We start from the raw sequence: 224,907 nt of genomic DNA, 5'->3' as shown, positions 1-224,907 counted from the left end.
ACGACGGCGGTGCGGTCGGGTCCGGGCGTGGGCAGGCTCATGCCCCGAGGGTAGGCCCACCGCGGGGGCCGACGACCTCGTAGCGCGCGCAGGCGAACGCCTTGTTCTGGGCCAGCTCCACGAGCCGCAGGTCGTAGCGGCGCGGGAAGATCTGGCGTCCCTTCCCCAGGGTCACCGGCGCGATGTAGGTGACGATCTCGTCGAGCAGCCCGGCGTCGGCGAACTGCCCGGCCAGGTCTCCCCCGCCGACCACCCACAGCCCCTTGTCGCCGGCGGCTGCGGTCATCTCGGCGTGCACGTCGACAACCGGCGCCGAGGTGAACGTGATGCCGTCGCCGATCGGCTCCAGCTCGCGGTGCGTGAACACCCAGGCCGGCATGTCGTAGGCCCACGCGTCGCCGGTCCTGGCGTTGTGGGCGGCCACCCACTCGTAGGTCGTCGAACCCATCGCGATCGCACCGATGTCCTTGATGAAGCCGTCGTAGTTGAGCGCCCCGGCCTCGTCCTGGTCCTGCACGAAGAGCCAGTCGAGCGAGTCGTGCTCGTCGGCGATGAACCCGTCGAGCGTGGTCGCCGTGTAGTACGTCGTGCGGCCCATCAGGACACCCCCGTCCGTGCGCGCAGCCACTCGATCGGGTCGCCGTGGTCGACCTCGTGGCCGTTGGCGCGCATCAGCAGGCGGGCGAGCTGGCGCCGGTGCGCGGCGAAGGTGAGCACGTGGGCGACCACGCTGCTCAGGACAAAGCTCTCCGGCGGGTCGCACAGGGCGTCGATGAGGCGGTCCTCCCAGGCCCCCCGCTGGTCGATGTCGCGTACGGCTGCCAGCCAGCGCGGGGCGACCGCGTCGTGCCGGGCAAGCAGCGAGGCCGGGTCGTCACCGTCGCGCGGCGGGATGTCGGCGCCCTCGATCGCGGCCAGCCAGACCTCCTTGGTCCACACCTGGTGCTCGAGCACGGCGGCGATCGAGGTGTCGGCGCCGTCCCAGCTCAGGGCCGCGTGTGCCGAAAGCACCTCGCGGCGGTAGTCCTCGTCGCTCAGCCCCTTGGCGAGCGCGATCAGGTCGCGGCTGTCGTCGAGGTCGTGCTGGATCATCAGGTCGGTCAGGGGATCCATGGACTGCTCCTGGGTGTGCACCCACAGGGACATGGGAGGGTGGAAGTGGATGCCGTTGGGGGCCGGCAGCCAGTGGCCGACGCTCGTCGTAGCGGCCAGGGCCTGGCTGGGCACGTGCCCGTAGGCGCGGCGGAAGGCGCGGCTGAAGCCCTCCACGGACTCGTAACCGGCCTCGAACGCCGCGTCGGTGACCGTCGTCCCGCCGCGCAGGCGCCAGGCGGCGCGCTCGAGCAGCACCCGGCGCTTCATGGCCACCGGCGGCTCGCCGGCGTCGCGGGTCAGCGACCGGCTGAAGTGGTACGGCGAGGAGTGGGCGTCGCCGGCCATGTCGCCGAGGGTCCGGTTGTCCTCGTCGAGCACCGCGTCGAGCAGCTCGCGGAGCCGGTCACGTCCGTCCATGCGGACCAGTGTGGACGCAACCAGCCGGTCCGCGCCCGACCGTTCTTGCCCAGTTGGGCCCAGGGGCGTGCCCTAGCTCGGCAGCGCGGCCAGGGCCTGGTCGGCGAGGTCGGGGGCGTCGAACGGCAGCCACACGATCCGCGGGTCCTTCTTGAACCACGAGTCCTGGCGGCGCGCGAACCGGCGGGTCGCGAAGACCGTTCGCTGGCGGGCGTCGTCGAGGCTGAGGTCACCGGCGAGGTGCGCGACCACGTCGCGGTAGCCGATCGCCCGGCGCGCGGTGAGCCCCTCCGCGAGGCCCTCGTCCAGGAGGCGGCGTACCTCGTCGACGAAGCCGGCCTCGAACATCTCGCCGACCCGTTGCTCGATCCGCACGTCCAGGGTGGGCCGGTCGATCAGCAGGCCGATCTGGACGCTGCGCGGGTCGGCGTACTCGAGCTCGGGCAGGGAGGCGGAGTAGGGGGCGCCCGTGATCTCGATGACCTCGAGCGCGCGGACGACGCGGCGCCCGTTGAGCGGCTCCATCTTCGCCGCGGCCTTGGGGTCGGTCTCGGCGAGGCGGGCGTGCAGGGCGGCCGGCCCGACCGCGGCGAGCTCGGCCTCCCACCGGGCGCGGACGGCGGGGTCGGTGTCGGGGAAGTCGAAGCGGTCCAGGATCGCGCGGGTGTAGAGCGCGCTACCGCCGACCAGGACCGGCGTCCGGCCCTGCTCGCGGAGCCGGGTGGCCGTGTCGCGCGCCTGCTCCTGGAAGTGCGCGACGCTCAGCGGCTCGCGCACCGACAGCAGGTCGAGCAGGTGGTGCGGGATCCCGCGGCGCTCGGCCGGCGGGACCTTCGCCGTACCGATGTCCATGCCGCGGTAGACCTGCATCGCGTCGGTGTTGACGATCTCGCCGCCGAGACGCTCGGCGAGGTCGAGCGACAGCCCGGTCTTGCCGGACGCCGTCGCCCCCACGAGCGCGACGATCGGCGGTGCAGGCATGTGGCTAGTGTGGCAAGGACCGAACGCAGACAGCACAGCACCGCACCCGACGGAGGAGCGACATGAGTTTCCTGGACAAGGCCAAGGGCAAGCTGACCGACGCGGTCGACAAGCACGGCGACAAGATCGCCGACGGCATCGACAAGGCCGCCTCCGCGGCCGACAGGAAGACCGGCGGCAAGCACACCGACAAGATCGCCAAGGCGACCGGTGCGGCCAAGGACGGGCTGGACAAGCTCGACAGCAAGAACGACGACATCAAGTGAGCGAGTCGAAGGGCGAGCCGCAGGCCGAGCCGACCGACAACGTGCCGATGGACGTCGACCCTCCGGGTGAGCACGGCAGCGAGCTCCCGGACGAGAACGACGACGCCCACACCAGCGACCTCCAGGAGGAGAACGCCGGCACCAGCGTGGACCAGCCGTCCCAGTGAGGGCCCAGTGACCGACCCCTCCCACGGCCGCTTCGTCGTCGTCCCGGCGGCCTACCTGTTCCTGCTGCGCGAGGGTCCCGACGGGTCCGGCGGCCAGGAGGTGCTCCTCCAGCTCCGGCAGAACACCGGCTACATGGACGACCACTGGGCCGCGGCCGCGGCCGGCCACGTCGAGCGTGGCGAGACGGCGTACGCCGCCGTTGCTCGCGAGGCGAGCGAGGAGATCGGCGTCGGCCACCTGTTCCTGCAGTTCGTGACCTCGATGCAGCGCACCGCCCACGCCGAGCCGATCGACGAGCGGATCGACTTCTTCTTCACCGCCACCTCGTGGTCCGGCGAGCCGCGCATCGTCGAGCCCGAGAAGTGCGCCGAGCTGCGCTGGTGCCGGCTCGACGACCTGCCCGACCCCGTCGTACCCCACGAGCGGGCCGTGTTGGACGGCATCCGGACGGGTACCTCCGTGCCGTACACCACCTTCGGATTCTGAGGAGCCCCCATGCCTGACGCGGATCTCGGACCCAAGCCCGAGCCGGAGATCGAGCCCGGCGAGCCCAACCCCGGCGGTGTCGACGCCGTCCCCGACACCGACGGGGACGCCGAGCCGGTCCCCGCCGACCTCACGCCCGAGGACAACCCGGCCGTCGACGACGCCCTCCCCGACGAGGTGAAGGAGGGCGAGGACACCTCGACCGAGGCCACCGAGGACGACTCCGACGACGACAACACCGGTGCCGCCGACGAGGCCGACCGGGAGAACCCCGCATGAGCGGCGACCGGCCCGACCCCGCCGAGGACGGCATGGGCGTCAGCAGCGAGCGCGAAGGCCCCACCGGCCCCGGCCAGCACGGCACCACCGGCGTCTTCGACTCCAGCCCCCCGGAGCCGGACCCCGACGCCGACACCCCACCGGAGCAGTCGACCGGCAACCCCGAACCGACCCCCGAGGGCCTCGAGCCCAAGGCCGGCTACTCCAGCAAGGACCCCCGCTCCGGCTGAGAGGCTGCGGCTCGCTGCCGTTCGGTCCGGTTTCGCCGGTCGACCGGCGTTTCTGGACGTTGACCGCTGGAACTTCGTCGGTCAGGCGGCAGTTTCGCCGGTCGACCGGCAAAACTGCCGCCGGCAATCCCCACCGAACCTAGCGCAGGCGGCGGGTGTCGAGGGGGGTCTCGACGGCGGTGCCGGCGGCGCCACCACGCTCGACGTAGTAGGCGCCGGCGCCGTCGGTCTCGCGGAGTGCCTCGACCATCTCGGTGCCGCGGTAGAGCAGGCCGGCGCCGTCGTCGGTGGCGTAGCCGGCGGGCAGGGAGCCGTCGGCGATCAGGGACTGGAAGAGCGGGCGGCGCTGCGCCTCGGAGTCGTAGTGGACGCCGTTGGAGTAGGGCAGCAGGGCCAGGCCGTTGGTGATCGGGCGCAGGTCGGGGCCGAACGAGTCGGTGGTGCCGCCGATGTGCCAGCAGATGGAGCCGGCCGAGACGCCGGTCAGCACGACGCCTGCCTGCCAGGCCTCGCGCATGACCTCGCCGACGCCGTGCAGCTCCCACATCGCCAACAGTCCGGCGACGCTGCCGCCGAACACCCAGATCACGTCCTGGGCGAGGAGGTGCTCGCGGATGTCGGGGACGTTGGGCATCGTGAACAGCTGGAGGTGGGACGGTGCCCAGCCGGCCAGCTGCGCCATGTCGTAGAAGTTGCGGATGCCCTCGGTCGAGTCGCCGCCGGCGGTCCCGAGGTAGCAGACCTTCGGCGCGCGGCCGGTCACGCCGGCGAGCTCGACGGCGTGGTGCGTGAGCGGGCCGACCTCCCAGCGGGTGCGGGACCCGGCCACGATGCCGCCGGAGGTGGCCAGGATGGTCGGGGCGTCGGCGGTCATGTCAGCGGCACGCGGGAGCGTCGGGGAGCGGCAGAGGTACGCCGAGCGTGGGCATGCCCAGCGTGACACCCGGCGAGACGCCGACGGGCGCACCCTGGCGGGCGTCCCACGCGTCGCCGGATCGGGTACGACGTACCGTCGCCGGCCCGTCCGCCACCAGGTGGTGCGGGGCGGCGTACGTGATGTCGACGGTGACGATGTCGCCGGGCCGGGGTTTCGAGACGCTCGCTGGCGCTCGCTCCTCAACCACCGAATCGACCGCGAAGTGCACCAGGCGGTTGTCGCGGCCGCGGCCGGACAGCCGCAGGGTGGCGGCGTCCTTGCGACCCTCGCCCTCCGCGACCATCAGCTCGACGCTGCGTCCGACGAGGCGCTTGTTCTCCTCCCACGCGATCTCGTTGACGAGGTCGATGAGGCGGCCGTAGCGGTCCTTGACCACCGCCGGCGAGATCTGGCCGTCGAGGGTGGCCGCCGGGGTGCCGGGACGCTTGGAGTACTGGAACGTGAAGGAACCCGCGAAGCGCGCCTCGCGCACGACGTCCAGCGTGGCCTGGAAGTCCTCCTCGGTCTCGCCCGGGAAGCCGACGATGATGTCGGTCGTGATCGCGGCCTCGGGCATGGCGGCGCGCACGCGCTCGATGATCCCGAGGAACTTCGCGGACCGGTAGGACCGGCGCATCTCCTTCAGCACCCGGTCGGAGCCGGACTGGAGCGGCATGTGCAGCGACGGCATCACGTTGGGGGTCTCGGCCATCGCCTCGATGACGTCGTCGGTGAACTCCGCGGGGTGCGGCGACGTGAACCGCACCCGCTCCAGCCCCTCGACCTCCCCGCACGAGCGCAGCAGCTTGCTGAACGCCTGCCGGTCGCCGAACTCCACGCCGTAGGCGTTGACGTTCTGGCCCAGCAGGGTGACCTCGGAGACGCCGTCGGCGACCAGCGCCTCGATCTCGGCCAGGATGTCGCCGGGCCGGCGGTCCTTCTCCTTGCCGCGCAGCGCCGGGACGATGCAGAACGTGCACGTGTTGTTGCACCCGACCGAGATCGACACCCAGGCGGCGTACGCCGACTCGCGCTTGGTCGGCAGCGTCGACGGGAACACGTCGAGCGACTCGAGGATCTCGACCTGCGCCTCCTGCTGCACCCGCGCGCGCTCCAGCAGCACCGGCAGCGAGCCGATGTTGTGGGTGCCGAACACGACGTCGACGTACGGCGCCTTCGCGGTGATCGTGGCGCGGTCCTTCTGGGCCAGGCAGCCACCGACGGCGATCTGCATCTCGGGGTTGGCGGCCTTGATCGGCGCCAGGTGGGACAGGTTGCCGTAGAGCTTGTTGTCGGCGTTCTCGCGCACGGCGCAGGTGTTGAAGACGACCACGTCGGCCTGGGTGTCGGCCGCAGCAGCGACGTAGCCCGCCGTCTCCAGCAGCCCGGTCAGGCGCTCGGAGTCGTGGACGTTCATCTGACACCCGTAGGTGCGGACCTCGTAGGTGCGGGCTGGGCTCGCGAGCGTGGCTGACATGACCCCGAAAGGGTACGACCGTCGGGTCTCGCCCCCGAATTCCTAGGTCACGAGACGGCATCGCACTAGTCACGACATAGCCCGAACGGACTACCTGCGGCTAGGGTCCCCGCATGACGATGCAGGAGGACGAGCCGGGCGAGCCGCTCGTCGTGCTCGACAAGGTCGACAAGTGGTTCGGCGAGCTGCACGTGCTCCAGGACATCAACCTGACCGTGCACCGCGGCGAGGTCGTCGTGGTCATCGGCCCGTCGGGCTCGGGCAAGTCGACGCTGTGCCGCGCGATCAACCGGCTCGAGACCATCGACAAGGGCACGATCACGCTCGACGGGGAGCCGCTGCCGCAGGAGGGCAAGGCCCTCGCGAAGCACCGCGCCGAGGTCGGGATGGTGTTCCAGAGCTTCAACCTCTTCGCCCACAAGACGATCCTCGAGAACGTCACGCTCGGCCCGATCAAGGTCCGCAAGAAGTCGAAGGCCGAGGCCGAGGCCCGCGCCAACGAGCTCCTCGACCGGGTCGGGATCGGCCACCAGGCCTCGAAGTACCCCGCCCAGCTCTCCGGCGGCCAGCAGCAGCGCGTCGCGATCGCCCGCGCGCTGGCGATGGACCCCAAGGTGATGCTCTTCGACGAGCCCACCTCGGCCCTGGACCCGGAGATGATCAAAGAGGTCCTCGACGTCATGGTCGACCTCGCCAAGCAGGGCATGACCATGGTCGTCGTCACCCACGAGATGGGCTTCGCCCGGACGGCGGCCGACCGCGTGCTCTTCATGGCCGACGGCCAGGTCGTCGAGGAGAACACCCCCGAGCAGTTCTTCACCAACCCCACGAGCGATCGGGCCAAGGACTTCCTCGGCAAGATCCTCAAGCACTGAAGGAGATTGCGGATATGCGACACACGAGGATCAAGGCCGCGATCGCGGTACTCGGGCTGAGCCTCAGCCTCGCCGCCTGCGGCGACGCCGGCGAGGACAACGAGAGCGCGCCCGACGTCGAGGTCAAGGAGAACGCCGCCGACGACTTCGAGGACGGCACCGCGATGAAGGCCCTAGCCGAGGCCGGAGAGATCACGATCGGCGTGAAGTACGACCAGCCCGGCCTGGGGTTCAAGGACGCCGCATCGGACGTGCCCGAGGGCTTCGACGTTGAGATCGCCAAGCTGCTGGTGGCGGACCTGGGGATCGACCCCAACTCCGACAGCGTCACCTGGGAGGAGACGATCTCCGACAACCGCGAGCCCTACCTCGAGTCGGGTCGCGTCGACCTGGTCCTGGCCTCCTACTCCATCACCGAGGAGCGTCGTCAGGTCGTCGGCCAGACCGGCCCCTACATGATCACTGGCCAGCAGGTGCTGGTCGCCGCTGACAGTGACATCACCGGCATCGAGGAACTCGAGGGCGAGGAGGTCTGCTCCGTGACGGGCTCGACGTCCCTCGAGAATGTCGAGGCCGCCGGCGCCATCGGTGTTCCCGCCGAGACCTACTCGCAGTGCGCGGAGGACGTGCTCAACGGCACCGTGCCCGCCATGTCCACCGACGGCACGATCCTGTTGGGTCTCGCCGCCCAGAACGACGGCGAGCTGAAGGTCGTCGGCGAGGAGTTCTCCGAGGAGCGGATCGGCGTCGGCTACAGCCTGGAGTCGCCGGAGATGTGCGAGTGGATCAACGAGGTCCTGACCGAGTCGTTCGAGAGTGGCGCCTGGGAGGCAGCGTTCGAGGCCACCCTCGGCGGCGACGACGTCGAGACCCCGGAGCCGCCGGCCCTGGACGAGTGCGCCTGAGCTCGCACCACTGACCAGGACGACCGACCGGCACGACTCAGACGCTAGGTGAGGAGAGCAGACACGTGCACGTTGTCTGGGACAACCGTGAGGCCGTGGCACTCGCCTTCGGCTACACGTTGCTGCTCTTCCTCATCAGCGGCGTCCTGTCGATGGTGCTGGGCACGTTCCTGGCCGCGCTGCGCGTGGGGCCGGTGGCCGTGCTGCGCCTCGCCGGCACGGCCTACGTCACTGTCGTCCGCAACACCCCGCTGTTGATCGTGCTCATCTTCTTCCGGATCGCCGGACCGAAGATGGGCATCAAGTTCAACTTCGTCGACATCACGATCGGGGACGTTCGCCTCAACAACGTGTTCACCGCCTGCGTAGTCGGACTCACCGTCTACACGTCGGCGTTCGTGTGTGAGGCCCTGCGCGCAGGCATCAACGCCGTCCCGCTCGGGCAGGCCGAGGCGGCCCGCGCGATCGGCCTCCCGTTCGGCGGGGTGATGCGGACCGTGGTGCTGCCGCAGGCCATCCGGGCGGCACTGCCCCCCATGGCGAGCGTGCAGATCGCCCTGCTCAAGAACACCACGGTCGCCGGCGCGCTGGGCGTGGTCGAAGCCTTCGCCCGGATGAGGGGCCTGACCAACGACAACGCCCCGGAGCGGATCTCCCTCTTCATCGCGTTCGCCCTGATCTTCGTCGTGCTCGTGGAGATCCTGTCCCTCTTCGCCAACCGGCTCGAGAGGCGGTGGCGGATCGCATGAGCACCAGCATCCTGTTCGACGCCCCGGGGCCGAAGACCGTCGCGCGCCATCGTCTCTACAGCGTGATCGGGCTCGTCTTCGTCCTCGGCGTCGCCGCGTTCTTCGTCTGGCGGCTCGCGGACAGCGACCAGTTCGAGTACCGCAAGTGGGAGCCCTTCGTCAGCCCCGTCTACCTCGAGACGCTGCTGGTCGACGGGCTGCTCGAGACCCTCAAGATGGCGTTCTCTGCCGTCATCGCCGCCGTCGTCTTCGGCGTCATCTTGGGCATCGGCAAGCTCTCCGACCATGCCTGGGTGCGGTGGCCGTGCTGGGCCGTCGTGGAGTTCTGGCGCGCGGTCCCCGTGCTGCTGGTGATGATCCTGGTCTTCTACTCCTGGGGCATCGACCGCGGCGTCAGCGGCGCCTACTGGAGCGTGGTGTTCGCCCTGACCGTCTACAACGGGGCGGTCCTGGCCGAGGTGTTCCGGGCCGGGGTCCTCGCAGTTCCCAAGGGACAGAGCGAGGCGGCGTACGCCTTGGGCATGCGCAAGAGCCAGGTCATGTGGGTGGTGTTGCTACCCCAGGCGGTCAAGATCATGCTCCCCGCCATCATCAGCCAGTGCGTGGTCGCCCTGAAGGACACCAGCCTCGGCTACGCCGTGGCCGCCCCCGGCCTGACGTTCGTCGGCAAGCAGATCTACGGCGACCCCGACTTCGGCGGCAACCAGGTGCCGACGGTGTTCGTGCTGGCGGTCATCTACATCGTGGTGAACCTGTTGCTGACCGGGGTGGCCACCTGGGTGCAGAAGCGATTCGTCGGGGAGCGCAAGCCGCTCGAGGTCTCGATGGTCACCGCAGTCGGGACCGGCGCGACCGGCGGCCCTCTCTGACGTAACACCCCCCGGACGAGGTCGTTGGTCCGGTGTGTGCGACCACCACGCGGATCACCATCCCGGGCCAGACCGACGCTCCCTGCTGCTCGCCGGCGCCGGGGTGGCGACGTACGCCGCGGCGCAGGGCGTCGCACCGGCGGCGGCGGGCACGACGCGCACGCTGCGGTTCGGCGGCCGGTTCACCGGGGCGAACACCCCCGACTGGCACTACCTGCCGGTGCGGGTGCCTCGCGGAGTGCGGGCGATCGAGATCGCTTACGACTACGAGTCGACCAACACCGGAGCCGGCTTCAGCCTCAACGTGATCGACATCGGGATCTTCGACCCCTCGGGCCACGGGCTGGGTGACGCCCACGGGTTCCGCGGCTGGTCGGGCGGTGCGCGCAAGAAGTTCCGGATCAGCCCCAGCGGTGCCACGCCGGGCTACCTGGCGGGGCCGATCACGCCGGGCGTGTGGCAGGTGATCCTCGGCCCGGTGGCGATCGTGCCGCCGGGGGTCGAGTGGTCGGTGACCGTCACGCTGCACTTCGGGCGCCCCGGGCGCCGCTTCCGGCCGCAGCCGCCACCGCGCGCCGTCCGCGGGACCGGGCCGGGCTGGTACCGCGGCGACCTGCACCTCCACACCGTCCACTCCGACGGCAAGCGGACCCAGGCAGGGCTCGTCCGGGACGCGCGCGCGGCCGGGCTCGACTTCATCGGCTCCTCGGAGCACAACACCAGCTCGGCCGGCCTCACCTGGGGGCGGCACGTGAAGCCCGGCGACCCGCTGCTGGTGCTGTGCGGCGAGGAGGTCACGACCCGTACCGGGCACTGGCTGGCGATGGGGGTCCCGGCCGGCGCGTGGGTCGACTGGCGCTACCGGGCCGAGGACGGGCAGCTCGCCAGGTTCACCAAGCGGGTGCGCGGGCTCGGCGGGATGGCGATCGCGTGCCACCCGTGGGTGCCGATCCCGGCGACCAAGTGGGACTTCGGCTACGACTACGCCGCGATGGACGCGGTCGAGATCTGGAACGGCCCGTGGACGCTCGACGACCAGGTCGGCGTCGAGCACTGGCACACGATGCTGGTCGAGGGCAGGTTCGTGCCGGTGATCGGCAACTCCGACGCCCACAACGAGAGCCAGACCGTGGGCCAGGCCCAGACCGTCGTCCGCGCGAGCACCCTGTCGACCGCTGCCGTCGTACATGCCCTCAAGCTCGGGCGCTCCTGGCTCGCCGAGTCGTCGGACGTGGACCTGACGTTCGAGGCCTCGCTGGGGGGTACGACGGTCTCGTGCGGCGACCGGCTCACGGCCGCGCCGACGGACCTGGTCGACGTCCGGCTCGAGGTCTCCGGGGCGCCCAACTGCGTGGCCCAGGTGCACGGACCGCTCGGGCCGCTCGCGGGCGCGGTGACGACCGACGGCGGGGCGACCGTAACGGTCCAGGTGCCGGCGGGCGTCACGCCGTTCGTCCGGGCGGAGGTGCGCCGTCTCGACGGCGCCCCGGTCGTCAACCCGCTCGACGGGGTGCCCGGGCTGGCCATGGTCGCGATGACCAACCCGGTCTTCCTGGGTTGAGGCGTTGTCAGTTGACACGCGTCAACTTCTGCTAGCGTCCGCCGGTGTGACCGCCCTCACCCCTCCCCAGACGCAGGAGTTCCCCGAGCTGGCCTGCTACGGCCTCGCCGGGCACAGCAGCAGCCCCGCCGACCTGATCCCCGAGGTCCGGCTGGCCGAGCGACTGGGGCTCGGCTCGGTCTTCCTCTCCGAGCGGTTCAACCTCAAGGACGCCGCCGTGCTGGCCGGCGCGGCGGCTGCCGCCTCGACCACGATCGGCATCGCGACCGCCGCCACCAACCACAACACCCGGCACCCGCTGGTGACCGCGACGATGGCGACCACCCTGCACCGGATGACCGGCGGCCGCTACGCGCTCGGCCTCGGCCGCGGCTTCAACCTGCTCTTCGACGTCATGGGGCTCCCCCGGATCACCGGCGCGCAGATGGAGGACGCGGTCGGGATCTACCGCCGGCTCTGGCACGGCGAGGCGTTCGGCCACGACGGGCCCGCCGGGACCTACCCCTACCTGAGCCAGGACAGCAGCTTCGACGAGGACATCCCGGTGCTGATGATGGCGATCGGCGACCGCTCCCTGGAGCTCGCCGGCCGCGTCGCCGACGGCGTCGTGCTGCACACGTTCCTGGGCGACGAGACGCTGGCCCGCTCGGTCGCCCGGATCCGCGACGCGGCGAGCGCCGCCGGCCGCGACCCGTCCGACGTACGCGTCTGGGCGGTGCTGGCCGTCGTCGAGGAGTCCATCCCCGAGGAGCTCGCACTGCGCAAGCTCGTGGGCCGGCTCGCGACCTACCTCCAGGGCTATGGCGAGGTGCTGGTGCGGGCCAACGGTTGGGACCTCGCCGACCTCCAGCGCTTCCGCGACGACCCCCTCGTCCAGGGGTACGCCGGGGCGTTCGACGCCGTCGGCACCACCGAGCAGCTGAGCTACCTGCGCGACGAAGTACTGCCCGCCGAGTGGCTGGCCGCCTCCGCCACCGGGAGCGCCGCGGCCTGCGCACAGCGGGTGCTCGACCAGCTCGCCGCGGGCGCCGACAGCGTGGTGCTGCACGGCGCCACCCCCACCGAGCTGGCACCGGTCCTCGAGGCCTACCGCTCGCTGCGGCCCGACCTGCCCACCCTGCCCGCCAACCCCGGGTGGATGCGGTGAGTGCCGGAGTCGTCACCGAGCTCGAGGGCCTCACCGCCGAGTGGGTCGGCGCGGCGCTCGGCCGGCGGGTCGACTCGGTGAGCGCCAGCCAGGTCGGGACCGGCCAGATCGGCACCTGCTACCGGCTCGCGCTCACCGGCGACGACCTCCCGGCCTCGGTGCTGGTCAAGCTCCCCGCCGCCGACCAGGGCTCGCGTGACCTGCTCGCCGGCGCCTACCGCGGCGAGCTGCTGTTCTACGCCGAGATCGCGCCGACCCTCGCCATCCGCGTGCCGGCCTGCCACTACGCCGCGATGTCGCCGGGCTCGGGCGACTTCACCCTGGTGATGGAGGACCTCGCGCCGGCACGGCAGGGCGACCAGATCGCGGGCTGCACCGTCGCCCAGGCCCGTGACGCCGTGGTCAACCTGGCCGGCCTGCACGGGCCGCGCTGGTGCGACCCGACCCTCGAGGACCTCGACAACCTCACCCGCCAGGGCCCCGACGACGTCGCGCTGCTCGTCGAGCTCGCGCCGCCGACGACCGAGCTGTTCATCGACGGTCTCGGCGACCTGATCTCGGCCGAGGACCAGGTGACGCTGCGCGAGTGCGCGGAGGTCGTCGGGCCGTGGAGCCTGGCGCGCAGCGAGCGCTACGCGCTGGTGCACGGCGACTACCGCCTCGACAACCTGATGTTCGCGCCCGACGGGGCGCCCGACTCGGTCGCGCTCGACTGGCAGACGCTCTCGCTCGGGCTGCCTGCTCGCGACCTCGCCTACTTCGTCGGGACGTCGCTCGATCCCGACGTACGGCGTGCGCACGAGCGCGACCTGGTGGCGGCCTACCACGGCGCCCTCATGTCGTACGGCGTCAGCGGTCACGACCTCGACGAGTGCTGGGACGACTACCGGTTCGCGATGGTCCAGGGGCCGCTGGTGGCGACGTTCGGCTGCGCCTACGGCACCCGGAGCGAGCGCGGCGACCGGATGTTCGCGACCATGGTGGCGCGCTCGTGCGCCGCGATCCGCGCCCTGGGCACGCTGTCGCTGGTGCCCTGACTCAGCCCAGGATCAGCCCAGCGAGAGGAAGAGTCGCTCGAGGCGCTCGAGGTCGTCCTCGGTGGGGCCGTCCTCGCCGGCGGCCGCCAGGCGCCACTCTCCGGCGATCAGCGCGAGCCCGGCACGGTCGAGGGCGCTGGAGACCGCCTTGAGCTGGTGGAGCACCTCGTGGACCTCGCGCCCGCTCTCCATCATCCGGAGCACCCCGGCCAGCTGGCCCTGGGCGCGCTTGAGTCGGTTGGCAACCGCGACGTGCTCTGCCGAATGGTGATCCATGGCACACCCCCTGGCGCCTCAACGGGGACGGGGACCAGGCGTTACGCGGAGGTCTAGACGTGCGCGACCACGAACACCCTGCGGAACGGCAGCACGACGCGTCCGTCGCGAGCCGGGTAGGCCTCGCGCAGCCGCGCCTTGAACTCCCGCTCGAACTCCGCCCGCAGGTCGTCGGGCAGCGCCTGCAGGGTCGGGCGGGCCCCGGTGCCGGAGACCCAGTCGAAGACCGGGTCGTCACCGGTGAGCACGTGGAGGTAGGTCGTCTCCCACGCGTCGACGTCGCACCCGAGCGCCGCGAGGGCCTCGAGGTAGACGGCGGGGTCGTGGCTCGCGGGGCTGGCGATCCCCCGCGTGTGGGCGGCGTACGGCGGCCGGTCGGCGAGCTCCGCGCGCAGCGTGTGGCTGGGCTCGCCGAAGTTGCCGGGCACCTGGAACGCGAGCCAGCCCCCGGGCCGGACCGCCTCGACCAGCCGCGGCAGCAGGTCGAGGTGGCCGGGCACCCACTGGAGGGTGGCGTTGGAGACCAGTACGTCGACGCTCGCTGCGGGCGGTGCCCACTCGCGGAGGTCGGCGACCTCGAACGCGACGCGCGGCTCCTTCTGCCTGGCGGCCTCGATCATCTCGGGGCTGGAGTCGAGCCCGACGATCTCGGCGTCGGGCCAGCGGTCGGCCAGCAGCGCGGTGAGGTTGCCCGGGCCGCAGCCGAGGTCGACGACGCGCTCGGGGCGCTGGTCACCGCTCTGGGCCGAAACCCGCGCCACGAGCTCGACGAACGGGCGGCCGCGCTCGTCGGCGTAGGTCAGGTAGCGCTCGGGGTCCCAGCGGGGCCCAGCGGGCGTCGGAGTGTCGGCCATGGCCCCATCCTGCGACGAATATATCTTGATGTCAAGATTCTCGACGTTCCGCTACGCTGCTTGGCATGGCTGGCATCCGGGACGAGGTCGACGAGCTCGTGGAGGCGTGGGCGCGCGAGCGCTCCGACCTCGACCTCGAGCCGGTCGCCGTCTTCAGCCGGATCAGCCGCCTCGCGCGCCACCTCGACCTGGCCCGCCGCGACGCCTTCACCGCGCACGGCATCGAGCCCTGGGAGTTCGACGTGCTCGCCGCCCTGCGCCGCGCCGGACCGCCGTACGAGCTCTCGCCGGGACGCCTGCTGCGCGAGACCCTGGTGACCAGCGGGACCATGACCAACCGCGTCGACCGGCTGACCGCGCGCGGCTACGTCGAGCGCTCCCCCGACCCCGAAGACCGGCGCGGGGTCATCGTGCGGCTCACCGCCGAAGGCAAGACCGCCGTCGACGCCGCGTTCGAGGCGCTGCTCGAGGCCGAGCGCCTGCTCCTTGCCGATCTCCCCACCCGCGACCAGACCCGCCTCGCGTCCCTCCTCCGGACCCTCCTCGCTCCCTACGCCTGACCGTTCACCCGCCCGAAACTGACACAAAATCACGTTGACCCGCCCGAAAGTTTCGGGCGGGTCAACGTGAGATTCGGGTCAGCGTTCGAGGACCTCAGCGACCTCGAGCCACTCGAGCTCGAACTCGTCCTTCTGGGCGTGCAGCTGTTGGAGCTCGGCGCTGAGGTCGGCGAGCTTGGCGTAGTCCTGGGCGTGCTCGAGGATCAGCGCGTTGAGCTCGGCCTCGCGGGCGTTGACGCGGGCGAGCTGCTTCTCCAGGCGCGCCATCGACTTGCGGGCGGTGCGCTCCTCGGCGCCGCCGAGCTTGCGCTTGGGCTCCACCGCCTGGCCGGAGGTCCCGGGTGACGCCGGCGCCGCGGCTGCCTGGAGGGACGCCGTACGACGCTCGAGGTACTCGTCGACGCCGCGCGGCAGCATCGAGATCTTGCCGTCGCCGAGCAGCGCCCAGACGGAGTCGGTGACGCGCTCGAGGAAGTAGCGGTCGTGGGAGACCACGATCAGCGTGCCCGGCCAGCCGTCGAGGAAGTCCTCGAGGACGTTGAGCGTGTCGATGTCGAGGTCGTTGGTGGGCTCGTCGAGCAGCAACACGTTGGGCTCCTCGAGCAGCAGCATCAGCAGCTGGAAGCGGCGGCGCTCGCCACCCGAGAGCTCCCCGATCCGAGCGGTCAGCTTGTCGCCGGTGAAGCCGAACCGCTCCAGCATCGAGGTGGCGCTGATCTCGCCACTGTCGGTCTTCACGACCCGGCGGAACGACTCGACCATCGGCAGCACCCGACCATCGGGATCGAGGTCGTCGAGCTGCTGGGTCAGGTGCCTCATCGAGATGGTCCGGCCCCGCTTCACCGTGCCCGCTGAGGGCTCGAGGTCGCCCGCGAGCAGTGCGAGCACCGAGGTCTTGCCCGCGCCGTTAACGCCGACCAGGCCGACCCGGTCGCCGGGGCCGAGCCGCCAGGTGGCGTGGGTGAGCAGGGAGCGTTCGCCACGCTTGAGATCCACGTCCTCGACGTCGATCACCTGCTTGCCGAGCCGCTGGGTGGCGAACTTCTGAAGCTCCAACCGATCGCGGGGCGGGGGGACGTCCGCGATCAGAGCGTTGGCCGCCTCGATGCGGAACTTCGGCTTGGCGGTCCGGGCGGGTGCCCCGCGGCGCAGCCACGCGAGCTCCTTCGTGGCGAGGTTCTGCCGCCGCGCCTCGGAGGCCGAGGCCTGGCGGGTGCGCTCGGCCTTGGCGAGCACGAATGCGGCGTACCCGCCCTCGTAGGCGTCCACCACACCGTCGTGCACCTCCCAGGTCCACTGGCAGACCTCGTCGAGGAACCACCGGTCGTGGGTCACGACCACCATCGCGGAGGGCCGCTTCACCAGGTGGGCGGCCAGCCACGCCACCGCCTCGACGTCGAGGTGGTTGGTCGGCTCGTCGAGCACGATCAGGTCGTGGTCGCCGAGCAGCAGCGCGGCCAGGGAGCATCGGCGGCGCTCACCACCGGAGAGCCCGATCACCGGACGGTCGAGGGAGACACCGGCGAGCAGCACCTCCACGACCTCACGCGTGCGGAAGTCCGCGGCCCACTCGTGGTCGTCCATGCCGCCCAACACGGCCTCGCGGACACTGTGGGTGTCGACCAGCTCGTCACCCTGGTGCAGGTAGCCGACGTGCAGGCCACGGGTCATCGAGACCCGACCGGAGTCCGGTTCCTCCAGTCCGGTCATCACCTCGAGCAGCGTGGTCTTGCCGTCGCCGTTGCGGCCGACGATGCCGATCCGCTCGCCGACAGCGATCCCGAGGGACACGTCGGTGAGCAGCGGCCGGACGCCGTACGCCTTCGAGACCCGCTCGAGGTTGAGGAGGTTAGCCACGGTCGCCCCCGACCACGTGGGCGCCGGCGACGGCACCGTTGGCGACGAGCACGACCTCGGGCCCGACCCGGAGCAGCGCCCCGGCCAGGTCGCGGGCGTGGTCGCCGGACTCGCACAGGAACACACAGGTAGGCCCGGAGCCGCTGACCAGCCCGCGCAGCGCCCCTTCGGACTCCCCGCGTTCGATGAGTACGCCGAGGTCGGGACGGAGGTCGATCGCAGGCTCCTGGAGGTCGTTGCGCAGCAGTGGGGCGAGTGCCTTCGGGTCACCCGCGGCCACGGCGGCGAGGAGCTCGTCGGCCGGTGGCGGCGTGGGTGAGGCGTCAGGGAAGAGCTTGTCGAAGTGCTGGTAGACGGCCGGGGTCGACATGCCCTCGAGGCTCGGGACGAGCACCCACCACCAGGTGCCGTGGTCGGCGACCGGGGTGACCAGCTCACCGCGGCCGGTGCCGAGGGCGGTGCCGCCGATGAGCGCGAACGGTACGTCGCTGCCCAGCTCGGCGGCGATCGCGAGCAGGTCGTCGTCGGTGGTGCGGGCGTCCCACAGCCGGTCGAGCGCGACCAGGGCGGCCGCCGCGTCAGCGGAGCCACCGGCCAGGCCGCCCGCGACCGGGATCGCCTTCTCGACCGAGACCTGCCCGTGGACGGGGAGGTCGTGGTGGGCGGCCAGCAGGGTCGCGGCCCGGCTCACGATGTTGGTGTCGTCGAGCGGGATCGCCCCGGCGTCGACGTGGTCGGCGACCAGCATCCGCAGGTCCCAGCCGGGGAGCTCGCCGGTGGCGGTGACGTCGTCGCAGAGGCCGACGGCCTGGTAGACCGTGGTCAACGGGTGGAAACCGTCCTCGCGGGGGGCCCCGACGCCGAGGTGGAGGTTGATCTTGGCGGCGGCACGCACGGTGATGCTTGCGGAGGCGCTCATGACGCGAGCACCTCCGCGACGCGCGCGAACTGCTCGACGGTCAGTGACTCGCCGCGTGCCATCGGCTCGACGCCGGCCTGCTCGAGCGCGGCGGCGGCCGCCTCGGCGGAGCCGGCCAGCTCGCGCAGCGCGCCGCGGAGCACCTTGCGGCGGTGGGCGAACGCGAGGTCGACCACCTCGAAGACCTGCTCGCGGGTGGCGGTGGTCGCCGGCGGGTCGCGCCGGGTCCACGAGACCAGGCCGGAGTCGACGTTGGGCGCCGGCCAGAAGACGTTGCGCCCGACCGCACCCGCGCGGCGTACGTCGGCGTACCAGGCGGCCTTGACCGACGGGACGCCGTAGACCTTGGAGCCCGGCGACGCGGCCAGGCGGTCGGCGACCTCGGCCTGCACCATCACCAGGCCGCGCTCGAGCGACGGGAGCAGCATCAGCAGGTGCAGCAGCACGGGCACCGAGACGTTGTAGGGCAGGTTGGCCACCAACGCGGTGGGCGGCGGCCCGGGCAGCTCCTGGACGCGCATCGCGTCGGCCAGCACGACCTCGAAGCGGTCGGCCTGCCCCGGCGCGTACGTCGCCACCGTCTCGGGCAGCAGCCCCGCGAGCTTGTCGTCGATCTCGATCGCAACCACGCGGCGGGCCACGCCGAGCAGGGCCAGGGTCAGCGACCCGAGACCGGGGCCGACCTCGAGCACGACGTCGTCGGGACCGATCCCCGACTCGCGCACGATCCGGCGCACGGTGTTGGGGTCGATGACGAAGTTCTGGCCGCGCTGCTTGGTGGGCCGGAGGTCGAGGCGGTCCGCGAGCTGACGCACCTCCGCCGGCCCGAGAAGCCTCGGGCCGGCGGAGGTGTCAGACATGGGTGCCAGGCTAGTTCGTGGCTCCGCGGTCAGGTGGGGAGCCCCAGGCTGGCCGCGCAGCCGGGCCACGAGCCGTAGCCGCCGGTGGCGTCCCGCAGTCGGGTCGCCACGGCGATCTGGGTCTCGCGGCTGTTGGCACTGGGCAGCCCGGTGCCGCCGTAGGCCTGCCACGTGCCGAGGCTGAACTGAAGCCCGCCGTAGTAGCCGTTGCCGGTGTTGATCGCCCAGTTGCCGCCGGACTCGCACTGCGCCAGCGCGTCCCAGACGGTGTTGCCGGTGGCGTAGGCGACCACGGCAGGCGCGGTGCCGACCTCGACGATCTCGGAGACCGCGTTGCGCAGCACCTTCTGGCGCAGCACCTTGCGGACGGTGAGCTCGCCGTTGCGGTACTCGAGCCGGTAGGTCACGTTGCGCAGACCCTCGCGACCGGCGCGGACCAGCGTGGTCTCGCCCTCGGTCATGGAGTCGTCCTCGCGCTCGATGGTCGCGAAGTCGACGGCCTCGCCCTTGACGCTCAAGCGCTCGACACGGACGTTGGTGAACACGATCTTGTCGCCGTCCTGGACGACAGAGCCCAGGGCGGGCTTGGTCTCGTCGGGCTGGTGGATCTCGACGCCGAGCTCCTCCAGCGCCTCCTCCACGGTCAGGGCCACGATGGTGCGGGTGACGGGCTTGTGGGCGCCGACCTTGACGGTCAGCCGCTTCGGGGTCACGACCTCGAGGGAGAGCCCGTCGCGGCCGATGGTCAGGCCACGGCTCGCGGAGAGCTCGGCGTCTCGGAAGGAGCGGCCGATCTCGCCCAGGGCGGAGGCCACGTCGGTGGCGTGTACCCAGTGGGTGGTCGCCTCACCGTCGACGACGACGTCGAAGGGGCGCGCGTAGCGCACGTTGATGGAGCTGCCGTCCACGACGGCCTCGTCGAGACCGGGGGCGACGATGTCGCGCTCTCCGACCTCGATGCCCTCGGAGGCGAGCACCTCTTCGACGGTGTCGCCGAAGGTGGTGACCTCGCGCATCTCGCCGTCGACCGACATCTCGACGGTGGTGCTGAGGGCCGCATAGCCGTAGGTGGTGCCGCCGACGGCGAGAGCCGCCACCACGGCGAGCGCAACCAGGACGCGCCTGCTGCGGACGAAGGAAATCAGCTTGGAGGGGGGCTTGGAAGCCGGGGTGACGGCCTGGGTAGGCTGCTCATCCTGGGGCACAGTTCTCCGAACGTTGGGACTTCCCGGCCCCTCGAGAACCGGCTGTCTGTGCTCCACCACAGCAAACCCAGGGTCGAGATTGCAAACCCTCGGCCCCTCCGTCGGTGGGCAACGTGACCGGGATCTCGCGCCTTTACCCGCTCACCAGGCGCCTCCGAACGCCCTCTCAGTGTTGGTGTCGAGCGCCGCGCAGAGCGTCTCCAGGTCGTCACCGCGCACCTCGGCCATCGCTCGCACCGTGAGCGGGACGAGGTACGACGCGTTGGGACGGCCGCGGTAGGGCGTCGGCGTGAGGAACGGCGCGTCAGTCTCGACCAGCACCCGGTCGAGCGGGGTGACCGCGAGCGCGTCGCGCACCGGCTGGGCGTTCTTGAACGTCATCGTGCCCGCGAAGGAGAGGTGGGCGCCGCGGTCGAGGCAGCGCCGGGCGAAGTCCGCGTCGCCGGAGAAGCAGTGCATCACCCAGCGCTCGGGCACCCCCTCCTCGTCGAGCACGGCGAGCACCTCGTCGTGGGTGTCGCGGTCGTGGATCACGAGCGTCTTGTCGAGGCGCTTGGCGAGGTCGATGTGGCGGCGGAACGACTCGACCTGGACCGCCCGGCCATCCTCGCCGGTGCGGAAGTGGTCGAGCCCGGTCTCCCCCACGGCGCGCACCTTGTCGTGGGCCACGGCGAGGCTCTCGATCTCCGCGAGCGCCGCGTCGAGCGACCCGGTCGCGGCCAGGCGGGGAGCCTCGTTGGGGTGGAGCGCGACGCCGGCGATGAGCCCGGAGTGCTCGGCGGCCGCGGCCACCGCCCAGCGCGCACCCGGCAGGTCACACCCGATCTGGACGATCCTCGTCACGCCGACGGCTGCCGCGGCGGCGATCGCCTCGGCCGGCTCGAGGCCGACTCCTCCGTGCGCGTCGATGTCGAGGTGGCAGTGGTTGTCGACCACAGGGTGCGGCAACGGCTCCGGTGCCGGGGGACGCTCGGCGCTCCTACCCACACTGCTCACACCGACCACACCCGGTCGAGGATCGCGGTCGCCAGCTGCTCCGGCGCCTGCGTCGGGATCCAGTGGCTGACGCCGGGCAGCTCGACGAAGACGTAGGGACCCTGCACGTGCGCCGCGGTCAGCTCGGCGCCCTTGCGGACGATCGCGGTGTCGCCGTCGCTCCAGACCAGCGTCGTCGGGGCCAGGATCGGGCGGCGGGCCAGCTCCCGGTCCGCGAAGACGATGGCGCGGTACCACGACAGACCACCGCGCAGGGCGCCGTACTCCACCACCTCGGTGCGGCAGCGGGCGATCTCCGAGGGCGTCATCCCGGACTGGCGCAGGCCCTTGTCGAACGCGCCGCCGCGGCGACGAGCCGACAGCTCGACGAGGAAGGGGATCTGGAAGAGCAGCATGTACCAGGACTTGAGGCCCTGCCTCGACGTCAGCAGCGCGCGCTCGAACGCCGCCGGGTGCGGCACCGAGACAGCGGTGAGGGTGCGGACCAGGTCGGGCCGGCGCGCGGCCAGGGCCCAGGCCACGAAGGACCCCCAGTCGTGCCCGACGACATGCACGGGACCGCCGACCAGCTCCACCAGGGCGGCGACGTCGTCGGCCAGCTCGGTCGCCCGGTAGTCCCGCCGGCGGCGCGGCCGGGCACCCGGCGAGTAGCCGCGCTGGTCGACGGCGAGGGTGCGCAGCCCGGCCGCGTGGAGCAGCGGGGCCACGCTGCCCCAGGAGGTCGCGCGCTCCGGGAAGCCGTGCAGGAGCACGACCACGTCGCCGTCGAGCGGCCCGTCGTCGAGGACGTCGAACGTGAACCCGTCGCGCCGGTAGGAACGGATCCGCCCACCCACAGGTCCGCTCACCGGCCGTGCACCAGGTTGTAGACCTCGCGTTTGGGGAGACCGGCGAGCCGGGCGACCTCCACGATGGCGTCCTTACGCGTCATGCCCCGATCCTCCCTCTCCTGTACGGCGGCGCGGAGGCTGGCCTCGTCGTCGGCGATGCTCGGCCCGCCGTCGGCACCGGCCACGACCACGGTCACCTCGCCGCGCACGCCCTCCGCGGCCCAGGCCACCAGCTCGCCCAGCGGGCCCCGGCGTACCTCCTCGTGGGTCTTGGTCAGCTCCCGGCAGACCGCGGCCAGGCGGTCGTCGCCCCAGGCCTCGGCCATCGCGCGCAGCGCCGTCTCGGTGCGGTGGGGCGCCTCGAAGAAGACCATCGTGCGCTCCTCGGCCGCCAACGCCGCGAGCCGTCGGGCGCGCTCCCCCTGCTTGCGCGGCAGGAAGCCATCGAAGCAGAAGCGGTCGACCGGCAGCCCCGAGACTGCGAGCGCGGTGAGCACGGCGGAGGGACCCGGTACGGCGGTCACGCGGACGCCGGCCTCCACCGCGGCCGCCACCAGGCGGTAGCCGGGGTCGGAGACGCTGGGCATCCCGGCGTCGGTGACCAGCAGCACGCGCTCGCCGGCCAGCAGCGCCTCGAGGAGCACGGGGGTGCGGGCGGACTCGTTGCCCTCGAAGTAGGAGACGACGCGGCCGGTCACGGTGACACCCAGGTCGGTGGTCAGCCGCTTGAGGCGGCGGGTGTCCTCGGCGGCGACGACAGCCGCGGTCGCCAGCTCCTCGCCGAGGCGCGGGGCCGCGTCGGCGACCCGGCCGATGGGGGTCGCGGCCAGCACGAGCACGCCGTACTCACTCTGGGGCGCGCCCTCGGAAGTCGTCACGCGCCGATCATGTCAGTGGGGCGGGAGGGGCACGTAGAGTCCTGCCCCGTGGAGACGGCCCTGTGACGACCCCGGACCGGCGGTCCCGCAAGGGCCTGTCCACCACGGCCGCCGGGCTCGCCGTCCCCACGGCGCCGGAGCGGTCCCGGAAGCGCGACGGCCTCGAGGACCCGCTGGTCGCGTGGAGCGCCGCGATCGGGGTCACCCTGCTCGCGCTGTTCCTGCGGCTCTGGCACCTCGGGTCGCCGAAGGAGTTCGAGTTCGACGAGACGTACTACGCCAAGGACGCCTGGTCGATGGCGAACCACGGCTACGTGCGCAACTACGTCGACGACGCCAACGAGCTGATCCTGGGCGGCCAGACCACCGACGTGTGGAAATCCGACCCCTCCATGATTGTGCACCCCGAGGTCGGCAAGTGGCTGATCGCGCTGGGCGAGAAGGCCTTCGGCATGGACCCGTTCGGCTGGCGGATCTCGGCCGCGGTCGTCGGCGCGCTGATGGTGCTGGTCATGTGCCGGCTGGCCCGGCGGCTCACCGGGTCGACCGCGCTCGGCTGTGTCGCCGGGCTGCTGCTGAGCCTCGACGGGCTGCACTTCGTGCTCTCCCGGCTCGCGCTGCTCGACATCTTCCTGGCGTTCTTCCTGCTCTGCGGGGTGCACTGCGTGGTCGCCGACCGCGACCACTACCGCGCCCGGCTGGCGGCCGCGGTCGAGGCGGGCGACGGCGTGCCCGCGACCGGCTGGGGCCCGGTGCGACCGGTGCTCTTCCGGCCCTGGTTGGTGCTGGCCGGGGTCTGCTTCGGCCTCGCGATCGGCACCAAGTGGACCGCGGCCTTCCCGATGGCCGCCTTCGGCACGATGGTCTGGCTCTGGAGCGCCGGGGCGCGCCGCTCGTTCGGCGTGCGCTGGCCGGTGCTCCGCTCCGCGCTGGTCGACGGCGCCCCGGCCTTCGCGCAGCTGGTCCTGGTCGCGTTCGTGGTCTACGTCGGCACCTGGACCGGGTGGCTGATGCACGCCGGGGAGTACGAGGAGCACCTGTCGTCCAGCCAGTACACGCGCTTCGTCGCGGAGGGCGCGACCTGCGAGGACGAACCGGTGCTCAACGACGACCGCTGGCCCACCGCCTCGGAGCCCGACGCGACCGGACCCGCCGAGGGCGTGCAGTCGCTGCGCTCGCTGTGGAGCTACCACCAGGACCTGTTCACGTTCCACACCCACTTCCTCAACTGCAGCGACCACACCTACGGCTCCAAGCCGTTGGGCTGGCTGCTGCTCAACCGGCCGGTGGGCGTCGCCGCCGACACCGGCATCGAGCCCGGCACCCGGGGCTGCGACGCGCCCGCCGGCAGCACCTGTCTGCGGCAGGTGCTGCTGATCGGCACGCCCGTGCTCTGGTGGGGCGGGATCGTGGCGCTGCTCTACGGGCTGGCGATGTGGATCGGCGCGCGCGACTGGCGCTTCGGGGTCGCGATCGTCGGCACCGCGTCCACGTGGCTGCCCTGGCTGCGCTACGACGACCGGCCGATCTTCCTGTTCTACGCGATCGCGACGCTGCCGTTCATCGTGCTGGCACTGACCTTGGCGATGGGCAAGCTGGTCGGGCGGTCCCGTCCGTCCTCGCCACGGCGTACGGCGGGGGTGATCGTGGCCGGCTCGTTCTTCGTGCTGGTCCTGGTCAACTTCGCGTGGTTCTGGCCGATCTACACCAACGAGCTGCTCACCCGTTCGGAGTGGCTCGACCGGATCTGGTTCACCCGATGGATTTGAGGATCTGACATGACCGTGTGGCGACCCGGCTGGGACGAGTTTCCCCAACCCCTGCTGGACTTCTGGAGCGAGCGGCACCTGTGCACGCTGAGCACGCTGCGGCCCGACGGACGGCTGCACGTCGTACCCGTCGGGGTGGCGCTGGACCCTGAGGAGCAGTGCGCGTGGGTGATCACCCACGGCGTCTCGCGCAAGGCGCGCAACCTCGAGCACGGCGGGGCGCTCGCGGCCTGCCAGGTCGACGGCGGTCGCTGGTCGACCCTCGAGGGCCAGGGGATCGTCGTCACCGACCCGGCGTCGGTGGCCCGCGCCTGCGAGCGCTACGCGAGCCGCTACCGCACACCACGGGAGAACCCCGCCCGCGTCGCGATCCGGATCGATGTGGGTCGCTTCGTGTCGTCAGCGACTCTGTGACCTGCGAGACTGGTCGCTCTTTCGGGAGGTGGCGTTGAGTCCGGTCCGTGCACAGGTCGGCGATCTGAGGCCGATCTACCAGATCATGCGGCGCATCAACGGTGGCGCCGACGTCGAGTCCGTCCTGCTGGCCGTTGCCGAAGGGGTCGCCCAGGCGGTCGGCTTCGAGGTCGCGGCGATCAGCTACCTCACGCGGGACCTGCACTTCCAGGTCGCCGCGGTGGCCGGCAGCGCCGAGGCGCGCGAGCTGCTGCTCGGTGCCCGGGTCCCGCTGTCGGCGATGGAGTCGGAGCTCGAGCTCGCCGAGCAGTGGGGCTCGCTCCTCTTCATCCCGGCCGAGCGGCTCAACGGTGAGGTCCTCGGGTGGATCCCTCCCGAGGTCGTGCCCGACGGTGACTCCGAGCCGGATCCCGACCGCTGGCGCCCCGAGGACACCCTGCGCTCGCCCCTGCGCTCGCCCGCCGGCGAGCTGCTCGGCCTGCTCTCGGTCGACCTCCCCGTCGACGGGAAGCGTCCGGACCAGGCGCGGCGCGAGCTGCTCGAGATGTACGCCGACCTCGCGGGCGTCGCGCTCCACAACGCCCGCCGCGCCACCGAGCTCGAGGAGCAGGTACGCCTGGCGACCGCCGTGGAGTCGCTGCACGGCCGCGCCGCGCGGTCTCTTGACGTGCAGCAGATCATCCAGGGCACCGTGGGCGAGATCGCCCGGACGCTGAGTGCCGACCACGTCTGGCTCCGCGCCTTCGGCGACGGAGACTCCACCACCGGCCACGGCGCGAGGTGGCCGAACGACTCGGCCCAGCCCGCCTCCCCTCTGTTGATGGAGGCCGTCTCCCGGGCCGCACGCAACGCCTGGGCCACCGGTGACGTGGCCCTCGCCCGGCTTGACGAGGACGGTGTGGTCGGAGCCGCCGAGAACGAGCCGGTCAGCCTGACCGACCGCGCCCTCTTCCCGGCCGGTCCCAGCCTCGCCTCCGGTGAGCGGATCCCGGTCGCCGGTGGGGCCGCGGGCTGGGTCCCCCGCCCCTCGACGCGTCAGGACCCCGCCGACCCCGAGCACCGGCTCATGGCGGACTACCTCCGGCCGCTCGGCGCCGGCACCATCCTGCTCGCGCCCGTCGGCACCGGACCCGACTGCCTTGGCTACCTCGCCGCCGTACGCGCGGCCGGCAGCGGCGACTTCTCTCCCCACGAGGTCCAGGCCGCGGGCCAGATCGCACGCAACCTCGGCCAGGCGATCCTCAACGCTCGACTCCTCGAGCGCGAGCGGATCCTGGTCGGGCAGCTGGAGTCGCTTGACCACTACAAGAGCGACCTGATCTCCACGGTGTCGCACGAGCTGCGCACGCCGCTGACGTCCATCGCCGGCCACCTCGAGCTGATCGAGGACGACCCGCGCTCGGCGACGCCGGCCAGCTTCAGCGTCATCTTCCGCAACCTCGAGCGGGTGATGACGCTGATCGACGACCTGCTCACGCTCAAGAAGCTCACCGACGCCAACTCACCGGCCCCCACCTCCACCGTCGTCGACCTGCACCAGGCGGCCCTGGACGCGGTCGCCGCGTTCCGGCCGCCCGCGGAAGAGCAGGGCGTCGACCTGACCGTCGTACCTCATGGGGGGCCGCTGCTCATCAGCGGCGACCGCGACGAGCTCGAGCGGGTGGCGCTCAACCTGGTCGGCAACGCGGTGAAGTACACGCGGACGGGCGGGTCTGTCACGGTGTCGACCGAGCGCACCGACCGCTTCGTGCGGCTGGTCGTCAAGGACACCGGCATGGGCATCAGCAAGCCGGACCAGGAGGAGCTGTTCACCGAGTTCTTCAGGACCACCAACCCCGACGCACTCGCCCTGCCCGGCACGGGCCTGGGGCTGAGCATCGTGCGCCGCATCCTCCAGCGCCACGGCGGCTCGATCCGGCTGGAGTCGGAGCTCGGCGAGGGCAGCACCTTCACCGTCCGCCTGCCGCTCAGCCGGACCACACCTCGCTGACCCACGGTGATTGAAGTCCTCGCGCGCGGGCCTCGGGTCGTGTGCCTGACAGTGCGCTGTGGCGCTCCCTGACACACACGACCCACTCGGCGTGCCGCCTGTTCAGCTAACGGAACGCGCAGCCGCTGGTCACTCCGAAGCGCCGGAACACGAGGGCTGCCGGGCAGAAGCCCGTGAAGCTCGACTGCAGCAGGTTGAGGCCGACGAACGCCGTCAGCAGCAGCCACCACGACGAGACCAGGGCGGCCATCAGCGCGCTGACGAGGACCATGCTGCCGGCCAGCGTCAGCACCGCGCGGTCGAGATTCATCAAGCAACTCCAGGTCTTCGGGCGTCCAGGGGCGACACCATCGAACTGAAGTATAACCCCCCGGGGGGTTAAGTCCATTCGGCGTCGAGGTCGTGCAGCTCGAAGCCGAAGCGAGACGCGGTGTCGGCGGGGTCGCCCGTCGGCACACAGTCGCGGAGCATCACGTCGACCAGCGGTGCCGGCAGTGACGGCAGCACGCGGCTCAGCACCCGGGCCATCGGGTCGTTCAGGTGCCGGACCCGGACGTGGGCTCCGTTGACCTGCCGCACGAAATCGTCGACCGTGAGCGCCCGCGGCCCGGCGAGCTCGTAGGTCCCCGTCGGCGTCGACGGGTCGAGTGCCGCGTGGGTCAGTGCCTCCACCACGTCGCGGTTGGCGACCCACGCCCAGCGCTGGCCGCCCGAGCCCAGGACTGAGACCGGCTTGCCTCCGCGCGAGAGCATCGCCTCGGCCGTGGGCCCTGGCCGGCTCGCGTCCCCGTAGATGTGCGCCGCCCGGAGTACGACGGTCGGCACCCCGGTCGCCTCCAGCCGCTGCTCGGCCTCGGCCTTGAGCCGCAGGTAGAGGTTGCCCGAGGCCGGGTCGGCGTCGAGGTAGGACAGGGTGACGACGCGGCGTACCGACGACCCCACCAGCGCGGCGACGACCGCCTCGGCCGTCTCGAGGTTGGAGCTCGCGTAGGTGTCGGGGCGCCTCGGCCGGAGCGTCCCCGCCAGGTGCACCACGACGTCCGCGTCCCGGACAGCGGCAGTGAGGTCGTCGCGGCGACCGATCGGACGCACGTCGTTGGGGAGACCAGACAGCCGCTCCTGCAGGGCGGCGCCCACCTGTCCCGACGCGCCGGTGACCACGACCGGCCCCGTGAGCCACTGGTCTGCCATACCACCACTCTGCGACGGCATGGCTCGCGTCACCAGGGACCAAAGCCTCTGGCCGCCCCCGACCGCAGGGAAGAAGTTGAGATGAGGAGCCTTGTTCCTTCGGCGATGGAGGCGACGACGATGACGAACGCGCGGGATGCCGTGGTCCAGATCCACCTGGAACAGCTCGGCAAGCACTCCTGGGTCCGCGCGGTCCTGGGCGCGGTGATCGGGGCGGGTGGCGGCCCGCCGTACCGCTTCGTCGCGGCTCCCGACGACCCGGAGCACGACGCCTCCGAGCACGCCGCCGTGGGGGCCACCTTCCCGGTACTGCCCACCGAGGACCTCGAGCGCCAGACCGAGCCCAACGAGTGGACCGACCTGGCCCACCAGCGGCTCAACGAGCTGGACACCAATCTCCTGAGTGCGGGCTGGAAGCGCCGGGCCGACCGCGGGCGCTACTGGTGGTCGCTGCGCTACGACCCGCCGCCGGGGTGAGCCACCTCGATGCCGCTGACCAACCACCCGAGCGTCGCCTCGAACCGCTCGGGGTGGTCCCACTCGCCCGGGGCGCGGAGGTCCAGCAACGATGAGGCGATGGTCCAGTGACCGACGTTTCCGGCGACCTCGATCGCGAGGCGTCTCCGGAAGCCGTGCGCGACCAGGGCGTCCACCAGGCGTACGACGTACGCCACCGTGGCATCCCGGTCCTCGAGGGTCATCAGGCTGCCCAGGTAGGGCCGGGCAAGCAGCGCTGATCGCAGGGTCCGGGTCCAGTTCCCGATGCTGGTCTGCCAGTCGGGGCCAGGCCTGAACTCCAGGTCCATCCCCGCGAACGCGTGCGCCACGACGCCGCGGACCATCGCGTCGCGGTTGCCGACGAGCGCGTAGAGCGTCTTGGTCGAGCAGGAGAGCCGGCCCGTCAGGTTGCGCGCGTTGAGGCCCTTGAGCCCCTCCTCGTCCAGGATGCGCAGCGACTCGGCGTAGATCTGCTCGGCGCTCAGCGGTGGCCGGCTCATCGGCGTACGGCGCTGCTCAGATCTTGGTCGGGATGGCAGTGACGGTGCCGCCGTCGACCACGAACTCGGCCCCGGTGGCGAACGACGACTCGTCGCTCGCCAGGAACAGCACGAAGGCCGCGACCTCCTCGGGCAGCCCGGGTCGGCCGAGCGGGATCGGGATCAGGTCGACCGGCATCGCGTCGGTGGCCGGCGTGCTGATCCGTCCCGGGTGGATCGAGTTGACCCGGATGCCGTGAGGTGCGAGCTCCAGCGCGGTCGACTTGGTGAGGCCGGTCAGCCCCCACTTGGAGGCGACGTAGCCGTGCGCCCACGGCGTGCCGCGCAGGCCCTCGATCGAGGAGGTGTTGATGATCGAGCCGCCGCCGGAGGCGATCATCGCGTCGGCGGCCGCTCGGGTGCCGAGGAAGGGGCCGGTCAGGTTGACGTCGAGCATCGCCTGCCAGAGCTCCTGCTTGTAACGCTGGAGCTGGCCGCCGTTGAAGATGCCGGCGTTGTTGAAGAGCACGTCGAGGCTGCCGAACTCCGCGACCGTGAACGCGACGGCGCTCTTCCAGTCGGCGTCGCTGGTGACGTCGAGGTGGAGGTAGCGCGCACTGTCACCCAGCTCGTCGGCCAGGGCGGCGCCCTCCTCGTCGAGGAGGTCACCGATGACGACCTTCGCGCCCTCGGCCACGAGCAACCGGGCGCTGGCTCCGCCGATGTTGCGGGCGCCGCCGCTGATCAGCGCGACCTTGCCGTCTACACGTCCCATGCGCGAGACGATAACATCGTTTTCCAACAGGTAGAACACGTTCCAGTTCAGGAGACCCCATGACCATCCGCGTCGCCCAGGTAGCCACCGGCAACGCCGGCATGCTCACGCTGCGCCAGCTCATCGCCGACGACCGGTTCGAGCTGGTGGCGGTCTCCACGTCCAGTGCGGACAAGGTCGGCAAGGACGCCGGCGAGCTCGCCGGCGTCGAGGTGGTCACCGGGATCTCCGCAGTCGGCGACCTCGACGCACTGATCGCGGCCGGCCCCGAGTGCGTCGTCTACTGCGCGATGGGCGACACCCGTCCGGTCGCGGCCACCAACGACGTACGCCGGCTGCTCGAGGCGGGCATCGACGTCGTGGGGTCGGCGCCGGGGACGCTGCAGTACCCGTGGGGCACCATGCCCCAGAAGGTGATCGACAAGGTCGAGGCCTCCGCGCAGGCCGGCCAGGCCTCGGTGTACATCACCGGGGTGGACCCCGGCTTCGCCAGCGACCTGGTGCCGCTGGCGCTGGCCAGCACGTGCCAGCGGATCGAGCAGATCAAGTGCTACGAGCTGGCCGACTACGCGACGTACGACGGCACCGAGGTGATGTTCGACCTGATGGGCTTCGGCAGCCCGGTCGACTCGACCCCGCTGCTGTTCCTGCCCGGCGTGCTCGCGCTGGCCTGGGGCACCGCGATCCGGATGATGGCCAGCGGTCTCGGCATCGAGGTCGACGAGATCGTGGAGTTCTGGGAGGCCGAGCCGGCGCCGGAGAGCTACGACATCGCCGCCGGCCGGATCGAGAAGGGCACCATCGCCGCCCTCCACTTCTCGATCAGCGGCCTGGTCGACGGCCACCCCGCGATCGTCGTCGAGCACGTCACCCGGACCCGCGACGACCTGCGCCCCGACTGGGCGCGCCCCTCCTCCGGCGGCGGTGCCTACCGGATCGAGATCACCGGCGAGCCGAGCTACGTCGTCGACGTCGTCCCCAGCAGCGAGCACGGCGACCACAACCACGCCGCGATCGTGGCCGCCTGCGGCCGGATCGTGAACGCGATCCCCGACGTCCGCGCCGCGGCGCCGGGCATCCGCACGACGCTCGATCTCCCGTTGCCGACCGGCCGTGGGACGTACGTCGGTCCGAGCGGCGCCTAGGCCCCGAACTCGGTGTCCGCGCGGCGCGCGAAGCCGCGTTGCATGGCCCAGGACACGGCATGGGCCCGGCTGGTGGCGCCGATCTTGCGGTAGAGCGACCGGATGTAGGTCTTGACCGTGTTGATCGAGACGAAGAGATCGCCCGCGATCTCGGTGTTGTTCAACCCCAGGGTGATCAGCCGCAGGACATCGGTCTCACGCTCGGTCAGCCCGGCCGGCTGACCCTGGTCGATCGCATCGAGCGTGTGCCGACCGTCGTCGCCCAGCACCCCGGCCGCAGCCTTCCGGATCCCCTCGATGATCTCCTCCGCCTCCGCGGTCATCGGCAGGAACCCCACCGCACCCAGCTCGAGGGCCCGGGCGGTGAGGTCCTCACGGGAGGCGGCACCGATCGCTACAACGACCGCTCCGTCGGCCTTCACCAGCCGCCGCAGCACCAGCTCGTGGCCGTCGTGCAGCCCCGTGACGTCGTACAGGACCACGTCGGCAGCGTCCGACATCTCCGGCGGGACCAGCTGGAGGTCGAAGTCGAGATCTGCGGCCCCGAACGCCAGCACGGACACGAAACCCTCGGCCACCACGACACTGTCGCTGACCACCGCGAGGGCAACAGGGACGCTGCTCATAAGGGGCAATTCTGGCGAACTTTTCGAGTTCGTACCATTCCCCACCCTCACCCTTCCGGGTGAGTGCGCCACCTCCAGCAGCACTCTTGGGGCAGCCGGGGCGCCAGTGACCGGCCGGTTCGGCTTTCGCGCCTGCTGTCGAGGGACACGCGGCGCCAGCCACGTGACGAGGAGGCTGATGACCGTACGCACCAAGCTCGCACTCACCGTGCCGGTTGCCGCCATGCTGACCTTGGGCCTGCTCCCGCCGACGGCCTCAGGTGTCACTGACTCCGCTCCTGTCGCCACGTGCCTGGGTGAACGCGCGACGCTCGTCGGCAGTCCGGCGACCCGCCTGAAGGGCACGCCACGGCGGGACGTCATCGTGAGCAACGGTGCTGGCCGCATCGAGGCGCTCGGCGGCGATGACCTGATCTGTATCACCGGGCTCGCCGAGAATCCGAGCAGCTGGGTGCTGGTGCACGACGGGCCGGGCGACGACCGGATCGACGCCAGCGCTCTCGGGACCCGGCGCGTGGTGGCGAGCCTGCAGGGAGGTGACGACACCTACTGGGGCGGGCCTGGACCCGACTCAGTGCACCTCGCAGGCGGAGGGAGGGACCGCGTGCGCACGCGGGGCGGCGACGACTCCGTGGGGTTGGGCGACGAGCGCCCAGGTCCGCGCCCCGACCTCGTGGACCTGGGCCCTGGCGCAGACGCCATCAACCTCCGCATCACCCACACCGGGCCCCGGGGAGCAGCCGTGAGAGTGCGGGGTGGGCACGGGCGCGACCGGTTCGACATCAGGGGGAAGTCGGACCGGCCTTGGAGCGTCGGTGCACGCGCCGGACGGGCCACCGAGGGCGCACGGTTGCAGGCCCCCAGGCTCGACTTCTCCAGCTTCGAGACCTTCGACCTGGTGGTGCTGCGCACCCCCTCGCTCCGCTTCGTGGGCAGCGACAAGTCCGAGGACATCTGGCTGTCCTCGCCCTCCGAACCCGGGAGTGAGGCGCCGTGGGTAGTCGTGGGACGCAAGATCGACGTCCAGGCCGGCGGGGGCGACGACAGTCTCCTGGTCAGCGCTGAGGACCGCGGGCCGATCGCGGGTGGAGGTGGCGACAACGCTCTTTCCGTCGTGGACGTCTTCGGAACCGCGACGGTCGTTGCAGACCTTGCGGGTGGGGCGATCGACCTCACGGACTTCCGTGATCCGACGAGCCATCACCTGCTGGCGGTCGACGCGTTCCCCGACCTCGACCTGTGGAACTTCGCGGACTTCACGGCCACCGGAGACTCCGGCGACAACCGGCTGCAGGTCTACGGCTGCGAAGCCGCCGTGCACATCGACGGCGGTCCTGGCGACGACACCGCCGATGGCGGACCGGGACCGACCAGTGCACGGCGGAGGCCGTGCAGAACTGCGAGGCGTGATGCGCACGTGGCAGGTCAAGGTCTGCGGATGGGGCTCACAGCCTCCAGACGGGTGAGGACGGTGCCGGCCGCGAGGCTCCCCGACCCGATGCACTCGGCGACGCCTAGACCGTGGTAGCCGCTGCCGGCGACGACGAGGCCGGGGTGCCCGGCGAGATGCTGGTCCAGCGCGGCGAGGCGGTCGAGATGTCCGACGGTGTACTGCGGCATCACGTCGGTCCACCGGAACACTCGTGAGAGCACCGGCTCGGCGCGGATACCCAGGACGTCCGCGAGCTCGCGCCGGGCCACGGCGACCAGCTCGGAGTCAGGCTGATCCAGTACGCCGCTCCGCCCGGGGCCGCCCAAGGAGACCCGGAGCAGGACCCGTCCGTCGGGCGCGCGGCCCGCGTACTTCGAGGAACTCCAGGTGCAGGCCCGCGCGGCGCGTCCTTCCGACGCCGGCACGAGGTATCCACTGCCGCGCAGGCGCGTGTCCACCTCGTCGCTGCGGAACCCCAGCGCCACCGTCACCGTCGAGGTGTACGCCGTCCCGGCCAGGGCCGCGGCCAGGGACGGGTCCAGCGCCGCCACCATGACCGCGGCCGCGGCGCTGGGCACGGCGAGCACGACCGCACCCGCCCGCAGGACCGTCTCCTCGCCGTCGGCGTTGCGAGCCCGCACCAGGTAGGTGCCGTCGCCGCCGTCGGCGACCTCGGTTACTGCGGCGCCAAGCCTCACGTCCACCGACGACAGGCGAGCGGCCAGGGCGTCGACGATCTCGCCCATCCCGCCGACGGGGGCGACCAGGGATGGGGGTGGAGGATCAGCGACGTCCGTCACCGTGCGCGCCCGCACACGTCGACGCTCGGCCAGCATCGCCCGGATGAGCCCGCCGTGCTCGAGCTCGGCGGCTCGCAGGTGCGGCATGGTGGCCGCCAGGCTGAGCTGCGCGGGATCGGCGGCGAAGATCCCCGCGGCCAGCGGCTCCACGAGACGCCGGTAGACCTGGACCCCGAGCCGCCGGACGGCGAAGGACCGCAGGCTCTCGTCGGTGCCATCGTCGGGCCGAGCGGGCACGGCGTACTCGAACGCGAGCCGGCACTTGCCGAACGGCGTGAACAGCCGGGTTCTGGCGAAGGACCCGGCTTTGCTGGGAACGAACCCGTTCAGTCCCTCCGGCAGCGGGCGCAGGCGCCCGCCCCGCAGCACGGACGTGCCCCGGCCCGCCTCTTCGGTGGGGAGGAGCCGGTGGGCGATCTCCAGCTCGGTGAGGAGCGCCTTGGCCGGTGGCTTGGAGGCGAACAACGAGTCGGGCCCGCCCTCGACCAGGAACCCGTCCACCAGCTCGGTGCGGATCTTCCCGCCGAGCCGGTCGGCCGCCTCGAGCACCGTGACGTCGGGCGCCGGCGCCGTGCCCCGGGATATCCGGTAGGCCGCCGTGAGCCCGGCGATACCACCGCCCACGACGACCACCCCCGGCACGCCAGCGCTCATGCGGTCCATCCGCTTGGCACATAGGCGCAGGCGGGGTCGGAGGCGAACGGGTCGCCGGTGACGGCGTAGGCGCGTCCCCGCTGGCCACCGCAGACGTCACGGAACTCACAGACACCGCACTTGCCGGTCAGCCGCTCGGGGTCTCGCAGCCCCCGGAACAGCGGATGGTTCCGGTAGATGTCGACCACGTCGTCGCGCCGCACATTGCCGGCGATGATCGGGAGGAACCCGGAGGGCATGACATCGCCGAGGTGGGAGATGAAGAGGAACCCGCGGCCGTCGTTCACGCCTTGCGCCGGCCGGTCGAGCCCGTCGTGGAAGGCGAAGCCGGCACCGATCGCTGACCCTCCTGCGCCGCGCTGTGCGGCCACCCGGCGATACATCGGCGCGGCGGTCGCCTTCACGTCGAACCCACCTGCCCTGGACAGCTCGTACAGCCAGACGAGGACCTCCTCATGCTGTTGGGGGCTGATCATGCTCAGCTGTTGACCCCGGCCCATCGGCACCAGGAAGAAGACGCTCCACTGCACCGCGCCCACCTCCTGCACGAAGGTGACCATCTCCGGGAGCAGGTCGACGTTGTGGCTGGTGACGGTGGTGTTGACCTGGGTGCTGATCCCCAGCGACTTGGCGCTGCGCAGGATCGTCATGGTCCGCTCCCAGGATCCGGCCACCTTGCGGAAGTCGTCGTGCACCTCGGGCAAGGGCGCGTCCAGGCTGAGCGCGATCCGGCGTACGCCCGCCTGCTGTGCCCGACGCAGCCGGGCGACGGTGGGAAGCGCGGTGGCGGTCGGCGTCAGCGAGCAGCGCAGGCCTGCCGCGTCGGCGTACTTGATCAGCTCAAACAGGTCACGGCGCATCATCGGGTCGCCGCCGGTGAAGACCAGGATCGGCGAGCCGAACTCGGTCAGTCGATCGATCAGCGCATAACCCTCCTCGGTCGTCAGCTCTGCGGGATTCCGTCGGTGCTGCGCATCGGCGCGGCAGTGCACGCACGAGAAAGCACAGGCCCGGGTGATCTCCCAGGCAATCGTGAACGGAGCGCGGCTGAAGTCGGTCTCGGCCATCCATCGGTTGCGGGCTTGGCGCTCGTGCGCGGCTTGCCGGTGGACGTTGTCGGGGGCCATCACGCAGCCTTCCAGGGCAGAAACGGGGACGTCCCCACCCTGGACGGCCCCCAGCCGGAACAGACAGGGCCGAAGGTCCCAGGCCCACGGGCGGTCACGCGCCGGTCAACCACGCCACCACGTCCGCGGCGGCCCATCCGTTCGGGTGGATCGAGGCCAACTCCTCGGCGCCGGTAAGGTCCGAGCCGAGGGTGACCAGTGGCGGCTCGACGTATCCGTCGCGCCTGGTCTGCCCGAGCCCGATGTCCGCGGTCAGTGCGTTGCACAGGCAGGCACGGCCGACGGTGTCGGCCAGGTCGCCACCCTTACGGACGTACATCTGTTCCGGCTCCCCGGGGCAGCGGTAGCCGATGCCGCCGGAAGGTGTCAGGTAGGGCGTGCGCAGGTAGCTCAGGTCGCACAGTCGTCGGCGCTCGTCGTACACCGACGGGTCGGAGAGCGTCCCGACAACCTGGGCCACCTTGAACGGGAACCCGGTCGGAGAGGCGAGCGGGTCGGTGCGTACGTCGAGGGTGCCGCTGTCGAGCCGGTCGCCGAGCTCTTCACGCAGGCTCGGCGTGAGGCCGGAGTCCGCGGCCAGCGCAAACAGGGTGCCGACCTGGATTCCCGCCGCGCCGCGGGCACGAGCCTCAGCCAGTCCCTGGGGCGTGCCTTCTCCGCCGGCCAGCCAGAACGGGATGCCCAGGGCTCGGAGCTTGTCGATGTCCACCTCGTCCCGCGGACCGTAGACCGGCTCGTTGCGCTCGTCGAGGGTGAGCCTGCCCCGCGGCGGGGCGTTGTGGCCCCCTGCGCCGGGGCCTTCCACGACGAACCCGTCGGGACACGTGGATGGGTCGCGGGCAAGGTATGCCGCCAGGATGTTCGCGGAGACGATCGCCAGGAACTGGGGCCGCGCCAGGTCCGGAATCGCCTCAGCCAGGAGGGCCCGCGGGTCCACCGTCACCCGGTGCGGCTCGTCGGCGCCGTGTACGTCGACATCGACACCCGCCACCACACCCGCGGCCAGGTCGTCGAGAAGGCGCGGGATCTGCCGTGGCAGGCCGGCCCCCATCAGCACGTAGTCGACGCCGGCAACCAGAGCGCCCAGCGCGGCGGCCGGCGTGGCCATCTGCACCTTCTCCAGATAGTTCACGCCCACTGGTGCGTCATGACCGTCCTTGGCCAACCACACCTCGACGAAGTTGGCCACGACCGCAAGCTCCTGCTGCGCGGCTGTCTGGCGCAGCGTCAGCTTGGGCACCGGCCGGTACGGGCCACCATCAGGCCGACCGTCGGGCTGGAAGTATCTGTCGCGCACCCGTCGCGCCATGCCCGGCTCGGGGAAGGCGGCGAGCGCGCGGCGCAGGTGGCCGCCTCGATCGCCGTCCTGAAGCCTTCGAGCGAGCACGACATCGAGTGCGGTCCCGGAGACGACACCGAGGCCACCGGCACACGACACCGACCTCGCCAGCTCCCACGAGGAGACGCCCACCCCCATGCCGCCCTGGATGACCTGCGGTAGTTCACGCACCTGCGACATGACAAAGCCCTCCGACCCATTAGGCCTCGAAGGCTGTCATCGTCAGGCGCCGCCGAGATAGGGACCAACGACCCGTGTCGCCGCCGCAAGGCCCTGGCGGCCGATGGCCGGGAGCTCGCTGACTGTCACACATGTCGCGACTCAGGTGTCACCTATGTCGCGACTCATCACACGGTGGAGCTGAGGGGATTCGAACCCCTGACCTTCTCTATGAGAGCCGAGGCTCTCCACCTCTCGTCGGTGCTGCGCGATTCTCGGAGGAAACATGCTCTGACCTGCACTGATGCCGAAGCCGCATTGGCTGACACCCGTGACTGTACCCGAGCGCCTCGGCCGTTCTCTGGACACTTCGGGCTTGAAAGTGCTGACTTTCCGCTGACAAACTCGCGGATCCGCCCCTGATGGAAAACCACGAGGACCAGATCCGTCTGCGGATGAGGCCCAGCGCAAGAGGGTTGAACGAGGTAGGCGCACCGTCGCGCGGCAGCTAAGACGCATTCGCACGCGCGGAACGCGGCATGACCGGAAGCCCCCGACACGATGTCGTCCACCTTGGTCAGAGGTCGATCCAGTAGCGCCGTACGACACCACGACCATCGTCACTGACCTTCCGAGGTCCTCGTCAAGGCGACCCGCGAGACCGGCGCGGCCCTGGTCCTGGTCACCCACGACAACCGCGTGGCAGCGGTCGCGGACCGTGAGGTCGTGCTGCGCGATGGGGTCGTCGAAACGGATGATGGCGCCACCGATCCGGTCGACCAGCCATGAGGTCATTGACGCTCACCATCGCCCTGGCCGCCGGCCGCGGGCGGGCGGCGCTGGTCGTCGCCACAACGGCGGTGACCTCTGGCCTCCTGCTGGTGGCGATCTCGATCGCTCGGCTCCCTGGTTACGGCGATGGCCCCCACGCGTACTCCAACGACGACCAGCTGCTGGGTCCGCTTGCAGACCCGGGCACGCGTCCGGGCGCGGTGCTGGCAGTCGTGCTGCTCACCGTGCCCATCCTGTTGCTCCTCGACCAAGCTGTCCGGCTCGGCTCGGCCGGCCAGCACCGGAGCTACACAGCGCTCGCCGTCGCAGGCGCGACCCGTCGCGACCTACGGCGATGGGCCGCAACCGAGGTCGGTGTTCCCGCGTTCGCCGGCGCGATCCTCGGCATCGGCGCCTGGTGGGTCCTGCGTGAGCTCCTCGGTCGCGAACTCGCTCAGCACACGGCTGCCCTCGTGCCGACCTCGGTCGGTCCGGGCGCTTGGGCGGTGTTGGTCGTCGTGACCGTTGGGTTGTACGGCGCGCTCGTCGGCCTACGCTCCGGATCCCGGGTGACAGCGGTTGTGGAGAGCGGTACGGGACGTCCGCCGCCGCGCCCATGGCCCGCCCTTCTGGTAGTCGCCGGGGTCCTGGTCATGGTCGGGTGGCCCGGGATCCAGTCGACGGATCTCGCTGCCATGATCGGGGCCGTCGTCCTCGTCGTCGCCGGCGCGATCGGGCTGACGCCCTGGGCGGCGTACCGCGCAGGCGGGCTCGCAGCACGGCGTGCTCGGACCGCCCAGATGCTGTTGGCCGCCCGCCGCTTGCAGGCGGACCCGCGCCCGGCTGGCCGGGCCGCGGCCGCAGTCGGAGCAGTCGCGCTCGCGACCGGCGTACTCGGAGTGTTCGTCGTCGACATCCTTGACAGCGGGAACAACTACGGCGAGGCCGGCGAGTACCTGGTGCCGGCCGCTGTCGTCGGTGTCTGCACACTCCTCGCCATGTCGATGATCGCAGCATCCCTCGCCGTCCACTCGGTCGAGACGACGATCGAGCGTCGACGCGAGATGGCCGCACTCGTCGCGACCGGCGTACCGGCGTCCACGGTCGGCGCCGGCACAACGTCACGAGGGACTGCTCAGCACACTGCCCCTCGCCGTGGTCGCCTCCCTTGCAGGCGCTTTGGGGTACGGCTACCTGGTCGGCGCGTCCGCACTCTCCTACGCAGCTGGGCTGCTGGCAGTGATCATCACCGTGGTCGTAGTCGCAGGCATGGTCTGGTGCGCCAGCATCCTCATCCGTCCCTGGCTCGAGACGGCCGTCGATCCCGACAACCTACGCACGGAGTGAACCCGCCTCAACCGGATAGTCACGCCTTCGCGCTGACGGGCCGTTAGCGAGTAGATCGCACAACCGTGCGTCTTCGAGCGCACGCTATGCGGCAGAAGCCATTAGGCGTCGTACGCGCTGGCGGACGGGGTGGCCGACAAGGTGAAGGACGCCTCGGCCGAGATGCGCGACAAGCACCCGCTCTACCCGGGGCTGAACCTTTCGTAGCGAGCGACACCTACTGGCGCTACGCCTGTCATCCAGCCGGAGGTCAGTGCGCCGTGACAGTCACGGTCACCTTGCCGGTGATATCTGTTGCGCCTGGCTCGTTTATCAATTGGGCGGTCAGAACAAGGAACATCTGATCGCCGGCCGGCACCTGCACGCCGACCAACCCTGTCTGGTCGCAGTCGGAGGTGGTCCCTGCAGGAACAGTGCCCTCAAAGGACGCGAGCGTGCACGTCGCGTCGAACAGTTTGTTGAACCGGATGGCGTCGGGCGGGCCGGCGTACAACGAGACGACAACGTCGACCGGGGCTCCCGCGGGCCGACTCACGGCGCTGGTCAGCTCGAGATGTCCGGCGATCCCGGTGATCGTCAGGTCGCGGGGGGCGTAGTCGACGATCGGGCTCAGGTCGTTGCGGTCGACATCGATCCTCGACGATGATCCGGTGAAGTAGACCCGTGTGCTGGTGGCGCCCGAGAGCGGGAGTGCGGGAATCTGGGTTGCGTAGCCGGAGTAGTCCACCCCGACCGTGACGGCACCACCCGATCTCGCCGTGAAGTGGAGCGTCCGGCCCGGCGCATCGAGCGGCCCGGTCAGGTTCCACTGGCCGGCACTCTTGGTATAGACGTCGCCCGTGGGCAGGTCGAGATAGCTGTCGCGGTCATTGCCCAGCGAGTCTGCGGGCGCGCCCGAGCCGGTGAGGAACGACGCACCGTCCGAACCGGGGGCGCCAGACTCTCCAGGAGAGCCGGTCGGTCCCGGAGAGCCGGTCGGTCCCGGAGAGCCGGTCGGTCCCGGGGCTCCGGTCGGACCCGTGCTGCCTTGCGGGCCTGGGAACCCGGCTTCTCCACTCCGACCGGGTTGGCCCGAGGCCCCCGCGGCTCCGGAGGACCCGGGGACGCCCGCGACACCGTCACTGCCGTCCGCTCCGGGCGACCCCTGGATGCCCGCCTTGTTCCAGCTGACTCGCCGCTCCCGAGCCTTCCCCGTCATGCTGGTCTGGCACGGCGCCTCCGCGGTCTCGAGGCGGATCGCGCCGCTCCTGACCTTCACGCACGCGGTGATGACGGTGTCATCGGAGCCCTTCGACGCGGCCAGGGCGGCCGCGCCGGACGCAATGAGCGCGAGACTCGCGACGGCGGTGACGACGAGCCGGGCATGAGGAATCAACACCGGTTGAGCGTATCGCCGATCGATTCACCCTGATAGGTGAGGGCGCTGGTGTCTAGATATGCCGACCTCTAGGGCCTCAGCGAGCGCGGGCATCGTCACCAACCGCAAGTAGTCGACGACCGGCTCGTCCATCGCCAGGCGCACCTCGGTGACGAAGCCGGCGCGGTCCGACTCCGGCATCGCGTCGAGCTTGGACCCGAGGACGACGGTGGCGAGGTAGCACTCCAGGAGCTCGCCGTTGGACGCGATGAGTCGCCAGCGTTGTCCTCGAACACTTCAAACTTGGGGTTTGCCATGGTGGATTCACCTTCCCGAGTAATTGCTCGCTGACTCGATCGTGGTGACGCGCCAGCGCGCGCAACGCCCCCTTGGCGCGCCACACCTGCCCGGCGTCGACGACCAGGCTCGGCTCCTCCGTCGACTGCAATGCGAAGTCCAGTCGCCACGTGGCATCGGCCCCTGTCACGTCGGTCGTTGCGTCGCCTGCTCCCGGTGGTTCGACCAGCCGGAAGCAGGCTCGGACCGCACCGACCTCGGTGACCTCCCGCTGCCAGTCAGCCAGCGCCTCTTCGAGGGAGGCCAGGGCCGCTGGGGTAGTCGTGAAGTAGGGGTCGGAGCCCGTCAGTGCCGATCGGAACGACGCCGTTGCACGTCGGCGCGGCCCGGGGCCGAGGCGGGAACGCACCGCTGCGTCCACCAGGGCATCGGTCGCAGCCGCCAGCGACCGCACCGCGGCCGCAGCCCGGTCGACGGCAACCGGGCACGCAGCCGTGAAGGACCCGGGCAGTCCCGCGGCCGACGCGCGCAACCACACGGCGTCGACTCCGGTCACCACCGCAGACCACATCGCCATCGCCCGACCGTCGCCCACGTCTCGCACGTCGGGCAGTACGCGGCCGCGGCCGACGAGATCCACGGCAAACCGTGCGAGTGCTTGAAGCGCTCGCAGGTCTCCACCGGCAATCGGTCGTTCGAGGTCGATCTCGGCGTCGCCCGCTGCCACCAGGTAGCCCAGAGCGGCCTGGGAGTCCAACGCCAGGGTCGGGACCTCCCACAGTCCGTCGACCAGGGACTCCGGAGTCTGCGACTCCTCGCGGGTCCGGCACACCTCTGCAGAGGCAGCCGGACCCCGGCCCTGGGTCGGCAAGACGAGAACTGCCGTACCCGGGCTGCCTTGGAGCGCCGTCGCGGATGCCAACGCCTGCGCAGAGACGGCGAAGGGGTGAGCCTGCTTGGCGGGGCGTCGACCTCGGCGCACGGCGGGCTGCGCCGGCGCCTTCGAGTCCTCGGCCCACAAGATGAGCTCGCCCATGGCATCGCTCTGGATCGACCACCAGCCGTGAAGGACGATCAACGCTTGCTCAACTCCCCGGACCCGCCTGCCAGATCGCAGAACTTACCCGACGGATGGCCCGGCCCATCAGGCGCCACGGCTCTTGCGGTACGGCACGCGGGGCGTGCGATCCGACCCGGCCTGCGTCGTCAAACCTCCACAAGCCCGCCCTTCGACGCCTTCAGCGCCAACTACCTCGCCGGTCCTGCACTGCGACCGGCCACGACCATCCCTTGAGGCGGCAGGTGACCCGTGGGGCGTCAGCCTCAGCACTGGGCGCACCGTGCCCAGGTCCAGTGATCGCCATCGCCGTCGGCCCTCGGCCCTCGGCAGCGTCGTACTCCGGGTTCCGACGACGACACGCCCCACACCGGCTACGTGCCCGGCCCGCCGGCCGCACGTGGGCCACGAGCAGTTCAGCGTCCTCGTTCGAACTCGCCCCCGCTCAATGGCCGGCTTCTCGACGCCCAAGGGCACGCAATGGGCTGAACACCGCGGGCGCCGTTCTCCGCTCACTGGCTTCCTGGTCAGAAGCGGCGGTCAGCCCTGCCACGGGCCGACGTTCGGGAGGAACTTCCTCATCGCCTCCACGATGCTGCGGGCATCGTCGAGCGCCTCCTCTGCTTCTTCAACGGTGACCTCGGGGGTATCAAGCGCGGGGTACTCCGCGTCGTGACGGCGCAGCCGCAGCGCGCGGAAGGGGCGGACCACCGTCCTTGCGTTCGGGCCCAACTGCGCCTCGATCGCCTCCTGGGTGGCTCGGTGGCCGTTCCTTCTGGTCGCTCTGAGTCCCTGCTGGGCGAGCACGGCACCCAGCGACTTGCGGGCCGCGTCGTAGAGAACCGCGAAGGCGCCTGGTGGGTCTGCGGGCAACAGCGCCGGGGCGGAGGCCAGGTGGGTCTCGGCCTGGCGCATCAGGAGCTCAGCGTGCTCCGATGAGGGCTCGACCTCCTCGAGCTCGCCCTCGTCGATCAGATTCTGCAGCTCGGACTCCCCCACCGGCCAGCGACCCTCACTCATGATGCGTCCCGATCACATCGACGACCGGGCGTGAGAGCACTGTCTGCTTGAAGGAGCCATTGCCCGCCACCCAGGCCTGTGTGGAGACGCGGCGGACGTTGACCTCGCGACGCAACACCGACTCGGCTTCGGCAACCGCATCGGCCAGCACATGCCGGTCGGGCTCACCGATCACCAGCAGGTCGATGTCATCGGGCACCGGACCGGCCCGCTGGGCGTATCGTGCCGCCCACGATCCGTAGATGAAGGCACGCTCGATGCCGGGGACCTCAGCGAGGGCCTTGCGCAGGACCGCCGCCGGCCCGAAGGTCACGGCCAAGAGATCGGCCAACGGCTTGTAGACCACCGAGTCCGTGACAGCGCGGACCAGGCGCGTGTTGCCCCGGCGCTTAGTGGCGACGAGACCACCCTCCTCGAGGCGGTCCACCTCGCGCACGACGGTCGAGACCGAGGTCCCGGTCTCCTCAGCAATCTCGCTCAGGGAGCGCTCGCGCTGGGGGTCGAGCATGATGACAGCGAGGATGTCGCCCTGGCTTCGTGACCGCAGAAGCGGCAGCAGCATCGGACTCGCCATTTTCATAAAACAAACCCTAGCACTCGTTTTACGCAAACTGCTGTGTTTGAGGCGCACCACGCCCAAGACCGGAACGCTGGGCACACGCAGCAATACCGGTGAGCGCTGGCGATCTTCTCACTCCCGTTGCACACGTTGCGGAGGTGCGCAGGGGGTACACCCGTCACCCGCAAGACGCCGGACCCAAGATGCGTTTCCGCAGGTCAGACCTGGTTTTCATGGTGGAGCTGAGGGGATTCGAACCCCTGACCTTCTCATTGCGAACGGCCCCGCCCTGACTTTCCACGGCTGGTGCACGCGTGAATTGCGGCCCGTGCAACGGCAGGAACGGCACCCGTTGCACAACGGGGGTACGCCAGGGGTACGCGCTCCCCCTCCCTCTGACCCGCAGGTGGGCTCCGGACTGGCTCAAGCTCGATCGCACAGACCTAGCCCTTTGCGCCCAGAATGACGTGGTCAGCGTGTCGAGCCACTTACACCGTTTACCGGACAGTCCCCATCCATGGCGGGTGTGAGCAGGCGGCATACTTCGATCCATGACCACTGAATCCGTAGGACTCAAGCGTGGAGCCCGGCGCAGGTCGCAGGACCCGCGAAGTGTTCCGTGGGCGGTAGCTGGCGAGTTGGACGTTGTCGCCGTCGATACGACCTGGGGTGAGCTTCAGCCTCTGAAATGCGCACCCGATGTGCCGACGGTAGGCGAGCTTGAAGTCCTTGAACTACTTCAGCAAGGAGCCGTGCTATTTGATACTCGTGTTCCAAGCTCCAACAATGGCGTGACCCTCCCGGGCGCGAGGAGCCTTCCCCACGACCAGGCCGTCCAGCGTCGCGGCGAACTGGACGCTTCGAGGGTGTCAATACTTTTCTGCAATGGTCCTCAATGCCCGCAATCGCCCCAGGCCATCCGAGCTCTGCTCGAGGCTGGACTAGCGGCCGAGTCGCTGGCCTACTACCGCGGTGGCGTGCACGATTGGGTGACGCTGGCGATGCCCACCGAAGCGACCACGTAGATGTGGCGTTTGAACGTCTGAACATATTGCCCACGCTCGATGACGCGGCGCCTAGTCGCCCTCGGACATCTCCTGGAACTCGCCGTGCCAGCTGTGGTACCAGACGTCGCCTGTGTCGGCGTTCACCGAGAGCATTCCCTCGATGCGGTCTTGTCGGAGGGTGTGCAGGGTGTAGTAGCCCGGGAAGGCTTCCGCTTCGGCGACGGTGAGCCCGTCGTGATCATCAGCCCACTGCTGCGCCACCTGCTCGGCCTGATCGGCGCTGAGTCGGGCGGGCGTGTCGTTGCGGGACATAGTCCCGTAAAGGGTGTTCCACATCATGGCCGGCCCGATCTCGAGCCGCACTGCTCCGCTGGACGGGTCTACGAGGATCTCGGTGGCCTTGGTCCCGTCCGGCTCCTCGAGCTCGGCGTAGTAGTTCTCGCTGAACCGCATGACCTCTCCTACGTGCAGGTCCGGTCCCAGCTCGGCGGCGTACTCCTCGGCCCGGTCTCGTGCCTCGGCCATGCCGTCCACCGGCTGGCCGTCGCCAGCCAGCCATTGCGATCCGGCGTGGCCGCCGCTCATCGATCCCCAGGGGCCGAAGCCGTCGGACTGGGACACCAGCCAGGTGCCGGATCCGAGCACAGCGAGCAGGGCAACCAGCGGTATCCACAGGCCCTTCGCAGTGCGCGTCATCGGGACTCGGATCGCGACGAGCGCAGGGTGGCGCGCATCGAGCGGTAGGTGTCCTCGTCCAGGTCGCCAGCAGCGAACCGACGGTCCAGGATGTCTTCGGCAGTTCCCGTGGACCCGTCGAGGGCTCCACCTCGCGGCGGTCGGGTGGAGTCCGTGCGCCCGCCGCCCCCGGTGGAGCTGAAACGGGAGACGCTCCAGACGATCAGGGTGATCACGGCGATCCAGAAGATGGCCATCGCGACCCACCCGCCGGCACCCATGCCGTAGCCGTTCCCGTAGCCCATCACGACCGACCCCCGTGCTCGGAGCAGCCCTCAGCGCCGTGGGCGGAGAGCTGGAGGTCGAGCGGAAGCGTTTTCATACCTCGATCCTCAACGAGTCGCGGGTGCCGCCCCAAGTGCCGAAAGGTACCGGACCGCAGGGTCGGAAGTCCCAAGCGGGCCAGTGACGCGTCGCCCGCAGTGGGATCGTCGAGTGAGACGCGCTCCAGTCAGGATCGTCACGCGGGACGCGTCTAGTCAGGATCGGCTTCCGGGGCCTCCACTGGTGGAGCGGATTCCGGGTGAACCTGCGGACGGATGAACACGCGTCATATCACCGCGATCGGCTCGGCCCGCGCGCCCTCAGGCACTGACTATCGTTGGGGACGATGATCACCCGCCGCGACGCTGCCCAACGCTTAGACATCCCCCTGGAGATGGCCACTCGACACGGCCTGCCCACGACGCTCACCGAAGCCCAGCTGCGTGAGATCGAGGACAGCCCGCCACCGTGGCTGGTCCAGTCCCGTGCGAATCGGACCGGCAAGAAGCCGGTGTGGGTCGATCTGGTCTGCAGTGTCTGCGGGTCTGCTGAGAGAGTTCGGCCGAAAAAATGGTGGCCGACATTCACATTCTTCAGTTGCGACCACCATCAGTCCTCCGATCTGCCGCCTCCGCTCCGCGGCGACCATCGTGAGGAGATCCTGGGGATTGGCAGCCGGTTCGTCGGCTGGGTCGACACCCCACTGGACTGAGCCAACCGTCGGCCAGCGCTAGGGCTGAGACCTTGCACTCCGCCGCTATCGACCGGTGCCTGTCGGATTGCGGGAGTTCAGTTCTGTAGAACTCTCCCATGACACGGTCACTTCGCGTTGACTATGACCTCCGTCTCTCGTGGAGTCCTCATGCCTCAGCACCAGCCATACTCGCGTCGCGAGCTACGCCAAAGACGAGGGGACTGGGTTCGTCGTAACGTCAAGTTGCTCACGGTCTTCACTGTCGGCGCGCTCGCTTTGTTCGCGTTCATCACGGTCCTGTTCGTGAAGGCAGCCCCGTCGACAAGCTTCACGTGGTGGCTGATGGGAGCCGTGCAGACAGGTCTCGTCGCGGGATATCTCCACTTGCTTCACTCGGCGTTCCTCGCCTTCGACGGCGAGGCCATCTGGCACGTGCGTGGCGCCTGGGGTGAAGACAACACTCGCAGCGAGCTCCAGCGCGCCAAACGAAAGCGGCTGGTCTGGGGGTGGGTGGACAGTGTTGGGCTGCAACACGGAGACATCGACCATCTCGTCGTGACGCGCAGGGGTGGCCTTGTCGTGATCGACTCGAAGTGGCGCAACCGGATTCACGACACCGCCGAGATGGCGCGTGCAGCCCAGAAGGTGCGCTTGCGCGCGGAGGGCCTGACCCGTGACCTGCTGAAAGGGCAGAGTCGAGGTAGCCGACGGGCCAAGGTCAACCCACTCGAAGTCACCTCGATCGTGGTTCTCTGGGGCGCCGCCCAGCGTGATGTTCCCGACGGCGCCGAGGTCGACGGCATCGCTTTCATCCCTGGCCGAAAGCTCGTGGCGTGGCTCGCCCAGCTGGACGACCAGCCGGTCGAAAGAGCAGCTGCGAACGAACTCGTGCGCAACGTGGAGAAGTATCGCGCTCGCGCGGAGGAGGCGAAGGCCTCCCGCGCAGCGGCGGGACGTCAGTAGATGAGGTAGCGCCATGCGCGCGAGTGACGAAGCTGTGCTGGTCGCCGAGCGCCGCATCGGCACTGTGCTGCAGGTCGGCTAGAAGGTCCGCCAGTTCCCGGGTGAAGTCGGACGGGGCCAAGTGGAACCGCCTCCTAGCGACCCATCAGCGACTTGCACTTCCGAGGAACCACCCGAGGCGCCACAAGTCGGCAACCGGGGATCCTCGGACTACCCCGCTGACCGCCTCAATGCGGTGAGCAGAAACTCACGTTGTTCCTGGAATCAGTGAGGCCTCGTGGCGATACCCGCTATTGGTCGGCCCGCGCCTGTCGGGGCAGGTGACCGTCTCACTGTGCGTTGCACACGTTGCAGGGGTACGCACGGGGCACCGAGGTTGCACCTGCAAGACCGGCCCTGCCCGCATAACTGCAGGTCAGAGCCGGATTCTTCGGTGGAGCTGAGGGGATTCGAACCCCTGACCTTCTCATTGCGAACGAGACGCGCTACCAACTGCGCCACAGCCCCTCCACGCCGCACGGGGTGACCGGCGGCGCGGGCGAAACGTTAGCACCAGCCCCACGGGCGGGCCGAATCGGTCAGGAGCCGGTGGCGCGGCGGGCTTCGTCGTCGGCGCGCGCACTCTTGGCGGCGCGTTCGGCCTGGTCGGCCTCGCGGGCGATCGCGCTGTCGGACTCGGTGCGGCCGGAGGTCCAGACACCGGTGGAGTCGAGGTCGATGGTGCGGACGGTGCGGCGGGTGGCCTGCTCCTTGGTGACGTACGTCGGGAGCGTGACGGGCACCGGGTCCCAGGCGTTGGGGTCGCGCTCGACCTCGACCTCCTCGACCACCGCGGAGATCTCCTCGGTGATCGGGCCGTCTGTCTCCGTCTCGGTCTCGACCAGCGGCAGCCGGGCGACCGGGGCGTCCGCGGCGCGCTCGCGCTTGACCATGAGCCGGCAGGCGACCAGCCACATCACGAGCACCGCGACCGGGATGGCGACGTAGGGCCACGAGATGACGGCGCCGATCGCGAGAGCGACCACGACGAGGTTGGCGGCCCCGATCAGCGACACGACGCGCAGGCGACGCTTGGCTGCGGCGGCCGCAGCGGCACGACGTACCTGGAGCTCCTGCCGCGACGGTGCGACCTCGGCGACGGGCACCTCCACGACGGGGACCGCGTTGGACGCGGGCCGTCCGGGGGTGACGACGAGCCGGGCGCTGCGGCGGCTGGTCGGCTCGCGCCGCGCCAGCACCCGCATCGTGTGCGAGAAACGCTCGACCGAGCGACTGCGGCCCGCGTCGTCGTGATGCCGGAGCGCCTTGGGGATCAGGTAGACGGCCCAGGCGACCGCCAGGGCTACGAAGATGAGTGCGCTCAGGTCCACATGCCCGAGGTTAGGTTCGATACCCCGGACTGGGACGGATGTCTACAGGTGTGTCGCAAATTGCTGTTGTGACTGGAGTGAATCAGCTGGGCGACCCGAGCCGCGCCAGCATCCCCTCGGGGCACTCCTCGACGGTGATCGCATAGAGGCGGTGGTCGCGCCACACGCCGTCGATGTGGAGGTAGCGCGGCGCGTACCCGATCTCCGCGAGGCCGAGCTTCTCCACGACCCGCAGGGAGTTGGAGTTCTCGGGGCGGATCGCGATCTCGATCCGGTGCAGGCGGGCGGCGGTGAAGCAGTGGTCGATCACCATGGCCACCGCGCGCGGCATCACGCCCCGCCCGGCGAAGTCGCGGTCGAGCCAGTAGCCCACCGACGCGAACTGCGCGGAGCCGCGCACGATGTTGTTGACCGTGACCTGGCCGGCGAAGTGGCCGTCGACCTCCACCGCGAAGGGGTACGTCGTGCCGTGGCGGGCCTGCCGGCGGAGCCGGCGTACCAGCGCGCGGAACGACGAGGTCCGGGCGTCGCTGCCGGGCGGGACGGTCGCGTCCCAGCGAACCAGCCACGCGGCGTTGCGCTGGCGGGCCGAGCGCCACGCCTCCGCGTCGGGGACGACGAGCGGACGCAAAGTCACCACCGGGTCGGTGCCCGACTCGAGCCGGGCCGGCCACGGCTTAATGGTCGCTCCCGACGATCTGCTCCAACGCGTGCACGAGGATCGGGCGGAGCACCTCGAGCCCGTCCTTCACGCCCCCGCGCGAGCCCGGCAGGTTGACCACGAGCGCCGTGCCGACGACTCCGGCCACTCCGCGCGAGAGCACGGCGGACGGCACGCCGGCCGCGACGCCGTACGCCCGGATCGCCTCGGCGATGCCCGGCACCTCACGATCGAGCAGCGGCCGGGTGACCTCGGGCGTCAGGTCGGTCGGGGTGAGGCCCGTGCCACCGGTGGTGAGCACGACCCGCGCGCCGGCGGCCACCGCGGCCGAGATCGCGGCGCCGACCGGGTCGCCATCGGGCACGACGGCGGTCGCGCCGACCTCGAAGCCGAGCTCGTTCAGGAAGTCGACGATCAGCGGGCCGGTGGTGTCCTCGTAGACGCCGGCCGCCGCCCGGTTGGACGCGACGACGACCGCGGCAAACAGGTCACGAGACGGGGTCACCGGGACCAGTCCCCCGACTTGCCCCCGGACTTGGCCTCCACCCGGACGTCGGTGATCACCGCGGCCTTGTCGACGGCCTTGACCATGTCGATCACGGTGAGCGCCGCGACCGAGACTGCCGTGAGCGCCTCCATCTCGACGCCGGTGCGGTCGGTGGTGCGGACGGTGGCCAGGATGTCGACGGACGTGTCGGTGACCGTGAGGTCGACCGACACCGACGACAGCGCGAGCGGGTGGCACAGCGGGATCAGCGACGGCGTCTGCTTGGCGCCCATGATCCCGGCCAGCCGGGCCACCGCGAGGGTGTCGCCCTTGGGGACGCCCTCGCCGCGCAGCAGGCCGATCACCTCGGCGGAGACCAGCACCCGCCCGGACGCGGAGGCCTCGCGCGCGGTGACGTCCTTGCCGGAGACGTCGACCATGTGGGCGGCGCCGGTCGCGTCGACGTGCGTGAGTCGGTGGCCCGTCTCGCCAGCCGTCTCGTCAGCCATGAGTTCCTCGATCCAGCAGCACGACCTGCACCTGGGCTCCCGGCTCGAGGGCCGTGACCTCCTCGGGCACCACGATCAACGCGTTGGAGGCGGCGAGGTCACCCACGAGGTGGGAGCCGGTGCCGCCGATCGGCTTCACGGTCACGGTCGCCCCATCGCTTGCTCCATCACTGGCGACCGCGTAGCGCCCGCGCAGGAACTGCCGCTTGCCCGACAGCGAGGCCACCGAGCCCTCCAGCGTCGCGGTGGTCGTCGGCTCGACGGCCGGCGTGAGCCCCATCAGGGTCCGCAGCGCGGGACGCACGAACAGCTCGAAGGAGATGTACGACGACACCGGGTTGCCCGGCAGCGTGAAGATCGGCACCCGCTGCTCGCCGACCACCCCGAAGCCCTGCGGCTTCCCGGGCTGCATCGCGACCCCGCCGAACCACACGGTCCCCAACGAGCGCAGCGCCGCCTTCACCACGTCGAAGTCACCCTGCGAGACGCCACCGCTGGTGACCACCACGTCGGCGTCGTCGAGCTGGGCGTGCAGCAGGGTCAGGAACGCGTCGGCGTCGTCGGGCACGATCCCGACGCGGACGTCGACGGCGCCGGCCCGTCGCGCGGAGGCGGCGAGCAGGTAGGAGTTGCCGTCGTAGATCGAGTCGGCGCCCAGCTGCTCGCCCGGCTCGCGCAGCTCGGAGCCGGTCGACAGTACGACGACGCGTGGCCGCGGCCGCACCGACACCGTCGCCCGGCCCACCGACGCCAGGAGGCCGAGGTGTCGCGGCCCGAGCACCGTGCCGGCGCTGATCAGGTGCTCGCCCTCGGTGACGTCGCCGCCGGCTCTCCGAATGTGTTGAGCCGGGCCGGGCGCCTGGGTGATCCGCACGCGCTGGGCGCCGCGGTCGGTCCACTCGTAGGGCACGACCGCGTCGGCCCCGTCCGGCATGGGCGCACCGGTCATGATCTTGGCGACGTGGCCGGGCGTGATGCTGCTCGGCCCGGCGCGGCCGGCGCCGATCTCGCCGACGACCGGCAGCTCGACCGGGGCCGCCTCGGAGGCGGCGAGCACGTCGTCACGTCGTACGGCGTAACCGTCCATCGCGGAGTTGTCGAAGCGGGGCAGGGAGAGCGGGGCGGAGACGTCCTCGGTGCAGACCAGGCCCAGGGCGTCCATCAGGGGCAGGTCGACCGCGGCGGCCGGGCGCAGGTCGGCGAGGACCCGCGCGAGGAAGTCGTCGACGGACTCGAGTCCGTCAGGCATCCGCCGTACCGCTCAGGACCGTGTCGGGCGCGACCCGCTCGGCCCTGGTGGCCTCGAGCTCGACGTCGCCGACCACCCGCACGCCCTTGCCGAAGGTCCAGTCGCCCTCGACCTTGAGCGAGGAGGCCCCCTTCATGGACGGCGCCCCCTCGGGGAAGCGCTTGTCGAACTCGCCGACCAGCTTGTAGAAGTCGGTGTCGAGGTCGACGAACGGCAGGGCGCCGGAGACCTGGTCGAGCACGAAGTCGCTGCCGATGTCGTAGACGTCGGAGCGCAGCACCAGCAGGTCGTTGGTCGTCTTGACCGGGACGAAGCGGTCGCGGCCGACCTCGATCAGCTGCGAGCCCTCGAACACCTCGACGGCGGCACCCATGGCGGTCTCGATCTGGATCACCGCGGGGGTCTTCGGGTCGGCGGGGTCGAGGCTCTTGACGTTGCGGATCAGCGGCAGCCCGAGGATGCCCTGACGGACGTCGAGCGCCTCCTTCATCGCGACCAGGTCGAACCACAGGTTGTTGGTCGAGCAGAAGCGGTGCCGCTCCAGGTCGGCCAGGGCCGCCACGTCGGCGGGCGGGGTCTGCGCGGTCTCGCGCAGCACGATCCGGCCGTCCTGCTTGCGGCGGGCGAAGTGGCCGCCCTTGCGGTCGGACGCCGTACGGCGGACCGCCTCGATCGCGAACGGCGCACCGGAGCCTGCGAACCAGCCCGCGACCCGCGCGTCGGGCACGGCGCCGAGGTTGTCGGAGTTGGAGACGAAGACGTAGCGGAAGCCCTGCTCGATGAGCTGGTCGAGAAGGCCGGTGCCGCGCAGCGCGGTGTAGACGTCGCCGTGCCCGGGCGGACACCACTCGAGGTCGGGGTCCTTGGGGTAGGCCGCCGGCGAGAGGTCCTTCTCCAGCAGCTTGGGCTCCTTGTTCTGGAGGAACTCCAGCGGCAGCCCGTCGACCGGCAGGTCGGTGTAGCGGCCGAGCGCGGCCATGGTGTCGGCCGAGGTGCGGAAGCTGTTCATGAAGATCAGCGGGATCGGGGCGTCGTACTCCGCGCGCAGGTGCAGCACCTGCCGAGCGATGATGTCGAGGAACGACAGGCCGCGGCGCACGCACAGCAGCGACTTGGCGCGGTCCATGCCCATGGAGGTGCCGAGGCCGCCGTTGAGCTTGATCACCGCAGTGTGCCGGATGGCCTCGGCGGCCACCTCGTCGTCCACCTCGACGTCGCTCAGCGCCTGCATGTCGACGGGCTCGATCGAGGACTCGGGGATCATCCCGGTCTCGCCGTGCTCGAGCAGGCGGTAGTAGTGGGCGAACGTCTCGATCGCCACCTCGTCCACGCCGGCGTCCACCATCTTGGCGCGGGCTCTCTGCAAGCCAGGGCTACCCATACTGCCGATCGTAGGCTTGCCTCATGCAAACGCCGCAACCGAGCCCAGGACCGCTCGCCAAGGCGGCCCTGCGCGACCAGCTCGTCACCGTCCGCAACCGGCGGTCGGTGGCCGAGCTGGGCGACGCCGCCCGGGACCTCGCGGACCGTCTCCTGGCCTGTGAGGAGGTACGACGAGCCGCGTCGGTGGCGGCCTACGTGGCGGTCGGCACCGAGCCCGGCACGGCCCCGCTGCTGGCCGCCCTGCTCGACGCCGGCAAGCGGGTGATCCTGCCCGTGGTGCTGCCCGGCAACGACCTCGACTGGGCGGTCCACACCGGCGACGCGGGGCTGGTCCCCGCGCGCTTCGGGCTGCTCGAGCCCAGCGGACCCCGGCTCGGGGTCGACGCGATCGCCACGCCCGACGTGGTCCTCGTCCCGGGTCTCGCGGTCAACGACGCGGGGTTCCGGCTCGGCCGCGGCGGCGGCTGCTACGACCGCGCGCTGGCCCGGGTGCCGGTCGGCACGTTCACCTGCGTGGTGCTCTACGACGACGAGGTCGGACGCGACGTCCCGGTCGAGCCGCACGACCTCCGCGTCACCGCCGCAGTGACGCCGTCGGGGCTGCGGAGGTTCTAGTCGGCGTCAGCCGGCACGAGCGTGAGCGTGTCGGCACCGGCGTCGACGACCGCGTCGCGGCCGAAGAGCCACGGGAGCGTCTCGCCGTCGGCCCACACGTCGGTCTGGTCGGTGTAGTGCTCGCTGAACGGGTGGCCCGAGACGCCGGTGAGGTTGACCCAGCGCGAGTCGTCGAAGTCGCCCAGGGACACGACCATGCGCACCGACGGCGCCCACACCACGCCGTACCCCTCGGCGGCGTCCCAGCCGGTGGCGTTGACGATGGCGTTGCCTCCGGCGACCTCCCAGCCGCCGCGATTGAACATCCGCTCGACCACGCCGATCCCGGACTCGCCGAGGGTGGCCGAGCGCAGCTGGAGCCGGTGCAGCGCTCCCCACGACCAGTCGTCGGGGTTGGGCGACTGGCGCGAGGTCAGCTCGTTGCGTGCGGCGAGCAGCGCGGCGCGGATGATGTCGTCGCGGGTCTCGACCTCGGTCTCGGTGGTGACGTCGTCCCACCACGGCGACGTCGGCTCGTCGAGGAGCTGCTCCATCACCGCCATCCAGCGCTGGCCGCCCTCGGGCCAGGTCTCCTCGGGCAGCTCGTCGTGGAACGTGAGCTCGAGCAGGTTGCGCCAGGTGACGTTGTAGTAGGCGGCGGCCCCGCTGTCGGCGCCCTGGCGGAAGTCCCAGTCGCGCAGCAGCCGCTGCCCGCCCGACGCATAGCCGCGGCGCAGCCGCACGTCGAGGAGGTACGGCGTGAGCACCGGCGCCATCGGGTTGAGGTCGTCGAGCTGGAGCGTCAGCATCTCCTCGACCGACAGCTCGCCGGCCTCGACCACCCGGGTCCGGATCCGCTCGGAGCGGTAGCCCAGGTCCCAGTCGCCGGTGAGGAAGTAGGGGTAGTCCTCGTCGTCGATGACGGCCTGGTTGGCCGTGACCACGAAGCCCTCTTCGGGGTCGAGCACGTTGGGCAGACCGTCGTAGGGCACGTACTCCCCGGTCCAGTCGTTCTCGGGCCGCCAGCCCGCGGAGGGCAGGACGCCGTCGTTGCCGGACTTGCGGATCGGCACCCGGCCCGACGCCTGGTAGCCGATGTGGCCGGAGCGGTCGGCGTAGACGATGTTCTGGGCGGGTACGGCGAAGTCGGCGATGGCCGCGTGGAAGGAGTCCCAGTCGGTGGCCAGGTTGAGCGCGAGGATCGCGTCGGCCGTGGTGCTCGGCTGGAGTGCCGTCCACGCGAGCGAAACGGCGTACTCCCCGGCATCCTCCGCGGTGTCGTCGGCGCCGGGAGGGCGCTCGACCGGGGCGAGGTCGGCGACGTCGGCGAGCACGTCGTCGACGTCGGAGAGCAGCGGGCCGTGCCGGGTCGCCCGCACCGTGACCTCGACGTCGTCGGCGCCGGCGACCTCGATCGTCTCGGTGCGGACCTGCAGCGGGCGGGCCTTGCCGTCGTAGCGCCAGGTGTCGCCCTCGACCCGCTCGACGTAGAGGTCGGTGACGTCGGGGCCGAGGTTGGTGAAGCCCCAGGCGATGTCGGCGTTGTGGCCGATGATCACGCCGGGTACGCCGGAGAAGGTGACGCCGGCGACGTCGAGCGGGCAGGCCGCCGAGACGTCGCGGCAGTGCAGGCCCATCTGCATCCACACGCCCGGCAGGCCAACCCCGAGGTGCGGGTCGTTGGCGAGCAGCGGCTCGCCGGTCGCGGAGTGGGCGCCGTCGACCACCCAGGAGTTGCTGCCGACGCCCTCGCCGCTGCCCAGCCACGACGGCATCCGGTCGAGCCCGGCCTGTAGCCGCGCGAACGGCTCCCGCTGGGCCGCGGTGAACGGCGGCCGCTGCGGGTTGCGGGTGCCGCCGGTGGTGGCGTCCTGCTCGAAGACCCCGTCGACGACGGCGCCCTGGCCGACGATCGGCGCGTGGTCGGCGAAGGGGTACGGCGGGTAGAGCTCCGCGGCGCGCTCCGCACCGACGGCGTCGGTAGTGAGGACCCGGTCGATCTCCTCGACCATGTTGCCGCGCAGGTCCCAGGCCATCGCCTTGAGCCAGGCCAGCGAGTCGACCGCGGTCCAGTCCTCGGGCCGGTAGTCGAGCCCGCCGGCGTTGAGGACGGTGTACTCCAGCGCGATCTCCGAGGGTGAGCTCACGGCGAGGAACGCGTTGACGCCGTCGGCGTACGCCTCCAGGGCAGCGCGGGTGTCGGGCTTGATCAGCGCGAGCTCGCGCTCGGCCACCCGGCGCCAGCCCATGGTGCGCACGTAGAGGTCGCTCTCGAGGGCGTCCTCGCCGAACAGCTCGGCCAGGCGCCCGGCAGTGGCGTGGCGGCGTACGTCCATCTCGAAGAAGCGCTCCTGCGCGTGGACGTAGCCCTGCGCCCGCATCAGGTCGGGCACGGAGTCGCCGTAGAGCTGGGGGATGCCGTGCTCGTCGCGGACGACCTCCACCTCGGCCTCCAGGCCGGGGAGCTCGAGCGTGCCCGAGGTCTGGGGCAGCGGCCGGCGGGCCAGCACCACGAAGACGACCAGGCCGGCGACGAGGAGCAGCACCAGGGCGATGGAGAGGTACGTCGTGAGGCGCAGCACCCGTGGCAGCCGCATGAAGGACTGCCAGGCGCTTCGCTTCGGTGCTGTGTCCTCGGTCATGGCTGCGACACATTGTGCCGTGTCGTAGAATTGGCAGTCGCCAGGGCGGAGTGCCAGATTCCGCGCGGGATGTACGAGCGCAGCGAGTACTCCCAATGGAAAGACGAAGTCTTTTCACACCATCGAGGAGACACCGTGCCGACCTACCAGTACGCCTGCACCGACTGCGGGCACGACTTCGAGCAGTTCCAGAGCTTCTCCGAGGACACGCTCACCGACTGCCCGCAGTGCGACGGCCGCCTACGCAAGCTGTTCAACGCCGTGGGCGTGGTCTTCAAGGGCTCCGGCTTCTACCGCAACGACAGCCGGTCGACCACCAGCTCGACCGACGCTCCGGCCGCGAAGTCCGAGTCGACCGCGACCAAGACCGAGACGAAGTCCGAGTCCAAGACCGAGTCGAAGCCGGCCGCAGCGACCCCCGCGGCGAGCGCCTCCTCCTGACCCCTGTGGAGAGCGGACCCGTCCCGGGCCGCGCTCACCTAGCGTCGTGGGATGGACCCCCACCTCGCCGGCACCCGTGACCGCCTGACGGGCGTACGCCGGCGGCTGCGCCGCGCGGTGCTGCGGCGCCGCCGGCCGCTCGCGGCGCTGCTGACCGCGGTCGCCGTGGCCGCGGGGCTGCACGCGGTGACCGCTCCCCCACCCGCGACCGTGACCGTCAGCGTCGCGGCCCGCGACCTCCCGGCCGGCGCGGTGCTCCGCGCCGACGACCTGGTGGCGGTCGACTTCGCACCCGGATCGGTGCCCGACGACCTGGCCGACGACGCCGTCGGTCGCACGCTGGCGGCCCCGCTGCGCCGCGGCGAGCCGGTGACCGCCGTACGTCTCGTGGGGCCGTTGCTCACCGCCGGCTCACCCGGGCTGGTCGCCACCCCGGTCCGACTGCCCGACGGCGGGATGGTCGCGCTGCTCGAGGTGGGTGACCGGGTCGACCTGCTCGCGGCCGACCCCCGGGCCGGCGACGCCGAGGTCGTGGCCTCCGGCCTGCCGGTGCTGGCGATCCCGGACGAGACCGAGGCCGAGGGAGTCACCGCGTCGGGTCTGCCCGGGCGCCTGGTCGTCGTCGGCGCGGAGCCGGACGAGGTGCCCGGCATCGCCGCCGCCGCGGTCCGCGCGTTTGTGACATTCACCTGGAGCGGTGGATAGGTTCGAAGCCATGACTGGCTTCAAGAACTTCATCCTCCGGGGCAACCTCGTCGACCTCGCCGTGGCTGTCATCATCGGCACCGCGTTCGCCGCGGTCGTCACCGCCTTCACCGGCATGCTGCTCTCCGCCATCGCCAAGATGCTCGGAGGCGAGCAGCCCAACTTCGACAACTACGCACCCGGCGAAGTCGAGGTAGGCCCGTTCCTGACCGCCCTCATCGCGTTCCTGATCCTGGCCGCGGTCGTCTACTTCTTCGTAGTCACGCCCTACGTCAAGGCCAAGGAGCGCTTCTTCCCGAGCCCCGAGCCGGGCACGCCCGAGGACATCAGGCTGCTCCAGGAGATCCGCGACCTGCTGGCGACCCGCCCCCAGGCCTGACGCTCGGCTTGCCGGGCCCGGCGGATCTCAGCAGATGCTGAGATCCCCGTCGTTCCGGGCAGTTCCTACTCGCCAGAACGACGGCGAAACCCCCAGAACCTGCCCGGACTCCCGGGTCAGCCTCCGTGGTGAGGCGGCACCTGAGCCTTGAGCCACTCCTCGGAGGGGTTGCCGTCGGAGGGGGCACCGGGCTCGCGCTCGTCGCTGGTGGTGTCGGGCAGTACGTCGCCGAACACCGCGGCCAGACGGCGCTTGCGCTGCCACTCGGTCTCCGTCGTCGGGTCCGGGGTCTCGGTCATGCGCAGAGACCTGCGGCCTCACGCTCGGCGGCCAGGTCCTCGTCGGGGTCCGGGCTGGCGGAGCCGCTGGGCGACCCGCTGGCCCCGCCGCTCGGCGTACCGCTCCCGGAGCCGGGCAGCTGGCCGGCGTCGATGGCGTCGGAGGTGAGGCGTCGGCTCAGCGGCTCGTCGTCGAGGACCCGCTGCCAGACCTTGTCGGCCTCGGGGAGCCACACGACGCGTCCTTCGTAGCCCTCGCGGGTGTCGTAGGCCCACGGCACGGTGACGAACTTGATGTTGTCGAGGCCGATGTTCTTGAACCCGAGGCCGAGGCGCCCGATCTTGAAGACGTCCTCGAGGCCCGGGTCGACGATCAGCGACTTGGTGGCGGCGTTGAGGAAGCCGACCAGCCGGTCGAAGCGGGCGATGGTGCCACCGGAGATGACCTTCGCGGCCATGGCGGCGATGAACGCCTGCTGACGCTGGATGCGGCCGATGTCGGAGCCGTCGCCCAGCGTGTAGCGCGCCCGGACATAGTTGAGCGCCTCCTTGCCCCGGATCTCGCGGGTGCCGGCCGGGATGCTGATCCCGTGGGCGGGGTCCTCGATGTCCTCGGGGATGCAGACCTCGACGCCGTCGATGGCGTCGACCATGTCCTTGAAGCCCGCGAAGTCGACGACGACGAAGTGGTCGACGCGGACGTCGGTCAGCTGCTCGAACTGCTGGATCGTGCACGCCGGCCCGCCGAGGGCGAAGGCGGTGTTCCACATCTCGTCCTCGCCACCGGGGATGGTCTCGCCGTCCTTGGTCTTGCAGTCGGGGCGGGTGACCAGCGAGTCGCGCGGGATGCTGACGCCGTACGCGTGCTCGCGGTCCGCGGAGAGGTGCATCAGGATCGTGGTGTCGGAGCGGGCGCCGTCACCGGTGAGGCCGTCGATGTTGTTGCCGTCGCCGTCGCGGGTGTCGGAGCCCATGACCAGGATGTTGAGCGGCTCCTGGGGCTCGTTGGACCGCGCCTTGTCGGGCCGGTCCGTGAGCTGGTCGGAGATGTCGAGCACCGTGAGGTTGTCGGACAGGTGTCGCGCGATGAACACCACTGACAGGCCCGTGACCATGCCGAGCACCACCAGCGTGGCGACCACGACCTTGGCGACGACGTGACGCTTGCGGACGCGGCCGCGGCGCCGCCCCTTGCCATCCGGGGTCGAGGAGGTCTCGGCAGGGCCGTGCTCTGCGTCTGACATTCTCACCTTCGCGGACGGGGACAGGACGGGTTGCGCACTTGTGAAGTTACTGGCCGAACCTGAGCGGAACCCAAATTGTCGCGCCGACTGGTGAGTAGGCCAAACCCTCGCCTCCCCCGAGCCCGTGGCAAACTACCCGCTGGCGCGGCGCCGACACCGACCGCTGGCGCCCACGCCCCAGTAGCTCAGTGGATAGAGCAGCCGCCTCCTAAGCGAAAGGTCGCAGGTTCGACTCCTGCCTGGGGCACCACAGTTCACGCAGGTCATACGCCCAATATGCCGATCCAATTAACACCGCGTGCCACCCACGTGCCACAGAGCGCAGACAGGCGAGAGTTCCTTCGCTCAAGCACCTGGGCGCATTGCCGCACTACGCAGATGTGTTCAAGCTCGGCCCGCGGCACCCGTGCTGGGTGCCCGCCCTCCGGACCGTTCTCCGCACCGCTTGGGGGGCGACAAGAACACTTGGCGGCGACTCGGCCGCCCACACCCGGAGCCATGGCTGACACTCAGCAGGGGGACGCACGGATCTGCTTGATGAGCGGGCGAGAAAAGCCGTCGTGAGCCATGACCTCTTTGTGTAAGTTGCGCGGAGTGACCACGGAGATTCCCTTCGGCCCGCTTCCCAGCGACCAGTCGGACGTCCGCTACCTCCACGGCCCCGACTCGACTGTTCAGGAAGGCGTGCCCACGGGCACGATCACGGCGTTCGAGTGGAACGACAGCACCGCGTACCCGGGCACGTCACGCAAGTTCTGGGTCTACGTGCCCGCGCAGTACGACGCGCTGGAGCCGGCGTCGTTGATGGTCTTCCAGGATGGGCAGTTCTACCTGAGCCCCGACGGGGAGGTCCGCGGCGCCATCGTGCTGGACAACCTCATCCACCGCGGCGACATCCCGATCACCATCGGCGTGTTTGTGGACCCGGGGGTCTTCGAGGATGTCGAGGATCCCGACGACCGGAAGAACCGCAACGCCGAGTACGACGCTTTCGACGACCGCTACGTCAACTTCCTCCTGGACGAGGTCATCCCCGAGGTCACGACGAGGTGGGCGATCACCGACGACCCCGACCGCTGGGGTATCTGCGGCGGCAGCAGTGGCGGCAACTGTGCCCTCACCGCCGCGTGGCTGCGCCCCGACGCCTTCCGCCGGGTCATCTGCTGCCTGTCCAGCTTCGTGCAGATGCCGGACGGCAACCCCTACCCTGCGCTCATTCCCGAGGCGCCCCGCAAGCCGCTGCGCATCTTCATGCAGGCCGGCCACCGCGACCTGTACTGGAACGAGCCGGAGTGGAACTGGCTCGCCAACAACCTGCGGGTCGCCGCTGCGCTGGCAGAGGCAGAGTACGACTTTCGGCTCGTCCTCGGCGACGGAGGCCACAGCCCGAATCACGGCGGTGTCCTGATGCCGGACGCCCTGCGCTGGACCTTCCGACCGACCGGCGCCGAGCAGACAGGCGCATGAGGCGGTGTTGGACAACGGAGGGTGCTGCCTGATCGTCACAGGGGCACCCGGCTCCGGCAAGTCGACCGTCTCGCGCCTGGTCGCCGGTCGCCTCAACCGCTCGGCGGTGCTGAACGGCGACCAGGTCAACCGGTTGGTCGTCAGCGGCCGGGTCGGGCCACTCGACAGGCCGGCCGCCGAAGCTGCGCGCCAGGTCCAGCTCTGCAACGAGAACCTGTGCGCTCTCGCGGCGAACTTCGCCGACGCGGGCATCACTCCGGTCATCGACTGGATCATCCCGGACCGTGCCCAGCTCGATTTCTACCACCTGGCTCTGAGCCCTCGACGGGTGCTGCTTGTGGTTCTGGCGCCCAGCATCGATGCATGCCGCCACCGAAACGCCGAGCGCGACCCTGAGGATCAGTTCTTCTTTGAAGGCTACGAGTCGTTGGCGGCCGAGATGCGCCGCGGCTTCGGCACCATGGGCTGGTGGTTCGACACCACAGCACTCACCGCCGACGAGACAGCAGCGCGGATCGTCGCTGAGGCCCCGCGGCTTGCCGGCCACGGCTTCACACGCCTCTCCCAGTGAATGCACTCATCTGCCGCGATGAGGTCATTGCCGACGAGGTGGGTCCTGCGGCCGTTGGTTTAGTAGCCTCGCCATATGTCCGACAAGTCAGAGCGCCGGGCTGAGCGCGAGGTTGTGGCGGCGTATCACGAGGCTCGATTGGCCGAGCTTGTCCAGCGTGTGGGCGACGCTGTTTACGGCTTTCGTGCAGGCGAACTTGATGCCTTTCAGACCGACCAGGTCATCTTCCAGTACAGCCGTGCCGCGAAGGAGCTCTGGAAGTTCTGCAACCTCTCCGACGTCGAGTTCACCGCGAGCCTGATTGGTGACCAGGCACCGACCGACTGGTGGGAGCGGGGTGCGCCGAGGCGTCCATGATCGCGGCGTCGGCGCCCATGGGATCCGCACCGACCCCGTCGCCGAGCGTCAGGTTCCCGACGCCATGAAGGCGGCGAGGATGTAGTTGGGATGGCGGTCGAGGTTCTTGCGTGCACGGTCGTAGCGCATGGTTGTTCGGGGGTCGGCGTGCCGGGCAGCGATCTGAACGTCGCGGAGGTCCACGCCTGCGTCGAGCATCGTGGTGACAAAGGTGTGGCGAAGCATGTGCGGGTGCATCCGAGCAATCTCGATGCCAGCCGTGGCGGCAAGCCGCTTGAGCCGGCGCGTGGCGACATGTCCGCTCATCCTGGTCTCGGCGCGGCTGCGCAGGATTGGCCCGGAACTTCGGTCGCCTTTGGCCCGATCGATGGCGCGGCCAACGGCTGGCGGTAGCGGGGTGAGCACGACCTTGTCGCCCTTGCCATGGACTCTGAGCACTCGGTGACCGTGCACTTCGCTGAGCCCTTCGATGTCGGAGTCTCTCCGGAGCACGCGACGTGCCGCACGCTCATCGGCAAGACCGCGCGGAACGCGGCAAAGCGGGCGAGCGTAGCCGCCCGCAACGCGGGATGCTGCCGTTGGTTAATGAGACTTCTCGTGGTTATGAGCCCAACCCACAGCGGTCCCCTCGTCGGGCGACGGCGGGGAATCTGCGAGGCAGACGCCACAGCGGGCGAAGAATGCGCGCTTGTTCGGACGGCTCATGTGCAGCCGCCACAGATCCGGCCACCACACCATCACCTGGTGCGTGGCCACCACGCAGTAGCTGACCTCGAAAGGTCAGTCGGCGCAGCGGGAGATCTCGTCCGCGACCCAGCCGCCCTGAGGGAGCTTCGTCAAGCTTGCGCTGACCACTGTTCCGCGTTCGTCGTCCACGACGTACCCACGCGCCGAGGAGTCGGACTCCTCGGCGATCACGATGTTGACGTCATCCTCGGCCCATCCGTTCATCACCTGCTCCGGAGACTCGGCACCGACTTCGGCGTTTGCCTCGTACAGGTCGCTAACTGAGGTTGTGACCTTGCAAGTCATCGGTGGAACATCTGAGGAGCTTGCTGGCGTTGGCTCAGCAGCCCACTCTGCTCCAGTACCGGTTGCTTCTCCGCAGGACGTGACGCCCCACATTGCGCCGACTGTGAGAACAGTTACGGCGAACCTTCTTAGCATGTTGTGCCCCTTCGTTCGACCTGCCCGAGACTGGTTGGACGGATGTGGGGACTCCTTGGTTCCATCAGTAGCGCGCCTGGAGGCCGAGCACGTCGCCCTTACCGAGGGTGCGGAAGCCAATGAAGCAAGGTGAGACCGCGCGGAGCATCGTTTGGTGCGTGTCGCTCACGTGATCCAGGCCGAACCAGTGACCGAACTCGTGGGTGAGTGCTCCCTCGAGATCGTACTCGGTGCTGCAGCCGGGGCCGGCGCCGTTGGTGGTCCATACGTTTGCATCGTTGTCCAACTCAATGTCTGCTTCGACTATCTCGCTGGCGCCTGCGTGGGCGACAGCGATTGTGCATGTGGTTCCCAAAACGTTGGGTTGACGGTTGTCGAAGTACACCGTGTGGATGCCGTTGTGCGACGGGCTGCTTGCTGCAGCGCATGTGGATTGCCCAGCGGAGTTGTACCCGATTGCTGCCGTCGCGTTCGTGTCACCCTGGTAAACCTGCCCGATGTCGACTTGGTCAGGCATGCCGCACTGATTGTTCTGCTGGGTGATGTTCTCCATGGCGCTTCTCATGGACGTGACGGCGTTGCTGGCTACGAGATCATCCGCACGAATGGTGCCCGCGTTGATGTACCACGGCACAGCTGCGGTGTACCACTTTCTGGCAAGCAACGCGTACTGCTGCGAATCGCATGGGCCTACGGTTGGGTCAGGAATTTGTCCCGGGGATCCCTCAAGGTCGGCCCCTTCTTCGATGACCTCGATATTGCCCTCTAGCGTGGTTTCGACGCTCATGCTCGTTGAGCCTCCGTCCACGCGCATGTCCTCGACCTCGGCGATGTATCCAGGATCGGGAACAGGCAGGACTCCCAGTTCGCCGGCGACCTTGTCGCCCACGAGCGAGCATGCGGTAGCGGACGAACCGTCAGCTTCGGACACCGTCAAGGTGCCGTCATTCTGCGGGCATGCTTCCGAAGCGACCACGGATGGGGTAACCGCTGCGGACCCCGAGACGCCGACGAATGTGGCACCAAGGAGAGCCATGGAGAGTCCCGCCGTGAATGCGAGACCAGACTTGCTAAGACGTGGTTTGGACACCCGGAGTCCTCTTAGTTCAGCGTCTCCGTCTGGATCGGCACACGCGAGAATGTGAGAGTAAGCCGAATCTCGGGCGCGCGGAACGTTGTGATCGTTTCCTTTGTAAAAGCTAGGCGCTGCGACGACGACGCACCAAGACCGTTAGATGGAGTCGCCACAGGTCGGGCCACCACACCATCACCTGGTGCGTGGCCACCACGCAGTACGAATCCACGACGCGCTCTGGGTTGCCGCGCTTGACCGGCCGCAGCTCGCCGCCACACGGCTTCTTAGTGAGTAGGTCACCAGGGCAGACGTTGTGCTCGGTCGGCGGCCAGGCCCGGCGGCAGACAGTGCACTTGTCGTCGACGTGCTTGATGGGCGGCTCGAGCCACTTCCGGATCGTGCGCTCGGGACGGCCCTGGGCGACCAGTGTCCCGATCGCGTTGGCGAGGATCACGTACTTCTCGGCCGACTCGTCGAGGAGTCCGTCGAGCGAGTAACCCACGCGGTGCCGGTGTCCTGCCCGGTCGCGCCCTCGCCTGCGCCAGTCCCCACCCCCTCGCGGTCTTCGGGGTGCTGGGAACGGGCGGCGGCGTCGAGGACCGTGAGCAACTGCCGAGCGCACTCCTGCCACACGTCGGCTCGGGGGTCGTCCAGCTCCCGGCTGTTGCCGTTGGCCTGCCAGTCCGACACCAACGCACGCAGCGCTCCGCCCTCAGCGGTCATGACGAAACCTCCGTAGGTGAATGGTCGAACCCGGGCAACGGCCGGACCGCCAGGACCTCGCGCACGTCAAGAACGCCCGCTCGCGAGGGGTGGGGTCGTGCCACAGCGACCCGTAGCAGTAGATGACCTGGTGCACCACGCCGCGAGGGCTCATCCCGGCCACGAGCACCAGCTCGTCGCGCTCTGCGGTCGTGGGGTTCTCGAGCTCGACCACCCACAGGCCGTGGCCTGCGAGGTAGCCGAGCATCATGGCCCACCAGTTGTTGCCGTGGCTGACCTCAGCCACGTCCTCGGAGTCGCCGTAGGCGATGCCTAACTCGATGAAGTGCGGCACCCGGTCGAGCGGAACACCTAGCAGGGTTGCGACACACGCCGCGACGCAGTTGCCCTTGCGCTTCGCGTCGCCGACAAAGATCGTCTGGTCGACCTTGTTCGCGACCGCCAGGGACTCGGCCAGGTGCTGGCCCGCGACCCACAGGCCCCGGTCCGTCGCCTGCGTGGTCACGGGGGGACCTCGATCTTGGTGACCCGGAGGAGGGTGCGGCCTTCGAGGTCCACGGCGTCCAGGTAGATCGACCCTCGGGGGGACTCGCAGTCGTGATCGACCTCGGAGAGGGAGGCGCCCTCGATGATCATCAACTCGAATCGCTACTGACATCCCTTGACGAGGACGGACGAGTCCTGAAAGTGCCGCTCCGAGCACCCGTCTAGAGCCTTCAAAATCGAGCGGCCCGCATGCTACGAAGGTCCGTAGATCGGTCCGCCCCTCGGGGTGGGCCGTGAGTCATTTCAAGGCTAGTTGACGACGACTGACGGGCGGTGACGGCGCGTGCACGGTGGGGTCAAGTTCTACCGCGGCTCCGCTTCCGCGGCGCGGTCGTACGTCGAGGCCGACCGCTCCCGGGTTGATGACTACTACCTCGCTGAAGGCACCGGCGTCGCGACCAGGTACGTCGCCACGACTCCCCCGGCGGTGGGGGGACGCGGTGTTTCCGCAGTTCAGGACGGGGGGACGCTGGACGGCGACGCCTACGAGCGGTGGGTCGCCGGCTACGACGTCGAGACCGGGCAGGCGAAGGGTCGGCTCCGCACCGATGCGCGCGGGCTGCGGTTCGTCGAGGTCGTCGTAAACGGCCCGAAGACCTGGTCACTGGCCGCGACGCTGCACCCCGAGATCGCCGCCGCGTACGACGCCGCGCAGGACAAGGCCGCGGCCGAGATCATCGGCTGGCTCGCCGAGCACGCCACCACCCGAATCGGACCCCGGGGCCGACAAATCCAGGTCGGGGTCGAGAAGCTCGAGGCCGCCGTCGTACGCCACTACACGAGCCGGGCCGGTGACCCGCACCGTCACCTCCACCTGCAGATCAACGCCCGCGTCTTCGCCGCCGGCGCCTGGCGAGGACTCCACTCCGTCGGGGTGGTCGACAGCATCGAGGCCATCAACGGGATCGGACACGCCGCCGAGATGTGTGACCCCGAGTTCCGTTCGGTGCTCGCGGCGCACGGCTACACCCTCGCTCCCGAGTCCGGCGAGGTCGTCGAGCTCGCGCCGTACACACCAGCGTTCAGCGCCCGCGCCGCCCAGATCACCCGCAACATCGACCGCTACGAGGCCACCTGGCGCAGCGAGCACCCCGGCCAGGAACCCGGCCCGTCGCTGCGACGCACCTGGGACCGCCGCGCCTGGTCCCAAGCCCGCCCCGACAAGGTCGTGCCCACCGACGGCGCCGACCTCCGACGCCGGTGGGTCGAGGAGCTCCGCGAGCTCGGGTTCACTCCCCCACCCCCGACCACAGACCCGGGCGTCGATCCCCCGGCCCTGGGCACTCAGATCGGCCGGATCAACCGGGACGCGGTGGTCGACCTCGTGCTGTCGCGGCTGGCAGCGCGCCGGTCGAGCTGGAACGCCGCTGACATCCGCGGCGAGGTGGAGCGGATCGTCGCCTCTGTCGGCGTCGTCGCCCATCCCTCGGTGCGCCGCGAGCTCGCCGAGGACCTCACCGCACGCATCCTCGTACGGTGCGTGCCGCTGCTGGCCCGCGACGACGTGCCCGAGCACGTCCGCGCCCTCACCTCCGACCTGGTGCTCTATGTCGAGGCCGATCTGGTCACCCGTCTCGCGGGGCGCGCCGAGCAGCCGGTAGCCGCTGCCCGGGTCGGCGGCACGGTCGCCGGACACCGGCTCGACGACGCACAACAACGGGTCGTCGCCGCCCTGGGTGGCACCGGCACGCTGCTGGTCATCGAGGGCGCGGCCGGCGCCGGGAAGACCACCACGCTGGCGGCCGCGCGGGAGCTGCTCGAGATGAGCGAGCACCGACTGGTGGTCGTCACTCCGACCCTGAAGGCAGCACGCGTCGCGCAGGACCAGATCGGCACCCACGCCTACTCCGCGGCCTGGCTGATCCACCAGCACGGCTACAGATGGGACGACGACGGCCACTGGACCCGCGCCGAAGCGCAGCCGGACGCGCAGGCACGACTCCTGCCAGGCGACGTCCTGCTCGTCGACGAAGCCGGGATGCTCGACCAGGACACCGCACACGCCCTGCTCAACGTCGCCGACGAGGCAGGCGCGCGGGTCGCGTTCGTCGGCGACCGCCACCAGCTCCCCGCCGTCGGCCGCGGCGGCGTCCTCGACCACGCCGCCCGCTGGGCACGCCCCGAGGCACACCTCGAGCTCGACACCGTGCACCGCTTCAGCGACCCCACCTACGCCGACCTCACCCTGCTCATGCGCACTAGCAGCACACCAGGAGACGTCTTCGACGCCCTGCACCAACGCGGCCTGATCCAGATCCACCCCACCGACGTCGAACGACTCGCCGCCCTCGCCAAAACCGGCGACGGCGCCCTGGTCATCGCCAACACCCGCGACCAGGTCCGCGACCTCAACGCCGCGATCCGCGACCAACGCTTGGCCAGCGGCGATACTGCCGCCAACGGGGCGGTGACCACCGCGGCCGGCGAACACATCGCCCCCGGCGACCGCATCACCACCCGCCACAACAACCGCGACCTCGGCGTCGCCAACCGCGACACCTGGACAGTGACCGGCACCGACGACAACGGCGGACTCCTCGTGAACGGCCGCGGCGGTGAACGCACGCTGCCTGCCTCCTACGTGCGCGAGCACGTCGAGCTCGCGTACGCCACCACCGTGTACGGCGCCCAGGGCGAGACCGTCGACCACGCGCACCTCCTCATCGGCGAGACCACCGGCGCTGCGGCGGCGTACGTCGGCATGACCCGCGGCCGCCACCACAACACCGCCCACCTCGTCGCCGAGACCACGGACGACGCCCGTGCGCAATGGATCGACGTCTTCAGCCGCGATCGCGCCGACCTCGGCCCCGATCACGCTGCCCAGACCGCGGCCGACGACATCCACCGCTACGGGCCCCAAGTACGTCCCCGTGCCCCCGAGGGCGACGTGCTCACACCACACCGGGGCCCGCGCCGCGCACCCGAACCCGTCCCGACCACGCCCGGATTCGACCGTCCGCGCGGTGTCCGCCGATGACGTGCAGTGACGAGATCTGGTGACTTGATCGCCCGGGACCCCTGTTTAGCCATTGGTGACTACGACAGGACACATCCCGACCAGACAGGACCACCGCCCATGGACCCGATCCAGATCCCCGACGACTGGGACGACCGAGGCCTCCTCACCTTCGAGGAGTTCTGCGCCCTCATCCGCACCCCACAACGCACCGTCCGCGACTGGCGCCAACGCGGCATCGGCCCATGCTGGGCTCGCTTCAACGGCTGCGGCCGCCTCTACATCACCGTCGCCGAAGCCCGCCGCTTCCTCCACACCACAACAACCACGACCCGCACGGCCCCGCGGAAGACAGGCGACGCGCAATGAACCGAAAGAGGGACCTGCCTACCTACCTCAGCCTCGAGGAAGCAGCCGAGATCATGTCCCTGTCCACTCGGACCATCCGACGCCGCATCAGCGACGGCACCATCCCCGCCTACCAATGCGGTCGACGACCCATCCGCATCCGCCTCGACGACCTCGAAGCCGCACTCCGCCGCATCCCAGCGGCGCGGTGGTGATCAGATCGGGCTCACTCGCGCCGTTATCGGATTCGATAATGGTATGATGGAACATGACGTTGCGCTCTGACCCAGACACCGATGAGGTCATGTCCCTCCTCCGCGGGGCCTTGGCTTCGAGCGGCCTGTCCCAGGCTGCCTTCGCCCGAGCGCTCGGCACCTCCGCTCCACGCCTCTCGACGTACCTCACCGGTGACACCCGGCCCTCCGCACACTTCGTTGTCCGCGCACGTCGACTCGGTCGCGCTCTGGGCGCCGCAGCCTCCCGAGGGCTGATGTCGGCACCGGTCACCGCGGCCGCGATGCGTGAGTACTGCCTCGTCGGCGAGATCGAATGGATCTGGCGGATGCTGCTCCAAGGTCGCGACCACCTCGCGGTGATCATCGAGGAGAGTGACAAGATCCTGCTCGACGCCTGGGAGGCTGAGCCGGGCAGCGTCGGGTCTGTCGAGTGGGATGCGCTTCTGGCCGCGGTCGCTGCTCACGAGCTCGAAGCCGCCGGCCTCGAAGTGCCCGCCTGGGGGCTCCGCCAACCCCTGACCGACCCGTGGACGCCGGAGCACCCGTTCCTCAGCCCCGACCGTGTCCGCGCACAGACGCCCGCCTGGCTCAGCAAGCAGAACATCTATGTCCCCGCCCGCGACCTGGTGACGGCATGACGAGCCGCCGGCACGAGTTCACCGTCGAGGAGACCACCGAACTGCTCGGCGAACTCGACGCGCGGCTGCGACAGCGGGGGGTAGCCGCGTCGATCTTCGTCGTCGGTGGCGCCGCGATCGCCGCCAACCGCACTCGCCGCGCGCGAGTCACCGAGGACGTCGACGCGCTCACCCGCGACACCGTGGTGCTCGATGAGGCCAAGGCGCTGGCGCGCGAGCGTGGCCTCCCGGAGAGCTGGCTCAACCCAAACGCCGGCATGTGGATGCCACCCCTCCCAGGCGGGGTCCTCGACCGGCCAACCGAACCCGGCCTTCGCGTCACGTATGCCGACGATGGCTTCCTGCTGGCCACGAAGCTCATCGCCCAGCGCGCGAAGGATGCCGACGACGTCGTGGCGCTAGCCGCGCGGTTGGGCCTCGAGGCCGCGAGCCCCGATCAGCTCGAGGCACACATCCGCAGCTACTACACCGACCCGGCGATGTTGGAGTTCGTTGTCGACGGCAACGACGTCGCCCTCGAGATCAGCATGCTGGCCCAGGACGCGTCCCGCATGCTGCGCCGCACCTCGGGTGTCGACGTCGAGGCCACCCAGACCGACCTCGACACCGAGCGGCTACGGCGCAGCACCGACCTCGAGCGCCGTACTCCGCCGCTCCATGAGAACGATCACGCCCCCCGCATCCCCGACTTCTGACGACGGGGTGCCGCGCCTACGCCAGGCACCGCCGAGAGGCTCAAATGCCACATCCCGCGTCAGGCGACGCGATTACCCGGTCCAGCGAGCAGCCATTCGACGGGCCAGCTCAGCGTCCCGCCCCTCCGCCACGTGCTGGTAACGCAGCGCCATGGCCGGGGTCGTGTGTCCGAGGCGACCCATCAGCTCAGCCACGGTGGCGCCTTCCTGGGCAGCCATGACGGCACCCGTGTGGCGAAGGTCGTGGAGGCGCAGGTCAGGACGTCCAGCCGCTTGCCGTGCGGCGTCCCAGTGCGGATACAGCGCCGTGGCGGCCAAGTGCCCGCCCTTGCATCCAGAGTGGCCGCAGTCGCAGCTACCACTGGCCGGACGCACGCCAGAGAACAAAAGTCCGTCGGCTCCAGGCTGTGCCCACTGATCGAGGTGATCCAAGAGCATGCCGCGGAGATTGGGGGGCAGCGTCACGTCTCGGGATCCCGCCTCGGTCTTGGGCGGTCCCACGACGGTCTGACCCGCCCGATAGGTGACGGCTCGACGGACGCGCACAACGGCCAGCTCGGCATGACTGAGGTCGAGGTCTCGACGACGCAGTTCTGTCGCTTCACCGATCCGCAACGCGCACGCCGCCCCGAGCCACACCAGCAGACGCCAACGATCTGGCATGTGCTCAGCGATAGCGGCCAGCTCGTCCAGGGTGGCCGGCTTGACGTGACGCTTCCTGCTCGGGGCGCCAGCCCCACGAATGCGGCAAGGGTTGGTCCCGACCCGTTCCTCTTCCACCGCCGTGCTCATGATCGTCCGCAGGAGGGAGTAGGCGTGCGAGTTGCCGGTCCGGCGGTCGGGCGGTAGCTCGTGCCACCAGGCGCGCACCATCCCCGGGGCGATGTCACTCAGTGCCGTCTCGCCGAACGAGGGGAGGAGGTCGCGCACCAAGATTCGGTCATACAGCTGCCGCGTGCGTGGGCGTAGGTCGCGGTGCTCCAACCAGTGGCGGGAGTAGTCACCGAACGAGACACGGGCGCGCTCCCTCGCCTCCTGGACTGCCTTCACCTCAGCCGGAGACTGCCATGTGCCGCGAGTGATGTCAGCGCGCTGCTGGGCCAACCAGGCGTCGGCATCGGTCTTGGAGGTGAAGGTGTGGGGCGCCGTGTGAACCGCGCCGTCAGGACCGCAGTAACGGGCCTGCCAGCGCCGCGAGGGGAGCTTGCGGAGGCTGCCGAAGGCGCGACGCTCAGGCATAGTCCACGCCGCCCGCGGTGCTCGTCGGGGTCAACAGCGTCCTGCACATAGCAGGAATCGTGCCACGGCGTGCCACCCACGTGCCATAACTTCTGGGAAAATGTGTCTTCAAGTGGCGTCTCGTGGCCGAACCAAATTGTCATGTCTTAGCAGGTCAGAGCCCTATTTCTGCTGCTCAGATGCCTGTTGCCGCTCTACGCTCAACGCAGGTTCGACTCCTGCCTGGGGCACGGTCAGGTCGGCTTCAGCACCCGCAGCTGGAGCATCAGGCCGAACCGGACGTCGGGGTCGCCGAGGTCGACCTCGCCGACCTCGGTGAGGCGGCGCAGTCGGTAGCGGAACGTGTTGGGGTGGACGAAGAGCCCCTCCGAGGCCGCGACGACGTCACCGAACGCCTCCAGCCAGGCCTGCAGGGTCTCCACCAGGTTGGTGTGGTGCTGACCGTCGTACTCGATCAGGCGCGCGAGCGGGCCGGTCGGCCGGTCGCCGCGGGCGGCAACCATGTCGCGCAGCTCCAGCATCAGCGCCTCAACCTGGATGTCGTCGAGGCAGGCGAGGCGTCGCTCGCCGCGGCGCTCGCGGAGCACCCGCAGCACCCGGTCGACGGCGGAGCGTGCCTGGGCGAGGCCGTCGACGTCGCGGGCGACGGGGCCGATGCCGACTACCGCGCTGCGGCGGTCGCCGACGCGGTCGAGGAACTCCTGCGCGATCCGGACCGCCCGCTCCTCGGCGTCGTCGCCCGCCCCCGGGACCGGGACCAACCCGTAGGCGACCCCGCCGATCAGGGCGGACGCCGACTGCGGGTGTACGGCGCTCAGGTGCATCGCGAACGCGTCACTCAGCCGCTCGCGCTCGTGGACGACCGAGCTGTCGTCGTCACTCAGGTCGGTCACCGCGACCCCGATCACCATCAGCGGATGGCCGGCCAGGCCCAGGCGTCCGAGGGCGTCGCGGGCACCCACCCCGCCCTCCAGCGCCGAGCTCAGCAGGTCCGCGCGCAGCCGGCGCTGGACGTCGGCCCCGGCCCGGACCCGCAGCATGTGCAGGGCCACGAGCTTGGCGGCGTCGCACAGCGCCTGGGTGCGTTCGTCGCTGAGCGGGCCGGGTACGGCGGCCCAGATGGAGCCCAGCACCTCGTCACCGGCACGGACGGCGACCGCGACCCGCGGCAGCGTGAAGTCGCCGTCCTCGCCGCCGACCGGGCTGACGAAGACCGGCTGGTCGCTGCGGTGGAGGTCGCGGAAGACCCCGCGCTCGGAGAGCTCCCGCGCGTAGCGCTCGGGCACCTGGCGTCCCAGGATCGTCTCGACCCGTGACGGGTCGGCCTCGTCCTGGCGCCCGGAGAAGGCGAGCACCCGCGAGCTGCGGTCCTCGATCGTGACCGGGGCGTCGAGCAGGGAGGCGATCGCGTTGGCGACCGCGAACAGGTCACCGGACGGCAGCCCGCCCAGCGACTCCGGCTCGGCCACCCCGACGTCGCCCTCGGCCAGCACCGAGCGCAGCATCACGGCCAGGTGTGCCCAGGGGGCGCCGCGGCTCAGCGCGAGCAGAGTGACGCCGGACTGCTCGACGGCCTCGTGCACCTCAGGTGTGAGCTGCACCGGCCCGCGCAGCACCAGGCCGGCGGCCTGCTGCCGGCCCAGCACCCCGAGCAGCTCGACGACCCGCTCCGGCGACTCGACGCCCACGCCGAGCACCAGCGCCCCGAGCGGCAGCAGCGGGGCGTCGAGTGGGTCGTGGATGACCACCCCGCCGATCTCCGGGGCGGTCTCCGCGTCGCCGGCGACCAGGTCGAGCAGGGTGGCGCCGAGGTCGTCGAGGACGCGCCCGAGGCTGGCACGAGGACGCAGGGTCACGGAGGGGATCACCACCTGACGGTAGAGAGAGCACCGTCAGCGTACTTCGTCCGTCACGACCAGATCTGGCCCTCAGCCTGTGCTCCCCGACAGCACTGCCTCCGATCCCACGTTGACCCGCCCGAAACTTTCGGGCGGGTCAACGCCTGGTTCGGTGAGTTTCGGGCGGGTCAACGTGAGGCGGGGATCCAGTCGGTGGCGGTGGTGACAGCGGCGAGCTCGTCGGGGAGGGGTTCGACGCCGAGGCCGGGGCCGGTGGGGACGGCGAGATAGCCGTCGTCGAGGACGAACGGCGCTGTGACGTCGGTGGCGTAGTAGCGACCGGAGGCGGAGGTGTCGCCCGGCATCGTGAACCCGGGCAGGGCGGCGAGGGCGACGTTGGCTGCGCGTCCCAGGCCGGTCTCGAGCATGCCGCCGCACCACACCGGCACGCTGTGGGCCACGCACAGGTCGTGGATCCGTCGTGCCTCGAGGTAGCCGCCGACCCGCCCGGGCTTGATGTTGACCACCGAGCAGGCACCGAGCCGGATCGCGGCAGCGGCTGTCCGTGCGGAGGTGATCGACTCGTCCAGACAGACCGGGGTGGTGATCAGCCGGGCGAGGTCCGCGTGACCGAAGAGGTCGTCCTCGGGCAGCGGCTGCTCGATGAGGAGCAGGTCGAAGGGGTCGAGCCGCGCGAGGTGACGCGCGTCCGACAGGGTGTAGGCGGTGTTGGCGTCGACCTGGAGGAGTACGTCGTCCCCGAAGCGCTCGCGTACGGCGCGCACCGGCTCGACGTCCCAGCCGGGCTCGATCTTGAGCTTGATCCGGACGTAGCCCTCGTCGAGGTAGCCGCCGACCGCGTCGAGCAGGGCCCCGAGGTCGTCCATGATCCCGACCGAGACGCCGCACGGCACCCGGTCGTGCACGGCCCCGAGCTCACGCGAGAGCGGTCGTCCCTCGGCGCGCAGCTCGGCGTCGAGCACGCCCATCTCCAGGGCGGCCTTGGCCATCCGGTGTCCGTGGAACGGCTCCAGCACAGTCGCCACGGTCGAGGCGTCGAACGGCCCGGCCGCGGCCAGCGCCGGCACCAGGTAGCGGCGCAGCACGTCGGCGGCGCCCTCGATGTACTCCTCGGAGTAGAGCGGTGCGGCCATCGCCACGCACTCGCCCCAGCCCTCGGCTTGGTCGGTGACGACCTTGAGCAGCAGCAGGTCGCGCGTGGTCTGGGTGCCGAACGACGTACGGAACGGCGACACCAGCGGCATCGACACCCAGCGCAGCTCCACGCCCTCGAGCTTCATGACCGCACCCCGCCCCGGCTGACGACGTACCCAGTGGCCCGGCCGAAGCCGGTGATGCGGGAGCCGTCGGCCTCGAGCGCGGTCAGCACGTCGCGTACGGCGGAGCGCCAGGCCACGGCGGCGGCCGGGTCGGCCCGGCGCAGCGCCTGGATGTCGTCGGGTACGGCGACCAGGGAGACCGCCGCGTCGAGCGGGCCGCGGACGGGTCGGCCGTCGGGACCGACGCCCAGCGCGACGGCGGCGTTGCCGGGAGCGTGGGGCCCGGCGGGCCGGGCCTCGCCCGAGCACGCCGCGGCGACGGCGGGGTCACGCAGCCGCCAGCGGACCAACAGCCGGTCGGACTCGTCGGCGCCGTTGATCCGGTCGGGCATCGCGCCGTAGAAGTTGGGGAGGTACTCGACCGGCTGGGCGGCGAGCTTGACCAGGTTGAAGTGGGCGTTGCGGCTGACCAGCGGGTCGAAGGTCCACGCGATCTCGGACACCCCGTGGAGCAGGGCCCACGACCGCTGGTGGAGCTTGAGCGCGAAGCCCACGCTGCGCCCGGTCGCGGACGGCGAGACCCCGGCGATGTGGCTGTGGAGGGCGTCCTCGGACGGCGCGTGGAAGAAGCCCACGCACGCGCCCACGAGACGCGGCCCCTCGTAGGCACCGCTGACGTAGTTGCCGGCCTTGGTGAAGGCCCGCAGCAGCTCGAGCGTCATCGGCGGGTTGTCGTCGCGCCCCCAGATCGCGGCGTACAGGTGCACCACCTCCTCGAGCTCCCCCAGCTCGGTGAGCTCGCGCACCGACACCCCGGCGGCGAGGCCGGCCGCGTCCGCGGCCTGGACCGCGTCGTCGATGTCGGGGGCGCGGGAAGTGGTCAGGTTGGTCACGGCTCCCATGTTGGCGACGTTCTCGGCGCTGGTCATGGTCGTGCCGCACCAGAGGTCTGGAGGTCGTTGGTCGTCTCCGACGGTCGGCCCACGGGTCGCGCCAACAGGTCCTCGACCAGCCGCGCGAGCAGCGCCGTACGCCCCGGGACGGCGTCGAGCAGGACGTGCTCGTGGGCGGCGTGCGCGCCACCGCCGACGGCGCCCAGGCCGTCGAGGGTCGGGGTGCCGACACCGGCCGTGAAGTTGCCGTCGGACGCACCGCCGACCCCGGCCTCGGTGAGCTCGGGTAGGCCCAGCTCGGCCGCCAGCACCCGCGCCCGGGCGAACAGCGCGGCCGCGGACGACTCCTCGAGCGGCGGGCGGTTGGGGCCGCCGGAGACCTCGACCAGCGCACCCGGCTGCACCGGCACGAGCGCGCACATCGCGGCGTCGACCCGGTCCTGCTCGGCCAGGGTGCGGACCCGGATGTCGACCGAGAACGAGCCCTCGGCCGGCACCGTGTTGGTGGTCGTGCCGGCCCGGGCGGCGGTCGGGGTGACCGTCGTGCCGAGGGCGGGGTCGGCGAGCGCCGCGACGGCCAGGGCCTGGTGTGCGAGCTCGAGCGTCGCGTTGACCCCGAGCTCCGGCTCGAGCCCGGCGTGCGCGGCCCGACCGACCAGTCGTACGTCGTACAGCGACACGCCCTTGCGTTCGGTCTTGAGGGCGCCGCCGTCGGCGGAGGCCTCGAGCACCAGAGCCGCCGACGCGAGGCGTGCCTCGTCCTCGATCAGCCCGCGTGAGCTGGGCGAGCCCAGCTCCTCGTCTCCGGTGACCAGCACGGTCACGCCGTCGACGTCGGCGAGGGAGGCGAGGGCGTGGAACGTCATCACCAGCCCGGTCAGCATGTCGAAGCAGCCGGGCCCGCGCACCACCCCGTCCTCCACCGAGAACGGGGTGGTCGCCAGCGTGCCGGTCGGCCACACGGTGTCGTGGTGGCCGACCAGCAGCACCCGGCTGGGGCCGGTGCCGAGACGCCAACGCAGGTGGGTGCGGCCGTCGAGCACGATCCGCTCCGGGAGTACGCCGAGGCGCGCGGCGCCGACGCGGGCCACGACGTCCGCGGAGCGCGCGACCGCAGCGAGTTCGGTGGACGGCGACTCGCACTCGACCAGCTCACGCAGGTCGGACAGGAAGGCGGGGAACGAGAAGGCGACGCGGGTGGTCACTAGTCGACCCTCGGGGTGGCGCGCACGCCGAAGTGGAGGTAGCGCTCACCGGTCGGCAGCTCGTAGAACGTCACCGGCGCCCAGGTCTCCGTGCCGGGCGGTCGCACCGCGAACAGCCCGGGTCCGGCCGGCACCAGCGGGTGCTCGTCGACGGGGTCCGGGATCATCTCCGCGATCGGGCCGCTGAGGGTCGTGCGCAGCCGCGGCCCGTCGTCGCCGACGAACACCTCCATCAGCACGGAGTGCCGCTGGTAGGTGCCGACGTACGGCGTGATGTCGACCTCGGCGTCGGCGGGCGGCACGAAGGGCTCCGCCATCTCGACGCCGGCGAGCTCGGCGAACAGCTCGCGGTAGAGGTCCTGGTAGAGGTCGCGGGCGTTGCCGCCGTTGGTGAGCAGCGTGACCGCGAGCCCCTGCTCGGACAGCATCCGCAGGAACGCGCCCTGCCCGATGGTGTTGCCGTCGTGGCCGATCAGGCGGTGGCCACCCCAGCCGAAGCGGATCCAGCCCAGTCCCCACGAGTCGCCGAGCACGATCTTGTCGGGCAGGTCGGCCTGGTGCGCGGCCATCGCGGCGGTGCTGTCCTCGCTCAGCAGCCGGGTGCCGTCGGCGGCCACGCCATCGTTGAGGTGCAGCCGCGCGAACGCGAGCACGTCGGCGGCGGTGGCGGTGATCAGCCCGGCCGGCCCGAGCGACCGCGGCAGCTGCCACACGGGCGCGACCAGCTGCTGGCCCTCGTGCTCGAGGTGGCCGGTGGCGGCGCTGTGGAGCAGTGCGTCCTCGGGCAGCGTGACCGTCCTGGCCAGTCCGAGCGGCGTAAACAGCCGGTCCTTCATCGCCTGGTCCCAGGTGGTGCCGGTGACCTTCTCGATGAGGCGGCCGATCAGCGAGTAGCCCGAGTTGCAGTAGGACCAGGTCGCGCCGAGGGGGTGGTTCTGGCCGGCGTCGGCGAGGAGGTCGACGTACTTCTCCAGGCAGTCGTCGCCACGGCCGGTGTCGGTGAAGACGTCGCCGTCGATGCCGCTGGTGTGGTTGAGCAGGTGGCGCAGGGTGACGGTCTTCGTGACGTCGGGGTCGGACAGGCGCAGCTCGGGCAGCACCTCGCAGATGGGCCCGTCGAGCTCGAGCAGTCCCTCGTCGACCAGCTGCATCGCGACGGTCGCGGTCCACACCTTGGAGATCGAGCCGATCTGGAAGAGCGATTCGGTCGTGGCCGGGACCTGCGAGCCGAGGTTGAGAACGCCGTACGACGCCGTCACGAGCTCGTCCTGGGTCTCCGGCGAGATCCGCAGGATGCCCAGCTGGGCACCGGGCACCTTGTGCCGCGCGGCGAGCGCGGCGAGCCGCTGCTCCCAGTGGGCCAGGTCGATCCGGGGCCGGCCCGCGGCCACGGTGTACTGCTCGACCCAGTCGACGACGCGGCGGTTGTAGTCGGCGCGGTGGGACGGACGGCCGGTGAGGATGAACGCGTGCGACTGCTCGGGGTAGATCACCAGCTGGGTGGGCACCCCGAGGTGGCGCAGGGAGGTGTGCCACTGCTGGGCCTGGCCGAGGTCGCAGGTCAGGTCGCCGCCGCCGTGCAGGACCAGCGTGGGGGTCGTGACGTCGGCGACGCGGGTCAGCGGCGACATGGCGGCGTACTGCTCCGGCTTCTCCCACGGGGTCCCGCCGAGCTCGAACCCGCTCAGCAGTGCGCCGTCGTCGCAGGTGCCGTACATGCTGGTCAGGTCGCTGACGAGCCCGCCCGGCACCGCGGCCTTGAACCGGCCGTCATGGGCGGTGAGGTAGCAGGTCATGAAGCCGCCGTAGCTATAGCCGGTGACCGCGAGGCGGTCCGCGTCGGCGAGGCCCTCGGCGACCAGCACGTCGATCGGCTCGAGGAAGTCGTCGGCGTCGGCCACGCCCCAGGCACCGTTGACGCCGTCGTAGAACGCCGCGCCGTAGCCGTCGCTGCCACGCGGGTTGACCAGCAGCACGGTCCAGCCGCGGGCGGCCAGCTCCTGGTGGTAGACGTGCATCTCGTCGGCGGCGTCGTTCCACGCGTTGTGCGGTCCGCCGTGGATGTCGAGCAGCAGCGGGCCGGGCGCGGACAGCTCGGGGTCGCGGATGACCCACGCCTGCACCTCGGTGCCGTCGCTGATCGTGAACGTGCGTGGGACGCGCTCGAACAGCTCGACGTCGGCGAGCGCCGCACCGTGGTCGGTGAGCACCCGCTCGGCGCCGGTGGCCAGGTCGAGCAGCACCACCTCGCCGTACGACGTGGGCGTGGCGAGGACGACCGCGGCACTGCTGCCGGCGACCGAGAGCCCGGAGACGACCCGACCGTCGCCGTCGAGCATCGGACTCGCATGACCCCCGGCGACCCGCCACAGGTGGGTGCACCCGCGGTCGCGCAGGCAGAACAGCGCACCGTCGTCGGTGTCGACCGGGCGGGCGCCGGGGTAGGCCGTGGCGCCGGGCATGACGTTGCGGTCGAGGTGACCGGTGAGGTCCTGGACGTCGCCGCCGTCGAGCGGCACCCGGAACAGGCGGGCGTGGCCCACCAGGGAACCCGCCCAGCCGACGACCAGCAGGCTGCCGTCAGAGGCGTTCGAGACCGTGCCGGCGATGCCGTCCTCGAACGCGACGACCCGGGGGCGGGCCTGGGCGTCGTCGATGTCGAGCAGATGCACCGCGGTGCGGAACGTCAGGTCGCTGTCCTCGCCGACGTGCCGGGTGAAGGCGAGGGTGCGCCCGTCGGTGGCCCAGGCGGGCTCGCCGGCGTGCTCGGGACCATCCGTCAGCTGGCGGCAGTCGCCGGTGGCGACGTCGAGCACGTGCAGCTGGCTGCGGACCGAGCCGAACATGCCGGCACCGTCGGCCTGGTAGTCGAGGCGGGTGGTCACGATCGGGCCGGTGCCGCGGGCGGCAGGGTCGACCGCCGCGGTGAACGCGATCCGGCTGCCGTCCGGGCTCCACACGGGGGCGTCGGCGCCGAGGGGGAGGTCGGTGACCTGCTCGGGCTCGCCACCGTCGGCGGCGAGCAGCCACACCTGTCCGGGACCGTCCCCGGCGCGGACGAACGCCAGCCGGGAGCCGTCGGGCGACCAGCGCGGTGACGTGTCGCCGGTGCCGCTGGTGAGGCGCCGCGGCGAGCCATCCGTCGCTCTGTCACCAGTGGGCACGACCCAGAGCTGGTCGACGTTGCGGTCGGCCTCGCCGTCGAGGGTGCGCAGCACGTAGGCCAGGCGGGAGCCGTCGGGCGAGAGCGCGGGCTGGGAGGGGACCGCGAGGGCGGTCAGGTCGTCGATGCGCATCCGTCGGGTCACGAGGTGCTCCTGGTTCTGGGGGCGTGGGGGGTGGCGGACGTGGGGCGGTTGCCGGGTACGGCGGCCAGCAGCTCGCGGGTGTAGTCGTGCTGCGGGTCGACGAGGACCTGCTCGACGGGGCCCTGCTCGACGATGCGGCCCTCGTACATCACCGCGACGTGGCTGGCGACGTAGCGCACCACGGCGAGGTTGTGGGAGATGAAGAGCATCGACAGGCCCAGCTCGCGCTGGAGCTCGCGCACCAGGTTGAGCACCGCGCCCTGGATCGACACGTCGAGCGCGGAGGTGATCTCGTCGGCGATCACGACCTGCGGCTGTCCGGCCAGGGCCCGCGCCAGGGCGACGCGCTGCCGTTGCCCGCCGGAGAGGCGGCCCGGCAGGGCCGTCGCCACGGACGGGTCGAGGTGGACGAGGGCCAGCAGCCGCGCCACCTCTTCGCGACGCTCGGCGCGCGAGGAGCCCGGCGGGATCGGCTCGGCGACGCTCTCGCCGATCGTCATCCGCGGGTCGAGCGAGGAGTAGGGGTCCTGGAAGACCATCTGGAGCGGGCGCACCCGGCCGCGACGCGGGACCGGCTGCCCGTCGAGCAGGATCTGCCCGCTGTGGATGGGCGCGAGGCCCACCGCCGCACGGGCCAGGGTCGACTTGCCGGAGCCGGACTCGCCGACCAGGCCCACGACCTGGCCGGCCGGGACGACAAGGCTGACGCCGTCGACGGCCGTGAAGGGCCGGCGGACGGTGCCGTAGCGGACGGTGACGTCGTCGAAACGCAGTTCCTTCATGATTTGGCCTCCACGAGCTCGCCGGTGCCCTCGTCGAGCTCGAGCGGCTCGCCCGCGTGCCAGCAGGCCACCTGGCTGCCGGTCGGCGTGGGCGCCAGCGGCGGGTCCACGGTCCGGCAGTGGTCGTCGGCCAGCGGGCAGCGGGCGGCGAACGCACAGCCGGTGGGTACGTCGGACGGGTCGACCGGGCGACCCGGGACGACGGCCAGCGGCTGGTCGAGGTCGGTGCGCATGTCGGGGACCGCCGCGACCAGTGCCCGCGTGTACGGATGCAGCGCGCCGCCCTGGAGCTGGTGGGCGGGCAGGTCCTCGACGATGCGGCCGGCGTACATCACCAGGACGCGGTCGCAGACCTCGCCGACGACGGTGACGTCGTGGCTGATCAGCACCAGCGCGACGTCGTCCTCGTCGCGGATGGCCTGGAGCAGGTCGAGGACCTGCTGCTGCACGGTGACGTCGAGGGCGGTCGTGGGCTCGTCGGCGATGATCAGCGACGGGTTGCCCATCACGCCCATGCCGATCATGGCCCGCTGGCGCATGCCGCCGGAGAACTCGTGGGGGTACTGCGTGGCGCGGCGCTCTGGCTCAGGGACGCGGACGGCGCGCAGCCGGTCGACCGCGCGGGCCATGGCCTGCCTGCGGGTCATCCCCTGGTGGTGGACGGCGACCTCGGCGAGCTGGCTGCCCATCCGCCGGGTCGGGTTGAACGACGTCATCGGGTCCTGGAACACCATCGCCATGGACGTGCCGAGCAGGTGGCGGTGCGCGCGCGGCCCGTCGCGCAGGTCGGCGCCACGGAACTCCAGGCGGTCGGCCTCGACGCGGCCGGGCTCCTCGATCAGCTGGGCGACGGCGAGCGCGGTCAGGGACTTGCCCGACCCCGACTCCCCCACCACGCCGAGGGCCTCGCCGTGCCGTACCGAGAAGGAGATCCCGCGCACGGGCCGGATCGGGCCGGCCGGCCCCGGGAACGAGACACGGAGGTCGACGACGTCGAGCACCAGGTCGGAGGGGGCCATGGCCATGTGGGTCGAGCCGTCGGTGCCGTCTCGGCGACCGGCGTGGCCGGTCAGCCGGCTCGAGGTCGCGGGGACGGGCACACCGCCGACGGCGCTGACGCCCAGGCCCTTGGCCACGGACTCACCGAAGAGGTTGAAGGCCAGACCGGCGACCAGGACCGCGATCCCGGGCGCCAGAGCCGCCGCCGGGTTCACGTAGATCATGCCGATGCCCTCGAAGAGCAGCCGGCCCCAGTCGTAGCTGGGCTGCTGGACCCCGAGGCCGAGGAAGGACAGCCCGGCGAACGCCAGCAGTGCGCCTCCGCCCGCGATGGTGGCATTGACCACCAGCGGCTCGGCGATGTTGGGCAGCACGTGGCGCAGCAGGATCCGCACCCGGCCGACGCCGGCGACCCGAGCGGCCGAGACGTAGTCGAGCGCCGCGACACCGGCGACCAGGGTCTGGACGAGGCGGGCGAACGAGGGGGCGAGAGCGAAGCCGATCGCGAGCACCGCGCCGGTGGCGCCGACGCCGAAGATCACCGCGAAGAAGAGGGCCAGCAGCAGGCCGGGGAAGGCGACGGCGATGTTGACACCCGTGGTGACCAGCCGTCCGAGGCGCCGCCCGAGCAGCAGCGGTGCGGTGCCGAGCAGCAGACCGGCCAGCACGCCGATCACGGTCGCGGCCAGCGCGAGCTCCAGCGACAGGCGGCTGGCGACGAGAGCACGGAAGAAGATGTCGCGGCCCAGCCCGTCGGTGCCGGCCCAGTGGTCGCCCGAGGGCCCGGCCAGGATGTTGTCGGTGTCGTAGACCTCGGCCCGGTCCGACCAGAGCACCGGGGCCACGATCGCGAGGACCACGACGGCGACCACGAGAGCGGCCGTGGTCAGCCCGAGCGGGGTGCGCAGCACCCGCAGCCAGCGGCGCGACATCTCAGTCCTCCGCGATCATCGAGCGCGGGTCCAGCAGGGCGAGCACCACGTCGACCACGGTGTTGACCACCAGCACGCCCACGCCGTACACGAGCACGATCGCCTGTACGACGGGGTAGTCCTTGGTCAGGATCGACGACACGATGGTCCTTCCGAGGCCCGGCCACGCGAAGACGTTCTCCACCAGCACGGTGCCGGCGACCATCGAGCTGAGCAGCAGCCCGCAGATGGTGAGCGCGGCGGTGAGCGCGTTGGGCAGGGCGTGGCCGAGGTAGATGGTGCGCGACGGCAGCCGTTTGGCACGGGCGGTGCGGACGAAGTCGGCCTCGAGCACCGAGACCATCTCCACCCGGATGATCCGGGCCAGGATCGCGGCCGGCCCGATCGCCAGCGCGATCACCGGCAGCACGTAGGCGTCCGCGGTCGCGTTGCCGGCCACCGGGAGCACGTGGAGGCTGACGCCGAAGACGTAGACCAGGCCCACCCCGATCAGGAAGTCCGGGATCGTCCCGACCACGACGCTCGTGGTGGTGAAGGCCAGCTCGCTGCGCCGGCCCCGGCCGCGGCGGGTGAGGACGCCCATCCCGACACCCAGCGGTACGGCGACGGCCACGGCGACCGCGAACGCGAGGACCGCCAGCATCAGCGTGGCCGGCAGCCGCTGCGAGACGACGTCGGCGACCGGCAGCTTCGAGCTGAGCGAGGTCCCGAGGTCGCCGGTGAACAGCCCCTGGAGGTAGTGCCAGTACTGGAGCCACAGCGGGTCGTTGAGACCCAGGGACTCACGTCGCGCCTCGACCAGGGCGGTCGGCGCGGTAGGGCCGAGGGCACCACGCACCGGGTCGCCCGGGATCAGGTGGATCATCAGGAACGACGCGGTGACCAGCACCGCGAGCGACATGAGCAGCCGCCCGAGGCGCCGTACGCCGAACCGCACCCAGCGGTGGGACAGGACCCCGGAGAGGCGTCCCACCGCGGGTGGGGTCGAGGCGACCGAGCTCGCCGTCGTCGTCACGTCGTGGTGCCTACTTCGCCATCATCCGGATGCTGGTGGGCACCAGGTTTCCGGGCGTCTCGAACTCCGCGCCGGACCCGAAGGTCGTCACGATGGTGTTGGCGAAGGGCACGATGTCGGCGTTCTCGATCAGCAGCGACTCCGCCTCGAGCCACTTGTCGCAGCCCTCGACCCCGAGGATGGCCGAGGCCTCCTCGACCGCGGCCGAGTAGTCGGCGTTGTCGATGGCACCGAAGTTGGTGCCGTTGGGCGCGGCCGGTCCGGAGAGGAACGGCACCAGCTGGTCGGGGGCGTTGACGTTGAGCGAGACCCAGGTGACGTCCCAGTCGCCGCCACCGAAGATGGTGCTGGTCAGCGAGGTCTCGTTCTGGGCGGAGGCCGTGGCCTGGACCCCGATCTCCTTCCACTGCTGGACCGCGAGCTCGGAGGCGGCAGCGCCGCCGGTGCCGGTGTTGTTCTGGTAGAGGAACACCAGCTCGAGCGGGGTGCCGTCCTTGCTGCGGGTCCCGTCGTCGCCGAGGTTCCAGCCGGCCTGGTCGAGCAGATCAGCGGCGGCGTCGGGGTCGAAGGCGGGGCTGGAGCCGGAGACCGAGTCACCGGGGCACGTGGTCGGCTCGATGGCCGCCAGCGTGGTGGCCGGCCCGCCGGCGCCCGAGGTGAGCACCTTCTGGAGCTCGTCGCGGTCGAGGGCCTGGGTCAGCGCCATCCGGACCAGCGGGTCGCTGGTCGGGCGGCCCTCGGCCTGGTTGTACCACTGCTCGCCGATGAGGGCGGGCGTCTCCGCGGCGTACAGGCCGGCGGCCTCGAGACGCTTGGCGTCGGGCCCGAGGACCTGGGCGGCGTTGAGCTCGCCGGAGAGCAGCAGGTTGGCCGCGGTGGTCTCGTTCTCGGTGATCTTGATGACGACCGTGTCGGGCATGCCCTCGGTCGCGGTGGAGGCGCCGTTCGGGCCCCACGTGTAGTTGTCACGGATCTGGTACGTGTAGCTCTCGCCGGGCGCCGCCTCGGTGAGCTCGTAGGGGCCGGTGCCGCTGGTGGCCTGCGCCAGCGACGTCCGGTCGTCGAGCCCGCTGGGGCAGACGATCGGCAGGCTGGCCAGCCCGTTGAGCACGAACGGCGCCGGGGCCTCCAGCGCGAGCGACACCGTGCCCGCGGCGTCGTCGCCGGTGGCCTTCGCGCCGACCGGGATAAACGTGCCGAGGAACGGGCTCTGGTTCTTGGGGTCAGCGACGAAGTTGAGGTTGTCGGCGACCAGGGTGGGCGTGACCTCGGTGCCGTCGGCACAGGTGATGCCCTCGGCGAGCGTGAGGTCGACCTGGGTGCCCTCAGCGGTCCACTCGGTGGCCAGCGCCGACTCGATCGCACCGGTCTCGGCGTTGACGCTGACGAGCGCGTCGTAGGCGAACTGGGTGACCGCGAAGAGGCCGCTGCCGGCGCCCATCTGCGGGTCCAGGTTGCCCGGGTCCGAGGCCAGGGACATCGTGAACGTGCCGCCGTCGACGACCTCACCTCCGCCTCCCTTCGGCGAGTCCGGGTCGTCGCTTCCTCCGCAGCCGGCGAGGAGAGCAGTGGTGACGCACAGGCCTAGAGCAGTGGCGGTCAGCTTCATGGGCGGGTCCTCTGGTTTGCCGAGTTGGTTGACATGGAGCGGGTGCTGCGGAGCTGGTGAGGGTCAGGAGCCGGCGCGACGTACGGCACGCCCGACGTGGAGGTAGAGCGCGTGGCCCTCGCCGTCGTCACCGAGGAACGCGTGGGGCATGTGCATGCCACGGTCGGCCTCGAGCGGGATCAGGCTGTCGTCGGCGTAGTGGACGAGCTCCTTGCGCTCGGGCTTCTCGCCCATCTCCTCGGCGATGCCGCTCGGCGTCAGGTCCATCCAGATCCGGCCGTCGTCAGCCTGGGAGATGTCGATGTCGAACACCTCGGCGGAGTAGCGGCCGACGAAGCGGGTGGCGTCGAAGGGCTGGGGGTCGGCCGGCGGGGTGGGCAGCGCCGGCAGGCCGACGCCGGCGAGCGCCTCGAGCACGTGGGAGAAGAACTCGCGGTAGATCGAGATGACGTCACCGCCGTTGGTGAGCAGGACGATCGCCACGCCCTTCTCCGGTAGGACGCGGAGGAAGGCCGACTGGCCGATGGTCCCGCCGTCGTGGCCGATGATGAAGCTGCCGGAGCCCGCGGGGGTCTCGAAGAGCTCCCAGCCCAGGCCCCAGTGGGTGCCCATCAGGCCGAGCTCGGGGAGCTTGACCTGCGGCTCCTGCATGGCGGCGACGGTCGCGGCCTCCAGGACGCGGGTGCCGTCGGCGGCCACCCCGCCGTCCATGTGCATCTTGGCGAACGCGACCAGGTCGCGCGGGCGCATGGCCAGCATCGACCCGGCCGGGATGTTGGACCGGACCAGGGCCCAGATCGGCGCCGCCTCGAAGGGTGCGTCGGGCTCGGGCTGGAGGTGGCCGACCGCGGCGCGGTGCAGGATCGCCTCGTAGGGGCTGGTCGCGACGTGGGTGAGGCCGAGCGGCGTGATCAGGTGGTCGCGCAGGCAGGCGTCGAACGGCTTCTCGCGCAGCACCTCGACCAGGCGCCCGAGCACGGTGTAGCCGGCGTTGTTGTAGGAGAACAGCTCGTCCGGCGGGAAGAGCTGGGGCACCTCGTGCAGGACGTCGAGGTACTTCTCGACGCAGTCGTCGCCGACGCCGGTGTCGGTGAAGATGTCGCCCTCGAAGCCGGCGGTGTGCCTGAGCAGCTGGCGGGTCGTGATCTTCACCGCGGCCGACTCGTCGGCGATCTTGAACGCCGGCAGGTAGGTGCGGATCGGCAGCTCGAGGTCGAGCTTGCCTTCCTCGACCAGCTGCATGACCAGCGTCGCGGTCCACACCTTGGTGATGGAGCCGATCTGGAAGACCGAGTCGGCGGTGGCCTCGACCCCGGTGGTCTTGCTCAGGACGCCGGCGGCGGCATCGATGACCTTGCCGTCGGCCAGCACGGCCACGGCGGCGCCGGGCACGTCGTACTTCTCGATCAACGCCGGCAGGTTCTCGGCGATCCAGGTCTCGACGGCCTCAAGTGTCATGCAGGTCACGCTAAGGACGACCGGGGGGCGCCGTGTTCGTCCGCGGTGACAAGGAGGGCGCGGGCGCTCCGTCCGCTGGCACAACCCCTGGCGTCAGGGCAGGACGTCGAAGCGGATCCCCGCCGCCTGGAGCCGGGCGAGGAGCTGGTCGCCCATCGCCTGGGCCGTGGTGACCTGGCCGGCGGTGGTGGGGTTGTCGTCGAAGGCCAGGCACAGCGCCGACTCGGCCAGCATCTTGGCGGTCTCGCCGTAGCCGGGGTCGCCGCCGGAGACCCGGGAGTGGACCGTGCGGCCGTCGCCCTCGCCGACGAAGTCGACGGTGAACCACGACTTCTCGCGCTTGCGCTCGTCGGGGCCCTCGCCCTGCTTGATCCGGCCCAGCAGCAGGTTGCGCAGCGGCTTGACCTGCGCCGACAGCGCGATCGCACCGACGCCGGCCGCGCCGCCCGCGGCGTAGCGCAGGGTCTTGGTGCCGGCGAAGTGGGAGTAGCGGAACTTCGGGCCGTACGACGCCAGCGCGGCGCCCGAGCGGGCCACCACGAACGGGTCGATCGTCGGCATCGGGAGCAGCCAGAAGCCGAGCTGCCCGTCGCGGTGGGGCTTGCCCGCGACCGCGCGCGAGGACCGGCCGCCGGCCGGCTTCGGCTCGACCCGGCGGCGGGCCGAGGAGGCGTCCTTCATCTGCTTGGGGCGCGACATCGCGTTCATCGCGGAGTGGAACGTGCCGCCGGAGAACATCCCGCTGGCCCGGACGACACCGCGCACCGTGACCGGGCCGGAGGCCGCGAGCTGCTGGACGGTGAACAGCGCGCCCAGGTCGTGCGGGATGGAGTCGAAGCCGCAGGCGTGGACGATCCGGGCGCCGGTGCGCTCGGCGGTCGCGTGGTGGGCGACGTACATCCGGTCGACGAACTCGGGCTCGCCGGTCAGGTCGACGTAGTCGGTGCCGGCCTCGGCGCAGGCGGCGACCAGTGGCTCGCCGTGCTCGAGGTAGGGACCGACCGTCGTGATGACGACCCGGGTGCGGGCCGCCACGGCCGCGAGCGAGGCCGGGTCGGTGACGTCAGCGTGGATCAGCTCGAGCTTCTCGAGCGCCGGGTCGATGGCGGCGAGCCGGGCGCGCACGCGCTCGAGCTTCTCGGGACTACGGCCGGCCAGGGCCCACCGCAGGCCGTCGGGGCCGTGCTCGGCGAGGTACTCGGCGGTGAGACCGCCGGTGAAACCGGTGGCGCCGAAGACGACGAGGTCGAGGTCGCGGGACTTGTCCGGGGTCGGCATGACGTCATCGTGGCACTCCCGGGGAGGACGATGGAACCGGGTCCACGTCCCGCCTCGTCGTACCCAGCATTGCCCCTCACCGAAGACCCAGCAGCGGAGACAGCACCGACCGATGGACCATGACGCAGAGTTCGCCGCCTACGCGGAGGAGAGTTGGGGCGCCCTCGTGCGGTCCGCGGTGTTCCTCGGCTGCCGGCTGCCCGAGGCCGAGGACCTCGCGCAGACGACGCTGACCCGCTGCTACGCCGCGTGGGACCGGGTCCGCGCCGCCGACAACCGCGACGCCTACGTCTACCGGATGCTGGTCAACTCCCTGCGCGACAGTCGGCGCCGTCGCTGGTGGGGCGAGCACGCGACCGACCAGGTCCCCGAGGCACCGTTGCGCGGCGTACGACGCGACCCGACCGCCGACGTCGACACCGCCGACGCGATCCACCGCGCGATGGCGGGGCTGAGCAAGGTCAACCGGGAGGTCGTGGTGCTGCGCTACTTCGCCCAGCTCACCGAGCAGCAGACCGCCGAGGCGCTCGGGGTGCCGGCCGGCACCGTCAAGAGCCGCCTCTCGCGGGCGCTCGCGCAGCTCGCCTCCGACAGCCACCTGGCGGGCTTCACCGAAGGACTCAACTCAAGGAGGGGCCCATGAACGACCTCGAGCGCCTCTGGGACGACCTGCCGGTCGGGCCCGCGCCGGTCGCCGACATCCTGCGCGACGGCCGGAACGCCGCCCCCCGGCCGCGGGGCCGGGTGCGGCCCTTCGTGAGGCCGATGCTGCGGGTCGCCGTGCTCGGCGGCATCGCGGCCGCGTTCGTCGCCGGCACCCTCGTCGACCGTCCGCTGGGCGACACCCCGCCCACCGGCCCCGGTGGCGACCGGGTGGTGGTGACTCCCGGTGATGCGGTCACCCCCGCCGCGTTCCACGGCGACCTCCAGCCCGCGGCGTCCTGCGAGGCGCTGCGCCGGCACTACGTCGCGCAGGCGCTGGAGCTGGTCGGCCCCTACGGCTGGGACGCCTACTACCCGCACCTCGCCCGCTTCGGGAGGGTGTTCGCCCGGGACTACGCCGCGATCCCGGCTGCGGGCCAGGTCGCCGCGTACAAGGCGAACTCCCGGGGCCCCCAGACCAGCCACCAGCTGAGCAGCGAGACCGGTACCAACGTCCAGGAGGCCGGCGTCGACGAGCCGGACTCGGTCAAGACCGACGGCGAGCGGCTGCTGCGGCTCGACGACTCCGAGCTGACGACGTACGACGTGACCGGCGAGGAGGTCACCGAGCTCGGGTCGCTCGACCTCGGCGACCTGCGCAACGGCGAGATCATGCTGGCCGGTGACACCGTGGTCGCGCTCGGCAACCCGGGACGGCGCCTCGGTGCCACCCGGGTGGTGACGGTCGACGTCTCCGAGCCCGCCTCCCCCGCCCTGGTGGAGACGGTCGACTACAACAGCCCGCTGGTGACCGCGCGCCAGCACGCCGGCGACATCCGCCTCGTGCTCCAGGCCGGCCTGCCACACCTCGACTTCGTCGAGCCCGCCGGCCGCCGTACCGGCCCGCTCCGGGAGCGGCTCCAGGACGCCCGGGAGGCCAACCGGAAGATCGTGCGCGAGTCGACGCTCGCCGACTGGGTCCCGCGCGTCGTGCGCGACGGCGGGCAGTCTGAGCAGCTCGTCGACTGCGACCGGATCGCGGTCCCGCGGGCCGACCTCGCGCTGGACACGATGGCGGTGGTGGGCTTCTCCGCCGAGACGCCCTCCGAGCTCGACGCGCTCGGGGTGGCCGGCGCCGCGCCGATGGTCTACGAGTCGCCCGACCACCTCTACCTCGCGACGCAGAGCGACTCGTTCGGGTTCGGGTTCTGGCCCGTCTCCCGCAAGGCCGGCTTCGACTCGGGTGTCACGCACGTCTTCGACTTCGCGCTCGACGGCGCCGGGGCGTCGTACGTCGGCTCCGGCGAGGTCGAGGGGTCGCTGGCGGACCGCTGGTCGATGGACGAGCACGACGGCGTGCTGCGGCTCGCGGTCGGCCCGACGTCCGAGACCGGCAACTTCAACTCGATCGTGACGCTGCGGGCCGAGGGCGACGAGCTGGTCGAGATCGGCCGGCTCGACCGGCTCGGGGTCGGCGAGCAGATCCAGTCGGTCCGGTGGTTCCGAGGGCTGGCGATCCTGGTGACCTACCGCCAGGTCGACCCGCTCTACGCCGTCGACCTCACCGACCAGACCGCACCTCGACTGGCCGGGGAGCTCAAGATCCCCGGCTTCTCGGAGTACCTCCACCCGCTCGGCCGGCACTGGATGGTCGGCATGGGGCAGGGTCGGGGCGAGGGGCGCGGCTGGGGAGCCCAGGTGTCGCTGTTCAACGTCTCCGACCTGGCGCGACCGCAACGGCTCGACGTCCTCGAGTACGCCACCGGCAGCGATGCCCGGGCCGGCGACGACCCCCGCCAGTTCACCTGGCTGGGCCAGGAGCGGGTCGCGCTCACCGTGATCTCGCGCTATCGCACCGGCTGGGTGTCGGTGCTGTCCTTTGACGGCGGCGTGATCACCAACCGGATGGTCGAGGTCGAGCACGGTCGCGACGTCGACGACGTACGCCTGGTCCCGCTGCCCGACGACAAGGTCGCCCTGGTGACCGGCGAGGACGTCGAGTTCTTCGGCCTCTGAGCGTTGACCCGCCCGAAACTCACGCCAGACCACGTTGACCCGCCCGAAAGTTTCGGGCGGGTCAACGTGTGGGGCGACGTAAACTCGAGCGCATGTGCCGCAACATCCGACCCCTCAACAACTTCGAGCCGCCGGCCTCGCGCGACGAGGTCACGGCCGCTGCGCTCCAGTTTGTCCGCAAGGTCAGTGGTACGACGAAGCCGTCACAGGCCAACCAGGCGGTCTTCGACCAGGCCGTGCGCGAGATCGCGCACCTCACCCAGCACCTGCTCGACGACCTGGTGACGACTGCTCCGCCCAAGGACCGCGACGTCGAGGCGGCCAAGGCGCGCGCCCGCGCCGAGCTGCGCTACGCCCGATGACGTCCGACCGGTGACCGACGCCCTCGACCTGCTGCGCTCACGCCCGCTCGTCGTGCTCACCGGGGCCGGGCTCTCGACCGACTCCGGCATCCCCGACTACCGCGGTCCCGGTTCGCCGGCCCGCGCGCCGATGACCTACCAGGAGTTCGTCGCCACCCCCGACGCCCGACAGCGCTACTGGGCGCGCAGCCACCTCGGCTGGGGGCGGATGCGCCACGCCGCGCCCAACGACGGGCACCGCGCCCTCGCCGCGCTCGACCCCGAGCTGCTGATCACGCAGAACGTCGACGGCCTCCACGAGGCGGCCGGGTCGCGGCGGCTGGTCGCGCTGCACGGCCGGATCGCCGACGTGGTGTGCCTCGGCTGCCGGGAGACGTCGTCCCGGGTCTCGCTCCACGAGCGGCTGACGGCGCTCAACCCCGGCTTCGCCTCGCGTCATGCGGCGGCGGAGGTCCGGCCGGACGGCGACGTCGACCTCGACGACACGGCCGGCTTCGTCGTCCCGTCGTGCGGGGGGTGCGGCGGGGTGCTCAAGCCGGACGTGGTGTTCTTCGGCGAGAACGTCCCCGCGCCCCGCGTCGAGCGCTGCTACGCCGCGGTCGACGGCTTGGCGTCCTCAGGCGGTGCGCTGCTGGTCGCCGGGTCGAGCCTCACGGTGATGAGCGGCTTCCGGTTCGTACGACGGGCCGCGCGCGCCGGGGTACCGGTGGTGATCGTCAACCGCGGCGTGACCCGCGGCGACGACCACGCGACGTACAAGCTCGACGTGGGCTGCTCGGAGTTCCTCAGCGAGCTCGCCGCCGCCTGAGGACGCACCTCACAGCTTCCGGACGAAGATGTGGTCGGCGGCCTCGGGCGCGATCTCGGCGGTCTCGCCGCCGGAGCCGACGAGCACGCCGTCGGGGGTGGCGACGACGGTGATCGACTTGTCGGGAAGGGCGCCGACGCGGCGCATGGCGCTCATCAGCGACTCGTCCTTCTGCATCTCCTCGGAGATCCGGCGCACGAGCACCCGGCTCTCGTCGGTGCCGGCGGCCTGGGTCAGCGACTCGACGCCGTCCATGAAGTCCTCGCCGACCACGGACTGGCCGAGCTCCTCGAGCCCCGGGATCGGGTTGCCGTAGGGCGACTCGGTGGGGTGGTCGAGCAGCTCGAGCAGGCGCCGCTCGACGGTCTCGGACATGACGTGCTCCCAGCGGCACGCCTCCTCGTGGACGAGCTCCCAGTCGAGGCCGATCACGTCGATGAGGAGTCGCTCGGCGAGGCGGTGCTTGCGCATCACGCGGGTGGCGAGCTGCAGGCCGACCTCGGTGAGCTCGAGGTGGCGGTCGCCCTCGACGGTGAGCAGGCCGTCGCGCTCCATGCGGGCCACGGTCTGCGAGACCGTCGGTCCGCTCTGGTGGAGACGCTCCGCGATGCGGGCACGCAGCGGCACGATGCCCTCCTCCACGAGCTCGTAGACGGTGCGGAGGTACATCTCGGTGGTGTCGATCAGGTCGCTCACGCCGCCCATTCTTACCCATGTGTGTGTGCCTGGCATCGTGGAGACCTATGCCTGCCGTGATGTGGTTCCGCCGCGACCTCCGCCTCCGGGACAACCCGGCTCTCCTCGAGGCCTGCGCCGACGGCGCGGTGCTGCCGCTGTTCGTGCTCGACCCGGCTCTCTGGGAGCCGGCCGGCCCCGCGCGCCGCGCCTACCTGGCCGCGTCCCTGCGCTCGCTCGCCGGCGACCTGCCGCTGGCGGTCGTGACCGGCGATCCCGTACGTCGGGTCGTGCAGGCGGCCGTCGAGGTCGGCGCCGAGCGGGTCCATGTCGCCGCCGACTTCGGGCCCTACGGCCACGCCCGTGACCTCGCGGTCGAGCAGGCGCTCGCCGAGGCCGGGGTCGAGCTGGTCCGCACCGGATCGCCGTACGCCGTGGCGCCGGGACGGGTGACCAGCGGCGCCGGCACCCCCTTCAAGGTGTTCACGCCCTACTCCAAGGCGTGGGCCGACCACGGCTGGCGCGACCCCGTCGACCCTCCGCCCGACCCCACCTGGCTCGGCCTGGCCGAGACCGCCGACCTCCCCGACGCGGAGGCCGAGGGGGTCGAGCTCCCCGAGGCCGGCGAGGCCGCGGCCCGCCGGCAGTGGGCCGGCTTCCTCGACCGCGTCGGCGACTACGGCGACGACCGGGACCGGCCGGGCGTCGACGGCACCTCCCGGATGTCGCCGCACCTCAAGTGGGGCGAGGTCCACCCGCGCACCCTGCTGGCTGACCTCGCGCGCCTGCGCAGCGACGGTGCCGCGACCTACCGCAAGGAGCTGGCGTGGCGGGAGTTCTACGCCGACGTCCTGTTCGCGCACCCCCACTCGGCGCGCGACTACCTCAAGCCCGACTACGCCCGGATGCGCTACGACGACCCGGCCGACCACCTCGAGGCCTGGTGCCAGGGCCGCACCGGCTTCCCGGTCGTCGACGCCGGGATGCGCCAGCTGCGCGCCATCGGCTGGATGCACAACCGGGTCCGCATGATCGTCGCCAGCTTCCTGGTCAAGGACCTGCACGTCGAGTGGCAGCACGGCGCGCGTCACTTCATGCACTCGCTGGTCGACGGCGACCTCGCCTCCAACCAGCACGGCTGGCAGTGGGTGGCGGGCAGCGGCACCGACGCGTCGCCGTACTTCCGGGTCTTCAACCCCACGACCCAGGGCCGCAAGTTCGACCCGGACGCCACCTATGTCCGACAGTGGGTGCCCGAGCTCGCGGACCTGCCCGAGGGGGCCGACCCCCACGACCCGAGCCCGGCCGACCGCGACGAGGTCGGCTACCCGCAGCCGATCGTCGACCACGCCGCCGAGCGCCGCGAGGCCCTGGCCCGCTATGAGGAGATCCGATGAGCGCCACCGACGAGCTGCTCGTGCCGCGGCGCTTCCGCGGCCCCGACCCGTCCGGCAACGGCGGCTGGACCGCCGGCGCCCTGGCCGCGCTGCTCCCCCACGACGCCGACCGGTGTGTGTCGTGGCCGGCAGTCACGGTGGCGCTGCGGCAGCCGCCGCCGCTCGACGTCCCGATGCCGGTCACGGTGTCCGCCGACGGCGCGCACATCGCGTCGTACGACGGCAGCCCGGTGGCGCAGGCACGCTTCGCCGACCACGACCTCGAGCCGGTCGCCCCGGTCGGTGCCGACGAGGCCCGCGCCGCCGAGGCGGCCTACCCCGGCCTGCGCTCCCACCCCTTCCCCGGCTGCTTCGCGTGCGGCACCGACCGCGAGGCGGGTGACGGCCTGCGGATCTTCCCGGGCGAGGTGACGCCGCAAGGCGACACGGTCCGGGCCGCGGCGACCTGGACGCCGCACCCGAGCCTGGCCGAGGACTGGCGCGAGTACCGCGACGACGTACGTCATGCGTCGCTGCCGGTGACCTGGGCGGCGCTCGACTGCGTGGGCGCGTGGGCCGGTGACATGGCGGACCGCCCGATGGTGCTCGGGACGATGACTGCGAGGATCGACGCTCTGCCGGTGATCGGAGAGGAGCACGTGGTGATCGGAGCCGCCCGCGGCCAGGAGGGCCGCAAGACGTTCACGGCGTCCACGCTGTACGACGCCGACGGGCGCGTGGTCGCGGTCGCCGAGCACGTGTGGATCACGGTCGACCCGGCGGCGTTCGCATGAGCGAGTGGTGGCGGCACGCGGTCGTCTACCAGGTCTACGTGCGCAGCTTCGCCGACTCCGACGGCGACGGCATCGGTGACCTGCCGGGCATCACCTCCCGCCTCCCCTACCTGCGCGACCTCGGCGTCGACGCGGTCTGGGTGACGCCCTTCTACCGCTCGCCGCAGCTCGACCACGGCTACGACGTCGCCGACTACCTCGACGTCGACCCCATGTTCGGGACGCTGGCCGACGCCGACGCGCTGGTCACCCAGGCGCACGACCTGGGCCTGAAGGTGATCGTGGACCTGGTCCCCAACCACACCTCCTCCGAGCACGCGTGGTTCCAGGCGGCGCTGGCCGCCGAGCCGGGCAGCCCCGAGCGCGCCCGCTACCTCTTCCGCACCGGCCGCGGCGAGGGCGCGAGCGAGCCGCCCAACAACTGGCGCTCGGTCTTCGGTGGCCCGGCCTGGACCCGGGTCGGCGACACCGACCAGTGGTACCTCCACCTCTTCGACACCAGCCAGCCCGACCTCGACTGGCGCAACCCCGAGATCCCGGCGATGTTCGAGAAGGTCCTGCGCTTCTGGCTCGACCGCGACGTCGACGGCTTCCGGATCGACGTGGCCCACGGCCTGCTCAAGGAGGAGAGCCTGCGCGACCAGCGCGGCCAGGCTCCGGTCTCCGACCACTTCGAGGTCGGCGGACACCTCGACGACGAGCCGATGTGGGACCAGCCCGAGGTCCACGAGGTCTACCGCCAGTGGCGCCGGATCCTGGCGGAGTACGACGGCGACCGGATGGCGGTCGCCGAGGCCTGGACCAGCACGGTGGAGGCCAACGCGCTCTACGTCCGCCCCGACGAGCTGGACCAGGCGTTCAACTTCGACTGGGTGATGGCGCCCTGGTCGGCGAAGGCGTTCGCCGACGTCATCGACTCGACCCTGCCCGCCTTCACGGCCGTGTCCGGCACGCCCACGTGGGTGCTGAGCAACCACGACGTGCAGCGCCACGCCACCCGCTACGGCGGCGGCGAGGTCGGCCGGGCGCGTGCCCGCGCCGCCACGCTGCTGTCGCTCGCGCTGCCCGGCTCGGCCTACCTCTACCAGGGTGAGGAGCTCGGCCTCGAGGAGGTCGACGTCGCCCCCGACGACCGCCAGGACCCGTCCTGGTTCCGCACCGGCGAGCCCGGCCGCGACAGCTGCCGGGTGCCGATCCCGTGGGTCGGCTCCGAGCCGCCCTACGGCTTCGGTCCGGGGGCCGGCCAACCGTGGATCCCGCAGCCCGACGACTGGGCGCCGCTGACCGTCGACGCCCAGGAGGGTGACCCCGGCTCGACGCTGGAGTTCTACCGCAAGGCGCTCTCTGCGCGCCGGGCCGTGGCCCGCGACGCGGGTGACGCGGTCGACGTACACCTCGACGGCGACGTGCTGTCCGTACGCCGGGGTGGCCTGACCGTGGTGGTCAACTGCGGGAGTGCGCCCACCGCCCTGCCCGCGGGTGACGTCGTGATCGCGTCCGGGCCGGTCGGCGACGACCTCCCGCACGACACGGCCGTGTGGGTCAGCTCGGCGGGTTGAGCGCCGCGTTGTAGTGGCCGAGCTCGCGGGCGAACGCCGCGAGCCTTTCGTCGGACCAGTCGCCGAGACGGTCGTCGAGCCACCGCCGGCGCTCCTCCCCGACGGCCTCGAGCCGGCGTACGGCCTCGTCGGTAGCGGAGACCAGCGAGGCGCGACCGTCGTCGGGGTCGGTGACCCGGCCGACCAGGTGGAGGTCGACGAGGTGCTGGACCTGGCGGCTGATCGCTCCCTTGTCGATCGCGAAGATCTCCGACATCGACGACGCGCGCAGCGGGCCGTGCTCGGCGACGTAGCCCAGCATCAGGTAGGCCGCCGGCTGGAGGTCCTCGTGGACCAGGAGCGCCCGCTCGGCGATGACCCGCCGGATCCGGCGGATCAGCACGCCCACCTCCTGCTCGAGGTGGCGCAGCGACTCGGCTCTGCCTGCGGGGCTCATCGCGCGGCGGGCTCCTCAGTGGCGGCGGCCGCCGCGGGGTCGTAGTTGGTGGTGCGCAACGGGACCTCCTTGATGAACAGGACACAGACCAGGGCGGCCACGGCGAACGGTACCGACACCAGGAACAGGTGGCCCACCGCGTCACCGAACGACGCCTCGTAGAGCGCCCGGATCGGCGCCGGGAGGGAGTCGAGGTCGGGGATCGAGTGGCTGGCGTGGGCGTCGGGCGTGATGCCCATCGTCTTCAGCCCGTCGCGGACGCTGGTCGAGACCTGGGTGGCCAGGACGGCGCCCAGCGCGGAGACGCCGATCGAGCCACCCATGGACCGGAAGAACGCCACGACCGAGCTGGCCGCGCCCATGTCCTCGATCCGGGTGTTGTTCTGGACCGAGAGCACGAGGTTCTGCATGGTGGCGCCCAGGCCCAGCCCGACCAGCACCATGTAGGCGCCGACCACGGCCAGGTCGGTCTTCTCGTCGATCTGGCCCAGCAGTGCGAGACCGACGATGACCAGGACCATGCCGCCGACCAGCCAGCGCTTCCACAGCCCGGTGTTGCTGATGATCCGGCCGGTGACGATGGACGAGACGAGCAGACCGCCGACCATGGCGATCGACATCAGCCCCGCCTCGGTGGGCGACATGCCGCGAGCGAGCTGGAAGTACTGGCTCAGGTAGACCGTGGCACCGAACATCGCGACGCCGACCATGACCGAGGCGCCCGTCGCGAGCGCCGTCGTACGGTCCCGGAAGAGTCGGAGCGGGATGATCGGGTCCTTGGCGACGCGCGCCTCGACGTAGACGGACGCGGCGATCACCAGGATGCCGGCGGTCACCATCAGCGCGGTGGTGCCCGAGACCCACTCGAACTGCTGGCCGGCGAGCGAGACCCACACCAGCAGGATGCTGACGCCGCCCATGATCAGGGTGGCGCCGAGGTAGTCGATGGTGACCTGGCGCTTGACCACCGGCAGGTGCAGCGTGCGCTGGAGCACCACGAACGCCAGCGCGGCGATCGGCAGGCCGACGAAGAAGCAGCCGCGCCAGCCGAGCGGGCTGTCGACGATCAGGCCGCCGATGAGCGGGCCGCTGACGGTGGCGAGGGCGAAGACGGCGCCGATGTAGCCGGAGTAGCGGCCGCGCTCACGCGGGCTCACCATGGTGGCGATGACGACCTGGACGAGCGCGGTCAGGCCGCCGACGCCGAGGCCCTGGAAGGCGCGGGCGCCGATGAGGACGGCCATGTTGGGCGCGAACGCCGCGACCAGTGAGCCGAGGGAGTAGACGACCAGCGCGGTCTGGACGAGCAGCTTCTTGGAGAACAGGTCGGCGAGCTTGCCCCAGAGCGGGGTGGTCGCCGTCATCGTCAGCAGCGTGGCCACGACGACCCAGGTGTAGCCGGTCTGGCTGCCCCCGAGGTCGGTGACTATGGCCGGCAGCGCGTTGGTGACGACGGTGCTCGAGAGCATCGCGACGAACATCGCGAGCAGCAGGCCGCTGAGGGCCTCCATGATCTCGCGGTGGGTCATCTGCCCCGACTCCTCCGCCGAGGGCGGTCGCGATGCGGGCGGGGTGACGGCCTGTGACACAGGAGCTCGATTCATACCGGTAGAAGGTTGACGAGGGCAACCATATTCCCGGGGGAGGTCCCTGGCAACCGCTGTGTCCCGAGATACTCGCGGCCGCGTTCTCGGGATAGTCCCTAACACCAGGGCTACTAAGAGGTCTCTCATGGGCTCTGGAGTTGGGGACTATCCCGGCGAGACGACTCATGGAGTGGTCGGAAATAGCAGCGACCCGCAGGCGTGGCCTCCGGGAGGAGACCGCTCCGGGGGACGTGATCCCGGATCACCTGCGGGTCGGGTAGCTGCTAGGAATTCGTCAGCAGCCTGTCGGGCGCTTCCACCCGACATGATGCTGGGCTGCTAGCGGGCAGCCACCTCACGCGTCCTCAAAGAATTCATTCTTCGGACCACCTCCTTTCCCGTGTGCGACAACCGTAGGTCGACCCACGGGCCCGGACAAGGGGTTATTTCTCCCGCCCCACCACCCCGCGATCAGGCGAGGGCAGCGGCGAACTGGGAACGGTAGAGCCGGCTGTAGGCACCGTCGGTGGCGAGCAGCTGGTCGTGGGTTCCCTGCTCGACGATCTGCCCCGCCTCCATGACCAGGATCAGGTCGGCGTCGCGGATCGTGGAGAGGCGGTGGGCGATCACGAACGACGTCCGGTCGCTGCGCAGCGCGGCCATCGCGTGCTGGAGCAGCAGCTCGGTACGGGTGTCGACCGACGAGGTCGCCTCGTCGAGGATCAGCAGCGCCGGGTCGGACAGGAAGGCCCGGGCGATGGTGACCAGCTGGCGCTCCCCTGCCGACAGGTTGCCGCCGTCCTCGTCGACCAGGGTGTCGTAGCCGTCGGGCAGCGAGTGGACGAACCGGTCGACGAACGTCGCGCGCGCGGCCTCCAGGATCTCGTCCTCGGTGGCGTCGGGCCGGCCGTAGGCGATGTTGTCGCGGATGGTGCCCTCGAAGAGCCACGTGTCCTGGAGCACCATCCCGATCCGCCCGCGCAGCGCGGCGCGCGGCATCTCGGTGATGTCGACCCCGTCGAGCGTGATCCGTCCGGCGTCGAGCTCGTAGAAGCGCATCACCAGGTTGACCAGCGTGGTCTTGCCGGCACCGGTCGGGCCGACGATGGCCACGGTCTGGCCCGGCCGGGCGACCAGCGAGAGGTCGGAGATCAGCGGCGACTCCACGTCGTACGAGAAGGCGACGTCCTCGAACGCGACCTCCCCGCGGCTGGCGACCGGCTCACCGGTGGCCGCCCGGTCAGGCACCTGCTCGCCGGCGTCGAGCAGCTCGAAGACCCGCTCTGCTGAGGCGACCCCGGACTGGAGGAGGTTCATCATCGAGGCCACGGTGGTGAGCGGCTGCGTGAACTGCCGCGTGTACTGGATGAACGCCTGCACCTCGCCCAGCGAGAGCGAGCCGTTGGCGACGCGGACACCACCGACGACGGCGATCACGACGTAGTTGAGGTTCCCGACGAACATCATCAGCGGCATGATCAGCCCGCTCACGAACTGCGCCCGGAACGACGCCTCGTAGAGCTCGTCGTTCTGCTCGGCGAAGGCGGTCTCCACCTCACGCTGGCGGCCGAAGACGGTGACCAGCGCGTGCCCCGAGAAGGTCTCCTCGATGTGGGCGTTGAGCTTGCCCGTACGGCGCCACTGGGCGATGAACTGCCCCTGCGAGCGCTTCATGATCTTGGCCGTCGCGTACATCGAGACCGGCACCGACACCAGGGCGATCAGCGCCAGCGTCGGCGAGATCCAGAACATCATCGACAGCACGGCCAGCACCGTGAGCAACGAGGTGAGCAGCTGGCTCATCGTCTGCTGCAGGGTCTGGCTGATGTTGTCGATGTCGTTGGTGACCCGGCTGAGCAGCTCGCCGCGCGGCTGCCGGTCGAAGTACTCCAGCGGCAGCACATTGACCTTGTCCTCGACGTCGGAGCGCATCCGGCGCACGGTGCTCTGCACGACGTCGTTGAGCAGGTAGCCCTGGAGCCAGCCGAGCACGGACGCGCCGGCATAGATGGCGAGTACGCCGACGAGCACGTCGCGCACGCCGTCGAGGTCGATCGGGCGCTGCGCGAGGTAGCCGTCGAAGATCAGGTCGGTGGCGTGCCCGAGCAGCCGCGGTCCGAGCGCCATCAGGCTGACGCTGACGACCGCGAGCAGGACGACCGCGATCGCCTTGGCGCGCTCGGGCGACATCTGCGCGACCAGCCGCTTGGCGGACGGTCCGAAGGTCATCGCCTTCTGCCCGACCATGCCGCCGTGCATCGGGCCGCGACCCGGGCCACCGATGGGCGCCTCGATCCGCTCGGTCTCCTTCATCGTCCCGGCGGGCTTGGGCTGCGCGGGTGTCTCGGTGCTCATGCTGCCTCCTCCGCGCTCAGCTGGGACGCGACGATCTCCTGGTACGTCGGGTTGTCGGCGAGCAGCTCGGTGTGGGTGCCGCGGCCGACGACCCGCCCGTCCTCGAGCACGAGGATCAGGTCGGCGTCGCGGATGGTCGAGACCCGCTGGGCGACGATCACCACGGTGGCGTCGCGGGTGACCGGCCGCAGCGCCGCGCGCAGCCGGGCGTCGGTGGCGAGGTCGAGGGCCGAGAACGCGTCGTCGAACAGGTAGATCTCGGGGCGCCGTACGAGCGCGCGGGCGATCGCGAGCCGCTGGCGCTGGCCGCCGGACACGTTGGTGCCGCCCTGCACGATCGGGGCGTCGAGGCCCTCGGGCATCGCCTCCACGAAGTCGCGCGCCTGCGCGATCTCGAGCGCGCGCCACAGGTCGTCGTCGGTGGCGTCCGGGTCGCCGTGGCGCAGGTTGGTCGCGATGGTCCCGGTGAAGAGGAAGGCCCGCTGGGGCACCAGCCCGATCCGGGGCCAGAGCAGCTCGGGGTCGAGGTCGCGGACCCCGACGCCGTCGACGCGCACCTCGCCGGAGGTCGCGTCGAAGAGCCGCGGCACGAGGTTGAGCAGGGTCGTCTTGCCGGCGCCGGTCGAGCCGATCACCGCGACCGTCTGGCCGGCCCCCGCGCTGAAGCTGATGTCGGACAGCACCGGCTGCTCGGCACCGGGGTAGGTGAAGCCGACGCCGTCGAGCTCCAGGTGACCGCGGCCGGTGACCTCACGGACCGGCTCGGCGGGAGGTACGACGGAGGAGTCGGTGTCGAGCACCTCGGCGATCCGGTCGGCGCACACCGAGGAGCGCGGGATCATCATCAGCATGAACGTGCCCATCATCACCGACATCAGGATCTGCATCAGGTAGCTCAGGAACGCCGTCAGGGCACCGACCTGCATCTGGCCGGCGTCGACGCGCTGGCCGCCGTACCAGATGACCGCGACGCTGGAGACGTTCACGACCAGCATCACCAGCGGGAACATGGTGGCCATCCAGCGCCCCGCCCGCACGGAGACCTCGGTGAGGTCGTCGTTGGCCTTCGCGAACCGGCGGGCCTCGTAGGGCTCGCGCACGAACGCGCGCACCACCCGGATGCCGGTGATCTGCTCGCGCAGCACCCGGTTGACGCCGTCGATGCGCTCCTGGACCAGCCGGAAGCTCGGCACCATCTGGGAGACCACGACGCCGACGGCGAGGAAGAGTGCGGGTACGACGATCGCGAGCAGCCAGGAGAGCCCGAGGTCCTCGCGCATCGCCATCAGGATGCCGCCGACCATCATGATCGGCACCGACACCGCCATCGTGCACGTCATCAGCGCCAGCATCTGCACCTGCTGGACGTCGTTGGTGTTGCGGGTGATCAGCGACGGGGCGCCGAACTGGGCGACCTCGCGCCCGGAGAACGACCCGACCCGGTGGAACACCGCGGCCCGCAGGTCGCGGCCGAACGCCATCGCCGTGCGGGCGGAGAACCACACCGCCACGACCGAGCACGCGATCTGGAGGAGCGAGACGCCGAGCATGACCGCGCCGGTGCGCAGGATGTAGTCGGTGTCGCCGACCGCCACGCCCTCGTCGATGATGTCGGCGTTGAGGCTCGGCAGGTAGAGCATCGCGACCGTGGCCGTGAACTGGAGGACCACGATCACGGCCAGCCAGGTGCGGTAGGGCCGCAGGTAGGTGCGGAAGATCCGGAGCAGCATCAGTCCCTCTTTCGGAGCCCGAGCAGGACCGTGTCGACGATCTGGTCGGGGGTGAGCAGGCGCCCGTCGGCGACCTTCTGGTGACTGCCTGCGAAGGTCAGCAGGCGCAGGACGTGGACGAAGTGGTCGACGGGTACGGCGAGCTGGTCGGCGTCGTCGCCGACGACGCCGGCGAGCAGCGCCTCGAGGCGCACCCGCCAGGCCTCGTGCTCGGCGGAGTCGTGCAGGTGGTGGGGCGGGCCGACGAGCTCGACCTTCTGCATCAGCTCGAAGGTGGCCCGGAAGCGCTGTTGGAGGATCGCCACGAGGTTGACCAGGCGGCTGCGCAGCGGCTGGGTCGGGTCGATGCCCTCGATCCGCGCGACGACGTCGCCGGGCTCGAACGCCCGGGCGAGCGCGGCGTCGACCAGCTCGTCCTTGGAGTCGAAGACCCGGAAGATCGTGCCCTCGGCGACCTTCGCCGCCTCCGCGATCTGGCGGGTGGTCACCGCCCGTCCGTGGACGCGCAACAGCCGCAAGGTCACATCGGTCAGCGCGGAGCGTCGCTCCTCGGCGGACATCGGTCGGGCTCGGGCCATGTCCGTCAGCCTAAGTGAGTGAGCACTCACTCACAAGTTGGTCAGGCCGGCTGGGCGCGAGGTACGAGCGCACGGCCGAGGCTGTCCAGGTCGAGCAAGCGACACGACCGAGGCACGAGGTCGTGTCAGCGCGTCGAGACCCGGCTGCCTTCGCACACGATCACGGTGCCAGCCGCTCCGCGACCCAGCCTCCGTCGGCACGCCGGTAGGCGAGGCGGTCGTGCAGCCGCCCGCGCCGTCCCTGCCAGAACTCCACGACCTCGGGGCGCACGAGGTAGCCGCCCCACTCGTCCGGGACCGGGACCGTCACGTCGTCCGGGAAGCGGCGCTCCACCTCGTCGTACGCCGCGTCCAGCTCCTCGCGGCCGGCCACGGCGCGCGACTGGTGCGACGCCCAGGCGCCGAGCTGGGAGGGGCGCGGCCGGGAGGCGAAGTAGGCCTCGACCTCGTCGCGCGGCAGCAGCTCGGCGACCCCCTCGACCCGGACCTGGCGCTCGAGCAGGTGCCAGGGGAACGCCAGCGCGCAGTGCGGGTTGCCGGCCAGGTCGCGGCCCTTGCGCGACGCGATGTTGGTGAAGAACCGGAAGCCCTCGTCGTCGTAGCCCTTGAGCAGCACCATCCGCACGGACGGTCGGCCCTCCGGCCCCACCGTGGCGAGGTCCATGGCGTTGGGTTCGTGCAGGTTCGCCGCGAGAGCGTCGGCGAACCAGCGCCCGAACATCCCCATCGGGTCGGAAGCCAGGTCGGCTTCGAAGAGCCCGCCGGCGGCGTACTCCTGACGCAGGCCGGCGAGGTCGGCGTCGTCGTGTGTGTTGTCGCCCATGCCCGGCAATCTAGGCCGTGGGGCACAATGCCTGCGGCACGCCCACTCCCTCGGGCGTCAGACAGAGGAGTCGCCGGATGACCGAGGTACACCACGGGCTGGAGGGCGTCGTCGCCTTCGAGACCGAGATCGCAGAGCCCGACAAGGAAGGCTCCGCGCTCCGCTACCGCGGTGTCGACATCGAGGAGATCGTCGGTCGGGTCCCGTTCGAGAACGTGTGGGGACTGCTGATCGACGGCAGCTACGACCCGGGCCTGCCGGCCGCCGAGCCCTACAACCTCGCGGTCCACACCGGTGACGTGCGCGTCGACGTGCAGGCCGCCGTGGCGATGCTCGCACCGGCGTTCGGCTTCGGCCAGACCTACGACATCTCCGACGAGCAGGCCCGTGAGGACCTCAGCCGGGTCGCCGTGATGGTGCTGTCGTACGCCGCGCAGTCCGCGCGTGGGCTCAGCCAGCCGGTCGTCCCGCAGCGCCTCGTCGACCAGGGCGCCACCCTCGCCGAGAAGTTCTTGATCCGCTGGAAGGGCGAGGCCGACCCCAAGCACGTCAAGGCGATCGACGCCTACTGGTCCTCGGCCGCCGAGCACGGCATGAACGCGTCGACGTTCACCGCCCGCGTGATCACCTCGACCGGTGCCGACGTCGCGGCCGCGTTCTCCGGCGCGATCGGCGCCATGAGCGGCCCGCTGCACGGCGGCGCGCCCGCTCGGGTGCTGACGATGATCGAGGCCGTCGAGGAGATGGGCGACGCGACCAAGTACGTCAAGGGTCTGCTCGACTCCGGCGAGCGGCTGATGGGCTTCGGCCACCGCGTCTACCGCGCCGAGGACCCGCGCGCCCGCGTGCTGCGTCGTACGGCGAAGGAGCTCGGCGCGCCGCGCTACGAGGTGGCGCACGAGCTCGAGAAGGCCGCGCTGGCCGAGCTGCGCGAGCGCCGCCCCGACCGGGTGCTCGAGACCAACGTGGAGTTCTGGGCCGCGATCGTCCTCGACTTCGCCGAGGTGCCCGCCAACATGTTCACGTCGATGTTCACCTGTGCCCGCACCGGCGGCTGGTCGGCGCACATCCTCGAGCAGAAGCGCACCGGCCGTCTGATCCGGCCCTCCGCCGTCTACTTCGGCCCGGCCCCTCGCCCGGCCAGCGAGGTGCGTGGCTGGAAGGACGAGTGGGCCGGCTGAGCCGTGCTGCATGGGACGCCGAGGCCGAGGCGTTCGACGACGAGCCCGACCACGGCTTGCGTGATCCCGTCGTCCGGGAGGCGTGGCGCGCACTGCTGCTGTCGGTGCTGCCGGAGGCTCCCGGCCGGGTGGCCGACCTCGGCTGCGGCACCGGCACGCTGGCGCTGCTGCTCGCCGAGGAGGGGTACGTCGTCGACGGCGTCGACTTCTCCCCGGAGATGGTGCGTCGCGCGCGGGCCAAGGCCACCGGCACGACCGGCGTGACCTTCGTGGTCGCAGATGCCGCCGAGCCGCCGCTCACGCCGGCGACGTACGACGTGGTGCTGTGCCGCCACGTCCTCTGGGCGCTGCCCGACCCGGCCGCGGCCCTGGCCCGGTGGCGCGGGCTGCTTGCGCCCGGCGGCCGGGTCGTCCTCATCGAGGGCAGCTGGTCGACCGGCGCCGGCCTCACGGCGGACGAGACCGTCGCACTGGTCGAGGGTTCGGGGATGCGGGCCGAGCTGAGGCGGCTGCCCGAGGCCGTCTACTGGGGCCGCGAGATCACCGACGAGCGCTACCTGGTCGTCGGGGCCTGACCTCAGCCCCGACTGGTGCGGCGGAGGTACTCCACGCCCCGCGGCGACAGGTCGTAGCCGACGTCGTAGCTGCGGGTGAGGCCGAGGTTCTTGAGCTTGCGGACGTCGATCTTGAACGGGTCGCGCTCGCGGCCGACCTCGGCGGCCAGGTCGGGTGCCCGCACCCGCGGCCGCCGGCCGATCAGCTCGAGGGTCTGCCGGGTCCACGGGCCGTGGCTGCTGGCGCGGTCGAGCCGCGCCAGCCGGGCGTCCAGCGCGGCCACGTCGTCGTCGGTCAGGTCGGCGTCCTCGCGCAGCGCGATGCGCGGGTCCTCGCCGACCCACGAGAGCCGCACGCGGTACGTCGCCAGGCTGGCGTCGGGTGCCAGGCGGGCGCGCAGCCGGTCGGCGTCCGGGTGGCCGGCGCGCACCGCCTCCTCGTCGGTGATCGCGTCGGCATCGACCACGCTCACCTCCTCGACGCGAACCACCCCGGCGACCGTCTTGAACGTGCGGCCGGGCTGGACGTCCTGCCGCTTCCAGCGCCGGAACGCGAGGTCCATCGAGCCGTCGGCGACGCCGCGGGCGACCTTCATCGGGAGCAGCACGTGTCCCTCCTCCTCGGTCGAGCTCAGGCGAGTCGCTTGCCGAGCGTGCGGCTGAGCGGTGAGTCACGGTAGTAGCCGAAGCCGGGGACCGCCACGTAGCCCGACGACTCGTAGAGCGCGATCGCCTCGGGCTGCTTCATCCCGGTCTCGAGCACCAGCGCCCGGGCACCCGCCGCGCGCGCCGACTCCTCGAGGTGGGTCAGCATCCGGCGGGCGTGACCCTCTCCGCGCGCCGCGGGCACGACGTACATCCGCTTGATCTCGCAGGTCTCGGTGGTCCCGAAGGCCTCCACGCGGGAGCGCCGCCAGGCGCCGGTGGCGACCGGCACGTCGTTGAGCCAGCCCAGGTAGAAGCTGCCGTGCGGGGGCTCGAACTCCAGTGGGTCGACCGGCGACTCGTCCTGCCCGCCGTAGCGGACGACGTACTCGGCCTGGACGTCGGCGACGAGCCGGACGGCGTCGGGGTGGCCGTAGCCGACTCGCTCGATGCGCACAGTGCCCACGATGGGCTCCTCCGATTTATCCCGACTGCAACCGTGCTGACACAATAGGGACATCCCTGACAGCGTCGTCAGCACCCATCCCTTGCAGTCCATCGCAGCTCGGAAGGTTCCACGTGAGCGACGCCCTCAAGATCCCCGCCGACCTCCTGCCCGCCGACGGCCGCTTCGGCGCCGGCCCGTCGAAGATCCAGACCAGCCACCTCGACGCACTCGCGGCGACCGGCTCGTCCCTCATGGGCACGTCCCACCGGCAGGCCCCCGTCAAGGACACCGTCGGCCGCGTGCGTGAAGGTCTCGCCGCACTGTTCTCGCTGCCCGAGGGCTACGAGGTGGTGCTCGGCAACGGCGGCGCGACGGCGTTCTGGGACATCGCGACGTTCGGGCTGATCCGCGAGCGCAGCCAGCACCTGACGTTCGGCGAGTTCTCCTCGAAGTTCGCCAAGGCCGCGGCCGACGCCCCGTGGCTGGCCGACCCGTCGGTGATCAAGAGCGAGCCCGGCACCCGGCCCGACGCCGTGGCCGAGGACGGTATCGACGTCTACGCCTGGGCCCACAACGAGACCTCGACCGCGGTCATGGCCCCCGTCGTACGGCCCGCCGGCACGACCGCCGACGACGCTCTGGTCCTGGTCGACGCCACCTCGGGCGCCGGCGGCCTGCCGGTCGACCTCAACGAGGTCGACACCTACTACTTCGCCCCGCAGAAGTGCTTCGCCTCCGACGGTGGCCTGTGGATCGCGCTGATGTCGCCAGCCGCTCTGGAGCGCGCCGCGTCGATCGCGGCGTCCGGCCGGCACATCCCGGCGTTCTTCGACCTGCCGACCGCGATCGACAACTCGGCCAAGAACCAGACCTACAACACCCCGTCGGTCGCCACGCTCTTCCTGATGGCCGAGCAGCTGGACTGGATGAACTCCCAGGGCGGCCTCCAGGGCATGGTCGAGCGCACCACCGCCTCCTCGGACGCGCTCTACGGCTGGGCCGAGAAGACGTCGTACACCACGCCGTACGTCGTGGACGCGTCCCACCGCTCGCTGGTCATCGGCACCATCGACTTCGACGACGCCATCGACGCGGCCGCGATCGCCAAGACCCTGCGCGCCAACGGCATCGTCGACACCGAGCCCTACCGCAAGCTCGGCCGCAACCAGCTCCGGATCGCGATGTACCCCGCCATCGACCCCGCCGACATCGAGGCCCTGATCCACTGCATCGACTACGTCGTCGAGCACGGCTGAGTCGTCTCGTCGGGATAGTCCCTAACACCAGAGCTACTGAGAGCCCTCTTAGTCGCCCTCCGGTTGGGGACTATCCCGATTTAACGACCGCGAGGATCTCGTCGTACGTCGACGAGCCGAAGGCGACCAGGCGCGCCTCGGTCACCTGGGTCGGGGTGGTGCGGAGGGTGTCGACGGCGGCCGCGATGGCGTCGTCCTTGGGCCAGCCGTAGACGCCGGCGCTCACCAGCGGGAAGGCGACCGAGCGGGCGCCCAGCTCGTCGGCGACGGCGAGCGCGCGGGAGTAGCAGGACGTCAGCAGCGCACGGTCGGTCTCGCCGGCATGGCGGTTGGGGCCCACGACGTGGATGACCCAGCGCGCCGGGAGGTCGCCGGCCGTCGTCCAGCCCGCGTCGCCGGTGGCCAGGCCGTGCGGGAAGCGGCGTACGCAGTCGTCGAGCACCGCCGGGCCGCCGGCCGCGTGGATGGCGCCGTCCACGCCACCTCCCCCACGCATCCGCCGGTTGGCGGCGTTGACGACCGCGTCGACGTCCTGCCGGGTGATGTCGCCCTCGACGACGGTGACCTCCATCAGCCCGCCCCCATCAGTTCGCCTTCAGCAGCTTGAGGGTGGCGCGCTCGAGGGCGGCCTGGCGCTCGTCGGGCGTGTCATAGGTACGCCGCGTGGTCCCCCGGATCGTCTTGCCTTCCTCGTAGGCCTCGATCACCCGAGGGTCCACGTAGGAGGAACGCGCCAGGGTCGGGGTGTTGCCCAGGAACTCGGAGACCTCCTTCATCGCGCCCGCGACCGCACGCTTGCGTGAGGCCTGGGTCTCGCCGTGCTCCTCGGTCTCGGCGAGCGCGGCCGCGGCCAGCACCGTGGCGTGCCAGGTCCGGAAGTCCTTCGCCGTGACGTCGAGGCCGGTGCTCGTGCGGACGTACTCGTTGACCAGGTCCGGCAGGATCGAGCGCCACGACCGCTCGTCCTTGTAGGCGAGCAGCCGCGGGTCGTCGGCACGACGGCGGCGCATGATCTCGACCGCCTCGATCACGGTGACGTCGTCGATCTCGATGCGGTGGTCGACGCCGGACTTGCCCACGAACGTGAAGACCAGCCGGTCCTGGTGCCGCTTGACGTGGCGCCGCTCGAGCGTGGTCAGCCCGAAGCTGCCGTGGGTGTCGGCGTAGACGTCGTTGCCGATGCGGAAGTAGCCGAGGTCGAGAAGACGCACGGCGGCCGCGCAGGCGCGCTCGAGCGGCATGCCCTCACGACCGAGGTCGGCGACGACCAGCTCGCGGGCCTTGACCAGTGCCCGACCGAACTCCTGCATCCGGTCGAACTTCTCCGCGTCCCGCTTGGCCCGCCAGACCGGGTGGTAGAGGTACTGGCGACGGCCGGCGTCGTCGGTGCCGACCGCCTGGAGGTGGCCGTTCTCGTGCGGAGTCACCCAGACCTCACGCCAGGCGGGCGGGATCACCAGGTCGCGCACCCGCTGGGCGTCCTCCTCGGGCAGCCGGTGGCCGGCCTGGTCGAGGTAGACGAAACCACGACCCGCGCGGCGGCGGGTCCAGCCCGGCTGCTCGGGCGAGGTGCGGCGGAGTCGGGGCACGACGCGACCCTATGACGGTCGACGGCCGCGCCGTCTCACCCGCACGGGTCAAGTGGTGTTGCGGCGACGCATGCTCCAGATGAGCACCACGATCAGGCCCAGGCCCAGCCAGCCGGTGAGGAACCACGGCCAGAAGGGCCGGTCGGTCGACGTGGTCTCGGGCAGCTCGCTGCCTTCGCGGCTCCGCGTCGTGGGCGTGCTGGTGGGCTCGGGCGTGGGCGTCGCGGTCGGCGTGGAGGTCGGCGTGGGCGTCGGCGTGGAGGTGGGCGACGGCGCGGGGGTCACGGCCTCGCGCAGGTCGGCGGGGAGCGCCACCCGGAGCACCGAGGTGAACTGCCCCTCGGTGCTCACGTAGACCGTGCCGTCGGCGCCGACGGCGATCCCCTCGCCCTGCGGCTGGTCGGGGAGGTCCACCTCGCCGATGGGCTCCAGGGACGGGAACGCGAAGACCACGGCCCGGCCGTAGTCGCGCAGGACGAGATGACGGCCGTCGGGGAAGAACGCCCCGTCGGTGACGATCCCGGTGACCGTCCCGAGGGCCTGGAGCCGGTTGGGTCGCGTGCTGCTCGGCTCGCGCGGGGCGGCGTACAACGTCCCGCCGAAGAGCTCCTTGGACGCCACGTAGATCCGGCGCGTGACGGGGTGGACCAGCAGCGCCTCGGCGTCGCGCGGCCCGCCCGGGTAGGTCAGCTCGAACACGTCCGGCGTCACGGCACGGTCGCCGCGCTCGACGGGCACCCGGAGCACGCTCACGGAGTCGCGCTGGCCGGCGTTGTCGCCGATGTCCCCGACCAGCACGCTGTCGCGCCCCCAGGGCGCGACCGCCTCGACATCGGTCGCCTCGCCCCAGGAGGCGCTGCCGACCGTGTCACCCGAGCGGTCCACCACGAACGTGCGACCGTCGTCACCCGAGTCGTTGACGGTGACGAACACCTCACCGCGCGCCACCAGCCCGCTGGACTCGACGATCCGGGCGTCGGTGAACGTCAGCACGACGTCCTTGCGGTCCGCCGGGCCGGCGGCCAGACCGAGCGCGAACGGCACCACCATCGCGCCGGCGAGCAGGCGCTCGACGAGGAGCATCATGCGTCGAGCAGCACGGCCAGGCGGGGCGAGATCCCCCAGAGGGCGACCAGCTCGTCGTACTCCCCGCGCGCACCCTGCCCGGTCGCCGGCGAGCCGGTGCGGACCGCACGGAGCAGCGTGTTGCGGGGCGTGTGCTTGCTCTCGACGAACTGCATGACGTCGACCTTGTAGCCCATCGCCCGCATCAGCGACGACCGCAGCCCGTCGGTGAGGGTGTCGGCCAGGCGCTCGCGGAGGATGCCGTGCCGGGTGAGCATCTCGTAGGGCGCCGGGGTCGGGGTGCTGCGCAGCTGCGCGGCGATGTCGTGGTGGCAGCACGGGGCCGCGAGGACCAGGCTGGCCTGCCACTCGACCGCACGGGCGAGGGCCTCGTCGGTGGCGGTGTCGCAGGCGTGCAGCGCGAGGACGACGTCGGGTGGCGGGTCGAGGGTGACGCCGGAGATCGAGCCGACCACGAAGTCAGCACTGACCCCGAGCTGCGAGGCGATGGCGCTGTTGTGCTCGCGCGACTGCTCTCGTACGTCGACCCCGGTCAGCCGCACCGGCAGCTCGCGGATGCCGGTGAGGAACCGCTCCGCCGCGAATGTGAGGTAGGCGTTGCCGCAGCCGAGGTCGGCGATCCGCAGGGGCTCCTCGGCCGTGGGGCGGCGCAGGTGCCCCTTCTCGATCGCGTCGGTGACCGAGGAGTCGAGCAGCCGGAGGAACTCCTCCACCTGCCGGTACTTCGCCTGCCGGCTCGGCTTCAGCCGCCCCTGGTCGTCGGAGAGGCCGAGCGCCCGGAAGACCGGGTCGCCCTCGTCCAGCAGCCGCGCCTTGTCGCGGTCGTGACCGCGGTCGACCTCGGCCGGCTCGGCGCGGGCGCTGGTGTGGAGCATCGCCTCGAGCTTCTTGGTGACCCGGACCTGGTGGGTCTGGGTCAGGGTGTCGACGTGCCAGTTGCCGAACGGCTCGGTCAGCAGCTCGTCGACCGCCTGCCGGGCCGTGTCGCCGACCGCGTGGTTGCTGGTGTGGGCCTGGGTCTCGTCATAGGCGACGACCTGGAGGTGCCGGCCCGCCTTGAGATCGACGTAGCGCAGCTCGACCCGCTTCCACCGCGGTGCCGGCTGCCCCTTCTGCCGACCCGAGGCGACGACCCGGACGAGGACCTCGGGGTCGAGCGCGTAGTCGCGGACCTGCGCGAGTACGTGCTCCAGCGGCTGGCTCATCGGCCCACCAGCGACGCGACGATGACCAGCACGAGGAGTCCCACGAGGGCGACCGGGATGACCAGTCGGCGATGGCGTGGGTTCACTCCGTCACTCTAGAAGCCAACAGCTCGGCGAGGTGCATCGCCCGGACGTCCGCGAGGTCGTCGAGCTGCACCCGGCACGACAGCCCGTCCGCCAGTACGACGGTCGCGGCGCCCGCGGCGCGTACGGCCGGCAGCAGATGTGTCTCGGCGATGGCCACCGACACGTCGTAGTGACCCAGCTCCATGCCGAAGTTGCCGGCCAGGCCGCAGCAGCCGGCGACCCGGGTGACGCTCGCCCCGGCGGCCACCAGCAGCCGCTCGTCGGCCTCCCACCCGAGCACCGAGGCGTGGTGGCAGTGGGGCTGGGCGAGCACCTCGGTGCCGCTCAGGTCGGGCAGCTCCCACGCCAGCCGCTCCCACAGCTCCGCCAGGGTCAGCACCCCACCCGCCACCTCGGCGGCGCGCGGGTCGGCAACGAGCTCGACCGCGTCACTGCGCAGGGTGGCCAGGCAGGACGGCTCGAGCCCGAGCAGCGGGACCCCCGACGCGACGTAGGGAGCCAGCGTGGCGACGGTGCGCTCCATGATCGAGCGCGCCGCGTCGAGCTGCCCGGTGGTGACCCAGGTGAGGCCGCAGCAGGCGTCCTCGGGGATCACCCGCGCGGTGAGGCCGGCCGCCTCCAGCACCCGGATCGCCGCCACGCCCGAGTCGGGGTGGAAGTGGTCGGTAAACGAGTCGGCCCACAGCCACACGTCGGGCGCGCCCACGTCACCCCCACGCGCAGTCCCGACCTCGGCCGCGCGCGACCGCAGGGTCTTCGGCGCGAAGGCCGGCAGCGAGCGCCGTGGGTCGATCCCGGCCGTCAGCTTGGCCAGCCGCGCGACCGCGCCGACGCGCAACAGCGCGTTGACCGCACCCGCGACCGGAGCCGCGCGGTCGGCCCACCGCGGCAGCCGCCCCAGCGTGTAGTGGCTGCGCGGGCGCCGCCGCCCGCGGTAGGTGTGGTGCAGCGTCTCGGCCTTGTAGGTCGCCATGTCGACGCCGGTCGGGCAGTCGGACGCGCAGCCCTTGCAGGACAGGCAGAGGTCGAGCGCCTCGTGCACCGCGGGGTCCGCCAGACCGGACACGAGCGTGCCGTCGAGGGCCTCCTGGAGCACCCGCGCCCGGCCGCGCGTGGAGTCCTTCTCCGCGCGGGTCGCCTGGAACGACGGGCACATGACTCCGCTCGAGTCGGACGCCACGCACTTGCCCACGCCCGTGCAGCGGTGGACCGCGTCGCCGAGCGAGCCGGCGTCGTGGGTCAGCCGCAGCAGGGGGCGCACGACGGCGCGGGGACGCCCGGGGCGCAGGTCGGCGTCGAGCGGCGCCGGGGCGACCAGCACGCCCGGGTTGAGCAGGTCGTCGGGGTCGCAGACCGCCTTCACCGCGCCGAACAGGGCCAGCGACTCGGCGTCGTACATCAGCGGGAGGAGCTCGGAGCGGGCCCGCCCGTCGCCGTGCTCCCCCGACAGCGAGCCGCCGTGGTCGCGCAGCCGCAGCGCGCTGGCGGTCAGGAAGTCGCGGAAGACGCGCCGCCCACGGGCCGCGTCGTGGAAGGGGAAGTCGATGCGCACGTGCACGCAGCCGTCGCCGAAGTGCCCGTAGGGCACCCCCTCCAGGCCGTGCTCGACCAACAGCTCGTCGAAGTCGCGCAGCCAGGCACCGAGCCGCTCCGGCGGCACGGCGGCGTCCTCCCACCCGGAGTAGGCCGGGGTCGCGAGGCTGCGCGCCGCCAGGCCGGCGCCGTCCTCGCGGATCCGCCACAGCTCGGCGGCCTCCCCCGGGTCGGTCACCCGGCGGTGGCCCAGCGCTCCCGCGGCCTCCGTCACCCGGCGGAGGAGCCCCTCCGCGTCGGGTCCGGCGACCTCGACGAAGAGCCACCCGGCGCCGCGCGGCAGCTCCGGCACGGCCCGGCGGGCGCGCACCAGGTCGACGATCCGGGCGTCGAGTCCTTCGCATGCCACGAGTCGAGCACCGGGCGCCGACAGTCGCGGAGCGTTCTCCACAGCCAGCAGGTGCGGCACCGCGTCGGCGGCCTCCACCATCGACGGATAGCCGAGGACCAGGAGGTGGCGGGGCTCCTCCGCGACGAGCGACACGGTGGCCCCGCGGACCAGCCCGAGCGTGCCCTCCGACCCGGCGAGGAGGCGCTCGACCCGGCGGCCGTTCTCGGGCAGCAGCTGCTCCAGCGCATAGCCGCTGACCTGGCGCGAGAAGCGTCCGAACGCCGTGCGCACGTGTGCCAGGTGCGCGTCGACCAGCGCCGCTAAGGGGGCGGACACGTCGGTCGCGCCCGACCCGAACAGCACGTCGAGCTCGACCACGTTGTCCGACGTACGCCCGTAGCCGAGCGCCCGCGACCCGCACGCGTTGTTGCCGATCATGCCGCCGATCGTGCAGCGGGTGTGGGTCGACGGGTCGGGCCCCAGCCGCAGTCCGTGCGGCGCTGCGGCGGCCTGCAGCTGCGCGTGCACCACCCCCGGCTCGACCCGCGCGGTGCGGGCTTCCGCGTCGATCGACAGCACCCGGTTGAGGTGCCGCGACGTGTCGACCACGATCCCGCCGCCGACCGCGTTGCCGGCGATCGACGTACCGGCGCCACGCATCGTCAGCGGCACCCCGGCCGAGCGCGCCACGTCCAGGACCGCGCCCAGCTCGTCGCAGTGCCGCGGCCGGACCACGACCTGCGGCACGACCCGGTAGAGCGAGGCGTCGGCGGAGTAGAGCGCGCGGGCCAGCGTCGAGTCGTCGACGTCGTCGACCCCGTGGCGCCGCAGCGCGGCGACGAGGTCGGGAGCGCTCACCAGTGCTCCATCGAGCCCCGGAAGACGGCCGCGAGGTCCTCGCCGGTCACGGGCTTGGGCGCGGTGGCGAGCAGCCGCTGCTGCTTCAGCGCGCCCTCCACGAGGTCGTCGACGTCCGCCTCGCCGTAGCCGACCTCGGCCAGCCCGTTGGGGATCCCGATGTCGCGCATCAGCCGCGCCAGCACCGCCGGGAGTACGTCGGGCCCGTCACCGGCGGCGTCGGGGTCGAGCAGCCGCGCGGCGTGGAGATGACGCTCGGGGGCAGCGTCGAAGGTGAACCGGAACGCCTCCGGCGCCGTCAGCGACACGGCCATGCCGTGCGGCACGATCGGCTCGTCCTGCGGGTAGCCCGCGGGGCGGAACGTGCGCACCCGACCGGCGATCGGGTAGGCGTTGGCGTGGGGGACGTGCACGCCGGCGTTGCCGAACCCGAGCCCGGCGAAGGTCGCGGCGAGCGCCATCTGCTCGCGGGCGGCCGCGTCGGAGCCGTCGCGCACCGCGGACCGGAAGGCACCGGCCAGCAGCGACAGCGCGCGCTCGGACCACATGTCCGCGATCGGGTTGGCGCCGCAGTAGGGCACCCGCTGCTCGGGCCGCTTCGCGTCGAAGTCGGCGTACCAGCGGGCGGTGTAGCTCTCCAGCGCGTGGCACAGGATGTCCATGCCCGCGGCCGCGGTCACCATCGCCGGCTGGGTCAGCGTCAGGTCGGGGTCGACGACCGCCAGCCGGGGCCGGAGCGCGGGATGGCTGATGCCGGTCTTGACCTTCAGCGACAGCACGTCGAGCACGCAGATCGTGGTGCTCTCGCTGCCGGTCCCGGTGGTGGTCGGGATCGCGACCAGCGGCAGCAGCGGCTGCTGGGGCGCACGCGCCCGGCCCACGGGCGCGTTGATGTAGTCCATCAGCTCACCGGGGTTGGTGGTGAGCAGGTTGACCGCCTTGGCGGTGTCGATCGCCGAGCCCCCGCCGACGGCCAGGATCGCGTCGAACGGCCCCCCGTCGCGGGCGAACGCGATCGCGTGCGCCAGCGACTCGTCGGTCGGCTCGACCCGCGCGGCGTCGTACGTCGTCACCGTGAGGCCGTGGGCGGCCACCTGCTCGGCGATCCGGGCGGGGTGGCCGGTGGCCGCAACCCCCGGGTCGGTCACCAGCAGCACGCGGCGGGCGCCGAACCCCACCAGGTCGTGGCCCACCTCGGCCGAGGAGCCACTGCCGAACTTCAGGGCGGGCGCGGCATAGGTGAAGACGGTCTCGGTCACCACGCCAAGATATCGCCGAGCATGAGGCTCGCCCCGCCGCCGGACCGTACGATGCAGGCGGAGAGGGGGGCCTTCCGATGCACGATGGACCGTTGGAGCGTGCCGCCATGCTGGCGCGCGTGCGGCGCCGGCGCCGGTGGTGGAGCGCCGCCCTCGTGCTGATGCTCCTCGCCGGCGGCGCTACCGCCGCGGTGACGCTCACCGGATCGGGAGATCGCGGCACCGTGCCCTACTCGCGAGCCGCGCAGCCCTTCGTCGACGAGAACCACCTCGTCGACGCCCGGACCGGACGGGTCTTCGTCCCCCGCGGCGTCAACTGGAGCAGCTTCGAGTACGCCTGTGCGCAGGGCTGGGGCCTGTCGAACCTCGACACCCTCCCCGCCGCCGACGCCGCCGACGCCGCCGACGACGAGGCGAGCGAGATCGCGTCGTGGGGCGCCAACACGGTCCGGCTCCCGCTCAACCAGGACTGCTGGCTCGGGACCCGCGGGGCACCCGTGAGCGACCGGTCCGAGGAGCGCACGGTCGCCGACTACCGGGCCGAGGTGTCCGGGATGGTCGACGCCCTCAACTCCGCCGGACTGGTGGTCATCCTCGACCTCCACAGCCGCAAGCGCATCGGCAGCGACGAGTTCGGCAGCCTCGCGATGCCCGACCCCGAGTCACTGGCGTTCTGGAGCTCGGTCGCGACGACCTACCGCGACCACCCGTCGGTCATGTTCGACGCCTTCAGCGAGCCCTCCTCCCGGTCCGACCGTCGGGGTCGGGTTATCTTCGACCTGACCTGGCCGTGCTGGCGCGACGGGGAGTGCCGGGCCCCGGTCGAGGACACCCAGACCGCGACCAACGGGCGGGTGACCTACGTGGCCCAGGGCATGGACCGGGTGGTCCGGGCGATCCGCGCCGCCGGCGCGGAGCAGCCGATCCTGCTCGGTGGCCTCGACCGGGCCGGCGACCTCCGGCGCTGGCTCGAGTTCGCCCCCGCCGACGACCAGCTCGTGGCCGCGTTCCACAGCTACGACGACCGGGCCTGCGCGACCCGCGCCTGCTGGGACTCCGTCCTCGCACCGCTGTCGGGCAGCGTGCCCGTGGTCACGACCGAGCTCGGCGCCGCGCGGCCGCTCGGCGGCTACGTCGAGGGCTATCTCGGCTGGGCCAACACTCACGGCGTGGGCTCGCTGTTCTGGGTGTGGGACGACGGCAGCGACGCCCTCTCGCTGCGCGCGAGCGCCGAGGCCGGCCCCACGGCGTACGGCGAGATCGCGCGGGCCTACCTCTCCGGCTCGGTGCCGGCGGATGCCCCCGGGGCGCATGGGGCGCAAGGAGCCAGAGGGGCATCCGGCCGTCCCTAGTGACACGGTTGTTAACACCGACTGTTACCCCGCAGTTGTTGATCCGTGGGCGGCCCCAGGCTCAATATGGGTTAGTTACACAACCCGGGCGCTCGGGGGGACCAGGCGCCGGGAGCATCAGGGGGGATCCACCATGTCCGTGCAGACTTCTGCTTCGCGGCCCGCCGGCAAGTCTGTCGGCGCAGCCGGCGTCGGGCTCGTCGTCACTCTCGTGATCTTCGTCGTCGTCTTCCTCGCCTTCCTCATCGCCCCGCTGCTGGCTCTTGCTCTGGCGTTCCTCGGGTACACCGTCATGCGGCCCCGCGGGAACCGGACGGAGTCCTCCGGACCCTCGTCAGCGCCCGGTCAGGCCGCCCATGGGTTCGGAGCGGGGACACAGTGACGATCTCCGGTACCACCTCCGGGACCACCTCAGTCACCCGTACGACGGTCCGGCTCACGGACGGCATCGACGAGGAGCTCCGTCACCTCATTCCCGAGGGCATCTGCCGCACCTTCCGGGTGATGCCCTACGCGCTGGCCGACGGCCAGGTCCTGGTCGCCGCCGCGGACGCCGACGACTCGATCACCGCACACGTCGTGGCGGAGCGCATCGACCGCCCGGTCGTCCTGATCCGCCACACGGTCAACGAGATCGTCGCCGCCATCGACGAGACCTACCCGCCGGTCGAGGCGGAGGTCGAGACGCCCGAGGCGCGCCGCGCCCGCATGCAGATGGCGCAGATGCTCACCCGCAGCGGTCTGGTGACCAGCGAGCAGCTCCAGCGCGCGATGCTGGAGTACTCCCGCACCGGCGACCCGCTCGGCGACATCCTGGTCGCCCACGAGGCGATGTCTGAGGACGTCCTCGTCGCGGCCCTCTCCGAGATCTTCCAGATGCAGCGCGTCGGCCTGGCCGACTTCGAGCCGGACCTCGACGTCGCCCGCCGGCTGCCCGAGCCCCTGGCGCTCCGCCTGCAGGCGATCCCCGTGGCCGTCACCGAGGAGGCCGTCCTGGTCGCGGTGGCCCGCCCGCTCGCCGACGACGACGCAGCGCTCGTGGAGCAGACGCTGGGCGGCCCGTTCCGCCAGCTGCTCGCCAACCGCAGCGACCTCGACCAGCTGATCCAGCGCGTGCACAGCCTGCACTACTCCGAGGTCTCCACCCAGGCGCTCATGGAGTCGCGGCCCGAGTCGTCGGCCCACGTCGTCGTGTCGCCGGCCCAGAAGGCCGTGCTCGTCCTGGCCATCGTGGCCGTCGTGATCTGCGGGGTGGTCTGGCCGATCAACACCCTGATCGGGATCGTCTCCGTCTGCAGCTTCATCTACCTCGTGGTCTCGATCTACAAGTTCCGGCTGACCCTGCGGGCGCTCGGCACCCACCTCGAGACCGACGTCACCGACGAGGAGATCGCCGCACTCGACGAGCGCCAGCTGCCCGTCTACACGATCCTGGTGCCGCTCTACAAGGAGGCCGGGATCGTGCCCCGCCTCGTGCGCGACATCAACGCCCTCGACTACCCACAGACCCGCCTCGACGTGAAGCTCCTGTGCGAGGAGGACGACGACGAGACGATCGACAAGATCAAGTCGCTCAACCTCCCGCCCCACTTCCACCTCGTCGTGGTCCCCGACAGCCAGCCGAAGACCAAGCCCAAGGCGTGCAACTACGGCCTGCAGCTGGCGACCGGCAAGTACTGCGTGATCTTCGACGCCGAGGACCGCCCCGACCCCGACCAGCTGAAGAAGGCGCTCATCGCCTTCCAGCACGTGCCGGCCAACGTGGTGTGCGTCCAGGCCAAGCTCAACCACTTCAACCAGGACCAGAACATGCTGACGGCCTGGTTCGCCAACGAGTACTCCATGCACTTCGAGCTGGTGCTGCCGGCCATGGGTGCGGCCGAGTCGCCGATCCCGCTGGGCGGCACCTCCAACCACTTCGTCACCTCGACGCTGCGCGAGCTCGGCGCCTGGGACCCGTTCAACGTCACCGAGGACGCCGACCTCGGCATCCGCCTGCACCGCGAGGGCTACCGCACCGCGATGATCGACTCCACGACGCTGGAGGAGGCCAACTCCCAGGTCGGCAACTGGATCCGTCAGCGCTCGCGCTGGAACAAGGGCTACATCCAGACCTGGCTCGTGCACATGCGCAACCCGGTGCACCTGCTGGCCCAGACCGGCCTCCGCGGCTTCATCAGCTTCAACCTGACCATGGGGTCGGCGTTCGTGCTCCTGATGAACCCCGTGTTCTGGTTCCTCACCACGCTCTACATCCTCACCCGCTGGGGCTTCATCGAGCAGCTCTTCCCGGGCATCGTGTTCTACGCCGCCAGTGCCCTGCTCTTCATCGGCAACTTCATCTTCGTCTACCTCAACGTGGCGGGCAGCCTGCAGCGCGGGGAGTTCGGGATCACCCGCACCGCCTTGCTCTCGCCCCTCTACTGGGGCCTGATGAGCTGGGCGGCCTGGAAGGGCTTCATCCAGCTCTTCACCAACCCGTTCTACTGGGAGAAGACCGAGCACGGCCTGGACGAGGGGTCGTCATGACCGACACCACCACGGTCACCATCGTCACGACCCGTGAGCGCCTGAGCGGCGTCGTCCAGTCCGTCGGCCGCCGTCCGAGCGACATCCCCCGCCGGTGGTGGGAGAGCGCGCTGGTCTTCGGCCTGTTCACCCTGGGCTACGCCTGGTTCGGACACTGGCTGATCTCCGACATGCACGTCGTCGGCTTCGAGACCCTCGACCGCTTCAACCGGGCGCTGATGGTCTGGCACAACGACCCGCCCAAGCTCTCCGCGGTCGGCTTCGACTACCCGCCGCTGACGATCCTGCTGATCTCGCCGCTCACGATCTTCTCCGGGCTGGCCAGCTCGCTGCTCGTGGTCCCGCTCGCGTCGGCCGTCTTCGCGGCCTTCACCATGGTCGTCTTCAACACGATGATGCGCCGGGCCCAGGTGCTCGCCCCCGTGCGGGTCGTGGCCCTGGTCGCCCTCGGGCTCAACCCGCTGGTCGTCCTGTACGCCGCCAGCGGCGCGCGCCACTTCATGTGGATGGCGTTCGTGGTCGCGGCCCTCGGCGCACTGTTCGCGTGGTACGTCACCGCCGACATCCGGTTCGTGATGATCGCCGGGCTCGCCTTCGCGGTCGCCGCCCTGTGCGGCTACAGCAGCCTGCTGTGGTTCGTGGTCAGCGCGATCATGGTCGGCGCCATCCTGGCCCGCCTCGGCGCCGACGGCACCGAGATCGAAGGCACCACCGTGGGCTTCGCCGCCCCCACCGTCTACGTCGTGGCGCTCTGGACGGCGTTCAACCTGCTGCTGGTCTTCAAACCGTTCAACTGGATCACCGCTAGCAGCGACGCCGCCTCCTCCGGGGGACTCGAGGCCTTCACTGCCGTCGAGCTGCTGGAGTACACCGGCCGCCTCGTGCTCTACGGGGCCCCGATCGCCATCGTGGTCCTGCCCGCGCTGATCTTCGCGGGAGTGGCCCGCCGCAACAGCTTCGCCCTGTGGCTTGCGGTGATCCTGTTCCTGTCGATCATCGTGCCGGCGGTCTCGGTCGCGCTGAAGCTGACCGACTCGCCGATGATCATGCGCAACGCGCTGCCGATCCTGCTCTTCTCGATGATCGGCGCCATCTGGCTCGCACGCTCCGCCGGTGACGGCGCCTCGCTGGTGAGCGCGCTCCTGGTCGCCGGCCTGATCGCGAGCATCCCCTGGACCTTCCAGGCCATGAAGACCTACAAGTACCAAGGCCTCGAGTCGACCTTCGCCGCCGCGGTGTCCACAAGGCAGTCGCAGGAGGGCGCGACCACGCCCGACGGCTCCACCGTGGGCTACGTGTCCGAGCAGGCCATGGCCCAGTGGATCACCGACAACGTGACGCTGAAGAACTCCATCCTGACCGACAACGCCCAGACCGCCGCGGTCATCCTGCTCACCGGTGACCCGGCGCTCTTCTTCGACCGCGTCGACAAGTCCGACGGTCCCTGGCTCGATGCCGCCAAGAACCCCGACAAGTACGTCGACTACCTGCTCTTGTCGACCAACTCCGACAACGACCTGCTCAGCGAGTACTACGCCGAGGACATCGACGGCGGCAACCCGCTGCTGACCGAGGCCTACCGCACCGACCGCTACGTGCTGCTGTGGGTGCCGGCCGGGTTCCGACCCGGCGAGGAGACCCTCGACCCGGGCGCGAGCGTCGACTCCGGGCTCGACACCGAGACCGACGAGGTGTCGCCATGACCAACCCACGCATCTCCGGCATCGCGCCCCCGCCCTCGCTCGACGACATCCTGTCGGCCGACCGCGACGAGACCCGGATCGGCGCCGTCGACTTCACCACCCTGCTCGCGCCTCCGGACGACACCACGACCGACGCCGCAGAGACGACCGAGGCCCCGGCCCCGACGGTCGCAGCGCCCAGCCAGGCCCGTGCGGACGCCCTGAGCCTGGCCCGTCAGCGTGCCGCGGCCGCCCGCGAGCAGGCCGCCGCCCAGGTGGCCGAGCCCGAGCCGGAACCGGAGCCGGAACCCGTTGCGGTCGAGCCCCAGCCCGAGCCGGAACCCGTTGCGGTCGAGCCCGAGCCGGAACCCATTGCGGACGAGCCGGAGCCCGAGCCGGAGCCGGAACCCGTTGCGGTCGAGCCCGAGCCCGAACCCATTGCGGTCGAGCCCGAGCCCGAGCCGGAGCCGGAACCCGTTGCGGTCGAGCCCGAGCCCGAGCCGGAGCCGACACCCGTTGCGGTCGAGCCCGAGCCGGAACCCGTTGCGGTCGAGCCCGAGCCCGAACCCATTGCGGTCGAGCCCGAGCCCGAGCCGGAGCCGGAACCCGTTGCGGTCGAGCCCGAGCCCGAGCCGGAGCCGACACCCGTTGCGGTCGAGCCCGAGCCGGAACCCGTTGCCGTCGAGCCCGAGCCCGAGCCGGAACCCGTTGCCGTCGAGCCTGCACCGGAGCCCGAACCTGAGCCCGAGACCGTCGAGCCGGAAGTCGTCGCACCCGAACCGGAGATCGTGATCCTTTCCGTACTTGAGCCCCAGGACGAGTTCCAGCACGTCGGACTGTCGGTCGAGCGCGTCGCCGAGTCCGTGATCACCCGGATGCAGGCCGCCGGCGAGGCGCACCTGCGTCACCTGGAAGCGATCGAGGTGGAGGCGGCCCGTCGGTGCGAGCTGCTGACGGCCCAGGCCGAGCTCGATGCCGAGCTCATCCGCCTGCACGCCCGCCGTGAGGCCCACGCCATCATCGCGGCGGCCCGGATGCGAGGCGGTACGCCGGCCGTCGAGACCCCGGACACCAGGCACCTCCACGAGATCGGCGAGACGTTCTCCCGGTTCGCCGAGACCATCGAGACCACCGTCGCCGAGGCGACGGGGACTCCAGACCACACCCAGAGACGATGAAAACTCCTCAGCGCACCCGCCGGTTCCGGTTCCAGCTCATCACCCTGGCCGTGGTCTCAGCCGTCGTCCTCGCGGGCTGCGGCAACGACGATGACGGCCAGGCCGACGAGCCCACCGGCCGGACGTCCCCGACGGCGACCGCCTCGCCCGGTACGGAGGTCACCATCGACCCCGTTACGGGCGAGGGCGGCATCGTGGTGACCGAGCAGCGCTTCTTCAGCGCCTCGTCGCCGTGGAACAACCGCGCCGACGACGACTCGATCGACCCCAACTCCACCCGGATGATCGAGAAGGCCAAGATCCGCGTGGGGGTGTGCGAGGAGGAGAACGCCAACGACGACCTGCGCCTCTGCGAGCGGCCGATCACCGAGGGCCTCTACATCAACACCCGGGCCTGGACCACCGCCGTCGTGGTGGGCGGAGAGCCCACCGACGTCGTGTGCCGTCAGATCAAGTGCGGCGACGGTGACGACACCGTGGTGCTCAACATCCCCGCCGATGTCGACCCCGACCCGCGCTACGACGGCTGGTTCACGATCTTCGACACCAGCCACTCCGTCGCCTACGACCTGTGGCGTGCCCGCCGCGAGTCCGACGGCAGCATCTCCTACCACTTCATGCGCGAGTGGGACCTCAACGGTCCCGGCTACGGGGCTCCCCAGGCGGTCAGCGCCCGCGGCTCCGGCCTGCCGCTCTTCGCGGGCCTGATCGGTCCCGACGAGCTGGAGGCGGGTCTGATCGAGCACGCGCTGGCGATCAGCCTGCCCGGCCCGGCGTCCAACTACTTCGTCCAGCCGGCGTCGTCGACCGACGGCAACGGCAGTGAGCAGTCCATCCCCGAGGGCGCACGGATCCGGCTCAAGGCCGACGTCGAGCTGCCCCGCCCGATCGACCCGCGCACCAAGAAGCCGATCAAGCTGACCGCCCAGCAGCAGCGCTACGCCGACGCGATCGTGGCCGCCCTGCGCACCTACGGCGCGATCGTCGTCGACCGGGCCGCGGTGCCGACCCTCTACGCCCAGCGCGACGTCACGGCGTCGTACCTCAACGGCAACGAGCTCCAGGGCCTGCACCTCGACGACTTCGAGGTCATCAAGCTTGGCCGGCGCTACGCCTATCCCCCCGAGGAGGCCGTCGACGAGAACGGTCTCATCACCTCCCCGGAGACCACCGGGAACACGGGACAGGGGGCTCAGTGATGCGCACCGGACACCACACAGTGACTCACACCGGCCGCACCGCCGGGCTGGTCGCGCTGCTCCTCACGGCAGCGCTGGCCCTCAGCTCCTGCGCGGACGACACACCGGAAGCCACCGACACAGTGGCTCAGCAGGAGGCCCAGCGCTACCGCGCCAACACCGACGAGCAGGAGCGGATCAACAAGGCCAACGCTGCCCTGCCCGGCCGTCCCGGCGGCATCGTCGACATCGAGGGCACCAGCGGTTCCCTGACCGCGGAGGCGGCCAGCCGCTACGAGTTCGGCGGCAGCACGACCACCGTCAACTTCTCCGAGACCGGCGAGGACCAGGCCTTCCAGCGTCTGTGCGCCGGCGAGATCGACCTGGTCGACTCGTCGCGGCCGATCAGCCGTGCCGAGTGGGACGCCTGCCGCGCCGTCGGCCTCGACGTCGTCCAGTTCCAGGTCGCCGCCGACGCCGTCGTGCTGGCGATCAAGTCCGAGACCGACGTCGGTGGCGACTGCCTCACGACCGCCCAGGTGCAGGACATCTTCCGGGCCGGGTCCCCGATCACCGACTGGTCCCAGCTGGGGCTCGACGAGGTCCGCCTCGAGACCGGTGGGCCCAACATGGACAACAACGCGTTCGGGTTCTTCGGCCGCTACGTCCTGGACGCCCCAGAGCCGAGCCTGACCAACCTGCGCTCGGATTACCAGGCCTTCGAGAGCGACAACGGCACCCGCGACTGGGTCGTGGGCGGGATCCGCGATCACCTGCTGGCCGACCGGTTCGCCGACCGCGCCCGCAAGCGTGCCCTGCTCAACGAGCAGCTCGAGACCTGGTGGCAGGTCCTCAAGGACGCCCAGGCCGAGGTCCGGGCCGCCCGGGCCGAGGTCCAGAAGGGCATCCGCGACAAGCGCCCGCCCGCCGACCGGGCCCGCGACCAGCAGCGCCTGGCCGACGCGATCGTCGCCCGCGACGCGGCCCGGGTCAAGAAGAACCAGATCGCTACCCAGCGCGAGGAGGCCCTGCGCCTCTACAACCTCGCACTCGGCTCCAAGCGCCTCGTCGACGACATTCGCGGCAACCTGGCGTTCTTCCGGTTCAGCTACTACGAGCTCTACGAGGACCAGCTCCGCCCGTTCGAGATCACCCTGCCGAGCGGGGAGCGCAACTGCATCTTCCCCAGCCAGCGCACGATCGTCAGCGGCGAGTACCCCCTGGCCCGGCAGCTGCTGGTCACCACGACGACGCGGTCCCTGCAGCGTCGCGAGGTGACCGACTTCCTCAAGTTCTACGTCAACGCCTCCGACGAGCTGGCCGCCGACGCCCGACTGGTCGCCCTGCCGGCCAACATCATCGCGCTCCAGAACCGCTGGCTGGACGGCGAGACGCCGGTCATCCTCGTGAGTCCCGACGAAGAGGTGACGACGCAGCAGCCGGAGGACGAGCCCGAGGTCAAGCCGGCGCGATGACCATCCGCTCTCGGACCTCACGCGCTCGGGCCAGGGGCTCCCGGGCCGGCCTGCTGCTCGCCGGGGCCGCGTGCCTCGCCGTCGCCCTGTCGACGGTCGGGGCGGCGGCCCAGCCCGTGACCCAGTCTCCGGTGTCGTCTCCGGCCGGTGACGAGCCCGTGGTCGACGCGAGCCGGCTCGGCAGCCGAGCCGGCGGGCCCGCCGCCCGGATGACCGCGAAGGCCACGTCGACCCCGGACCGCAAGGTGCAGCGGGTCACCCTCAAGTGGAACGGCACCCAGGACAATCCCGGCTACGAGAAGACAGCGGTCGTGCCGGGCATCGGCCACCTCACCCTGGTCTGCAAGCCGAGTGCCACGATGATCCGGCTGTACGCCGCCGACCGCAGCGCCGAGACGCAGATGTGGATGGCGAAGTACGAGGTCAAGAACGACAAGAACGTGGTCGCCGTCAAGACCGCCCGCATCTACCGCTACGCCCACGCTTATGACGACGGCACCGGTGGCACCGGCTCGTTCGCCCACGAGGGCCTCAACCAGCGTTCGCCGGTCGAGAACTACTCCTCGGGCTACGTCGACGGCATCATCAGCCAGCGTCCGGGCCGGCACCAGACCGCCGCAGGGGTCGCGCTCCAGCCCGTGACGTCGTTCCGCCTCAACTGGTACTGGAACGGCTTCCACCACCCCCGCGCCTACCGCTCGTGCCAGTTCGACGCGGTCTTCAAGACCACCTTCTCGACGCGACTGGGGGTCAACTGGCACGGCGAGGCCGACGCCGCGGGCAACATCAGCCAGGTGACCCAGCTCCCGTCCCTCGGCGAGCTGCGGCTGCGCTGCGCCACCAACGACGATGGCGCCGGCGGCATCCAGTCGATCAGCCTCAAGCCGAACGAGCGCGATGCCCGCGTCTATGCCGAGACCATCACCGGCGAGGGCCTGCGCGAGCACCACATCGACACCACCAGCCTCGGCTACGACCCCGAGAGCGGGCTGGTCGGCCCACTGCCTGTGCCGCGCAACGGGATGATGCGCGTCTACTACACGGTCGGCGACGTGACCCGGCCGTTCATCGTGTCGTCCTACTACGTCACCAACAACGGCAACCCCGGCCTCAACCTGTGCGAGCTCGCGGCCGCGCCGTACTAGCCATGCACCTACGCCGCGCCCTCTCCGTCGCCGTCACCGTGCTGGTGACCGGCACGATGCTCTGCGCGTCTCCGGTCCGGGCCGCCGAGCGCGCGCCCGCCCCGGCCCTCGGTGCCGGCTCGGCCAGGGCAGTGAGCCAGGAGCGGCTGGTCCAGCACCTGACGGTGAAGTGGGACCCCTCCACGCGCCGCAAGGTCTACTCCAAGACCGCGGTCGTCCCCGGCATCGGCCAGCTCGCCATGATCTGCAAGGCCAACGCCACGATGATCCGGCTCCGCACCGAGAACCGGCAGCTGGAGACGCAGATGTGGCTACAGAAGTACGAGGTCAAGAACGACCACAACGTTGTCGCCGTCAAGGTCCCGCGCGTCTACCGCTACGCCCACGCGCTCGACGACGGCACGGGTGGCACCGGCTACTACGCCGCCGAGGGCCTCAACCAGGTCACGCCGATCGAGAACTACTCCTCGGGCACGATCAACGGGATCATCAGCCAGCGCCCGGGTCGCCACCAGTCGGGCGGGGCACTGGACCCCAAGCCGGTGACGTCGTTCGAGCTCAGCTGGTACTGGAACGGCTTCCGGCACCCGGCCGACTACCGCTCGTGCAAGATCGACGCCGTCTTCACGACCACGTTCGAGGACCGCGCCGGCATCACCTGGCACGGCACCGCGGACGCCCCGGGGCGCGACAGCCAGCGCACCCGGCTCCCGGGCCTCGGCTGGCTCGACCTGGAGTGTCGTGCCGAGACCGACCCGACGGGCGCCGCCCAGACGCTCGTGATCGAGCCCGACGCGTCCCTAGGGCCCGACGCCGAGGTCTACGTCGAGCGGGTCTTCGGCGAGGGCTGGGTCGACGACCACGTCGTGAAGGAGAGCTACACGTACGGCGAGCACGAGCCCGGGCTCCTGGGCCCGGTCCCACTGCCCGGCAACGCGACGCTGCGGCTGCGCATCCGGGTCGCGGGTGTGGAGCGGTGGCTGCTGGTGTCGAGCTACCGGGTCACCAACAACGCGGACCCACGGCTCAACCTGTGTGAGGTGTCGGCGGCGCCGTACGACCGCTGACTCGGAGCGCCGACCCCACGAGCGGTACGACGGGCACCGCGCCGCTCTCGATGTCGGCGACGGGCACCCAGGCCACTGCGTCGGTGGTGCCGCCCACCTCCGTCACGAGCTCGCCGGGCTCCCCCACGGGCTGGGCCGCGAACACCAGCCCGATCGCGTGCAGCTCCTCGTCCCGACCGGACGGCGCCGTGCCGCGGACCTGCTCGTCGTCGACGGTCACCAGCTCCCCCACGGTGCACACGAGGCCGGTCTCCTCGAGCAGCTCGCGGGTCACTGCGTCCCGGGGCCTCTCGCCGTGGTCGATCCCGCCTCCGGGCAACGACCACAGCCCGGTGTGGAAGCCGCGGGCCGACACCCGGGTGAGCAGCACGGTGTCGTCGCGCCGGACCAGCCCGTAGGCGGCGACGCGCTGCAGTCGGAACACCTCGTGCGCCGCCAGCGCCTCGCGCACGAGGGAGACGGTGGGCACCGAGCCGTCGAGCACGCCCGCCACGGGGTGCCAGGCGGCGTCGACGGTCGAGCCGCCGACCTCGACCACGTGGGGCTCGGGCGCGTCGACGGGGACCCAGCCCTCGTAGACGATGCGCAGGCTGTGGGCGTTGGCCCGGCGACCGTGGCGCCAGGTGTCGGGCAGATGGAGCGAGAAGGTGCGCGCGGTCTCACCGACGGTGACCGGCAGACCGGTCTCCTCGTAGACCTCACGCACCACGGCCTCGCGGGGGTCCTCGCCGTGGTCGAGCCCGCCACCGGGGAGCGTCCAGAGCTCGCCGCGCGACAGCCGCGGAGCGAGCCGGCTCAGCAGGATGCAGCCGTCGCGCAGGATCACGGCGTACGCCGCCACCCGCTGTACCTGCTCCCCCATGCGGGCCAATCTACGACGCCCCCGGTCCCCAGGTGGGGCGGACCGCCGCGCGCGGCATCGCGTCGATGACGTACGACGCCTCCAGCTCGCAGGCGTGCCCGCCGAGGTGGGCCGGGAACCACGGCGCGTGCTCGCCGGGCCGGGGCCGGTGCTCGGGCCTCTGCTGGAGCGACTCCAGCCCGCGCCAGAGGCGGTGTCCCAGGTCCTGCGTCACCGCCGTCAGGTCGGCGTCGGGTGGCACCGTCAGCGGCTCTCCGAAGCGGACGTCGACGAGCCGCCCGCGGGTGAGGTCGGGCCGCGGTAGCGGGTGGTCCTGGGTCGTCTTCTGCGCCCAGATCCGCTGGCTACCCCACATCCAGACCGGCACCAGCGGCGCGCCGGTCTCGCGGGCGAGTGCCGCGGCGCCGGGCATCAGCGCGCGGGTCGTGTAGGCCGTCGAGATGCCGCCCTCCGGGAACAGGCACACGACCTCGCCCTGCTGGAGCAGCCGACGGGCCTTCAGGTACGCCGCCGCCGGGGCCTCCCGATCGACGGGGATGTGGCCCATCGCGTCCATCGCGCGTGCCGCCAGGCGCGAGTGCCAGATGTCGTGGCGACACATGAAACGCACCCGCCGCCCGGTGCCGAGCAGCGCGCGACCGATGAAGACGAAGTCGGGGAAGGAGACATGGGTGGCGGCCAGGACCGCGGGCCCGGTGGCGGGAACGTGCTCGACGCCCTCCGAGCGGGTCGTGACGTCCAGACCGCGCAGCAGCGCGCGGCCGAGCCCGATCGTGGCGGCGTAGACCGGCTCGCGGCGGCTCACGTGAAGGGCGGTCGCGAGTCCCGCGCCAGCGAGCGGCGACCGGCCCAGCGCCAGACCCGCGCGGCGCGGTCGCGGTCATCGTCGGTCACCAGGTTGCCCATCCAGCGCAGCGCAAGAGTCATCAGCCAGTCGGACCTCATGCCCGCGGGGCCCAGCGTCGGCAGCAGTCGCGGGACCGTCACCAGCCCGGCGAGCCGCCGGGCGATCGAGAAGGCCTCGCCGTAGTGGTCCTGCAGCAGCGCCGGCCACACGACCGACAGGTCGTCGGTCTCGGTCATGAGCTCGGCGAGCAGGCGCCCGGTCTCGAGGCCGTAGTCGATCCCCTCGCCGTTGAGGGGGTTGACGCAACCGGCTGCGTCGCCGATCAGCGCCCAGTTGGGGCCGGCGACGTGCGACACCGCACCACCCATCGGCAGCAGCGCCGAGGTCGGCATCCTCAGGTCGCCGGAGAGCCGGAACTCCTCGCGGCGCTCGTCGGCGTAGTAGGACATCAGGGGCTTGATCGCGATGTTGGCGGGGCGCTTGGCCGTGGCCAGGGTCCCCACGCCGATGTTCACCTCGCCGGTCCCGAGCGGGAAGATCCAGCCGTAGCCGGACAGGATCGCACCGTCCTCGCCGCGCAGCTCGAGGTGCGAGCTGATCCACGGGTCGTCGGACATCTCGGAGGCGATGTAGGCGCGTCCGGCCACGCCGTAGACGGTGTCGCGGTGCCACTCGCGCCCCAGCACCTTGCCTAGCGGCGACCGGACGCCGTCGGCGACCACGAGCCGGCGACAGGCGATCTCGAACCGCTCGTCCCCACGCTGGAAGACGACGGCGGCGACCCGCCCGCCCTCACGTCGTACGTCGACAGCGCGGACGCCGTCGATCGCGGTGGCCCCGGACTTGATGGCGGTGGTGCGCAGGTGGTCGTCGAGCTCGGTGCGCGCCACGGCGCTGCCCCACGACGGCAGCGTGCCGCCGGGCCACGGCAGGAGGAGGGTCTGGCCGAAGCCATGCGCGCGCAGCCCCTGGTTGACCGTGTGCGCGCGTAGCCAGTCCTCGAGCCCCAGCTTCTGAAGCTCCCCGATGGCGCGCGGAGTCAGCCCGTCACCGCAGGTCTTGTCACGCGGGAACACGGCCGCGTCGGCCAGGACCACGTCGGCGCCGCCTCGCGCCGCCCAGGCCGCGGCCGCCGACCCCGCGGGGCCGGCACCGACGACGAGGACGTCGGTCTGCGTGGGGGTCGAGGTCACCCCCCGATTCTCTCAGCCCCCCGGTGACGCCACCGAATCGAGGGAGCAGTAGTCCGCGAGGAACGAGCGGACTACGTGGGCGAGCGAAGGTCGAGCGGGCGCCGCGGCTGAGGAACGAAGCCGCGACGCGCACGTCGAGACCCCGTATGCCGAAAGGCAGCATTGCCCCACTCGTTCCTCGGAGGGGACTGGATCTCGATGCGCCAAGACCCGCCCACGCGAGCGTGAGCGGGTCTTGGCTTACTCGATCTGGTTCTCAGCTATCAGACCTGAGCGCTTCGCGCTCAGTTCTGATACGAACCAAAGTCGAAGTCGTCCAGAGCTACTGCCTGACCGGAGCCGGCGTTGCCGAACTCGTAGTCGTAGGAGTCGTAGCCGGTGACGGAGTACGCCGCGGCGCGGGCCTCCTCGGTGGGCTCCACCCGGATGTTGCGGTAGCGCTCCAGGCCGGTGCCGGCCGGGATCAGCTTGCCGATGATCACGTTCTCCTTCAGGCCGCGAAGCGAGTCGGAGCGACCGTGGATCGCGGCGTCGGTGAGCACGCGGGTGGTCTCCTGGAAGGAAGCCGCCGACAGCCACGACTCCGTCGCGAGCGACGCCTTCGTGATGCCCATGAGGACCGGACGACCCGAGGCCGGCTTGCCGCCCTCGGAGACGACCCTACGGTTCTCCTCCTCGAAGCGCACCCGGTCGACCAGGTCGGAGGGGAGCAGGTTCGTCTCGCCCGACTCGATGACCGTGACCCGGCGCAGCATCTGCCGCACGATGATCTCGATGTGCTTGTCGTGGATGGACACGCCCTGGCTGCGGTAGACCGCCTGGACCTCGTCCACGAGGTGCTCCTGCGCCTTGCGGACGCCGAGGATGCGCAGCACGTCCTGCGGGTCCGGCGTACCGGACGTCAGGTGGTGGCCGACCTCGATGTGCTCGCCGTCCTCGACGTTGAGGCGCGAACGCTTCGACACGGGGTACTCCTGCACCTCCGAGCCGTCGTCCGGGGTCACCAGCACCTTGCGGGACTTGTCGGTGTCCTCGATCTCCACGCGACCGGCGGACTCCGAGATCGGGGTCCGGCCCTTGGGCGAGCGGGCCTCGAAGAGCTCGACCACGCGGGGCAGACCCTGCGTGATGTCGTCGGCCGAGGCCACACCACCGGTGTGGAAGGTACGCATGGTCAGCTGCGTGCCGGGCTCACCGATGGACTGGGCGGCGATGATGCCGACCGCCTCACCGATGTCGACCAGCTTGCCGGTGGCCAGCGAGCGGCCGTAGCACTTGGCGCAGGTGCCGGTCTTGGCGTCACACGTCAGCACGGAGCGGACCTTGACGACCTCGATGCCGGCGGCCACGAGCTCACCGATCTTGACGTCACCGAGGTCGCCACCGGCCTCGACCAGCACGTCGCCGGTCTTGGGGTGGGTGACCTCGCTGGACGCCGAGCGGGCGTAGGCGGCGGTCTCGGCGTTGTCGTCCTTGCGCACGACACCGTCCTCGCCCTTGACGCCGATGACCTTGGGCAGGCCACGCTCGGTCCCACAGTCGTCCTCACGGATGATGACGTCCTGCGACACGTCGACCAGACGACGGGTCAGGTAGCCGGAGTCCGCCGTACGGAGCGCGGTGTCGGCCAGACCCTTGCGGGCACCGTGGGTCGAGATGAAGTACTCGAGCACGGAGAGACCCTCGCGGAAGTTGGCCTTGATCGGCCGCGGGATGATCTCGCCCTTCGGGTTGGCCACCAGGCCTCGCATGGCGCCGACCTGACGGATCTGGTTCATGTTTCCGGAGGCACCGGAGTCGACCATCATGTAGATCGGGTTGGAGCGCTCGAACGTCGCCTCCATGGCGTCGCCGACCTCCTTGGAGGCCTCCGTCCAGATCTCGATGAGCTCCTGGCGGCGCTCGTCGTCGGTGACCAGACCGCGCTCGAACTGCTTCTGGACCTTGGCGGCCTGCTCCTCGAAGCGCGACAGGATCTCGATCTTGTTGGTCGGCGTCGTGACGTCGTCGATCGAGACGGTGACACCCGAGCGGGTGGCCCAGGTGAAGCCGGTGTCCTTGAGGGCGTCGAGCGAGGCGGCGACCTCGACCTTGGTGTAGCGCTCGGCGAGGTCGTTGACGATCGCACCGAGGGCCTTCTTGCCCACCTCGTAGTTCACGAAGGGGTAGTCGGCCGGCAGCGTGTCGTTGAACAGCGCACGGCCCAGCGTGGTGTCGAGGGTCAGCGACTGACCCTCCTCCCAGTCGGTTCCGAGCTCGAGCTCGAGCGGCGGCACGATGTCGTTGAAGCGGATCTTGACCTTGCTCTGGACCGAGATCTCGCCCTTGTCGTAGGCCATGATCGCCTCGGCCGGGGACGAGAACGCGCGACCCGCGCCGGGCTCGTCCTCACGGTCGGTCGTCAGGAAGAACAGGCCGATGATCATGTCCTGGGTAGGCATGGTCACCGGACGGCCGTCCGACGGCTTGAGGATGTTGTTGGTCGAGAGCATCAGGATCCGCGCCTCGGCCTGGGCCTCGGCCGACAGCGGCAGGTGCACCGCCATCTGGTCGCCGTCGAAGTCGGCGTTGAACGCCGTGCAGACGAGCGGGTGGATCTGGATGGCCTTGCCCTCGATCAGCTGGGGCTCGAAGGCCTGGATGCCGAGTCGGTGCAGGGTGGGCGCACGGTTGAGCAGCACGGGGTGCTCGGTGATGACCTCTTCGAGGACGTCCCACACGACCGGGCGGGCGCGCTCGACCATGCGCTTGGCCGACTTGATGTTCTGCGCGTGCGACAGGTCGACGAGGCGCTTCATCACGAACGGCTTGAACAGCTCGAGCGCCATCTGCTTGGGCAGACCGCACTGGTGCAGCTTGAGCTGCGGGCCCGACACGATGACCGAACGGCCGGAGTAGTCGACGCGCTTGCCGAGGAGGTTCTGGCGGAAGCGCCCCTGCTTGCCCTTGAGCATGTCGGAGAGCGACTTGAGCGGGCGGTTGCCCGGCCCGGTGACCGGGCGACCACGACGACCGTTGTCGAACAGCGAGTCGACGGCCTCCTGCAGCATCCGCTTCTCGTTGTTGACGATGATCTCGGGCGCGCCGAGGTCAAGCAGTCGCTTGAGGCGGTTGTTGCGGTTGATCACGCGGCGGTAGAGGTCGTTCAGGTCGGAGGTGGCGAAGCGGCCACCGTCGAGCTGGACCATCGGGCGCAGGTCCGGCGGGATGACCGGTACGGCGTCCAGGACCATGCCCTGGGGCTTGTTGCCGGTCTTGCGGAAGGCGTCGACGACCTTGAGGCGCTTGAGGGCGCGGACCTTCTTCTGGCCCTTGCCGTTGGCGATGGTGTCGCGCAGCGACTCCACCTCGGCCTCGGTGTCGAAGTCCTCGAGGCGCTTCTGGATCGCCATGGCGCCCATGTGACCCTCGAAGTACTTGCCGAACCAGTTCTTCATCTCGCGGTAGAGCAGCTCGTCACCCATGAGGTCCTGGACCTTGAGCGACTTGAAGGTGTTCCACACCTCGTCGAGGCGGTCGATCTCGCGCTGGGCGCGGTCCCGGACCTGCTTCATCTCGCGCTCGGCGCCGTCGCGGACCTTGCGGCGCGCGTCGGCCTTGGCACCCTCGGACTCCAGGGTCGCCATGTCCTCCTCGAGCTTCTTCATGCGCTCGTCGAGGGTGGTGTCGCGGCGCTTCTCGAGGCGCTCGCGCTCCAGCTGCACCTTGCCCTCGAGCGAGGACAGGTCGCGGTGGCGAGCGTCGTCGTCGACGGCGGTGATCATGTAGGCGGCGAAGTAGATGACCTTCTCGAGGTCTTTCGGCGCCAGGTCGAGCAGGTAGCCGAGACGCGACGGGACACCCTTGAAGTACCAGATGTGGGTCACGGGGGCGGCCAGCTCGATGTGGCCCATGCGCTCGCGGCGCACCTTGGAGCGGGTCACCTCGACGCCGCAACGCTCACAGATGATCCCCTTGAAGCGCACGCGCTTGTACTTGCCGCAGTAGCACTCCCAGTCCCGGGTGGGACCGAAGATCTTCTCGCAGAAGAGGCCGTCACGCTCAGGCTTGAGCGTGCGGTAGTTGATGGTCTCCGGCTTCTTGACCTCACCGTGGCTCCACGTGCGGATGTCGTCCGCGGTGGCCAGGCCGATCTTGAGCTGGTCGAAGAAGTTCACGTCGAGCACGATGGCTGTTGTCCTTCGTTAGTTCTGGAAATCAAGCGTGGACTGAGGGGCGGGCCCGTACGCCGGTCCGGCGTACGGGCCCGGCATCTCAGACTTCTTCGACGGAGCTCGGCTCGCGGCGAGACAGGTCGATCCCGAGCTCCTCGGCGGCGCGGAAGACGTCTTCCTCGGCGTCCTTGAGCTCGATCTGGGAACCGTCCTGGCTCAGCACCTCGACGTTCAAGCAGAGGGACTGCATCTCCTTGACGAGCACCTTGAAGGACTCGGGGATCCCGGAGTCCGGGATGTTCTCGCCCTTCACGATGGCCTCGTAGACCTTGACGCGACCAGGCACGTCGTCGGACTTGATGGTGAGCAGCTCCTGCAGGGCGTAGGCGGCGCCGTAGGCCTCCATCGCCCACACCTCCATCTCGCCGAACCGCTGGCCACCGAACTGGGCCTTACCGCCCAGGGGCTGCTGCGTGATCATCGAGTAGGGGCCGGTGCTCCGCGCGTGGATCTTGTCGTCCACGAGGTGGTGGAGCTTGAGGATGTACATGTAGCCCACCGCGACCGGGTCTGCGAACGGCTCACCGGAGCGACCGTCGAACAGGTTGGCCTTGCCGGTGTCGCCGATCAGGCGGACGCCGTCACGGTTGGGCGTGGTCGCACCGAGCAGACCGGTGATCTCGTCCTCGCGGGCGCCGTCGAACACCGGCGTCGCCACCTTGGTGTTGGGGGCGGCCTTGTCCGCGTGGATCTTGATCAGGCGCTGCTTCCAGTCGGCGTCGGACTTGTCGTCCATGAAGTCGAGGTCCCAGCCCTGCTTGGCGAGCCAGCCGAGGTGGAGCTCGAGGATCTGACCGATGTTCATCCGTCGCGGCACGCCGAGCGGGTTGAGGACCACGTCGACCGGGGTGCCGTCCTCCATGAACGGCATGTCCTCGATCGGCAGGATCTTCGCGATGACGCCCTTGTTGCCGTGGCGGCCGGCGAGCTTGTCGCCCACCGAGATCTTGCGCTTCTGGGCGACGTAGACGCGGACCAGCTGGTTGACGCCGGGAGGCAGCTCGTCGCCGTCCTCGCGGTCGAAGACGCGCACGCCGATGACCGTGCCGGACTCACCGTGCGGCACCTTCATCGAGGTGTCGCGCACCTCGCGCGCCTTCTCACCGAAGATCGCGCGCAGCAGCCGCTCCTCCGGGGTGAGCTCGGTCTCGCCCTTGGGCGTGACCTTGCCGACCAGGATGTCGCCCGTGGTGACCTCGGCGCCGATGCGGATGATCCCGCGCTCGTCGAGGTCGGCCAGCATCTCCTCGGAGACGTTGGGGATGTCGCGGGTGATCTCCTCGGGGCCGAGCTTGGTGTCGCGGGCGTCGACCTCGTGCTCCTCGATGTGGATCGAGGTGAGGACGTCCTCCTGCACCAGGCGCTGGCTGAGGATGATCGCGTCCTCGTAGTTGTGGCCCTGCCACGGCATGAACGCCACGAGCAGGTTGGTGCCCAGCGCCATCTCGGCGTTGTCGGTGCACGGACCGTCGGCGATCGGGGTGCCGTGCTGGTTGTTGTCCAGGTCGCGGCCCAGGACCCGGTCACCCTCGCTGACCAGCGGGCGCTGGTTGATGCAGGTGCCCTGGTTGGAGCGCTTGAACTTGGCCAGCTTGTACGTCGTGTAGGTGCCGTCGTCGTTCATCGTCTCGATGACCTCGGCGGACACCTCCTTGACGACGCCGTCCTTGTCGGCGACGAGCACGTCACCGGCGTCGACCGCGGCGCGCCACTCGATGCCGGTGCCGACCAGGGGCGAGTCGCTCACGACGAGCGGCACGGCCTGGCGCTGCATGTTGGCGCCCATGAGCGCACGGTTGGCGTCGTCGTGCTCGAGGAACGGGATGAGCGCGGTCGCGACCGACACCATCTGTCGAGGCGAGACGTCCATGTAGTCGACCTCGCCGGCCAGGATCTCGGAGACCTCTCCGAAACGCTGGCGCACGAGCACGCGCTCCTCGACGAACTTGTCGTTCTTGTCGAGCGCGGCGTTGGCCTGGGCGATGACGTAGCGGTCCTCGTCGTCGGCCGTGAGGTAGTCGATCTGCGCGGTGACCTTGCCGTTCTCCACCTTGCGGTAGGGAGTCTCGACGAAGCCGAACGGGTTGATCCGTCCGTAGGACGCGAGCGAGCCGATCAGGCCGATGTTGGGGCCTTCCGGGGTCTCGATCGGGCACATGCGGCCGTAGTGCGACGGGTGGACGTCACGGACCTCCATGCCGGCGCGGTCACGGGACAGACCACCGGGGCCGAGCGCCGACAGGCGACGCTTGTGCGTCAGGCCGGAGATCGGGTTGGTCTGGTCCATGAACTGCGAGAGCTGGGAGGTTCCGAAGAACTCCTTCAGCGCCGCGACCACGGGCCGGATGTTGATCAGGGACTGAGGCGTGATCGCCTCGACGTCCTGGGTCGTCATCCGCTCGCGGACCACGCGCTCCATGCGGGCCAGGCCCGTGCGGAGCTGGTTCTGGATGAGCTCACCGACGGTGCGCATCCGGCGGTTGCCGAAGTGGTCGATGTCGTCGGCACCGATGTCGAGGGTGCCCTGGGGCGTCTCGAGCTGCTCGCGGCCGTCGTGCAGGGCCACGATGTAGCGGATCGCCGCGACGACGTCGCCGATGGTCAGCGTCTGCTGGTCGAAGGCCTCGACCAGGCCGAGCTTCTTGTTGATCTTGTAGCGACCGACCTTGGCCAGGTCGTAGCGCTTGGGGTTGAAGTAGTAGTTCTTCAACAGCGTCAGCGCGGCCTCGCGGGTGGGGGGTTCGCCCGGGCGCAGCTTGCGGTAGATGTCGAGCAGCGCGTCGTCGGGACCCTGGGTGTGGTCCTTCTCCTCGGTGAGCTGGATCGACTCGTACTGGCGCAGCTCGGCCATCACGGCGTCGTAGTCGTACTCCTCGCCGATGTCCTCGGCGACGGCCTGGAGGGCCTTGAGCAGGACGGTGATGTTCTGCTTGCGCTTGCGGTCGAGGCGGACGCCGACCAGGTCGCGCTTGTCGATCTCGAACTCGAGCCAGGCGCCGCGCGAGGGGATCAGCTTGGCGGTGTAGATGTCCTTGTCGGACGTCTTGTCGGCGGTGCGCTCGAAGTAGACGCCCGGCGAGCGGACGAGCTGCGAGACGACGACGCGCTCGGTGCCGTTGATGACGAAGGTGCCCTTGGGCGTCATGAGCGGGAAGTCGCCCATGAAGACCGTCTGGCCCTTGATCTCACCGGTGTCGTTGTTGGTGAACTCCGCGGAGACGTAGAGAGGAGCGGAGTAGGTGAAGTCCTTCTCCTTGCACTCGTCGACGGTGTACTTCGGGTCGTAGAAGACCGGGTTCTCGAAGGAGAGGGACATCGTCTCCGAGAAGTCCTCGATCGGCGAGATCTCCTCGAAGATCTCGGTCAGGCCGGACTTGCTGGAGACGTCCTCGCCCTCGGAGCGCCGGCGGTCGACCTCGGCGTTCCACTTGTCGTTGCCGATCAGCCAGTCGAAGCTGGTGGTCTGCAGAGAGAGGAGCTGGGGAACCTCGAGAGGTTCGGTGATCTTTGCGAAAGAGATTCGGCTGGGGTTACCGGAGGTGCTGCGCGCGGCCAAGAGGTGTCCTTCGACGTGTCGCTCTGAGAGTCGCGCCGACCCACCACAGGTTCAACCACCGGGCAGGCTGATAAGTATCTGAGGGCAGGCGCAATGCGCCACCATACACGAATCGCGGGCGCACAACAACCTCTGCATGCGCCGCAACGACGAGCGTTGCAGAGATCATGAGCCCCGGAGGCGCTCAGGTCAAGCACCGCCCCCGTGGGTTGTGGAGGACCTACGGCGCGGCAGGGGTGGTGATGAGGTCGTCGACCAGCCACTTGCCGTCGACCAGGAGCATCTGAGCGGTCACCTGGTCGCGGTAGACGACGGGTTCCTTCGCCTGCTTGTTGGTGGTCGGCCGGTTGACGAAGAGCAGCACGTCGACCCGGTCGTCGCCGGTGCGCACGATCCCCGAGGCCACCACCTCGGCCGAGACCACGGTCTCCGTGCCCGGCGCGTTGTCGGACACCAGCGCGAAGGTCTGGTCGTACTTCTCGCGGTAGTCGTCGGTCATGTAGGACCTCGCGGCGGCGGCGTCGGCCTCCAGGGTCCGGTAGTCGAACGACAGCACCGGCACGATGGCCGTCTCGGCGGCAGCCTGGGCGGTCCGGACCTCGCTCTCGTCGACGCGCGAAGGTCCGGTGCTGACGCTCTCGGGCGCCGCGTCGGACCCCAGCCAGGCCACCACGGTCACCGTCAGGAGCAGCAGGGTCACCACCGCGGTCGCGATCACGGCCGCCAGCGGGAGGGCACGCCGGCCGACCGGCGCCGCCTCATCAGTCACGGCTCGCGGGGTCGGCTCGCTGACGACAGCCTCGTCGGCGGCCGCGTCATCCGCGGCATCCTCCTTGGACGGCTCGGGCTCGGCCGCCTGCGCGATGGCTGCGTCGTACTCCGCGCGGCGGACGGGGTCCAGCAGGACCGCGGCCGCGTCGTTGTAGGCGCGGAAGCGCCGGTCACCGGGGTCGAGGTCGGCGATCGCCGACTTCCAGGCGGCCCGGATCTCGTCGACGGAGGCGTCTTGGTCGACATCGAGGAGGTCGTACCAGTGCGGGGTCATGGCTGCGGCTCCTCGTCCGCGCCGGTGATGGGCGTGAACTCGTCGACGAGCCACTCCCCCTCCACCTTGAGGAGCTTGACCTCGTAACGGAACGGCAGCGAGTCGGCGTCGATGCGCTGCTCCGCGTCGTTGGGGTTGGGGTAGGAGTTGGTGAACGACCCGGCCACCAACACCGTGGCGGAGTCGGCGTCAAGGCTCGAGACTCCCGTGGAGAAGACCTCACCCGAGCGCCCTGCCCCGGCCTGGGACACAGCCTGCTCAGCCAGCTCTACGTTCTTCTCGAAGTCGGCTGCGAACTTGGGCGTGAGCAGCTCGCTCACGAGCTCGCGGTACTCCGGCATCGTGTTGTCGGCGTCGAGGTACTGGGGGCCGTAGGTGTGCAGCCGGAGCACGAACTGTCTCGACTGCGCCATCGTCGACTCGCGCTCCTCGGCGACGAGGTCGTCGTCGCTGAAGAGCGAGGTCACCCGCGCACCGAGGCCGCGGTCCTGGGCGGGGGTCGAGGCCACCAGGTAGGTGAGCACGACGACGCAGGCCACCATGACCACTGCGCACGTCAGGACGAGCACGCGCCGCCACCGCGCGGAAGGAGCGACGGGGTCGGTCGTGAAAGCGCTGTCGGTCACCTTCGGGTGGCCGTCAGGGGCTGGAGATACAGCCACTTCCACGACTCCTCACCTAGCGTCATGGGTGCCACGGTACCGACCGACGTATCGCCGCCTGCCACCCGGGAGCCCCAGGTCAGCTCACCGGTCGCCTGGTCGTACGACGCGACCACGCGGTTGAGGTTCTGGGTGCCGCGGGCGTTGCTCATGGCGGCGGGCTCGGTGCAACGAGCGTTCTCGTTCATCGGGCGGTTGGAGCCGTCCTGCGGCGGGCGGGTGTCGGTACCCTCGTAGCCCTGGTGGCAGACCGGCTGGTCGGTGATGATCATGCCGAAGTGGGCGTCGTAGAGTCCGGTGTCGGGCGACTTGGACACGACGGTGAAGCCGCCCTCCACCACGTAGGGGTAGATGCTCAGCACCTGGGCGACGCCGTCCAGGTGCCTGGTGATGATCTCGCCGGTGGTCACGAGGTTGTTGATCAGGTCACCGAGCTCGATGCGGTTGTCCTCGAGGAACGTCCGCAGCTCGATCGCCGTGGCCGAGCCGGTGTCGATGAGCCGCCGCAGGTCGCCGTCGGCGCCCGCGAGGGTGCCGGAGAAGAGCGAGAGCTGCGTCGCGAAGTTGCGCAGGGCGCTCTCCCTGGCCAGTTGACCGTTGAGCACCGTGTTGCTGTCGCGGATCAGGGCCGCGGTCACGTCGAAGTTCTCGTTGGCGACCTCGATGAAGGAGTTACCTGAGTCGATGATCGTCTGGAGGTCCTGGCCGGTACCTCCGAACGCTGCCCCGAACTCGGTGACCGTCGTACGCAGGGCGTCCTGGTCGACCGAGGTCACCGTGTTGGACAGGTTGGTCAGCAGCGTCTCGGTGGCGATCGGCGTGCGGGTGAACTCCTCGTCGATCTCGGAGTCGTTGCTCAGGTAGGGCCCGTCGTCGACCTGCGGTTGCAGCTCGACGTACTGCTCGCCGACCGCGGAGCGGTTGCCGACCACGGCCAGGGTGTCGGAGGGGATCTCGTCGTAGCCGTTGTCGATGTCGAGGTGAACGTCGACGCCGGAGTCGGTCAGGACCAGCTTGTCCACGCGTCCCACCTGGACGCCGCGGTAGGAGACCTCGCCGCCGGCGAAGATGCCGCCGGACTCGGGGAAGTGCGCGACGACGGTGTAGGTGTCGTCATAGAAGAGCCGGTCGAGCTTGGCATAGCGCGCGCCCACGTAGGACACCCCGATCAGCGTGATGAGCACGAAGATCAGCAGCTGGAACTTGGTGCGGCGGGTGATCATCGGATCACCAGCCCGGGGACGAGCAGGGTGACGAGTGCCGGGTCGTAAGCCGCCATCAGCTGTCCCATCGTCGCGCCGCCGGCGGAGTCCGGATCAGCTTGGCCCGCCCCGTAGGCGGGGCGGTTGAGCCCGCTGCCCGGGTCGAGGGGGAGGGGAAGACCGGGCACCCCGGGGATGTCGGGGGGATCAGGCAGCCCGGGACCACCGGGAGTGCCCCCACCGCCGCCGGGGCACAGGCCGCCCAGAGGTCCGGTGGCCGCGTCGCAGATCGCGCCGACGATGTTGCCCGGGAGGTCCTGGCAGTTCTCGAGCGAGGGAGCGTTCAGGCACTCGGCCAAGGCCTGGGCGGCGCCCATGCACAGGTTGGGCAGGTCGACGATCTCGTCGATGGGCAGGTCGTCGGGGATCTCGTTGAGCGGCGTGCACGGGATCCCGGGGACGGTCGGCTGCTCCCCTCTCAGGTCGATGTCGAGAGTGACCGACAAGTTGGTGTAGTCGCCCATGTGGAGGTTGCGCGCGACCTGCGGGTCGCGGCCCACGACCTCGTCGACGAACGGGTAGGTCAGGAACACGTGGAACGCCTTGACGAAGCTGTCGCCCGAGTTGGCCAGCTCGGTGAGCACCGGCTGCAGCAGGCGGAACGACTTGATCGTGGACGCCTTCGAGTCCTTGATCACGCTGACGCCGACGTCACCGAGGCGGTTGAGCGCCTGGAGCATCTTGACCAGGTCACCTCGCTGCGCGTCCAGTGAGATGAGCGCGCTGGGCAGCTCCTCGAGTGCGGCGTCGATGGTCCCCTGCTGCTCGCGCACCGAGAGCGCCAGCCGGTTGAGGGACTCGATCGCGTTGACGATGTTGGCCTTGTTGGCGTCGAGCTGGCCCATCAAGGTGTCGACCTGGGTGAGCACCGACTTGACGTTGTCCTCGCGGCCTTCGAGGGCGAGGTTGAGCTCGGCGGCGATCGTCTTCAGCTGCGCCACGCCGCCGCCGTTGAGCAGCAGGCTGAGCGCCCCGAGGACCTCTTCGACCTCGGGGTTGCGTCCGGTCCGCTCCAGCGGGATCTCGTCTCCGTCGGCCAGCTCTCCGTCGCCGCCGCCTTCGGGTGCCGCGAGCTGGATGAATTTCTCGCCGAGCAGACTGGTCTGCCGGATCTCCGCGATCGCGTTGTCGGGGAGCTCGGTGCCGCCACGGATCTCCATGGTCACCCGGGCGACCTGGCCCTCGAGCTCGATCTCGCGGACCATGCCGACGCTCACGTCGTTGACCTTGACCGTCGACTGCGGCACGAGGTCGAGTACGTCGACGAAGACGGCCTCCACGGTGATCGCGTTGTCGCCGGTGTCGGTGCCGCCCGGCAGCGGGATGCTGTAGACATCGAAGTCACAGCCGCTGAGCAGGACCGTGCCGAACAGGAGCGCGACGATGCCGCGCACGCGGGCGTTCATCGAGCCACCTCCACGAGTCCACCGAGCGTGAGGTCGAACTGATCGCCGGACGAGGACCCGCTGCCGGCACCGAACGGGCCCGTGCGGGGCAGCGGCAGGGTCTCGATCAGGTCACACAAGGCACCGGTGCGGTCCTGCTCGGCCACGAAGCCGCACAGGAGCGTCTTGGGGTCGGACTCGATCTGGTTGATGAGCTCGCCGATGTTGGCGTTGGTGTCGAGCGTGCCGGCGTCGGGGTTGTAGGTCAGCGACAGGTTGGCCAAGGCCAACGGGGCCGCCCGCAGCGTCTCGTCGAGGGCGGCGCGCTGCTTGACGAGGACCTTGGCAACGCGGTTGAGGCCCTTGATGTTGCGTCCGAGCACGGTGCGGTTCTCCTTGACGAACGACCCCACCTCGCCGAGCGCCACCGACAGGTTCTTCAGCGCGGCGGCGAGCTCCTGACGCTCCCCCGACAGCATCGTCGAGACCGAGCTGAGTGAGCTGTTGAAGTCGCGGACGGTCGCGTCGTTCTCGGCCAGGGTGAAGATGAACTGCTCCAGCTGGGCCAGGGAGCCGAAGAGCTCTTCCTTGTTGTTGTCAAAGGTCTCGGTGAAGGTGCTGAAGTCCTCGATCGTCTGGTGGAACTGCTCGCCCTGGCCGGCGAAGTTCTCGGCGGTCACCTCGAGCAGGTCGGTCAGCGCACCCTCCGCGTTGGCGCCGTTGGGCCCGAGGGCCACGTTGAGCTCGTCGAGGCTGGAGTAGATCTGGTCGAGCTCGAGCGGGACGGCGGTGCGGCTCACGTCGAGCACGGTGCCGCTGGCAAGGGTCTCGCCCTCGGTGTAGGCCGGGGTCAGCTGGATGTAGCGATCACCCACGATGGAGGGCGCGATGATCAGCGCCTCGGCGTCGGCCGGGATCTTGATCTCGGGGTCGTAGGACATGGTCACCACGACGTCGGTGCCCGACGGGGTCACCGTGTCGACCGTGCCGATCGGCACACCCAGCACTCGCACGTCGCTGCCCTCGTAGATCGAGATGGTGCGGGGGAAGTGGGCGGTGAGCGTCTTCTTCTCCTCACCACCGAACATCGTGAGCGCGGCCGCTACGACCAGCGCCACGATCACCAGTGGGACGGCGAACCTCTTCACGGCGTTCACAGCTCGGGGCTCCCAGCAGGAGGCATGTTCTGGATGTAGGTGTCGAACCAGGGCCCGTTGCCGAGCGTGTTGGCGAACACGCGGTAGAACGGCGCCATCAGCCGGAGGCTGTTGTCGATGTTGTCCTCGTTCTTGTTCAGGACGTCCAGGACCTCTTCCAGCTTGAGCAGCGCCGGCTTCAGATCGGCCCGGGACTGGCGCACCAGCGCGGTGAGCTCGGTGGACAGCGTCGTGGTCGAGACCAGCAGGTTGTGGACGGCCTGGCGTCGGGCAACCAGCGCGCGGAAAAGGACGTCGGAGTCCTTCATGAGCCCGATGATGTCCTGGTCGCGCTCGTCGAGAACCTTGGAGACGCGGTCGAGGTTGCCCAACAGGGAGTTGATCTGCTCGTCGCGAGCCGCGATGTTGCGCGAGAGGGCGGAGACGCCGCTGAGCGCGGAGCGGAACTCCTCGGGCGTGTTGCGCGACAGGTCGGCGAGCGTCGTCATCGACTTGGCCAGCTGGTCGGTATCGATCTCGGAGGATGTCTCCGCCAGGCCGGAGAACGCGTCGACGGCGTCGAACGGCGAGGAGGTGCGCTCGATCGGGATCTCGCTGCCCTCGTCGAGCTGACCGTCACCGGCCGGCTCCAAGGCGAGGTACATCGCACCGAGCAGCGTCTTGACCTTGATCGCGGCATGCGTCTCGTCACCGAACGGGGAGTCGGTCTTGACCCGGAAGGTCACCCGCACGTGGTCGCCTTCGAGCTCGACCTTCTCGACCTTGCCGACGCGGACGCCGGCGATGCGGACCTCGTCGTTGGCCTTCATGCCACCGGCCTCGGTGAACGACGCGTAGTAGGTGTCGCCCCCGCCGATCAGCGGGAGGTCCTGGGCCTTGAACGCGGCCAGGAGCATCAGGACGAGGACAGTCAGGCTGGCCACCCCGATGACCACGGGGTTGCGCTCACGGAAGGGCTTGCTCATCGGTGGTTCACCCCAGATCACACCTTGCGGCGGCAGTGTTGTAGTTGACCGGCACGGTGATGTTGCCGGGCAGCTTGACCTTGCCTTGGAAGTTGCACAGGTAGAAGTTGAACCAGGAGCCGTAGATGGCGGTGCGCCCGACCTTGTTGAGCTTGATCGGCAGCACCTGGAGCGCCCGGTCGAGCTCGCCCTTGTTCCTCGCCACGTTGGTCGCGAACCGGCGCAGCTGCTTGATGTCCTCGACGAACGGCGGGCGGATGCCCTTGACCAGTCCGGCGGTCTGCACCGACAAGGCGGAGATCTGGTCGAGCGAGGACAGGATCGCCTCGCGGTCGTCGTTGAGACCGGACACGAATGTCCGGAAGCTCGTGATCAGGTCACTGAGCTGGTCGTCGCGGTCGGCCAGGTGGTCGAGCACCTGGTTGAGGTTGACGATCAGGTCGCCGATGACCTCGTCTCGCTGCGCGAGGGTGGTTGTGATCGAGGCGGTGTGCCCCAGGAGGCTCTCGAGGGTGCCACCCTCGCCCTGGAACACCTGGACGATCTCGTAGGACAGCTTGTTGATGTCGTCGGGCGAGAGTGCTTGGAAGAGTGGCTTGAACCCATTGAAGAGCACCGTCAGGTCGAGCGCCGGGGAGGTCTGCGACGCCGGGATGGTGTCACCCTCCTCCAGCTCCTCGGACTCGCCGATCTCCTGGGTGAGCGAGATGTAACGCTGGCCCACGAGGTTGCGGTAGCGGATCGAGGCGTGGGTCGACTCGTTGAGCAGCGTGCTCTCCACCACGTCGAAGCTGATCAGCGCGCGGTTGCGGTCGATGATCTCGATGTCCTTGACGGAGCCGACCTTCACCCCGGCGATGCGGACGTCGTCGCCCTGAACCACTCCAGTGGCGTCGACGAACTCCGCCTTGTAGACGCGGGTCGCGCCGAACGAGAGGTTGCCGATCGTCACGATGAGCACGCCGGTGAGCAGCGTCGTGATCACGATGAAGATGATCAGCTTCACCATGTCGCTGGCGGTGCGCTTGTCCAAGATAGCCATCAGCGGAGGCTCACCTCAGCTCCACGCGCCATGGGCGCCACGAGCAGGACGCTCAGGTCGGAGACTTCGCTGGCGGAGACGCCGAAACCCCGGCTCATCAGCTCCTTGAGCAAGGCGGACTCCTCAGCGCTTCCGGGCTCGCCTGCCCCGTCAAAGTCGTAGAAGGGCGAGACCCTCGACGTGCCCTTGCCGGTGGGCTCGTCGACGCCGTCGTTGAAGTCGGGCTGGTGGCGCACGGGGTTGGACTGGCTCCACGGCGGGTTGGGCAGGTGGAGGCAGGTCGGCCCGCGGTCGGTGTCGGTGCGCGGCTTGTCCTGCGGGTTGTAGCCGCGAGGCTGGCGGGGCAGCGTCTCGAGCACGATGTGCAGGGTGAAGCCGCGGAACGCCTCGGCCTGGAGCTTGCCGGCGTTGACGATCCCCTCGGTGAGGCAGGGGAAGCCCGGGGCGTACTTGGCGAGCACCTCGAGCTGCGCTGCGCTCACCTCGCCGAGGCGGGTGATGTTGTCGCCGTTGTCGGCGAGGAAGGTGCGGGCCGTCTCGGAGAAGGCTGCGATGTCCTTGAACAGGGCATTGAGCTTCACCGAGCGGTCCTCCAGCGTGCCGGTGGTGGTGATCGAGTCCTGCAGGATCTGCGCCACCTCGGGTAGTACGTCGCTGTAGATGTCGGAGACCTCGGCGGTCAGGCGCAGGTCCTCGACGAGGCCGGGAATCTGCGGGTTGAGCTGCTTGAGGTAGCCGTCAACGGTCTCGAGGTTCTCGCCGATCTGCTCGCCGCGTCCCTCGAGGGCGGTGGCCAGGGCGTTGAGGGTCAGGTTGATCTCGGCCGGCTGGACCGCCCGCAGGAGGGGGTAGAGGTCGGCGAGGACCTTCTCGACCTCGATGCTGACCTCGGTGCGCTCGATGGTGTCACCGGTCTGGATGTGGTCGGCCGCGGGCTGCTCGGGAACGACGAGCGAGACGTACTTCTCGCCGAACAGCGTCTTCGGCACGATCGACCCGGTGACGTTGGCCGGGATGGTGTCGACCTCCTCGGGGAACAGCCCGAGCGTCAGCTGCGCGCCGTCGGCTGCCGTGTCGAACTCCAGGACCTCACCCACGATGACCCCGCGGATCTTCACGTCGGCGCGCGCGGGCAGCTGGAGACCGATCGACGAGGTCTGCAGCGTGACGCGGTCGTAGTCGACGTACTTCTTGGTGAAGATGCTGTAGGTGGCGTAGACGCCAGCCACCAGCAGTACCAGGAAGGCGACGCCGAGGACCTTGTGGTTGCTGAGGATCTTCATGAGCTCACCCCGCCAATCTCACGGTAGTGGTCGTGCCCCAGATGGCCATCGACAGGAAAAGGTCGATCACGTTGATGGCCACGATGCTGGTGCGGACCGCGCGGCCCACGGCCACGCCGACGCCGGCCGGACCGCCGGAGGCGTTGTAGCCGTGGTAGCAGTGGATCAGGATGACGACGACAGCGAAGACCAGGACCTTCCCGAAGGACCACAAGACGTCACCGGGTGGCAGGAACTGGTTGAAGTAGTGGTCGTAGGTGCCGCTGCTCTGGCCGTAGAACTGGGTGACGATCAGCCTGCTCGCGAAGTACGACGAGAGCAGGCCGACGACGTAGAGCGGCACGATCGCGATCAGCCCGCCGACGACGCGGGTCGCCACCAGGAACGGCATCGAGGGGATGGCCATCACCTCGAGGGCGTCGACCTCCTCGGAGATCCGCATGGCGCCGAGCTGCGCCGTGAAGCCGCAACCCACGGTGGCGGCCAGCGCGATGCCGGCCACCAGCGGCGCGATCTCACGGGTGTTGAAGTAGGCGGAGACGAAGCCGGAGAAGGCCGCGGTGCCGAGCTGGTTGAGGGCGGCGTAGCCCGACAGCCCCACCTGGGCGCCAGTGAAGAACGTCATGCCTGCGATGACGCCGACCGTGCCGCCGATGATCGCCAGCGACCCCGAGCCGAGGGTGACCTCGGCGAGGATCCGCATGATCTCCTTGGGGTAGCGCTTGATCGAGCGCGGCACCGCACGCAGCACGCCGATGTAGAAGGCGAGCTGACCGCCGAGGTCGTTGAGCGACCCCAACGGCTTCTCGTAGACAGCCTTCATGTTCGCCATGTCGTCAACCCGTCTTCGGTGGGACGACTTGGAGGTAGATGGTGCTCATCACGAAGTTGACGACGAAGAGCATCAGGAAGGTGATGACCACGGACTCGTTGACCGCGTCACCGACGCCCTTGGGGCCGCCGCCGGCGTTCATGCCCTTGTAGCAGGCCACGATCGCAGCGATGAAACCGAAGACGATCGCCTTGAGCAGCCCGACCCACAGGTCCGGGAGCTGGGCGAGCGCGGTGAAGCTGGCGAGGTAGGAGCCCGGGGTGCCGTCCTGGAGCATCACGTTGAACACGTAGCCGCCCGACACCCCGACGACGCTGACCATGCCGTTGAGGAAGAAGGCGACCAGCATGCAGGCGAGCACCCGCGGGACGACCAGGCGCTGGATCGGGTCGATGCCGAGCACCATCATGGCGTCGAGCTCTTCACGGATCTTGCGCGCGCCGAGGTCGGCGGCGATCGCGGACCCACCGGCACCCGCGATCAGCAGGGCGGTCGCGATCGGGCCTGCTTGCTGGACCACCGCCAGCACCGAGGCCGAGCCCGTGAACGACTGCGCCCCGAACTGCTTGATCAGCCCGCCCACCTGAAGCGCGATGACCGCGCCGAACGGGATGGCCACCAGCGCCGTCGGAATGATGGTGACGGACGCGATGAACCAGGCCTGCTGCAGGAACTCCCGCAGCTGGAATGGTCGCCTGAAGAGGGCCCGCCCGACGTCGAGACCGAAGGCGAAGAGCTTGCCTGCGGTGCCGACGGGGGCGAGAACCCGCGTCGCAGTGGATGCCAAGAGAGTCGTGCCCCCCGTCAGCTTCCGATGGTCATGTTCATGTTCTCCTGGAAAGAGCCAGGAGGAGGGGTGATGCCGTTCTCGCGGCACCAGACCCCGGGCTCACGCTGGCTGCGCCGCGGGATGCCGTTGGACGGCTCCTGCTGGAGAGGGATCGGCGGAAGCGGTGGCAGCTCCTGGCCCTTCTCCGCCTCGAGCTCGTCGGCGTCCTTCTCCTCGGACATGCCGATGGGGCCGACGCGCTGGGCGTTGAGGAACTGGCGGACCACTGGCTCCTCGGAGGACAGCAGCATCTCGCGCGGGCCGAACATGGCCAGGTGCCGGTGGTAGAGCAGCCCGATGTTGTCGGGCACCGTGCGGGCCGTGTTGACGTCGTGGGTCACGATCAGGAACGTCGCGTCGATCTGGGCGTTGAGGTCGATGATCAGCTGGTTGAGGAACGACGTGCGCACGGGGTCGAGACCGGAGTCGGGCTCGTCGAAGAGCACGATCTCGGGGTCGAGGACCAGGGCACGGGCGAGGCCCGCGCGCTTGCGCATGCCGCCGGAGATCTCACCGGGCAGCTTGTCCTCGGCACCGAGGAGACCGACGAGGTCCATCTTCTCCATGACGATGTCGCGGATCTCGGACTCGGACTTCTTGGTGTGCTCGCGCAGCGGGAAGGCGACGTTGTCGTAGAGGTTCATCGAGCCGAACATGGCGCCGTCCTGGAACAGCACGCCGAACAGCTTGCGGATCTCGTAGAGCTCCTTCTCGGAGCAGCTCGCGATGTCGGTGCCCTCGATGAGGATGGAGCCCTTGTCCGGCTTGAGCAGCCCGATCAGGGTCTTGAGGAAGACCGACTTGCCGGTGCCCGAGGGGCCCAGCATCACGCAGATCTCTCCGGCCGGGATGGTCAGCGAGACGTCACCCCAGATGAGCTGCTTGCCGAAGGACTTGCTCAGGTCGTCGACCTTGATCTCTACGCCCATGTCATCTCTCTCCCCTCGACCCGACCCATCGGCCGCGTGCGAACGTTGCGGCGCACACTTCGCACTCGCCAGTAACAACGGTGTTACCGGCGCGAGGTTACGCGGCTTTGTGCTCCCCGTCACGACCGGGACAGGTTCCGAGATCAACGCGTGACGGCACGTCACCTGCACAAACTTATTCACGAACCCTAAGTGGGGGTGACTACTCCCGGCGGCCGGATCGAACGCGGCGTCCCCGGACACAGCTGTGGGCGGCCACCTCTCGCGAGGTGGCCGCCCACAGCGGCAGAACAGGTGCCCGTCGGAGCTGGTGTCAGCCTCCGGCGAGCGGGCGGGTCACTTGAGGGTGACGGTGGCCCCGGCGCCCTCGAGGGCCTCCTTGGCCTTCTCCGCGGTGGCCTTGTCGACCTTCTCGACGACAGCCTTCGGCGCGGCCTCGACCAGCTCCTTGGCCTCCTTCAGGCCGAGGGAGGTCAGGGCGCGCACCTCCTTGATGACGTTGATCTTCTTGTCGCCGGCAGCCTCGAGGATGACGTCGAACTCGTCCTGGGCAGCGGCCTCCTCGCCACCGCCGGCGCCGCCGGCAGCAGGGGCGGCAGCAACCGCGACGGGGGCAGCAGCGGTGACGCCGAACGTCTCCTCGAACTGCTTCACGAACTCGGAGAGCTCGATGAGGGTCATTTCCTTGAACGCGTCGAGCAGCTCGTCAGTGCTGAGCTTCGCCATGGTGGCGGTTCCTTCCATTCGGTGGCCCGCCGTGGTTGGCGGCGGACCTGGTTTCAGGTGGTGGGTAACCGAGGGCCTGGATCAGGCCTCGGTGGCTTCGCCCTCTTCAGAGGTCTCGGCCTCGGCAACGGGGGCCTCCTCGACTGCGTCAGCAGCCTCGGGGGTCTCGTCGCCAGCGGCCTCGGTCTCGTCAGCGGGGGCCTCCTCGGCCGGGGCGTCAGCCTCTGCCGCGGGAGCCTCCTCGGCGGCGACTGGCGTGCCAGCACCACCTGCGAGGATCGAGGGGTCCTGCTCGGCCTTCGCCTGGAGTGCACCGGCGAGCCGGGCAGCCTGGGCGAGGGGGGCGTTGAGCAGGTAGACGGCCTGGCTGAGCGAAGCGAGCATCGCGCCCGCAAGCTTGCCCAGGAGCACCTCGCGCGACTCGAGATCGGCCAGCTTGGCGATCTCGTTCGCGTCGAGGATGTTGCCGTCCAGGACTCCACCCTTGATGACCAGGGTGGGGTTGGCCTTGGCAAAGTCACGCAGACCCTTGGCCGCCTCGACGACGTCGCCCTTGATGAAGGCGATCGCGGTCGGGCCGGTCAGCAGGTCGTCGAAGCCGGAGATGCCCACCTGGTTGGCGGCGATCTTGGCCAGCGTGTTCTTGACCACGGCGTAGTTGGCGTTCTCACCGAGGGAGCGGCGAAGGTTCTGCAGCTCCTTGACGGTGAGACCGCGGTACTCGGTCAGCACGGCACCAGCGGCGTCGTTGAACGAGTCAACGATCTCCGCGACGGCGGCTTCCCTGTCTGCCCGCGCCATGGGTCTCCTTCCGGACTGGGAGACCGACGCCCGGTCCGTCGAAATGACGAACGCCCCGAGCACAGATGCTCAGGGCGTGGACTTCACGGCGGGCCGTGGGGTCTTGCTCTGTCACCTGCGCGGGCCGTCCGCATCTCTGCGGCACCTTCGGTCTGGCTGCTGATGCAGCCGGACAACCGGCGGTCTCTGGATTCAGGTACGAACTGTACGGCGGTGCGAGGCGGGCGCCAAATCGGGTCAGGTGAGCAGCCGGGTGGGCGTGCCGGCCAGCCACGCGGCGACGTCCTCGACCGCCTCGGCGAAGTAGGTCCGGTAGTTGGCGGCGGTCACGTAGCCGAGGTGGGGCGTGGCGAGTACCTGGGGCAGCGACCGCAGCGGGTGGTCGGTCGGCAGCGGTTCCTCGTCGAACACGTCGAGCCCGGCTCCCGCGATCCGGCCCGCGCGGAGAGCGTCCAGCAGCGCGTCGGTGTCGACGAGACCCGCGCGCGAGGTGTTGACGAGGTACGCCGACGGGCGCATGGCCGCGAGCTCGGGCGCACCGACCAGGCCGCGGGTGCTGTCGGACAGCACGAGGTGGAGCGTCACCACGTCGGCGGCGGCCATCAGCTCCGCGAGGCTGCCCGCCCTGCGCGCGCCGGCCTCGGCCGCGCGCTCGTCGGTCAGGTGGGGGCTCCAACCGAGCACCTCCATGCCGAACGCCCTGCCGATGTCGGCCACCCGGCGCCCGATCTTGCCGAGCCCGACCACGCCGAGCGTCGCGCCGGCCAGGTCCACGCCGACCGTGCTCTGCCAGGGACCGCCCTCCCGGAACGCCGTGGACTCGGCGCCCAGGTGGCGCACCAGCCCCAGGACCAGCGCCCAGGTCAGCTCGACCGGCGGCGTCGAGCGGCTCGTCGTACCGCAGACGGCGATGCCGCGCTCCCGGCAGGCGTCGAGGTCGATGGCGGCGTTGCGCATCCCACTGGTCACGACCAGCCGCAGCTCCGGAAGCCGGTCGAGCAGCGCACTCGTGACCGGGGTCCGCTCGCGCATCACGATGACGACCGCGGCGCCGGCCAGGGCGTCGACCAGGGTCTCCCCCTCCAGGTGCTCGCTCACCGACGTCACCTCGGCCCCGTCGAGCAGTGACCAGTCGGCGTACGACGTCGCGACCTGCTGGTAGTCGTCGAGGATCACGCAGCGCATGTCGCCCAGCCTCCCAGAAGCACGAAGGCCCGCCCCCCTGACGGGAGACGGGCCTTCGCGGTGAGGCTGTGGGAGAGGCGGCGCTCAGGCCTGGCCCTCCTCCTCCGCGGCGACGTTGCGCACGCGGTTGGGGTCGACCTGGACGCCGGGGCCCATGGTGGTCGACACGGTGACCTTGCGCAGGTAGCGGCCCTTGGAGCTGGCCGGCTTGAGACGCAGCACCTCTTCGAGGGCGGCGGCGTAGTTCTCGGCCAGCTGGGCCTCGGAGAACGACGCCTTGCCGATGATGAAGTGCAGGTTGGCGTGACGGTCGACGCGGAACTCGATCTTGCCGCCCTTGATGTCCGAGACGGCCTTGGCGACGTCGGGCGTCACGGTGCCGGTCTTCGGGTTGGGCATCAGGCCGCGGGGGCCGAGGACGCGGCCGAGCCGGCCGACCTTGCCCATCATGTCGGGGGTCGCGACGACGGCGTCGAACTCGAGCCAGCCACCGTTGACCTTCTCGATCAGCTCGTCGCCACCGACGACGTCGGCGCCGGCCTCGCGGGCGGCGTCAGCCTTGTCGCCGTTGGCGAACACCAGGACGCGGGCGGTCTTGCCCGTGCCGTGGGGGAGGTTGACCGTGCCGCGGACCATCTGGTCGGCCTTGCGCGGGTCGACACCCAGGCGCATGACGACGTCGACGGTCTCGTCGAACTTCTTCTTGCTGCCGGACTTGGCGATCTTGATCGCGGCCAGCGGGGCGTAGAGCTCGTCCTTGTCGAAGCTCTCGGCCGCTGCGCGGTAGGTCTTGCTGCGCTGCATATCTGGTTCTCTTCTCTATCCAGGTGTGGTCACGTGGGCCAGCGCGGCCCTGCCACGTATTTCGGTTGGTGCAGTGGTGCCGGGATCGGCGGTCAGTCGGTGGTGACGCCCATGGAGCGGGCAGTCCCCTCGACGATCTTCATCGCGGCCTCGACGTCGTTGGCGTTGAGGTCGGGGAGCTTGGTCGTGGCGATCTCACGGATCTGGTCCTTGGTGAGCTTGCCGACCTTCTCCTTGTGCGGGACGCCGGAGCCCTTCTTGAGGCCGGCGGCCTTCTTGATCAGCTCGGCGGCCGGAGGCGTCTTCGTGATGAAGGTGAAGGAGCGGTCCTCGTAGATCGTGATCTCGACGGGGATCACGTTGCCGCGCATGGCCTCGGTCTGGGCGTTGTACGCCTTGCAGAAGTCCATGATGTTGACGCCGTGCGGGCCCAGCGCGGTTCCGACGGGCGGGGCGGGCGTCGCGGCGCCGGCCTGCAGCTGCACCTTGACCAGTGCGGCGATCTTCTTCTTGGGAGGCATTCGTTGTTCTTTCTCTTCGTGTGGTCATGACGGGGGCGGAAACCCCCTGCCACTGATCTGTTGCTGAGCAACCGGGCCATTCTTCCGCGTATCGCGCGGAAGGTGAAATCGGGCTCAGCTGGTCTGGCTTGCTGTTGCTCTGTCTGCTCAGACCTTCTGGATCTGGCTGAAGCTCAGCTCGACCGGGGTCTCCCGGCCGAAGATCTCGACGAGGGCCTTGACCCGCTGCGCCTCGGCGTTGATCTCGGTGATCGTCGCGTGCAGCGTGGCGAACGGTCCGTCGACGACCATCACCGAGTCGGAGATGTCGAAGTCGGCGACCTCGATCTGCTTCTTGGCGGTCGTGGAGCCACCCTTGGTGGGCGTGCCTGCGGCAACGGCCTCGGCCTCGGCCTTGGCGATGACGCTCGGCGCGAGCATGTTCTCGACCTCGGCCATGCTCAGCGGGACGGGCTGGTGGCTGTGGCCGACGAAGCCGGTCACCGAAGGGGTGTGGCGAACCGCCGACCAGGACTCGTCGGTGAGGTCCATGCGGACCAGGACGTAGCCGGGGAGCGCGGGCTTGGTGCGGGTGCGGCGCTGGCCGTTCTTGATCTCGACGACGTCCTCGATGGGGACCACGATCTCGTGGATGTAGTCCTCCATGTTCAAGGAGATGATGCGGTTCTCCAGGTTGGACTTCACCCGGTTCTCCATGCCGGAGTAGGTGTGGACCACGTACCAGTCACCCGGCTTGGCCCACAGCTCCTCGCGGAAGGCCTCGAGCGGGTCGACCTCGGCGTCCTCGTCCTCGTCGGCGCTCTCGTCGGCACTCTCGTCGGCGGGGTCGCCGGAGTCCGCGGAGTCCTCGGTGTCGTCGGAGTCGTCGGAGTCGGTCTCGGCCACAGCGTCGTCGACCACAGCGTCGTCGGCGTCGGTGTCGTCCGCGGGCGCCTCGTCGGCGTCGTCGGCCGCCTCGACGTCCGAAGCGTCCTCGACAGCATCCGGCGCGGTCGCCTCGTCCGTCTCCGGGGTCACCTCGGCGTCCGCCGCCTGCGGCGTCTCCTCGGTCTCGACCTGCTCGTACTGCTCCGACACGTGTTGCTCCATCACCTTGTGCGTTGGTTGTGCTCTTGGCTCGTCCTGCTGCCGCCGCGGCTGCGACGGCCGGGTCAGATGTCGTCCCCGCCGGTGAACACGGCGAAGGCGAGCTTGCCGAGCCCGAGGTCGAGGGCCGCGATCAGAGCCATCATCACGATCACGAACGTCATCACCACGATGAAGTAGGTGATCAGCTGCTCCTGGGTCGGGTAGACGACCTTGCGCAGCTCTGCGACGACCTGCCGGTAGAACGTCGGAAGGCTGGTGCGCTTCGGGGCCTTGCTGTCGCGGGAACCGCCGACTGCCTTGCTGTCCGACACCGCCCTCACCTCTCCTTCGTCATGCAGGCCTAGGTCGACCTGTCGTGCTGCTGATGCTGCCTGTCACTGCAAATGCGGGTTCTGCAGGGCACGAGGGACTTGAACCCCCAACCTTCGGTTTTGGAGACCGATGCTCTGCCAGTTGAGCTAGTGCCCTCCGTGAGCTCCCACCTCGCGCCACCTGAGGTGCGGGCGCGCGAAAGCATGTGGAAACCACCAAACGTGGAGTCTACGGGGAAGCCGAAGGCCACGTCCAAACGCCTCCGGGCCACCGCCCGATCGCGCCGTATCTCGGGTGAGACCCGGTGGGCGACGCCTCTACGATGACAGACATGTCAGACGCGCCCGCACCTCAGCCCTCCTCCAGCAACCCGCGCGACCGCCGGGTCTCCCACCGGATCGGTGCCATCGCCGAGTCGGCCACGCTCAAGGTCGACGCCAAGGCCAAGGCGCTCAAGGCCGAGGGCCGGCCGGTGATCGGCTTCGGTGCCGGCGAGCCCGACTTCGCGACGCCCGGCTACATCGTCGACGTGGCGGCCGAGGCCTGCCGCGACCCGCGCAACCACCGCTACACCCCCGCCGGGGGCCTGCCGGAGCTCAAGAAGGCGATCATCGCGAAGACCAAGCGCGACAGCGGCCTCGAGGTCACCCCGGCCCAGGTGCTGGTCACCAACGGTGGCAAGCAGGCCATCTACGCCGCGTTCGCCGCCATGATCGACCCCGGCGACGAGGTGATCGTCCCGGCGCCGTACTGGACGACGTATCCCGAGGCCATCCAGCTGGCCGGCGGCGTGGCGGTCGAGGTGCTCGCCGACGAGACCCAGGACTACAAGGTCACCGTCGAGCAGCTCGAGGCGGCGCGCACCGAAAGCACCAAGGTGCTGCTGTTCGTCTCGCCGTCCAACCCCACCGGAGCGGTCTACACCTCCGACGAGATCCGGGCGATCGGCGAGTGGGTCGAGGAGCACAACCTCTGGGTGCTCACCGACGAGATCTACGAGCACCTCGTCTACGACGGGGTCGACACCGGCTCGATGCCGGTCCTGTGCCCCTACCTCCAGGACAACTGCGTCGTGGTCAACGGTGTCGCCAAGACCTACGCCATGACCGGCTGGCGGGTGGGCTGGATGATCGGGCCCGCCGACCTGGTGAAGGCCGCGACCAACCTCCAGTCGCACGCCACGTCCAACGTCGCCAACGTCTCGCAGCGGGCCGCGATCGCCGCGCTCGAGGGCGACCTGTCGGCCGTCGACGAGATGAAGACCGCCTTCGACCGGCGCCGCAAGACCATCGTGGCGATGCTCAACGAGATCGACGGGGTCATCTGCCCGACGCCGCTGGGCGCGTTCTACGCCTACCCGTCCGTGAAGGGCCTGCTGGGCAAGGAGCACGACGGTCAGCTCATCGAGACGTCCGCCGACCTCGCCACCTACATCCTCGACAAGGCGGAGGTGGCCGTGGTCCCCGGTGAGGCGTTCGGCTCGCCCGGCTACCTGCGGCTCTCCTACGCGCTCGGCGACGACGACCTCGTCGAGGGCGTTACCCGCCTGCAGAAGCTCTTCGCCTGAGTGAGAGACCTCCACGCTCTGCCCAAGGCGCACCTCCACCTGCACTTCACGGGGTCGATGCGACACGCGACCCTGCTTGAGCTCGCCGAGCGCGACGGCATCGTGCTGCCCGACTCGCTGGGTGCCGAGTGGCCACCGCAGCTGAGCGCGGCGGACGAGAAGGGCTGGTTCCGCTTCCAGCGCCTCTACGACGTCGCGCGCTCGGTCCTGCGCACCGAGTCCGACGTACGACGTCTGGTGCTGGAGGCGGCCGAGGACGACGTCCGTGACGGCGGCCGGTGGCTGGAGATCCAGGTCGACCCGAGCGGCTACGGCGCCCGGTTCGGGGGGATCACGGCGTTCACCGACCTGGTCCTGGACGCCGTGCGCGACGCCTCCGCGCGCACGGGCCTGGGCATGGCCGTCGTGATCGCCGCCAACCGGACCCGGCACCCGCTCGACGCGCGCACGCTCGCCCGCCTGGCCGGGCAGTACGCCGGTCGAGGGGTGGTCGGCTTCGGGCTCTCCAACGACGAGCGGCGCGGGACCACCGCCGACTTCGCCGGCGCCTTCGCGATCGCGGAGCGCTCCGGGCTGCTGCTCGCCCCGCACGGCGGTGAGCTGCTCGGGCCCGCGAGCATCCGCGCCGTCCTCGACTCCCTCCACGCCCATCGGCTCGGCCACGGGGTGCGCGCGTCCGAGGACCCCGCTCTGCTCGACCGGATCGTCGAGGCCGGTGTCGCACTAGAGGTGTGCCCGGTCAGCAACGTGGCTCTCGGCGTCTACAGCGACCTGACCTCCGTGCCGCTGCCGACCCTGCTGGAGGCCGGCGCGACCGTCGCCCTGGGCGCCGACGACCCGTTGCTGTTCGGCTCACGTCTGGCGGGCCAGTACGCGACGATGCGCGCCGCGCACGACCTCACCGACGAGACGCTGGCCGAGCTCGCCCGGATGTCGGTGCGGGCCTCACGCGCGCCCGACGACGTACGCGGCCGCACCCTCGCCGACATCGACGCCTGGCTCGCCGACTCGCCCTCCTGACCCCGGACCTCGTTTGCCGCCCGCGTCACTGGGAAGATGCTCTGCGTGACCAACGACGGCCAGCCAGACCCGGACGAGACCCAGCCGTTCGTCTCCCCCTCCGGCCCCGAGCAGCCCGGGCCGAGCCAGCCTCCGGCGCCGGAATGGCCCAGCTACGCCCCGCCGCCGACGCCACCTCCGAGCACACCGCCCTACGGCGCCCCGGAGCCGCCGGCGTACGGCCAGCCGCCGGCCCAGCCGCCGTACGGGCAGAACCCCTACCTCCAGCAGCCGCCGGCGCCATACGGCGCGCCGCAGTTCGCCGGCTACGGGGCGCCGGTCCCCGGCTACAGCTACGCGCAGAGCCACGGGCGGGCCACCACCTCGATGGTGCTCGGGATCGTCGCGCTGGTCGGGATCCTGGCGACGCCGTTCTGCTGCATCACGCTGCCCGCGATGTTCGCCGGGCCGTTCGCGATCTGGACCGGCGCGACCGCGAAGCGCCAGATCGACCAGAACCCCGCCGCCTACAACAACCGCGGGCAGGCGGTGGCCGGCTTCATCATGGGCATCGTCGCCAGCGTGCTGGCGGTGCTGATCATCATCGTCATCGTCGTGTTCATCGGTGCCACCGACTGGTCCGACACCTCGTCGTACTAGCTAGCTAGAGCTCGCAGCCGACGAGCACCGGCTCGTTGACGAGCCGGATCCCGAAGCGGGCCTCGACGCCGTCGCGCACCTCGCGGGCCAGGTCGAGCAGCTCGGTGGTCGTCGCGCCGCCGCGGTTGGTGAGCGCCAGCGTGTGCTTTCGCGACAGGGCCACCGTGGCGGAGCCGTGGCCCTTGGCGAAGCCGGCGTGCTCGATCAGCCAGGCGGCGCTGGTCTTGACGCCGTCGTCGGCGGGCCAGGCCGGGGCGCCGTCGGGCAGGGCGTCGGCGGCGACGACGGGGTTGGTGAAGAACGACCCGGCGCTCCAGGTGTCGTGGTCGTCAGCGTCGAGCACCATGCCCTTGCCGCGGCGCAGCTCCAGCACGGCCTCGCGTACGTCGGTCAGTGGCGCGCGCTGCCCGGCGTCGACCCCCAGGGTGCGGGCCAGCTCGGCGTAGCCCACCGGGGCACCGAGGTCGCCCTGGGCGAGCTGGAAGGTCACGGACAGGACGACGTGGCGTCCCGGGTCGGCCTTGAAGCGGGAGTGGCGGTAGCCGAAGCCGCAGTCGGCGTTGGCGAAGGTGCGCGCGACCTTGAGCGTCCGGTCCCAGACCCGCACCGACGCGACGGTCTGGGAGACCTCCTGGCCGTAGGCGCCGACGTTCTGGATCGGGGTCGCGCCCACCGAGCCCGGGATCCCGGAGAGCGCCTCGATGCCGACCCAGCCCCGCTGCACGGCGGTGGCGACGAAGCCGTCCCACGGCTCCCCCGCGGCGACGGTGACGAGCACCCCGCCGCAGGAGGCGTCGTCGCCCTCGACGTCGGCGCTGACCCCGGTGGTGGCGACCTTGACCACGGTGCCGGCGAAGCCCTCGTCGGCGACGACCAGGTTGCTCCCGCCGGCCAGCACCAGCAGCGGCTCGCCCGCCGCGTCGGCGGCCGAAACGAGCTCCACGAGCCGGTCCTCGGTGGTCGCCGTCTCGAAGCGGGCCGCGGGACCGCCCAGCCGCAGCGTCGTGTGGTCGGCGAGCAGGTCAGGCACGGACGACGGCCTTGGGCATGCCGAGCACCTTCTGGCCGTCACACGTGACGGTCAGGACGACGGTGGTCAGGCCGTCGTCGGTCCCCTTCACCTCGCCGGCCACCTCGACCTCGACGCCGCCCTCGGGGGGTACGACGACCGGGCTGGTGAACTTGCAGCCGAAGCTGACCACCTCAGCACCTGGGAACCAGTCGCCGACCGCCCGGGCGGCGAGCGCCATCGTGTACATGCCGTGGGCGATGACCCCCGGCAGGCCGACGCTCCGGGCGACAGCCTCGTCCTGGTGGATCGGGTTGTGGTCACCGCTCGCCTCGGCGTAGCGGGCCAGGTCGGCGCGGGTGATCGTGAAGGTGCGGGTCTCGAGGGTCATGCGTCGGCCCCCCGGTGGACCAGCGTGGCCGAGGTGCGGCAGACGACCGCGCCACCGGCGTCGGCGATCTCGCTGGTGGTGCCGATGATGTCGTTGCCGCCGATCTGGCGCAGGCTCGCGACGCTCAGCGTCGCGCTCAGCACGTCACCGGGGACGACCGGCCGCTCGTAGGCGAACTTCTGCTCCCCGTGCACGATCCGGAACAGGTCGATCGACTCCGCCGCGAGGAACGCGTTCATCGCGTCGAAGGCCAGGACGATGGGGAACGTCGCCGGCGCCGGGCCTCCGTCGTACTGCCCACCGGTGGCGGTCACGAACGCGCGGACCTGCTCCTCGGTGACCTCGTGGGGTCGCGTGGGCGGGAAGCAGCGACCGACGAGGGACTGGTCGACTGGCATGTCACCAACCTAGTGGGCGGGATTCGGGCAGAAATGCACGAACCCGCCGCGGGTCGCGACGGGTCGGCGGAGTCGGCTCGCTCCGAGCGAGCCTGGGTGGTGCAGCGTTCAGCGGGTCTCGCGGTGCGCAGTGTGCTTGCGGCAGCGCGGGCAGAACTTCGCCAGCTCCATCCGGTCAGGGTCGTTGCGGCGGTTCTTCTTGGTGATGTAGTTGCGCTCCTTGCAGTCCACGCACGCGAGCGTGATCTTGGGGCGAACGTCGGAGCTCTTGCTGGCCACGGGAAGTCCTTTGTCGATTTCAGTGTCTTGCGTAGCGGGGGCGGGACTCGAACCCGCGACACCACGATTATGAGCCGTGTGCTCTAACCACCTGAGCTACCCCGCCATGAAAAGGGTGAGGCGACCAGTGTGGAGCCTTGACCCAGAGCCCCTTTACGGAATCGAACCGTAGACCTTCTCCTTACCATGGAGACGCTCTGCCGACTGAGCTAAAGGGGCAACGACGGAGAACGATACACAGGGGGTCATCGGTTGGAGAAATCGGTCGGGACCCGCCTGGAAATGGGGCGATTTCAGTCCTGGATCCGAGCCCACGGACGGGCCTCCTCCAGCTCGTAGGCGAGCTCGAGAAGGGTGGCCTCGCGGCCCGCTCCGGCCGCGAACATCATGCCGTGGGGCATCCCGTCGCCGGTCGTCGCGAGGGGCAGGGAGATGGCCGGATCGCCGGTCGCGTTCTGAAGCGGCGTGAACGCCACCCACTCGACCAGACGGTCCATGATCGTGTCGTAGTCCTGGGTCGGGTCGAGGTGGCCGACCTTCGGCGTGCGCGCGGCGAGCGTCGGCGTCAGGATCACGTCGTACTGCCGGAAGAAGGCCTCGGAGAGCTTGCGGCTCTGCTTGATCCGGCGGATCGCGCCGGGAAGCCGGTGGAGGTTGCCGCGGGAGTGCGCGTCGAGGCCGAGGGTGAGGTTGTCGAGGCGGTCCGGCGCCCAGGTGCCGCGGTGGCGGCGGCGGCCGGTGCGGACCAGGAACATCGCCAGCAGCGACCAGTAGAGGAGGAAGTCGTCGCGGAAGCCGTCAGGCACGATCAGGGTGTCGACCGGCTCGACCTTGTGGCCGAGGTCCTCGAGGAGCCTCCCGACGTCCTCGGTGAGCGCGGCCACCTCCGGGCTCGCCCCGAAGCCCATGCCGCTGGTGTTGAGGGCGACGCGCAGCCGGCGCCGGCCGGGCCGGGTGATGTCACCGATGGGCGGCAGGTGCAGGGCGCGGTAGACCTTCTCGGCCTCGCGGAAGAACGCCGCGGTGTCGCGGACCGACCGGGTGAGCACCCCGTCGGAGACGATCCGCACGGGCATGTCCCGCATGACCTTGTCCTGGGCGAGCCGGTCGCGCGTGGGCTTGAGGCCGACCAGCCCGTTGACCGCGGCGGGGATCCGGATGGAGCCGCCGCCGTCGTTCGCGTGGGCCAGGGGTACGGCGCCCGCCGCGACCATGGCGGCGGAGCCGGCCGAGGACGCGCCCGCGACGTGGTCGGTCGACCAGGGCGAGCGGACCGCACCGAGGCGGGGATGCTCGGCGGCCGCGGAGAAGCCGTACTCCGAGAGCTGGGTCTTGCCGAGCGGGAGCAGCCCGGTGGCGAGGTACATGCGCGCGAAGTCGCCGTCGCGCGGCTGTGGCTTCGCGGTGTAGGAGTCGGTGCCTTCCTGGGTCGGCATGCCCTGGACGTTGACGTTGTCCTTGATGAGCGTGGGGACGCCCGCGAAGTAGCCGGCGTGGGGGTCGCGGGCCTCGGCGCGGGCCCGGTCGTAGGCCCGGAAGGCGAGCGCGTTGACCTCGGGGTCGACCCGTTCGACGCGGGCGATCGCGGCTTCGACGACGTCGGGGACCGAGACCTCTCCGCGGTGCAGGGCCTCGACGAGGCCGACCGCGTCGAGCTCTCCCAGGGCGTCGTCGGTGAAGGCGTGCACACGGGTCATGGCGTCAAGGTACCGGCGCGGTGGGGTCACAGGAGGAGAGCGACGAGGGCTGGGAGCAGCAGGCTCATGGCCAGTGCCGTCAGGCCCATGGACAGCCCGGCGAACGCGCCCTCGGTCTCGTCGTCGGCGAGCATCCGGGAGGCGCCGATGCCGTGCGACACCGCACCCTGGGCGAGGCCGCGGGCGCGATGGTCCTTGACGCGGAGCAGGTTGAGCACGGCCGGGCCGGCGACCGCGCCGAGGATGCCGACCAGGATCGCCAGGACCGCGGCGAGCGCCGCGATCCCCCCGTTGCTCTCGGCCAGCGCGATCGCGACCGGCGTGGTGGCCGCCTTGGGGGCCGTCGTACGGGCCAGGAGGTCGTCGCCGCCCAGCACGCGCACGAGCAGGATCGCGCTGGCGATCGAGACAGCCGCGCCGAGCGGGATCGCGACCAACATCGGCACCACGAAGCCGCGCAGCCGGTGGGCCTGCCGGTGCAGCGGGATCGCCAGCGCCACCGTGGCCGGGCCGAGCCAGAAGACCAGGATCTCGGTGCCGTCGCGGTAGTCGGCGTAGTCGAGGTCGATCGCGGTGATGACCCCGCCGACCACGACGATCGCGACCAGCACCGGCTGGGCCAGGGCGTGGCCGCCGGTGAGGTCGCGGACCTCGCGACCGAGCCGGTAGGCGGCCAGCGTCAGCAGCAACACGAACAGCGGCGAGTGGACGAGCCACTCCCACGTCTCGCTCACGTCGTACGCCGCTCGGGCAGCCAGCGCTCTAGCAGGACCGTGGTCCAGCCGACGACCGCGAGGCCGATCAGCCAGGAGCCGACCAGCGCCACCGCGATCGGCAGGACGTTGTCGCGGATCGTCGCGAGGTAGGTGACCACCCCGACCCCGGCCGGGATGAAGAACAGCTGGAGGTGACGCAGCAGCCCCTGCCCCGCACGTACGACGGTCGCGTCGTCGCCGGCGTCGCGCAGCCTCAGCAGGACGAACAGGATCAGCATGCCGACCACCGGGCCGGGCACGGGCACGTCGAGCAGGCGCACCAGCACCTCACCCGCGAGCTGGCAGGCCAGGAGCCAGGTGAGACCGGTGATCACGCGCGCCCTCGACGGTGACACCCGACGAGGTGCGGGTCGAAGAGGCCGATGGCCTCGCTCAGGGCGTGCATGGTGGTGGGCCCGACGAACGCGAAGCCCCGCTTCTTGAGCGCCTTGGAGAGCGCGACCGACTCCGGGGTGGTCGTGGCCTGCTCGGCGGTCGACTCCGGCGCCGGCGGCACCTCGGGCCGGAACGTCAGCACGAACGACTCGAGCCCCTCGGCCTCGCGCAGGGCCACCGTGGCCTGGGCGTTGACGATCGTGGCCTCGATCTTGCGGCGGTTGCGCACGATCCGGGGCTCCTGCATGAGCCGCTCGACGTCGCCCTCGTCGAAGGCGGCGATCGCGTCCGCGTCGAAGCCGTGGAAAACCTCGCGGAAAGCCTCGCGCTTGTTGAGGATCGTCGACCACGACAGCCCCGACTGGAACGCCTCGAGCGTCAGCCGCTCGAGGTAGGCGGCTTCGCCGCTGACCGGGTTTCCCCACTCCGTGTCGTGGTAGTCGCGCATCACCCCGGGCGCCCCCGCCCACGGGCACCGCAGCACGCCGTCGTCACCCTCCACCGGTCCCGTCATGCCCGGCATCCTCCCACCGCCGAGTCGGCCCCAATGCATGGCTGAGATCGCGCGAGTCGGCGCAATTGTCGTGCACAAGCGCCGACTCGGCGTTCTGACAGCGTGCACAAGCGCCGACTCGCGGGTCAGTGGCGTTGCTTGAGACGGGCGTTGGGGAGGGGCGGGGCGGGGATGGGTGGGAGGTCCTCACCGACGGGGATGCCGAACCGGCCGTCGACGAGGCCGGCGTCGGTCAGCTGGGCCTGCCACTGCTCACGGAAGGACACGATCTCCTCGTTGGAGCGGCCGACGAAGTTCCACCACATGACGATCGACTCGCCGAACGGCGGACCGCCGAGGAGGAGCACCCGCACCGCTTCGTCGTACGACGTCAGCGTCAACGACGCGGCCCCCGGGGGCACGTAGGCGAGGTCGTGGGCCGCCGCGCGGGTGCCCGCCACGTCCACGGCGCCGCGGTCGACGAGCACCCCGTGCTCGAAGCCCGGGTCGACGTCGAGCGTCAGCGTGGTGCCGGGGTCGAGCAGCAGCTCGGCACCCAGCAGCGGCGTCGCGGTCGCGACCGGCGAGGTGTCGCCGAGCAGCGAGCCGAGGAAGACGCGCGCCTCCCAGCCCGCACCCGTGACCGGGGTCGGCGCGTGGTGCGCGAAGCCGGGCGCCTGGTCCCGGGCGCCGTCGGGCAGGGCCACCCACAGCTGGGCGCCGTGCAGGGTGCGCGTCTGCGGGGGCGACACCTCCGAGTGGCTGATCCCGTGGCCGGCGGTCATCAGGTTGACCTCGCCGGGGCGCACCATCGCGTGGTTGCCGGCGCTGTCGCGATGCTCGACCTCGCCGGTGAACAGCCAGCTCACGGTCTGCAGCCCGGTGTGCGGGTGGGGCGCCACCGACATGCCGCCGGTGTCGGCCACGTCGTCCGGCCCGTAGTGGTCGACGAAGCACCACGCCCCGATCAGCGAGCGCTCCCGCTGCGGCAGGGTCCGGCGCACGGTCATCGCCCGCGGGCCGCCGAGGGGTACGTCGCGTGGGGTCATCAACTGCACGCCCGGCGACGTCTCCGCCTCGCACGTGACCTCGGCCGGCCGCTCCTCCAGGTTGCTCACGGCCGGCAGCCCTCGGCGAGCACCCGCGTCGTGGACGGCGGGTTGGCGGCGAGCGTGGCGGCCGGACGGATCGGCCGCGGCACCAGGTTGCCGCCGCAGTTGGGGCAGACCCCGCCCAGCACCGTCTCGACGCAGTCGCGGCACCACGTGCACTCGAAGCTGCAGATCATCGCGTCTGGCGACTCGGGCGGCAGGTCGCGGTCACAGCACTCGCAACCCGGTCTCAGCTCCAGCACGGATTCTCCTTCGGGTTCAGCTCTGGTGGATGGGGTCGGTGCTGCGCTTGTCGCCGGTCTCGACCGAACCCGTCAACGGCGCCTTGCTGACACCGGCCTTGGTGGCGCGCGCCGGCTCGAGCCGCACGACGACCGACTTGGAGGCCGGCGTGTTGCTGCCCACGGCGGTGGAGTCGAGCGGCACCAGCGGGTTCGTCTCGGGGTAGTACGCCGCGGCGCACCCGCGCGGCGTGTCGTAGGGGACCACCCGGAAGCCCGGGGCGGTGCGCTCCGAACCGTCGTGCCACTCGCTCACCAGGTCGACCCGGTCGCCGTCGGCGAACCCGAGGTGCGCGATGTCGTCGGGGTGCACGAACACCACCCGGCGCCCGCCCTTGATCCCGCGGTAGCGGTCGTCGAGGCCGTAGATCGTGGTGTTGAACTGGTCGTGGGAGCGCAGGGTCTGGAGCAGGAGCCGCCCCTCGGGCACGTGCAGCACGTCGATCGGGCTGACCGAGAAGACGGCCAGGCCGGCCGCGGTCGGGAAGGTGCGGGAGTCGCGCGGCGGGTGCGGCAGCACGAACCCGCCGGGCTGGTCGACCTTCTCGTCGTACGCCGCGCAGCCGGGTACGACGTTGGCGATCCGGCGGCGGATCGCGGTGTAGTCGGACCGGAACTCCGCCCACGGCAGGTCGTGCGCGGAGCCCAGCGTGGCCTCGGCCAGCGTGCACACGATGTCGACCTCGGAGCGCAGGTGGGGCGAGGCCGGCGCCAGCGGTCCACGGGAGGCGTGCACCGCCGACATGGAGTCCTCGACCGAGACCCGCTGGTCGCGGCCGCCGGTGCGGTCGCGCTCGGAGCGGCCGAGCGCCGGGAGGATCAGCGCCTCGCGGCCGGTGACCACGTGGGAGCGGTTGAGCTTGGTCGAGACGTGGACGGTGAGGTCGGCGTTGCGCATGGCGTCCTCGGTGACCTCGGTGTCGGGCGCCGCGGAGACGAAGTTGCCGCCCATGCCGAAGAAGACGCGGGCCTGGCCGTCACGCAGAGCGCGGATCGCGTGGACGGTGTCGAGGCCCGGCTCGCGCGGAGGGTCGAAGCCGAACTCGGCTTGGAGCGCGTCGAGGAACTCCGGCTTGGCCCGCTCCCAGATGCCCATGGTGCGGTCGCCCTGGACGTTGGAGTGGCCGCGCACGGGGCACAGGCCGGCACCGGGCTTGCCGATGTTGCCCTGGGCGAGGATGACGTTGACGAACTCCTTGACCGTCGCCACGGAGTTGCGGTGCTGGGTGATGCCCATCGCCCAGCAGAGCACGGTCGCGTCGGAGTCGCGGAACATCTCCGCGGCTTCCACGACCTGGGCGCGGGTCAGGCCGGTGGCCCGTTCGACGACGTCCCAGTCGAGGTCGGCGAGGTGCTCGGCCCATGCGTCGAAGCCGGCTGTGTGGTGGGCGACGAAGTCGTGGTCGACGGCGTCCCACTCGAGCAGCAGCGCCCCGATCGCCTGGAACAGCGCGAGGTCGCCGTTGACGCGTACGGGCAGGTGCAGGTCGGCGAGCGCGGTGCCGTGGCCGACGATGCCGCGCGCCTTCTGCGGGTTCTTGAAACGCACCAGCCCGGCCTCGCGCAGCGGGTTGATGGCCAGGATCCGGGCGCCGTTGCGCTTGGCCTCCTCGAGCGCGGTCAGCATCCGCGGGTGGTTGGTGCCGGGGTTCTGGCCGGCGACCACGACCAGCCGGGCGCGGTGGATGTCGTCGAGGCTGACCGACCCCTTGCCGATCCCGATCGTCTCGGAGAGCGCGACCGACGTCGACTCGTGGCACATGTTGGAGCAGTCGGGCAGGTTGTTGGTCCCGAACGCGCGCACGAACAGCTGGTAGGCGAACGCGGCCTCGTTGGAGGTCTTGCCCGAGGTGTAGAAGACCGCCTCGTCCGGCGACTCCAGCCCGCGCAGGTGGCCGGCGACGAGGGCGAACGCGTCGTCCCAGGAGACCGGCTCGTAATGGGTCGCACCCGCGCGCAGCACCATGGGCTCGGTGATCCGCCCCTGCTGGCCGAGCCAGTAGTCGGTCCGGTCCTCAAGGTCGGCCAGCGGGTGCTGCTCGAAGAAGCCCCGGTCGAGCAGCCGCCGGGTGGCCTCCTCGGTCACCGCCTTGGCGCCGTTCTCGCAGAACTCGGCCGGGTGGCGGTGCTCGGGGTCCGGGTCGGGCCAGGCGCAGCCCTGGCAGTCGAAACCGTCGGCCTGGTTGAGCTTGCGCAGCGTGCGCGCCGTCCGGGTGACGCCCATCTGCTCGACCGCGTGCCTCAGCGCGACCCCGACCGCGGTGGTCCCGGCGACCGCGTCCGGGGCGTCGCCGACCTCGACCGCGGACTCGTCGATGTCATGGCGTGGTGCGCGGCGTCCCATCCCCCCATCCTGACAACCGCGTCAACATCAGGTTTCGCCTCTGTTCGCCGGGGTGCAGAGACGCTAGTTTCGAGCCGAACCCGCGCCTCCGGATCCGCGGGGCCAACGAAGGAGCCTCGATGTCGAACTACGGACCTCCCGGCGGAACCCCGCCCGAGCCGCCGATGGGCGGGGACGGCACCCCGCCGCCTCCTCCGCCTCCCCCGCCCCCCGCAGGCGGGTACGGCGCCCCGCCCCCCGCCGGCGGCTACAACGCTCCGCCACCCGGTGGCTACGGCGCGCCGCCGCAGGGCGGCTCCGGCTGGGACGTCGGCTCTGCCCTGAGCTACGGCTGGAACAAGTTCCAGGCCAACGTCGGCCAGATCATCGTCGCCTCGCTCGCCCTGCTCGTGGCGATGGCCGTCCTCGGCGGCATCGGCTTCGGCATCCTGGCGGCCCTGAGCAGCGACTACGAGTGCCGCTTCGAGGACGACGGTGACTACGTCTGCGACGGCGGCACCGGGTTCTTCCTCGGCCTGATCCTCTACGGCCTGATCATCGCTCTGATCATGATCGCCGCCCAGGTCATCGGCGCCGGGCTGATCCGAGCCTCGCTCGACATCACCGAGGGCAAGCCCTTCCTGACCTCGACGGTGTTCAAGTTCGACAAGATGGGGTCGGTCATCGTGACCAGCCTGATCATCGCCGCGGCAACGTTCGTCGGCACGATCCTGTGCTATCTGCCAGGGCTGATCGTCGGCTTCTTCACCAGCTACAGCCTCTACTTCGTGATGGACAAGGGCCTGGCCCCGGTCGACGCGATCAAGGCCAGCGTCAACCTGGTGAAGGACAACATCGGCACCGCCCTCATCTGGTACATCGTCGGCGGGCTCGTGGCCGGCGCCGGTGCCATCGCCTGTGGTGTGGGCCTGCTGGTGACGATCCCGATCTTCCTGATCGGCACCGCGTTCACCTACAAGCACCTCACGGGGCAGCCGGTCGCTCCCTGACGGACGGTCTCAAGAGTTCGAGAAGACGGCGGGGTCCTCCCCGCCGTCTTCTGCATTTCCGGACAGGCTTCGCCCCGCCCAGCTCCAGGGGTACGCCGGGTCCTCGACCGCCCGGCCGGCCTCGCCGAGGTCGAGCGGGGCGAACGTGTCGACCATGACCGCCGACTCCTCGAAGTAGTCGACGCCCAGCGAGGCCTCGATCGCGGCCGGCTGGGGGCCGTGCGCGTGGCCGCCCGGGTGCAGCGAGACCGACCCGATCCCGATGCCCGAGCCCTTGCGCGCCTCGTAGTCGCCGCCGACGTAGAACATCACCTCGTCGGAGTCGACGTTGGAGTGGTAGTAGGGCACCGGCACCGCCAGCGGGTGGTAGTCGACTTTGCGCGGCAGGAAGTTGCAGATGACGAAGTTGTGGCCCTCGAAGACCTGGTGCACCGGCGGCGGCTGGTGGATCTTGCCGGTGATCGGCATGTAGTCGTCGATGTTGAACGTGTAGGGGTAGAGGCAGCCGTCCCAGCCGACCACGTCGAAGGGGTGGGTGGCGTAGGTCATCCGGGTCCCGAGGATCTGCCCTCCTGCGCGGTGCTTGACCAGCACCTCCACATCGCTGCCCTCGTCGAGCAGCACGCCGGTGGGGCCGTACAGGTCGCGCTCGCAGTACGGCGCGTGCTCGAGCAGCTGCCCGTAGCGCGACAGGTAGCGCTTGGGCGGCGCGACGTGGCTGTTGGCCTCGACCGCGTAGAGCCGGCTCGGCTCGGCCGGGCACCAGCGGTGGGTGGTCGCGCGCGGGATGACGACGTAGTCGCCGGTGCGGTAGGCCAGCACACCGAACACCGACTCGACGGTGCCCGATCCCGACTCGACGTAGACGCACTCGTCGCCGATCGCGTTGCGGTAGAGCGGCGAGGTGTCGGTGCCGGTGACGACGTACGCGATGCGCACGTCGTTGTTGCCGAGCACCAGCCGACGGCCCGTGACTGGATCACCACCGGTCTCGAGCGAGTGCAGCTTGAGGTGGCGCGGCATCAGCGGGTGGTTGGGCGTGCGGGTCTGGTCGGGCAGCTCCCACACCTCGGTGGCGACGATCGCTGACGGCACGCCACGGTGGTAGAGCAGCGAGGAGTCGGAGGAGAAGCCCTCCTCCCCCATCAGCTCCTCGTAGTAGAGCCGGCCCTCCGGGTCGCGGAACTGGGTGTGCCGCTTGGCCGGGACCTCGCCGACCTGCCGGTAGTACGCCATGGCTCCTCCAACGGGCGTTCGTTAGTCGGACGTTTGCGTCCGCTATCTGTGTCGTGGCTACAGTAACCGCGTGCCCGCGACCCTGGAACCCGTCCGGTCCGACCCCTGGGCAGGACTCGTCGACGACGCCGCGATCTTCCCGCCCGGCGACGCCCCGCTGACCGACGCGACCGCGGCGTACGCCGCCCGCACGGCCGAGGAGGGCGCCGGCCTGGTCGGCACGTTCGTGCTGCGCGACACCGACCTGCCGCAGGTCCGCGGCTTCGCCGCTCCACTGTCGGTGGTGGTCACCGGCGGCGCCGGCCAGATCGAGGGGCCGGCCGGGCTCTGCCGCAAGCTCGGGCTCGACCTCGCCGGTGTGGAGATCGCTCTTCGTGACCCCAGCGATCTGGTTGGCAACGCCCGCCGGGTCGCCCTGGCAGTTGACTCCGCGCGTTCGAGCGGTGCCCTCGACTTCGAGGTCCCGATCTACGTCGAGCTTCCGGACAGCGGTCACTTCGGACATTGGAGTGACCCGATCCAGGTGCTGCTGGAGAACGACTTCAGACTGAAGATGCGCACCGGCGGACTGCATGCTGACGACTTCCCCGACGCTCAGAAGCTGGCCGACTGGTTGGATCTCATGCAGGCGTACGCGATTCCCTTCAAATGCACCGCCGGCCTTCACCGAGCCGTTCGCAACACCGCAGAGACCGGGTTCGAGCACCACGGTTTCCTCAACATCCTGATGGCCACCGCCATGTACTTCGCCGGGGCAACCGTGCCGGAGGTACGCGACACTCTCGAACGGCGCGATGGAGAAGCCCTCGCGAACGAGTCTCAATCGCTCGACCTGGTGGCGGCCCGCCGCTGGTTCACGTCGTTCGGGTCGTGCAGCGTCGCCGAGCCGCTGGCCGACCTCCGCGCGCTGGGACTCGTCTCGTGAACGCCGAGCTGGACCATCTTCCGTACGGCGTGTTCTCGCCGGCCGACGAAGGCCCGCGGGCCGGCGTCCGGATCGGCGACCGGGTCCTCGACCTGCACGCGGCGACCGGGCGACCCGAGCTCCGGTCCGCCTCGCTCAACTCCTTCATGGCGCTGGGTCCCGAGGTCTGGGCCGAGACCCGCGAACAGGCGCGCGCGGCCGCCGAGGCCGACGCCACGTCGTACGCGATCGACGAGGTGACGCTGCACCTGCCGTTCGAGGTGGCCGACTACGTCGACTTCTACGCCTCGCTGCACCACGCCTCCAACGTCGGGCGGATCTTCCGGCCCGACCAGGAGCCGCTGCTGCCCAACTGGCGCCACCTGCCGGTCGGCTACCACGGCCGCGCCGGCACGGTCATCGCCAGCGGCAGCCCGGTCGTCCGCCCGAGCGGCCAGCGCAAGGCTCCCGACGAGGACGCGCCGACCTTCGGGCCGAGCCGCCGCCTCGACATCGAGGCCGAGCTCGGCTTCGTGGTCGGCGCCGGCTCCAAGCTCGGCACGCCCGTCCCCCACGACGACTTCGCCCGCCACGTCTTCGGGGTCGTCGGGCTCAACGACTGGTCGGCGCGCGACATCCAGGCCTGGGAGTACGTTCCGCTCGGGCCCTTCCTGGGCAAGTCGTTCGCGACCTCGATCTCCCACTGGGTCACGCCGTTGGCTGCGTTGGACGCCGCCTGGACCGACCTGCCCGGCCAGGACCCGCGCCCCCTCGACTACCTCGCACCCGACCGCGCGCGCGGCCTCGACCTCGCGGTGGAGGTCGAGCTCAACGGCGAGGTGGTGAGCCGTCCGCCGTACGCCTCGATGTACTGGTCGCCGGCGCAGATGCTCGCGCACCTGACGTCCAACGGCGCCTCGCTGCGCACCGGCGACCTCTTCGCCTCGGGCACCATCAGCGGCCCCGACCCCGACCAGCGCGGCTCGTTCCTCGAGCTCAGCTGGGGCGGCAAGGAGCCGTTCGCGGTCGGCGGCGGCACCCGCACGTTCCTCGAGGACGGCGACGAGGTCGTGCTGCGCTACTCCGCGCCCGGCACCTCCGGCGGTCGGATCACCCTTGGCGACGTCCGCGGACGCGTGGAGTGACTCCCGTTCCGGCGTAGGTCGTCCGCACCTCACGGTGCGTTCACCGCGCTCCGGGATGGTCGGTCGGTGCGCATCGCCCAGCTCGCCAACTTCATCGGTCCCGCCTCCGGCGGGATGAAGCACGCGGTCGACGCCCTCGGCCGCGGCTACGTGGCGGCCGGCGTCGAGCGGCTGCTCGTCATCCCGGGCCCCGTCGACGCCGTGACGGCCACCGAGCACGGCGACGTCGTCCAGGTGCGCGCACCTCGCGTGGGCAGCGGCTACCGGCTGATCCTCGAGCCGTGGCGGGTGATCGAGGTGCTGGAGGAGTTCCGGCCGACGTCGGTGGAGCTCAGCGACAAGCTCACCCTGCTGCCCGTGGCCCGCTGGGCGCGGCGCCGCGGCGTCGGGACCGTGCTGATCTCGCACGAGCGCCTCGACGACATGTTTGCCATGCGCACCGGGCTCGACACCAGCGCCAAGGCGTCGATCAAGCTGCTCAACCGGATCCTGGTGCGCTCCTTCGACACGGTCGTCGTGACCTCGCGGTACGCCGAGGCGGAGTTCCGCCAGGTCGCCGACTCGGCCGGCTGTCCGGTGAGCCGGGTCCCGCTCGGCGTCGACCTCGAGACCTTCCGGCCGTACGTCGCGCCCGCGGCCGACGGGGTCCTCCGGCTCGCGCACGTCGGCCGGCTGTCGCGGGAGAAGTCGCCGCACCTCGCGGTCGCCACCGCGGTCGAGCTCCACCGCCGGGGCGTGCCGGTGTCGATGGACGTCTACGGCGACGGCCCGCACCGCGACGAGCTGGTCGCGCTGGCGGCCGGTGCGCCGGTGCGCTTCCACGGCTTCGTCGAGAGCCGCGTCGAGCTCAGCCGTCAGGTCGCGGCCGCGGACGTGTCGCTGTCGGTGTGCCCGGGCGAGACGTTCGGGCTGGCGGTGCTCGAGGCGCTTGCCAGCGGCACCCCCGTCGTCACCGCCGACCGGGGCGGGGCGCGCGAGCTGGTCGACGTACGGTCCGGCGGCTGGGCGGCGCCGGAGGCCGGGGCCCTGGCCGACGCCGTGCTCGAGGTGGCCGGCCGCTCGGTGCCGGTGCGCCGGGCCGCGGCACGTCAGCGGGCCGAGCAGTTCCCGTGGTCACGCTCGATCGACCGGATGCTCGACGTGCACGTCGAGGTCTCGGGCGGGCTGCTGCGGCTGCCGGCCTGACACCGGGGGCAGCCACTCGGCGGTGACGATGCGCTCGATGCGCATCCGCGCGCGGGGCGTCAGCAGGAGCACCGGCACCAGGCAGGCCACCAGCATGCTGGCGAGCGCGATCGCGAGGTAGGCGCCGTGCAGCGACGAGTCGAGCGGCGCCAGCAGCCCGGTGACGGTCGACAGCGCCAGGACGCCCATCATCGCCAGCCGCGACAGCTTCAGCACGGCCACGAACGGGACCACCCAGAGCAGGTACCAGAGGTGCACCACCGGGCCCAGCAGCATCGTCGCGCCGGTCATGGTGGCGAGCGCGGTCAGCGCCCGGGCCCCGGACCCGGTCGGGCCGCGCAGGGCGACCGCCAGGATCACCACGACGGTCGCGACGGAGCCGAGCGCCCGCACCAGCCGGAGGACCGTCGCCGGCTCGAGGCCCAGGCCGGCCCAGCCCGCGAGCCAGTCGCCGGCACCGCCCAGGAGCGTGGTGACCGACAGCGGGGTGTTGACGGAGCCCGGGACGGTCAGCCCGTGCACCCAGCCCACCCCGAGACCGGTCACGATCCCGAGGCCGACCAGAGCCCCGACGGAGACGACCGCGGCCCCGGCCAGGCGGCGTACCCGGGCTGCGAGCAGCGCGCCGGCCGGCAGCGAGGCCAGGGCGATCGCGATGCACACGAGCCCGCCCGGGACCTTGACCGCGGCGGCGGCCCCGCCGACCGCGGCGCCCAGCCACCAGGACTGCTCCACGCCGACCACGAGCGCGGCGGCCATCAGGCCCACCATCAGCAGGTCGTTGTGGAGCCCGCCCACGCCGTTGGCGAGCATCAGCGGTGACGCGAGCACGACGGCGCACGAGAGCGCCGGGTTGACCCCGGTCCAGCGAGCCAGCCGAGGGATCGCCCAGGCCAGCAGGACCAGCCCGACGAGGGCGACCAGCCGGTGCCCCACCACCAGCACCCACGGGTTGCCGGTCTGCGTCGCGGCGAGGTCGCCGAAGAGCAACGGCACCGGACCGTACGGCGTGATCGTCTCCATCCAGCGTTGGTCGACCGCCTCCACGATCGGGCCGTGCAGGGCGATCGGCCCGTGCTCGTAGGGCGAGATGCCGAGGTGGGCGAGCATCCCCTGGGCGGCGTAGGACCAGCCGTCACGGGAGAAGAGCGGCGGTGCCAGCACCAGCGGCGCGCACCAGACCACGGTGGCGTGGCGCACCAGTGCCAACGCGTCGTCGCGGTCGTCGCCCTCGGCGAGGGCGACGTGACGGCACAGCGAGAGCCACTGCCCCGCGAGCAGCCCCAGCCCGAGCAGGACCACGGTGAGGCCCGCCATCCGCCCGGCCTCGGCGCCGCGCAGGTCGAGCAGCAGCTCGGTCTCCAGCAGGGGGGCCGAGGGCGGCAGCGTGGACACGACGAGACCACCCAGCAGCACCAGGACGCTTCCCACGAACCCTCGGACCAGCACTGGTGCACCGTAGGTAGAGCAGGGGATCCGCAGGCAGCAGTGGCGTGAACCCCCGGCCAACCTCTGGCGACGGCCCTAGGGTGCAGCCATGGGTGACGTGAGCGCCCCCGTAGTCGTACCGGTCGTCGTGCCAGTCGTCGTCATCGGCAACGGTCCGGTCGGCCAGACCGCCGCGCTGCTGCTCGCCCGCAGGGGTGTGCGGTCGCTGGTGCTCGACGCGGCGGAGGCGCGAGTGCCCGTCGGCTCGCGGTCGATCTGCCACCAGGCCCACACCCTCGACATCTGGGACTCCGTCGGCGTCGGCCGGATCGCCGAGGAGGGCGTCACCTGGACGGTCGCGCGCACCTTCCTGCGCGACGAGGAACTGTTCCACATCACGTTGACCGACCCCGGCGACTCGCCTTTCCCACCGTGGGTCAACCTGTCGCAGGCCAGGGTCGAGACGCTGCTCGACGAGGCGATCGCCGCGACGCCGGAGATCGAGGTGCGGTGGTCGCACCAGGTCGTCGGCATCGACCAGCACGACGACCGGGTGGTCGTGCGGGTCGTCGGCCCGTCCGGCGAGCAGACCGTCGAGGCCGAGTACGCCGTCGTCGCCGCCGGCGCGCACGCGACCGACGTACGGCGTGCGCTGGGGGTGTCGTTCGACGGCGAGAGCTTCCCCGACCGGTTCCTGATCTGCGACGTCCGCTGCGACCTGCCCACGCGGGCGCTGGAGCGACGGTTCCACTTCGACCCGGTGTGGAACCCCGGCCGGCAGGTCCTGATCCACCCGTGCCCCGACTCGACGTTCCGCATCGACTGGCAGGTGGGCGACGGGGAGGGGCCGGACGACGTGACGCGGGTCCGGCAGGTGTTCGGGGACGTGCCGTTCGAGATGCTGTGGAGCACCACCTACCGCTTCCACTCCCGTCTGGTCGACCGGATGCGGGTCGGGCGGGTGCTGCTCGCCGGCGACGCCGCACACCTGATGGCCCCGTTCGGCGCACGGGGTCTCAACTCCGGCGTCGCCGACGCGGAGAACCTCGCCTGGAAGCTCGCCGCCGTGCTCGCGGGGCAGGCGCCGGACGCCCTGCTCGAGAGCTACCACGAGGAGCGGCATGTGGCCGCCCGCGAGAACCTCGCCGTCACCGGGGCCACCATGCGCTTCCTGGTCCCACCCGACGCCGCCGCACGGGCCACCCGCGAGCAGGTGCTCGAGCGCGCCCGCACCGACCCGGCGGCCCACGCCCTGGTCGACTCGGGCCGGCTCTCGCAGCCGTTCGTCTACGACGTGGGCGACGAGCGGGCAGGGGCACTCGTGCCGGACGTCAGGCTCGGGGACGAGCGGCTGCGGACGTTCGCCCGGCGTGGGCTGCTCGCTCTGACCGACGACCCGGCTCTGGCATCCGGCCCGGACGTCGCCGTACGGCGGATGACGCCAGGGGTCGCGGCGGCCCTGGGCGCCCGACCCGAGGAGACCTGGCTGCTGCGGCCCGACGCCCACGTCGCGGCCGTCCTCACCGGCGACCCGGCGCTCGCGCTGCCCGCTGCGGTCGATCAGGTGCTCGCGCGGCCCTAAGGTTCTCCGCATGGGACTGCTGACTCCGCTCGCCATCCGCATCGGCGCGATCCCGTGGATGCCCAAGCTGCTGCCCCAGGTGGTCTGGACGGACACCAACCTGCAGCGGCTCACCCAGGGGCGGGTGACGATCCTCGACGTCGCCGGGCTGCCCAACCTCGCGCTGACCGTGCCGGGCCGCAAGAGCGGCGTCCCGCGCACGACGCCGCTGCTGTGCGTCCCTCACGAGGGGGGATGGTTGATCGCGGGGTCCTACTTCGGCGGGCCGAAGATGCCGCTGTGGGTCAACAACCTGCGAGCGACGAAGACGGCGACCATCCGCTTCAAGGGCGTCGAGCACGAGGTCACGTGGCGCGCGGTCGAGGGCGAGGAGCGGGCCGCGATGTGGCAGGTCATGCTGCGGACCTGGCCCAACTTCGCCAAGTACGAGCAGCGCACCACCCGGCTGATCCCGGTGTTCTACCTCCAGCCCGTCTTCCGCGGTTGAGAACCGCTCTGCCCTAGCCTGGCGGCATGCACCTGCAGTTCGGCCAGTACCCCGCGCCGTCCCACGTCATCGCCCACCTGAGCGACCCGCACCTGCTCGCGAACGGCGTGCGTCAGTACGGCGTCATCGACACCGAGGCCGGGCTGGCCCGGGCCCTCGATCGGCTCGCGCACGTCTCCCCCGCACCGCAGGCGCTGGTGTTCACCGGTGACCTCGCCGACAAGGCCGAGCCCGCGGCGTACCACCGGCTGCGCGACATGGTCGAGCCCGCCGCCGAGGCGATGGGCGCGCAGGTCGTGTGGACGATGGGCAACCACGACGAGCGGGCGGAGTACGCCGCGGGGCTGTTCGGCGCCGCGTCCGACGAGCCGCAGGACCGGGTTCACGAGGTGGCCGGGCTGCGCATCGTCGCCCTCGACACCAGCGTGCCCGGCTACCACCACGGCGACCTCGAGCCGCGTCAGCTCGAGTGGCTGCGCGACGTGCTGGCCACTCCGGCCGAGCACGGCACGGTCCTCGCGATGCACCACCCGCCGATCCCGCTGCCGATGCTGCGCGCCGCCGAGATCATCGAGCTCCAGGACCAGCACCTGCTCGCCGACGTCATCCGCGGCACCGACGTACGCCAGATCCTGGGTGGGCACTTCCACTTCTCGACCTACTCCGAGTTCGCAGGCGTCCCGGTGAGCGTGGCCTCGGCGTCCTGCTACACCTCCGACCCGGCGCCGGTGAAGCGCTTCGTCTCAGGGGTCGACGGCCACACGGCTTTCACGATGATGCACGTCTACGACGACCGCATCGTCCACACCATCGTGCCGCTCGCCGAGGCCCCCGAGGTGAGCGGCTTCCCCTCCGACGTGATCGCCCAGGTCGAGGCCCTCTCCCCGGAGGAGCGCCGCGAGATCCTCTCCCGCAAGGACTCGCCCTTCAACAACGACTTCGAGAGCCACGAGCCCCGCAGCTGACCGCGGCGTACGGCCGCCCCGGTCCCCGCAAAGGGGTCCGGGGCGCCGAAGGGTCGCGCGGGGTCGGTCAGCTGATGATGACGTAGAAGCGCTTGCGGGTGTTGTCCGTGGTGACGCTGCCGTCGCTGTTGCGCGGGCTCACGACGAACGCGGCGGGGTTCTGCGCACCGGTGGGGGCGCAGTTGGTGGAGATCGCGGTCAGGTTGGGCACGTTGCACTGGCTGACGGAGATCTCACCGGAGAACTCCGGGTTGGCGTCGGCGCCGGGGGCTCGGCCCCCTGTGATCGTGTCACCGTTCTGGTCGACGCGGTTCTGAAGCGCGATGGTGGCCACGATCGCGTTGTCGGTGAGGTCCTCACCGGCGTCGATGTAGACGTTGCCGTTGGCGCGCAGGGTGTTGTCGCCGGGAGCCGGCGCCGTGTTGGGGAGGACCGGGTAGGCGGCCACGAGCGTGAAGCCGCCCGACTGGGCCTCGATCTGGCCGGCCGCGTTGATGAGCACCCAGCGCCCGGTGCCGGGCGCGCCCTCAGGGCCGGCCGGACCACGCGGGCCGATGTCGCCGCGCGGGCCGCGAGGCAGCTGGCCGGCGGCGAAGTCGCGGGCGAACAGCCCGCCGTCTGCGATGTCGTTGGTCTTGAGCCGGTCGTCCTTGATGTCGCGCGGGAGGATCGAGCCGTCGCGGATGTCGTCGGAGCCGATGGTGGCCACGGCATAGGACGTGCCGCCGGTCGCGATGACCAGGGCGGCGACGGAGACCAGCATCGACGGGGAGGGGAGTCGCATAGAAGGACCTTCCGGTTCAGAGGGAGCCGGCCCACCATGAGCCGTCACCCCCCTTTCGTTGCGGCGGGCCTTCCGGATTGGTCCGACCTCAGTGGCGCAGCTCACCGACGTCGGGCCGCTCCTCGCCGAAGTAGCGGCCCAGCACGCGTGCGGAGGTACGCCGGCCCCAGCGGTCGAGGCGCGCCCGTCCGCCGGGGAGGCGGCCGAGCACCCGGTAGCGCAGCGTGTTGAGCACGACCACGTAGCCGACAGCCCACGGCGGGCGCAGCGGCAGCCCGAGCTCGCGCATGCTCGGGGGTCCGAGGAAGACGGTGAGCATGCTCAGCAGCCGCTCGCGGCTCCACAGCCCGTACAGCCGGCGCACCGCCGCGGGCGCGTCGACGTGCAGCCCGGTCTGGACGGCGAGGATCGACTGCGACAGCCGGGCGCCCGCCTCGGAGACGTCGGCCTGGGCGAGCAGCAGGTGGTAGTTGATCCGGTGCCGCTCGCGCTCGCTGTCGACCAGCAGGTCGTGGTCGACCCCCATCAGCCACCCGACGTACTTCCACAGGTGCATGACCGCACGCGAGTCCTCTGCGCTCACCGGCACCCCGAGAGCACGTACGCCGAGGAGCACGACCGCGTCGAAGAGCCCCAGGGTCGCGGCCTGGTCGGACTGGTTGATCGGCAGCCCCCAGCGCTCGACGTCCCAGCGTGGCTCGAACGACGCGTTGACCAGCGCGTGCATGGCCCGCACGTGCACGGTGAGCCGCCAGGCCTCGCCCCGGAGGCGCAGGGCGCCGGGCCGCGACAGCGACGCGGTCCACTGCTGGGTCTCGGCGAGCCGGCGCCGGGTCGTGTCGCCGGTCAGGCCGCCGGTCGCCACGAGCAGGTCGGTCGGGCCACCGAACCGGTAGCCACCGATCAGCGAGAGCTGCAGCAGCACGTCGGCGGCGTTCTGGCCGAAGCGGTTGAAGACCTCGGCGCCGCGCGCCAGCAGGTCCCAGTCGACCCACTCCGGCGTCGCCTCGACGACCGCGAAGAAGTTGGCCAGCGCCGGCGGCGCGTCCTCCGGGACACCGCCCTCGAGGGCGGCCCGGAAGTCGGCCATCGAGACCCCGCCAGGCTCCCCCGCTCGCAAACGCATCGCGTGCGCGAGCGCCGCACCGGCCTCGTCCCGGGCTCCGAACCCGGCGCCGATCCGCGCCATCAGGCCCTCGTCGACCTCGCCCACCCGCGCCAGCAGGCGCAGCGGGCGCCCCAGGCGCTCGCCGCGCGCCTGCGCCTCGCGGAAGCGGGTCGGGTACGTCGTCCCGGACGTGGTCGCGCTGGCGTGGCTCATGCTTCCATCGTGACGCGAGCGATCACTCGCATACAATTCGCGTCCATGCGCCGTCAACCCCAGCAGGCTCGCTCCAAAGCGATGGTCGAGCGGATCATCGAGGCCGGCCGCGCCGTGCTGATGCGCGACGGCTACGAGGGCTTCTCGACCAACCGCGTCGCCGGCGAGGCCGGGATCAGCCCGGGCTCGCTCTACCAGTACTTCCCCGACAAGGCGGCGATCGTCTCCGCCGTGGTCGACCGGCACTCGGACGCCGTGGCCGAGCGGGTGGCCGCTGCGCTCGCCGACCGCATCGGCGACGCCGGGCCCGGGATGATCCGGGCCACGACGGCCGCGCTGCTCGGCGCCCTCGGCGCCGACGTCGAGGTGCTGCGCGTGGTGATGGAGGAGCTTCCCGCCGCCCGCAACCGGGACCGCCGTACGGCGCTCGAGCGGCGGGTGCGGGAGCTGGTGACCGCCTACCTCGCCGCGCGGCCCGGCGCCACCCGCTCCGTCGACCACACCACGACGGCCTGGGTCCTGGTGATGGCGATCGAGCACCTGACCGTGCGCTACGTGCTCGACCGCCCCGACATCGCACGCGACGCGTTCCTCGACGAGGTCGTTGCCCTGTGCGGCGGCTACCTGGGCATCCCGACCCTTCCCTGACGCACCCGCCTCGCTCGGCGGGTGATCTGACTCTTCCTCGCCTCAGGCTCAGGTCACGGTCGTCAGCGCCTGGCAACGTGCGGGCCCACCGTCGGAAGGCCAACCCGCACCCGGGTGCCTCGGCCAGGAGCCGACACGACCGAGATGTCACCGCCGTGGCTCCTCACGATCGAGGAGGCGATGCTCAGCCCCAGCCCGGTGCCCGGGATCGCACGGTCCGTGGCCGTGGTGGAGCGGAAGAACCTCGTGAACAGCCCGCGCTGCTCGTTCTCGGGTATGCCGATACCGTCATCGCTCACGGTGAGCCTGGCCTGCGCGCCTTCGATGTCCAGGGCGCACTCCACGGTGCCGCCGTCTTCGGTGAACTTCAGCGCGTTGCCCACCAGGTTGAACACCACCTGTTCGAGCTGACCCGCATCACCCTGAACGATGATCGGGATCGTGGGCAGGTGGAAGCGAGTTGTCAGGTGCCGCTCGTCGATCCGGAGCTGTAGGGCTCGGCGGGCAGATGAGATCACGTCCCTGAGGTCAACCGGAGACGAGTCGAACGTCAGCTTCCCTGCGTCGATGGTGGAGACAGTCAGCAAGTTGTCGACCAGGGCGAGCAGTCGATCGCCGTTGCGGTCGATTGCCTCGGCCCACTGGCGTTGCTGCGCGGTGAGCGCGCCGGCCTCCTCGCCCGTGAGGAGCTCGCCATATCCCAAGATGCTGGTGAGCGGCGTGCGCAACTCATGGCTCACGGTAGCGACGAGGTCGTCCTTGATCCGGTCCAGCTCTCGAAGCCGTTCGGAGGCCTCCGCTTCCTTGGCGAGCCTTGAGACCAGCAGGTCCGCCTGACGCTTGAGCGCACGCTCGGCCTTCTTGCGCGCGGAGTCGTCCCTGAGGATCGCCGAGAATCCACTCATGGACCCGGTGTCGTCGTAGACGGGCGAGAGGGTGAGCGAGACGTCAACGAGGCTGCCGTCCTTATGGCGTCGGACGGTCTCCAGACCCTGAACCAGCTCTCCCAGCGCGACCCTGCGATAGAGATCGGTGATTTCCTCCTCGGTGGCGTGGCTGTGCGCCAAGATGTGGATGTGTTGGCCGGCGACCTCGGCGGCGGCATAGCCGAACAACCTCTCCGCGCCGCTGTTCCAGCTGACAATCGTGCCGTCCAGAGACTCGCTGATGATCGCGTCGTTGCTCGACTCGACGATTGCCGACAGGTGGTGCACGGCCTGCTCGGCCCGCTTGCGCTCGGTGATGTCGGTGGAAATGCCAATGATGGCCTCCAGGGTGCCGTCGGCGTCGAGGACGGGTGTGTCCGTCACGTGGACCGGGAAGGCACGGCCGTCCCGATGGCATACCACGAACTCCCCCGACCAGTTGCGGCCCGCTGTGAGCTCAGCGAAGACCGCTGTGGCTTCCTCTTCGGACTGCGGCGCCGGGGTGAGCTCGAAGATGGGCTGCCCCACCGCCTCCTGCGCCGTCCAGCCATACAGCCGCTCGGCGGCCCGGTTCCAGTAGATGACGATCCCGCTGACGTCCGTAGCGATCACGGCCTCGCCAACAGAATCAAGCAGCGCGGCCTGGAAGCGAACGGTGTCGAAGTTCGACGGGTCGGCGCTGACCATTCGTTTCCCTTCCGGAGCAAAGCAGAGTGGGTGGTTCTCAAAGCGCGGAGGGCTCCCTGGGGGCTTACAGCACCTGCCTCGAAGCGACCTGGGTCGCTGGGTTACGCACTCTACGTTCAGCCTGCTCATGGGCTGCTCGGAAAGACGTTCGAGCGGGTCCGACAACCACCCGCCGCCGAGGGTTCCGCAGGTCACCGCGCAAAACGCCGCGCAGATGCCACACCGACCTGGTTGCGCAATCCAGAAGGTCCCGCACAGTGAACTGTGCGGGACCTCTGTCCCGTGGCAGGTGCAGGATTCGAACCTGCGTAGGCATAAGCCGACGGATTTACAGTCCGTTCCCATTGGCCGCTCGGGCAACCTGCCGGGTGTTTCACGACCAGCGTTTGGCCGGTCGGCAACGAGGCGAAACAATAGCGCAGCGACAACCGCGAACGAAAAACGCACAGACCAGGAGCAGGTGAGCCAGATGGGCGACTCGTCCTTCGACATCGTGAGCAAGTACGACCGGCAGGAGGTCGACAACGCGCTCGGGCAGACGGCCCGCGAGATCGCGACCCGCTTCGACTTCAAGGGCACCGGCGCCACCATCGAGTGGCAGGGCGACGAGGCGATCGAGATCACCGCCTCGGCCGACGACCGCGCGACCGCGGTCCTCGACGTCTTCAAGGGCAAGCTGATCAAGCGCGACGTCAGCCTCAAGGTGATCGACGCCTCCGACCCGCGCCAGTCCGGTGTGGTCTCCAAGATCGGGATCGCGCTCAAGGAGGGCATCTCCTCGGAGGACGCCAAGAAGATCTCCAAGCTGATCCGCGACGAGGGCCCCAAAGGCGTCAAGGCCCAGATCCAGGGCGACGAGCTGCGGGTGTCGTCCAAGAAGCGCGACGACCTCCAGGCGGTCCAGGCCCTGGTCCGCGGCGAGGAGTGGGACTTCGCGGTGCAGTTCACCAACTACCGGTGAACCCACACGCCAGCATCGACATCGACGCTCCGCTCGAGGTCGTCTGGCAGGTCATGCTCGACACCTCGTCGTACGGCGAGTGGAACCCGTTCGTGGAGCGCGTCGAGACCCCCGCCCCGCCGGCGGTGGGCAACCCGATCGTGCTCCACGTGCGGTGGGCCAACGGTCGCGCGACGCGCTCCCCCGAGCGGATCGTCGCGATCGAGCCGCCGGCCACCGCCGGCGACGTCACCACGGCACGGCTGTCCTACGTCTTCGAGGGCTGGCCGGCCCGGCTCGGCCTGGTCCGGGGCACCCGGCACCAGGAGCTCTCCCAGCGCGCGGGTGGCCCCACGACGTACGACACGGTCGAGCTGTTCTCCGGGCCGTTGGTCCGGCTCGCCGGACCGGGTCGGGTGGCCGACGGCTTCCGCCGCCACGCCGCCGGGCTCAAGCAGCGAGCCGAGTCGCTCGCGACCTCCTGATCAGACGGCCACCATCGCCGGCACCGTGGTGGCGCCCGACGCCGCGGTGAGCCAGACCCGGCTGCCCTCCGCGATCTCCAGCGAACGAGCGTGCGTCCGGGTGAGTACGACGGTCACGTCGCCGCCCTCGGTGCGCACCACGAGCCGCACCTCGAAGCCGACCCGCAGGCAGCGGGTGACCTCGCCCGAGATGGCGCCGGCCAGGCCGGGCGCGGTCGAGAGCTCGATGTCGTGGGGCCTCAGCTGGATGCTGCCGAGCTGGGTGACCTCGCCGAGGAAACCCATGACGAAGTCGTTGGCCGGCTCGTCGTAGAGCTGGTCGGGCGTGCCGATCTGCTCCACCCGGCCCTCGTTGATCACCACGATCTCGTCGGCGACCTCGAGGGCCTCCTCCTGGTCGTGGGTCACGAAGACCGTGGTCACGTGCACCTCGTCGTGCAGCCGGCGCAGCCACTCGCGCAGCTCCTTGCGCACCTTGGCGTCCAGGGCGCCGAACGGCTCGTCGAGCAGCAGCACCTTGGGCTCCACCGCGAGCGCACGCGCCAGCGCCATCCGCTGGCGCTGGCCGCCCGAGAGCTGCGAGGGCAGCCGGTGCGAGAACTGCGAGAGGTGGACCAGCTCGAGCAGCTGCTCGACGCGGTGCTCGATCTCGGCCTTGGGGCGCTTGCGGATCTCCAGCCCGAACGCGACGTTCTTGGCCACGGTCATGTGCTTGAAGACCGCGTAGTGCTGGAAGACGAAGCCGACGCCACGCTTCTGCGCCGGCAGCCGGGTGGCGTCGGTGCCTTCGATGTTGATCGTGCCGCTGTCGGCGGTGTCGAGGCCGGCGATGATCCGCAGGAGGGTCGACTTGCCGCCGCCTGAGGGGCCGAGCAGGGCGGTCAGCTGGCCGGTGGGCAGGGACACGGAGACGTCGTCGAGGGCGACGAAGTCCCCGAACTTCTTGGTGACGTTCTGTACTTCGATGCTCATGAGGGTTGTCCTTCAGTCTCTGGGTCGGGGCGTGTCAGTGGGTGCGCTTGGGGCGCAGGAAGGCGACGACGACCAGGCAGGCGATGCTCACCAGGATCAGCAGGAACGACGTGGCGTACGCCGTCTGCTGCTCGAAGCTCTGGTACTTCGACTCCACGACGAGGGTCGCTGTCTGGGTCTGCCCTGTGATGTTGCCCGAGACGATCTTGACGGCGCCAAACTCTCCGAGGCTGCGCGCGAGGCTCAGCACGACCCCGTAGACGACGGCCCACTTGATGCCGGGCAGCGTGATCCGCAAGAACGTCTGCCGGGCGTTGGCACCCAGGCTCCGGGCGGCCTGCTCCTGGTCGTCCCCGATCTCGTGGAGCACCGGGACCACCTCCCGGATGACCAACGGAAGGGCGACGAAACAGGTGGCCATGATCATGCCTGGCGAGTCGAAGATGATCTGGAACCCACGGCTCTCGGCGGTGGGTCCGATCCATCCGTCTCGGCCGTTGTAGACCAGCAGCAGCGCGAGGCCGACGACGACCGGTGAGACCGAGAGCGGCAGGTCGATCAGCGCGGAGAGGACCCGCTTGCCGGGGAACTCGAAGCGCACCAGCAGCAGCGAGATGCCGACCCCGAAGACCAGGTTGATGACGACCGCCCACACGGCGACCATCACCGTGAGCTGCAACGCGCCGGCGACCTGCTCGTCGGACAACGCCTCGGTGAGGTTGTCCAGGCCGGCGTCGAACGTGTGCTGGACCACGAGCCCCACGGGCCACGCGACCAAGAAGAAGACGTAGCCGACGGCGACGATGCGCAGCAGCCACTTGGCGGGGAGCGAGACGTCAACCACGGCGGGCCACCCGTCGCTGGACGATGTCGAGGGTCACGATGACGACCAGGGCCACGACGAGCATGACCGACGCCAACGCGGCGGCCGAGCCCGTGCTGCCGTTCTCGATGAACGTCAGCACCCGCACCGAGACCACCTCGGTCTCGAACGGCCGGTTGCCGCTGAGCAGCACCAGCGAGCCGTACTCGGAGATCGCCCGGGCGAACGACAGCGCGGCACCGGCCGCGATGGCCGGCGCCAGGCTCGGCAGGATGATCCGACGCAGGATCGTGCTCCGGTTGGCGCCGAGCGAGGCGGCCGCCTCCTCGACGTCGGCCTCGAGCTCCTCCAGGACCGGCTGCACCGTGCGCACGACGAACGGCAGGGTCACGAAGGCGAGCGCCAACGTGACGGCATGCTCGGTGAAGGCCCAGTGCACGCCGAGTGGACTGTTGGGACCGTAGAGCGAGAGCAGCACCAGGCCGGCGACGATGGTCGGCAGCGCGAACGGCACGTCGATGATCACGTCGAGCAGCCGCTTGCCCCAGAACTGGTCACGCACCAGCACCCAGGCGATGACGGTGCCGATCACGATGTTGACGAGAGCCACGATCCCGGCCTGACCCACGGTGAGCGTCACGGCAGCCCACGTCTGGTCGTTGCGGAGGACCTGGAAGTAGCCGTCCCAGCCGCCCTCGCCGGCCGCGGCGATGACCGCGGCCAGCGGGATCAGGACCAGCAGGCTGAACCAGAGCATCGCGATGCCCAGGCCGAGTCCGGCACCTCGGGTCAGGGTGTTGCGTGGTGTCGACCGACGAACGCGCCGCGGCCGGCGTCCCTCAGGGGACGCCGGCCCGGCTGCGTGAGTCGTCGCCCCGATCAGGGCGGAGGTCATTCCTCGCCGACCTGACCGGTCGTCTGCTGCAGCTCGGTGATGATGCCGAGGGGGTTGCCCTCTTCACCGTCACCGAAGTACTTGTCGGCGGCCTCGGCCCACCCGTTGAAGGTGTCGTCGATGGTCCAGAGCTGCTCGACCGTCGGGAACGGGTCCGCGGGGTCGTTGGCCCCGTCGACGTCCTCGATCTCGACGCCGTCAACGACCGGCCGGAAGCCCGACTGGGCGTAGTCGGCCTGAGCCTCGGGGGAGGTCATGAACTCGAGGAACGCCTTGGCCGCGTCACCCGCGTCGGTGGTGACCGCGGCGGGGTTCTCGATGAGCAGCGTGTCCGGCGGGACGATGTAGTCGACGTCCGCGTCGTTCTGCCGGGCCAGGATCGCCTCGTTCTCGTAGGAGAGGAGCACGTCGCCGGAGCCGTCGGTGAAGGCGGTAGTCGCCTCACGGCCGCTGCCCGGGAGGGCGATGGTGTTGTTCAGCAGCTTGGCGACGAACTCACGCGCCTCTGCCTCGGTGCCACCGTTGCCGGTGACGTGGGCCCACGCCGCGAGGATGTTCCAGCGGGCGGAGCCGGACGAGCCGGGGTTGGGCGTGATGATCTCGACGCCGGACTCGACGATGTCGTCCCACGTCTCGATGCCCTCGGGGTTGCCCTTGCGGACCACGAAGACGACGACCGAGGAGGTGGCGATGCCGTTGGTGGCATTGTCCTTCCAGTCCTCGGCCACGAGACCCTCGCCGACCAGGCGGGTCACGTCGGTCTCCAGCGAGTAGTGGACGACGTCGGCGGGCGCGCCGTCCACGACGCCACGGCTCTGGTCACCCGAGGCGCCGTACGACGTCTTGAAGGTGACATCGGCACCGTCGTCGGTGCCCTCGAAGTCCTCGAGGACGGGCACATTGGCCGCCTCCATCACGGAGAACGCATTCACGTTGATCGTCTCGCCGGAGTCGCTACCACCCGAAGTAGAGCACCCGGTCAAGGCCAGCACCCCGGTGACCGAAGCGGCCACCGCGGCCTTGATCGTCTTCTTCATCGCATCTCTCTCTGTTCGGTGCCCCGCGTGGGTCGCCAGGGATCATTACTGCTTAATGTCGAGTAGAGTAGTCATATTAAGTAAGTAAATGCGAATTGAGCAGGCGTGTCGCGGCTCACTGGTCCAGACGGGGAGACGGCGGCCGGGGCGCCGGGAGGCGGACTATCGTGGGTGGGCGCGAAGGGGTTACGTCAAAAACTGAAACGTGTTCCAGTTCTCGCGCTGCGCCGAGTACGATCCACGGGGCAGAGACAGTCGTGACGACGAAGGTGGCAAGGTGTCAAAGCAGGTCAAGCAGCTCGACCGCGTGATCATCCGGTTCGCGGGTGACTCCGGTGACGGCATGCAGCTGACGGGTGACCGGTTCACCCAGGAGTCCGCGGTGTTCGGCAACGACCTCGTGACCCTGCCCAACTTCCCCGCCGAGATCCGGGCGCCTCAGGGCACGCTCCCCGGCGTGAGCTCGTTCCAGGTGCACTTCGCCGACCACGACATCCTCACGGCGGGTGACGCACCCGACGTACTCGTGGCGATGAACCCCGCGGCCCTCAAGGCCAACCTGGGCGACCTGCCCAAGGGCGCGCAGATCATCGTCGACACCCATGACTTCACCGGGCGCAACCTGGCCAAGGCCGGCTACGACGCCAACCCGCTCGACTTCCTCGGCGACGCGAACGACGTGCTGGGCGAGTTCAACGTGTTCCCCCTCGACCTGACCGGGATGACGGTCGAGGCGGTCAAGGAGTTCGGGCTCTCGCGCAAGGACGCCGCCCGCGCCAAGAACATGTTCGCCCTCGGCCTGCTCTCCTGGATGTACGGCCGCCCCACCGAGTCCACGGTCGCGTTCCTGACCAAGCGCTTCGCGAAGGTCCCCGACATCCGCGACGCCAACATCACGGCGTTCAAGGCCGGCTGGAACTTCGGTGAGACCACCGAGACCTTCGTGGTCCAGTACGAGATCAAGCCGGCCCCGATGTCGGCGGGCACCTACCGCAACATCACCGGCAACCTCGCCCTGTCCTACGGCCTGGTGGCCGCCGGCGTGCGCTCCGGGCTGCCGATCTTCCTCGGGTCCTACCCGATCACCCCGGCCTCCGACATCCTCCACGAGCTGTCGAAGCACAAGTCGTTCGGCGTGACCACGCTCCAGGCCGAGGACGAGATCGCGGGCGTGGGCGCCGCCATCGGAGCCTCCTTCGCCGGCCACCTCGGCGTCACCACGACCTCCGGCCCCGGGATCGCGCTCAAGTCCGAGGCGATCGGCCTGGCCGTGATGACCGAGCTCCCGCTCCTGGTCATCGACGTCCAGCGCGGCGGTCCCTCCACCGGGCTGCCGACCAAGACCGAGCAGGCCGACCTGCTCCAGGCGATGTTCGGGCGCAACGGCGAGGCCCCGGTCCCGATCGTGGCGCCGCAGTCGCCCGGCGACTGCTTCGGTGCCGCCGTCGAGGCGGCCCGGATCGCGATCACCTACCGCACCCCGGTGATGCTGCTCTCCGACGGCTACCTCGCCAACGGCTCGGAGCCCTGGCAGATCCCCGACATCGACGACCTGCCGCTGATCGACCCGAACTTCGCGACCGCGACCAACCACGTCGTGACGCCCGCCGGCACCGCCGACGACGGCACCGAGACGGCCGAGGAGCGCGACTTCTGGCCCTACCTGCGCGACGAGGAGACCTTGGCGCGGCCGTGGGCCATCCCCGGCACCCCGGGCCTGGAGCACCGCATCGGCGGCCTCGAGAAGGGTGAGGGCCACGGCAACATCTCCTACGACCCCGCCAACCACGACCTCATGGTCCGCACCCGCCAGGCCAAGGTCGACCGGATCGCCGACTCGCTGCCCCCGCTCGAGATCGACGACCCCAGCGGCCGGGCCAAGGTGCTCGTGATCGGTTGGGGCTCGACCTACGGCCCGATCGGGGCCGGCTGCCGACGCGTGCGCAAGGCCGGTTACCACGTGGCGCAGGTCCACCTGCGCCACCTCAACCCCTTCCCCAACGACCTCGGCGAGATCCTCGCCCGCTACGACAAGGTGCTCGTGCCCGAGATGAACCTCGGCCAGCTCTCGCTGCTGCTGCGCGGCAAATACCTCGTCGACGCCATCGGCTACAACCAGGTCAACGGCATGCCGATCAAGGCCGCCGTTCTCGCCGACGCGATCGGCGCACTCGTGGCCGACGCCGAGGGCATCGAGGTCGACCTGACACCTCAGGAGGCATCCCAGTGACCACCCCCACGACTGCCGAGCTCCCCTTCCCCGGCGTGCGTTCCGGCGTCGAGCTCGTCCCCACCAACAGCGAGCCCCAGACCGGTAAGGAATACACCTCCGACCAGGAGGTCCGCTGGTGCCCCGGCTGCGGTGACTACGCCGTCCTCAAGGCGGTCCAGGGCTTCCTGCCCCAGCTCGGGCTGCGCCGCGAGAACATCGTCTTCGTCTCCGGCATCGGCTGCTCGAGCCGCTTCCCCTACTACCTCGACACCTACGGCATGCACTCGATCCACGGGCGTGCGCCCTCGATCGCGACCGGCATCGCCACCGCCCGCGAGGACCTCTCGGTGTGGGTCGTCACCGGCGACGGCGATGCGCTCTCCATCGGCGGCAACCACCTGATCCACGCGCTGCGCCGCAACGTCAACATGACGATCCTGCTGTTCAACAACCGGATCTACGGCCTCACCAAGGGCCAGTACTCCCCCACCTCCGAGACCGGCAAGATCACCAAGTCGACCCCGATGGGGTCGCTGGACCACCCGTTCAACCCGGTCTCGCTGGCGCTGGGCGCCGAGGGCTCGTTCGTCGCCCGCACCATCGACTCCGACCGCAAGCACCTCACCTCCGTGCTCTCCGCGGCCGCCGCCCACCGCGGCACCTCGTTCGTCGAGATCTACCAGAACTGCCCGATCTTCAACGACGGCGCGTTCGACGCGATCAAGAACAACGACACCAAGGCCGACGCGATCATCCCGCTGGTCCACGGCGAGCCGATCCACTTCGGCGTCGAAGGGTCCAAGGGCCTGATCCGCGACGCGCAGACCGGTGGCGTCAAGATCGTCGCGACCAGTGACGTGGCCGAGGGGGCACTGCTCGTCCACGACGCCCACAACCCCGACCCGTCGACGGCGTTCGCGATCAGCCGGCTCACCGACTCCGGCTACCTCAACCAGTCGCCGATCGGGATCTTCCGCCAGGTCGAGCGGCCGACGTACGACGACCAGGCCCGCGCCCAGATCGCGACCTCACGCGAGGCCGCTCCCGGCGAGCCCGGCGACCGGCTCACCGCGCTGATCAACGGCGGCGACACCTGGACCGTCGTCTAGGACGACAGCACACACGAAAGGGCCCCGCCGTTCGGCGGGGCCCTTCGTGGATCAGTGCTGGGGCTGGGTCAGCCGGCGATGATGCAGCCGACCGGACGGTAGGCCGGCTTGTACTTCGCCGTGCCCGGCACGAAGAGGCGGTAGCAGGAGCCGCGCGGACCGTCGAACTCCATGCGGAAGCTGCCCGCACCGCTGGTCTTGGTCTGCTTGAGCGGCTTCCACGCGCACTTGTCGCACTTCTTCTTGTGGAGCTTAACGAACTTGTTGGGGTAGGTGGTGACCTGGCCCTTGACGAAGAAGCGGCCGCTCTGACGAATCTCGGCCGCCTGGAGGTGCTTGATCGTGTGAGCGACGCGCGCCTTGGCGTAGACGCTGTCGGTGGTGGTGGCCTGCGCAGAGGACATGGGGGCCAGCGCCGCGAAGACCAGCGCGACCAGAATGGCGATGAGGCGGGACGACCGCATGGGGAGATCTCCTAGAAGTTGGGGATGACGCCCCCAGAACCTATCCCTGCCAGGCCCCGCCTAAACACTCGAGAATTGGCACACCACCCGGGCACAGGCCAGCCACACGCGGCCCTCGTCGCGTGGATGCTCGGCCGTGGCCGGCACGTAGCCGCGGTAGCGCCAGACGGGTTTCGCCTTGCGAGGGAAGGCGATCCGGACCTGAAAGCGCCCGGATCCGTCGGTGAGCTGCTTGGCGTAGGACTTCCAGCGGCAGGTCGCGCAGAGCTTGCGCTGGTAGTAGACCCACCGCTCGGCACCGTCGGGCGAGACCCGGCCGACGAGGTAGTGGCTGCCGTCGGCCCGCTTGGCCCAGTCGCGGAGCCGGTTGTCCTCGGCCGCCGCTGACGCCGTACCTGCCGGGGCCGCCAACCCGAGCAGCAGGGCCACCACGGTGGCTCCGACCAGGTGCCTCATCCACATGGCCGTCACCCTATGCTCGGCAGGTGCTGGAGACGAGGAAGGGGCTGCTTCTCGGGGTCGCCGCCTACCTCCTCTGGGGCGCCTTCCCGCTCTACTGGCCACTGCTCGAGCCCGCCGGCGCCCTCGAGATCCTGGCGCACCGGATCCTCTGGTCGATGCTCACGATGGGGCTGGTCGTCGTGGTCCTGCGCCGGTCCGGCCGGGTGCGTGCCCTGGCCCGCGACCGGCGGGTGCTGGCGCTGCTGGTGGTCTCGGCGCTGAGCGTCACGATCAACTGGGCGACCTACATCTGGGGCGTCAACAACGACCGCGTCGTGGAGACCTCGCTCGGCTACTTCATCAACCCCCTGGTCACCGTGCTGATGGGGGTCTTCATCCTCGGGGAGCGGCTGCGCCGCGCGCAGTGGGTGGCCATGGGGATCGGCCTGGTCGCGGTCCTCGTGCTCACCTGGGACTACGGCCGCCCGCCCTGGGTGGCGCTGGTCCTCGCCCTGTCCTTCGGCATCTACGGCCTGGCCAAGAAGACCGCCGACGTCCCGGCCGTCGAGGGGCTCACGTTCGAGACCATGCTGATCGCCCCGGTCGCCTTCGTGTACGTCGGCTGGCTGGCCACCACCGGCGATGCCGACTTCGGCGCGCACGGTGTCGGCCACGCGCTGCTGCTGACCACGACCGGCATCGTCACGGCGATCCCCCTCCTCTGCTTCGGGGCGGCCGCGATCAGGGTGCCGCTGGTGACGCTCGGTCTGCTGCAGTACCTCGCGCCGATCCTGCAGTTCGCGCTCGGCGTCTTCTGGCTCGGCGAGGACATGCCCGCCGGGCGCTGGGGCGGTTTCGCGCTCGTCTGGGTCGCCCTGGTGGTCTTCACCACCGACGCGCTGCGGCACCGACGCCGCCAGCTGGCGCTCACCGTCGAGTGCGCGCCGGCGCATTGACCGGTCAGGTCGAGCGGACCGCCACGACGTCGGCGAAGGCCTCGAGGGCGCTGCGTACGGGGCCGGACGGCAGCACGTCGAGCAGGGCCTTGGCCTCCTGGGCCTGGGCCACGACGTAGGCGCGCGCCTCGTCCATCGCCGGATGCTTGCGCAGGAGGTCGAGCGCCTCGGCGTGCCGGGCGTCGTCGGTGAGGTCGCTGTCGAGCAGCTCGAGCAGCCGGGCGTCGGCGGGGTCGGTCGACGTCCGCGCCAGGAGCACCGGCAGGGTCGGGACCCCTTCGCGCAGGTCAGTCCCGGGAGTCTTGCCGGACTCGTCGGCCTCGGAGGCCACGTCGAGTATGTCGTCGGAGAGCTGGAAGGCCGAGCCGACGATCTCGCCGTACGCCGTCAGCGCCTCCTCGATCTCGGTGCCGGCGCCGCCGAAGCGGGCGCCGTAGCGGGCCGAAGTGGCGATCAGCGAGCCGGTCTTGCCGGCCACGACGTCGAGGTAGTGGTGGAGCGGGTCGGCGTCGGCGCCGGGCTTGACCGTCTCGAGGATCTGGCCCTCGACCAGGCGGGTGAACGTCTCGGCCTGGATGCGGACAGCGTCGGCCCCGAGACGGGCCGTCAGCTCCGACGACTTCGCGAACAGGAAGTCGCCGGTCAGGATCGCGACGTGGTTGTCGAAGCGCGAGTTGGCGGAGTCGGCACCGCGGCGCAGCGAGGCCTCGTCCATCACGTCGTCGTGGTAGAGCGAGCCCACGTGGGTGATCTCGACGACGCAGGCCGCGGTGATGACCTCGTCGGACCCCGCCCGGTCGCCGGCCTCCGCGGCCAGCAGCACCAGGAGAGGCCGGAACCGCTTGCCGCCGGCGGCGAGCAGGTGGCGCGCGGCCTCAGTGACGTAGGGAGCCCGGCTCTGCGCGTGCTCGAACAGCGCTTCCTCGACGAGCGCCATGCGCTCGCGCAGGCGTCGGGCCAGCCCCTCGTCGGTGATCGGCAGCGCGAGATCAGCCACGCTGGCTGGGATCGAGGGAGGCGGGATCGAGCTCACCTGATGAAGTCTCCCGCATTGGTCGCCAGGTCGAGCACGGGCCCCGGCACGATGCCGAGCACGAACGTCGCGAGGACGCACACGCCGATCGTGACGGAGGTCAGCGGCGACGACCGGGTGACCGCGGCGACGTCGCCCTCGGGCTCGGTGAAGAACATCAGCCGGATGTGGCGGATGTAGAAGTAGACCGCCGCGATGCTCGCGACGATGGCCACCAGCACCACCGGCCAGGCACCGGCCGACATGGCGACCGTGAAGACCGCCCACTTGCCGACGAAGCCCGAGGTCAGCGGGATGCCGGCCATGGACAGCAGGAAGAACGCGAACGCTCCCGCCACCAGCGGCGAGCGGCGACCGAGTCCGGCCCACCGCGGGAAGGCCGTGGCCTCACCGGCCGAGTCGCGCACCAGGGTGACGACCGCGAACGCACCGACCACCGAGAACCCGTAGGTCGTCAGGTAGAAGAGCACCGCCACGAGCGAGGAGACCTGACCCTCAGCGAGCTCGCTGGAGGCCTGCACGCCGAGGACGCCGGTCAGCACGAAGCCGGTGTGGGAGACCGAGGAGTAGGCGAGCATCCGCTTGACGTCGGTCTGGACGATGGCCAGCACGGCCCCGACCAGCATGGTCAGGATGGCGACCACCCACATCATCGGCTGCCAGCTCCAGCGGTCGGAGCCGAAGGCCACGTAGAAAAGCCGCAGCATCGCGCCGAAGGCGGCGACCTTGGTGCAGGCGGCCATGAACGCCGTCACGGCGGTGGGCGCACCCTGGTAGACGTCGGGCGTCCAGGACTGGAAGGGCGCCGCGCCGACCTTGAACAGCAGGCCGACCGCGATCATGCCCATGCCGATGAGGAGCATCGCCTCGTTGTCGACGTCGTTGCGCACGGCCTCGTTGATCTCCGCGAACTGCATCGAGCCCGCGAAGCCGTAGACCAGCGCGACGCCGTAGAGGAAGAAGGCCGAGGAGAACGCACCGAGCAGGAAGTACTTGAGCGCCGCCTCCTGGCTCAGCAGCCGGCGCCGGCGGGCGAGCCCGCACAGCAGGTAGAGCGGCAGCGAGAGGACCTCGAGCGCGACGAACATCGTCAGCAGGTCGTTGGAGGCGGGGAACAGCATCATGCCGCCGACCGCGAACATCAGCAGCGGGTACACCTCGGTGTGGTCGAGACCGCGGGCCGACGCCTGGCGCTCGGCCTCGGTGCCGGGCAGCGCGGCCGCCTGGCCGCTGAACGCGGAGACCCCGCCCTCGAGGCGTCGCTCGGCGAAGAGCGCCACGCCGCCGATCGCGAAGACCAGCACGAGGCCCCAGAGGTAGACGGTCGGGCCGTCGATGACCAGCGTGCCTTCGCCCCCGATCAGGCCGCGGGCGGCACCGTCGCCGAGGGAGGTGAGACCGGTGCCGACGATCACGGTGCCGACCAGCGCGGCCACGAGGCCCGCTCCGGCCAGGATCACCTGGGTCAGGTGGCGACGCTCGCGGGGCAGGAACGCCTCCACGACCACGCCGAGGCAGGCGGCGCCGAAGACGACCAGGATCGGCCACAGCTCGGCGTACTCGATGGTGGGCTTGACGAACTCCATCAGTGGTCGCCCCCTTCCTCGGTGTCGGCATGCTCAGGGTCGGACCCGGCGGGTACGTCGACCTCGTCGTCGGCGACCCCGGCGTACTCCATGAGGGAGTCGATGGTCGGGTTGGCGACGTCGAGCAGTGGCTGCGGGTAGAAGCCGAACAGCACCAGGGCCAGCATCAGCGGGGCGATCGCCCCGATCTCACGCCGGTCGAGGTCCGGGGTGGACTCGACCCCTGGCGGGGTGGGCCCGCTCATCACCCGTTGGTACATCCAGAGCACGTAGATCGCGGCGAGCACGATGCCGCTCACCGCCACCGCGCCGACGTACCAGGCGTAGTCGAAGGCCGACATGAGCACCAGGAACTCGGAGATGAAGGGGCTCAGGCCGGGCAGGCCGAGGGTGGCGAGACCGGCGACGAGGAACAGCCCGGCCAGGACCGGGGTGACCTTCTCGAGCCCGCCCATCTGGCTGATCAGGCTGGTGCCGCTGCGGCGGATCAGGTAGCCGGCGAGCAGGAACAGCGCTGCGGTGCCGATGCCGTGGTTGACCATGTAGAGGATCGCGCCGGAGCCGCCCTGGCTGCTGAGGGCGAAGACGCCGATCGTGATGAAGCCGAAGTGGCTCAGCGAGGTGAGACCGATCAGGCGCAGGACGTCGTCCTGGCCGATCGCGACGAGCGCGCCGTAGACGATCGAGATGAGCGCCAGCACCATGACCAGCGGCGTCGCCCACTGCGACGCCTCGGGGAACAGGCCCAGGCAGAAGCGCAGCATGCCGAACGTGCCGATCTTGTCGAGCACGCACACCAGCAGCACGCTGGTGCCGGGGGTCGCCTTCTCGGTCGTGTCGGCCAGCCAGGTGTGCAGCGGGAACAGCGGCGCCTTCACCGCGAAGGCGATGAAGAAGCCGGCGAAGAGCCAGCGCCCGGCGTCGGTGGAGATGTCGAGCCCGGCCAGGTCGGAGAGCAGGTAGGACGGCTCGCCCTGCTGGGCGGAGACGACGTAGAGGCCGACCACCGACGCGAGCAGCACCAGGCCGCCGGCGAGCTGGAACATCAGGAACTTCACCGCGGCGGCACCGCGACCGTCGCGGCCGAAGCCGCCGATGAGGAAGTAGGCCGGGATCAGCGTCGCCTCGAAGACGACGTAGAAGAGGAACACGTCGGTCGCCATGAACACCGCGAGCGAGAGCCCCTCGAGGGCCAGGGCCCACGCGAAGAACGCCTTGGTGTTGCCGTCGTCGCCGTCGAACCAGCCGGCGGCCAGGACGATCGGGACCAGGACGGCGGTCAGCAGGACCATCAGCAGGCCCAGCCCGTCGACACCCAGGGCGTAGTTGACGCCGAAGGCCTCGATCCAGGTGTGCTGCTCCTCGAGCTGCATGCCGCCGTCGACGTCGTACTGCACGGCGACGGCCACGCCCAGGGCGAGGGTGAGCAGGGAGAAGCCGACCGCGGTCACCTTGGTGACGCCGCTGGGGGCGAAGGCCACGACCAGGGCGCCGATCAGTGGAGCCGCGATCAGGAGAGTCAGCCAGGGGAAGTCACTCATGCGAGGTTCACCACCAAGAGGGCGACGACGACCAGAAGGACACCGGCGAGGACTGAGAGGGCATAGGAGCGCACGTAACCGTTCTGGACCTTCCGTAGCTGACCGCCGATGGCGGCGACCGCGGAGGCGCCACCGGTGAAGAACCCGTCGGCACCGGAGCGGTCGAAGGTGAGCAGTCCGCTCACCAGGTGGCGCCCGGGGGTGACCACGAGCCCCTCGTTGATCGCGTCGCCGTAGAGGTCGGCACGCGCGGCGCGGGTGGCGAACGAGACGTCCTGGGGCGGCGTCAGCGCGATCTCGCGCTTGCCGACCAGGAACCAGGCCGCGGCGACACCCGTCGCGACGACGAGCACGACGATGCCGGTGATGACGAGCGCGGGCAGCGGCGGCTCGTGGTGCTCGGCGTGACCCACCACCGGCGCGAGCCAGTCGACGATCCAGTCGCCGAGAAGGAGGACGCCGGCCAGCACGGACAGCGCGGCCAGGACGATCAGCGGCACGGTCATCACCGAGGGCGACTCGTGCGGGTGCACGTCCTCCTTCCAGCGCTTGTTGGTGAAGAACGTCATCAGCATCAGCCGGGTCATGTAGAAGCCCGTGATGCCTGCGCCGAGCAGGGCGGCGAGGCCGACGATCCAGTTCTCGGTGAGCGCGACCTCGATGATCTTGTCCTTCGACCAGAACCCGGAGAAGCCCGGGAAGCCGATGATGGCGAGATATCCCATTGAGAAGGTCAGGAACGTCACCGGCATCGCGTGCAGTACGGCGCCGTAGCGGCGCATGTCGACGTCGTCGTTCATGCCGTGCATGACCGAGCCGGCGCCGAGGAACATGTTGGCCTTGAAGAAGCCGTGCGTGAGCAGGTGGAAGATCGCAAACGCGTAGCCCGCCGTGCCGAGGCCGGCGGCGAGCATCATGTAGCCGATCTGGCTCATCGTGGAGCCGGCCAGGGCCTTCTTGATGTCGTCCTTGGCGCAACCGAGGACCGCACCCCACAGGAGCGTGACCGCGGCGACGATGACCACCATGGTCTGCGCCGCCGGGGCGAGCTCGAAGACGAAGTTGGACCGCACGATGAGGTAGACCCCTGCGGTCACCATGGTGGCCGCGTGGATCAGGGCCGAGACCGGAGTCGGGCCCTCCATGGCGTCCAGCAGCCACGCCTGGAGCGGCACCTGGGCGGACTTGCCGCAGGCCCCGAGCAGGAGGAGCAGGCCGAGCGCGTTGAGGGTGTTGTCGGAGGCGCCGGAAGCGACCTCGCTGATCCCGGAGAAGCTGGTGGTGCCGAAGGTGACGAAGAACAGGAAGATCGCCAGGGCCATGCCCGTGTCGCCGATCCGGTTCATCACGAAGGCCTTCTTGGCCGCGGCCGCGGCCGTGGGCTTGTGCTGCCAGAAGCCGATCAGCAGGTAGGAGGCGAGGCCGACGCCCTCCCAGCCGAGGAACAGGCCGACGTAGTTCTCGGACATGACCAGCATTAGCATCGCGGCCACGAACAGGTTGAGGTAGCCGAAGAACCGGCGGCGCCGCGGGTCGTGCGACATGTAGCCGATCGAGTAGACGTGGATCAGCGTGCCCACGCCCGTGATCAGCAGCAGGAAGAGCGCCGACAGCGGGTCGTAGAGCAGGTCCATGCCGACGTCGAGGTCGCCAACGTGGATCCAGGTGTAGAGCTCCTGGCTGATCTGGCGGTCGCCCTCCTCCCGGCCGAGCAGCTGGAAGAACAGCAGCAGGCTCACCACGAACGAGCCGGCGGAGGTGGCCGTGCCGAGGAGGTGACCCCAACGGTCGGTCAGCCGGCCGCCGAGCAGCAGCAGTGCGGCACCTGCCAGGGGCAGCGCGATCACGAGCCACATCAGGGAGAAGACCCCGTCAGCGGACGAGGGGTCGACCACCGGGATGTGGGCGGACTCAGTCAGTGCATACATCTGGGACGTGGCCCTCTCAGAACTTCAGCAGGCTCGCGTCGTCGACCGAGGCCGAGCGACGAGTCCGGAAGATGGTCATGATGATCGCCAGCCCGACGACGACCTCTGCGGCGGCGACGACCATCACGAAGAAGGCCGCGATCTGGCCGTCGAGGTTGCCGTGCTGCTTGGCGAAGGTCACCAGGGCGAGGTTGGAGGCGTTGAGCATGAGCTCCACGCACATGAACACCACGATGGCGTTGCGCCGGGTCAGTACACCGACGCTGCCGATGGTGAACAGGATCGCCGACAGGACGATGTATTCATTCACGGCTGCTCCTCCGTGTTGGCCGTGGCGCCCGACTTGCCCGACGTTCCGGGCGTAGCGGCCGGGTCGATGCCCAGCGAGCGCTGGACCTCCTCGATGTCGTCGGCCAAGTCTGGGGCCGAGCGGACCGTGCCGCGGGCTGCGAGCACGCGGGAGATCGAGGCCTGCGAGGCGGTGCCGTCGGGCAGCAGGGCCGGGGTGTCGACCGCGTTGTGGCGGGCGAAGACGCCCGGTGCGGGCAGCGGGCCGGGGTGCCGGCCCTTCTCGGCGTAGTCGCGGACGCGCTGCCTGGCCATCTCGGCCTGGCCCGCCTTGGGGGTCAGGCGCTCGCGGTGGGCCAGGACCATGGCCCCGACCGCGGCCGTGATCAGCAGCGCGCTGGTGGTCTCGAAGGCGAAGACGTAGCGGGAGAACAGGATGTTGGCGAGACCCTGGATGTTGCCGCCCTCGTTGGCCTCCTCCAGCCCGACCGTGGCGCCGAGGGTCATCTGGCCGAGCCCGATGACGAGCACCAGCCCGAGCAACAGGCCGACCACGATGGCCGCCACCCGCTGGCCCCGGATCGTCTCGACGACCGAGTCGGAGGCGTCGACGCCGACGAGCATCAGCACGAACAGGAACAGCATCAGGATCGCGCCGGTGTAGACGATGATCTGGACGGCGAACAGGAACGGCGCCTCGAGGGCGGCGTAGAGCACCGCGAGGCTGATCATCACCACGGCCAGCAACAGCGCGGCGTGGACCGCCTTGCGCACGAACAGGATCCCCAGCGCGGCCAGCACCATCACGGGGGCGAGCACCCAGAACGCGATCATGGGGTCGTCCCCTCAGGGCCGGCGGGCGCGGGCGCAGAGTAGGCGTTGCGGTAGTAGGCGCCGTCGTCGTCGCCGAGGCGCATGGGGTGGGGCGGCTGCTCCATCCCGGGGAGCAACGGGGCGAGCAGGTCGCTCTTCTCGTAGATCAGGTCGGCGCGGTTGTTGTCGGCCAGTTCGTACTCGTTGGTCATCGTGAGCGCGCGGGTGGGGCACGCCTCGATGCACAGGCCGCACAGGATGCAGCGCAGGTAGTTGATCTGGTAGACGCGGCCGTAGCGCTCACCGGGCGAGAAGCGCTCGCCGTCGGGGCCGTCACGGTTCTCGTCACCCTCGACGTAGATCGCGTCGGCGGGGCAGGCCCAGGCACACAGCTCGCAGCCGATGCACTTCTCGAGGCCGTCGGGCCAGCGGTTGAGCTGGTGGCGTCCGTGGAAGCGTGGCGCCGTCGGCAGCTTCTCGAAGGGGTACTGCTCGGTCACCACCTTGCGGAACATCGTGCGGAAGGTGACCCCGAAACCCGCGACGGGGTCCCAGAACTGCTCCTTCATGCCGCGTGACTCAGCCATCAGCGTGTGCCTCCTTGCCGGCGCCGGAGGTGGCGGGGCTCGAGATCGGGGTGTCGAAGGTCAGCGGGGCCGCGGCGCCGCGCACCGGTCCACCAGTGGGCAGCGGCGGGATCGGGAAGCCACCGGGTGTGGCCTCGGCGACCGCGGGCGGGGCGTCCTTGTCGACCGGCTCCTCGCCGAAGAGGAACAGGAGCAGGAAGCCGACTGCGAGCACCCCGATGCCGATCAGGAGGTAGCGCCGGTCGATCCCGTCGTTGAGCGAGATCGTGCGGATCGTGGCGACCGCGATGATCCAGACCAGGGCGATCGGGATCAGCCGCTTCCAGCCGAAGGCCATGAACTGGTCGTAGCGGAGCCGCGGCAGCGAGCCGCGCAGCCAGATGAAGAAGAAGATGAAGGCCAGGACCTTGCCGAAGAACCAGATCACCGGGACGTAGCCCTCGTTGGCGCCGGCCCAGACCTCGTCGATCCAGAAGGGTGCGTGCCAACCGCCCAGGAACAAGGTGGTGGCGAGCGCGGAGACGGTGGCCATGTTGATGTACTCGGCGAGGAAGAACAGGGCGAACTTCAGCGAGGAGTACTCCGTGTGGAAGCCGCCGACGAGCTCGCCCTCGGCCTCGGGGAGGTCAAACGGCGCGCGGTTGGTCTCGCCGATCATCGCGATCGTGTAGATCACGAACGACGGCACCAGGATCAGGCCGAACCACAGGTCGTCCTGGGCGGCGACGATCTCGGAGGTCGACATCGAGCCGGCGTAGAGGAAGACCGCGACCAGGGCCAGGCCCATCGCGACCTCGTAGGAGATCATCTGGGCGCTGGAGCGCAGGCCGCCGAGCAGCGAGTAGGTCGAGCCGCTGGACCAGCCGCCGAGCACGATGCCGTAGATGCCGACCGAGGCGATCGCCATGACGAACAGGACCGCCACGGGCATGTCGGTGAGCTGGAGGGGCGTCGTCCGGTCGGTCCACGGGAGGCCGACCTCGGGCCCGAACGGGATGACGCTGAACGTCACGAACGCGGGGATCACCGCGAGCACCGGGGCGAGCAGGAAGACCACCTTGTCGGCGGCCTTCGGGATCAGGTCCTCCTTGAGCGCGAGCTTCACGCCGTCGGCCAGCGACTGGAGCAGCCCGAAGGGACCGTTGACGTTGGGTCCGATGCGGTGCTGCATGCGGGCCACGACCCGGCGCTCCCACCAGATGTTGAACAGGGTGAGCAGCACCAGGACCAGGAAGATCACCACTGCCTTGATGATGACCAACCACCACGGGTCCTTGCCGAACGCGCTCAGGTCGTCGGCGGCGAGCACTGAGCCCAGCCGGACCAGCTCGGACGAGATCACGAGGTGCCTCCCTTGACGGTGACCCGGGAACCGGGTGAGGCGACGTCGGCGAGGACGCCGCGGCCCAACGAGTTGGCCGGGAGCCAGACGACCCCGTCGACGATGTCGTCGACGGCGACCGCAGGCAGCGTCACCGACCCGCGGTCACCGGTGACGGTGACCGTCGGCCCGACCGCGTCGAAGACGGTCTGGGAGACGCAGGCGACGGTGGGTCGGGCGGTGGCGGCGAGGTACTTGTCGCCGTGCTGCATGGTGCCGCCGTCGATGAGCTGCTTCCACGTGGACAGCACGAGGCCCTCGGTGGTCGTGGCCTTGGTCGCGGTGACGCTGGGCGCTGCGAGGCGCTGGCCGTCCCACGGCCCCATGTCGGCCATCTCGGCGCGAGCCTCGGCGACGGTGCGGAAGCCGAGCGGGGCACCGGCGCCGATGGCGTGGAGCTCCTCGGCGATGCCGGCGAGGATCCGCAGGTCGGGCAGCGACGCGGGGTTGGACAGGATCGCCTCGAACGGACGCGGGCGGCCCTCCCAGTTGACGAAGGTGCCGGCCTTGTCGGTCGCGGGCGCCACGGGGAAGACCACGTCGGCGCTCCGGGTCACGTCGGTCTCGCGCAGCTCGAGCGCCACCACGAAGGCGGCCTTCTCGATCGCGGCGCGGGTCGCGGCCGGGTCGGCGGTGTCGTCGGGGTCGACGCCGGAGACGACGAGGCCACCGACCTCGCCGGCGAGCAGCGCGGCCACGATGCCGTCGCCATCGCGACCGGCGGTCTCGGGCAGAGCGTCGACACCCCAGGTGGTGGCGGCGTCGACCCGGGCCGACGCGTCGGCGATCGGTCGGCCGCCGGGCAGCAGGTTGGGCAGGCAGCCCGCCTCGACGGCGCCGCGGTCACCGGCACGGCGCGGGAGCCACGCGAGCCGGGCACCGGACTTGGCGGCCAGTGCGGCCGCGGCCGACAGGGCACCGGGCACGGTGGCCAGGCGCTCGCCGAGCAGGAGGACGCTGCTCGCGTCGAGGCCGTGGTCGGCGTGGCCGAGCAGGCTCTCGAGGGCAGCAGGCTCGCCGCCAGGGACGGTCGGCAGGAGGGTGCCGTTCATCTTGCGGAGGCCGCGCGTGCTAAACGGGGCGATCGCGAGCACGCGGGTGCCGGAGCGCGACGCCTTGCGCAGGCGCAGGAAGACCACGCCCGCCTCGTCCTCGGGCTCGAAGCCCACCAGGACGACCGTCGTGGCGCGCTCGAGGTCGGTGTAGGTGACCGACCCGCCCTCCGGACCGGTCAGCACGACGTGGGAGGCCAGGAAGTCGGCTTCCTCGGCGGAGTGCGGGCGGGCCCGGAAGTCGATGTCGTTGGTGCCGAGGCCCACCCGGGCGAGCTTGCTGTAGGCGTAGGCGTCCTCGGCGGTGTGCCGCCCGCCCATGAGCACGGCGGAGGCGCCGGCCGCGTGCAGGCCACGAGCCGCGACGGCGAAAGCCTCTGGCCAGGAGGCCGGGCGCAGGGCGCCGTCCTCGTCGCGGACCTGCGGGTAGGTCAGCCGGTCGGGCTGCTGCGCGTAGTGGAACGCGAAGCGGTCCTTGTCGGTGATCCACTCCTCGTTGACCTCGGGGTCGTTGCCGGCGAGGCGGCGTACGACCTTGCCCCGGCGGTGGTCGACCCGGATCGCGGAGCCGGAGGCGTCGTGCTCGGTGACCGACGGCGACGACACGAGGTCGAAGGGCCGCGAGCGGAAGCGGTAGTCCTCGGAGGTGAGGGCGCCGACCGGGCAGATCTGGATGGTGTTGCCGGCGAAGTAGGAGAGGAACGGCGCGTCCTCGGCGATGCCGACCTGCTGCTGGGCGCCACGCTCGACCATCTCGATGAACGGGTCGCCCGCGATCTCGGAGGTGAAGCGCGTGCAGCGCTGGCACACGATGCAGCGCTCGCGGTCGAGCAGGATCTGGGGCGAGAGGTTGATCGGCTTGGGGAACGTGCGCTTGAGCCCGGCGGTCGTGGAGTCGGCGGAGAACCGCGACTCACCGCGGCCGTTGGACATGGCCTGGTTCTGCAGGGGGCACTCGCCGCCCTTGTCGCAGACGGGGCAGTCGAGCGGGTGGTTGATGAGCAGGAACTCCATGATCCCCTGCTGAGCCTTGTCGGCGACCGGGCTGGTGACCTGGGTGCTGACAACCATGCCCTCGGCGACCGGGAGCGTGCAGGACGCCTGCGGCTTGGGGAAGCCACGGCCGTTGCCGGCGTCGGGCACGTCGACCAGGCACTGGCGGCAGGCGCCGACCGGGGCCAGCAGCGGGTGGTCGCAGAAGCGCGGGATCTGGACGCCGACCTGCTCGGCGGCCCGGATCACCAGGGTGTCCTTGGGGACGCTGACCTGGATGCCGTCGATCGTGACGGAGACCAGGTCGACGTCGGTCGTGTTCTCGATGCTCATGCCGTCGCTCCCTGGGTGGCGAAGACGGTCGCGGCGGCCGGGTCGACCGGGCAGCCGCCGTGGGTCAGGTGGGCGAGGTAGTCGTCACGGAAGTACTTGATCGAGCTGGCGATCGGGCTGACCGCGCCATCGGCCAGCGCGCAGAACGAGCGGCCGAGGATGTTGTCGCACTGGTCGAGCAGCAGCTCGAGGTCCGCCTCGCTGCCCTGGCCCCGCTCGAGCGCGGCCAGCGTCTGGACCAGCCACCACGTGCCCTCACGGCACGGGGTGCACTTGCCGCACGACTCGTGCTTGTAGAACTCGGTCCACCGCAGCACCGCGCGCACGACGCAGGTCGTCTCGTCAAAGATCTGGAGGGCTCGCGTGCCGAGCATGGAGCCGGCCGCGCCGACACCCTCGAAGTCGAGGGGTACGTCGAGGTGCTCGGCGGTGAGCAGCGGGGTGCTGGAGCCACCGGGCGTCCAGAACTTCAGCTCGTGACCGGCGCGGATGCCGCCGGCGAGGTCGATCAGCTCACGCAGGGTGATGCCGAGCGGGGCTTCGTACTGACCGGGCCGGGTGATGTGACCGGAGAGCGAGAAGATGCCGTAGCCCTTCGACTTCTCGGTGCCCATGGACGCGAACCAGGTGGCGCCGTGCTCGATGATGCTCGGCACCGACGCGATGGACTCGACGTTGTTGATGACCGTGGGGCTGGCGTAGAGGCCGGCGACGGCGGGGAACGGCGGGCGCAGGCGTGGCTGCCCGCGGCGTCCTTCGAGACCCTCGAGCAGGGCGGTCTCCTCGCCACAGATGTAGGCACCCGCGCCGGCGTGGACGACGACGTCGAGGTCGTAACCCGAGCCGTGGATGTCCTTGCCGAGGTGGCCGGCGGCGTAGGCCTCGGCGACGGCGGCCTGGACGCGGCGGATGACGTGGAGGACCTCACCGCGGATGTAGATGAAGGCGGTGTGGGCGCGGATCGCGAACGAGCTGATGATGACGCCCTCGACCAGGGTGTGGGGCGTGGCCATCATGAGCGGGATGTCCTTGCAGGTGCCCGGCTCGGACTCGTCGGCGTTGACGACGAGGTACTTGGGCTTGGGGTTGTCCTGCGGGATGAAGCTCCACTTCATGCCGGTGGGGAAGCCGGCGCCGCCGCGGCCGCGGAGACCGGAGTCCTTGACGGCGGCGATGATGTCGTCCTGCGGCATCGCCAGCGCCTTCTTCAGCGCACCGTAGCCGCCCTGGGCCTCGTAGGCCGCCAGCGTCCAGCTGCGCTCGGAGCCCCAGCTGTCGGTGAGGACCGGGGTCAATGTGTCAGCCACGAAATGCCCGCTTCCCGGTGGTTGAGGAGCGAGCGAAGCGAGCGTCTCGAAACCCGGTCATTTGTCCTCCTGGCCCTTCTCCTGCACGGTCTCGGTCTCGGCGCGCGAGGTGTCGGCCTGCTCGACCGCCTCGGTCTTCGTGTCGGCCGTGCCGTCGGTGGACCCACTGCTGTCGGAGGCGGGGGCGGTCCAGCCGCGCTCGCGGGCGATCTCGCGCCCGACCAGGCTGGCCGGGCCAGCGGACGGGCCCTCGTCGGCGAGGCCGTCGGGGAAGCCGGCGAGCACACGCTCGGCCTCGCGCCAGGTGCAGAGCTTGGGCCCGCGGGTCGAGTGGACCGCGGTGCCCGCGCGCAGGTCGTCGGTGACCTGGATGGCCGACTCCGGGGTCATGTTGTCCATGAACTCCCAGTTGACCATCATCACCGGCGCGTAGTCGCAGGCGGCGTTGCACTCGATGTGCTCGAGCGTGATCTTGCCGTCTTCGGTGGTCTCGTCGTTGCCGACGTCGAGGTGGTCCTTGAGCCGCTCGAAGATCAGGTCGCCGCCCATGACCGCGCACAGCGTGTTGGTGCAGACGCCGACGTGGTAGTCGCCGACCGGCTTGCGCTTGTACATCGTGTAGAACGTCGCGACCCCGCTGACCTCGGCCGGGCTGATCTCGAGGATCTCGGCGCAGGCCTGGATGCCCTCGGGCGTGACCCGCCCCTCGACCGACTGCACGAGGTGGAGCATCGGCAGCAGGCCCGAGCGGGGCTGCGGGTAGCGGGCCGCGATCTCGCGGAGCTCCCCGTACGTCTCGGTTGACAGCATCAGCGGTCAACGCCTCCCATCACGGGGTCGAGTGAGGCGATGGCGACGATGACGTCGGCGATCATGCCGCCTTCGCTCATCACGCTGGTGCCCTGCAGGTTGGTGAACGACGGGTCGCGGAAGTGGACCCGGAACGGGCGGGTGCCGCCGTCGGAGACGAGGTGGGCGCCGAGCTCGCCGCGCGGGGACTCGATCGGCACGTAGGCCTGGCCGGGCGGGACCCGGAAGCCCTCGGTGACGAGCTTGAAGTGGTGGATCAGGCCCTCCATCGACTCACCCATGATGTGGCGGATGTGGTCGAGGCTGTTGCCCATGCCGTCGCTGCCGATCGCGAGCTGGCTGGGCCAGGCGATCTTCTTGTCGGCGACCATGACCGGCGCGCCCTCGAGGCCGGCCAGCCGCTCGGCGGCCTGCTCGATGATCTTCAGGGACTCCCACATCTCGTTGAGACGGAGCCGGAACCGGCCGTAGGCGTCGCAGGTGTCCCAGGTCTGTACGTCGAAGTCGTAGTCCTCGTAGCCGCAGTAGGGCTCGGTCTTGCGCAGGTCCCAGGCATAGCCGGTGCTGCGCAGCACCGGACCGGTGATGCCCAGCGCCATGACGCCCTCGAGGTCCAGGTGACCGACGCCGTCGAGCCGCGCCCGGAAGATCGGGTTGGCGTTGCACAGGTCGGCGTACTCGGGCAGACGCTTCTTCATCAGGGCAACGAAGGCGCGGATCTCGTCGAGGGCTCCCGGGGGGAGGTCCTGAGCGACGCCGCCGGGGCGGATGAAGGCGTGGTTCATGCGGAGGCCGGTGATCAGCTCGAACAGGTCGAGCACCAGCTCGCGCTCGCGGAAGCCGATCGTCATGACCGTCAGCGCACCGATCTCCATGCCGCCGGTGGCGATGCAGACCAGGTGCGAGGAGATCCGGTTGAGCTCCATGAGGAGGACCCGCATGACGCTGGCCTTCTCGGGGATCTGGTCCTCGATGTCGAGCAGCCGCTCGACGCCCAGGCAGTAGGTGGCCTCGTTGAAGAAGGGGCTGAGGTAGTCCATCCGGGTGACGAACGTCGTGCCCTGCACCCAGGAGCGGTACTCGGTGTTCTTCTCGATGCCGGTGTGGAGGTAGCCGATGCCGCAGCGGGCCTCGGTGACGGTCTCGCCCTCGATCTCGAGGATCAGCCGGAGCACTCCGTGGGTCGACGGGTGCTGCGGCCCCATGTTGACCACGATCCGCTCGTCGGATGAGTCCTCGGCCAGGCCCTCGACGATGGAGTCCCAGTCCTGGCCGGTGACGGTGAAGACCTTGCCCTCGCTGGTCTCCGAGGCGCCGGCGTACATGTCCTGTGTCATTTAGTTGTAGCTCCTGCGCTGGTCGGGCGGCGGGATGGTGCCGCCCTTGTACTCGACGGGGATGCCCCCCAGCGGGTAGTCCTTGCGCTGGGGGTGGCCAGGCCAGTCGTCGGGCATCAGGATCCGGGTCAGGGCGGGGTGGCCGTCAAAGATGATCCCGAACATGTCGTAGGTCTCGCGCTCGTGCCAGTCGTTGGTGGGGTAGACCCCGACCAACGACGGGATGTGCGGGTCGGCGTCGGGGACGCTGACCTCGAGGCGGATCCGGCGGTTGTGGGTCATCGACAGCAGGTGGTAGACCGCGTGGAGCTCGTTGCCCTTGTCGTCCGGGTAGTGCACACCGCTGACGCCGGCGCAGAACTCGAAGCGCAGCTTGGGGTCGTCGCGCAGTGTCTGGGCGACGTGGACGAGCTCTTCGCGGCGCACGTGGAACGTGATCTCGCCGCGGTGGACGACCACGTTGCCGAGCGAGCCCTCCAGGGCGTCGGCCACCTCGTCGTACCAACCGCCGTAGGGGCGCTTGGCCGGGGCGGGGAAGACGATGGGGGCGACCAGGCCGCCGTAGCCACTGGTGTCGCCGGTGCCCGAGGCGCCGAACATGCCGGTGCGGGCACCGACGGCCGTGACCTCGTTGGGCGGGGCGGGGAGGTTCTCGGGCGACTGCTCGACGGCCGGCTGCTCGGGGCCCTTGGGCTCGGGGATGACGTCCTTCTGGTCCTCGCTCACCGGAGCTGTCCTCGCATCGCAGAGGTGGGGATCGCGGCGAGCGCCTCGGTCTCGAGGGTCTCGATCTGCGCGATCCGGTTGGCGCCGAGCTTGGCGCTCTGGACCTGGTCGTGGAGCTTGAGGATCGCGTCGATCAGCATCTCGGGACGCGGCGGGCAGCCGGGGAGGTACATGTCGACGGGGACCACGTGGTCGACACCCTGGACGATCGCGTAGTTGTTGAACATCCCGCCGCTGCTGGCGCAGACACCCATCGCGAGCACCCACTTGGGGTCGGGCATCTGGTCGTAGATCTGGCGCAGGACCGGGGCCATCTTCTGGCTCACCCGGCCGGCCACGATCATCAGGTCGGCCTGGCGGGGGCTGGCCCGGAAGACCTCCATGCCGAAGCGGGCGAGGTCGTACTTGGGGCCGCCGCTGGTCATCATCTCGATGGCGCAGCACGCGAGCCCGAACGTCGCGGGCCAGAACGACGCCTTGCGCATGTAGCCCGCGACGCCCTCGACGGTCGTGAGCAGGACGCCGCTCGGCAGCTTCTCTTCGATACCCATTCAGAGGGTCCCTTCGATGCAGGTCGGTGCTGAGAGCTGGGAGGCGCTGTGCCTGCCAAGGCCGACGAGGGAAGTCGACCTTCTTGCGGAGCGCAGCGGAGCGGTCGACGACCGAGGAGAACGCCGGCAGGTGCAGTGCATCGCAGCTCTCAGTCCCATTCGAGGCCGCCGCGTCGCCACACGTAGGCATAGGCGACGAAGACGGTGGCGATGAAGATGACCATCTCGACCAGGCCGAAGAACTCCATCGCGTCGAAGTGCACGGCCCACGGGTAGAGGAAGATGATCTCGATGTCGAAGACGATGAAGAGCATCGCGGTGATGTAGTACTTCACCGGAAAACGCCCCCCGCCGACAGGCTGGGGGGTGGGCTCGATACCGCACTCGTAGGAGTCGTGCTTGGCACGGTTGTAACGCTTCGGGCCGACCACGGAGCTCATGGCCACGGAGCCGATCGCGAAGAGTGCCGCAAGACCGGCCAACGCCAGCACCGGCGTGTAGAGCTCCATCCAGCCGTTCCCTTCCCTGGTGCCTCACGCCGGGATTGTGACTTTGTGAATCGAATCACTAGGGCGCGCGTGCCACATCTTGCCACTCGTCGCCGCCGTCGTCACACCCAGGGGCGCCACCCCTCAAATGCCCTCTCACCTGGGCATTTAGCGCACGAGAGGCTTGTCTAAATCACTCGCCCGAGTCGGCTCCTATGCACGCCTGTACGACGCCGAGTCGGCGCGTATGCACGACACGAGCGCCGACTCGGCGTTCCTGGAGAGTGCAGTAGCGCCGACTCGCGGGTTACTTGGTGGCGCGGTGGAGGGCGACGATGCCGCCGGAGAGGTCGCGCCACTCGGGGGACTGCCAGCCGGCGCTGCCGATCAGCTCGACCAGGCCGCGCTGGTCGGGCCAGGCGCGGATGGACTCGGCGAGGTAGACATAGGCGTCGGGCGAGGACGAGACCGCACGGGCGACCGGGGGCAGGGCCTTCATGAGGTACTCGATGTAGACGGTGCGGAACGGCGCCCAGGTCGGGTGGCTGAACTCGCAGACGACCAGACGCCCGCCGGGCTTGGCGACCCGGAGCATCTCGGCGAGGCCGGCGGCCGGGTCGACGATGTTGCGCAGGCCGAAGGAGATCGTCACCGCGTCGAACGTGTCGTCGGCGAACGGGAGCTGGGTGCCGTCACCGGCCGTGAAGGGCAGGTGCGGCTTGGCGCGCTTGCCAACCTGGAGCATCCCGAGCGAGAAGTCGCACGGTACGACGGTCGCCCCACGGTCGGCGAACGGCTGGCTGGAGGTGCCCGTGCCGGCGGCCAGGTCGAGCACCAGCTCGCCGTACTGCGGGTCGACGGCCTCGATCACGTCGCGCCGCCAACGGCGGTCCTGCCCCAGGGACAGCACGTCGTTGGTGACGTCGTAGCGGCGCGCGACCGCGTCGAACATCCGGCGTACGTCGGTCGGTTGCTTGTCGAGCTCAGCGCGGGCCACGGGCAGATCGTACGGGGCCTGCGCGGGCGCCGACCCCGCCCACGGCCGGTAACGGCTTGGTCACGGTGCCGGAAACTCGCCCGTGCCTCGCAACCATCCGACCCGGGGTCGCGTCCCCTGAGTAACACCACTCGAACCGATAGGGATCCGTCATGCTGTTCGTCCGTCGCCTCGCGTTCATCGTCGCGATCGCCGCCCTGCTCTCCGGAGCCGCCTTCGGCGTGGGCTGGGCGACCCGGACCAGCGACGACGCCCAGGCGGGCCGGACGTCCGAGCCGGGCCCGGTCGTCGCCGACCCCAGCGAGGGCACCGGCTCCGAGACCCCGGACCCGACCCCGGACCCGACGCCCGAGCCCACTCCGGAGCCGCCTGTCACGCCCGAGCCGGAGCCCGAGCCCGAGCTCCACCCCGGTCCCACGCTGCTCGGCGAGGGCGACGAGGGACCCGCCGTACGCGAGCTGCAGGCGCGGCTGCGCCAGATCGACTGGTTCCAGGCCGACGTCACCGCCGTCTACGGCGACCTGACGGTCGAGGCCGTGCGCGGCTTCCAGGCCAAGCGCGAGATCCCGGTGACCGGCGCGGTCGACCAGCGCACGCTCAACCGCCTGCACGGCATGACCACCGAGCCGACCCCCGCCGAGCTCGCCAACCAGCTCGGCAGCAACATCCCGGGCGCCCTGGACGCGCGCTGCCAGAGCGGCCGCGTGCTCTGCATCGACAAGTCGAGCAACACGCTGCGCTGGGTCGTCGACGGACAGGTCCTCAAGACCGTCGACGTCCGCTTCGGTGGCCCCGCGACACCGACCCGCGAGGGCGTGTTCAGCGTCCACTACAAGAACCGCGACCACGTCTCGAGCCTCTACGACACCTCGATGCCGTTCGCGATGTTCTTCTCCCGCGGCCAGGCGGTCCACTACTCGCCCGACTTCGCCTCCGTCGGGTACGCCGGGGCGTCGCACGGGTGCGTCAACGTGCGCGACTACGACGCGGTGGCGTGGCTCTACGACCAGGTCGCGGTCGGTGACAAGGTCGTCGTCTACTGGTCGTGAGGTCGTGACATCCCGCACGACTTTCGTCCGGGCCCGGGGGGCTCGGTAGGCTCGTGGAGTGACGAGTCCTGCGACCCCGACGGGTCCCGCACCCTCGCTGGTCGCGCGCACCGTCGCCCTCGACCTCGACACCGCGACCTCCCTGGCCTCCCTGCTGCCCTCGGACCACCCGGTCGCCTGGCTGCGCCGCGGTGACGGGCTCGTCGGTTGGGGCGAGGCCGCGGTGCTGCGCAGCAGCGGGCCGACCCGCTTCGCCGACGCGGACAAGTGGTGGAGCGAGACCGTCGCGCGCATGGACGTCCACGACGCGGTAGCCGAGCCCGGCACCGGACCGGTCTGCTTCGGCACCTTCGCCTTCGCCGACGACCCCGGCGACTCGGTCCTGGTCGTCCCGGCCGCGACCGTGGGGCGACGCGGCGACAGCGCCTGGCTGACCACCGTCGGCACCGAGCCGCTCGCGCGGCCCGAGGTGCGCGTCGCCGACGCGCCCCCGGCCCCCGTCGACGTCAGCTTCGCCGACGGCGCGCTCAACGGCGAGCAGTGGATGACGGTCGTCGCCGACGCCGTCGCCCGCATCAACGCCGGCGACCTCGAGAAGGTGGTCCTCGCCCGCGACCTCGTGGCGACCGCGTCCGGACCGATCGACGTGCGCTGGCCGCTGCTCCGCCTCGCCGAGAGCTACCCGATGTGCTGGACGTTCCACGTCGACGGCCTCTTCGGCGCCACCCCCGAGATGCTCGTACGACGTGAGCGTGGGCTGGTCACCTCCCGCGTCCTCGCCGGCACCATCCGTCGTACGGGCGACGACGAGCGTGACCTCGCCCTCGCCGCCACCCTGGCGCGGTCGTCGAAGGACCTCGAGGAGCACGAGTACGCCGTCCGCTCGGTCGCCGACGCCCTGGAGCCGCACTGCTCGTCGATGAACGTGCCCGAGGCCCCGTTCGTGCTCCACCTCCCCAACGTCATGCACCTCGCGACCGACGTCAACGGCGTGGTGCACGACGCCGCGACCGTCTCGTCGCTGCAGCTGGCCGCGGCCCTGCACCCCTCCGCCGCGGTCGGCGGCACCCCCACTCCGGTGGCCACACAGCTGATCTGGGACATCGAGGGGATGCCCCGCGGGCGCTACGCCGGTCCGGTGGGCTGGATGGACGCGAGGGGTGACGGCGAGTGGGGCATCGCCCTGCGCTCCGCGGCGGTCGAGGGCGACAGCGTGCGTCTCTACGCCGGCTGCGGCATCGTCGCCGACTCCGACCCCGAGGCCGAGCTGGCCGAGTCGCAGGCCAAGTTCGTGCCGGTGCGCGACGCACTCGCCGGCGCCTGAACAGCGGTCCTCAGAGGTCGGCGCCGTCGGGGAGCCGGACGAACTCGAGGCCGTCGGGCAGCAGGTTGCCCATGTGTGAGTCGACCATCCCGAGCGCGACCTCGGAGTAGACCCGGTCGTGGATCGCGAGGTTGCGCAGGGCGCCCACGGCGCGCACGAAGTCGACCGCTTCGGAGACCTTGAGCCACGGCGCCGACACGGGCGCCAGCAGCAGGTCGACGCTCTCGCCGGGGGCCGTGAGCGCGTCGCCCGGGTGGTAGATCTTCGCGTCACCCACGGTCAGCACGTAGCCACTGTTGAAGAAGCGCGGGTAGTCGGGGTGGATGACCGCGTGCAGCTCACCGACCGCGCGCACCGGCACGCCGACGTCGAAGCCCTGGTCGGGGCTGACGACGGTCACCCGCTCGGCCACGTCGGGGGCGTCCTCACGGATCCGCGCCGCAACGGCGTCGATCGTGAACACCGGCGCGTCACAGGCGCGCAGATGGTCGGGGAGGTAGTGGTCGGCGTGCTCGTGGGTGATCAAGACGGCGGTGGCGCCGTCGACCGCCTCGGCGTCGGTGAAGCTCCCGGGGTCGAGCACGACGACCGCTCCGTCGTGCTCGATCCTGACGCACGCGTGCCCGAACTTCGTGATTCGCATGTCCCGACATTACCTAGGCTGGGGCGGTGCCGACCCCCCGAGAGATCACCGTCCGACCGGCGACCGTGTCCGACCCGGAGGCCCTCGCCAGCCGGCACCTGAACAGTCAGGCCGTGAGGTGGTGCACGTAGCACCACCGCCAGTCCTCGCCGGGCTCGGCGGACTGCATCACGGGGTGCGTCGTCTCGTGGAAGTGGGCCGTCGCGTGCTGTGCGGGCGAGGAGTCGCAGCAGCCGATCTCGCCGCAGCTGAGGCACTGGCGCAGCGCCACCCAGCGCGAGCCGTCCTCCAGGCAGCGGGCGCACACCGGGTCGTCCGGCGTCTCCGCGACCGTGGTCGACAGCAGGTGCTCGCACTGCTCCCCCGTACGTCGGCGGCCGCTCGACGCGCGGATGTCCTCGCGCTCGTGCGTGGCGTTGTCGAGCATGGACTCCTCGACGTCGAGCAGCGCGAGGACGTCGGCCACGACATCGGAGGCGACCGTCCCCGAGGACCGGATCTCGAGGATCCGCCGCCGCTCGGCCCCGATCATGTCGAGGCGGATGCGGGCGTAGAGGTCGCTCGGGCTCTCCTGGTCGGCGGTCGTGCCGAGCCGCTCCCAGGCCGCGAAGTTGCGCTGGTCGATGCGCTGGCGGATGAGCTCGACCACGTCGTGCGGGTCGTCGTACTCCAGCTGCTGGAGCTGTTCGAAGCCGGCCTTCGACGCCTGCTGGAGCAGGGTCGCCCGCGCGAGCGCGTCGTCCATGGGATCGGGCGGCGGCACCTTCAGGCGCCGGGCCAGCCACGGGAGCGAGAGTCCCTGGATGAAGAGCGTCCCCGCCACCACCGTGAACGCGATCAGCAGCAGCACCTCGCGGTGCTCGGTGTCCTCGGGAATCAGGAAGGCCGCGGCCAGCGTCACGACGCCGCGCATGCCGGCCCACCCGAGGACGAGCGTGAAGGACCACGGCGGGACCTTGCCGGTGACCAGGTCGGGCCCGGGACGGACCAGCAGGTAGCGGGTGACGAACACCCACACCATCCGCAGGACGATGACACCGAGCAAGGTCGCGCCGCAGACCGCGATGATCCGGCCGCTGGACAGCTCGCTGCGCTCGACGTCGCGGAAGAGCCACTCGGCCTGGAGCCCGATCAGCAGGAAGACGGCGTTCTCGAGCAGGAAGGCGATGGTGCGCCAGTTCATGCGCTCCGCGATCCGCGACTGCGCGGTCTGGAGGATCGGGGCCTTGTGGCCCAGCAGCAGGCCGGCGATGACGACCGCGATCACGCCGGAGGCGTGGACCTCCTCCGCGAGCACGAACGCCGCGAAGGGCACCACCAGCGAGATCGCCGTGTCCATGAGGGGGTCGGTGAGGCGCTTGCGCAACCAGGCGACCACGAGGAAGAACCCGATACCGATCGCGACGCCACCTCCCGCGGCGATGGCGAAGTCCCCCGCGACCTCCATCGTCGTGATGCCGATCCCGCCGGCGGCGATCGCGGTCCGCAGCGCGACGAGCGCGGTCGCGTCGTTGAGCAGCGACTCGCCCTCCAGGATCGTCACGATCCGCCGGGGCAGCCCGATCCGGCGCGCGATGGCCGTGGCCGCGACGGCGTCGGGCGGAGCGACCACCGCACCGATCGCGAACGCCGCCGGCCAGCCGATGCCAGGGATGAGCCCGTGCACCAGGGCACCGATGCCGGCCGTCGTGAACACCACGAGACCCACGGAGAGCAGGAGGATGGTGCGCCGGTTGGCGTTGAAGTCGACCAGCGAGGTCTGGATCGCGGTCGCGTAGAGGAGCGGCGGCAGCAGCCCGAGCAGCACCACCTCGGCCTCGAGATGGATCTCCGGCATGCCCGGCGCGTACGACGCCGCGACGCCGACGGCGATCAGTAGCAGCGGCGGGGGTACGTCGAGTCGCTCGGCCAGGGCCGTGACGACCAGGACCGCGACCGCGAGCGCGACGAGGAAGAAGGCGATCTCCACGCGGTCATCCTCCCCGATCGCCGGTAGCGGCGCCCGCTCGTGTGTCTGGTCAGAGCGCGTCGGCGACGGCGTCGAAGGCCAGCAGGTAGTCGTGGAACGGGAGCATCTCCATGATCCGCACCGCCTGGCCGCCGGTCGTGGCAGTGCGCACCGCCGTGAGGGTGACGACGAAGTCCTCGTTGAGCGCCAGCAGCTTGTCGACGTGTCCCTGGACCGCGGTGAGGTCGAGACCGCGGACCACGGTGTCGAAGGCGACGACGGCCCGGCGCAGCCGGGCGGCCGCGGCGAGCACGTCGTCGGCGTTCATCCGCGCCATCGCGGCGGCGTAGTCGGAGGTGAAGCGGTGGTAGGCGGGCCGCAGCTTGCCCACGGCAGCCATGTAGGACGCGGCCTGGACCGGGGAGACGCCCGAGCTCAGGGTCGACAGGGTCCCGGCGGCGGCCCCGCCGTCCGACCCCTTCGCGGCCTTCGACTCCGGTTCCGGCACCTGCGTGGCGTTCGCCGCCGAGGGGGTCCTCGGCTCGACGGTCTCGCCTCCCCCGCAGGCCGTGAGGACACCCAGGAGCATGCCCAGCAGCGCCATGACCGACGTGAGTCGGACGGGGCGGCGGTGCAGCATGAGGGCTCCGGATCGTGAGCAGGGACTGAGGGACCCGAGAAGCTCCAGCCTAGCCACGAGCGGGACCTGGCGGGCCCGCGGGCCTCAATTGGTCGGAGTCGCGAGTGCGCGGATGCGCGCGTCGAGGTCGCGCCGGTTGTCGCGGCGCACCCGCACCTCGACCACCTCGATCCCTCCGTGGGGCGACGACAGCGCCTGCTCCAGCTCGGGCAGGCTCTCGACCCGCCAGTGGGGCGTCCGGGTGGCCGCGCAGAGCGCGCCGAGGTCGACCCCGTGCGGCGTCCCGAAGAGCCGGTCGAAGCCGGCGGCGTGCTCCGGAGCACCCTGCTCGAGCACGGCGAAGATGGAGCCGCCGTCGTCGTTGACCACCACGATCGTGAGGTCGGGGCGCGGCTCGTCGGGACCGAGGACGAGCCCGTTGCTGTCGTGCAGGAACGTCACGTCGCCCATCAGCGCGAAGGTGTGGGCGTCGGAGTCGCGGCCGAGCGCGGCGCCGATGGCCGTCGAGACGGTGCCGTCGATGCCGGCGAGGCCACGGTTGGCGATCGTCTTGCGACGGCTGCCCACCGGGTAGGGGCGCACCATGAGGTCGAGGTCGCGGACCGGGCTGGAGGCGCCGACGACGAGCTGCGCGCCGGCCGGCAGGGCCCGGCTGACGGCACCCGCCACGTCGTACGGCGTGAGCTCGCCCTCGGCGGCCAGCAGGGCGTCGAGCCGCTGGGAGACCTCGCGATCGGCAGCACGCCACTCGTCCAGCCAGGCGGGGCCGTCGGCCTCCTCGACGCTCACCCCGGAGGCCTCGCGGGCGACCGGGTAGGGCCGCTCGGTCCACACCCCGCGGTGGCGGACCGAGACGACCTCGATGTCGTCGCGTCCGAGGAGCCGGGTGACCGGGCGGGAGAGCGTGGGGTGCCCGAAGACGACGACCCGCTCGATGCGTCGGCCGAGCTCGGTGTCGAGCAGCAGCCGGTAGCAGCGCAGGGCGTGGGCGCCCGTGCGCGAGCCGCTGGTGGGCTCGGCGAGCAGCGGCCAGCCGGCGGCCTCGGCGAGCTGGCGGGCGCGCTGGCCGGCGTCGTCGCCGGCAACCACGACGGTGCGTGGCCCGAGCGCGAGCAGGTGCTCGTCGGTGTCGGTCCGTGGGGCGGGCTGGGCGGGCTGCGTCGCGGGAGCCCACGCGTCGTCGGGCAGCAGCGGGTCGTCGAGCTGGACGTTGAGGTGGAGCGGCCCGTCGGCGTCCGCGGAAACCTCGACCTGCGCGGGGTCGGAGAGGTCGTGCGTCGGGACCAGCCGGCCGAAGATGCCGACGTGGTCGGTGGTCTGGTTGGCGTCGGTGCCGCGCAGCCGGGCCGGGCGGTCCGCGGTGACGGCGACAAGGGGCAGCCCCGAGTGGGCCGCCTCGAGCATCGCGGGGTGCAGGTTGGCGACGGCGGTGCCCGAGGTGCAGACCACGGCCGCCCGGGAGCCGCTGCGGGTCAGGCCGAGGGCCAGGAAGCCGCCGCTGCGCTCGTCGATCCGGGTGTGCAGCCGGACCGCTCCGGACCCGGCCGCGGCGAGCGCCGCGAAGGACAGCGGGGCGTTGCGCGACCCGGGTGACACGACGACCTCACGCACACCCGCCTCGACCAGCGCGGTCATCACGGCACGCGCAAGATCCGTCGACGGGTTGGTCACGAGCGACGATCCTGCCCCAGATCGTGCCGCAGCGCCCGGACCTCGGCCAGCCGGGCCTCCCAGTGAGCCACCCGGTCCGGGCCGGCAGCGACCGCGGCGAGGAGGCCTGGCTCCACCGGCGGTCGGCGCACCGCGATCGCTCCGTCGACCGGGAGCAGCGAGTCGGACACCACGTCGGCCGTGAACAGCTGCACGGTGGCCAGGCCGCAGGCGTAGGGCAGGTCCGGCAGCGCGGCCGCGAGCGCGACCCCGGCGGCGATCCCGACCGAGGTCTCCAACGCCGACGAGACCACGACCGGCAGGCCGATGTCCTCGGCGATCCGCAGGCACGCACGCACCCCGCCGAGCGGCTGCACCTTAAGCACCGCGATGTCGGCGGCCCCGAGGTCGCGCACCCGGTAGGGGTCGGCGGCCCGGCGGATCGACTCGTCGGCCGCGATCGGTACGGCGACCCGGCGGCGTACGGCGGCCAGGTCCTCGACGCTCGCACTCGGCTGCTCGACGTACTCCAGGCCGCCCGCGGCCCGGTCGAGCACGGCGATGGCGGCGACCGCCTCGTCGATCGACCAGCCGCCGTTGGCGTCGATCCGCACCGCGCCGTCGCGCCCGAGCGCGTCGCGCACCGCCTCCAGCCGGGCCTGGTCGTCGGCGAGGGTCTGGCCGGGCTCGGCCACCTTCACCTTCGCGGTCCGGCAGCCACCCGCGCAGACGATCGCGTGCGCCTGCTCGGGTCCGACGGCGGGCACGGTCACGTTGACCGGCACCGAGTCGCGCCGCGGCGCGGGCCAGTCGCCCGCGGCCGCCTCCTCGGCGCAGCGCAGCCAGGGCTCGGCGACCGCGGCGTCGTACTCCAGGAACGGGCTCCACTCCCCCCACCCCGCGGCGCCGCGGAGCAGCACGCCCTCGCGGACGGTGACTCCCCGGAAGCGGGTACGCATCGGGACGGCGAAGACCTCGATCATGCGTGCTCCTGGAGGGCGAGGTCCTGGAGGGCGAGCCGGTCGGGCTTGCCGTTGCCGAGCAGCGGCAGGGCCTCGAGCGCGACCAGCTGGCGCGGCGCCCACGACCGCGGGTGCCGCTCGGCCACGAAGGCGCGGGCGTCGTCGAGCGCCACGTCGCCCACGACGAACGCCACCACCCGGCTCCCCCACTCCTCGTCGGGTACGCCGAGCACCTCGGCGGCGCGTACGTCGGGGTGCTCGCGCAGGCGGGCGGCCACCGCGGCGGCGGGCACGTTGACCCCGCCGCTCACCACCATGTCGTCGAGCCGGCCGAGCACTTGGAGCCGTCCGTCGTCGTCGAGGCGGCCGGCGTCGGAGGTGAGGAACCAGCCGTCGACCAGCGTCCGCGCGGTCAGCTCGGGATCGTCCTGGTAGCCGTCGAACAGGGTGGGGCCGCCGATCCGGATCCGCCCCTCCGGCCCGATCGCCACCGCGACGCCGTCGAGCGGCATGCCGTCGTAGACGCAGCCGCCCGCGGTCTCGGCGGAGCCGTACGTCGCGACCAGGCGCAGGCCCTCGTGCTCGGCGCGGGCTCGCAGCGCGGGATCGATCGGCCCGCCGCCGAGCAGAATCGTGTGCGCGGTACGCAGTGCCGCCACCTGGCCACGCTGGTCCGGGTCGTCGAGCAGCCGGTGGAGCTGGGTGGGCACCAGCGAGGTGAACCAGGTGCCCTCCCGGGGCCAGGCCGCGTCGAGGAGCGGCTCGTGCCCGGCGACCAGCGAGCGGCAGATGACCTGCACGCCCGCGACGTACGACGCCGGGAGCGCGAGCACCCACACGCCGCTGGCTCCCACGCGGCGCTCGGAGGCGGCCACGGACGCGAGCACCGCGCGGCGCGACAGGAGCACCCGCTTGGGCCGGCCGGTCGAGCCGGAGGTCTCGACGACCCACGGCTCCGGCTCGCCCGGTGCGTCGAGCCAGCGCCGGAGCGCGGCGACGACCCCGTTGTCCATGTGAGAGACGCTAGTGCCTCGTGTTCGAAGTCGTGATGCGGTGGGCGTGCTCAGGGTGTGGGCCTCGCAAGGCGGCGGCGCGAGGGCATACCGGGGTCGTCTGCTGAGCGTCGGCAACGCAGCGAGGTGCGTGCCATGGGCGCGCGAAGCGCGCCAGGACTTCGGGCGCGGGGCACTGATCCTGTTGAATCGACCCTCGTGGCCACCCCTGCTGACTGGATCGCCGGCGCGCGACCCCGCACGCTGCCCGCCGCGGTCGCTCCGGTGCTCGCCGGCACCGGCGTGGCGGCGTACGACGGAGCCTGGGACGACTGGCAGGGCGTGTGGTGGAAGGCGCTGCTCGCGCTGGTGGTGAGCCTGGCCCTGCAGGTCGCGGTCAACTACGCCAACGACTACTCCGACGGCATCCGCGGCACCGACGACGACCGGGTCGGGCCGATGCGCCTCGTGGGCTCGGGCGCCGCGTCACCCGGTGCGGTCAAGCGGGCTGCGTTCCTGGCGTTCGCCGTCGCGGGCGCCGCTGGGCTGGTGCTGGCCGCCACCACGGCGTGGTGGCTGGTTGCGGTGGGCGCGGTCGCGGTCCTCGCCGCGTGGTTCTACACCGGCGGCTCGACCCCCTACGGCTACCTCGGCCTCGGCGAGGTGATGGTCTTCGTCTTCTTCGGCCTGGTCGCGGTCGTCGGTACGACGTACGTGCAGACCGAGTCGTGGCTCTGGCCGGCGCTCTACGCCGGCATCGGCATCGGCGCCCTGGCCTGCGCGATCCTCGTCGTCAACAACCTGCGCGACATCCCCACCGACACCGTCGCCGGCAAGCGCACCCTCGCCGTACGACTCGGCGAGCAGCGCACCCGCGCGCTCTACCTGCTGCTCGTGCTCGCGGCGGCCGCCGCCGTGGTCGCCGTCGCGGTGGCGACGTCGTGGTGCGTGCTCGTGGGACTGGCGTTCCTCGTGGTCGCGCTGCCGGGGGTGCGCACGGTCCTCGGTGGTGCCACCGGCCCGGCCCTGATCCCCGTGCTCCAGCAGACGGGGCTCGCCGAGCTGGTCTGGGCGGCGCTCGTCGCCGCCGCGCTCATCGTCTGCGGCTAGCCGACCGGTAGCTGAGCTACGAGGGCTGGTCCTCGTCGGCGTCCTCCTTGGTGCGCATCTCCTCGAGCTTCGTGGAGGCGGCGTGGGCGCGGACCTCGACCCGGCGGGCGAAGGCCTCGCGCTGGGCGTTGAGCAGGAAGTAGGAGCCCAGCCCGCTGGCCACGAATGCGATCACCACGGCCCAGAAGATGGGGACGTCGCCGGTGATGGCGAACCAGATCCCGAACACGATCGCGAACGATCCGATGAACAAGGCAAGCCGCAAGGCGGTGTAGACCACGAACTCCTTCACGGCCCCAAGAGTAGGCCCAGGGTAGTTCGTGACCATCGGGCACCTACTCTGGAGGGGTGCTCAGGTTCCTGCTCTTCGTGGCGCTCTTCGCCGTGGCGGTCTACATCGTCGTCCGGCTCGCTGAGCAGCGCGGTGGACGACGTCCGTTGCCGCGCCGTCGCGGCCCCGCATCGCCGCCCCCACGGGTGATGGGTCCCGACGACGACGACGACTTCCTGCGCGACCTCGACCGCAAGCGGCGCGAGCCCGAGGACCCCGACTCCACGTAGGAGCCGGGCCGGCGCCAGCGCCTAGGGCTCGACGACGAACGCGGGCGCGCCCTCGGCGTACGAGTGCTGGCTGTTGGTCGAGAAGAAGTTGATCCCGACGAAGTTGAACCACAGCGTCGCGAGCCCCACCAGCGCCACGATGGCCGCGTTGCGCCCCTTCCACCCGGCGGTCGACCGGGCGTGCAGGTAGGCGGCGTAGACCACCCAGGTGATGAACGCCCAGACCTCCTTGGGGTCCCAGTTCCAGTACGACGACCACGCCTCGTGCGCCCAGATCGGGCCGGTGATCAGCACCGCGAAGGTCCACACCGGGAAGCCGAACGCGTGGATCCGGTAGGACACGCGGTCCAGGATCGCCTGCGACGGCACCCGTGCCCACGGGCCGGACGTGGCGTCGCCACGGCGGTCCTTGACCAGGTAGACGGCCGACAGGATGCCGCCGATCGTGAACGCTCCGGTGGCGATCACCGCGGAGACGACGTGGATGACGAGCCAGTAGGAGTTGAGCGCCTCGGTCAGCGGGGTGACCTCGCTGTGCAGCCAGATCACGGCCACCATCAGCGTGCTGAGGACGAACGCCAGGATGAGCGGCGCCATCCAGGCGAGCGAGAACTTCCGGTAGAGCACGAGGTACATCAACGTCACGACGAAGGTGCCAGACAGCGTGAACTCGTACATGTTGCCCCACGGCACCCGGTTGGGGTCGGCGGCGAGACCGCGCCCCAGGAGCGAGACGAAGTGCACCGCGCACGCGAGCGCGGTGAGGAGCAGCCCGAGCCGACCGAACATCGCGACGCGCTGCCGGCGTACAGGTGGGAGATCGGCACCGCCGTCGCCCTCGCCCCCGGTCTCACGCAGGGAGGCCCACTCGACGAGGTGCGCGAGCAGGGCGAGGAAGTAGACCACCCCGGCGGCCGCGACTGCCTGGTCGCTGAGGGTCTCCCACGCTGCGTCGGTCATGCGTTCTCCTTGCCTTGGTGTGCCTGGAGCTCGGTCACGAGCTCCTCGAGCACGGGGACCACGTCACCACCGCCGGAGCGGTCGAGCGCCGCGACCTCGACGATTGTGACGTCCCCGCTACGGCGGGCACGAACCCAGACCCGTCGCGGACGGATGAAGAGCGAGCCGAGCAGGCCCACCAGTGCCAGTACGACGCCGACGAGGGCGATCCGCTTGCCGGGGGTCTGGCTGAGCTGGATCCGGGTCCACGGCTTCACGCCGTCGAACGACACGGTGCCGAGCCCGTCGGGCAGGGTCGCGCTCTCGCCGAGGTCGAGGTCGAGGCGCAGCGGCTTCCCGTTGTCCTGCATGACCTGGGTGGCGTTGGTCTTGTCGAGGGCGAAGACCGACTGCGCGGACGTCTCCAGGCCGAGGTCGCCGGTGTAGACGAGCATCGAGACCAGCGGCTTGAGGTCGTTGGGGTAGACGGTCACCGGGTTGCCCTCGAGGAACTCGAAGGTCGGGTAGAAGAGGCCCTCGAGGCCGATCTGGCCGGTCTCGGAGTCCGGCGCCTTGACCACACCGAACGACAGGAACGTCTGGTCCTGCGGCAGGAACGGCACCGGCCCGCTAAAGATCGTGACGCCGTTGCCGTCGGTGATGGTGATGACCGGCGCGTAGCCGTGCCCGATCAGGAAGACGTCGGTGTCGCCGATGGACAGTGGGTGGTTGACGCGGAGGTCATAGGTCTCCTCCGGGCTGTCGGGGGTCTCGCGGTAGGTCAGGTCGGCGTTGAACGCGCGGGCCATCACGCCGCGCGAGGGGGTGGCCTGCCACTCGACGTCGAACTTGTCGAAGGTGAACGAGAACGCGCCCATCTTCTCGGCGGCGAACAGCTTGCCGGGCTCGAAGTCGTCGTACTGCGTGAGGTTGTTGGTGAACGTCGAGCCCTCGACCAGGATCACGCCACCGCGGTAGCCGAACAGGCCGCCCATGGCGAAGCCCACGAGCACGACCACCACCGAGAGGTGGAAGAGCAGGTTGCCGACCTCGCGCAGGTAGCCGCGCTCGGCGCTGACGGCGTCGGAGCCGTCCTCGGCGGGGCGCAGCCGGTAGCCGCGGTCGCGCAGCGCGGCACGGGCGCGGGTCAGCACGTCGTCGACCGTCTCGCTCGTCTCGTACGACGCGTGGTCCGGGAGGCGGGTCAGGTTGCGAGGGGCGGCCGGAGGCGCGGCGCGGATCGCGCGCAGGTAGTGGAACGTGCGCGGGATGATGCAGCCGACCAGCGAGACCATCAGCAGGATGTAGATCGCGGAGAACCAGGCCGAGTCGTAGACCGAGAACAGGCCGAGCTTCTCGTAGATCGGCGTGAGGTCGGGGTGGTCGTTCTGCCAGCGGGAGGTCTTGACCGAGTCGACGCCCTCCTGCGGGATGATCGAGCCGGGCACCGAGGCCAGGGCCAGCATGAGCAGCAGGATCAGAGCCGTGCGCATCGAGGTGAGCTGGCGCCACAACCAGCGCCCGAGCTCACGCGGGGTGAGCTCGCCGGCCCGGCGCTCCCGGGTCGGTCGGGTCGGGGCGGTCACACGCTCACCTCGTAGTCGCTGATCAGCCGGATCTGGATCCAGGTGACCGCGGTGTCCCACCAGCCGGTGACCAGCAGCACGCCGACGACGACCAGCATCAGGCCGCCGAACCGGGTCACCCACACCTGGTGGCGGCGTACGAACGCGACGGCGCGCAGCGCGCGGCTGTAGGCGAGCCCGAGCAGGATGAACGGGATGCCCAGGCCGAGTGCGTAGACCCCGGAGAGCAGCGCGCCGCGGGCCGCGGTGGCCTCGTTGATGGACAGCGTGGAGATCGCGCCGAGGGTGGGGCCGATGCAGGGGGTCCAGCCGAGGCCGAACAGCACGCCGAGCAGCGGCGCGGCCGCCAGCCCGACGGCGGGGACCTTGTGGACCCGCCAGTCGCGCTGCAGGAACGGGATGAGGCCGGCGAAGGCGAGCCCGAAGACGATGGTCAGCGCCCCGAGCACGACGGTGATCTCGCGCTGCCAGGTGCGCAGCCAGAAGCCGATCGCACCGGTGACGGTGCCGATCGCGACGAAGACCAGCGCGAAGCCGAGCACGAAGAGCACCGAGCCGAGCAGCATCCGCCAGCGACGTGCGTCACCCTCGCCCGACGCGAGGTCGGCGCCCGACAGGCCGGTGGCGTAGGAGAGGTAGCCCGGCAGCAGCGGGATCACGCACGGGGAGAAGAACGACACCAGCCCCGCCACCAGGGCAACCGGCAGCGCGAGTGCGAGCGAGCCGCTCGCGGCCTGTTCCTGGAACCAGTCACCCATCTTCGGCGGCGATCTCCTCGACCAGGTCGACCAGGGTGGTCTTGGACGGGATCGCGCCGGTGACTACGGCGGCGACCCGACCCTCCCGGTCGAGCACCAGCGTGGTCGGCATCGCCCGCGGCGAGTAGCGGGCGCCGAAGGCGAGCAGAGTCTCGCCGCCCGGGTCGTAGTAGGACGGGTAGGTGACGCCGGCCGAGCGCTCGAAGGCGCGCACCGCGTCGACGCTCAGGTCGCGGGTGTTGATGCCGACGAACTTCGCGTCGAGCTCCTCGGAGGCCTCGACCAGCATCGGCATCTCCGTGCGGCACGGGGCGCAGCCCGACCACCACACGTTGACCACGACGACCTCGCCGCGCAGGTCGGCCAGGTCGAGCCGGCCGTCGTCGACGGTCTCGGCATCGAGGTCGACCGCCTTCTCGCGGTTGTCGAGCGCGATCTCCGCGACCCCGCCCTTGCCGGGGACGTAACCGCCGTCGTTCGTGCCCTGCAGGCTCGTGCACCCCGCCAGCGCGACCAGCGAGGTCAGCGCGACGAGGAGCGAGGCGGTACGGCGGACAGTGCTCATGTCAGGGCCGCTTCTCCTCGGGGGCGCCGCCCGCCGAGAACGGCGCCTTCTTGTCGGTGACCGGAATCAGGTCGCCCGCAGGCTCGCTGTAGGAGACCTGGGTCAGCCGGTCGCCGACGAAGTGCAACGACGTGAGCGAGCACAGCGTGCACTGGCGCCTGCGGGGGTCGTGGAGGAACGAGCGGCCCTCGACGTGCAGGCGGGTGATCCAGATCGGCAGCTGGTGGGAGACGAGCACCGCCTCGTGGCCGGCGGCCGCCTCGCGGGCGTCGTGGACCGCGGCCATCATCCGGCCGACGACCTCCTTGTAGGGCTCACCCCAGGAAGGACGCCAGGGGTTCCAGAGGTAGCGCCAGTTGGCGGGCTTGCGCAGCGCCCCGTCGCCCTCGGCGAAACGCTCGCCCTCGAAGACGTTGGTGGACTCGATGATCCGCGGGTCGGTGGTGACGTCGAGACCCTGGGCCATGGCCAGGGGCGCGGCGGTCTCCTGCGCCCGCTCGAGCGGAGACACCCGGAGGTGCACGATGTCGCGGCCCTCGAGCGAGGAGGCGACCTTCTCGGCCATCCGGGTGCCGAGGTCGGAGAGGTGGAAGCCGTCGCGGCGGCCGTAGAGGACGCCCTCGGGGTTGTGCACCTCGCCGTGGCGCATCAGGTGGACGATCGTGTCGGGGGTCTGGCTCATCGGTCTCCTCGGGTGGCAGCGGCCGCCGCGGCGGCCGCGGGCAGGGCGTCGAGCACCGTCTGGACGGCGCGGTCGTCGTGGGCG

General features: G+C 70.7%; 218 protein-coding genes, 6 tRNA genes and 3 pseudogenes (2 of these 227 running past the window's edge). 76 read left to right on the top strand and 151 right to left on the bottom strand.

What is annotated here, in order from left to right; all coding sequences use genetic code 11:
• The 4 genes from BLR90_RS06580 to miaA all read right to left on the bottom strand — a co-directional run.
• Positions 1 to 41, bottom strand: partial view of an SDR family NAD(P)-dependent oxidoreductase gene (locus BLR90_RS06580; protein WP_091023737.1) — the beginning only. Its footprint begins 772 nt before the window's first position; the window shows 41 of its 813 coding nt (coding positions 1–41); its start codon is at positions 39 to 41; its stop codon lies beyond the left edge, outside the window.
• Positions 38 to 598, bottom strand: coding sequence for a dihydrofolate reductase family protein (locus BLR90_RS06575; protein WP_091024506.1), 561 nt, complete (start codon positions 596 to 598; stop codon positions 38 to 40). Before BLR90_RS06575 ends, BLR90_RS06580 begins: the two co-directional genes overlap by 4 nt.
• Complete coding sequence (locus BLR90_RS06570; RefSeq protein WP_091023735.1) at positions 598 to 1,512, bottom strand: helix-turn-helix domain-containing protein; 915 nt, start codon at positions 1,510 to 1,512, stop codon at positions 598 to 600. Before BLR90_RS06570 ends, BLR90_RS06575 begins: the two co-directional genes overlap by 1 nt.
• 72 nt (positions 1,513 to 1,584) lie before the next feature.
• A complete protein-coding gene (gene miaA / locus BLR90_RS06565; protein ID WP_091023733.1) occupies positions 1,585 to 2,493 on the bottom strand; it encodes a tRNA (adenosine(37)-N6)-dimethylallyltransferase MiaA in 909 nt (302 codons plus the stop codon).
• Positions 2,494 to 2,555: 62 nt separating this feature from the next.
• Between miaA and BLR90_RS06560 the strand changes: the two genes are divergently transcribed.
• The 5 genes from BLR90_RS06560 to BLR90_RS06545 are packed head-to-tail and all read left to right on the top strand — an operon-like array spanning position 2,556 to position 3,922.
• Entirely contained in the window at positions 2,556 to 2,759 is a 204-nt protein-coding gene (locus BLR90_RS06560; RefSeq protein ID WP_091023731.1) for an antitoxin, read from the top strand.
• Positions 2,756 to 2,926, top strand: coding sequence for a hypothetical protein (locus BLR90_RS20930; protein ID WP_170254275.1), 171 nt, complete (start codon positions 2,756 to 2,758; stop codon positions 2,924 to 2,926). Before BLR90_RS06560 ends, BLR90_RS20930 begins: the two co-directional genes overlap by 4 nt.
• A gap of 7 nt (positions 2,927 to 2,933) precedes the next feature.
• Positions 2,934 to 3,413, top strand: a complete 480-nt coding sequence (locus BLR90_RS06555; protein ID WP_091023729.1) for an NUDIX hydrolase — start codon at positions 2,934 to 2,936, stop codon at positions 3,411 to 3,413.
• A 9-nt stretch (positions 3,414 to 3,422) separates the two neighbouring features.
• Positions 3,423 to 3,692 (top strand): hypothetical protein, encoded by a 270-nt coding sequence (locus tag BLR90_RS06550; protein ID WP_091023727.1) that lies wholly within the window; start codon positions 3,423 to 3,425, stop codon positions 3,690 to 3,692.
• Positions 3,689 to 3,922 (top strand): hypothetical protein, encoded by a 234-nt coding sequence (locus BLR90_RS06545; protein ID WP_091023725.1) that lies wholly within the window; start codon positions 3,689 to 3,691, stop codon positions 3,920 to 3,922. The genes BLR90_RS06550 and BLR90_RS06545 overlap by 4 nt, the downstream gene beginning before the upstream one ends.
• 139 nt (positions 3,923 to 4,061) lie before the next feature.
• Here BLR90_RS06545 and BLR90_RS06540 read toward each other — a convergent pair whose 3' ends face one another.
• Positions 4,062 to 4,796: a Type 1 glutamine amidotransferase-like domain-containing protein gene (locus BLR90_RS06540; RefSeq protein WP_091023723.1), complete on the bottom strand. Its 735-nt coding sequence runs from the start codon at positions 4,794 to 4,796 to the stop codon at positions 4,062 to 4,064.
• Between the two features lies 1 nt (position 4,797).
• Positions 4,798 to 6,315 carry a tRNA (N6-isopentenyl adenosine(37)-C2)-methylthiotransferase MiaB gene (gene miaB, locus BLR90_RS06535; RefSeq protein ID WP_091023721.1) on the bottom strand — a complete coding sequence of 506 codons (1,518 nt, stop codon included), beginning with the start codon at positions 6,313 to 6,315 and terminating at the stop codon, positions 4,798 to 4,800.
• Between the two features lie 119 nt (positions 6,316 to 6,434).
• Between miaB and BLR90_RS06530 the strand changes: the two genes are divergently transcribed.
• The 7 genes from BLR90_RS06530 (at position 6,435) to BLR90_RS06500 (ending at position 13,458) form a co-directional block, all read left to right on the top strand.
• Complete coding sequence (locus BLR90_RS06530; RefSeq protein WP_245715215.1) at positions 6,435 to 7,190, top strand: amino acid ABC transporter ATP-binding protein; 756 nt, start codon at positions 6,435 to 6,437, stop codon at positions 7,188 to 7,190.
• A gap of 14 nt (positions 7,191 to 7,204) precedes the next feature.
• Positions 7,205 to 8,095, top strand: coding sequence for a glutamate ABC transporter substrate-binding protein (locus tag BLR90_RS06525; RefSeq protein ID WP_091023717.1), 891 nt, complete (start codon positions 7,205 to 7,207; stop codon positions 8,093 to 8,095).
• 65 nt (positions 8,096 to 8,160) lie between these two features.
• Positions 8,161 to 8,844: an amino acid ABC transporter permease gene (locus BLR90_RS06520; protein ID WP_091023715.1), complete on the top strand. Its 684-nt coding sequence runs from the start codon at positions 8,161 to 8,163 to the stop codon at positions 8,842 to 8,844.
• Positions 8,841 to 9,713 (top strand): amino acid ABC transporter permease, encoded by an 873-nt coding sequence (locus BLR90_RS06515; RefSeq protein WP_091023713.1) that lies wholly within the window; start codon positions 8,841 to 8,843, stop codon positions 9,711 to 9,713. Before BLR90_RS06520 ends, BLR90_RS06515 begins: the two co-directional genes overlap by 4 nt.
• 34 nt (positions 9,714 to 9,747) lie before the next feature.
• The gene (locus BLR90_RS06510) at positions 9,748 to 11,274 is read left to right on the top strand and encodes a CehA/McbA family metallohydrolase (RefSeq protein WP_091023711.1); all 1,527 of its coding nucleotides are present in this window, start codon (positions 9,748 to 9,750) and stop codon (positions 11,272 to 11,274) included.
• A 46-nt stretch (positions 11,275 to 11,320) separates the two neighbouring features.
• Positions 11,321 to 12,421 carry a TIGR03857 family LLM class F420-dependent oxidoreductase gene (locus BLR90_RS06505; RefSeq protein ID WP_091023710.1) on the top strand — a complete coding sequence of 367 codons (1,101 nt, stop codon included), beginning with the start codon at positions 11,321 to 11,323 and terminating at the stop codon, positions 12,419 to 12,421.
• Positions 12,418 to 13,458, top strand: coding sequence for a phosphotransferase (locus BLR90_RS06500; protein ID WP_091023708.1), 1,041 nt, complete (start codon positions 12,418 to 12,420; stop codon positions 13,456 to 13,458). Before BLR90_RS06505 ends, BLR90_RS06500 begins: the two co-directional genes overlap by 4 nt.
• Before the next feature lie 12 nt (positions 13,459 to 13,470).
• On the opposite strand, the gene BLR90_RS06495 is transcribed toward BLR90_RS06500, so the two are convergent.
• Complete coding sequence (locus BLR90_RS06495; protein WP_091023706.1) at positions 13,471 to 13,734, bottom strand: metal-sensitive transcriptional regulator; 264 nt, start codon at positions 13,732 to 13,734, stop codon at positions 13,471 to 13,473.
• 53 nt (positions 13,735 to 13,787) lie between these two features.
• Positions 13,788 to 14,588 carry a trans-aconitate 2-methyltransferase gene (locus BLR90_RS06490; protein WP_091023704.1) on the bottom strand — a complete coding sequence of 267 codons (801 nt, stop codon included), beginning with the start codon at positions 14,586 to 14,588 and terminating at the stop codon, positions 13,788 to 13,790.
• A 65-nt stretch (positions 14,589 to 14,653) separates the two neighbouring features.
• Here BLR90_RS06490 and BLR90_RS06485 point away from each other — a divergent pair, with 65 nt between their 5' ends.
• Positions 14,654 to 15,148, top strand: coding sequence for a MarR family winged helix-turn-helix transcriptional regulator (locus tag BLR90_RS06485; RefSeq protein ID WP_091023702.1), 495 nt, complete (start codon positions 14,654 to 14,656; stop codon positions 15,146 to 15,148).
• A gap of 78 nt (positions 15,149 to 15,226) precedes the next feature.
• Here the strand turns inward: BLR90_RS06485 and BLR90_RS06480 are convergent, their stop codons facing one another.
• From BLR90_RS06480 to rsmI, 7 genes are all read right to left on the bottom strand, one after another.
• On the bottom strand, positions 15,227 to 17,005 hold the full coding sequence (locus BLR90_RS06480) for an ABC-F family ATP-binding cassette domain-containing protein (protein ID WP_091024504.1): 1,779 nt from the start codon (positions 17,003 to 17,005) through the stop codon (positions 15,227 to 15,229).
• Complete coding sequence (locus tag BLR90_RS06475) at positions 16,998 to 17,924, bottom strand: 4-(cytidine 5'-diphospho)-2-C-methyl-D-erythritol kinase (RefSeq protein WP_091023700.1); 927 nt, start codon at positions 17,922 to 17,924, stop codon at positions 16,998 to 17,000. Before BLR90_RS06475 ends, BLR90_RS06480 begins: the two co-directional genes overlap by 8 nt.
• On the bottom strand, positions 17,921 to 18,784 hold the full coding sequence (rsmA, locus tag BLR90_RS06470) for a 16S rRNA (adenine(1518)-N(6)/adenine(1519)-N(6))-dimethyltransferase RsmA (RefSeq protein ID WP_091023698.1): 864 nt from the start codon (positions 18,782 to 18,784) through the stop codon (positions 17,921 to 17,923). Before rsmA ends, BLR90_RS06475 begins: the two co-directional genes overlap by 4 nt.
• Before the next feature lie 29 nt (positions 18,785 to 18,813).
• Positions 18,814 to 19,881, bottom strand: a complete 1,068-nt coding sequence (locus BLR90_RS21625; RefSeq protein WP_281245375.1) for a resuscitation-promoting factor — start codon at positions 19,879 to 19,881, stop codon at positions 18,814 to 18,816.
• Positions 19,882 to 20,130: 249 nt separating this feature from the next.
• A complete protein-coding gene (locus BLR90_RS06460) occupies positions 20,131 to 20,925 on the bottom strand; it encodes a TatD family hydrolase (protein ID WP_371863151.1) in 795 nt (264 codons plus the stop codon).
• A gap of 56 nt (positions 20,926 to 20,981) precedes the next feature.
• The gene (locus BLR90_RS06455; RefSeq protein ID WP_245715190.1) at positions 20,982 to 21,833 is read right to left on the bottom strand and encodes an alpha/beta fold hydrolase; all 852 of its coding nucleotides are present in this window, start codon (positions 21,831 to 21,833) and stop codon (positions 20,982 to 20,984) included.
• Positions 21,830 to 22,693 carry a 16S rRNA (cytidine(1402)-2'-O)-methyltransferase gene (gene rsmI / locus BLR90_RS06450; RefSeq protein WP_245715189.1) on the bottom strand — a complete coding sequence of 288 codons (864 nt, stop codon included), beginning with the start codon at positions 22,691 to 22,693 and terminating at the stop codon, positions 21,830 to 21,832. Before rsmI ends, BLR90_RS06455 begins: the two co-directional genes overlap by 4 nt.
• A gap of 62 nt (positions 22,694 to 22,755) precedes the next feature.
• Here rsmI and BLR90_RS06445 point away from each other — a divergent pair, with 62 nt between their 5' ends.
• The 3 genes from BLR90_RS06445 to BLR90_RS06435 all read left to right on the top strand — a co-directional run bounded on the left by BLR90_RS06445 (position 22,756) and on the right by BLR90_RS06435 (position 26,866).
• Positions 22,756 to 24,462, top strand: a complete 1,707-nt coding sequence (locus tag BLR90_RS06445; RefSeq protein ID WP_091023692.1) for a dolichyl-phosphate-mannose--protein mannosyltransferase — start codon at positions 22,756 to 22,758, stop codon at positions 24,460 to 24,462.
• Between the two features lie 9 nt (positions 24,463 to 24,471).
• Positions 24,472 to 24,876 (top strand): pyridoxamine 5'-phosphate oxidase family protein, encoded by a 405-nt coding sequence (locus BLR90_RS06440; protein ID WP_091023690.1) that lies wholly within the window; start codon positions 24,472 to 24,474, stop codon positions 24,874 to 24,876.
• An 85-nt stretch (positions 24,877 to 24,961) separates the two neighbouring features.
• Positions 24,962 to 26,866 (top strand): ATP-binding protein, encoded by a 1,905-nt coding sequence (locus BLR90_RS06435; RefSeq protein WP_170254274.1) that lies wholly within the window; start codon positions 24,962 to 24,964, stop codon positions 26,864 to 26,866.
• A gap of 106 nt (positions 26,867 to 26,972) precedes the next feature.
• Here BLR90_RS06435 and BLR90_RS06430 read toward each other — a convergent pair whose 3' ends face one another.
• Positions 26,973 to 27,176 (bottom strand): YgaP family membrane protein, encoded by a 204-nt coding sequence (locus tag BLR90_RS06430; protein WP_091023686.1) that lies wholly within the window; start codon positions 27,174 to 27,176, stop codon positions 26,973 to 26,975.
• A gap of 68 nt (positions 27,177 to 27,244) precedes the next feature.
• On the bottom strand, positions 27,245 to 28,057 hold the full coding sequence (locus tag BLR90_RS06425; RefSeq protein ID WP_170254273.1) for an SDR family oxidoreductase: 813 nt from the start codon (positions 28,055 to 28,057) through the stop codon (positions 27,245 to 27,247).
• 120 nt (positions 28,058 to 28,177) lie between these two features.
• Between BLR90_RS06425 and BLR90_RS06420 the strand changes: the two genes are divergently transcribed.
• Positions 28,178 to 28,534, top strand: coding sequence for a hypothetical protein (locus BLR90_RS06420; RefSeq protein WP_143016128.1), 357 nt, complete (start codon positions 28,178 to 28,180; stop codon positions 28,532 to 28,534).
• Here the strand turns inward: BLR90_RS06420 and BLR90_RS06415 are convergent.
• Positions 28,513 to 29,055: a TetR family transcriptional regulator gene (locus tag BLR90_RS06415; RefSeq protein ID WP_091023680.1), complete on the bottom strand. Its 543-nt coding sequence runs from the start codon at positions 29,053 to 29,055 to the stop codon at positions 28,513 to 28,515. The two genes, BLR90_RS06420 and BLR90_RS06415, sit on opposite strands and share 22 nt — an antisense overlap.
• A 16-nt stretch (positions 29,056 to 29,071) precedes the next feature.
• Positions 29,072 to 29,809 (bottom strand): SDR family oxidoreductase, encoded by a 738-nt coding sequence (locus BLR90_RS06410; RefSeq protein ID WP_091023678.1) that lies wholly within the window; start codon positions 29,807 to 29,809, stop codon positions 29,072 to 29,074.
• A gap of 59 nt (positions 29,810 to 29,868) precedes the next feature.
• Here BLR90_RS06410 and BLR90_RS06405 point away from each other — a divergent pair, with 59 nt between their 5' ends.
• On the top strand, positions 29,869 to 30,954 hold the full coding sequence (locus tag BLR90_RS06405) for an NAD(P)H-dependent amine dehydrogenase family protein (RefSeq protein WP_091023676.1): 1,086 nt from the start codon (positions 29,869 to 29,871) through the stop codon (positions 30,952 to 30,954).
• On the opposite strand, the gene BLR90_RS20645 is transcribed toward BLR90_RS06405, so the two are convergent.
• Entirely contained in the window at positions 30,951 to 31,580 is a 630-nt protein-coding gene (locus BLR90_RS20645; protein WP_143016127.1) for a response regulator transcription factor, read from the bottom strand. The genes BLR90_RS06405 and BLR90_RS20645 overlap by 4 nt on opposite strands.
• Positions 31,581 to 31,758: 178 nt before the next feature.
• On the opposite strand from BLR90_RS20645, the gene BLR90_RS20640 reads away from it, so the two are divergent.
• Positions 31,759 to 33,108: a hypothetical protein gene (locus BLR90_RS20640; protein WP_143016126.1), complete on the top strand. Its 1,350-nt coding sequence runs from the start codon at positions 31,759 to 31,761 to the stop codon at positions 33,106 to 33,108.
• On the opposite strand, the gene hemG is transcribed toward BLR90_RS20640, so the two are convergent.
• From hemG to BLR90_RS06385, 3 genes are all read right to left on the bottom strand, one after another.
• The gene (gene hemG / locus BLR90_RS06395; protein ID WP_170254272.1) at positions 33,006 to 34,466 is read right to left on the bottom strand and encodes a protoporphyrinogen oxidase; all 1,461 of its coding nucleotides are present in this window, start codon (positions 34,464 to 34,466) and stop codon (positions 33,006 to 33,008) included. The two genes, BLR90_RS20640 and hemG, sit on opposite strands and share 103 nt — an antisense overlap.
• Positions 34,463 to 35,593, bottom strand: coding sequence for a TIGR04053 family radical SAM/SPASM domain-containing protein (locus BLR90_RS06390; RefSeq protein WP_218029380.1), 1,131 nt, complete (start codon positions 35,591 to 35,593; stop codon positions 34,463 to 34,465). The genes hemG and BLR90_RS06390 overlap by 4 nt, the downstream gene beginning before the upstream one ends.
• A gap of 94 nt (positions 35,594 to 35,687) precedes the next feature.
• Positions 35,688 to 37,112 (bottom strand): nitronate monooxygenase, encoded by a 1,425-nt coding sequence (locus BLR90_RS06385; RefSeq protein WP_091023670.1) that lies wholly within the window; start codon positions 37,110 to 37,112, stop codon positions 35,688 to 35,690.
• Positions 37,113 to 37,885: 773 nt separating this feature from the next.
• On the opposite strand from BLR90_RS06385, the gene BLR90_RS06375 reads away from it, so the two are divergent.
• Positions 37,886 to 39,256 (top strand): ABC transporter permease family protein, encoded by a 1,371-nt coding sequence (locus BLR90_RS06375; protein ID WP_143016125.1) that lies wholly within the window; start codon positions 37,886 to 37,888, stop codon positions 39,254 to 39,256.
• Between the two features lie 203 nt (positions 39,257 to 39,459).
• On the opposite strand, the gene BLR90_RS06370 is transcribed toward BLR90_RS06375, so the two are convergent.
• The 5 genes and pseudogenes from BLR90_RS06370 to BLR90_RS06360 all read right to left on the bottom strand — a co-directional run bounded on the left by BLR90_RS06370 (position 39,460) and on the right by BLR90_RS06360 (position 43,502).
• Positions 39,460 to 40,587, bottom strand: coding sequence for a hypothetical protein (locus BLR90_RS06370; RefSeq protein ID WP_091023666.1), 1,128 nt, complete (start codon positions 40,585 to 40,587; stop codon positions 39,460 to 39,462).
• A 24-nt stretch (positions 40,588 to 40,611) separates the two neighbouring features.
• On the bottom strand, positions 40,612 to 40,767 hold the full coding sequence (locus BLR90_RS20925) for a hypothetical protein (protein ID WP_170254271.1): 156 nt from the start codon (positions 40,765 to 40,767) through the stop codon (positions 40,612 to 40,614).
• A 1,382-nt stretch (positions 40,768 to 42,149) separates the two neighbouring features.
• Positions 42,150 to 42,397 (bottom strand): annotated as a pseudogene (locus BLR90_RS21405) (ISL3 family transposase); the annotation flags it as partial.
• 63 nt (positions 42,398 to 42,460) lie between these two features.
• Positions 42,461 to 42,940 carry a HEPN domain-containing protein gene (locus tag BLR90_RS06365; RefSeq protein ID WP_091023664.1) on the bottom strand — a complete coding sequence of 160 codons (480 nt, stop codon included), beginning with the start codon at positions 42,938 to 42,940 and terminating at the stop codon, positions 42,461 to 42,463.
• Positions 42,933 to 43,502 (bottom strand): MarR family transcriptional regulator, encoded by a 570-nt coding sequence (locus BLR90_RS06360; protein ID WP_218029379.1) that lies wholly within the window; start codon positions 43,500 to 43,502, stop codon positions 42,933 to 42,935. Before BLR90_RS06360 ends, BLR90_RS06365 begins: the two co-directional genes overlap by 8 nt.
• A gap of 548 nt (positions 43,503 to 44,050) precedes the next feature.
• On the opposite strand from BLR90_RS06360, the gene BLR90_RS21755 reads away from it, so the two are divergent.
• A complete protein-coding gene (locus tag BLR90_RS21755; protein WP_091023660.1) occupies positions 44,051 to 44,524 on the top strand; it encodes a rhodanese-like domain-containing protein in 474 nt (157 codons plus the stop codon).
• Between the two features lie 51 nt (positions 44,525 to 44,575).
• Here the strand turns inward: BLR90_RS21755 and BLR90_RS06350 are convergent, their stop codons facing one another.
• Together BLR90_RS06350 and BLR90_RS06345 are read right to left on the bottom strand one after the other, a co-directional pair.
• Positions 44,576 to 45,202, bottom strand: coding sequence for a hypothetical protein (locus BLR90_RS06350; RefSeq protein ID WP_218029378.1), 627 nt, complete (start codon positions 45,200 to 45,202; stop codon positions 44,576 to 44,578).
• Entirely contained in the window at positions 45,199 to 45,489 is a 291-nt protein-coding gene (locus tag BLR90_RS06345) for an SHOCT domain-containing protein (protein ID WP_218029377.1), read from the bottom strand. Before BLR90_RS06345 ends, BLR90_RS06350 begins: the two co-directional genes overlap by 4 nt.
• A 362-nt stretch (positions 45,490 to 45,851) precedes the next feature.
• On the opposite strand from BLR90_RS06345, the gene BLR90_RS06340 reads away from it, so the two are divergent.
• Both BLR90_RS06340 and BLR90_RS06335 read left to right on the top strand, forming a co-directional pair.
• Entirely contained in the window at positions 45,852 to 46,217 is a 366-nt protein-coding gene (locus BLR90_RS06340; protein WP_091023656.1) for a hypothetical protein, read from the top strand.
• Between the two features lie 225 nt (positions 46,218 to 46,442).
• Positions 46,443 to 47,162: a nuclease-related domain-containing protein gene (locus tag BLR90_RS06335; RefSeq protein ID WP_091023654.1), complete on the top strand. Its 720-nt coding sequence runs from the start codon at positions 46,443 to 46,445 to the stop codon at positions 47,160 to 47,162.
• Between the two features lie 434 nt (positions 47,163 to 47,596).
• Here the strand turns inward: BLR90_RS06335 and BLR90_RS06330 are convergent.
• The 7 genes from BLR90_RS06330 to BLR90_RS06300 form a co-directional block, all read right to left on the bottom strand.
• Positions 47,597 to 47,669 (bottom strand) — tRNA-Ala (locus tag BLR90_RS06330).
• A 71-nt stretch (positions 47,670 to 47,740) separates the two neighbouring features.
• Positions 47,741 to 48,532, bottom strand: coding sequence for a divisome protein SepX/GlpR (gene sepX / locus BLR90_RS06325; protein WP_091023653.1), 792 nt, complete (start codon positions 48,530 to 48,532; stop codon positions 47,741 to 47,743).
• A gap of 82 nt (positions 48,533 to 48,614) precedes the next feature.
• A complete protein-coding gene (locus BLR90_RS06320) occupies positions 48,615 to 49,169 on the bottom strand; it encodes a GNAT family N-acetyltransferase (RefSeq protein ID WP_245715188.1) in 555 nt (184 codons plus the stop codon).
• 40 nt (positions 49,170 to 49,209) lie between these two features.
• A complete protein-coding gene (locus BLR90_RS06315) occupies positions 49,210 to 49,698 on the bottom strand; it encodes a MogA/MoaB family molybdenum cofactor biosynthesis protein (protein ID WP_245715187.1) in 489 nt (162 codons plus the stop codon).
• Positions 49,695 to 50,189: a cyclic pyranopterin monophosphate synthase MoaC gene (gene moaC / locus BLR90_RS06310; RefSeq protein ID WP_091023649.1), complete on the bottom strand. Its 495-nt coding sequence runs from the start codon at positions 50,187 to 50,189 to the stop codon at positions 49,695 to 49,697. The genes BLR90_RS06315 and moaC overlap by 4 nt, the downstream gene beginning before the upstream one ends.
• On the bottom strand, positions 50,182 to 51,438 hold the full coding sequence (glp, locus tag BLR90_RS06305) for a molybdotransferase-like divisome protein Glp (RefSeq protein ID WP_091023647.1): 1,257 nt from the start codon (positions 51,436 to 51,438) through the stop codon (positions 50,182 to 50,184). Before glp ends, moaC begins: the two co-directional genes overlap by 8 nt.
• On the bottom strand, positions 51,431 to 52,819 hold the full coding sequence (locus BLR90_RS06300) for a UTP--glucose-1-phosphate uridylyltransferase (protein ID WP_091023646.1): 1,389 nt from the start codon (positions 52,817 to 52,819) through the stop codon (positions 51,431 to 51,433). Before BLR90_RS06300 ends, glp begins: the two co-directional genes overlap by 8 nt.
• 23 nt (positions 52,820 to 52,842) lie before the next feature.
• On the opposite strand from BLR90_RS06300, the gene BLR90_RS06295 reads away from it, so the two are divergent.
• On the top strand, positions 52,843 to 53,436 hold the full coding sequence (locus BLR90_RS06295) for a 5-formyltetrahydrofolate cyclo-ligase (RefSeq protein WP_091023643.1): 594 nt from the start codon (positions 52,843 to 52,845) through the stop codon (positions 53,434 to 53,436).
• Here the strand turns inward: BLR90_RS06295 and BLR90_RS06290 are convergent.
• A complete protein-coding gene (locus BLR90_RS06290) occupies positions 53,433 to 56,057 on the bottom strand; it encodes a penicillin acylase family protein (protein ID WP_245715186.1) in 2,625 nt (874 codons plus the stop codon). The genes BLR90_RS06295 and BLR90_RS06290 overlap by 4 nt on opposite strands.
• Positions 56,058 to 56,192: 135 nt before the next feature.
• Here BLR90_RS06290 and BLR90_RS06285 point away from each other — a divergent pair, with 135 nt between their 5' ends.
• From BLR90_RS06285 to BLR90_RS06275, 3 genes are read left to right on the top strand one after another with little or no spacing between them, the layout of a single operon-like run.
• On the top strand, positions 56,193 to 56,498 hold the full coding sequence (locus BLR90_RS06285; RefSeq protein WP_091023641.1) for an FmdB family zinc ribbon protein: 306 nt from the start codon (positions 56,193 to 56,195) through the stop codon (positions 56,496 to 56,498).
• A 51-nt stretch (positions 56,499 to 56,549) separates the two neighbouring features.
• A complete protein-coding gene (locus tag BLR90_RS06280) occupies positions 56,550 to 57,203 on the top strand; it encodes an SAF domain-containing protein (protein WP_091023639.1) in 654 nt (217 codons plus the stop codon).
• A 10-nt stretch (positions 57,204 to 57,213) separates the two neighbouring features.
• Positions 57,214 to 57,582 carry an MscL family protein gene (locus tag BLR90_RS06275; RefSeq protein ID WP_091023637.1) on the top strand — a complete coding sequence of 123 codons (369 nt, stop codon included), beginning with the start codon at positions 57,214 to 57,216 and terminating at the stop codon, positions 57,580 to 57,582.
• Positions 57,583 to 57,698: 116 nt separating this feature from the next.
• On the opposite strand, the gene BLR90_RS06270 is transcribed toward BLR90_RS06275, so the two are convergent.
• Positions 57,699 to 57,881 (bottom strand): hypothetical protein, encoded by a 183-nt coding sequence (locus BLR90_RS06270; RefSeq protein ID WP_091023635.1) that lies wholly within the window; start codon positions 57,879 to 57,881, stop codon positions 57,699 to 57,701.
• Entirely contained in the window at positions 57,878 to 59,104 is a 1,227-nt protein-coding gene (locus BLR90_RS06265) for an LCP family protein (RefSeq protein ID WP_091023633.1), read from the bottom strand. Before BLR90_RS06265 ends, BLR90_RS06270 begins: the two co-directional genes overlap by 4 nt.
• Before the next feature lie 174 nt (positions 59,105 to 59,278).
• Between BLR90_RS06265 and BLR90_RS06260 the strand changes: the two genes are divergently transcribed.
• From BLR90_RS06260 to BLR90_RS06245, 4 genes are all read left to right on the top strand, one after another.
• Positions 59,279 to 59,354 (top strand) — tRNA-Arg (locus BLR90_RS06260).
• 344 nt (positions 59,355 to 59,698) lie between these two features.
• Positions 59,699 to 60,571, top strand: coding sequence for an alpha/beta hydrolase (locus BLR90_RS06255; RefSeq protein WP_091023631.1), 873 nt, complete (start codon positions 59,699 to 59,701; stop codon positions 60,569 to 60,571).
• A 7-nt stretch (positions 60,572 to 60,578) separates the two neighbouring features.
• Complete coding sequence (locus BLR90_RS06250; protein ID WP_245715185.1) at positions 60,579 to 61,142, top strand: AAA family ATPase; 564 nt, start codon at positions 60,579 to 60,581, stop codon at positions 61,140 to 61,142.
• A gap of 75 nt (positions 61,143 to 61,217) precedes the next feature.
• Complete coding sequence (locus tag BLR90_RS06245) at positions 61,218 to 61,499, top strand: hypothetical protein (protein ID WP_091023628.1); 282 nt, start codon at positions 61,218 to 61,220, stop codon at positions 61,497 to 61,499.
• Between the two features lie 48 nt (positions 61,500 to 61,547).
• On the opposite strand, the gene BLR90_RS06240 is transcribed toward BLR90_RS06245, so the two are convergent.
• The 6 genes from BLR90_RS06240 to BLR90_RS20920 form a co-directional block, all read right to left on the bottom strand.
• A complete protein-coding gene (locus BLR90_RS06240) occupies positions 61,548 to 61,937 on the bottom strand; it encodes a tyrosine-type recombinase/integrase (RefSeq protein WP_245715184.1) in 390 nt (129 codons plus the stop codon).
• 342 nt (positions 61,938 to 62,279) lie between these two features.
• Positions 62,280 to 62,531 (bottom strand): hypothetical protein, encoded by a 252-nt coding sequence (locus BLR90_RS06235; protein ID WP_091023624.1) that lies wholly within the window; start codon positions 62,529 to 62,531, stop codon positions 62,280 to 62,282.
• 199 nt (positions 62,532 to 62,730) lie between these two features.
• Complete coding sequence (locus tag BLR90_RS06230) at positions 62,731 to 63,555, bottom strand: matrixin family metalloprotease (RefSeq protein WP_170254270.1); 825 nt, start codon at positions 63,553 to 63,555, stop codon at positions 62,731 to 62,733.
• A 310-nt stretch (positions 63,556 to 63,865) separates the two neighbouring features.
• Positions 63,866 to 64,243, bottom strand: coding sequence for a hypothetical protein (locus tag BLR90_RS06225; protein ID WP_091023621.1), 378 nt, complete (start codon positions 64,241 to 64,243; stop codon positions 63,866 to 63,868).
• 210 nt (positions 64,244 to 64,453) lie between these two features.
• Complete coding sequence (locus tag BLR90_RS06220; protein ID WP_091023619.1) at positions 64,454 to 64,969, bottom strand: hypothetical protein; 516 nt, start codon at positions 64,967 to 64,969, stop codon at positions 64,454 to 64,456.
• On the bottom strand, positions 64,966 to 65,103 hold the full coding sequence (locus tag BLR90_RS20920; RefSeq protein ID WP_170254269.1) for a hypothetical protein: 138 nt from the start codon (positions 65,101 to 65,103) through the stop codon (positions 64,966 to 64,968). The genes BLR90_RS06220 and BLR90_RS20920 overlap by 4 nt, the downstream gene beginning before the upstream one ends.
• A 190-nt stretch (positions 65,104 to 65,293) precedes the next feature.
• Between BLR90_RS20920 and mobF the strand changes: the two genes are divergently transcribed.
• The 6 genes and pseudogenes from mobF (at position 65,294) to BLR90_RS06195 (ending at position 69,886) form a co-directional block, all read left to right on the top strand.
• Complete coding sequence (gene mobF, locus BLR90_RS06215; RefSeq protein WP_091023618.1) at positions 65,294 to 67,990, top strand: MobF family relaxase; 2,697 nt, start codon at positions 65,294 to 65,296, stop codon at positions 67,988 to 67,990.
• Between the two features lie 99 nt (positions 67,991 to 68,089).
• On the top strand, positions 68,090 to 68,338 hold the full coding sequence (locus tag BLR90_RS06210) for a PLC family EF-hand domain-containing protein (RefSeq protein ID WP_091023616.1): 249 nt from the start codon (positions 68,090 to 68,092) through the stop codon (positions 68,336 to 68,338).
• Complete coding sequence (locus BLR90_RS06205) at positions 68,335 to 68,532, top strand: helix-turn-helix domain-containing protein (RefSeq protein WP_091023615.1); 198 nt, start codon at positions 68,335 to 68,337, stop codon at positions 68,530 to 68,532. The genes BLR90_RS06210 and BLR90_RS06205 overlap by 4 nt, the downstream gene beginning before the upstream one ends.
• A gap of 53 nt (positions 68,533 to 68,585) precedes the next feature.
• A pseudogene (locus BLR90_RS21750) lies at positions 68,586 to 68,774 on the top strand (helix-turn-helix domain-containing protein); the annotation flags it as partial.
• A 33-nt stretch (positions 68,775 to 68,807) separates the two neighbouring features.
• Positions 68,808 to 69,191 carry a hypothetical protein gene (locus tag BLR90_RS21230; RefSeq protein ID WP_218029376.1) on the top strand — a complete coding sequence of 128 codons (384 nt, stop codon included), beginning with the start codon at positions 68,808 to 68,810 and terminating at the stop codon, positions 69,189 to 69,191.
• The gene (locus BLR90_RS06195; protein ID WP_091023611.1) at positions 69,188 to 69,886 is read left to right on the top strand and encodes a hypothetical protein; all 699 of its coding nucleotides are present in this window, start codon (positions 69,188 to 69,190) and stop codon (positions 69,884 to 69,886) included. The genes BLR90_RS21230 and BLR90_RS06195 overlap by 4 nt, the downstream gene beginning before the upstream one ends.
• 72 nt (positions 69,887 to 69,958) lie before the next feature.
• Here the strand turns inward: BLR90_RS06195 and BLR90_RS06190 are convergent, their stop codons facing one another.
• The 12 genes from BLR90_RS06190 to BLR90_RS06135 all read right to left on the bottom strand — a co-directional run bounded on the left by BLR90_RS06190 (position 69,959) and on the right by BLR90_RS06135 (position 87,722).
• The gene (locus tag BLR90_RS06190) at positions 69,959 to 71,125 is read right to left on the bottom strand and encodes a tyrosine-type recombinase/integrase (protein WP_091023609.1); all 1,167 of its coding nucleotides are present in this window, start codon (positions 71,123 to 71,125) and stop codon (positions 69,959 to 69,961) included.
• Between the two features lie 233 nt (positions 71,126 to 71,358).
• A complete protein-coding gene (locus BLR90_RS06185) occupies positions 71,359 to 72,993 on the bottom strand; it encodes a PucR family transcriptional regulator (protein ID WP_218029375.1) in 1,635 nt (544 codons plus the stop codon).
• 158 nt (positions 72,994 to 73,151) lie between these two features.
• Positions 73,152 to 74,264, bottom strand: a complete 1,113-nt coding sequence (gene menC / locus BLR90_RS06180) for an o-succinylbenzoate synthase (protein WP_091023607.1) — start codon at positions 74,262 to 74,264, stop codon at positions 73,152 to 73,154.
• Positions 74,261 to 75,172 carry a GNAT family N-acetyltransferase gene (locus BLR90_RS06175; protein WP_245715183.1) on the bottom strand — a complete coding sequence of 304 codons (912 nt, stop codon included), beginning with the start codon at positions 75,170 to 75,172 and terminating at the stop codon, positions 74,261 to 74,263. The genes menC and BLR90_RS06175 overlap by 4 nt, the downstream gene beginning before the upstream one ends.
• Positions 75,169 to 76,341: a M20 family metallopeptidase gene (locus tag BLR90_RS06170; protein WP_091023605.1), complete on the bottom strand. Its 1,173-nt coding sequence runs from the start codon at positions 76,339 to 76,341 to the stop codon at positions 75,169 to 75,171. The genes BLR90_RS06175 and BLR90_RS06170 overlap by 4 nt, the downstream gene beginning before the upstream one ends.
• Positions 76,341 to 79,649, bottom strand: coding sequence for a serine hydrolase (locus BLR90_RS06165; RefSeq protein ID WP_091023603.1), 3,309 nt, complete (start codon positions 79,647 to 79,649; stop codon positions 76,341 to 76,343). Before BLR90_RS06165 ends, BLR90_RS06170 begins: the two co-directional genes overlap by 1 nt.
• Positions 79,646 to 80,431, bottom strand: coding sequence for an ABC transporter ATP-binding protein (locus tag BLR90_RS06160; RefSeq protein WP_091023601.1), 786 nt, complete (start codon positions 80,429 to 80,431; stop codon positions 79,646 to 79,648). The genes BLR90_RS06165 and BLR90_RS06160 overlap by 4 nt, the downstream gene beginning before the upstream one ends.
• Positions 80,428 to 82,362, bottom strand: coding sequence for a dipeptide/oligopeptide/nickel ABC transporter permease/ATP-binding protein (locus BLR90_RS06155; RefSeq protein WP_091023599.1), 1,935 nt, complete (start codon positions 82,360 to 82,362; stop codon positions 80,428 to 80,430). The genes BLR90_RS06160 and BLR90_RS06155 overlap by 4 nt, the downstream gene beginning before the upstream one ends.
• 1 nt (position 82,363) lies before the next feature.
• A complete protein-coding gene (locus BLR90_RS06150) occupies positions 82,364 to 83,377 on the bottom strand; it encodes an ABC transporter permease (protein ID WP_245715182.1) in 1,014 nt (337 codons plus the stop codon).
• A gap of 10 nt (positions 83,378 to 83,387) precedes the next feature.
• Positions 83,388 to 84,986, bottom strand: a complete 1,599-nt coding sequence (locus tag BLR90_RS06145) for an ABC transporter substrate-binding protein (protein ID WP_091023597.1) — start codon at positions 84,984 to 84,986, stop codon at positions 83,388 to 83,390.
• A gap of 63 nt (positions 84,987 to 85,049) precedes the next feature.
• Complete coding sequence (locus BLR90_RS06140; protein WP_091023595.1) at positions 85,050 to 86,444, bottom strand: serine hydrolase domain-containing protein; 1,395 nt, start codon at positions 86,442 to 86,444, stop codon at positions 85,050 to 85,052.
• Positions 86,445 to 86,537: 93 nt separating this feature from the next.
• Positions 86,538 to 87,722 carry a saccharopine dehydrogenase family protein gene (locus BLR90_RS06135; RefSeq protein ID WP_091023593.1) on the bottom strand — a complete coding sequence of 395 codons (1,185 nt, stop codon included), beginning with the start codon at positions 87,720 to 87,722 and terminating at the stop codon, positions 86,538 to 86,540.
• 112 nt (positions 87,723 to 87,834) lie between these two features.
• Here BLR90_RS06135 and BLR90_RS06130 point away from each other — a divergent pair, with 112 nt between their 5' ends.
• The 4 genes from BLR90_RS06130 to BLR90_RS06115 all read left to right on the top strand — a co-directional run bounded on the left by BLR90_RS06130 (position 87,835) and on the right by BLR90_RS06115 (position 91,550).
• Complete coding sequence (locus BLR90_RS06130) at positions 87,835 to 88,365, top strand: SigE family RNA polymerase sigma factor (RefSeq protein WP_091023591.1); 531 nt, start codon at positions 87,835 to 87,837, stop codon at positions 88,363 to 88,365.
• Entirely contained in the window at positions 88,362 to 90,380 is a 2,019-nt protein-coding gene (locus tag BLR90_RS06125) for a beta-propeller domain-containing protein (RefSeq protein WP_091023590.1), read from the top strand. Before BLR90_RS06130 ends, BLR90_RS06125 begins: the two co-directional genes overlap by 4 nt.
• A 92-nt stretch (positions 90,381 to 90,472) precedes the next feature.
• Positions 90,473 to 90,742 (top strand): DUF2277 domain-containing protein, encoded by a 270-nt coding sequence (locus tag BLR90_RS06120; protein WP_091023589.1) that lies wholly within the window; start codon positions 90,473 to 90,475, stop codon positions 90,740 to 90,742.
• Positions 90,743 to 90,752: 10 nt separating this feature from the next.
• Positions 90,753 to 91,550, top strand: coding sequence for a Sir2 family NAD-dependent protein deacetylase (locus BLR90_RS06115; RefSeq protein ID WP_091023588.1), 798 nt, complete (start codon positions 90,753 to 90,755; stop codon positions 91,548 to 91,550).
• 9 nt (positions 91,551 to 91,559) lie between these two features.
• Here the strand turns inward: BLR90_RS06115 and BLR90_RS06110 are convergent, their stop codons facing one another.
• Positions 91,560 to 92,246 carry an iron-dependent transcriptional repressor DtxR gene (locus BLR90_RS06110; RefSeq protein WP_091024488.1) on the bottom strand — a complete coding sequence of 229 codons (687 nt, stop codon included), beginning with the start codon at positions 92,244 to 92,246 and terminating at the stop codon, positions 91,560 to 91,562.
• 47 nt (positions 92,247 to 92,293) lie between these two features.
• Between BLR90_RS06110 and BLR90_RS06105 the strand changes: the two genes are divergently transcribed.
• The 3 genes from BLR90_RS06105 to BLR90_RS06095 are packed head-to-tail and all read left to right on the top strand — an operon-like array spanning position 92,294 to position 95,954.
• Entirely contained in the window at positions 92,294 to 93,622 is a 1,329-nt protein-coding gene (locus tag BLR90_RS06105; protein WP_091023586.1) for a cryptochrome/photolyase family protein, read from the top strand.
• Positions 93,619 to 94,395, top strand: coding sequence for a hypothetical protein (locus tag BLR90_RS06100; RefSeq protein ID WP_091023584.1), 777 nt, complete (start codon positions 93,619 to 93,621; stop codon positions 94,393 to 94,395). Before BLR90_RS06105 ends, BLR90_RS06100 begins: the two co-directional genes overlap by 4 nt.
• Positions 94,392 to 95,954: a glycoside hydrolase family 13 protein gene (locus BLR90_RS06095; RefSeq protein WP_091023582.1), complete on the top strand. Its 1,563-nt coding sequence runs from the start codon at positions 94,392 to 94,394 to the stop codon at positions 95,952 to 95,954. The genes BLR90_RS06100 and BLR90_RS06095 overlap by 4 nt, the downstream gene beginning before the upstream one ends.
• Here BLR90_RS06095 and BLR90_RS06090 read toward each other — a convergent pair.
• From BLR90_RS06090 to pdxH, 6 genes are all read right to left on the bottom strand, one after another.
• Positions 95,938 to 96,390 carry a MarR family winged helix-turn-helix transcriptional regulator gene (locus BLR90_RS06090; protein ID WP_091023580.1) on the bottom strand — a complete coding sequence of 151 codons (453 nt, stop codon included), beginning with the start codon at positions 96,388 to 96,390 and terminating at the stop codon, positions 95,938 to 95,940. The two genes, BLR90_RS06095 and BLR90_RS06090, sit on opposite strands and share 17 nt — an antisense overlap.
• Positions 96,387 to 97,919, bottom strand: a complete 1,533-nt coding sequence (locus BLR90_RS06085; RefSeq protein WP_091023578.1) for an MDR family MFS transporter — start codon at positions 97,917 to 97,919, stop codon at positions 96,387 to 96,389. Before BLR90_RS06085 ends, BLR90_RS06090 begins: the two co-directional genes overlap by 4 nt.
• A 528-nt stretch (positions 97,920 to 98,447) precedes the next feature.
• The gene (locus BLR90_RS06080; protein ID WP_091023577.1) at positions 98,448 to 100,331 is read right to left on the bottom strand and encodes an ABC transporter ATP-binding protein; all 1,884 of its coding nucleotides are present in this window, start codon (positions 100,329 to 100,331) and stop codon (positions 98,448 to 98,450) included.
• A complete protein-coding gene (locus BLR90_RS06075) occupies positions 100,328 to 102,061 on the bottom strand; it encodes an ABC transporter ATP-binding protein (protein WP_091023575.1) in 1,734 nt (577 codons plus the stop codon). Before BLR90_RS06075 ends, BLR90_RS06080 begins: the two co-directional genes overlap by 4 nt.
• Positions 102,061 to 102,639: a TetR/AcrR family transcriptional regulator gene (locus BLR90_RS06070; protein ID WP_091023573.1), complete on the bottom strand. Its 579-nt coding sequence runs from the start codon at positions 102,637 to 102,639 to the stop codon at positions 102,061 to 102,063. The genes BLR90_RS06075 and BLR90_RS06070 overlap by 1 nt, the downstream gene beginning before the upstream one ends.
• A 160-nt stretch (positions 102,640 to 102,799) precedes the next feature.
• The gene (gene pdxH, locus BLR90_RS06065; protein WP_091023571.1) at positions 102,800 to 103,462 is read right to left on the bottom strand and encodes a pyridoxamine 5'-phosphate oxidase; all 663 of its coding nucleotides are present in this window, start codon (positions 103,460 to 103,462) and stop codon (positions 102,800 to 102,802) included.
• Between the two features lie 77 nt (positions 103,463 to 103,539).
• On the opposite strand from pdxH, the gene BLR90_RS06060 reads away from it, so the two are divergent.
• A complete protein-coding gene (locus BLR90_RS06060; RefSeq protein ID WP_091023569.1) occupies positions 103,540 to 104,643 on the top strand; it encodes a citrate synthase 2 in 1,104 nt (367 codons plus the stop codon).
• Positions 104,631 to 105,218, top strand: a complete 588-nt coding sequence (locus tag BLR90_RS06055; protein WP_170254268.1) for a class I SAM-dependent methyltransferase — start codon at positions 104,631 to 104,633, stop codon at positions 105,216 to 105,218. The genes BLR90_RS06060 and BLR90_RS06055 overlap by 13 nt, the downstream gene beginning before the upstream one ends.
• Before the next feature lie 2 nt (positions 105,219 to 105,220).
• Here BLR90_RS06055 and BLR90_RS06050 read toward each other — a convergent pair whose 3' ends face one another.
• Both BLR90_RS06050 and BLR90_RS06045 read right to left on the bottom strand, forming a co-directional pair.
• Positions 105,221 to 105,805, bottom strand: coding sequence for a hypothetical protein (locus BLR90_RS06050; RefSeq protein ID WP_091023567.1), 585 nt, complete (start codon positions 105,803 to 105,805; stop codon positions 105,221 to 105,223).
• Positions 105,806 to 105,828: 23 nt separating this feature from the next.
• Entirely contained in the window at positions 105,829 to 106,308 is a 480-nt protein-coding gene (locus BLR90_RS06045) for a GNAT family N-acetyltransferase (protein WP_245715181.1), read from the bottom strand.
• 113 nt (positions 106,309 to 106,421) lie between these two features.
• Here BLR90_RS06045 and serC point away from each other — a divergent pair, with 113 nt between their 5' ends.
• Complete coding sequence (gene serC / locus BLR90_RS06040; protein ID WP_091023565.1) at positions 106,422 to 107,546, top strand: phosphoserine transaminase; 1,125 nt, start codon at positions 106,422 to 106,424, stop codon at positions 107,544 to 107,546.
• A 70-nt stretch (positions 107,547 to 107,616) separates the two neighbouring features.
• On the opposite strand, the gene BLR90_RS06035 is transcribed toward serC, so the two are convergent.
• From BLR90_RS06035 to BLR90_RS06010, 6 genes are all read right to left on the bottom strand, one after another.
• Positions 107,617 to 108,120: an O-acetyl-ADP-ribose deacetylase gene (locus BLR90_RS06035; protein WP_091023563.1), complete on the bottom strand. Its 504-nt coding sequence runs from the start codon at positions 108,118 to 108,120 to the stop codon at positions 107,617 to 107,619.
• 10 nt (positions 108,121 to 108,130) lie between these two features.
• The gene (locus tag BLR90_RS06030; protein WP_091023561.1) at positions 108,131 to 109,135 is read right to left on the bottom strand and encodes a DNA topoisomerase IB; all 1,005 of its coding nucleotides are present in this window, start codon (positions 109,133 to 109,135) and stop codon (positions 108,131 to 108,133) included.
• A gap of 48 nt (positions 109,136 to 109,183) precedes the next feature.
• A complete protein-coding gene (locus BLR90_RS06025) occupies positions 109,184 to 110,221 on the bottom strand; it encodes an SdiA-regulated/phytase-like domain-containing protein (protein ID WP_143016123.1) in 1,038 nt (345 codons plus the stop codon).
• Positions 110,218 to 111,426, bottom strand: coding sequence for a class I SAM-dependent methyltransferase (locus BLR90_RS06020; RefSeq protein ID WP_091023558.1), 1,209 nt, complete (start codon positions 111,424 to 111,426; stop codon positions 110,218 to 110,220). The genes BLR90_RS06025 and BLR90_RS06020 overlap by 4 nt, the downstream gene beginning before the upstream one ends.
• 82 nt (positions 111,427 to 111,508) lie before the next feature.
• A complete protein-coding gene (locus tag BLR90_RS06015; protein WP_245715180.1) occupies positions 111,509 to 114,295 on the bottom strand; it encodes an FAD-binding and (Fe-S)-binding domain-containing protein in 2,787 nt (928 codons plus the stop codon).
• Entirely contained in the window at positions 114,292 to 115,554 is a 1,263-nt protein-coding gene (locus BLR90_RS06010; protein WP_091024483.1) for a hydroxyacid-oxoacid transhydrogenase, read from the bottom strand. Before BLR90_RS06010 ends, BLR90_RS06015 begins: the two co-directional genes overlap by 4 nt.
• A 107-nt stretch (positions 115,555 to 115,661) precedes the next feature.
• On the opposite strand from BLR90_RS06010, the gene BLR90_RS06005 reads away from it, so the two are divergent.
• From BLR90_RS06005 to BLR90_RS05965, 9 genes are all read left to right on the top strand, one after another.
• A complete protein-coding gene (locus tag BLR90_RS06005) occupies positions 115,662 to 116,906 on the top strand; it encodes a glycoside hydrolase family 5 protein (protein ID WP_170254267.1) in 1,245 nt (414 codons plus the stop codon).
• 133 nt (positions 116,907 to 117,039) lie between these two features.
• Entirely contained in the window at positions 117,040 to 117,288 is a 249-nt protein-coding gene (locus BLR90_RS06000; RefSeq protein ID WP_091023552.1) for a hypothetical protein, read from the top strand.
• Positions 117,285 to 119,435, top strand: a complete 2,151-nt coding sequence (locus BLR90_RS05995; protein WP_091023550.1) for a glycosyltransferase — start codon at positions 117,285 to 117,287, stop codon at positions 119,433 to 119,435. The genes BLR90_RS06000 and BLR90_RS05995 overlap by 4 nt, the downstream gene beginning before the upstream one ends.
• The gene (locus BLR90_RS05990) at positions 119,432 to 121,138 is read left to right on the top strand and encodes a hypothetical protein (protein WP_091023548.1); all 1,707 of its coding nucleotides are present in this window, start codon (positions 119,432 to 119,434) and stop codon (positions 121,136 to 121,138) included. Before BLR90_RS05995 ends, BLR90_RS05990 begins: the two co-directional genes overlap by 4 nt.
• Positions 121,135 to 122,295 carry a hypothetical protein gene (locus BLR90_RS20915; protein ID WP_176943974.1) on the top strand — a complete coding sequence of 387 codons (1,161 nt, stop codon included), beginning with the start codon at positions 121,135 to 121,137 and terminating at the stop codon, positions 122,293 to 122,295. The genes BLR90_RS05990 and BLR90_RS20915 overlap by 4 nt, the downstream gene beginning before the upstream one ends.
• On the top strand, positions 122,292 to 123,494 hold the full coding sequence (locus BLR90_RS05980; protein WP_091023546.1) for a hypothetical protein: 1,203 nt from the start codon (positions 122,292 to 122,294) through the stop codon (positions 123,492 to 123,494). Before BLR90_RS20915 ends, BLR90_RS05980 begins: the two co-directional genes overlap by 4 nt.
• Entirely contained in the window at positions 123,494 to 124,948 is a 1,455-nt protein-coding gene (locus tag BLR90_RS05975) for a substrate-binding domain-containing protein (RefSeq protein WP_091023544.1), read from the top strand. The genes BLR90_RS05980 and BLR90_RS05975 overlap by 1 nt, the downstream gene beginning before the upstream one ends.
• Positions 124,945 to 126,093 (top strand): hypothetical protein, encoded by a 1,149-nt coding sequence (locus BLR90_RS05970; protein WP_091023542.1) that lies wholly within the window; start codon positions 124,945 to 124,947, stop codon positions 126,091 to 126,093. The genes BLR90_RS05975 and BLR90_RS05970 overlap by 4 nt, the downstream gene beginning before the upstream one ends.
• 2 nt (positions 126,094 to 126,095) lie before the next feature.
• Positions 126,096 to 127,160: a hypothetical protein gene (locus tag BLR90_RS05965; protein WP_091023540.1), complete on the top strand. Its 1,065-nt coding sequence runs from the start codon at positions 126,096 to 126,098 to the stop codon at positions 127,158 to 127,160.
• On the opposite strand, the gene BLR90_RS05960 is transcribed toward BLR90_RS05965, so the two are convergent.
• The 24 genes from BLR90_RS05960 to BLR90_RS05845 form a co-directional block, all read right to left on the bottom strand.
• Complete coding sequence (locus BLR90_RS05960) at positions 127,120 to 128,022, bottom strand: NUDIX domain-containing protein (protein WP_091023538.1); 903 nt, start codon at positions 128,020 to 128,022, stop codon at positions 127,120 to 127,122. The genes BLR90_RS05965 and BLR90_RS05960 overlap by 41 nt on opposite strands.
• A 10-nt stretch (positions 128,023 to 128,032) precedes the next feature.
• Complete coding sequence (locus BLR90_RS05955; RefSeq protein WP_091023536.1) at positions 128,033 to 128,827, bottom strand: lysophospholipid acyltransferase family protein; 795 nt, start codon at positions 128,825 to 128,827, stop codon at positions 128,033 to 128,035.
• Positions 128,824 to 130,062: a geranylgeranyl reductase family protein gene (locus BLR90_RS05950; RefSeq protein WP_091023534.1), complete on the bottom strand. Its 1,239-nt coding sequence runs from the start codon at positions 130,060 to 130,062 to the stop codon at positions 128,824 to 128,826. The genes BLR90_RS05955 and BLR90_RS05950 overlap by 4 nt, the downstream gene beginning before the upstream one ends.
• A 284-nt stretch (positions 130,063 to 130,346) precedes the next feature.
• On the bottom strand, positions 130,347 to 134,228 hold the full coding sequence (locus BLR90_RS05945) for a DNA-directed RNA polymerase subunit beta' (RefSeq protein WP_091023532.1): 3,882 nt from the start codon (positions 134,226 to 134,228) through the stop codon (positions 130,347 to 130,349).
• Positions 134,229 to 134,316: 88 nt separating this feature from the next.
• Positions 134,317 to 137,832 (bottom strand): DNA-directed RNA polymerase subunit beta, encoded by a 3,516-nt coding sequence (gene rpoB, locus BLR90_RS05940; protein WP_091023530.1) that lies wholly within the window; start codon positions 137,830 to 137,832, stop codon positions 134,317 to 134,319.
• Between the two features lie 220 nt (positions 137,833 to 138,052).
• Entirely contained in the window at positions 138,053 to 138,877 is an 825-nt protein-coding gene (locus BLR90_RS05935) for a J domain-containing protein (RefSeq protein ID WP_091023528.1), read from the bottom strand.
• Positions 138,874 to 139,503, bottom strand: a complete 630-nt coding sequence (locus tag BLR90_RS05930; protein ID WP_091023526.1) for a hypothetical protein — start codon at positions 139,501 to 139,503, stop codon at positions 138,874 to 138,876. The genes BLR90_RS05935 and BLR90_RS05930 overlap by 4 nt, the downstream gene beginning before the upstream one ends.
• Positions 139,500 to 140,762 (bottom strand): MCE family protein, encoded by a 1,263-nt coding sequence (locus BLR90_RS05925; RefSeq protein WP_091023524.1) that lies wholly within the window; start codon positions 140,760 to 140,762, stop codon positions 139,500 to 139,502. Before BLR90_RS05925 ends, BLR90_RS05930 begins: the two co-directional genes overlap by 4 nt.
• Positions 140,759 to 142,207: an MCE family protein gene (locus tag BLR90_RS05920; RefSeq protein WP_091023523.1), complete on the bottom strand. Its 1,449-nt coding sequence runs from the start codon at positions 142,205 to 142,207 to the stop codon at positions 140,759 to 140,761. Before BLR90_RS05920 ends, BLR90_RS05925 begins: the two co-directional genes overlap by 4 nt.
• Positions 142,204 to 143,334 carry an MCE family protein gene (locus BLR90_RS05915; RefSeq protein ID WP_091024482.1) on the bottom strand — a complete coding sequence of 377 codons (1,131 nt, stop codon included), beginning with the start codon at positions 143,332 to 143,334 and terminating at the stop codon, positions 142,204 to 142,206. Before BLR90_RS05915 ends, BLR90_RS05920 begins: the two co-directional genes overlap by 4 nt.
• A gap of 5 nt (positions 143,335 to 143,339) precedes the next feature.
• Complete coding sequence (locus BLR90_RS05910) at positions 143,340 to 144,308, bottom strand: MCE family protein (RefSeq protein WP_091023521.1); 969 nt, start codon at positions 144,306 to 144,308, stop codon at positions 143,340 to 143,342.
• A gap of 7 nt (positions 144,309 to 144,315) precedes the next feature.
• On the bottom strand, positions 144,316 to 145,350 hold the full coding sequence (locus tag BLR90_RS05905) for an MCE family protein (protein WP_091023519.1): 1,035 nt from the start codon (positions 145,348 to 145,350) through the stop codon (positions 144,316 to 144,318).
• Positions 145,350 to 146,633 carry an MCE family protein gene (locus BLR90_RS05900; protein ID WP_091023517.1) on the bottom strand — a complete coding sequence of 428 codons (1,284 nt, stop codon included), beginning with the start codon at positions 146,631 to 146,633 and terminating at the stop codon, positions 145,350 to 145,352. Before BLR90_RS05900 ends, BLR90_RS05905 begins: the two co-directional genes overlap by 1 nt.
• Before the next feature lie 4 nt (positions 146,634 to 146,637).
• Positions 146,638 to 147,465, bottom strand: a complete 828-nt coding sequence (locus tag BLR90_RS05895; protein WP_091023515.1) for an MlaE family ABC transporter permease — start codon at positions 147,463 to 147,465, stop codon at positions 146,638 to 146,640.
• A 4-nt stretch (positions 147,466 to 147,469) separates the two neighbouring features.
• Entirely contained in the window at positions 147,470 to 148,252 is a 783-nt protein-coding gene (locus tag BLR90_RS05890; protein WP_091023513.1) for an MlaE family ABC transporter permease, read from the bottom strand.
• Between the two features lie 17 nt (positions 148,253 to 148,269).
• Positions 148,270 to 149,223 (bottom strand): ABC transporter ATP-binding protein, encoded by a 954-nt coding sequence (locus BLR90_RS05885; RefSeq protein ID WP_091023511.1) that lies wholly within the window; start codon positions 149,221 to 149,223, stop codon positions 148,270 to 148,272.
• A 336-nt stretch (positions 149,224 to 149,559) separates the two neighbouring features.
• Positions 149,560 to 149,949, bottom strand: coding sequence for a 50S ribosomal protein L7/L12 (gene rplL / locus BLR90_RS05880; protein WP_091023509.1), 390 nt, complete (start codon positions 149,947 to 149,949; stop codon positions 149,560 to 149,562).
• An 81-nt stretch (positions 149,950 to 150,030) separates the two neighbouring features.
• A complete protein-coding gene (gene rplJ, locus BLR90_RS05875) occupies positions 150,031 to 150,750 on the bottom strand; it encodes a 50S ribosomal protein L10 (RefSeq protein WP_091023507.1) in 720 nt (239 codons plus the stop codon).
• Between the two features lie 237 nt (positions 150,751 to 150,987).
• Positions 150,988 to 151,935: a D-2-hydroxyacid dehydrogenase family protein gene (locus tag BLR90_RS05870; protein ID WP_091023505.1), complete on the bottom strand. Its 948-nt coding sequence runs from the start codon at positions 151,933 to 151,935 to the stop codon at positions 150,988 to 150,990.
• Positions 151,936 to 152,019: 84 nt separating this feature from the next.
• A complete protein-coding gene (gene rplA, locus BLR90_RS05865; RefSeq protein WP_091023503.1) occupies positions 152,020 to 152,739 on the bottom strand; it encodes a 50S ribosomal protein L1 in 720 nt (239 codons plus the stop codon).
• Between the two features lie 92 nt (positions 152,740 to 152,831).
• Positions 152,832 to 153,260, bottom strand: coding sequence for a 50S ribosomal protein L11 (gene rplK, locus BLR90_RS05860; protein ID WP_091023501.1), 429 nt, complete (start codon positions 153,258 to 153,260; stop codon positions 152,832 to 152,834).
• Between the two features lie 147 nt (positions 153,261 to 153,407).
• Positions 153,408 to 154,337 (bottom strand): transcription termination/antitermination protein NusG, encoded by a 930-nt coding sequence (gene nusG / locus BLR90_RS05855; RefSeq protein WP_245715179.1) that lies wholly within the window; start codon positions 154,335 to 154,337, stop codon positions 153,408 to 153,410.
• Between the two features lie 74 nt (positions 154,338 to 154,411).
• Positions 154,412 to 154,660, bottom strand: a complete 249-nt coding sequence (gene secE, locus BLR90_RS05850) for a preprotein translocase subunit SecE (protein WP_091023498.1) — start codon at positions 154,658 to 154,660, stop codon at positions 154,412 to 154,414.
• 84 nt (positions 154,661 to 154,744) lie between these two features.
• Positions 154,745 to 154,817, bottom strand: a tRNA-Trp gene (locus tag BLR90_RS05845).
• 175 nt (positions 154,818 to 154,992) lie between these two features.
• Between BLR90_RS05845 and BLR90_RS05840 the strand changes: the two genes are divergently transcribed.
• From BLR90_RS05840 to BLR90_RS05830, 3 genes are read left to right on the top strand one after another with little or no spacing between them, the layout of a single operon-like run.
• The gene (locus tag BLR90_RS05840) at positions 154,993 to 156,228 is read left to right on the top strand and encodes a pyridoxal phosphate-dependent aminotransferase (RefSeq protein WP_091023497.1); all 1,236 of its coding nucleotides are present in this window, start codon (positions 154,993 to 154,995) and stop codon (positions 156,226 to 156,228) included.
• Positions 156,229 to 157,248 (top strand): adenosine deaminase, encoded by a 1,020-nt coding sequence (locus BLR90_RS05835; protein ID WP_091023495.1) that lies wholly within the window; start codon positions 156,229 to 156,231, stop codon positions 157,246 to 157,248.
• 45 nt (positions 157,249 to 157,293) lie between these two features.
• A complete protein-coding gene (locus tag BLR90_RS05830) occupies positions 157,294 to 157,887 on the top strand; it encodes a DUF4190 domain-containing protein (protein ID WP_143016122.1) in 594 nt (197 codons plus the stop codon).
• 4 nt (positions 157,888 to 157,891) lie between these two features.
• Here the strand turns inward: BLR90_RS05830 and BLR90_RS05825 are convergent, their stop codons facing one another.
• From BLR90_RS05825 to BLR90_RS05765, 13 genes are all read right to left on the bottom strand, one after another.
• Positions 157,892 to 158,917, bottom strand: a complete 1,026-nt coding sequence (locus BLR90_RS05825; protein ID WP_091023492.1) for a UDP-N-acetylmuramate dehydrogenase — start codon at positions 158,915 to 158,917, stop codon at positions 157,892 to 157,894.
• Positions 158,910 to 159,287, bottom strand: coding sequence for a MaoC/PaaZ C-terminal domain-containing protein (locus BLR90_RS05820; RefSeq protein ID WP_091023490.1), 378 nt, complete (start codon positions 159,285 to 159,287; stop codon positions 158,910 to 158,912). Before BLR90_RS05820 ends, BLR90_RS05825 begins: the two co-directional genes overlap by 8 nt.
• The gene (locus BLR90_RS05815) at positions 159,284 to 159,685 is read right to left on the bottom strand and encodes an FAS1-like dehydratase domain-containing protein (protein WP_091023488.1); all 402 of its coding nucleotides are present in this window, start codon (positions 159,683 to 159,685) and stop codon (positions 159,284 to 159,286) included. Before BLR90_RS05815 ends, BLR90_RS05820 begins: the two co-directional genes overlap by 4 nt.
• Positions 159,686 to 159,793: 108 nt before the next feature.
• The gene (gene rpmG, locus BLR90_RS05810; RefSeq protein WP_170254266.1) at positions 159,794 to 159,964 is read right to left on the bottom strand and encodes a 50S ribosomal protein L33; all 171 of its coding nucleotides are present in this window, start codon (positions 159,962 to 159,964) and stop codon (positions 159,794 to 159,796) included.
• Between the two features lie 32 nt (positions 159,965 to 159,996).
• Positions 159,997 to 160,070 (bottom strand) — tRNA-Met (locus BLR90_RS05805).
• Positions 160,071 to 160,110: 40 nt separating this feature from the next.
• Positions 160,111 to 160,183, bottom strand: a tRNA-Thr gene (locus tag BLR90_RS05800).
• 74 nt (positions 160,184 to 160,257) lie between these two features.
• Positions 160,258 to 161,661, bottom strand: a complete 1,404-nt coding sequence (locus BLR90_RS05795) for an amidase (protein ID WP_091023484.1) — start codon at positions 161,659 to 161,661, stop codon at positions 160,258 to 160,260.
• Between the two features lie 26 nt (positions 161,662 to 161,687).
• Positions 161,688 to 162,395 (bottom strand): LrgB family protein, encoded by a 708-nt coding sequence (locus BLR90_RS05790; RefSeq protein ID WP_091023482.1) that lies wholly within the window; start codon positions 162,393 to 162,395, stop codon positions 161,688 to 161,690.
• The gene (locus BLR90_RS05785) at positions 162,392 to 162,751 is read right to left on the bottom strand and encodes a CidA/LrgA family protein (RefSeq protein WP_091023480.1); all 360 of its coding nucleotides are present in this window, start codon (positions 162,749 to 162,751) and stop codon (positions 162,392 to 162,394) included. Before BLR90_RS05785 ends, BLR90_RS05790 begins: the two co-directional genes overlap by 4 nt.
• Positions 162,748 to 163,326: a DNA-3-methyladenine glycosylase I gene (locus BLR90_RS05780; RefSeq protein ID WP_218029374.1), complete on the bottom strand. Its 579-nt coding sequence runs from the start codon at positions 163,324 to 163,326 to the stop codon at positions 162,748 to 162,750. The genes BLR90_RS05785 and BLR90_RS05780 overlap by 4 nt, the downstream gene beginning before the upstream one ends.
• 125 nt (positions 163,327 to 163,451) lie before the next feature.
• Positions 163,452 to 164,423: a pirin family protein gene (locus BLR90_RS05775; protein ID WP_218029373.1), complete on the bottom strand. Its 972-nt coding sequence runs from the start codon at positions 164,421 to 164,423 to the stop codon at positions 163,452 to 163,454.
• On the bottom strand, positions 164,420 to 164,659 hold the full coding sequence (locus BLR90_RS05770) for a DUF1272 domain-containing protein (protein ID WP_091023476.1): 240 nt from the start codon (positions 164,657 to 164,659) through the stop codon (positions 164,420 to 164,422). Before BLR90_RS05770 ends, BLR90_RS05775 begins: the two co-directional genes overlap by 4 nt.
• 16 nt (positions 164,660 to 164,675) lie before the next feature.
• Entirely contained in the window at positions 164,676 to 167,042 is a 2,367-nt protein-coding gene (locus BLR90_RS05765) for an FdhF/YdeP family oxidoreductase (RefSeq protein WP_091023474.1), read from the bottom strand.
• Between the two features lie 119 nt (positions 167,043 to 167,161).
• Between BLR90_RS05765 and BLR90_RS05760 the strand changes: the two genes are divergently transcribed.
• Positions 167,162 to 168,031: a DUF2189 domain-containing protein gene (locus BLR90_RS05760; protein WP_091023473.1), complete on the top strand. Its 870-nt coding sequence runs from the start codon at positions 167,162 to 167,164 to the stop codon at positions 168,029 to 168,031.
• Between the two features lie 9 nt (positions 168,032 to 168,040).
• On the opposite strand, the gene BLR90_RS05755 is transcribed toward BLR90_RS05760, so the two are convergent.
• On the bottom strand, positions 168,041 to 169,267 hold the full coding sequence (locus BLR90_RS05755) for a homogentisate 1,2-dioxygenase (protein WP_091023472.1): 1,227 nt from the start codon (positions 169,265 to 169,267) through the stop codon (positions 168,041 to 168,043).
• A gap of 70 nt (positions 169,268 to 169,337) precedes the next feature.
• Here BLR90_RS05755 and BLR90_RS05750 point away from each other — a divergent pair, with 70 nt between their 5' ends.
• The 3 genes from BLR90_RS05750 to BLR90_RS05740 all read left to right on the top strand — a co-directional run bounded on the left by BLR90_RS05750 (position 169,338) and on the right by BLR90_RS05740 (position 172,501).
• A complete protein-coding gene (locus tag BLR90_RS05750; protein ID WP_245715177.1) occupies positions 169,338 to 170,192 on the top strand; it encodes a hypothetical protein in 855 nt (284 codons plus the stop codon).
• Positions 170,189 to 171,316, top strand: a complete 1,128-nt coding sequence (gene fahA, locus BLR90_RS05745; RefSeq protein ID WP_091023470.1) for a fumarylacetoacetase — start codon at positions 170,189 to 170,191, stop codon at positions 171,314 to 171,316. Before BLR90_RS05750 ends, fahA begins: the two co-directional genes overlap by 4 nt.
• Positions 171,317 to 171,382: 66 nt before the next feature.
• Positions 171,383 to 172,501: a glycosyltransferase gene (locus BLR90_RS05740; RefSeq protein ID WP_245715176.1), complete on the top strand. Its 1,119-nt coding sequence runs from the start codon at positions 171,383 to 171,385 to the stop codon at positions 172,499 to 172,501.
• Here the strand turns inward: BLR90_RS05740 and mptB are convergent.
• Positions 172,430 to 173,950: a polyprenol phosphomannose-dependent alpha 1,6 mannosyltransferase MptB gene (gene mptB, locus BLR90_RS05735; protein ID WP_091023468.1), complete on the bottom strand. Its 1,521-nt coding sequence runs from the start codon at positions 173,948 to 173,950 to the stop codon at positions 172,430 to 172,432. The two genes, BLR90_RS05740 and mptB, sit on opposite strands and share 72 nt — an antisense overlap.
• 88 nt (positions 173,951 to 174,038) lie before the next feature.
• Between mptB and BLR90_RS05730 the strand changes: the two genes are divergently transcribed.
• The 3 genes from BLR90_RS05730 to BLR90_RS05720 are packed head-to-tail and all read left to right on the top strand — an operon-like array spanning position 174,039 to position 176,963.
• The gene (locus tag BLR90_RS05730) at positions 174,039 to 175,511 is read left to right on the top strand and encodes an FAD-dependent monooxygenase (protein WP_091023465.1); all 1,473 of its coding nucleotides are present in this window, start codon (positions 174,039 to 174,041) and stop codon (positions 175,509 to 175,511) included.
• Positions 175,512 to 175,521: 10 nt separating this feature from the next.
• Entirely contained in the window at positions 175,522 to 175,998 is a 477-nt protein-coding gene (locus BLR90_RS05725; protein ID WP_091023464.1) for a nitroreductase family deazaflavin-dependent oxidoreductase, read from the top strand.
• Between the two features lie 26 nt (positions 175,999 to 176,024).
• A complete protein-coding gene (locus BLR90_RS05720) occupies positions 176,025 to 176,963 on the top strand; it encodes a metallophosphoesterase (RefSeq protein WP_091023462.1) in 939 nt (312 codons plus the stop codon).
• A 67-nt stretch (positions 176,964 to 177,030) separates the two neighbouring features.
• On the opposite strand, the gene BLR90_RS05715 is transcribed toward BLR90_RS05720, so the two are convergent.
• Both BLR90_RS05715 and BLR90_RS05710 read right to left on the bottom strand, forming a co-directional pair.
• Positions 177,031 to 177,747 carry a hypothetical protein gene (locus tag BLR90_RS05715; protein ID WP_091023460.1) on the bottom strand — a complete coding sequence of 239 codons (717 nt, stop codon included), beginning with the start codon at positions 177,745 to 177,747 and terminating at the stop codon, positions 177,031 to 177,033.
• A gap of 88 nt (positions 177,748 to 177,835) precedes the next feature.
• Positions 177,836 to 179,068, bottom strand: a complete 1,233-nt coding sequence (locus tag BLR90_RS05710; RefSeq protein ID WP_091023458.1) for an oxygenase MpaB family protein — start codon at positions 179,066 to 179,068, stop codon at positions 177,836 to 177,838.
• 45 nt (positions 179,069 to 179,113) lie between these two features.
• Here BLR90_RS05710 and BLR90_RS05705 point away from each other — a divergent pair, with 45 nt between their 5' ends.
• Complete coding sequence (locus tag BLR90_RS05705) at positions 179,114 to 179,716, top strand: TetR/AcrR family transcriptional regulator (protein WP_218029372.1); 603 nt, start codon at positions 179,114 to 179,116, stop codon at positions 179,714 to 179,716.
• A 62-nt stretch (positions 179,717 to 179,778) separates the two neighbouring features.
• On the opposite strand, the gene BLR90_RS05700 is transcribed toward BLR90_RS05705, so the two are convergent.
• Positions 179,779 to 181,329 carry a sensor histidine kinase gene (locus BLR90_RS05700; protein ID WP_170254265.1) on the bottom strand — a complete coding sequence of 517 codons (1,551 nt, stop codon included), beginning with the start codon at positions 181,327 to 181,329 and terminating at the stop codon, positions 179,779 to 179,781.
• A gap of 283 nt (positions 181,330 to 181,612) precedes the next feature.
• Positions 181,613 to 181,695 (bottom strand) — tRNA-Tyr (locus tag BLR90_RS05695).
• A gap of 103 nt (positions 181,696 to 181,798) precedes the next feature.
• Between BLR90_RS05695 and BLR90_RS05690 the strand changes: the two genes are divergently transcribed.
• Positions 181,799 to 182,290 carry a YajQ family cyclic di-GMP-binding protein gene (locus tag BLR90_RS05690; RefSeq protein ID WP_091023453.1) on the top strand — a complete coding sequence of 164 codons (492 nt, stop codon included), beginning with the start codon at positions 181,799 to 181,801 and terminating at the stop codon, positions 182,288 to 182,290.
• Positions 182,287 to 182,754 carry an SRPBCC domain-containing protein gene (locus BLR90_RS05685; RefSeq protein WP_091023451.1) on the top strand — a complete coding sequence of 156 codons (468 nt, stop codon included), beginning with the start codon at positions 182,287 to 182,289 and terminating at the stop codon, positions 182,752 to 182,754. The genes BLR90_RS05690 and BLR90_RS05685 overlap by 4 nt, the downstream gene beginning before the upstream one ends.
• Here the strand turns inward: BLR90_RS05685 and BLR90_RS05680 are convergent, their stop codons facing one another.
• From BLR90_RS05680 to BLR90_RS05665, 4 genes are read right to left on the bottom strand one after another with little or no spacing between them, the layout of a single operon-like run.
• Positions 182,755 to 183,726: a sulfate/molybdate ABC transporter ATP-binding protein gene (locus tag BLR90_RS05680; RefSeq protein WP_091023449.1), complete on the bottom strand. Its 972-nt coding sequence runs from the start codon at positions 183,724 to 183,726 to the stop codon at positions 182,755 to 182,757.
• 34 nt (positions 183,727 to 183,760) lie between these two features.
• Entirely contained in the window at positions 183,761 to 184,570 is an 810-nt protein-coding gene (locus BLR90_RS05675; RefSeq protein WP_091023447.1) for a sulfate ABC transporter permease, read from the bottom strand.
• Complete coding sequence (gene cysT, locus BLR90_RS05670; RefSeq protein WP_091023445.1) at positions 184,563 to 185,444, bottom strand: sulfate ABC transporter permease subunit CysT; 882 nt, start codon at positions 185,442 to 185,444, stop codon at positions 184,563 to 184,565. Before cysT ends, BLR90_RS05675 begins: the two co-directional genes overlap by 8 nt.
• Positions 185,441 to 186,481, bottom strand: coding sequence for a sulfate ABC transporter substrate-binding protein (locus BLR90_RS05665; RefSeq protein WP_091023443.1), 1,041 nt, complete (start codon positions 186,479 to 186,481; stop codon positions 185,441 to 185,443). The genes cysT and BLR90_RS05665 overlap by 4 nt, the downstream gene beginning before the upstream one ends.
• Before the next feature lie 277 nt (positions 186,482 to 186,758).
• Between BLR90_RS05665 and BLR90_RS05660 the strand changes: the two genes are divergently transcribed.
• Together BLR90_RS05660 and BLR90_RS05655 are read left to right on the top strand one after the other, a co-directional pair.
• Positions 186,759 to 188,711, top strand: a complete 1,953-nt coding sequence (locus BLR90_RS05660; RefSeq protein ID WP_091023441.1) for a 2-oxoacid:acceptor oxidoreductase subunit alpha — start codon at positions 186,759 to 186,761, stop codon at positions 188,709 to 188,711.
• Complete coding sequence (locus BLR90_RS05655; protein WP_174812361.1) at positions 188,708 to 189,802, top strand: 2-oxoacid:ferredoxin oxidoreductase subunit beta; 1,095 nt, start codon at positions 188,708 to 188,710, stop codon at positions 189,800 to 189,802. Before BLR90_RS05660 ends, BLR90_RS05655 begins: the two co-directional genes overlap by 4 nt.
• Before the next feature lie 68 nt (positions 189,803 to 189,870).
• Here BLR90_RS05655 and BLR90_RS05650 read toward each other — a convergent pair whose 3' ends face one another.
• On the bottom strand, positions 189,871 to 190,266 hold the full coding sequence (locus BLR90_RS05650) for a hypothetical protein (RefSeq protein ID WP_091023439.1): 396 nt from the start codon (positions 190,264 to 190,266) through the stop codon (positions 189,871 to 189,873).
• Between the two features lie 60 nt (positions 190,267 to 190,326).
• Positions 190,327 to 190,728 (bottom strand): hypothetical protein, encoded by a 402-nt coding sequence (locus BLR90_RS05645; RefSeq protein ID WP_091023437.1) that lies wholly within the window; start codon positions 190,726 to 190,728, stop codon positions 190,327 to 190,329.
• Between the two features lie 23 nt (positions 190,729 to 190,751).
• Between BLR90_RS05645 and rarD the strand changes: the two genes are divergently transcribed.
• The gene (gene rarD, locus BLR90_RS05640; RefSeq protein ID WP_218029371.1) at positions 190,752 to 191,663 is read left to right on the top strand and encodes an EamA family transporter RarD; all 912 of its coding nucleotides are present in this window, start codon (positions 190,752 to 190,754) and stop codon (positions 191,661 to 191,663) included.
• A gap of 4 nt (positions 191,664 to 191,667) precedes the next feature.
• Here rarD and BLR90_RS05635 read toward each other — a convergent pair whose 3' ends face one another.
• The 16 genes and pseudogenes from BLR90_RS05635 to BLR90_RS05560 all read right to left on the bottom strand — a co-directional run bounded on the left by BLR90_RS05635 (position 191,668) and on the right by BLR90_RS05560 (position 209,414).
• Positions 191,668 to 192,687 (bottom strand): polyprenyl synthetase family protein, encoded by a 1,020-nt coding sequence (locus tag BLR90_RS05635; protein ID WP_371863153.1) that lies wholly within the window; start codon positions 192,685 to 192,687, stop codon positions 191,668 to 191,670.
• Between the two features lie 5 nt (positions 192,688 to 192,692).
• The gene (gene nuoN, locus BLR90_RS05630) at positions 192,693 to 194,282 is read right to left on the bottom strand and encodes an NADH-quinone oxidoreductase subunit NuoN (protein ID WP_091023435.1); all 1,590 of its coding nucleotides are present in this window, start codon (positions 194,280 to 194,282) and stop codon (positions 192,693 to 192,695) included.
• Positions 194,282 to 195,823 carry an NADH-quinone oxidoreductase subunit M gene (locus BLR90_RS05625; protein ID WP_091023434.1) on the bottom strand — a complete coding sequence of 514 codons (1,542 nt, stop codon included), beginning with the start codon at positions 195,821 to 195,823 and terminating at the stop codon, positions 194,282 to 194,284. The genes nuoN and BLR90_RS05625 overlap by 1 nt, the downstream gene beginning before the upstream one ends.
• On the bottom strand, positions 195,820 to 197,751 hold the full coding sequence (gene nuoL / locus BLR90_RS05620; protein WP_091023432.1) for an NADH-quinone oxidoreductase subunit L: 1,932 nt from the start codon (positions 197,749 to 197,751) through the stop codon (positions 195,820 to 195,822). The genes BLR90_RS05625 and nuoL overlap by 4 nt, the downstream gene beginning before the upstream one ends.
• 16 nt (positions 197,752 to 197,767) lie before the next feature.
• Positions 197,768 to 198,061: an NADH-quinone oxidoreductase subunit NuoK gene (nuoK, locus tag BLR90_RS05615; RefSeq protein ID WP_091023430.1), complete on the bottom strand. Its 294-nt coding sequence runs from the start codon at positions 198,059 to 198,061 to the stop codon at positions 197,768 to 197,770.
• A complete protein-coding gene (locus BLR90_RS05610; protein ID WP_091023428.1) occupies positions 198,058 to 198,873 on the bottom strand; it encodes an NADH-quinone oxidoreductase subunit J in 816 nt (271 codons plus the stop codon). The genes nuoK and BLR90_RS05610 overlap by 4 nt, the downstream gene beginning before the upstream one ends.
• A complete protein-coding gene (gene nuoI, locus BLR90_RS05605) occupies positions 198,870 to 199,439 on the bottom strand; it encodes an NADH-quinone oxidoreductase subunit NuoI (RefSeq protein ID WP_091023426.1) in 570 nt (189 codons plus the stop codon). The genes BLR90_RS05610 and nuoI overlap by 4 nt, the downstream gene beginning before the upstream one ends.
• Positions 199,432 to 200,778: an NADH-quinone oxidoreductase subunit NuoH gene (nuoH, locus tag BLR90_RS05600; RefSeq protein ID WP_371863152.1), complete on the bottom strand. Its 1,347-nt coding sequence runs from the start codon at positions 200,776 to 200,778 to the stop codon at positions 199,432 to 199,434. Before nuoH ends, nuoI begins: the two co-directional genes overlap by 8 nt.
• Positions 200,778 to 203,198 (bottom strand): NADH-quinone oxidoreductase subunit G, encoded by a 2,421-nt coding sequence (locus BLR90_RS05595; protein WP_091023424.1) that lies wholly within the window; start codon positions 203,196 to 203,198, stop codon positions 200,778 to 200,780. The genes nuoH and BLR90_RS05595 overlap by 1 nt, the downstream gene beginning before the upstream one ends.
• Entirely contained in the window at positions 203,195 to 204,505 is a 1,311-nt protein-coding gene (nuoF, locus tag BLR90_RS05590) for an NADH-quinone oxidoreductase subunit NuoF (RefSeq protein ID WP_091023422.1), read from the bottom strand. Before nuoF ends, BLR90_RS05595 begins: the two co-directional genes overlap by 4 nt.
• Before the next feature lie 57 nt (positions 204,506 to 204,562).
• Positions 204,563 to 205,315 carry an NADH-quinone oxidoreductase subunit NuoE gene (nuoE, locus tag BLR90_RS05585; RefSeq protein ID WP_091023420.1) on the bottom strand — a complete coding sequence of 251 codons (753 nt, stop codon included), beginning with the start codon at positions 205,313 to 205,315 and terminating at the stop codon, positions 204,563 to 204,565.
• Positions 205,315 to 206,652: an NADH-quinone oxidoreductase subunit D gene (locus BLR90_RS05580; RefSeq protein WP_091023419.1), complete on the bottom strand. Its 1,338-nt coding sequence runs from the start codon at positions 206,650 to 206,652 to the stop codon at positions 205,315 to 205,317. Before BLR90_RS05580 ends, nuoE begins: the two co-directional genes overlap by 1 nt.
• Positions 206,653 to 207,400, bottom strand: a pseudogene (locus BLR90_RS05575) (NADH-quinone oxidoreductase subunit C). It lies immediately after the preceding gene.
• Complete coding sequence (locus BLR90_RS05570; RefSeq protein ID WP_091023415.1) at positions 207,375 to 207,929, bottom strand: NuoB/complex I 20 kDa subunit family protein; 555 nt, start codon at positions 207,927 to 207,929, stop codon at positions 207,375 to 207,377. Before BLR90_RS05570 ends, BLR90_RS05575 begins: the two are co-directional and overlap by 26 nt.
• Positions 207,930 to 208,078: 149 nt before the next feature.
• Positions 208,079 to 208,438: an NADH-quinone oxidoreductase subunit A gene (locus tag BLR90_RS05565; protein ID WP_091023413.1), complete on the bottom strand. Its 360-nt coding sequence runs from the start codon at positions 208,436 to 208,438 to the stop codon at positions 208,079 to 208,081.
• 286 nt (positions 208,439 to 208,724) lie between these two features.
• Positions 208,725 to 209,414 (bottom strand): demethylmenaquinone methyltransferase, encoded by a 690-nt coding sequence (locus BLR90_RS05560; RefSeq protein ID WP_091023411.1) that lies wholly within the window; start codon positions 209,412 to 209,414, stop codon positions 208,725 to 208,727.
• 152 nt (positions 209,415 to 209,566) lie between these two features.
• Here BLR90_RS05560 and BLR90_RS05555 point away from each other — a divergent pair, with 152 nt between their 5' ends.
• Together BLR90_RS05555 and BLR90_RS05550 are read left to right on the top strand one after the other, a co-directional pair.
• Entirely contained in the window at positions 209,567 to 210,463 is an 897-nt protein-coding gene (locus BLR90_RS05555; RefSeq protein ID WP_091023409.1) for a L,D-transpeptidase family protein, read from the top strand.
• Between the two features lie 58 nt (positions 210,464 to 210,521).
• On the top strand, positions 210,522 to 211,787 hold the full coding sequence (locus tag BLR90_RS05550; protein WP_091023407.1) for an isochorismate synthase: 1,266 nt from the start codon (positions 210,522 to 210,524) through the stop codon (positions 211,785 to 211,787).
• Between the two features lie 10 nt (positions 211,788 to 211,797).
• Here the strand turns inward: BLR90_RS05550 and BLR90_RS05545 are convergent, their stop codons facing one another.
• The 6 genes from BLR90_RS05545 to BLR90_RS05520 all read right to left on the bottom strand — a co-directional run bounded on the left by BLR90_RS05545 (position 211,798) and on the right by BLR90_RS05520 (position 218,643).
• Positions 211,798 to 212,430, bottom strand: coding sequence for an MBL fold metallo-hydrolase (locus BLR90_RS05545; RefSeq protein ID WP_091023405.1), 633 nt, complete (start codon positions 212,428 to 212,430; stop codon positions 211,798 to 211,800).
• A gap of 106 nt (positions 212,431 to 212,536) precedes the next feature.
• Positions 212,537 to 214,399 carry a Na+/H+ antiporter gene (locus BLR90_RS05540; protein ID WP_091023403.1) on the bottom strand — a complete coding sequence of 621 codons (1,863 nt, stop codon included), beginning with the start codon at positions 214,397 to 214,399 and terminating at the stop codon, positions 212,537 to 212,539.
• Between the two features lie 49 nt (positions 214,400 to 214,448).
• Positions 214,449 to 215,018, bottom strand: coding sequence for a hypothetical protein (locus BLR90_RS05535; RefSeq protein ID WP_091023401.1), 570 nt, complete (start codon positions 215,016 to 215,018; stop codon positions 214,449 to 214,451).
• Between the two features lie 84 nt (positions 215,019 to 215,102).
• Entirely contained in the window at positions 215,103 to 216,689 is a 1,587-nt protein-coding gene (menD, locus tag BLR90_RS05530; protein ID WP_281245374.1) for a 2-succinyl-5-enolpyruvyl-6-hydroxy-3-cyclohexene-1-carboxylic-acid synthase, read from the bottom strand.
• Positions 216,686 to 217,651 carry an o-succinylbenzoate synthase gene (locus tag BLR90_RS05525; RefSeq protein ID WP_091023399.1) on the bottom strand — a complete coding sequence of 322 codons (966 nt, stop codon included), beginning with the start codon at positions 217,649 to 217,651 and terminating at the stop codon, positions 216,686 to 216,688. The genes menD and BLR90_RS05525 overlap by 4 nt, the downstream gene beginning before the upstream one ends.
• On the bottom strand, positions 217,648 to 218,643 hold the full coding sequence (locus BLR90_RS05520; RefSeq protein WP_091023397.1) for an AMP-binding protein: 996 nt from the start codon (positions 218,641 to 218,643) through the stop codon (positions 217,648 to 217,650). Before BLR90_RS05520 ends, BLR90_RS05525 begins: the two co-directional genes overlap by 4 nt.
• A gap of 198 nt (positions 218,644 to 218,841) precedes the next feature.
• Between BLR90_RS05520 and BLR90_RS05515 the strand changes: the two genes are divergently transcribed.
• Positions 218,842 to 219,732 (top strand): 1,4-dihydroxy-2-naphthoate polyprenyltransferase, encoded by an 891-nt coding sequence (locus tag BLR90_RS05515; RefSeq protein ID WP_091023395.1) that lies wholly within the window; start codon positions 218,842 to 218,844, stop codon positions 219,730 to 219,732.
• A 16-nt stretch (positions 219,733 to 219,748) separates the two neighbouring features.
• On the opposite strand, the gene BLR90_RS05510 is transcribed toward BLR90_RS05515, so the two are convergent.
• Positions 219,749 to 220,024 (bottom strand): DUF4229 domain-containing protein, encoded by a 276-nt coding sequence (locus BLR90_RS05510; protein WP_091023393.1) that lies wholly within the window; start codon positions 220,022 to 220,024, stop codon positions 219,749 to 219,751.
• Between the two features lie 56 nt (positions 220,025 to 220,080).
• On the opposite strand from BLR90_RS05510, the gene BLR90_RS05505 reads away from it, so the two are divergent.
• Entirely contained in the window at positions 220,081 to 220,293 is a 213-nt protein-coding gene (locus BLR90_RS05505; RefSeq protein ID WP_091023391.1) for a hypothetical protein, read from the top strand.
• Between the two features lie 21 nt (positions 220,294 to 220,314).
• On the opposite strand, the gene ccsB is transcribed toward BLR90_RS05505, so the two are convergent.
• The 6 genes in view from ccsB to hemL are tightly spaced (at most 1 nt apart) and all read right to left on the bottom strand, a layout consistent with a single transcriptional unit that may run on beyond the window.
• Positions 220,315 to 221,253, bottom strand: a complete 939-nt coding sequence (ccsB, locus tag BLR90_RS05500; protein ID WP_091023389.1) for a c-type cytochrome biogenesis protein CcsB — start codon at positions 221,251 to 221,253, stop codon at positions 220,315 to 220,317.
• Positions 221,250 to 222,818 carry a cytochrome c biogenesis protein ResB gene (gene resB, locus BLR90_RS05495; RefSeq protein WP_245715173.1) on the bottom strand — a complete coding sequence of 523 codons (1,569 nt, stop codon included), beginning with the start codon at positions 222,816 to 222,818 and terminating at the stop codon, positions 221,250 to 221,252. The genes ccsB and resB overlap by 4 nt, the downstream gene beginning before the upstream one ends.
• Positions 222,815 to 223,576 carry a cytochrome c biogenesis CcdA family protein gene (locus BLR90_RS05490; protein ID WP_091023387.1) on the bottom strand — a complete coding sequence of 254 codons (762 nt, stop codon included), beginning with the start codon at positions 223,574 to 223,576 and terminating at the stop codon, positions 222,815 to 222,817. Before BLR90_RS05490 ends, resB begins: the two co-directional genes overlap by 4 nt.
• Positions 223,569 to 224,141, bottom strand: coding sequence for a TlpA family protein disulfide reductase (locus tag BLR90_RS05485; protein WP_091023385.1), 573 nt, complete (start codon positions 224,139 to 224,141; stop codon positions 223,569 to 223,571). The genes BLR90_RS05490 and BLR90_RS05485 overlap by 8 nt, the downstream gene beginning before the upstream one ends.
• Position 224,142: 1 nt before the next feature.
• Entirely contained in the window at positions 224,143 to 224,823 is a 681-nt protein-coding gene (locus BLR90_RS05480; protein ID WP_091023382.1) for a histidine phosphatase family protein, read from the bottom strand.
• Positions 224,820 to 224,907 carry the 3' end of a glutamate-1-semialdehyde 2,1-aminomutase gene (gene hemL, locus BLR90_RS05475; protein ID WP_091023380.1) on the bottom strand. 1,244 nt of this gene lie beyond the right edge of the window, so 88 of the gene's 1,332 nt are visible here — the last part of the coding sequence; its start codon lies beyond the right edge, outside the window; the stop codon is at positions 224,820 to 224,822. The genes BLR90_RS05480 and hemL overlap by 4 nt, the downstream gene beginning before the upstream one ends.

Origin of the sequence: Nocardioides szechwanensis (genome assembly GCF_900103935.1) — a bacterium.
Classification (GTDB): Bacteria; Actinomycetota; Actinomycetes; order Propionibacteriales; family Nocardioidaceae; genus Nocardioides; species Nocardioides szechwanensis.
Note: the sequence above shows the minus strand (reverse complement) of the source record. Positions and strands in the feature narration are given on the sequence as shown.

What these genes read in the sequence shown, in the direction of transcription:
- BLR90_RS06575 (WP_091024506.1), bottom strand. Translation starts at nt 598, where the DNA reads ATGGGCCGCACGACGTACTACACGGCGACCACGCTCGACGGGTTCATC.
- BLR90_RS06570 (WP_091023735.1), bottom strand. Translation starts at nt 1,512, where the DNA reads ATGGACGGACGTGACCGGCTCCGCGAGCTGCTCGACGCGGTGCTCGAC.
- miaA (WP_091023733.1), bottom strand. Translation starts at nt 2,493, where the DNA reads ATGCCTGCACCGCCGATCGTCGCGCTCGTGGGGGCGACGGCGTCCGGC.
- BLR90_RS06560 (WP_091023731.1), top strand. Translation starts at nt 2,556, where the DNA reads ATGAGTTTCCTGGACAAGGCCAAGGGCAAGCTGACCGACGCGGTCGAC.
- BLR90_RS06550 (WP_091023727.1), top strand. Translation starts at nt 3,423, where the DNA reads ATGCCTGACGCGGATCTCGGACCCAAGCCCGAGCCGGAGATCGAGCCC.
- BLR90_RS06545 (WP_091023725.1), top strand. Translation starts at nt 3,689, where the DNA reads ATGAGCGGCGACCGGCCCGACCCCGCCGAGGACGGCATGGGCGTCAGC.
- BLR90_RS06540 (WP_091023723.1), bottom strand. Translation starts at nt 4,796, where the DNA reads ATGACCGCCGACGCCCCGACCATCCTGGCCACCTCCGGCGGCATCGTG.
- miaB (WP_091023721.1), bottom strand. Translation starts at nt 6,315, where the DNA reads ATGTCAGCCACGCTCGCGAGCCCAGCCCGCACCTACGAGGTCCGCACC.
- BLR90_RS06530 (WP_245715215.1), top strand. Translation starts at nt 6,435, where the DNA reads ATGCAGGAGGACGAGCCGGGCGAGCCGCTCGTCGTGCTCGACAAGGTC.
- BLR90_RS06525 (WP_091023717.1), top strand. Translation starts at nt 7,205, where the DNA reads ATGCGACACACGAGGATCAAGGCCGCGATCGCGGTACTCGGGCTGAGC.
- BLR90_RS06515 (WP_091023713.1), top strand. Translation starts at nt 8,841, where the DNA reads ATGAGCACCAGCATCCTGTTCGACGCCCCGGGGCCGAAGACCGTCGCG.
- BLR90_RS06495 (WP_091023706.1), bottom strand. Translation starts at nt 13,734, where the DNA reads ATGGATCACCATTCGGCAGAGCACGTCGCGGTTGCCAACCGACTCAAG.
- BLR90_RS06490 (WP_091023704.1), bottom strand. Translation starts at nt 14,588, where the DNA reads ATGGCCGACACTCCGACGCCCGCTGGGCCCCGCTGGGACCCCGAGCGC.
- BLR90_RS06485 (WP_091023702.1), top strand. Translation starts at nt 14,654, where the DNA reads ATGGCTGGCATCCGGGACGAGGTCGACGAGCTCGTGGAGGCGTGGGCG.
- BLR90_RS06475 (WP_091023700.1), bottom strand. Translation starts at nt 17,924, where the DNA reads ATGAGCGCCTCCGCAAGCATCACCGTGCGTGCCGCCGCCAAGATCAAC.
- rsmA (WP_091023698.1), bottom strand. Translation starts at nt 18,784, where the DNA reads ATGTCTGACACCTCCGCCGGCCCGAGGCTTCTCGGGCCGGCGGAGGTG.
- BLR90_RS06440 (WP_091023690.1), top strand. Translation starts at nt 24,472, where the DNA reads ATGACCGTGTGGCGACCCGGCTGGGACGAGTTTCCCCAACCCCTGCTG.
- BLR90_RS06435 (WP_170254274.1), top strand. Translation starts at nt 24,962, where the DNA reads ATGCGGCGCATCAACGGTGGCGCCGACGTCGAGTCCGTCCTGCTGGCC.
- BLR90_RS06430 (WP_091023686.1), bottom strand. Translation starts at nt 27,176, where the DNA reads ATGAATCTCGACCGCGCGGTGCTGACGCTGGCCGGCAGCATGGTCCTC.
- BLR90_RS06425 (WP_170254273.1), bottom strand. Translation starts at nt 28,057, where the DNA reads ATGGCAGACCAGTGGCTCACGGGGCCGGTCGTGGTCACCGGCGCGTCG.
- BLR90_RS06420 (WP_143016128.1), top strand. Translation starts at nt 28,178, where the DNA reads ATGACGAACGCGCGGGATGCCGTGGTCCAGATCCACCTGGAACAGCTC.
- BLR90_RS06415 (WP_091023680.1), bottom strand. Translation starts at nt 29,055, where the DNA reads ATGAGCCGGCCACCGCTGAGCGCCGAGCAGATCTACGCCGAGTCGCTG.
- BLR90_RS06410 (WP_091023678.1), bottom strand. Translation starts at nt 29,809, where the DNA reads ATGGGACGTGTAGACGGCAAGGTCGCGCTGATCAGCGGCGGCGCCCGC.
- BLR90_RS06405 (WP_091023676.1), top strand. Translation starts at nt 29,869, where the DNA reads ATGACCATCCGCGTCGCCCAGGTAGCCACCGGCAACGCCGGCATGCTC.
- BLR90_RS20645 (WP_143016127.1), bottom strand. Translation starts at nt 31,580, where the DNA reads ATGAGCAGCGTCCCTGTTGCCCTCGCGGTGGTCAGCGACAGTGTCGTG.
- BLR90_RS20640 (WP_143016126.1), top strand. Translation starts at nt 31,759, where the DNA reads ATGACCGTACGCACCAAGCTCGCACTCACCGTGCCGGTTGCCGCCATG.
- hemG (WP_170254272.1), bottom strand. Translation starts at nt 34,466, where the DNA reads ATGAGCGCTGGCGTGCCGGGGGTGGTCGTCGTGGGCGGTGGTATCGCC.
- BLR90_RS06390 (WP_218029380.1), bottom strand. Translation starts at nt 35,593, where the DNA reads ATGGCCCCCGACAACGTCCACCGGCAAGCCGCGCACGAGCGCCAAGCC.
- BLR90_RS06385 (WP_091023670.1), bottom strand. Translation starts at nt 37,112, where the DNA reads ATGTCGCAGGTGCGTGAACTACCGCAGGTCATCCAGGGCGGCATGGGG.
- BLR90_RS20925 (WP_170254271.1), bottom strand. Translation starts at nt 40,767, where the DNA reads ATGCCGGAGTCGGACCGCGCCGGCTTCGTCACCGAGGTGCGCCTGGCG.
- BLR90_RS06365 (WP_091023664.1), bottom strand. Translation starts at nt 42,940, where the DNA reads ATGAGTGAGGGTCGCTGGCCGGTGGGGGAGTCCGAGCTGCAGAATCTG.
- BLR90_RS06360 (WP_218029379.1), bottom strand. Translation starts at nt 43,502, where the DNA reads ATGCTGCTGCCGCTTCTGCGGTCACGAAGCCAGGGCGACATCCTCGCT.
- BLR90_RS21755 (WP_091023660.1), top strand. Translation starts at nt 44,051, where the DNA reads ATGACCACTGAATCCGTAGGACTCAAGCGTGGAGCCCGGCGCAGGTCG.
- BLR90_RS06350 (WP_218029378.1), bottom strand. Translation starts at nt 45,202, where the DNA reads ATGACGCGCACTGCGAAGGGCCTGTGGATACCGCTGGTTGCCCTGCTC.
- BLR90_RS06340 (WP_091023656.1), top strand. Translation starts at nt 45,852, where the DNA reads ATGATCACCCGCCGCGACGCTGCCCAACGCTTAGACATCCCCCTGGAG.
- moaC (WP_091023649.1), bottom strand. Translation starts at nt 50,189, where the DNA reads ATGGCTGACGAGACGGCTGGCGAGACGGGCCACCGACTCACGCACGTC.
- glp (WP_091023647.1), bottom strand. Translation starts at nt 51,438, where the DNA reads ATGCCTGACGGACTCGAGTCCGTCGACGACTTCCTCGCGCGGGTCCTC.
- BLR90_RS06300 (WP_091023646.1), bottom strand. Translation starts at nt 52,819, where the DNA reads ATGGGTAGCCCTGGCTTGCAGAGAGCCCGCGCCAAGATGGTGGACGCC.
- BLR90_RS06295 (WP_091023643.1), top strand. Translation starts at nt 52,843, where the DNA reads ATGCAAACGCCGCAACCGAGCCCAGGACCGCTCGCCAAGGCGGCCCTG.
- BLR90_RS06290 (WP_245715186.1), bottom strand. Translation starts at nt 56,057, where the DNA reads ATGACCGAGGACACAGCACCGAAGCGAAGCGCCTGGCAGTCCTTCATG.
- BLR90_RS06280 (WP_091023639.1), top strand. Translation starts at nt 56,550, where the DNA reads ATGGACCCCCACCTCGCCGGCACCCGTGACCGCCTGACGGGCGTACGC.
- BLR90_RS06275 (WP_091023637.1), top strand. Translation starts at nt 57,214, where the DNA reads ATGACTGGCTTCAAGAACTTCATCCTCCGGGGCAACCTCGTCGACCTC.
- BLR90_RS06270 (WP_091023635.1), bottom strand. Translation starts at nt 57,881, where the DNA reads ATGACCGAGACCCCGGACCCGACGACGGAGACCGAGTGGCAGCGCAAG.
- BLR90_RS06265 (WP_091023633.1), bottom strand. Translation starts at nt 59,104, where the DNA reads ATGTCAGACGCAGAGCACGGCCCTGCCGAGACCTCCTCGACCCCGGAT.
- BLR90_RS06245 (WP_091023628.1), top strand. Translation starts at nt 61,218, where the DNA reads ATGTCCGACAAGTCAGAGCGCCGGGCTGAGCGCGAGGTTGTGGCGGCG.
- BLR90_RS06235 (WP_091023624.1), bottom strand. Translation starts at nt 62,531, where the DNA reads ATGACTTGCAAGGTCACAACCTCAGTTAGCGACCTGTACGAGGCAAAC.
- BLR90_RS06210 (WP_091023616.1), top strand. Translation starts at nt 68,090, where the DNA reads ATGGACCCGATCCAGATCCCCGACGACTGGGACGACCGAGGCCTCCTC.
- BLR90_RS06205 (WP_091023615.1), top strand. Translation starts at nt 68,335, where the DNA reads ATGAACCGAAAGAGGGACCTGCCTACCTACCTCAGCCTCGAGGAAGCA.
- BLR90_RS21230 (WP_218029376.1), top strand. Translation starts at nt 68,808, where the DNA reads ATGTCGGCACCGGTCACCGCGGCCGCGATGCGTGAGTACTGCCTCGTC.
- BLR90_RS06195 (WP_091023611.1), top strand. Translation starts at nt 69,188, where the DNA reads ATGACGAGCCGCCGGCACGAGTTCACCGTCGAGGAGACCACCGAACTG.
- BLR90_RS06190 (WP_091023609.1), bottom strand. Translation starts at nt 71,125, where the DNA reads ATGCCTGAGCGTCGCGCCTTCGGCAGCCTCCGCAAGCTCCCCTCGCGG.
- menC (WP_091023607.1), bottom strand. Translation starts at nt 74,264, where the DNA reads ATGAAGCTCGAGGGCGTGGAGCTGCGCTGGGTGTCGATGCCGCTGGTG.
- BLR90_RS06175 (WP_245715183.1), bottom strand. Translation starts at nt 75,172, where the DNA reads ATGACCAGCGCCGAGAACGTCGCCAACATGGGAGCCGTGACCAACCTG.
- BLR90_RS06160 (WP_091023601.1), bottom strand. Translation starts at nt 80,431, where the DNA reads ATGAAGGAACTGCGTTTCGACGACGTCACCGTCCGCTACGGCACCGTC.
- BLR90_RS06155 (WP_091023599.1), bottom strand. Translation starts at nt 82,362, where the DNA reads ATGTCGCGCCGCTGGCTGCGGGTGCTGCGCACCCCGCTCGGGCTGACC.
- BLR90_RS06145 (WP_091023597.1), bottom strand. Translation starts at nt 84,986, where the DNA reads ATGAAGCTGACCGCCACTGCTCTAGGCCTGTGCGTCACCACTGCTCTC.
- BLR90_RS06140 (WP_091023595.1), bottom strand. Translation starts at nt 86,444, where the DNA reads ATGACACTTGAGGCCGTCGAGACCTGGATCGCCGAGAACCTGCCGGCG.
- BLR90_RS06135 (WP_091023593.1), bottom strand. Translation starts at nt 87,722, where the DNA reads ATGCCGACCCCGGACAAGTCCCGCGACCTCGACCTCGTCGTCTTCGGC.
- BLR90_RS06130 (WP_091023591.1), top strand. Translation starts at nt 87,835, where the DNA reads ATGGACCATGACGCAGAGTTCGCCGCCTACGCGGAGGAGAGTTGGGGC.
- BLR90_RS06125 (WP_091023590.1), top strand. Translation starts at nt 88,362, where the DNA reads ATGAACGACCTCGAGCGCCTCTGGGACGACCTGCCGGTCGGGCCCGCG.
- BLR90_RS06120 (WP_091023589.1), top strand. Translation starts at nt 90,473, where the DNA reads ATGTGCCGCAACATCCGACCCCTCAACAACTTCGAGCCGCCGGCCTCG.
- BLR90_RS06105 (WP_091023586.1), top strand. Translation starts at nt 92,294, where the DNA reads ATGCCTGCCGTGATGTGGTTCCGCCGCGACCTCCGCCTCCGGGACAAC.
- BLR90_RS06100 (WP_091023584.1), top strand. Translation starts at nt 93,619, where the DNA reads ATGAGCGCCACCGACGAGCTGCTCGTGCCGCGGCGCTTCCGCGGCCCC.
- BLR90_RS06095 (WP_091023582.1), top strand. Translation starts at nt 94,392, where the DNA reads ATGAGCGAGTGGTGGCGGCACGCGGTCGTCTACCAGGTCTACGTGCGC.
- BLR90_RS06090 (WP_091023580.1), bottom strand. Translation starts at nt 96,390, where the DNA reads ATGAGCCCCGCAGGCAGAGCCGAGTCGCTGCGCCACCTCGAGCAGGAG.
- BLR90_RS06085 (WP_091023578.1), bottom strand. Translation starts at nt 97,919, where the DNA reads ATGACCCACCGCGAGATCATGGAGGCCCTCAGCGGCCTGCTGCTCGCG.
- BLR90_RS06080 (WP_091023577.1), bottom strand. Translation starts at nt 100,331, where the DNA reads ATGAGCACCGAGACACCCGCGCAGCCCAAGCCCGCCGGGACGATGAAG.
- BLR90_RS06075 (WP_091023575.1), bottom strand. Translation starts at nt 102,061, where the DNA reads ATGCTGCTCCGGATCTTCCGCACCTACCTGCGGCCCTACCGCACCTGG.
- BLR90_RS06070 (WP_091023573.1), bottom strand. Translation starts at nt 102,639, where the DNA reads ATGGCCCGAGCCCGACCGATGTCCGCCGAGGAGCGACGCTCCGCGCTG.
- pdxH (WP_091023571.1), bottom strand. Translation starts at nt 103,462, where the DNA reads ATGGGCGACAACACACACGACGACGCCGACCTCGCCGGCCTGCGTCAG.
- BLR90_RS06060 (WP_091023569.1), top strand. Translation starts at nt 103,540, where the DNA reads ATGACCGAGGTACACCACGGGCTGGAGGGCGTCGTCGCCTTCGAGACC.
- BLR90_RS06025 (WP_143016123.1), bottom strand. Translation starts at nt 110,221, where the DNA reads ATGATGCTCCTCGTCGAGCGCCTGCTCGCCGGCGCGATGGTGGTGCCG.
- BLR90_RS06020 (WP_091023558.1), bottom strand. Translation starts at nt 111,426, where the DNA reads ATGAGCCAGCCGCTGGAGCACGTACTCGCGCAGGTCCGCGACTACGCG.
- BLR90_RS06005 (WP_170254267.1), top strand. Translation starts at nt 115,662, where the DNA reads ATGCTGGCGCGCGTGCGGCGCCGGCGCCGGTGGTGGAGCGCCGCCCTC.
- BLR90_RS06000 (WP_091023552.1), top strand. Translation starts at nt 117,040, where the DNA reads ATGTCCGTGCAGACTTCTGCTTCGCGGCCCGCCGGCAAGTCTGTCGGC.
- BLR90_RS05990 (WP_091023548.1), top strand. Translation starts at nt 119,432, where the DNA reads ATGACCGACACCACCACGGTCACCATCGTCACGACCCGTGAGCGCCTG.
- BLR90_RS20915 (WP_176943974.1), top strand. Translation starts at nt 121,135, where the DNA reads ATGACCAACCCACGCATCTCCGGCATCGCGCCCCCGCCCTCGCTCGAC.
- BLR90_RS05980 (WP_091023546.1), top strand. Translation starts at nt 122,292, where the DNA reads ATGAAAACTCCTCAGCGCACCCGCCGGTTCCGGTTCCAGCTCATCACC.
- BLR90_RS05975 (WP_091023544.1), top strand. Translation starts at nt 123,494, where the DNA reads ATGCGCACCGGACACCACACAGTGACTCACACCGGCCGCACCGCCGGG.
- BLR90_RS05970 (WP_091023542.1), top strand. Translation starts at nt 124,945, where the DNA reads ATGACCATCCGCTCTCGGACCTCACGCGCTCGGGCCAGGGGCTCCCGG.
- BLR90_RS05965 (WP_091023540.1), top strand. Translation starts at nt 126,096, where the DNA reads ATGCACCTACGCCGCGCCCTCTCCGTCGCCGTCACCGTGCTGGTGACC.
- BLR90_RS05960 (WP_091023538.1), bottom strand. Translation starts at nt 128,022, where the DNA reads ATGGGGGAGCAGGTACAGCGGGTGGCGGCGTACGCCGTGATCCTGCGC.
- BLR90_RS05935 (WP_091023528.1), bottom strand. Translation starts at nt 138,877, where the DNA reads ATGACCCCGCACTGGTACGACCTCCTCGATGTCGACCAAGACGCCTCC.
- BLR90_RS05925 (WP_091023524.1), bottom strand. Translation starts at nt 140,762, where the DNA reads ATGATCACCCGCCGCACCAAGTTCCAGCTGCTGATCTTCGTGCTCATC.
- BLR90_RS05920 (WP_091023523.1), bottom strand. Translation starts at nt 142,207, where the DNA reads ATGAACGCCCGCGTGCGCGGCATCGTCGCGCTCCTGTTCGGCACGGTC.
- BLR90_RS05910 (WP_091023521.1), bottom strand. Translation starts at nt 144,308, where the DNA reads ATGAGCAAGCCCTTCCGTGAGCGCAACCCCGTGGTCATCGGGGTGGCC.
- BLR90_RS05905 (WP_091023519.1), bottom strand. Translation starts at nt 145,350, where the DNA reads ATGGCTATCTTGGACAAGCGCACCGCCAGCGACATGGTGAAGCTGATC.
- BLR90_RS05900 (WP_091023517.1), bottom strand. Translation starts at nt 146,633, where the DNA reads ATGAAGATCCTCAGCAACCACAAGGTCCTCGGCGTCGCCTTCCTGGTA.
- BLR90_RS05895 (WP_091023515.1), bottom strand. Translation starts at nt 147,465, where the DNA reads ATGGCGAACATGAAGGCTGTCTACGAGAAGCCGTTGGGGTCGCTCAAC.
- BLR90_RS05885 (WP_091023511.1), bottom strand. Translation starts at nt 149,223, where the DNA reads ATGGGCGTAGAGATCAAGGTCGACGACCTGAGCAAGTCCTTCGGCAAG.
- rplL (WP_091023509.1), bottom strand. Translation starts at nt 149,949, where the DNA reads ATGGCGAAGCTCAGCACTGACGAGCTGCTCGACGCGTTCAAGGAAATG.
- rplJ (WP_091023507.1), bottom strand. Translation starts at nt 150,750, where the DNA reads ATGGCGCGGGCAGACAGGGAAGCCGCCGTCGCGGAGATCGTTGACTCG.
- BLR90_RS05870 (WP_091023505.1), bottom strand. Translation starts at nt 151,935, where the DNA reads ATGCGCTGCGTGATCCTCGACGACTACCAGCAGGTCGCGACGTCGTAC.
- rplA (WP_091023503.1), bottom strand. Translation starts at nt 152,739, where the DNA reads ATGCAGCGCAGCAAGACCTACCGCGCAGCGGCCGAGAGCTTCGACAAG.
- rplK (WP_091023501.1), bottom strand. Translation starts at nt 153,260, where the DNA reads ATGCCTCCCAAGAAGAAGATCGCCGCACTGGTCAAGGTGCAGCTGCAG.
- BLR90_RS05840 (WP_091023497.1), top strand. Translation starts at nt 154,993, where the DNA reads ATGTCAGACGCGCCCGCACCTCAGCCCTCCTCCAGCAACCCGCGCGAC.
- BLR90_RS05820 (WP_091023490.1), bottom strand. Translation starts at nt 159,287, where the DNA reads ATGACCCTCGAGACCCGCACCTTCACGATCACCCGCGCCGACCTGGCC.
- BLR90_RS05815 (WP_091023488.1), bottom strand. Translation starts at nt 159,685, where the DNA reads ATGCCAGTCGACCAGTCCCTCGTCGGTCGCTGCTTCCCGCCCACGCGA.
- BLR90_RS05795 (WP_091023484.1), bottom strand. Translation starts at nt 161,661, where the DNA reads ATGACCCGTGTGCACGCCTTCACCGACGACGCCCTGGGAGAGCTCGAC.
- BLR90_RS05780 (WP_218029374.1), bottom strand. Translation starts at nt 163,326, where the DNA reads ATGACGGGACCGGTGGAGGGTGACGACGGCGTGCTGCGGTGCCCGTGG.
- BLR90_RS05765 (WP_091023474.1), bottom strand. Translation starts at nt 167,042, where the DNA reads ATGGGACGCCGCGCACCACGCCATGACATCGACGAGTCCGCGGTCGAG.
- BLR90_RS05760 (WP_091023473.1), top strand. Translation starts at nt 167,162, where the DNA reads ATGTCGAACTACGGACCTCCCGGCGGAACCCCGCCCGAGCCGCCGATG.
- BLR90_RS05755 (WP_091023472.1), bottom strand. Translation starts at nt 169,267, where the DNA reads ATGGCGTACTACCGGCAGGTCGGCGAGGTCCCGGCCAAGCGGCACACC.
- BLR90_RS05730 (WP_091023465.1), top strand. Translation starts at nt 174,039, where the DNA reads ATGGGTGACGTGAGCGCCCCCGTAGTCGTACCGGTCGTCGTGCCAGTC.
- BLR90_RS05725 (WP_091023464.1), top strand. Translation starts at nt 175,522, where the DNA reads ATGGGACTGCTGACTCCGCTCGCCATCCGCATCGGCGCGATCCCGTGG.
- BLR90_RS05720 (WP_091023462.1), top strand. Translation starts at nt 176,025, where the DNA reads ATGCACCTGCAGTTCGGCCAGTACCCCGCGCCGTCCCACGTCATCGCC.
- BLR90_RS05715 (WP_091023460.1), bottom strand. Translation starts at nt 177,747, where the DNA reads ATGCGACTCCCCTCCCCGTCGATGCTGGTCTCCGTCGCCGCCCTGGTC.
- BLR90_RS05710 (WP_091023458.1), bottom strand. Translation starts at nt 179,068, where the DNA reads ATGAGCCACGCCAGCGCGACCACGTCCGGGACGACGTACCCGACCCGC.
- BLR90_RS05705 (WP_218029372.1), top strand. Translation starts at nt 179,114, where the DNA reads ATGCGCCGTCAACCCCAGCAGGCTCGCTCCAAAGCGATGGTCGAGCGG.
- BLR90_RS05700 (WP_170254265.1), bottom strand. Translation starts at nt 181,329, where the DNA reads ATGGTCAGCGCCGACCCGTCGAACTTCGACACCGTTCGCTTCCAGGCC.
- BLR90_RS05690 (WP_091023453.1), top strand. Translation starts at nt 181,799, where the DNA reads ATGGGCGACTCGTCCTTCGACATCGTGAGCAAGTACGACCGGCAGGAG.
- BLR90_RS05680 (WP_091023449.1), bottom strand. Translation starts at nt 183,726, where the DNA reads ATGAGCATCGAAGTACAGAACGTCACCAAGAAGTTCGGGGACTTCGTC.
- cysT (WP_091023445.1), bottom strand. Translation starts at nt 185,444, where the DNA reads ATGACCTCCGCCCTGATCGGGGCGACGACTCACGCAGCCGGGCCGGCG.
- BLR90_RS05665 (WP_091023443.1), bottom strand. Translation starts at nt 186,481, where the DNA reads ATGAAGAAGACGATCAAGGCCGCGGTGGCCGCTTCGGTCACCGGGGTG.
- BLR90_RS05650 (WP_091023439.1), bottom strand. Translation starts at nt 190,266, where the DNA reads ATGCGGTCGTCCCGCCTCATCGCCATTCTGGTCGCGCTGGTCTTCGCG.
- BLR90_RS05645 (WP_091023437.1), bottom strand. Translation starts at nt 190,728, where the DNA reads ATGTGGATGAGGCACCTGGTCGGAGCCACCGTGGTGGCCCTGCTGCTC.
- nuoN (WP_091023435.1), bottom strand. Translation starts at nt 194,282, where the DNA reads ATGGAGTTCGTCAAGCCCACCATCGAGTACGCCGAGCTGTGGCCGATC.
- BLR90_RS05625 (WP_091023434.1), bottom strand. Translation starts at nt 195,823, where the DNA reads ATGAGTGACTTCCCCTGGCTGACTCTCCTGATCGCGGCTCCACTGATC.
- nuoL (WP_091023432.1), bottom strand. Translation starts at nt 197,751, where the DNA reads ATGTATGCACTGACTGAGTCCGCCCACATCCCGGTGGTCGACCCCTCG.
- BLR90_RS05610 (WP_091023428.1), bottom strand. Translation starts at nt 198,873, where the DNA reads ATGATCGCGTTCTGGGTGCTCGCCCCCGTGATGGTGCTGGCCGCGCTG.
- nuoI (WP_091023426.1), bottom strand. Translation starts at nt 199,439, where the DNA reads ATGGCTGAGTCACGCGGCATGAAGGAGCAGTTCTGGGACCCCGTCGCG.
- BLR90_RS05595 (WP_091023424.1), bottom strand. Translation starts at nt 203,198, where the DNA reads ATGAGCATCGAGAACACGACCGACGTCGACCTGGTCTCCGTCACGATC.
- nuoE (WP_091023420.1), bottom strand. Translation starts at nt 205,315, where the DNA reads ATGCTGTCAACCGAGACGTACGGGGAGCTCCGCGAGATCGCGGCCCGC.
- BLR90_RS05580 (WP_091023419.1), bottom strand. Translation starts at nt 206,652, where the DNA reads ATGACACAGGACATGTACGCCGGCGCCTCGGAGACCAGCGAGGGCAAG.
- BLR90_RS05570 (WP_091023415.1), bottom strand. Translation starts at nt 207,929, where the DNA reads ATGGGTATCGAAGAGAAGCTGCCGAGCGGCGTCCTGCTCACGACCGTC.
- BLR90_RS05565 (WP_091023413.1), bottom strand. Translation starts at nt 208,438, where the DNA reads ATGGAGCTCTACACGCCGGTGCTGGCGTTGGCCGGTCTTGCGGCACTC.
- BLR90_RS05555 (WP_091023409.1), top strand. Translation starts at nt 209,567, where the DNA reads ATGCTGTTCGTCCGTCGCCTCGCGTTCATCGTCGCGATCGCCGCCCTG.
- BLR90_RS05545 (WP_091023405.1), bottom strand. Translation starts at nt 212,430, where the DNA reads ATGCGAATCACGAAGTTCGGGCACGCGTGCGTCAGGATCGAGCACGAC.
- BLR90_RS05535 (WP_091023401.1), bottom strand. Translation starts at nt 215,018, where the DNA reads ATGCTGCACCGCCGCCCCGTCCGACTCACGTCGGTCATGGCGCTGCTG.
- BLR90_RS05525 (WP_091023399.1), bottom strand. Translation starts at nt 217,651, where the DNA reads ATGATCGAGGTCTTCGCCGTCCCGATGCGTACCCGCTTCCGGGGAGTC.
- BLR90_RS05520 (WP_091023397.1), bottom strand. Translation starts at nt 218,643, where the DNA reads ATGGACAACGGGGTCGTCGCCGCGCTCCGGCGCTGGCTCGACGCACCG.
- ccsB (WP_091023389.1), bottom strand. Translation starts at nt 221,253, where the DNA reads ATGACCGACGCAGCGTGGGAGACCCTCAGCGACCAGGCAGTCGCGGCC.
- BLR90_RS05490 (WP_091023387.1), bottom strand. Translation starts at nt 223,576, where the DNA reads ATGGGTGACTGGTTCCAGGAACAGGCCGCGAGCGGCTCGCTCGCACTC.
- BLR90_RS05485 (WP_091023385.1), bottom strand. Translation starts at nt 224,141, where the DNA reads ATGAGCACTGTCCGCCGTACCGCCTCGCTCCTCGTCGCGCTGACCTCG.
- BLR90_RS05480 (WP_091023382.1), bottom strand. Translation starts at nt 224,823, where the DNA reads ATGAGCCAGACCCCCGACACGATCGTCCACCTGATGCGCCACGGCGAG.